Origin of the sequence: Mesorhizobium sp. M0244, from assembly GCF_040321795.1 — a bacterium.
GTDB lineage: Bacteria > Pseudomonadota > Alphaproteobacteria > Rhizobiales > Rhizobiaceae > Mesorhizobium.
Window position 1 is genome coordinate 225,577 of sequence record NZ_JAMYSE010000001.1, and the last position, 211,659, is coordinate 437,235.

Here is a 211,659-nt window from a genome sequence, read left to right on the forward strand (position 1 = left end):
CCAGGGTCGGACATGGGTTTATTGGCGCCCCGCGCAGGACAAACATAACGAATATGTGTCGCCGTTTGTGCTACCCTAGAACCACCTGGGACCGCCGCCCTCCGTTCCTCATCGCCGCATTTCCGCGTGGACGCTATTGCTTAAGGGAAGATCTGGCCGGCGGCCGTCTGTCCGCTCTTGGTTACCGCTACTCCAAGAGCGGACGAGAGATGCTGATGCTGGCTTCGGCGTCTCTGGTTTTGGACACGCGCGTCTCCTCAGGCGCCGGGTGCACTGCGGGGTCAGCCGGCCAGTCGGTTTTCCGTGACACCGGCCCGCAACCTTCAGAATGTGATAGCTCGCGGCAAGGAAGCCGGTGCTGGTTTATCAGAACGCCCCGCAGGCGGCAGCGGCGGAATAGTCAGAGCCAGCGGCGAACCTCGGCCTTGTAGCGGCGGTAGTCGTCGCCGAACTTCGCTTCGAGATAGCGCTCCTCGCGGGCGATCACCTGCGTCTGGATCGCGATCAGCACCAACGGGAGCAAGGCGAACGCGATCGGCCCGTCGAAGCCGATCGCAAGGCCGGAATAGATAAGCGCCATGCCGAGATACATGGGATTGCGGGTCCACCGATAAGGACCGGTCGTTGCGATGAGGGTCGTTGGCTGCGACGGCGGAACGTTGGTGCCCAGCCGCCGGAACAGCCCCGCCGCCGCAAGCATCATCGCCGCGCCGGCAACGAACAGCAGCGCGCCCGTCGCGACCAGCAACCGCCAGTCGATGCCGAAAGAGCGGAGGGTGACGAACCGCTCCGCCGCCAGCCCCAACAGCAGCGCTCCCAGATAGAGGAAGGGCGGAGGGAAGCGCACACCCGCGCTGTCCGGTTCGACGGCCATGCTCATCCTCCAATCTGTGCTCTCAAACCAGCATCGACTGCTGGGCCGAGATACCCGCCAGCGCGCCGTGCGATATTGCCGTGGTGACCGAGGCCATGAGGGGGTTTGCGAGGTCGCCGGCGGCGTAGATGCCGGGCATGCTGGTTTCGCGGCGCTCGTCGACCTTGAGGGCGATGCCGAGGGGTGTATTGACCGTGGCGAGGCCCAGTGATTCATGCAGGCTTGCGGACGGCTTGTTGCGCGGATGCGCGAACAAGATGTCAACCGAGACATTGGGGCCGGTATCGAGCTTGACGGTGGCGCTATGGCCCCCGCGATGGGCGATCTCGATGATCCGGCCATCGACGACAGGTAAGTTGCGGCGCGCCAAATCGGCCCGGATATCAGGCGGAATGTCGTGACCATCGGTGAAGACCGTCAACCTGTCGGTCCAATCGTGGAACAGCCTGACCTGATTGTGCGACTGCGGGCCGGACCAGACGAGGCCCCAATGCTGGTCGGCGACTTCAAAGCCGTCGCAATAGGGGCAGGGCACGATGGACGTGCCCCATCCTTCGGCAAAGCCCGGAACATCAGGCATCTGGTCGACGACGCCATAGCTCAGGATCAGGCGGCGCGCCCCAAGGCTTTCGCCATCGCCAGTGACGACGGAGAAATCGTCGATGGCGCCGGAGATGCTGTCGGCTCGGGCATTGATCAGCCTAATCGTGGGATAGCGCGCCAGCTGCTGCCGCGCCTCGGCCAGGATGTCCAGCGGTGGCTTGTGATCGTGGCCGAGCAGGCCATGCGAGTGGCCGGCGAAGCGGTTGCGCGGCAGGCCGGTATCGAGAACGGTGACCTTCCGGCGGGCGCGGCCGAGCTGCAGCGCGGCGGCGAGACCTGCAAAGCTGCCGCCGATGATGATGACGTCATCCATGGTGATGGGCTCCGTGTTGTGGTTGGGCTGGGCCTGGCTTGCACATTTTAGACACTGCGTGGTATCGTAATTCAAGAATTAGGATACTGTCAAGGACTAGAATTACCGTGACCGAAATTAGCCAGGGCCGGCGCGGCCGGCCCGCCAACGAGGCGCTTGGCCAAACGATCGTCGACGCCGCGTTCGAACTCTTTGTGGAATTGGGTTTTCAAGCGACGACCTTGGACAAGGTCGCCCAGCGGGCGAAGATATCCAAGCTCAGCATCTATCGGCACTTCGAGAACAAGGAGGCCCTATTCGGCGCGGCCATCAAGGCCCACTGCCATCAGTTTGCACCACTGGCCCTTTCTGAACGCGTCGACGGTTCGGCCGAAGATCAGCTCATGGCGGTGGGAACATCCCTGCTTCGCACGCTGTTGAGCCCGGACGTCCGCAGTGTCGAAGCCATGATCATGGCCGACAAGACGAATCAAAAGTCGTTAAGCAAGCTCCATTACGAAGCCGGCCCCGCCTATGTCATCGCCCAAATCGAGGCCCTGTTGCGTCAGTTGCACGCGAAGGCGGTTCTGAACGCGCCCAATCCTCTCCGGTCCGCCCGCTTGTTTGCCGCGCTTATCAAAGGATCCGATCTCCTGATTATCGCACGCTTCGATCAGGCGAGAGCAGAGGACGACAACGAAATCGAATCCTATTGCCGGTCCGCCGTCGCCATGTTCGTCGCCGCGCACGGTGGCAACGACCACGCGGGCGGATAGCCTAGACGAGGATGCGTTCGACTATATCGAGCGCTTCTGCAACCCGAGGTGCCGACACTCGACACTGGGCTATCTGAGCCCCGTGGAATACAAAGAGGCAAGCTAACCTAGCCTAACCTCTTGTCCACCGAACCGGCAGCAGCTCAGTCCAAACCTCTACGCCTTGGGCGGTGTTCCAGGACCTGTGACCGGCGGCGTAACCGCTACAACCCCATTCGAGGCCTTAGTGCCGGCTTAGCAGACCGTCAGCTTTCGGGAAGTTGCAACGGTGGTCTGAATGGCGGAAATGGAGGCGCGAAGCGGCCAGATTCGAACTCGCATTCGGCCATTGGCCGCACAGCCTGTCGCGCCAGAGTACCGGGGGCGGCGCGAGCCGAGGAAACGGCGGCTGACGGCGGTATTTGGCGCGCCCGAAGAGATTCGAACTCCTGACCCCCAGATTCGTAGTCTGGTGCTCTATCCAGCTGAGCTACGGGCGCGCAACAGGCCATGCTTTGCATAGCCTCGCGAACCGATCCTGGCGACCGGCCGCGATGTGACGTGTTCCCTAGCGACTGAATTTGCGAAAAGCAAGCCGATCCTGGCCAAAAGTTTTGCCGTCACGTTTTGTCGTCATGCGCCGGGCAGCCAAGGCGAGATCACGTCACACGGCGGCCGAGCCGATATGTCGTAGTCTCGGATCGGTCATTTGCCAATCGAAACGGTCCGTACCGAAACGAGTCGTTACACGGCGGCCGAGCCGATAGCTGGTCGTGTCGGATCGACCATTTGCGAATGGGAAGGCTCCGTAACGAAACGGTCCGTTACGCCGGGCGGCGCAGGCCGTTGCGAGCCTGGTCGAGGCGGACCGGCTGGTCGGGAATGGTGACGGCGAATGTGGTGCGGCCGCCTATGCTTTCGACCAGCTCCACCATGCCGCCGTGGGCGCGGATCAACTCGTGGGCGATCGCCAGGCCAAGGCCGGTGCCGCCGCTGCGGGCCGAGCCGCGAAATGCCGCGCTCAGGTTTTCGCGCGCTTTTGGCGGCAGGCCCGGGCCGGTGTCGGTGACAGTGATGCGGCTGACGCTGCCCATGCGCTCGGCCGACACGGTCAGGCGGCGCACCACGGCGCTCTCGGTGTCCGCCGCCATCGCCTGCACGGCGTTGCGGCTAAGGTTGGTGAGCACACGGAACAGCTGGTCGGAATCAGCGTCGACCTCGAGCACCGGATCGACGGCATTGACGAATTCGATGCCGCAGTCGATGTCGAGCAGGCCCTGGACGTCTTCGACCAGCTGGCGCAGCCTCAGCCTGCGGCGCGACGGCGGCGGCTCCTGCGTTCGGCCATAGGCAAGCACGCCCTCCGAGTAGGACACGGCGCGGTCGAGCGCGCGCAGGAGCTTCGGCGCGAAGGCCTGCACGGTCGGGTCCTTGACCTGGCGCAGGCGGTCCGACATCAGCTGCGCCGAGGCGAGGATGTTGCGCATGTCGTGGTTGATCTTCGACACGGCGAGGCCGAGATCGGCCAGGTGCTTCTGCTCGGACAGCATCTTCTGCAGCCGCTCCTGCATCTGCGACAGCTCGCGTTCGGCGACGCCGATCTCGTCGGCCCGGGCGGCAGGATGAATGATGCGGCCGGGGTCGTCCGGCGCCTCGGAGAAGGCCAGCATCGAGCGTGTCATCGTCCTGATCGGCCCGATCATGATCAGGTCTATCGCGGCATAGACCAGCATGGCGGTGAACAGCGAGATCAGCAGCGAGACGAAGGCGACGTTGCGCGAATAGATCAGCATGGCATTGCGCAGGCGGTGGTCGGGCATGATCAGCTCGAACTCCTTGTCGCTGTCGCCGACCGGCCCGAAAACGCGCAGCATCCGCTTGCCGCCGAAAAACAGCGTGTCCAGCGCGCCGGTCATGCCCTTGATCATGCCGACATTGGCGATATCGATATGGTCGTCAACCTGCGGCGGCATTTCGGCCACGACCAGAAGGCGTGAGACGCCGCCGTCGCGCACGGCGATCGCCTTGGCGCCTATCGCCATCAGCACGTCGTTCTGGGCGGCACGCGACAGCGAGGCAGGCTCGCCCTGCACCAGGACGATCGAGACCGCAGCGGCAGTGCTCAGCCTCTCCTTCAGCCAACTCAGCCGGTAGCTGGCGATCCAGGGGACGAAGATGAGAATTTCGGCCAACAGCACGAAGACGATGGTGAGCAGCAGAAGTTTGGTCGACAGGCCACGCGCCAGCGGCACCCTGCGGGTGGCGGCCTGCGCCTGGGCGACGCTATCGTCCATGGGAGGGACTTCACTCATGCTTGTCGTCACGGCTGCCTGTCTTTACGGCTGCTTGTCTTTGCGGCTGCTTGTCTTCACGGCCGCTTGTCTTAGCGGCTGCCCGTCTTAGCCGCTGCTTGTGTTCACGATCGCTTGATCGGGCGAGATTAGGCGATTGCGGCTTTTTTGCCAAATCCATCCTTGGTCGGAATCGTACAAAGGGCCGCAAGACTTCCCTGCCAGTCGGACAACGCCGGCCCGACACGCTGGATTGACTTCCAAAACCCTTCTTTCTATAAGCCCGCTCACGCTCGGGCCATTCGTCCCGGCGCGGTTTCGATCGCGCCAAAACCGGCCCGGCAAAGCTCCTGTTACAAAGTGACAGAATCAAGAAGGGCCGCACCCCGCGGTATTTAAACAAATGAAGCGTACTTACCAGCCGTCCAAACTCGTCCGCAAACGCAGGCACGGTTTCCGTGCTCGCATGGCCACCAAGGGTGGCCGCGGCGTCGTCGCAGCCCGCCGCAACCGCGGCCGCAAGCGTCTCAGCGCCTGAGCACCAAACGAGAGACAAGATCGTTGCCCGCAACCGGCAAGCCAACGGGCCCCCATCCCAAGCGGCTTCTGAAGCGCGCGGAATTCCTGGCCGTCCGCCGTGGCGAAAAGCGCCGTGGGCGGCTTTTCCTCGTCGAGGTTCTGGATCGCAGCGACGGCGAGGCGCCGCGCGTCGGCTATACGGTCACCAAGAAGGTCGGCAATGCCGTCGTTCGCAACCGCGTCCGGCGGCGGCTGAGAGAGGCCGTGCGCACGCATGCCGCGGATGACATGGCGCCCGGCAATGATTATGTCATCGTCGGGCGCGAAGACGTGCTTACGACTCCGTTCGGCCAGTTGAAGGCCGAACTCTCCCGCAGATTGCGTGGAACACGATAGGCCAAGGGCTTCGATGGAAAACAACCGCAACTTCTTCATCACCATCGCACTGTCGGTGCTGATCCTGGCGCTTTGGCAATATTTCTATGTGATGCCACGCAGCGAGATGCAGCGCGAAGCCGCCCGCATCGAAGAACAGCGCGTGGCCGAGCAGAAGAAGGCAGCCGAGGGCGCCACTCCCGGTGCCAGCGAAACGCCGGTGCAGCCGGGCGCCATTCCGAGCGCGCCCGGCGGCGACGCGGTGACGCCGGCCGGCCGCGACCAGGCGCTTGCCTCGACCAAGCGCGTCAAGATCGACACGCCGAGCCTCGAAGGCTCGATCAACCTCACCGGTGCGCGCCTCGACGACCTCCGGCTCAAGCACTACAGGGAGACGGTCGACAAGACCTCGCCCGAGATCGCGTTGCTCAACCCGGCGTCCCTGCCGAACGGCTATTTCGCCGAGATCGGCTTTTCCGGCACGCCGGATGTGGGCAGGCTGCCCGGCCCCGACACGGTCTGGCAGACCGACGGCAATGCGACGCTGACACCAGCGACGTCGGTCAAGCTGACCTTCACCAACGACAAGGGCCTGATTTTCAAGCGCACCTTCTCGGTCGACAGCCAATATATGTTCACCGTGTCCGACACGGTCCAGAATGGGGGCTCGGCGCCGGCGACGCTGTCGAACTACGGCCGCGTCACCCGTTTCGACAAGCCGGCTATCGCCAGTACCTATGTGCTGCATGAAGGCCTGATCGGCGTTACCGGAAGCGAAGGCCTGCAGGAGTACAAATACTCCAAGATCGAATCGGAAAGGGAATACAAGCCGGGCAAGTCGACCGACGGCTGGCTGGGCATCACCGATAAATACTGGGCGGTGACCCTGGTGCCGCCCGGCGGCCGCGAATTTCAACCCAAATTCTCTTATTTCGAATTCAAAAGCGGACCCCACCCGCATAGCTACCAGTCCGATTTCCTGTCCGATCCGGTCACAATCGCTCCCGGGCAGTCGACGAGCGTCGAGTCGGAGATATTCGCCGGCGCCAAGGAAGTTTCGACGATCAACGCCTATGAGAAGGACCGTCATATTCGCCAGTTTAACCTGGTGATCGACTGGGGCTATTTCTATTTCATCACCAAGCCGATGTTCTGGCTGATCGACACGCTGTACAAATTCTTCGGCAATTTCGGCCTGGCGATCCTCGCCACCACGGTCATCGTCAAAGCGCTGTTCTTCCCGCTCGCCAACAAATCCTATGCGTCGATGGCGAACATGAAGAAGGTGCAGCCCAAGATGCTCGAGATCCGCGAGAAATACGCGGACGACAAGATGAAGCAGCAGCAGGCGATGATGGAGCTCTACAAGACCGAGAAGATCAATCCGCTTGCCGGCTGCTGGCCGGTGGCGTTGCAGATCCCGGTGTTCTTCTCGCTTTACAAGGTGCTCTACATCACCATCGAGATGCGGCACGCGCCGTTCTTCGGCTGGATCCAGGATCTGGCGGCGCCGGATCCGACATCGATCTTCAACCTGTTCGGGCTGGTCCCGATCACCTTGCCGCATATGCTGATGATCGGCGTCTGGCCGCTGATCATGGGCGTGACGATGTTCCTGCAGATGCGCATGAACCCGACGCCGCCGGACCCGACGCAAGCTGCGATCTTCACCTGGATGCCTGTGATCTTCACCTTCATGATGGCGGGTTTTCCGGCCGGCCTCGTCATCTACTGGGCCTGGAACAACTCGCTGTCGATCCTCCAGCAGGGCGTGATCATGAAGCGCCAGGGCGCCAAGATCGAATTGTGGGACAATCTGGTCGCGCTGTTCCGCAAGAAACCGTCGCCGGCGGAATAGCCGGCGCTCCGATAATGCGAAACCAAAAAGCCCCGGTTCGTCCGGGGCTTTTTGCACAGACTGCCCGCCCAGACTAAGCGAGCCTGGACTAAGCGATTGGTACCGCGGACGGATCGCGCTATTTTGACCTGCCTGGCAGTTGCTCGACGGACCTCGATATGACCGGACCCAATCCATCGATCAAGCATCCGATCCCGTTGCACACACGCGTCGGCTTTCTGAAACCGCTGGTGACGGCGCCGAACATCGAGATCGGCGACTTTACCTATTATGACGATCCGGACGGGCCCGACAAATTCGCCGAAAAATGCGTGCTGCATCATTATCCGTTCATCGGCGACAGGCTGGTCATCGGCAAGTTCTGCGCCATTGCCGAGGGCGCGCGCTTCATCATGAGCGGCGCCAATCACGCCATGTCCGGCTTTTCGACCTATCCGTTCAACATCTTCGGTCACGGCTGGGAAGAGGGTTTCGACCCGGCGACATGGTCGAAGGAATTGCGCGGCGACACAATCGTCGGCAACGACGTCTGGATCGGCATGGAAGCGGTGATGCTGCCCGGCGTGAAGATCGGCGACGGCGCCATCGTCGCGGCAAAGTCGGTGGTGACGCACGATGTGCCAGCCTATGCGATCGTCGCCGGCAATCCGGCCAAGGTGGTAAAGATGCGCTTCGACGACAGGACCATCCGGCGGCTCCTGGCGCTGGCGTGGTGGCACTGGCCGGTGGAAAAGATCAGCCGCAATCTCGATGCCATTCGTGGCAGCAACATTTTTCTTCTGGAGGCGGCGGTTTGAACGCGTTGAACAAGACCACGATCGGCATCGAATTGTTCACGCGAGCCTGGATTTTCATCCGCGGCGTGCCGGCGATGAAATTCCTTCCGCCGGAAGGACCGCTCGAGATCGCCTTTGCCGGCCGCTCCAATGTCGGCAAATCGTCGCTGATCAATGCGCTGGTCAACCAGAGGGGACTGGCGCGCACCTCCAACACGCCGGGGCGGACGCAAGAGCTCAACTATTTCGTGCCGGGCGGATTTTCGGGAGAAGGCGCCGACCTGCCGCCGATGGCGCTGGTCGACATGCCGGGCTATGGCTACGCCACGGCGCCCAAGGAAAAGGTCGACGAGTGGACAAAGCTCGTCTTCGACTATCTCAAGGGCCGGGTGACGCTGAAGCGCGTCTACGTGCTGATCGATGCCCGTCATGGCATCAAGGCCAAGGACGACGAGGTGCTGTCGTTGCTCGACAAGGCGGCGGTGTCGTATCAGATCGTGCTGACCAAGACCGACAAGATCAAGGCTGCCGGGGTGCCGCGGCTGATCGAAGAAACGCTGGCGAAAATCAAGAAACGCCCGGCGGCCTTTCCCTTCGTGCTCGCCACGTCGTCAGAAAAGAGCGAGGGCCTCGAGGAACTGCGTGCGGCGATCGTGCTCGCCGCCAACGGCGGATAAGGTCTTGATGCGTCCAGGCAGGACGCAGGCACTGTCGCGTCAGGCGGACTTTGAAGCGCTTTCTTCGGCGGCAAGCTGTTCGGTGCCGTAGGCCTTCAGGAACACGTCGACGCCCGACCTGACGATATGCTCGATCTCGGCCGCACTTGGCGCCTTGGTGCGATAGGCAAATATGCATTGGCGGAAAAGGCCGGCCAAGCATAGCTCGGTGAACTGATAGGCGGCAAGCTCGACGTCATCGATCTTCAGCAGGCCGCGTTCGATAGCCATGTTGAGGAAAACCACAACCTTGTCATGGCCACGCTTCGGGCCGCGTTCGTAAAACCGCGCGCCAAGCTCCGGGATTCGTTCCGACGCGCCGATGACCGTACGCTGCGCCAGGATGACCCTGGCCGAGGTGATCTTCACGGACAGCACAATGCCGAACTTCACCAGCGTCGCGCGAAGATCGCCGATCTGGTCGAGCACTTCGTACATGTTCTTGAAGATCGTGCCGCGCTCTTCCTCGATCAGCGCTTCAAACAGTTCTTCCTTATTGGCGAAATAGACATAGATGGTGCCCTTGGACACGCCTGCCTCGCGGGTGATGTCGTTCATCGACGCCGCTTCGAAGCCTTTGTCGATGAAGACACGGCGCGCGCCGTCGATGATCTGGCTGCGCTTGACCGGGTCCTGGCCCGCAGCCGGGCGGCCGCGGGGCAGACTGTCCAGCAGGTCGCACTGATCCTTGCCAGTGCTGGGCAATAGGCCTGAATCAGGCAAAGGAGCGGCCTTGGGGGCTTCGGCCATAATGTCACACCTCGTAAAATAATTCGAACCATCCGGTTCGATTGCTCTTGATATGGGCCTCTTTAAGCGCTAAGTCAACGTCGAGATCGAACCGAACGGTTCAGTCTGACAATATTCAGCGCCAGTTAATTTAGAGAGATATCATGTCCTCGAACGCGCCCACCAGTGCCGAAGTCCGCCCTTTCCCCAGTGCCAAGGTCCAGCCTGCGATCGAAGCGCCGGAAGCCCCTCTCAAGCCCGCCGACATCACCCCGCTGGCTCCCGCCAAGAAGAAGCGCTCGATGCGCTCGATGTTGCTGCCCATCATCGGCCTGGCCCTGCTGGGCGCCGGCGCCTGGTATGGCTATGATTATTGGACCGACGGGCGCTTCATGATCACGACCGACGACGCCTATGTTCAGGCCGACACGGCGTTCATCTCGCCAAAAATCTCGGGCTATGTCGATCAGGTCAAGGTGACCGAGAACCAGCAGGTGAAGGCCGGCGACCCGCTGCTGGTGGTCGATGACGGCGACTACAAGATTGCCGTTGCCCAGGCCGCGGCGCAGATCGCCACGTTGACCAAGACGCTCGACCGCATCGATGCCCAGACCGAGGCGGCGCGCGCTTCGCTCAAGCAGGCGCAGGCACAGAAGACCGCCGACCAGGCCGCGGCCGACAATGCCAAGCGCGTCCAAGCGCGGGCCGCTCAGTTGCTCAAGACCCGCGTCGGCACCCAGGCACAGCTGGACGACGCTCAAACCGCGGTCGAGCAAGCCAATGCCGGGCTAGCCGGCGCCGACGCGCAGATCGCGGCGGCTCAGGCCAATATCGGCGTGCTGCAGGCGCAGCGCGCGGAATCGGCAAGCACGCTGGCTTCGCTGCAGCTCGCCCATGACAAGGCGGCGCGGGATCTGTCCTTCACCGTGCTGCGCGCGCCCTATGATGGCGTGGTCGGCAACCGCTCCGTCGAGCAGGGCGATCTTATCAGCCCCGGCCAGAAGCTCGCCGTCATCGTGCCGATGGACAAGCTCTATATCGTCGCCAATTTCAAGGAGACCCAGCTTGCCCGGCTGGTGCCTGGCGAAAAGGTCAGGATCTCGGTCGATGCAATCGACGGTCCGGATTTCGAAGGCACCGTCTCGTCACTGGCGCCGGCGTCGGGAGCGGTGTTCTCGCTGCTGCCGCCGGAAAATGCCACCGGCAACTTTACCAAGGTCGTGCAGCGCGTCCCGGTTCGCATCGACGTCCCAGCGGACGTGCTGAAGACGGGCAGGCTGCGCGCCGGCTTGAGTGTCGTCGTCGCCGTCGACAGCCGCACCGCGCCTTCGGCGTCGAAGTAACCGGGACCATCGGAGCAACGTCATGGCGACCGCAACCGTGACTGCAGGATCGGCGCCGGCGCCAGCCATTCGGGCGCCGGTCGACCACATCTCGACGCGCCGCGTCATCGCCTTCCTGGCGATGGTGTTCGGCATGTTCATGGCGATTTTGGACATCCAGATCGTCTCGGCGTCGCTGGCCGAGATCCAGGCGGGCTTGAGCGCCAGTTCCGACGAGATCCCGTGGGTGCAGACGGCCTATCTGATTGCCGAGGTGGTGATGATCCCGCTGTCCGGCTTTCTCAGCCGTATGCTGTCGACGCGCGTGCTGTTCACGATTTCGGCGGCGGGGTTCACCGCGGCCAGCGCACTGGCGGCGACCGCAACCAACATCGACCAGATGATCGTCTACCGCGCCGTGCAGGGCTTCATCGGCGGCGGCATGATCCCGAGCGTCTTTGCAGCCGCCTTCACCATCTTCCCGCCGTCGCGTCGCGCCATCGTCTCGCCGATGATCGGCCTGGTGGCGACGCTGGCGCCGACCATCGGCCCGACCGTCGGCGGCTATATCAGCCATGCCATGTCCTGGCACTGGCTGTTCCTGGTCAACGTCGTGCCCGGCATTCTGGTGACGACGGCCGCCTGGTCGCTGATCGACTTCGACAAACCCAATCTCAAGCTGTTCAGCAAGTTCGACTGGTGGGGGCTTGCCGGCATGGCCGCCTTCCTGGGCTGCATGGAATATGTGCTGGAGGAAGGTCCGAACAACGACTGGCTGCAGGATCAGGCGGTGTTCATCTGCGCCATCATCATGACCTTCGGCGCAGTGCTGTTCTTCTGGCGCGTGTTCACCGCCGAGGAGCCGATTGTCGATCTGAGGGCCTTCAGCAATGTCAATTTCGCCTTCGGCTCGCTGTTCTCCTTCGTCGTCGGCATCGGCCTCTACGGTCTGACCTATCTTTATCCCGTGTTCCTCGGGCGCATCCGCGGCTACGATTCGATGATGATCGGCGAGGCGCTGTTCGTCAGCGGCCTGGCCATGTTCTTCACCGCGCCGATCTCCGGCATCCTGTCGAACAAGATGGACCCGCGCATCATGATGATGATCGGCTTCTTCGGCTTCGCCACGGGCACCTGGTGGATGACGCATCTCACCGCCGACTGGGATTTCTATGAGCTGCTGATCCCGCAGATCCTGCGCGGCTGTTCGATGATGCTGTGCATGGTGCCGATCAACAACATTGCGCTCGGAACCCTGCCGCCGGAGCGGTTGAAGAACGCGTCGGGCTTGTTCAACCTGACCCGCAATCTCGGCGGCGCCGTCGGCCTGGCCGTCATCAACACGGTGCTGATCGACCGCAATGCCTTCCACTACGCCAGGCTCTCCGAGCACGTGCAATGGGGCAGTGCCGCGGCGCAGCAGAAGCTGCAGAACATGACGCTCAACTTCGAGCAGACTGCCGGGCTCGACGCCTCCAAGGCGGCCATCTCCAAACTGTCAGGCATGGTCCAGCAGCAGGCATCGCTGCTGTCGTTCATGGACGTATTCTTCATGCTGACGGTTTTGTTCGCGACGCTTGGGCTCTTCACCCTGGTGATCCGCAAGCCAGTCGCTCAGGGCGGCGGTGGCGGACACTGATTCGCAAACGTGGCAGCGGTTTCGGGGACGTTCCTCCAGTCCAAGCCCGGAAAGCTCTGACCACGCAAAAACTCCGGGCCGCAAGCCCGGAGTTTTTTCGTATGCTAGTTGGTTCGTATGCTGGTTGGATTTGTCAGGCCGTCGCCGGCTTGAAGGTCAAGGCGACGCCGTTGATGCAGTGCCGCAAGCCGGTCGGCGGCGGACCGTCGTCGAAGACGTGGCCGAGATGGCCGCCGCAGCGGCGACAGTGGACCTCGGTGCGGGCCATGCCCAGAGACCTGTCCACGGTCTTGCCGATGGCGTTGGGGATTTCCTGCCAGAAGCTCGGCCAGCCGGTACCGGAATCGAACTTCGTTTCGGAGGAATAGACCGGCAGGTCGCAGCCGGCGCAAGCGAAGATGCCCTTGCGGTGCTCGTTGAGCAGCGGACTGGTGCCTGGATATTCGGTGCCCTCCTTGCGCAGCACATTGAAGGCCGCGTCGGACAGGATGGCGCGCCACTCGGCCTCGGTCTTGGTGACCTCGAAGGTCTCGGCCGCGCTCGCATCCTGGGCTCCGCCCATGCGCAGCGCGGTGGCGCCTGCGACAACGCCAATGGCTGCCGCTCCACTCAAAAGAAGCTCGCGACGGTTCATGGCCATTCCTCCTGTCATTGCTTGTGCCAAATTCGACCGCCACATGGAAATCAAAAGCCGGTGACGATCGCTGTCCTCAAAGCGGGAACTCCGCGCCTTTCCACGTCTGGCGTGAACAGCGCGGAGTGTGCGCAGGGAGGCCTTAGCGATATCTTCGCTGGTCGCGCCCGTTTTGTTACATCTTCGGCAGGAGAACCTTGTCGACGACGTGGATGACGCCGTTCGACTGCTCGACATCGGCAATGGTCACATTGGCGATATTGCCGTTCTCGTCGGTCACGGTGACCTTGCCGCCGTCGGTCTTGAGCGACAGTTCGCAACCGCCGACCGTCTTGACCTTGTGCGCGCCGCCGTCGGCCTTGACCATCTTAGCGACGTCGGTCGCCATCGCCTTGGCGCCGATGACGTGACAGGTCAGGATCTTGACCAGCTTGTCCTTGTTTTCAGGCTTGAGCAGCGTCTCGACCGTGCCGGCTGGAAGTGCCGCAAAGGCCTCGTTGGTCGGCGCGAACACGGTGAAGGGGCCGGCGCTCTGCAGCGTGTCGACCAGGCCGCCAGCCTTGACGGCGGCGACCAGCGTCGTGTGGTCCTTCGAGTTGACGGCATTCTCGACGATGTTCTTCGTCGCATACATGGCGGCGCCGCCGACCATCGGATTTTCGGCATAGGCAGCAGTGGCGAGCGCGGAAATGACGATCGTACCGGCAAGCAAAAGGGTGGCGAATTTACGCATGGTGTCAGACTCCTCTGGTTGTCTTTCCCATCTTTGGGGAACGCAAGGAGATACGGGGCAGAAATGCGGGAGTTTCGCTCCCTTCGGAAAAAACATTGTCTTGCTGAAATTTGTTCAGCGCAAATCGCTCGCCGCCAACAAGCTTTGCAAGCCTTTCATCACAAGATGATGGACTTCATTTCTTCTTTTCCAAGGAGACCCAATGCGAAAAGTGATCAGATGCTCTTCAGATCGCCCGCTGCGACCACCGGTCCAGTCGGCTGGCCGGTCGGTGAACCGCCGGCAGGCTCGACGCTGACCGCAAGCACGGCGCCTTGCGCCAATTTCTCCTGGACGGCCGGCGGGATGGCCAGATGCGCGGTCGCACCGGCCGGGATGACGCCCATCGATACCGGCGCATTCTTGCCTTCGATCATCCACAGCTCGAAGTCCTTGCCGGCGGCCCGCTCGCCGGAGACGTGGGAAAGGCCGACATCGTGACGGGCGGCGTCGTAGACGACGAGGTATTTTACGTCGCTGCCTTCGGCTGCAAGCGAGGCGACAAGCCGGGTTTGCGGCTCAACGACCGGCGGATTGACGTAAGGCAGGGCAATATAGATTGCCAGCGCCGCAACGGCGGCGGCGGCAAGACCGCGCCAGAAGCCAAGGCTCGACCAGAGGCCGGCGCGCGGCCCTGCCGCGAACAGCCGGCGGTCCAATGCTTCCTTGACCCTGATCGGAGGCTCTGTCGACGGATAGGCCGCGGCCATCGGCGAAAGATGCGCCTCCCAGCTGTCGACAAGGCGCGCAAAGGCGGCGTCCGCATCGATGCGGCGTGACGCGATCTCGCGTTCGTCCTCGGCCAGCACGCCAAGGACGTATTCGGCGGCGAACAGGTCGTCGCCCCCACGTTCCGGTCCGTTGTCGTCAGCCAGCGTCATCTTTCCAGGCATTCTCTCAGTTTCAACAAGCTGCGCCGCAGCCAGGTCCGCATCGTGTTCAGCGGCACGCCATGGCGCTCCGCCAGTTCGGCATAGCTTTTGCCATCCAGATAGGCGCCCCGGACGGCCGCCGCCCGGTCCTTTTCCAATTCACCGAGACAATGGTAGATGCGTTCGGACTCACCGCCCGTCACGGCCATGGCCTCCGGTCCCGGCGCTGGATCGGCCACGTCGAGCGCGGCATCGATATAGGCGGCAGGCTCTCGCCGCGCCCTGATGCGATCGATCGCATGATTGCGCGCAATGGCCACCAGCCAGGAAATCGGGCTCAGATCCGAGACGGCGAAACGGTCCGCCTTGGTCCATATCTTGACGAAGACCTCCTGCAGCGCCTCTTCTGCATCTCCCCGGTCCTTCAATACACGAAGGCAGACACCGAAAAGTTTCGCGCTGGTCTGCCGGTAGAGCAGATCGAACGCAGCCCGGTCCTTCATCGAAGTCCGGACAATCAGGTTGCTGATGTCCTGCGGCGTCATCGGGTGCCAAATTAGGCAATTGCAATGTATTTGCAACGACTGAAATGGTCTTGCGCACCGGCAACACCAGCGTCGATTGCCAAGGAAATCGCCGCCCGCTAGCTTGCCATGAGCGGGGGAGCGACCATGTCGATTGAACGGGTTCTGTGGGAGCATGACGCAATCGGCCTGGCCGCACTCGTGCACAAGGGAGAGATCACACCGCAAGATCTTGTCGATGCGGCGATCGCCCGGGCCGAGGCCACCCGCCCGGAGATCAACGCCATCGCCGAACCACTTTATGAGGCGGCGCGGGCGCGGGCGAAAACCGTTGATCGCAAGCTGCCGTTTGCCGGAGTGCCCTTTGCGCTGAAGGATCTTGGCATCGCCATGAAGGGCGTGCCGACGCATGGCGGCAGCCGTATCCCAGCCTTCACCCCCGATTTCAACTCGGTGATGACGGAACGCTATCTGGCCGCGGGGCTCATTCCGATCGCCACCAGCACCGCACCCGAACACGGGCTGAGGCTGGTGACCGAATCGGCGGCATTCGGCGTCACCCGCAACCCATGGGACACCGCACATACGACTGGCGGTTCCTCGGGCGGTGCGGCTGCGCTGGTCGCAGCCGGCGTCGTGCCGATGGCGCATGCGTCGGATGGCGGCGGCTCGATCAGGGTGCCTGCGGCTTGTACCGGGCTGGTCGGGCTGAAAACCTCGCGCGGCCGTGTTCCCTTGACGCCGCTGGTCACCGAAAGCTGGTACGGCTTCGTCGTCGACCATGCGTTGGCCCGCTCGGTGCGCGATACGGCCCTGCTGCTCGACCTGACCCACGGGCCCGACCCGCTGTCGCCCTACGCGGCACCGCCGCCGAAAGGCGGTTTCGCCACCGCAGCCGGGCGCGATCCTGGCAAGCTCAAGCTCGCCGCCTACCGAAAATCGCCGCTCGGCCTGCCGATATCGGAAGAGACGCTGAAAGCTCTGGATACAGCGATTGCGCTGGCGCGCGAAGGCGGGCACAGCGTCGAGGAGATCGACCTGCCCTATATCGATCGCGATTTCATCGCCGATTTTGCCAGAACCGTCGCTGCGGCGGTGGCCGGCACGATGCGCGGCGAAGCGTTGCGCGTCGGCCGCTCCATCTCAGGCGACATCGAGCGTGCCACGCGTGTGATGAGCCGCTTCGGCGAAATCGTCTCGGCCGGCGAGATCTATGCCGGCCTGCAGCGGCTGCACGCCGCCTCGCGCCGGCTTATCACCGAGACTGCGCGCTATGATGCGGTGCTGATGCCAATTATTGCGCACCCGCCGCTCGCCTGCCGCGCCATGGACCCGAAAGGCGCCGACGAATTCATCGAGAACGTACTGGACAGACTGCGCCTCGCCGGCCTGCTGAAGTTCAAGCCGCTATTCGGCCAGCTGATGGACAAGAGCCTATGGTTCACCCATTGGCCGGCGATCCAGAACGTCAGCGGACAACCGTCGATCGCGCTGCCGGTCTACGTCACCGATACCGGCCTGCCGCTCGGCATCCAGGCCGCCGGGCGCCCCGGCGACGAGGAAACGCTTTTGTCGTTCGCCGCGCAGATGGAAAAGATCTCGGGATGGCTGACACGGCGGGCGCCGCTGCAGGTGCCGGCATAGAAGATGATTTGATCAATGATGAGGGCAAAGCCGTTTGCGGCCTGCTGCAATTCCCGCTAAGACGCCGCCGTTCATGCCAAGCTGGGAACCACGCCGATGACGGACGTCGCCGCCACCGCCGAAATGCAGGCCGCGCTGCTTTCAAGGGCGCTGCCCTATATGCAGCGCTACGAGAACAAGACGGTCGTGGTGAAATATGGCGGCCACGCGATGGGCGACATTGCGCTCGGCAAGGCCTTCGCCCGCGACATCGCGCTGCTCAAGCAGTCCGGCGTCAACCCGATCGTCGTGCATGGCGGTGGGCCGCAGATCGGTGCCATGCTCAGCAAGATGGGAATCGAATCCAAATTCGAGGGCGGCTTGCGCGTCACCGACCAGAAGACCGTCGAGATCGTCGAGATGGTGCTGGCCGGGTCGATCAACAAGGAGATCGTCGCGCTGATCAATGCCGAGGGCGAATGGGCGATCGGCCTGTGTGGCAAGGACGGCAACATGGTTTTCGCCGAAAAGGCGCGCAAGACCATGATCGATCCGGATTCCAACATCGAGCGCGTGCTCGATCTGGGCTTCGTCGGTGAGCCGGTAGAGGTCGACCGCACATTGCTCGACCTCCTGGCGCGCTCCGAAATGATCCCGGTGCTGGCGCCGGTCGCGCCCGGCCGCGACGGCCATACTTACAACATAAACGCCGACACTTTTGCCGGCGCCATCGCCGGCGCCTGTCAGGCGACGCGCCTGCTGTTCCTCACCGACGTGCCTGGCGTGCTCGACAAGAACAAGAAGCTGATCGACGAACTGACCGTGGCCGAGGCCAAGGCCCTGATCAAGGACGGCACGGTCTCGGGCGGCATGATCCCCAAAGTCGAGACCTGCATCGAGGCAATCGAGCGCGGCGTCGAAGGCGTCGTCATCCTCAACGGCAAAACGCCGCATGCGGTGCTGCTGGAGCTGTTCACCGAACACGGCGCCGGCACGCTGATCGTGCCGTGAGTGGCCCCAGTCTGTCCAGCGCTGCGATAGCCCGGATGACCGTCAGATCACTATCGCAGCACTTGTTGAGACAGGCGGGCGGGTGAACGATCGATTAGGCAATCTCCGCCTTCCTCGCTCGCCGCCAGTCGATCATCCGGGCTGAGGAAGCCGCGCGATGACCTTTATTTCAAAATCGAAGCCCGCCAGCCAATTCACCCCCACCGCGGTCCAGTTCGGGTAGGGCGGTTTACCGATCGCCTTAAGTCGAACGGCGTCAATCGCCTCCCACTGCGTGGCCGGGTCGGTGTGGAAAGTGGTCACGTCAACGATGTCGTCGAACGTGCAACCGGCGGCCTTCAACACTGCCGCGAGATTGTCGAAGGCAAGCTGGACCTGCTTTTCGAAGGCTGGCTCGGGCGATCCGTCCTCGCGGCTGCCGACTTGGCCCGAAACGAACAGAAAGTCGCCTGAGCGGATCGCCGCCGAATAGCGGTTGATCTCGTAGAGGGCCTGCCGACCGGCAGGGAAGATCGCATCGCGTTTGGTCATTGTTTCACTCCATTCAGACAAGGCAGGCCGGCCAGACCTCGCGACCATCGCGATGTGGCTTCACCGGGAAGGGCGAGAGCCGCTCGCAAGACTTCAGGGTTTTGGATCGCTGCGCTCCACTTTACGGGGCGGTCATTGATATACGTCCCGTATCCCTGAAGTGGGTACATACATTCCGTATGTCAATACACATACGTTGCGTATGTTTGTTAAGAGATTGCCCGGAGCCGGTCAGGCCGCGGCGAAATCGTGATCCCAGGCGGTGTCAGCCTGCGCGCCGGGTGCGCGACCACCATCGATTCCTCTTCCTCGTCCTGCGGCGCGCCCCAGAATTCGGCCAGCGTCGGGCCATTTTTCAGGCGGCGGTCGCGGACCAGAAAGCCCCAGACTTCGCGGAACCAGACGCGGCGGCCCACTTTTGTGTACCAGCGCATCGAATGCCGTTGCTCCGGATCCTTGTGGAACAGGATACGCGCCAGAGCCTTTGGCCGCGACTGTACTGCCAGTTCGATCAGCTTGACGGCGAAGAACAATATCCACGGCTTGAGCCGGGTCATCTGCAGCACCTGATGCTTGTAGTCCCACAGGCGGGCATCTAGCTGGATCACCTTGCGATCCCTGGCAATCCTGAAGAACGGCGTCCAGCGGTGCGGCGTGACGTAGAGCGCCTGGATCTGGTCGGGGTCATAGGCGATCAGCTGGCGGAAGCCGCGCCAGAGGTCACGGAGGCTTTCGTCCTCGAAACCGGCCACCCAGGTCGCCATCGACAAGATGCCGTTGAGGCGCAGCAGCCGTATCGCCTCGCGGTCGGATGAGGTGCTGCCGCCCTTGCGGATCAACTGGAGCGTCTGCTCGTCGGTGTTTTCCATGCCAAGCAGCCAGCGGATGACGCCGGCCTTGCGATAGAGATGCAGGCTGTCGGCATCGCGGACGATGTCGTCGGCGCGGGTCGAGCCGACGATCAGCACCGGCACATTCTCGGCGATCATCGCATCGAGAAAGGCGCGCCAGGCTTTTTTGGAGGATGTCGGGTTCTCGTCGGCGAGGTTGATCAGCTCGACGCCATGCTGCCGGTACAGCCAGGCGATCTCTTGCGCGAATTTCACGGGGTCGCGATGCCGCCAGCGCGTCCAGAAGCCCCGCTGGCCGCAATAGTTGCACAGATGCGGGCAGCCTCGCGAGAACTGCATGACCACCGCACGCTTGCCTCCCCAATAGCTATAGCGGCGATGATCGATCAGTTCCCAGCCGACGCGGTAGTCGTCGAGGTTGGCGATCGTCCTTGCCGGCTTGGTGGCGAAGGGCCGCCGCAAATCGTCAGGAAAGGCGATGCCCGCCACGTCCGACAGCGGCTTGCGTTTCTCCAGCGCCTCGACCAGCGCCACGATTGTCGCCTCGCCCTCGCCGCGCACGATGAAGTCGAAGGCATCCGTTTCGGCCAGTATGTCGCGCCAGTGATAGGTGGGGAACACGCCGCCATAGATCAGGATTGTCGCCGGATCGATGTGCTTGACCATGCCGGCGATCAGCAGGGCTGTCGGATGCGCAGAGGTCGAGCCGGAATGGCCGATCAGAATGCAGTCGGGATGGTCGCTCAAGGCGTCCCGGACCAGCGTGGCAAGCGGCATCGGCCCGAATTCGGCGTCGACAAGCCGCACTTCATGTCCCGCGTCGATCAGCGGACCGCCCAGTGCCAGCAGACCGAGCGGCGGCAGGTGGTCGTCCGGCACACGGCTGCCGATAGCTGTATGCGGCGGGTTGATCAGGACGATTTTCATGGCGGACCTTATGCAATGGCGGTCCGCATGTCGTAGTCGGCGATCTAGCTCCGGAGATTGGCTCGCTTCAGCAGTTTGTGTGCAGCTTTTCCGCAGAAATGCCTATCGTCTGAGATGTGCAAGCGGGACATGGCCAGGCCCCTTGATGTTCTGCAGCACAAGCTGGGTGTGGACGTCGCGCACGCCTTCGAGCCGCATCAGCCGGTGCATGACGAAGGCATTGAGCTCGTCGACCGACGGCACCATCACATGCAGCAGGAAATCATGATCGCCGGTCATGGTCCAGCATGAGGACACCTCGTCCATGCGCTGAACGGCGGCGATGAAGCTTTCGGGCGAGCCGTCGCTGTGGCTGGTCAAGCGCACCTGGATGAACACCTCGACCATCAGCCCGACGGCGCGACGGCTGAGCACCGCAGCGAAGCCCTTAATGATGCCCGCCTGCTGAAGAGCCTCGAAGCGCCGCGCGCAAGGTGTCGTCGACAGGCCGATCTCCTGCGCCAGCTCCGATACCGGCTTGCGCCCGTCGCGCTGCAGGATGTCGAGCATCTTGATCTCGAATTCGTCAAACTGAGGCATTTTCACTCTCCCGAAGCTCGATCGTGGAGTCTTTTACCTCCAAGCCCGCATTTGGGCCACCATCAAAGCTGATTTGCCTCGCGCCCTCCGGCTAGAATTTCCGGCAATCCGCTGATCATGATTTGTAGGGAGAGCAAACCAATGACGATGAACGTTGCCGACTATGCCCGCGAATGCGCGGCGCGAGGCCTTCGCGGCGATTATTCGGTCTGCCGTGCCGATTTCACCGTGGCGCAGGGCTATAACTATACCGACGAAGAACAGGCGGTGTGGCGCACGCTGTGCGACCGCCAGACGAAGCTGACCAGGAAGCTGGCCCACCACTCCTACCTCGATGGCGTCGCGGCGCTCGGCCTTCTCGACAAGATCCCGGACTTCGGTGCGGTCAGCGAGAAGCTGCGCAAGCTCACCGGCTGGGAGATCGTCGCTGTGCCGGGGCTCATTCCCGCCACGCCGTTCTTCGACCACCTCGCCAACCGCCGGTTCCCGGTCACCAACTGGCTGCGAACCCAAAAGGAGCTCGACTACATTGTCGAGCCCGACATGTTCCACGACTTCTTCGGTCACGTGCCGATCCTGACGCAGCCGGTCTTTGCCGACTTCATGCAGATGTATGGCAAGAAGGCCGACAGCGTGATTGCGCTCGGCGGCGACGAGATGATCACCCGGCTTTACTGGTACACCGTCGAATACGGGCTGATGCGCGAGGCGGGCCAGCCGCTGAAGGCTTTCGGCGCCGGGCTGATGTCATCCTTCACGGAGCTTCAGTTCGCCGTTGAAGGCGGCGAGGCGCACCATGTCCCCTTCGACCTGGAAACCGTAATGCGCACCGGCTACGAGATCGACAAGTTCCAGCGCGCCTATTTCGTACTGCCATCCTTCGACGTCCTGCGTGATGCTTTCGAGACTGCCGATCTTGCGGCGATCGTCGCGCGCCGCAAAGGCGAGCCGGCGCTCGACCCGGCAAAGATCTAAAAGGTTAGTTCTTCTTAACGACCGCCAAGGCTCACGCCGCTTCGGAAATGTCCCTGTCGAGGACCGACAGATTGCGGCCGCGATGCTTGGCCTCGTAGAGCCGCCGATCGGCGGCTCGCATCAGATCCGACACGTCGATTTCCTCGCCGCAGGTGATGCCGCCAATACTGACGGTCAGCGGAACCGTTCGTTCGTCGACGGGGCGGAAACGGATACACTCGACTTCACGGCGGATGCGCTCGGCGACGCGCCTGGCTTCGTGTTCGGTGGCGCCGATCAGGAAGGCGCAGAATTCCTCGCCGCCGATGCGGCCAAGCATGTCGCCGCTACGCACGCCGCGCTCTATTGCATTTGCGATCAGAAGCAGCGCGTCGTCGCCGATCAGATGGCCGTAACTGTCGTTGATGGTCTTGAAATGGTCGGCATCGATGATCAGCAATGCGCCGCGATCGGATTTGCGCCGGGAGCCGTCGAGGGCGCCAAAGAAACTTTCGCGGTTGAGCATGCCGGTCATGTCGTCGCGGCTCGCCTTTTCCGCCAGGCGCCGATGCGCGGCGGCAAGCTGGGCATGATTGCGAGCAAGGTCGCGGTGCGCGTTTTTCAACCTTTCGCTCTGCCAGAACGAATAGGCGCCGGCGCCCCAGGCCAGAGCGAGCGGGCATAGGGTCGACGTCAGCCAGATGGTGCGATTGATCGAAAACCCCATTGCCGGAACAACGATCAGCGTCAACAGAAGTGAGGCGGCGACGGAGGCGAAAGCGATGGCGGCAGACTTTAGAAATATGCGATTCATCGCTTGCTCCCACTGGTCCGTCTTCGTGTCAGCAAGCGCTGAATGTCACCTTTCGGCGATGCGTAAGATTTTAATCGTGTCGCGTTTTTTACCACTCTTAGCGCGCATAGGTTGTGGATAAACCCCCTGCTAGAAAGATCGTTTCGTGCCATAAGGACGGTATGACCGCGCTTCCCGATCCCGCCCGCTTTGCCCATGTCACCGACTGGGTGTTCGATCTCGACAACACGCTCTATCCGCACCATTCGAATCTGTTCTCGCAGATCGATGTGAAGATGACCGCCTATGTCGGAGAGTTGCTGACGCTGCCGCGCGAGGAAGCACGCAAGCTGCAAAAGGAGCTCTACCGGGAATACGGCACGACACTGAACGGATTGATGACGCGCCACGGCATCGACCCCGACGATTTTCTCGAGAAAGTGCACGACATCGATTATTCCTGGCTGGTGCCCGATCCTGTCCTTGGCACGGCCATACGCCAGCTTCCCGGCCGTAAATTCATCTTCACCAGTGGCGATCGCCGGCATGCCGAACGCACCGCGCGGCAGCTCGGTATCCTCGAGCATTTCGACGACATTTTCGACATTGTCGCAGCCGGGCTCAATCCCAAGCCGGCACGGCAGTCCTACGAGAAATTTGCCGAACTCCACGCTGTTACCGGGCAAAATGCGGTGATGTTCGAAGATCTCGCCCGCAACCTGTCGGTGCCGAAATCGCTGGGCATGACCACGGTGCTGGTGGTGCCGCGCAATTTCGAGCCGACCTTCTCGGAAATCTGGGAGCGCGACCCGGCCAATGAGGACGACGTGGACTTCGTCACCGACGACCTCGCCAGCTTTCTCACGGCGATCGTCGAAGTCACCGCTTGATCGCGGCGGCGCGGTTCAAACCTTTGTTTCCTATGCATCAGAGCTTGTAGAAGCGGCTGACGATCCCCCAGGCCTCGTCGGCGGTGTCGACGAAATCGATGATGTCCTGGTCGCCGGGCGTGATCGTGCCTTGCTCGGCGAGGAAATCGAGGTCGATCGCCCTTGCCCAGAAAGCCTTGCCGAACAGGATGACCGGCACGCGTTCCATGCGGCCGGTCTGGATCAGGGTCAGCGTCTCGAAGAATTCGTCCATCGTGCCGAAGCCGCCGGGAAACACCGCAACGGCCTTGGCACGCATGACGAAATGCATCTTGCGGACCGCGAAATAGTGGAAATTGAAGCAGAGCTCCGGCGTCACGTAAGCGTTTGGCGCCTGTTCGTGCGGCAGCACGATGTTGAGCCCGATCGATGGCGCGCCGACATCATCGGCGCCGCGATTGCCGGCCTCCATGACACCAGGCCCGCCGCCAGTCACCACGACGAATTCGCGATAGTACGAGGTGGCCGACTGCTGCGAGCAGAGGCGGGCGAATTTGCGCGCCTCCTCATAATATTTGCTGTTTTGCTCGAGGTTCTTCTTCTGCGTCTCGTTCTTGGCCGCCCAGGCCTCACCGCCGGGTTCGGGGATGCGGGCGCCGCCGAACAGGATGACGGTCGATTGAATGCCGCGCTCGGCCAGGATCATCTCCGGCTTCAGCAGTTCGAGCTGCAGCCTGACCGCGCGCAACTCGCGCCGCGTCATGAAATCGGGGTCGTTCCAGGCCAGCCGATACGTCTCCGCGCGCGTTTGCGGCGTGTCCGGCACGCTTTTCGACCGCTCCAGGTCCTCGTCCGAATGCGGCAGCGGCGTCCACCCCGCCTTTTCCATAGGAGTCATTTCAGCTTTACCCGTCCAATCATTCACTTGCGCCGTCCCGTGACGCTGCCGCGATTGACCCTCCCCAAGCCTTCACATAGGGTCCGCGCGACTTTCAAACAGGTTAAGGCGCCGGCCCTTAACAGCTTGGTAATGGAGCGAATTCATGTCGAAGCCCGATCTCGCGAGTCTCGAGAAGATCATCGAGAACGCCTTCGAGGAACGCGACACGATTTCGACCGCAACCCGCGGCGAGACGCGTGAGGCCATCCAGTCGGCGCTCGACCTGCTCGACCGGGGTGTCGCCCGCGTCGCCGAGCACCAGGCCGACGGCAAATGGCACGTCAACCAGTGGCTGAAGAAAGCGGTGCTGCTGTCCTTCCGGCTCAATCCGATGGAGATCATCAAGGGTGGTCCCGGTCAGGCGGTATGGTGGGACAAGGTGCCCTCGAAGTTCGACGGCTGGAGCGCCGTCGATTTCGAGAAGGCCGGCTTCCGCGCCGTGCCGTCGTCGATCGTGCGCCGCTCCGCCTATGTCGCGCCGGGCGTCGTGCTGATGCCGTCCTTCGTCAATGTCGGCGCCTATGTCGACAGCGGCACCATGGTCGACACCTGGGCGTCGGTCGGCTCCTGCGCCCAGATCGGCAAGAACGTCCATCTGTCGGGCGGCGTCGGCATCGGCGGCGTGCTGGAGCCGATGCAGGCCGGCCCCACCATCATCGAGGACAATTGCTTCATCGGCGCGCGCTCGGAAGTGGTCGAGGGCTGCATCGTGCGCGAAGGCTCCGTGCTCGGCATGGGCGTCTTCATCGGCCAGTCGACCAAAATCGTCGACCGTGCCACCGGCGAGATCTTCTACGGCGAAGTGCCGGCCAATTCCGTCGTCGTCGCCGGCTCCCTGCCGGGCAAGCCCTTGCCGAACGGCGAGCCCGGCCCCAGCCTCTACTGCGCCGTCATCGTCAAGCGGGTCGACGCCAGGACCCGGTCCAAGACCTCGATCAACGAATTGCTTCGCGATTGATCTTTCCCCACGAATACGAACGGGATTCGCTTGCCTGACAGATCAGACCTCATCTGGCTTTTCTTTAGAACTTCGGGCCGCGTCAGCCGCGCGGTCTATTTTCTGGGAGGACTGCTGGTGGCCATCATACAGGCCTTCCCGCTCTATCGTTTCACGCTGGTGCCGGAAGGCACTACCGAGAGCAACATGTGGTCGTTCATTTTCTTCATCGCCTTCATTGCCTCGCTTTGGTCGAACGTGGTGCTGGCGGTGAAGCGGTTGCATGACCTCGACAAGCCGGGTGTTGCGGCACTGGTGTTGTTCGTGCCGGTTGTCTCGATCATCGCTTTTCTCGTGCTTTGCCTATTTCCCGGGCAGCCGGGCCCCAACCGCTACGGCAAGCGCACCAATGCACCGGCCGAACCCTGAGCGCCGATCGGACATTTCGTCATGCGCTACCGCTCGCTTGATTCGAAACTGATCCTCGAAACCGCCGAACGGCTGGAAGAGCGCATCGCCGAGCGCTTTCCCGATGCAGGCTTGCGCGGCGTCGCCGCCGAGCTCGTGTCGCTGTCGCGCGATCTGGCAAAAGCCGCCAAGGCGCTAGAGGCGCCGATCTGGTGGCTGCGCGGCCTCATCATCGCCGCCTTCGCCGTCGGAGCGCTGATGTTCCTGTTCGTCGGCACGATCCTGCCGCTCGGCCGCATTTCGGGAAACCACGACGCCTTCCAGTCGGTGCAAGGCATCGAAGCCTCACTCAACATGATCATCCTCGCCGTGCTGGGCTTCCTGGCCCTGATCCGCTCCGAGGAGCGGATCAAGCGCAAGCGGGTGTTTCGCCAGCTCCACGGGTTGCGTTCGCTGATCCATGTCATCGACATGCACCAGCTGACCAAGGATCCGGCAGCGCTTTCAGCCAGTTTCAAGCCGACGCCGCATTCGCCAGCCCGCATCACCAATGCCGCCGACCTTGCCCGCTATCTCGACTACTGCTCCGAAATGCTGTCGATCACCGGCAAGATCGCCGCGCTGTTTGCGCAGTCGGTCAATGACACCGTGGTCATCGACGGCGTCAACGACATCGAGAACCTGGCTTCGAACCTGTCGCGAAAGATCTGGCAGAAGATCACGCTGATCGAAACCCCTCATGGGCAGCCGGCACGTGCGGGGAAGACCGATCCCGAGCCAGGTCCGCCGCGTCGGCCTGCGGTCCGCAAACGACCGGGGCCGGCAAGTTAAAACCCGCGACCCGGCGGCAGGTCCTCTAGAGCGGCGGAGCCGCGGATTTTCCGAAAGCCCGGTTTGGGCCGGATGCTCTAAGCGAATGTTAATCACCCTGGCCCAGCATGCCGGCGAAGACTGTGTCGACCGGCACGGAGCGCTCGACTGGCAAGCGACCTATCCCTGACGACCACGGAGCCACGCAAAACGTGGAGCGTCGGCGCTCGCCTGTTTGCCTGGTTCTCTTCGCCGATGAAATTGGAACCGGAAGCTGTCCGTGCACGGCTTCTCGACACCACCTTCGATCGCAAATTCGCAGTCCTGTTCGGTACCGTCAGCGTTCTGTTGGTTGCGGTCAGCACCGCACTTGCCACCGGGGATTGGTGGCCCTACGCCTGGATCGCAGCCGACCTGATGCTTTTCGCCGTCCGCGTTTTGCTGATGCGGGAATGCGAGCAGGCCCGCAGGCGCGGCTCGAAGGGGCCGCTGGCGGGCCTGATGGCAGCCAGTGGCGTATGGTCGGTTGTTTTCGGCCTTGGCTGCTATGGCTGTGTTGCCAGTGGGAATATGGCGCTTTCCGTACTGGCCGCCTTGAATGTCGCCGGTGTCGTTGGCGTGGTGTCGTCACGCAACGCGGCGACCCCGCGCTTCGCCATATTCGTCATGTTGGCCGTAAGCCTGCCTTACGTGGTTGGCGCACTGTTTTCTGCGGCGCCCGGAATGTCGATCGTCGGAATTCAAACGCCGTTCTATGTGGCCGGCGTCATCATCGTGCTGCTTCAGAACCACGCGATCAATGCCCGCATGATCCGCGCCGAGCTGGACAATCGCGACCTGGCCATCAAGGACGCGCTGACCGGCCTGCCAAACCGCATCTTCCTGCAGGAGAAATTGCGCGACATGTGCCGCGACCTTGCGGCGCCGGCCGCCAATGGTGGCAAGCCGTTTGCAGTGCTCAGCATGGATCTCGACGGCTTCAAACAGGTCAACGACCGTTTTGGCCACGCGGTCGGCGACGTGCTGCTGCGCAAGGTCGCCGAACGATTGAAGCGCGGCTTCCGGCCGGGCGACGTGGTCTTCCGTATCGGCGGCGACGAATTTGTCATCCTTTTGCCCGCAACCTCGGAGATCGAGGCCACCTATCTGGCAAAGCGGGCCATCGAAAAGGTTTCGGTGCCTTTCGACCTCGGGGTCGGTTCTGCCATCCATGTCGGCTTGAGCGTCGGCAGTGCCTTCGCACCCGCCGACGGGGGCGATCCGGAAATCCTGCTCACCTGTTCCGACCATGCGCTCTACGAAGCCAAGCGCACCGGCAAGGGCCGTTACTGGGCGCCTCTGCGGGCTACGATCTGACAGTCGCCGCGACGGCTTCCGGCGTCAAGCACGGCGATCCGCGCCTCTCCTGCTCGGCCGCGCGGACCAGTGCCGTGACACGCTTCAGCAAAGCCGCCGGCGTGCCGGCCTTTTCGGCCAGGCGCAGGACCGCGCCTTGCAGTTCGCCGATCTCCGTCGGCCGGCGGCGCTGCAGGTCATCCCACATCGACGAACGCGCGTCCGGATCGATCGCAAGCATCCGCCGCGCCAAGAGCTTGAACAGCCAGTCGGGCAGGCGAAGCATTTTCGGCAACAGTGCGGGACGCAGGCCGCAGATGCGAGCGGGTTCGGTGCCTGTCGCCGTCATTGCCGCCAATGCTTCGTCGATCTGGCCGGCCAGGACCAGCCGCCAGCGGCGATCGGCAAGCTCTGCCGCCAGCGGCAGGCCGGAAAGCGCCACCAGCGCGTTGTTGAGGTTGAGCAGCAGCTTGCCCCACAACACCGCTTTGATGTCGCCATGCGTGGTGACGGCAAACCCCTCGACGTCAAGCAGTTCATCGAGGCCTGTCGGACTCTCGTCGATCATCACTTTGCCGCCGCTGGCGCGATGCAGGCGAAGCGGCAATTCGCCCTCCGGCGATTGGACCACATTGAACGGCACCCTGCCCGCGAGCACCGGCCGGGGGGCGAGATGGGCTCGCAATTTATCGGCATTGTCGACGCCGTTCTGCAGGCTGAGTATCACCGCGTCCGGTCGGGCATGGGCGGCAATCAGCCCGGCCATGTCTTGCGTCGCGCCGCTCTTGACCGTCACCACGATGATATCGGCAACGGAGAATGCGGCTGCCGGGTCCGCCGTGACCGACAATGCGTCGGGCTTGATCGAGCGGTCGCGGCCGTCAGGGTCGGTGATGCGCAATCCACCTTTTTGCAGGGCCTTCTCGATGCGCGGTCGCGCCAGCAGAACCACCTTTCGCCCGGCAAGTATCAGGCAGCCGCCGGCATAGCAGCCGATACTGCCGGCACCGGCGATTACGATCGTCTTGCCACGCGTGACCATGCGATAGCCCTGTCCTGATCGAGAGGCCTTGCCGCAATTATACGACATGAAAACCATAATGTCGGCGGCATGGCTGGCCCTCACGTCTGGCCGTGACAGGCCTTGCGCTTTCGACTATCGCTTTTGCCATGACGCTGCCTACCGATCCGGCCAGAAACGTCGCTGCTCTCATCCGCTGCGCTTCGGTGACGCCCGCCGAAGGCGGTGCGCTGAGCGCGCTGGAGGCGATGCTGAAGCCGCTCGGCTTTGCGGTCGAGCGCCCGGTGTTTTCCGAAGCCGGCACTCCGGACATCGAGAACCTTTATGCGCGGCGTTCCGGCAATGGCCCGCACCTGATGTTTGCCGGCCATACCGATGTGGTACCGGCGGGCGACGAAGCAGCCTGGACGCACCCGCCCTTTGCCGCAGAGATCGCCAATGGCGAGATGTTCGGCCGCGGCGCCGTCGACATGAAGGGCGGCATCGCCTGTTTCGTGGCGGCGGTGGCGCGACATGTTGAGCAGAAGGGCGGCCCGAGGGGATCGGTCTCGCTGCTGATAACCGGTGATGAGGAAGGGCCGGCGATCAACGGCACGACGAAGCTGCTCGAATGGGCGGCTGCCAAGGGCGAGAAATGGGATGCCTCGATCGTCGGCGAGCCAACCAATCCCGACGCGCTTGGCGATATGATCAAGATCGGTCGGCGCGGCTCGCTGTCGGGCACGGTCGTCGTCAACGGCCGTCAGGGCCACGCCGCCTATCCGCAGCTAGCCGACAACCCGGTGCGCGGCCTGATGACGCTGGTCGACGCCTTGCTGCACCCCGTCTTCGACAACGGAACAAGGGATTTCCAGCCGACCAATCTTGAAGTGACCTCCATCGATGTCGGCAATCCTGCCACCAACGTCATCCCGGCGAAGGCGGCGGCTACCTTCAATATCCGCTTCAACGACACATGGACTGCCGAGACGATCCAGGCTGAGATCCACAACCGCCTCGACCGGGCGGCGAAACGCAAGAAATACCGCGCCGGCAAGAAGACACCGGTCGACTACGAGATCGTCTGGCGCGACGGGCCGAGCCATGTTTTCCTGACACGCGACGACAGGTTGATCGAGACGCTTGGCGGTTCGGTCAAGGCGGTGACCGGCAGGAAGCCTGCGCTCTCCACCTCCGGCGGCACCTCCGATGCCCGCTTCATCAAGGATTATTGTCCGGTGGTCGAATTCGGCCTGGTCGGCAAGACCATGCACATGGTCGACGAACGCGTGGCGATTGCCGACCTTGAGACGCTGACGCAGATTTACCTGCGCTTCGTTGAAGATTGGTTTGCGCAGGACATATCCTAGTGATGCTTTCAGCGGACGAAACCTATGCTTCGCTTGCCGGCGCCTGGCGGCTGATGCTCGGCAAGGCCGACGGATTTCGCCAGCTCGACCTTTCGGCAGACGGTTTCTGGAATTCCTTTTTTGCCATCGTCGTCGCGGCGCCGGCAATGATCGTCGGCTGGGTGGGCCTTGCCAACGAGATCGGCGATCCCGATGCGTTCGCCGGACGTTTCAGCATATTAATCCGCCTGGCCGCCGTTGACATCGGTGCCTGGGTGCTGCCGCTCATCGCCCTCGCTCTGGTCGCGCCTCGGGTCGGTGTGGGCGGCCGTTATGTGCATTATGTAGTGGCCAGCAACTGGGCCTCGGCGATTATCGCCTGGATGATGCTGCCGTCAGCGTTGATCCGGCTTTTTCTGTCGTCCGCCGACGAAGTCTCCGGGCTGGTGTCGCTGCTGTTGTTCGCGCTGTCGATGGTGCTGACCTGGCGGATGACCAACGTTGCCATCGGCAAGGGTGCGGCTGCCGGCACCGCTGTTTTTGCCGGCATGTTCGTGGCGTCGCTGATCGTGCTGTTCGGCCTGCAGGCGCTGCTCGGGATCAGCATGCCTGACGGTGTCTAGATATTTCCGGCAGCCGGATAATCCACGCGCACGAGAAAAAGCCCGTCGGGCGGCGCCACCTGGCCGCAGGCGGCACGGTCGCGCGCCTCGAGCGCCGCCTTCAGGTCGGCAATAGTCCAGCCGCCTTCGCCGACGCGCTTGAGCGAACCGACCATCGAGCGCACCTGATTGTGCAGGAAGGACCGCGCCGAAGCGTGAACTTCGATCAAATCGCCGGTGCGGCTGACGTCCAGCCGGTCGAGCGTGCGGACCGGGCTGGCGGCCTGGCATTGGGTCGAGCGGAAGGTGGTGAAATCATGCCGGCCAAGTAGCACCTTTGCCGCTTCGTGCATGGCCCCGGCATCCAGCTGCTTCGGTACCCACCAGATCTTGCCCTTGTCGAGCGCCGCCGGCGCGCGCCGGTTGACGATGCGGTAGCGGTAGTGGCGGCCGATCGCCGAGAAACGCGCATCGAACCCCTCCGGCACAACGGCCGCCTCGAGAATGGCGATGCGCGCCTTGGCCGCCTGCAGATGGGCGTTGACCGCATCGCGCACCTTGTCGCCGGGCCATGCCTTGATCAGATCGACATGCGCGACCTGAGCGGTCGCGTGGACGCCGGCATCGGTGCGGCCGGCGGCGCGAAGCGAAACCTGCTCGCCGCAGAATTTCTCGATCGCCTGCTCGATTGCCTGCTGCACCGAAGGCTGGTTGGCCTGTCGTTGCCAGCCGGCATAAAGACTGCCGTCATATTCGATGTCGAGGCGAAAACGCGGCATTCCCGGATCAAGACGAAATCAGGCGGCGAGGGCTGAGCCGAAGGCCGAGGCGTAGACCAGCCTGCCGGTCTCCGGCGCCTCGCCCCAGGCAAGCGCCTGCAGGGCTTCGCCCTGATAGTCGCTGTCGAATTTGGCGGCACGGGCACGGCCGTAGCCGAAACGGCCATAATAGGCCGGATCGCCGAGCACCACGGCGAGCGTCTCGCCGGCAGCCCTCAGGCGGATATGCGCCTCGCGGACCAGCGCACCGCCGATGCCCGTGCCGTGGAACGACGGCTCGACCGCCAGAGGCGCCAGCGCCACCGCCGGGAAGCTCTTGCCGCCATTCTGCACGAAGAGCCGTGAAAAGAGGATATGGCCGACCACTTGCCCGTCTTCGTCCGCCACCAGTTCGACGACGGCATCACCACCGGTGACCAGCGCGTCGACCAGTCCGGCCTCCGCCTGCTGGCCGAATGCGTGTTCTTCGACAAGGCGGATCGCCTCGCGGTCCCGCGGCGTCGCCGCGCGTATGGACATCATGCTCATGACAATTTCATTCCTTTTTCGAGCTTGGCCCCGCGCAGAAACTCCTGCGCGGCAATGGGCTTTCCGCCCGCACGTTGAACTTCGACCAGCCTGATCGCGCCTGACCCGCAGGCAACCGTCAGCCGATCGTCGAGAATTCCTCCCGGTTCGCCGGCGCCTTGCGAGAGCGTCGAGCGAAGCAGTTTCAGCCGTTCCATGCGGCTGCCGATTTCGGCCTCGCACCATGTACCGGGAAAGGGCGACAGGCCGCGAATCTGGTTGTGCACGTCGCCGGCAGGCCGCAGCCAATCTATGCGAGTCTCCGATTTATCGATTTTCTTGGCGTAGGTCACCCCCACCTCTGCCTGTGTGGTAAATGTCAACGTATTCCGTTCCAGCCGTTCGAGTGCTTCCACGATCAGCGCAGCACCCGCGACCATCAGCCGGTGTTGCAGATCGCCGGACGTCATGTCGGGTCCAATGGCACATTTTTCAACCATTGCCACAGGGCCGGTGTCGAGGCCTTCGTCCATGCGCATCACCATCATGCCCGTCTCGGCGTCGCCGGCCATGATGGCGCGCTGGATGGGGGCAGCGCCGCGCCAACGCGGCAACAGCGATGCGTGGCCGTTGAGGCAACCGAGCCGCGGCGCCTCGAGAATGGGTTTGGGTAGAAGCAGCCCGTAGGCGACCACCACGGCGACGTCGGCGCGCAAAGCGCGGAACGCGTCCTGCTCCGCCTCGCCTTTCAGCGACACCGGCGACCGCACGTCGACGCCCAGCCGCTCGGCCTCGCGCTGCACCGGCGACGGCGTCAGCTCAAGCCCGCGCCTGCCCGCGGCGCGCGGCGGCTGCGTGTAGACGGCTGCCAATTCATGCCCGGCCTCGGCAATCGCCCGCAGCGTCGGCACCGAGAATTCAGGCGTACCCATGAAGATGACGCGCAGGGGCATTTTGTTCCGGGATCCGTCTTGATCGGGCCGCTAAATCGGCTCAGGCACCCGCTTCAAACGGGTTTACGAGCTTCAGGTCAAGCCCGTCGAAGTCGCGGACGTTGCGGGTCGCAAGCGTGGCGTCATGCGCCAGGCAGATTGCGGCGATCATCGCGTCAGGGAGGCTGATCGGGCGGCCATGTTGCTCCCGTGCGGCGCGAAGCTTTCCGGCCAGGCGAGGGACCGAGCCGGAAAAATCCACGACGCGGCCGGCAAACTGCTGCGAAATCAGGTGGTCGAGCACGCGAACATAACGGTCCGATCCTGTCCTGTTCAAAAATTTTTCCGCGCCCAAAGACTGCTCCATGATGACGGGGCCACACATGTAGAGCTCAAGAAAATTCTGTTTGCGAAACCATGCGGAGACATTCGAATCGGGCGCGGGTTTGCTGGCTTCCGAGACAATGTTGGTATCGAGGACAATCACTCGAAATCCTCGACCGGGCGACCGAAGTCGCGTTTCCGTTCCGCTTCGATTTCGTCCATTATTTCTGCGAATTCGTCGCCAATTGCGTTTTCGGCAGCGAATGCTCCGCGGATGGCGTCCCACGCGGAAACGCCCGGCTCCGGCCTGCTCTCTTTTTCGGCGATCATACCTTTCCGCAAAAGGTCGATCGCCTTGCGTGACAAGCTCTGGCCGCCCCTCTGCGCCGCCTGTTCGATTTCATGCTTCAACGGTTCGGGAATATTTCTGATCAGCATATCGCCCATCGCCGCCTCCATTTGATATCAATGATATCATCGCGAAGAGAGTTGCTCAAGGAGAATTAAAGTCTGGCTGTAACGTTTGGCGGATTATCGAGTGAGCTACCCCACCATCTTGCCCGGCATCTTATCCTTGGCGAGCTTCTTGAACTTCTTGACCACCATGTCGCGCTTCAGCTTGGAGATATAATCGATGAACAGCACGCCATTGAGATGGTCGATCTCATGCTGCAGGCAAGTCGCCATCAGCCCCTCGGCCTCGATCTCCTGCAGCTTGCCGTCGCGATCGAGATATTTCACCCGCACCGCCGCGGGGCGCTCGACCTCGGCATAGTAGTCCGGGATCGACAGGCAGCCTTCCTCGTAGACCGAACGCTGGTCGGAGCTTTCGAGGATTTCTGGATTGATGAAGACGTGCGGCGCCGGCGTCTCGTCCTCCTTGGCCAGGTCGATCACCAGCACGCGCAAAGGTTCGCCGACCTGGATCGCCGCCAGTCCGATACCGGGCGCGTCATACATGGTGTCCAGCATGTCGCCGGCCAGTTTGCGCAGATCGCCGTCGACACGCTCGACCGGTTTCGAAACCTGACGCAGGACGGGATCGGGAAGGATGATAAGCGGCTTGATCGACATGGCGTCTCACCTAAGACGTCGCACGAAAAGCGTCAACCGGGGCGCCTCCGGGCCGTTCACGTTTTGATCTGTGCCGGCGTCCCGAATCATCTATGCTGTCGGCATGAACGAACTGGCCGCCATCCTGTCCGAACCTGTCGCCCGGCTCGGCGCCACCACGATCACGCTCGGCCATGCCCTGGCGTTCGGCGCAATGCTGTTCCTCGGGCTGTTCGTGGCGCTTGTCGTCGCGCTGTGGCGATCGGCCAAGGCGCGTGCGGTGGCGGCCGCGGAATCCGCCGACCACGCCCGCGACGCCGAGGCGCGGATGGCCGGCATCTTGGCAAGCCAGGCGGAAATGCAGGGCCGCATGGGTGCCATCGCCGAAGTGTTCGGGGCGCGGCAGGCGGAACTCACGCAGTCGATCGGCCAGCGCCTCGACGCCATGACCGGCCGTCTTGGCCAGACCATGACCGAGCAGACGAGATCGACGCATGAGAGCCTTGCCAAGCTGCAGGAGCGGCTCGCGGTCATCGATACCGCGCAAGGCAACATCCAGTCGCTCGCTAGCCAGGTCGTGCAACTTCAGGCGATCCTCTCCAACAAGCAAACGCGCGGCGCCTTCGGCCAGTCGCGCATGGAGGCGATCGTCGCCGACGGCCTGCCGCACGGTGCCTATGAATTCCAAGCGACCTTGTCGAATGGCAGCCGGCCCGACTGCCTGGTGAAAATGCCGAATGGCGCGCCCGCACTTGCCATCGACGCAAAGTTTCCGCTCGAAGCCTGGAATGCCATCCGTGCCGCCGAAGGCGCCGACCTGCAGAAGTCCGCCGCACAGGCTTTCCGCCGCGACATCGAGGTACATGTCCGTGATATTTCCGAAAAATACCTGATCCAAGGTGAGACGCAGGACACCGCCTTCATGTTTGTACCCTCGGAATCGGTATTCGCCGAGATCCATGAGAACTTCGAAGCGGTTGTCCACAAGGCGCACCGCGCCCGCATCGTCATCGTCTCGCCGTCGCTTTTGATGCTGTCGATCCAGGTCATCCAGGCAATCCTCAAGGATGCTCGCATGCGCGAGCAGGCGCACCTGATCCAGGGCGAAGTCATCCGGCTGATGGAAGACGTCTCACGGCTCGATGAGCGGGTGCGCAAATTGCAGACGCATTTCGGCCAATCGGCCAAGGACATCGATGACATCCTCGTCTCGACATCCAAGGTGACCAGGCGCGGGCAAAAGATCGAGGCACTGGAGTTTGGCGCGCAACCGGCGGAGGACACCGCTGGTTCGAATGGCGGCGGAGCAAAAGCGGAAAGCAGCCCGCGTGTCGCCGATTCGAAAACCGGGCAATTGAGACTGAGGGTCGTCGAAGGCGACGATTGAGAGCTATGCTGGAACCCGGAGACGAGAGCCTGGCCCGGCTCCGGCGCTACTGCTCCTCGATGACGGTCGTGCCTTCGAATTCCGGCAGCCAATGCAGTGCCGAGCGGTGCCAGATCTGCTTTCTCGGCACCAGTTGATCACGTTGCCGCGCTGTGCCGACCCTGATGCCGTAAACCTTCGGTCCGTCACCCACCGAGGTGGCGTAGAGGTGCGAACCGCACTCGCCGCAAAAAGCCTGGGCACGCTTGGCGCCGCTCGAAGCGGTCTTGATGTAGATCTTCGGCGTGCCCTTGATGATCCTGTAATTGTCCTCGGACGCCGGCACGGTCACGCGAAAGGCCGTTCCGGTTAATTGCTGACAATCGATGCAGTGGCAAATGCTGGTCTTTTCCGGATCGACCTCGGCCTCGTAAGTGATGGCGCCGCAATGGCACCCGCCGTCGATTTTCATCTTCGTTCCTCCCGAGCTGTTCCTGCTGATTATAGCTGGGAGCGTCCGGTGGCGCATCCGTTTCGTCAGCCCGGTTCTTCTCCGGACGCCGCCGCCATGGCCTTGCTCCGCTGTTCCCAGGTGCCGCTGGTCTGCGGCTTGACGAACAGCCGCGTGACCTCCGGCATTTCCGTTTGCAGCCGCGCCTCCATGCGCTCGACGCAGTTTTCGATTTCGGGCGCCGATAGATGGTCCTCGAATTCGACGCTCAGGGCGGCGACGATCTCCTGCGGACCCATATGCAGCGTCAGCACGCCGTTGGCCCGCTGCACCGCCGGATCCAGCTGGACGATGGCCAGCACCTTTGTCTGCACCTCGGGCGAGGCCGGCTCGCCCAGCAGCAGGCTCTTGCTTTCGCGCGCCAGGAAGATCGCGGTCGCGCCCAGGATCAGCGCGATGCCGATCGACGCGGCGCCGTCGAGCTCCGGCATCTCCAGCAGCTCCGCCGCCGATATGCCGGCGAAGGCAACAACAAGCCCGAGAAGTGCCGCACTGTCCTCGAAAAGCACGGTGTAGACACTCGGATCCTTGCTGAGCTGCACCGCCTCGAGCCAGCCGTGGCTGCCCTTTTGCCGGCGGAATTCCTTCAGCGCCACCAGCCAGGTGCTTCCTTCGAACAGAAAGGAAAGGCCAAGTACAAAATAGTTCACCTTGGCGCTGGCGATCGGCTCTGGCGCCATGATGTGCATCACGCCTTCGTAGAACGATATACCGGCGCCCAGCGCAAAGACGAGGAGCGCGACGATGAAGCTCCAGAAATACAGCTCGCGGCCATGGCCGAGCGGATGCGTGCGATCGGCCGGGCGGGCGGCACGGTGCATGCCGTAAAGCAGCAGGCTGCCATTGCCGGTATCGACGAGCGAGTGGACGCCTTCCGAGAGCATCGCCGAGCTGCCGGTGAACAAGGCAGCGGCGAATTTGGTCAGTGCGATCGCGAGATTGCCGGCGAGCGCCGCGTAGATCACTTTTTTCGACCCGCCATGCGCCGCCATGGTGTGCTGCCTTGGTTGATGCACCGAGATTAGCGGAGCATCCGCCCAAGCTCCACAGCTGTCACAACGCCCGAAGCGTCGAGTTGTTCAAAAGGGCAGCGCGAGGGGCTATTCCACGACCTCCTCCGTCCAGACCTTGAAGTCAGCCAGCGCGCCCGGTCCAAAAATGTGGGTGAGCGGCACATCGGCGGCATCGCGTCCGGAGGCAATCAGGATGCGGCCGATGCGCGGCGCGTTATTGCGCGGGTCGAACGCGTGCCAGCGGCCGCCGAGATAAACCTCCATCCAGGCGGCGAAATCCATCTCCGACCACGGCTTTGGCAGGCCGATATCGCTGATATACCCGGTGCAGTAGCGGGTCGGAATGTTCAGGGCGCGGCAGAAGGCGACGGCGAGGTGGGCAAAGTCGCGGCACACACCACTCTGCTCGCGATAGGCTTCGGCGGCGGTGCGTGTCGGCCGTGCATTGAAATAGTTGAAGACGATATGGTTATGGACGAAGTCGCAGACCGCCTGGACGCGCGGAATACCGAGCGGGGTGTTGCCGAACAGCCGCCACGCTTCGCTCGCCAGCACATCGCTTTCGCAGTAGCGGCTGGGCAGCAAGAACAGCAGCGTCTCCGACGGCAGATCGCGCACCTCGTGCTGCCAGGCCGTCAGGTCGCGCGTCTCGAAGGAACCGGGGTCGCGGATCACCGCGTCCGTGCCGAACGCAAAGCGCCCGGCCGGCGCAACAAGACGGTTGCACCAATTGCCGAAACTGTCGCGGTAGCTTTCGATCGGCACCGGCGGGTTCGACGTCAGGAAGTCCGGCCGCTCGAGATCGGATGCGCGCGAATAATGGACGTTTAGCATCGCGATCAGCGGTGTTTCCTGCGGGAAGTCGAAGCTCATCTGGCAACCGATGTGGATCCGCATTGTCGTCCTGACCGGCCTGCCCGATCATCAGCCGGCGAAACGCAGGGCTGATGCTGCAGTGCGAAGAAGACCATCGCACGGACCGCCGCGGTTTGCGAGGGAATTAGAAACCGGTTGACAGCCATCGGCCAAGGCGCTCGCATGGCAACGGCCTCTTGCAGTCGAACGTTTCTCTTGTTTCACTTCGCCAGACGTCAACCGGAGGAACGAATCATGGCTAAAGGTGCGATGAAGGCAGGCAAGGAAGCCCGCAAACCGAAGAAGGACGCGAAGAAACCCGCTCCGGCGCCGGCCCTGAAGGCACCGCCGGTGAAGGCGATGAAGCTCAAGGACAAGTAGGGCCGCGCTATCGTTTTGGCTTATTTCCACCGGCCGAAAATGCGGCCGGTGTTATTGTTCATTAAGCGCACGAGCATCCCATATGGATGCAGCGAAGATAGTTTTTGCGCTTCTCAAGAAATCGGCCGGGAGCCATCGAAACGGAGCGATCCGATGTCGTGGATTTTCCTGTTCTTCGCCGGCCTGTTCGAAATCGGCTGGGCGATCGGCCTCAAATACACCGACGGATTCTCGAAGCCGCTGCCGACCGTCCTGACGGTAGCCTCGATGATCGTCAGCCTGACCTTGCTCGGCCTGGCGCTGAAGGCACTGCCGGTCGGCACCGCCTATGCGGTGTGGACCGGCATCGGCACCGTCGGCACGGCACTGCTCGGGATATGGCTGCTCGGCGAGCCGGCGACCGCGATCAGGCTGGCCTGCATCGCGCTTATCGTCTGCGGCATTATGGGACTGAAGCTCGCGGCTTAGTCGATTCCGACAGACCAACGCGTTCGGGGCCGCTGCAAGGCGGCCCTGATTCTTGCTTTCAGCTGATCAGCGCCGGAAGGCGCTATCGCGCGGAGAAGCCAGGCGGCGTCCTGCCGGTGCGCTGCTTGCGCGCCGCATAGCGTGCGTCACGCTTGGCCTTGCGTTCGGCCTCGTCGGCAAGAAAACGGGCGATGCGCTCGTTCTCTTCAGCTTCCCGGATCTTCGCTTCGGCCTGTGCGGCTTCTTCCGCGGCGATGCGTGCTGCTTCGGCAGCTGCCTCGCGCTCGGCCTTTTCGGCCGCTTCGCGCGCCAGTTTTTCCTGCTTCAGCCTCGCCTTTTCGGCCTCGCGTATAGCGCGGGCCTCGAGGATCGCCTTGCGCTCGGCCTGTCGTGCCAGCACCGCAGGATCATCTGCCGCCGGCTTTGACTTGAAGCGCTCCAGAAGCGCCTTCTTTGCCTCATTTGCGGCATTGCGCCGCTCGAAAACGTCTTTTTCCCTGTAGATAGCCAAGTCCACTTCCCTGGAGTCAATTTGCGAGGCTTACATACGCGTGAAAACCGAGAGTTCAAGCGCCAAAACGGTATGCCAGCCATGAAATTCTGATCTGTTGCAGCCGGGAGACGCCTTTTCGATTGAATTCGGCTGAAAGCCACCTGCACTGTTCACCATCCAGGCCTCTGGCGGTGCGACGGACTGACCGCTACCTGTAGCGCGAAGACAAAACGCTGGGATGACATACTATGGAACTCGGTCTCTACACCTTCGCCGACGTCAGCCCGGAGCCGGGTCCCGGTGCGATTGGTGCGCATGAGCGGCTGCGCAACCTGATTGAGGAGATCGAGCTCGCCGATCAGGTCGGGCTGGACGTCTTTGGTCTCGGCGAGCACCACCGTCCCGACTACGCTGCCTCCGCTCCGGTGGTGGCGTTGGCGGCGGCTGCCGAACGAACCGAGCGCATAAGGCTGACCAGCGCGGTCACCGTGCTGTCCTCCGACGATCCGGTCCGTGTCTTCCAGCAGTTTGCGACCCTCGACCTTCTGTCCGGCGGCCGGGCCGAGATCATGGCCGGGCGTGGCTCATTCATCGAATCCTTTCCGCTGTTCGGCTACAATCTCGAAGATTATGACGAGCTCTTTGCCGAGAAGCTCGACCTGCTGCTCGCCATCCGCGACAGCGTCAAGGTGACCTGGTCGGGCAGTCTGCGCGCGCCGATCAACGATCGCGGCGTATATCCCCGGCCCTTACAGGACCAATTGCCGATCTGGATCGCGATCGGCGGCACGCCGCAATCGGCGGCGCGGGCGGGCGTGCTCGGGCTGCCGCTGGCGCTGGCGATCATCGGCGGCGAGCCGGCGCGGTTCGCACCGCTGTTCGACACCTATAGGGATGCAGCCAGGCGGGCCGGCAGCGATCCGGCGAGCCTTGCCACCAGCCTCAACGTGCACGGCTTCATCGCCGAGACCACCGATCAGGCAGCCAACGATTTCTACGGTCCACAGGCCGAGGTAATGAACCGCATCGGCCGCGAGCGTGGCTGGGGGCCGACATCGCGGGCGCATTTCGACCAATCGCGCGGCCCGAACGGCGCGCTGTTCGTCGGCAATCCCGAACAGGTGGCCGAAAAGATCATCGCCCAGCACAGGCTTTTCGGTAACGACCGCTTCCTGCTGCAGATGGCGATCGGCATCATGCCGCACGCCAAGATCATGAAGGCTATCGAGCTCTACGGCACCAAGGTGGCGCCGATCGTGCGCAAGGAAACGGCGAAGGCCGTTCCTGCCGTGGCGGCGCCGGTCGCCTGATTCCCAGTCACCTGATTCATTGGCAAGGCCGCACGGCCTTGCCGGTGACGCCGGCTAACGGAACTTTGAAGCCACGAAGGCGTTTTCGCCAACGGTCAACACCAATACCAATCGCGGTGTGCCGCCGAGGGTCAGAATGAAAGCCGAACCCGCCGCTTCGGGCGCAAGCGCTACCGAAAGCCCGGATCCGCGCGTCGAGGCGCGGACGGATACGCGTCTGATGCGTTCGCTGCTCGTCGGCATCTTCATCCTTATGGCGATCTTCGCACTCTACTTCGCCCGTGCCTTCTTCATGCCGGTCATTCTGGCTTTCCTGCTGGCGCTGACGCTGACGCCGATCGTTCGCTTCCTGCGCAAGCATGGCATGCCCGATGTCATGTCGGCGACATTGCTGGTGCTGCTTTCGTTCTGCCTCGTAGCCGTCGCGGGATATCTGCTCAGTGGCCCGGTTATCGACGTCATCAACAACACCTCGTCGATCGGCCAGCAGCTTACCGAACGTCTGGCACAACTGCGCCGTCCGTTCGAATGGATCGTGGAGATTTCACGTCAGATAGAGGGACTGACGCAGACATCCCAAGAGCCGGGCGTTCAGAGGGTGGCGATGGCGCCATCCGGTATTCTCTCGCAGGCCGCCGGCAATGTACTGTCGGCCGGCACCAGCGTCACCATCGTCTTCGTGCTGTCGCTGTTCCTGCTCGCCTCCGGCACGATGTTCTATGAAAAGATCGTACAGTCCTTCCCCAGTCTCAGCGAAAAGAAGCGGGCACTGCGTGTCGTCTATGACGTCGAACGTGAAATCTCGCACTATCTGCTTACTGTCACGGTCATCAATACATGTCTGGGCGTGGTCATCGGGCTCGGCCTGTGGGCACTCGGCGTGCCCAACGCGCAGGTCTGGGGCGCGGCAGCGGCTCTGCTCAATTTCCTGCCCTATATCGGAGCGTTGATCACCATCACGCTGGTCACCGTCATCGCGCTGATCAGCTTCGAGACGATCTCCTACGCGCTGCTGGCGCCGGCCTTCGTCATTCTATGCGACATCATCGAAGGCCAGTTCGTGACGCCGACGGTGGTCGGCCGCCGCCTCGAGATCAATGCCGTGGCGATCCTCATCGCCATCGCCTTCTGGTCCTGGCTGTGGGGTTTCGTCGGCGCGCTGCTGGCGGTGCCGCTGCTGGTCGTCATCAAGGTGTTCTGCGATCATTTCGACGGCCTCAGCCATGTCGGCAATTTCCTGGCGGCGCAGCATACGGCGGTGATCGAGGATGAGGAGATTTCCGAGGCAAAAAAGTAGCGGCTTAAGAGGCCAAAAGCGTCCACTGATTGGTGTGCAGATCAACGACCTTGCATCGGTTGCGCGTCCGTTGGGCGCCATCAACATTTTGAATTTGCCGCTTCGGCAATGGCTTCCTACATCCGTCCGGTCCACAGGAATCCCGCGCCGATGACCGCTCTTTCCGTTCTCGACCTGTCGCCGATCGTCGAAGGCAGCAGCGCTTCGCAGTCGCTCGCCAACTCACTCGACCTTGCCCGCCATGCCGAGCGGCTGGGTTACCAGCGGTATTGGCTGGCAGAGCACCACAATATGCCCGGCATCGCCAGCGCCGCCACCTCGGTCGTCATCGCTCACGTTGCCGGCGGCACCAAGACGATACGCGTCGGCGCCGGCGGCATCATGCTGCCCAATCATTCGCCGCTTGTCATCGCCGAGCAGTTCGGCACGCTTAACGCTCTGCATCCCGGTCGCATCGACCTCGGCCTCGGCCGGGCGCCGGGCACCGACATGGCGACGGCGCGGGCGCTGCGCCGCAACCTCGAGGCCGGCGCCGACAATTTCCCGCAAGATGTCGTGGAACTGATGGGTTATTTCCAGCCGGCCGAGGAGAGCCAACGCATCCGCGCGGTGCCCGGCGAAGGCGAAAAGGTGCCGATCTGGATCCTGGGCTCCAGCCTCTACGGCGCGCAGCTTGCTGCCATGCTCGGCCTCCCCTACGCCTTCGCTTCGCATTTTGCGCCGGCCGAGCTCGATCATGCGCTGGAGATCTACCGCTCGCGCTTCCAGCCGTCGGAGCAGCTCGACCAGCCTTATGTAATGCTCGGCCTCAATGTCTTTGCCGCCCCTTCCGATGCCGAAGCGCGGCTGTTGTTCACCTCGCTGCAGCAGGCTTTCGTCAATTTGCGCACCGGCCGGCCCGGCCGATTGCCGCCGCCGGTCGAAGGATATGAGCGCGACCTCGACGCAATGGCCAAGACCATGCTCGGCCAGGCGCTTTCCTGCGCCGTCGTCGGCTCCCCCGAAACGGTCAGGCAAGGCATCGAGGCGTTCGTGCGCCGTACAGGCGCCGACGAACTGATGGTCACAGCGCAGATTTTCGACCATGCGGCGCGGGTGCGCTCGTTCGAGATCCTGGCCGAGGCTCACAAATCGCTATCGCAAGCAGCCTGAAATTTTGCTCCTTGCCGCTCGGCATTTTTGCCGACGCTCGCGGAGCGGCCCAAGAGCCGTTCTGCGGCGATCCTTCGCGCTCCCCTCCGCCTGCGACGTGGTGATTGACCAAGCCGCGACGAGGGCCAATCTCCCCTTTCTTGGACTCGGGGACATCGCGAACGCGGCGTCTAAATAACAATCACCTTGGTGCCGATTGTGGAGCGGTCATAGAGATCGATGATGTCCTGGTTCATGAGGCGAATGCAGCCCGCAGACACGGCTTTGCCGATGGACCACCATTCGGGGCTACCGTGCAGGCGATATCCAGTGTCACCCTTCTCGTTGAAAAGATAAAGCGCCCGTGCACCGAGCGGGTTCACGAGTCCGCCCTCCATATGGGCCGGTATGATGCGGCCTCGCTTCTGCTCGCGCACAATCATGGCGGACGGCGCGCTCCAATCCGGCCATTCGCGCTTCCTCGCAACGTGAGCAGTGCCATGCCACTCGAAGCCCGCCTTGCCGACGCCGATGCCGTAGCGCAGTGCCTGACCGTCTCCCAGCACGTAGTAGAGGAACTTCGCTCCTGTATCGACAATGATGGTGCCAGGCTCCTCGTCAGTTGCATAAGGCACTGTCTGCCGATGGAACTTTTGGTCGACCTTGTAGATCGGAACCGGCGGAATGCGGAAACCGGCGTCGGTGAGGCCGCCATAGGCCGAGGGAAAGGTCTGTAATGCTCCGCCGGTGGTGCAGCCGGAGAATGCGACCATCCCAGCAAGTCCCAGCCCGATTAGGATCGATTTCACGCGCATGACTCAAGCCTGCGCCTATATCGGTGATCAGCCGCATCTCATTATATTCCTAATCCGGTATGCCTCGATTGCCAAGCTTTCCGTCTTGTCGGTCGACTGATTGTTGGCCGCTTCGCTCGGTCGGCGCCGCGCCTTAACTAAAAGTAGCAAATAGCCCGCACACAACGCCTCATTCCTCACCGGCCATATGCGACCCGCTTTGCCGCAATGCGATGACGGCCACCCTCGTGCGGGCGGCAGCGAAGGGCCGGGTCCGGTGGGACAGAGGGCGCGCTGTGCCGCCGGCATCTGAAAGTTTCTGAACAGAGGAGCCCAAGCGCTACACGCTGACGCTTTGTGCGATCGCGCCAAGTGGCCGGCATGAATTGCGGATCATCAGGCGTCCCTTGAGTGTCAGCTTGCGCGGCGGCGCATCTCTGTTTCCGGCGAGCCGGTCGAGCAGCAGATTGGCCGTCTGTTCGCCGATCGCCTGCACGGGCTGTGCGACCGTGGTCAATTGTGGCCGGAACACATCCGACCATGGAAAATCGTCGAAGCAGGCGACGGAAATATCCTCCGGACAGGATAGGCCGATATCGCGAATGGCCTTCATCGTGCCGATCACCATCGGGTTGTTGGCCGAAAAGATGGCGCTCGGCCGGTCGTGCAGCGAAAGCAGCTGCATGGTGGCGTTGTAGCCATCGACTTCGTGGAAATTGCCGAAGCGGACGAGCTCGGGCTCGGCCGGCAGGCCGGCGGCCTGGAGGGCTTCCCGATATCCCGCCATGCGGTCATGCATCGGCGAGATATCGAACGAGCCGGAGATGTAGCCGATGCGCCGATGGCCGAGATCGATCAGATAGGTGATGGCGTCGAACACCGCGCGCTGATTGTCGAGAACGACGGTATCGGTGTCGACTCCCTGGCAAACACGGTCGAGCAGCACGACCGGCACGTTGGCGTCGTCGACAATCTCTTTGAGGATCGCGCCGTCGCCGACACGCGCGACGATCAGCCCGTCGACCATCCGGTCGAGCAACAGCCTGATCTGGTCGTCCTGCGTGTTCAGATGCTCGTCGGTGCAGCACAGCATGACGGCGTAGCCGGCCCTGTCGAAAGCCTGCTGGATCACCGAAACCACGTCGGTAAAGAACGGATTGGTGATATGGGGGACGGTAAGCCCAATGGTGCGGGTGGTGCCCATCTTCAGGCTGCGGGCGATGGCGTTGCGCTTATAGCCGATGTCGCGGATCGCCTGCTCGATGCGGCGGCTGAGCTCGGGGCTGACGGTCGCGGTGCGGTTGATCAGCGCCGATACGGTGGCCACGGAAACACGGGCCGCTTCGGCCACATGAAGCATGGTCGGTGCAGTGGATTTGCGCTGCTTTTTTCGTCCTGACGCTGTCATTTTCGAAACGTTTCACCACTCCGCGGCAGCAATACGTACGGAATCTTATGATTTTGCGCAAGAATTGAAATGGAACAATCTTAGGTTCCAGATATTGGCTTGACATGATCGAAACGTTTAGATTAGCGTTTGGGGCGTTCGGTGACGACGGAGGGAGGCCGTCCTTGTCATGCAGCACGGCAATTCCATCCCTGCGGAAGGCGCTATGGCGGACGGCTCGGCTGTCGTGCTGAGCGCCGAGCGCATCTCCAAGTCCTTCGGCGGTATCGCCGCGCTTGTCGATGTCGGCTTCGAGCTGCGGCGCGGCGAGGTCCATGCCCTGATGGGGGAGAACGGCGCCGGCAAGTCGACGCTGATGAAAATCCTGTCCGGCGTCTACACGGATTATAACGGCACGGTCAGTATCGATGGCCACCCGGTGCGCTTTACCGGCGTCCGCGAAGCCGAGCGTGCCGGCATCGCCATCATCCACCAGGAGCTGAACCTCGTCCCCGAACTGAGCGTCGCCGATAACATTTTTCTCGGCCGCGAGAAGCTGATTGCCGGACTGATCGTCGACCGCAAGGCGAGCAGCCGCGCCGCCGGCACGCTCTTGCAGAGGCTCGGCATCGAGCTCGACCCGGATGCGCGCGTCGGGGCCTTGCGCGTCGGCGAACAGCAACTGGTCGAGATCGCCAAGGCGCTGTCGATGTCGGCACGCATTCTGATCATGGACGAGCCGACCTCCGCCCTTTCGCCAGCCGAATGCCAGCGGCTGTTCCGCATCATCCGCCAGCTCGCCAATAGCGGCGTGGCGATCATCTACATTTCGCACCGCATCGACGAGGTCATGCATCTGGCCAGCCGCGTCACCGTGTTTCGCGATGGACGCCACGTCCTGACGCAGGCGATGGACAAGCTCGACGAAGACGCCATAATTTCGGCGATGGTCGGGCGAAACCTGCTTGCTTCCTCCCAGGAGCACCGCATCCCGGATGGCAACACCGTCCTTTCCGTAAGCGAGCTGTCGCTGTCAAAGCCCAATCGCCATGGCTGGCGCACCGTGCTCGACGGCGTCAGCTTCGACCTTGCCGCCGGAGAAATCCTCGGTATCGGCGGGTTGCTGGGCTCGGGCCGTACCGAAATCCTGGAAACGATCTTCGGGTCCAGTGGCGGACGTGCCGGCGGTGAGATCAGGCTCGATGGCGAGGCAGTAGAAATCCGTTCGCCGCGCGATGCACGCCGGCTCGGCATCGCCCTGGTCACAGAAGACCGCAAGACGCAAGGCCTGCACCTCGAGGCCTCGATCACCGACAATGTCGCGCTGCCGCTGGTCGGCGCGCTGGCGCGGTTCGGCCTCCGCTCGCTGGCCGGCGAGCAAGGGCTGGCACGGGACGCCGTCAAGGCGCTCGGCATTCGCTGCGAGACCATCGAGCAGCCGGCCGGCACGCTGTCCGGCGGCAACCAGCAGAAGGTCGTCATCGGCAAGTGGCTGGCGACGAGGCCGCGGGTGCTGCTGCTCGACGAGCCGACCCGCGGCATCGATGTCGGCGCCAAGCGGGAAATCTACGATCTCATCTTCAAGCTGGCGCGAGACGGGCTGGCGATCGCCGTCATCAGCTCGGAATTGCCGGAGCTGCTGCATCTTTCTGACCGTATCCTGGTCATGGCCGACGGCCGCCAGACGGGAATCCTGTCCCGCGCGCAAGCCAGCGAGGAGGCCATCATGCGGCTTGCAGCGCCGCGACGGACCATGACGAGGCCTGCCGCATGACCATTTTGCATATCCTGTCCCGGACGAAGCTCTATTGGGGCCTGATCGCCATCTTCCTGATCGGCGTGCTCGGCTCGCCGATCAGTTCCAAGGGCAACAACATCTTCCTGTCCTACGGCAATCTGCTCGATGTGCTCCGCCAAGTGTCGACCACCGGCCTGATTGCCACCGGCATGACGGCGGTGATCATCACCGGCGGTATCGACCTTTCCGTCGGCTCGCTGATGGCGATCTGCACGGTGGTCTGTGCCATGCTGCTGACGGTCCCCGGCGTGACGCCGGCGGTGGTGGTGGGGGTGCCGACAGTTGCCGTGGCAGCCCTTTGCCTCGGCATTCTCGTCACTCGTTTCATCCTGCTGAACATCGAAAAATCCCGCGCCGGCCCGCAGGCCACGCACGACATCAGGTTGGATAGCGTTCGTGGGCTGGTCACGCCCGGCATTGTCGGGGTGATCCTGTGCAGTCTGGTGCTGTGGTTCCTGCTGCCGCAGGTAGGCTCAAAATTCGGCGTGCTCGGCGTGTTGCTGGTGGCGCCTTGCGTTGGCCTGCTGTTCGGCGCGCTCAACGGCTTCATCATCGTCGCCGGGCGGCTGCAGCCCTTCATCGTCACGCTGGCAATGATGGTCACGGCGCTCGGTATCGCCCGGCTGACCGCCGGCCAGAACAACGCGGTGCTGCCGGTCTATACCGGGTCGAACGCCACCGCCGATTTCGAAATGCTGCGCTCGCTGGTGTTCGGCGTGATCCCGATGCCGGGCCTGTTCTTCCTCGGCGCCATCCTGATCTACGGCGCCGTGCTGCGCTTCACGCCGTTCGGCCGCTATGTCTATGCAATCGGCGGCAATGAAGAGGCGGCACGGCTGTCCGGCATCGCCGCCGGCCGCGTGAAGATCGCCACCTACGCGGTTTCGGGGCTGCTGGCCGGCATCGCGGCTGTGCTCTATGTCGCGCAGTACCGGCAAGGCAAGCCGGACGCCGGCGCCGGGCTGGAGCTCGACGCGATTGCCGCCGTGGTCATCGGCGGCACCAGCCTGATGGGCGGGCGCGGCAGCTTGATCGGGACATTCTGCGGCGTGCTGATCTTCGGCCTGCTCTCGAACATCCTGCAGCTGCACAATATCAATTCGAACCTTCAGCTGGTGCTGAAGGGGATGATCATCATCGGCACGGTGCTCGTGCAGGAGCGCAACGCCGGCGATCTTCTCTTCTATCTGCGCTTGCCCGGTGGGCAAGCGCACAAGGAAACGGCCGCGACAAAGCGGCCGTCGCAAGAGACCGCGTCTCTAAATGTTGGAGGAAACAAGAAATGAAACGACGTGAATTGTTGAAGCTTGCCGCGCTGACAGCGGCACTCCTGACCACGACCGCCATGCTTGCCGGCGGTAGCGCCCACGCACAGGACAAGAAGTGGAAGATCGGCTTCTCGCAGGTGACGACGATCGAACCCTGGCGCGCCCAGTTCAACAAGGACATCCTGGCCGAAGCGGCCAAGCATCCGGAAGTCGAGCTGATCGTCACCGACGGCGAGGACAAGACTGAGAAGCAGGTCGCCGATGTCGAGAACCTGATCCGTCAGGAGGTCGATGCGCTGCTGGTATCACCGAAGGAATCCGCCGGCCTGACCGGCGTCGTGCAGCAGGCGATCGATGCCAAAATCCCGGTCTTCGTGCTCGACCGCAACGTCGAAACCAACGACTACACGCAGTTCGTCGGCGGTGACAACAAGCTGATCGGCCGGGCTGCGGGCGAATATGCCGTGGAGCTGCTCGGCGGCAAGGGCAAGGCCGCCGGCAACGTCGTCGAAATCTGGGGCGGCATGGGCACCCAGCCGGCGCACGACCGCCACGATGGCTTCCATGAGTTCACCGACAAGGAGCCGGGCATCAAAAACCTGCTCGACCAGCAGTCGGGCGACTGGAAACAGGACCAGGCCTACAACATCATGGCCACGGCACTGCGCAACAACGAGAAGATCGACCTCGTCTATGGTCATAATGATCCGATGGCGTATGGCGCCTATCTTGCCGCCAAGGATGCCGGACGCGAGAAGGACATCAAGTTCATCGGGATCGATGGTCTGCCCAATGAAGGCGTAACGCTGGTCAACAATGGCGAACTGACGGCGACCTTCACCTATGTGACGCCCGGCGCCGAAGGACTGCGGCAGGCGATCAAGTTCCTGAACGGCGAGAAGGTGGAAAAGACCATCACCTTGCCGACGGAGAAGATCACCAAGGAAAACTCCGCCCAGGTCCTGAAGGACAACGGCCTCTGAGACAAGGCTTCCTGCCGGGCGTTCTGCGCCCGGCAGGAATAACAACTAAACGGTCGGCAGGTGGCAGCTCAAGCCAGCTTGGCAAGCAGCTTCATGAATATGGCCGCCTCCTTGGCGGAAAGCGGTGCCAGCGTTTCCTGCGTAATCTCGCGGGCAAGCGGAATCAGCCGCTCGATTGCGTCACGGCCTTCGGCCGTCAGATTGACCAGCAGGCGTCGTTTGTCGACTTCGTGTTTGCTAAGTTCGACAAAGCCACGCGCTTTCAGCCGGTCGATGACACCCTTCACCGTCGCCGCATCCATGGCGATCAGGCTGCCAAGCTGGTTCTGCGAGGTCTCGCCGACGTCGCGCAATTTGGCCAAAGCGGCAAATTGCGGCGGTGTCAGATCGGCGATGTGTGCGGCGAAGATCGAGACATGGCGCTGGTGCGCCTTGCGCAGGATGAAGCCGACCTGCTCCTGTAAGCGATAGTCATTTTCGTCAGGCTCCTCGGCCTCGACCAGCTTGAGCAGATTGTCTTCGGCGCTCACCGCAGCCCGTCCCATGCCTTGATGTCCTTGGCCGCTAGGCCGCCCATCCGATCGTGTACGCGCGGACCGCAGGTCATGGCGAGGCAGAACAGGATCTCGTCGGGACGCGGGCCGTCGCTGATGCCAATTTCCATGGCATCGAAATGGCTGCGGACATAGGCGGCGTTGATGTGGCCGAGCGGCACATCGAGCCGCGCACCGAAGGCGCCGACCTTTTTTGCCGAGGGCACGATCGCCTTGGCGTCGCCGAGCCGTTCGCGCATGGCATAGCCGCCCGGCACATGCCAAAGCGCGCCATGTTCCAGCTCGCCCGCCATGCCGACGATGGCGCCCTTGCCGTAGCCGTCGATCTGTTTCACGTCGCCGCCCAACGCGGCAATGAGCCTGTCGGAGAGCAGCAGCCCGAGCGGCTTCAAATCTTCCATGGCGCTCTGCAGCTCTTCCACGTATCGGCCGGCGAACGGATTCTTGACCAGTGCCATGGCCGCGGCGCGGCGCCGCGGCACCTTCGCCACCGGTCCGCATTCGTGAAATATCTCTTCGGTCAGCACCGCGATCTTGCGGATCGGAAACTCAGGCATGGGCGATTTCCCTCTCTAAAGCTTTATTGGCGAGCGCCATCGGACCTGCGATGCGCGCCTGACCGCCAAGGAAAAGCGCCGAGGCGACAATCAGGCCGCGCTGCCGGAAGTCCTCGGCGACGGCAAACCCGCAGTCCAGCGCAACAGCGATTTCGGCGGCGGAGAGCGGCCCTACGCCTTGCGTTACCAGGCGATCGCCGAGATCATTGTCCGGTGCGAGATCGCGCGCCGGCACGCGTGTGACGGCCGGATGGCCGGGTAGCTCGACGGCATTGGCGATCAGCGTCGCGGCGGCGTCGGCTTCAGCACCCGTCCGCGCCCGCACGGTGACGGCATCGGCAATGCCGAGCGAAAACGACCGGCCGCGCCAGCCGCTGGTCGCAACACCGCGAACCTCGTCCCCCGCGTGAACCATGATGCGGTCGGAAAGACCGTGACCGCTGCCGGCAATAGCCAGCGTCATCGACTGATCGCTGCCGAGATGGATCGCGCTGTCGCCGCCATTGTTGACATAGGCGCGCTCGAGCCGGCGCCCGGCCAGCAGCGCGCCAAGTATCTCGTCGGCTACCGAACCGGCGACGGCAGCCATTGGCGTGATGAATTGTTTCGCCAGCGGAACGACCGCCACTTCCATTCGACGCGCCGTCGGGCCGACAAACATGCGGGGGCGCAGCGACGCCGGGCGACGCAGCTCGGACAACTCTTCGACCAGTTCGGGCAGGATTGTCTGGAAGCGCGCCACTGCCTGGCGATAGGCGGCGCTGCATTCACTCGCCTCGCCGAATGCCTCGACGATCAGATCGATCGGCCCATGATTGAGGTGAAGCCTTCGGCCGTCCTCGAGCCAATGCGCCTGTGGGCCCTTCATCACCCCGCCCCATTTGTCGTCGCGCGCCGCAACTGCGCCAGCGGCGGCCACGGATTGTCGCTGGCTGCGGCCGTGTCGCGGCGCGGATTGAGATATTCGCCGCCCTTGGCCAGTATATCGTCGACGCTGCGGATTTCGGCCTCATAGCCGCCGAGCCTGACATAATCGTCGCGACGCATGGTGAATTCGATCGGCGCCACCAGCGCCGGGGTCGGCACATAGCCGAAGGCACCTTCCGGCACGCGGGTGACGTCGACCATCAGCGTGATGCCGCCGCCCGGCCAGACATAGACCGGCGCACCACCGACGGTCACATAAGTCTTCAGGCCTTGCACCGAGCGGGTCAAATTGACCGGGTTCTCGGTGACGCCGGCGCGCAGCGAGCCGCCGGCGCCGCCGACGAACAGCACGGTGCAGAGCGCCGGCTCGCAATTGTCCTCGATCAATTCGACCGATTTCTGCAGCCGCTCCGGGAACGGTTTCCGCACCGGCTTCAAGTCGTCGTCGAGTTCGTAATAGGCAAACTGCTCGCCGGTGGTCGAGACCATCAGCAGCGACAGGCCGGGGCGCGCACCCTTTTTAGCATTCCACTCACCAAGGATCGACAGCGGGTCGGAGATGCTGGTGCCGCCCCAACCGAGACCGGGCTCCGACACCTTGAAATAGCGGCCCGGCGTCGAACGGCGGCCGATGATCTTGATGCCGGTATCCTGCCAGCCAAGCACCTTGCCGGCCTGATGCTCCGAGACGACGCCGGTGATGTGGTCGTCGACCACCACCACCTCGTCGACAAGGCCGCGCCACTGGGTGGCGAACATGCCGATCGTCGCCGAACCGCAGCCAACGCGCATGCGCTGCTCGAGCTTCCCGTCAATGACCGGCGGCTTGCCAGCTTCGACGATGACGGTGGCGCCGCCGTCGATGACGAGCTCGACCGGCTTGCGGTTGCACAGGCTGAGCATCGCGTCACAGGTGGCGCGCCCTTCAGCTTTCGAGCCGCCGGTCAAATGATGCACGCCGCCCAGCGACAGCATCTGCGAGCCGTATTCGCCGGTGGTGACATGGCCGATCGCCTCGCCTTCGGCACGAACCGTTGCCGTTTCGGGGCCGATATGACGGTCGGTGTCGATCTTCACCTTGACGCCGCAATAGGAGAAGATGCCCTCGGTGACGACAGTGACCAGATCGACGCCTTCGACCTCCTGGCTGACGATGAAAGGCGCCGGCTTATAGTCGGGATAGGTGGTACCGGCGCCGATCGCGGTGACGAAGCGGCGGCCGGTGTTGACCAGTTCGCCGCCCCAGGCCTCGCCTTCTCCGGCAAAGGGCACGATTGCGGCGCCGGTCTCCGCCGCATGGTCGAGGATGGTCAGCGGATCCATCCGCACGATCCTGCCGCCGACATTGCCGTAGCGGTCGCAGGCGCCGGTGCGGCCATCGGCGATGTAGCACATGACCGGACAGGCATCGCAGCGGATCTTCTCCGCCACCAGCTTCTCGCCGGGATCATGCGTCTCGAAGCGTTCGGCAAGCTCGCTCATCGGCGCGCCTCCTTGTCGCGGATCGCGGCGCGAATGCGGCTCGGCGTCGCCGGAATTTTGGTGACAAGCACGCCGGTGGCGTGGCGGATGGCGTTGAGGATCGCCGGCGCCGTCGGGATCAGCACATGCTCGCCCAAACCCTTGGCGCCAAAGGGTCCTTCCGGATCCGGAACTTCTACCAGGATAGTCTCGATCGGCGGCACGTCGCCAATGGTCGGGATCAGGTAATCGTGCAGGTTTTCGGTGCGGCCGGGGATGTATTCCTCCATCAGCGCCATGCCGATGCCCTGGGCGATGCCACCCTCGATCTGGCCTTCGGCAAGCAAGGGGTTGATGGCCTTGCCGACATCGTGCGCGGCGGTGATCTTTACAAGCTTCACCGTGCCAAGCTTGAGATCGACCTCGAGCTCGGCAATCTGGGCGCCATAACCGTAGACGGCGTAAGGCTTGCCCTGGCCCTTGGCATCGAGCGGCAGCGTCGGCGGATCATAGCTTTCCTCGGCACGGAAGACGAAGCCGTCGGCGTCCGCCTTCAGTGCCGAAAGATCGATGCGGCGCATCGCTTCGCCTTCCCTGATGCTCAGGCTTGTGCCGTCCAGCGCAATCGCCGCCTTTTCCGAGACATTAGCGAAGCGCAGTATGGTCTCGCGCAAGGCGCGGCCGGCCTTTTCGGCGGCCTTGCCGGTGACGAAGGTCTGGCGCGAGGCCGAGGTCTTGCCGGCGTCGGGGGTGATCGCCGTGTCGGCGCCTTTCAGCCGCAACTTTTCGAGCGGAAGACCCAACGCGTCGGCGCAGATCTGCGCGATGACGGTGTTCGAGCCCTGCCCGATATCGACGGCACCCTGATGCAGAACGATTTCGCCCGAAGCCGAGATGCCGACCTTGATGGTCGACGGATTGGGCAGCGAGGTGTTGCCGCAGCCGTACCAGCAGGAGGCGATGCCGACGCCGCGTTTTCTTGCGTTGTTGCCGGCGTTGAACGCCTCGGCGTCAGTTAGCGCGCGCTGCCAATGCGAGCGAAGGGCCTCCAGGCAGTCGGCGATGCCGACACCGGATTCGAGTCGCTGACCCGTAACCGTTTCGGATCCGTTCCGAAGGCAGTTATTCACGCGGAAGTCGAGCCGATCCATGCCGAGCTTTTCCGCCAGCTCATCGTAGAGGGTCTCCTGCATGATCGTCGCCTGCGGCACGCCGAAGCCGCGAAAGGCGCCGGCGATCGGGCCATTGGTGTGGATGGCGCGGCCTTCGGCGCGATAGTTCGGTGTTGCATAGGGACCGGAGGCATGCACCGGCACGCGGTTGGCGACCGTCGGCCCCCAGCTGGCATAGGCGCCTGTGTTGAAATCGCCCGTGAAGACCATGCCGGTGACCCGGCCGTCGGCATCGGCGCCGATGCTCGCTCTCATCCGAGCGGGATGACGCTTGGTGGTCGAGATCATCGATTCGTTGCGGCTGTAGGCGAGGGCCGCCGGCCGGCCGGTTTTCATGGCGACGAGGCCGATGAGCGGTTGCAGCGAGACGTCGAGCTTGGAGCCGAAGCCGCCGCCGGTGGCAGTTGGAACGATGCGCACCTTGTCGACGGCAAGGCCGAGCACTTTTGCCGTGTCGTCGCGGTCCATATAGGGCGCCTGCGTGCAGGCGACGACGACCAGCGTATCGCCGTCCATGAAGGCATAGCCGGCTTCCGGTTCAATATAGGCGTGCTCGACATAGGACGTGTCGATAGCGCCGGAAACGACGAAAGCCGCATCCGCAAGTGCGGTTTCGGGATCGCCACGCTCGACGAAGCCGGAGGTGAGCAGGTTCGACGGCCGGTTTTCATGGATCAGCTGCGCGCCGCCGGCCTGCGCTTCGTAAGTTTCCAGAAAATGCGGCAATTCAGTCCAGCGGATAGGGAAATCGGCAAGGTCGAGATCGAGGATAGCCTCGCGTTCGCCGGCAACCAGCGCCACCGCCTCGCCGCGAAAGCGCGAAAACCCTTCGGCCAGGGCCGGCTGGTCGGCAAAGGGCGTAATGACGCCGAAACAATTTCTTCCCGGGATGTCGGCGGCGGTAAAGACTCCGGCAATGCCGGGGCAGGATTTCACCCAGGCGTCGAGATCGCCGAAGCTGAAGGCGGCATGATAGTGCGGCGAGCGGACCACCAGCACCGATAGCGCATCGGCCGGGAAGGAATCGCCGCCGAATTTTTCGCCGCCGGTGACTTTCGGCACGCCGTCGAGGCGGATCGGGGAGGAGCCGACGGCATGGCCGGATCGTGGCATGCGCCGATCGAGGCCGTCGGCATGGCGCGAAGCATCCATCACCGCGGCGACGATCTTGCGGTAGCCGGTGCAGCGGCACAGCACACCGCCGAGCGCGTCCTGCGTCTCAACCTCGGTGGGGCAAGGCGTCCTGTTAAGAAGAGCCGTTGCCGCGACGAGCAGGCCGGGCGTGCAGGCGCCGCATTGTGCTGCGCCGTGGCTGAGGAACGAGGCCTGCAGCGCCGACAGCCTGCCGTTGCCAAGACCTTCGACGGTCGTCACCACGGTGCCGGAAGCGGAAGCCGCCGGCATCAGGCAGGCGCAGACCGGCTCGCCATCAACCAGCACCGTGCAGGCACCGCAATCGCCGGCATCGCAGCCGATCTTGGTGCCGGTCAGCCGCAGCTCGTCGCGCAGCACCGCCGACAGGCGTCGCACCGGCGGCACCGACAGCCTGACGGCGGCGCCGTTGACTTCGAAGGCAATCTCGGCGCGCTCCATGCCCATCAGGCTGCCGCCCTTTCGCCGGGAATAGCGCCCACAGCACCAAGCACAGCACGGGCGACGATCTCGCGCGCGGCATCCAGCCGGTATTCGGCGCTGCCGCGCACGTCGCCGATCGGCGAAAGCTCGTCCATCGGCGCGGACCGGATTGCAGCGGCCAGCGCGTGGCCGACCGGCAGGCCGCACAGCGCCGCCTCGACGCTCGCCAGGCGCCTGGCGACAACCGAGCAGGAACCGACGGCGACGGCCGCGTTCCTGACGATGCCATCTTCGACGACCAGGCGGGCGGCCGCCATGGCGATGGAGATGACGAGATAACGGCGTGCGCCGAGCTTCACGAAGGCAGAGCTGCCGGCGGTCGCGGGTTTGGGAATGCGGATTGCCGTGACCATTTCGCCGGGCTGCAGAGCGGTGCGGCGGTTGCCGAGGATGAATTCTGCAAGGGGCAAATGCCGGATCGCTGCCGCTGACCGCAGTTCGATTTCGGCATCGAGCACCAGCAGCGCCGGCACACCGTCGGCGGCCGGCGAGGCATTGCAGAGATTGCCTGCAATCGAGGCGACATTCTGGATCTGCACCGAGCCGATTTCCCGCGCCGCCTGCTTCAGCGCGTCGAAAGCCGCAGGCAGCGGATGGCGGACGAGATCGGTCCAGGTGGTGCGGGCGCCGATGAGCCAATGGTTCTCGGCTTCGGCTATGCCGCGCAATGCCGCCAAGCCATTGATGTCGAGGACATTGTCGCGGAAAGGCTTGCTGCCCTGTGCCGGATAGAAATCGGTGCCACCGGCAAGGATGCGCCATTGGCCTTCGCCCAGCAGAGCGAGGGCATCGTCGACCGTGGTGGGTTTTGCGTAACGGATCACGCTTTGCCTTCCCAGAATGGGCCCTCCCGAGAGGGGATCTTGCCGAAAGATTTTCCCGAGCATGCAAGGCAGGAAATTCATTCGTATGCAAATGATATCAAGCCAGCGGGAATTGTCAAAGCCAGACTTGCTCTGCCATTCGCACCAGCACGTCCCGGAACGCATTTGTATGCCATGAGAGGTTGACGCAGCCGGCCATCTGGTCGAGTTTCTGCGTCCGGTCGCATTTTCAATGGAGCCTAAGCTCAAGACCAAGAAGACAGGAGGCTCCATGGCCGACGAAGCGCTTGTTGTCATCGACCTGCAGAACGATTTCTGCCCGGGCGGCGCGCTGGCGGTGGCCGGCGGCGACGAGATCGTGCCGTTGATCAACGACCTGATCCGGCGGACCGAGCACGTCCTGCTGACGCAGGACTGGCACCCTGCCGGCCATTCGAGCTTTGCCTCCAGCCATCCCGGCAAGCAACCGTTCGAAACGATCGATATGCCATATGGCGAGCAAACGCTGTGGCCTGACCACTGCATCCAGGGCAGCCTGGGTTCGGATTTCCACTCGGGCCTCGCCTGGAGCAAGGCCGAGATGGTGATCCGCAAGGGATTCCGGCCTGCAATCGACAGCTATTCGGCATTCTTCGAGAACGACCGGACGACGCCGACCGGCCTTGCCGGCTATCTCCGGGAGCGCGGCATCGATACGCTGACACTGGTCGGCCTGGCGACCGATTTCTGCGTCGCGTTTTCGGCGCTCGACGCGGTCAAGCTCGGCTTTGCGACGTCCGTCCGGCTCGACGCCTGCCGCGGCATCGATCTCAACGGCTCCATGGAGACGATGCTGGGGCGGATGCGCGATGCCGGCGTGACACTGATTTGAACGTCACCGAGCCGAACCTGACAGATTTTTGAGGGGCTTCATGCGGTTTGCGGCGGCGTTGACGGCAGGTGCTGCACTTATTGCCGCAATCCTTTCTCCGGAAACGGCTCTTGCGGCCGAAGCGCACGAACTGCCGGGTGCCGCCATGTCGCTGTGGTGGGTGCTGCCGTTTGCCGGGCTCTTGCTTTGCATCGCGACCGGGCCGTTGCTCTTCCATCATGCCTGGGAGCACCATTACGGCAAGATTGCCGCGTTCTGGGCAGCATTGGTGATCGGGCCGCTGGCAATCGCCTTCGGCATCCCGTCGGCGACGCAGGCGGTGCTGCACGCGCTGCTCACCGAGTACATGTCGTTCATCATCCTGCTGTTTGCGCTGTTCACCATTTCGGGCGGCATCTTCGTTGCCGGCAATATCCACGGCACCCCGCTGGTCAATGCCGGGCTGTTGCTGGGCGGCGCTGTGCTTGCGTCGGTCATCGGCACAACCGGCGCCTCGATGATCCTGATCCGGCCGCTCATCCGCGCCAACGACAACCGGCGCTTCAACGCCCATGTCGTCATTTTCTTCATTTTCCTGGTGTCCAACATCGGCGGGTCGCTGACGCCGCTCGGCGATCCGCCGCTGTTCGTCGGCTTCCTGCGCGGCGTCGATTTCTTCTGGACGACCGTTCACCTGCTGCCGGAGACGCTGTTCGTCGCCGGCGTGGTGCTGGCCGTTTTCCTGGCGATCGACATCATCCTGCATCACCGCGAGGAAGGCGCGCCGAAGATCAAGGATCCGACGCCTGACACCAAGGTGCGCATTCGCGGCCTGGCCAACATACCGCTGCTGGCAGGGGTGATCGCCGCGATCCTGATTTCTGCTGCCTGGAAGCCGGGGGTGAGCTTTGCTTTCCAGGGCGTCAGCCTCGAGCTGCAGAACCTGGTGCGCGACGCTGCCATCATGATACTGGCCTTCACTTCGCTTGTCGTCTCGCCGAAGGAGTTTCGCGGTGCAAACGCCTTCAGCTGGGGGCCGATCGCCGAGGTGGCGAAGCTGTTCGCCAGCATCTTCATCTGCATCGTGCCGGTGGTCGCCATATTGCGGGCCGGCCTCGACGGCGCGCTGGCGCCGTTGGTGCTGCTGGTCAGCTCGCCGACCGGCGCGCCTGACAACCTCGCCTATTTCTGGCTGACCGGAGCGCTGTCGTCCTTCCTCGACAATGCGCCGACCTATCTGGTGTTCTTCGAACTCGCCGGCGGCGACCCGCAGCATCTGATGACCGAACTCGCCTCGACGCTGGCGGCGATCTCGGCCGGCGCGGTGTTCATGGGTGCCAACACCTATGTCGGCAATGCGCCGAATTTCATGGTCTACGCCATTGCCAGGCATCGCGGCATCAAGATGCCGAGCTTCTTTGGCTACATGGCATGGTCGGGTGCCGTGCTGATCCCGACTTTCCTGCTGGCCGGCTTCCTGTTCTTTCGCTGATCAGCCGACGCCGACATAGCGGCGGACGGCCGAGGGATCGGCACGCAGTTCCTCGACGTCGACCGTCTCGCGGTTGCGGCCGTTTTCAATGAAGCAAACACGGTCGGCGACCGACAGCACGGCATCGACGCGCTGCTCGACGAGGATTGTCGACACGCCAAGCGCGCGCAGCTTCGACACGGTTTCGCGGATTTTTGCGATCATCGACGGCATCAGCCCCTCGGTCGGCTCGTCGAGCAGAAGCACCTGCGGCTCCAGACACAACGCCCGCGCCATGGCCAGCATCTGCTGCTCGCCGCCGGACAGCGTGCCGGAACGCTGCCTGAGGCGCTGGCGCAGCAGCGGGAAGAGATCAAGCACGTTTTCGCGCGTCGCCTTGCCCCTGTTGCGGGCCATCAGGCCGATTTCGATGTTCTCCGCCACCGTCATCTCGGCGAATAGCCGCCGGCCCTGCGGCACATAGCCGACGCCGGCCTTGGGCACCTCATGTGCCGGCAGGCCGGTCAATTCCCGCCCTTCGAGCCTGATCGAGCCGGCGGCCGCCGGCACCAGGCCCATGATCGCTTTCAGCGTCGTCGTCTTGCCGGCGCCGTTGCGGCCGAACAGGCAAAGCACCTCGCCCTCGTTCAGAACCAGATCCAGGCCATAGAGCACCTGGACCTCGCCATAGAAGCAATCGAGCCCGGAAACGGTCAGTGCCTTGGACTGGACCTCAGTCATGCGTGGTCCCCAGATAAGCGTCCTGCACCGCGGCATTGGCGCGGATCTGCTCGGGCGTACCTTCGGCCAGAATCCTGCCGGCGTTGAAGACGGTGATGCGGTCGGCGAGTTGCATGACAACCGGCATGTTGTGCTCGATCAAAAGCACTGTGGCGCTATCGGCGATCTCGCGCACCAGCTCGATGAAATTGTCGATCTCGCTGTCGGCCAGCCCTTGCGTCGGTTCGTCGAGGATCAGCAGGCGTGGCTTCAGCGCCAGCCCCATCGCCACTTCCAGCAGGCGCTGGTGACCGTAGGACAATTGCCCGGCCGGCATTTGAGCGCGATCGGCAAGGCCGGTGCGCTCGAGAGCCGCCATGACGCCGCTGTGAACCGCGCCCTTCGAACGGCCATCGGTCAGCGTGCGCTGCACCGGCAGGGCGACATTGTCGTAGGCGCTGAGATTGGCAAAGACGCTGGTGATCTGGAAAGTGTAGGCGACGCCAAGGCGAACCCTGGCGTAGGCCGGCAGATTGGTGATGTCCGCGCCGTCGAAGACGATCATGCCCGACGAGGGCTGGATACGGCCGCTGACCAGGCTGACGAAGGTGGTCTTGCCGGCACCGTTGGGGCCGATGACAGCGCGGACCTCGCCCGGCATCAGCGCGAAGTCGACGCCGTCGACGGCACGCAGGCCGCCGAAACTGCGGGACAGGCCTTTGGTGGTCAGCAGCGGCATCATGGCAGCCACCCCAGCCAGCGCTGGCGGATGCTGCCGAGGATGCCCTTGGGGAAGAATAGCACCAGCAGGATGAGCGCGATGCCGACGATCAGCAGATAGGCGGAGGTGTAGCCGCTGGCGACGTCGATGACATAATACATGAACAGCGTGCCGATCAGCGGCCCGAGCGTGGTAGCGGCGCCGCCCAGCAGCACCCAGAGCAGCGGCAGGATGGAATACTGCACGGAAGCGAAGCTCGAGCCGACATAGCCGAACAGCAGCGCATAGGCGGCACCCGAAGCCGCGCAGATGGTGCCGGAGACGACGACGGCGGCGAGCTTGTTGGAGAACGTGTTGTAGCCGAGCATTTTTGTCCGCTCCTCGTTCTCGCGGATGGCGACCAGCACACGACCGTAGCTGGAGCGGACTATAGCCAGGCTTATGAGCAGCACGATCGAGAACAGCGCCAGCGCGCTCATGTAGCGCACGGTCGGGTTGGTGAGGTCGAACGACGCGCCGCCGAGGACAAGGACACGCATCGGCTGCGGCACGACCATGCCCTGGTCGCCGCCGGTCCAGGCGGCGAAATAGAGGATGACGAGGTAGAATACCTGCGCGAACATCATGGTGACGATCATGAAGGCGACGCCGGAGGTGCGCAGTGCCAGGAGCCCGATCACCAGCGCAAGCAGCGCGCCGCAGGCAAGCCCGGTTGCGAAGGCCGCCGGCACGCTCCAGCCGAGATGGATGATGGCAAGGCCGGCGCCATAGAGCCCGGCTGAAAAGAACATGGCGTGGCCGAGGCTGAGCAGCCCGACATAGCCGAACAGCAAGTTATAGCCCATGGCGAAGACCGCCAGCACCATGATACGGGCGAGCAGCCCGTGATGGTATTCCGGCAGGACAAAGCTAAGTGCGAAAAGCAGGGCGATGACGCCGAGATGCAGTGCATAGGGCTTTGCCGGCGAAGCATCCTTCATCGCGATGCCGTCCCGAACAGGCCCTGCGGCCGGAACACCAGCACCATGGCGACCAGCAAGGTGGCGATGATCTTGGCCAGCGTCGGCGAGAAGAACACCGAGATGATGCCGTCGGAAAGGCCGATCAGCACCGCCGCGACCACCGTGCCGCGCAACGAGCCGAGGCCGCCGATGATGACGACGATGAACGAGAGCAGCAGCGGGTCTTGTCCCATCAGATAATGCGCCTGGCTGATCGGCACGATCAACACCGCGGCGATAGAAGCCAGCATGGCGCCGAGCGCGAAGACGCAGGCATAGACGCGATCGACCGGAATGCCGAAGGCCTGCGCCGTCTCGCTGTCATACTGGGTGGCGCGCATAACAAGGCCGATTTTCGTGCGCGTCAGCACCAGCCAGGTTGCGATCAGCAGCAGCGCAGACGCTGCGATGATCGACAGCTTGTAGCCGGAATAGCCGAACCACGGCAGAAGAATGCGGTAGCTGAAGGGCGGCTCCACCGGCCGCGCCTCCGGACCATAGAAGGTCAGCGCCAATTGCTGGATGATGTAGAGCATGCCGATGGTGGCGACGATGGTGGCTTCCGGATTGTAGTTCAGCCGGCGCAGCACCAGCCGTTCGGCGACCAGTGCGATCAGGCCGACGATCAGCGGCGCCAGCACCAGGGCGACCAGGAAGCCGAGCGCCGGATGGCCCGATATCGCCGTAGAGATCGCCCAGGCAAGCACGGCGCCCAGCATGAAGAATTCGCCATGCGCGACATTGACGACGCGCATGACACCGAACACCAGCGACAAGCCGAGCGCCGTCAGCGCCAGCACGGCGGAGGTGACGAGGCCTTCGAGGGCGGCGAGGAGAAGGTGGGGTCCGAAGTGCATCGGTTACGCCCCCAAGGGAGGTGCCCAGAGCACCCCCCTCTGGCCTGCCGGCCATCTTCCCCTCAACGGGGGAGATTGGCAGTTCCTGCGAAGGCGGCCGTCTACCGACCTCGGCGATTGGCGAAAGCGGTGGGGTGGCTCGAAGCGCACTACGGCCAAAACAGCTAAGCTCACAGCGCCTGGGTCGTGTAATCCCCTTCCGGCTCGTAGAGGCCGTCCTCGATCTTGGTCTTGTGGACGACATTCAGCCGGCCGCCTTCGACCTTGGAGATGTTCTGGATACCAAAACACTGGTGGATCTTGCCGTTGAAGGTTTTCGGGCCCTGCGGGTGCTCCGGTCCCTCGGCGAACTCGGTCAACGCCTCGGTCGCCTCGACCAGCTTGGCGCGGTCTTCCGGGCCCTTGTAGCCGGCATCTTCCATCGCCTTCTTGACGACATAGAGCGTTTCCCAGCAGCCGAACATATGCGCGGCGGTGGAGACGTCCTTGGGATCGCCGACGGCGGCACCATTGTCGTCGATGCCGACGGCGGCACGATAGGCCTTCTGCGCGGCGGAATCATCAGGCTGCGCATAGCGCGGCGAGCCTTCCCAGAAATGGCTGCCATCGAGGAATTCGAGGCCGGGGCTGTTGATGTCGGTGGCTTCGAGCGAATCTATGAAGCCAAACAATTGCGGCCGGTTGGAGCCGTAGAACTCGCCAAGTTCCTTGACGAAGGTGAGCACGGCCGGGCCGACCATGACGTGGTAGATCACCTCGGTCTCGGCCGGGATCTGCGGGAAATATTTGGTGAAGGAGGATTCCGTCGGCGGGATGGCGATCTGGGCGATGACCTCGGCGCCTTGCGCCTTCAGCGCCGGCGGCAGGTAATCGCGATGGTCGTAGCCGAACGCGAAATCGGGGAAGATCTGCGTTACCTTCTTGCCGGCGTTGGCGGCAATCCACGGCGCCATCGACTGGATCTGGCTCTTCACGTCGGTGATGCCGGGCTGGAAGACGTAGCGGTTCAATTTGGTCGAGGCGACGTGGTGGCCTTCGCTGACGACAAAATAGGGCATCTTGGCCTCACCGGCAGCCGGCGCCGAGCCGATGACGACATGCGAAAACAAGGTGCCGTAGACGATGTCGGTCTTGTGCTGCGAGGCAAACTTGCCGACCACTTCGGCACCACGGCCGGGGTCGGTGCCGTCATCCTCGATGATCACCTCGACCGGCCGCCCGTTGATGCCGCCGGCATCGTTGATCGCCTTGATCGCCGCGGCCGTGGTCTTCTCGTACCAGCGGCCATAGGCGGCGCCAATGCCGGTGCGGTGCGACTGGAAGCCGATCTTTATCGGCGCCGAACTCTGCGCCTGGCTGTAGCGAACGAAGCCCGGCGCGCACGCAAGACCGGCGCCGGCGGCCAACCCCTTCAGCGCCGTGCGGCGGGTAAGAGTGGATTTGGAGAGATCGAAAAACCCATTCTTGTCAGTCACGGCAGTTCCCCTTGTTTTTGAGCTTTGACCAATGGCTGTAACGAGGCGGGCCACTCTTGGGAGAGGGCCGAAATTGCATGTGTACAAACTAAATCACCAAAGCCCTGACGTGGCAAGCGAGCTTTCCCCGAGGTTCAATCAGGGGCATCAAGCTAGCCTCATTCATCCGGCGGTCGGCGTGGCAAGCAGCCACAGGCCGAAGACGGTGTAGGCGATCATCAGCAGGGTGAGCGGAAACTGGCTGAGCGCGGCGCGGGCGGGAATGGGGTGCAGCTGCCAGGCCAAGCCATGGGCGACAAGCACTGCAAGCATGTGGCCGGCTATGATGACGGCGGCCTGGAGATTCCACAGCCACCATGCCGAGCCGGCGCCCGCGACGACGCCGGCTTCGATCGGCATGTCGGCGGTGCCAAACAGGTTCCAGCCCAGCGCAAACGGGTCGGAGAGGGCTGCAACGGCATATTGGCCGTCGACCAGCAGCGCCGTCAGATAATGCGCCAAGTGATAGGCGAGCGCGATCGGCACGATCGACCAGACCAAAAGCCCGGCAGCGTGGCCGAGGGAATGCTTGCTGCCGGCCAGATGCTGGCCAAGAAAGACGGCAAGCGCGAACGCGGCCGCAAGCACGACAAAGGTCAGCACGAGGCCGAAACTGCCGCTGCCGATCAAGGCCGTCCGTCCAGGAAACTCCAGCGGATTGATGCCGAACCAGCCTAGCCAGAAGAAGGTTTTCGACAGGCCGTCGAACGACACCGACGACAGAGCCAGCAGCAGGAAAGCGATACCGCTGAGCGGCAGCGGCGCGGCACCGAGCAGCTTGGCGCCCGGCCAGCAGAGTTTCGTCCTGCCGCCTTCGCCGCGTTCGACGACGGCGAAGCGCGCAACCATCGAAAAGAACACGGTCAGGAATTCGCCGCGCCGGCTCCAGTCGCGGTAGCCGAAGACCAGCATGGCGACGAAGCTTAGCAGCCAATAGAGGCCCGCCGCCCAGGCCAGCCGTGCCGGGTCGTCGGGCGCCGGATCGATCAGCTCGAACCAGGCGAAGGCGAAGAACAGCACGAAAGCCGGCCAATAGCCGAGCCAAGGGGACAGCCGCTGTGGCTCCTTCCTGCCGAACAGGTGCGAAACGACGCGGCACGGCCCGTACCAGGGATTGAGCCATGACCAGAGGTCGCCAAACAACCCCTGCAGCAGAGCCAGCCCAACCCAGAGCAGCGTCCAGACAGTCAGCGGCAGCGGATTGGAGAGCGGGTCGCGGCTGCCGAACATGCCGGCGGCAATAAGAATTGCAAAGCCGGCAAAGGATATCAGGCTGACGATTGTCCGCGCGCCGTCCCCGAAGGTGAAAAGCGGCAGGCGTTTGCGCCAAAAGCGGTCGAGGGAGTCCGGCGGGAGTAGAGCCAGGACAATGAAGCTGGCGGCAACGGCGAGCGCGCCGCCGGCGACGTAGTAGCCGGTGGGAAGGAGCAGGACGTGGCCGCGGTCGGAGGCATGGGCGAAGGCGGGAGTGGGCAAGAATGCAAAGGCAACAATGACGAGAGCTAAACTGTAACGACGGCGCTCTACGGCGCCCCCCTCTGTCCTGCCGATCTCCCCCCAAGTGGGGGAGATGTCCGGCAGGACAGAGGGGGGCGCGAAGGAACTCGTATTATGCAAAGAGTTCCCCACCCCTCACACCTTCACCAGCTGCTCCACGCGATCCTTTTGGCCAAATATGCGCAGGTAACGCTCGATCTCTTTCTCGTCGCCTGTCGACTTGGCCGGATTGTCGGAGAGCTTGACCGCCGGCCTGCCGTTGGCTTCGGTGACCTTGCAGACCAGCGAGATGGCGTCGAGCCGGTTGGTTTCGGTCGGCGCGCAGCCCTCGAAATCATTGGTCAGGTTGGTGCCCCAGCCGAAGGACATGCGCACCTTGCCGCGGAAGTGACGGTAGGTCTCTTCGATGGTCTCGACCTCCAGCCCATCCGAGAAGATGAGCAGCTTCTGCTTGGGGTCCTTGCCCTTTTCGCGCCACCAGGAAATGATCTTTTCGCCGCCCTCAATCGGCGGCGCGCTGTCGGGGCGGAAGCCGGTCCAGTCGGCGACCCAGTCCGGCGCATCGCGCAGGAACGCCGCGGTGCCGAAGGTGTCCGGCAGCACGATCAGAAGGTTGCCGCCGTAGTAGCGCTGCCAGTCCTGCAGCACCTTATAGGGCGACTGTTTCAATTCCTTTTCCGAATTGGTGAGCGCGGCGAACACCATCGGCAGTTCATGCGCGTTGGTGCCGAGCGCTTCGAGGTCGTTGTCCATGGCGAGCAACACATTGGAGGTGCCGGTGAAGGCCTCACCGATGCCTTCCTTCAACGCTTCGACGCACCAGCGCTGCCACAGGAAAGAATGACGGCGGCGGGTGCCGAAATCCGAGATGCGGATGCCGGGCAGCGCCTTCAGCCGCTCGGTCTTGGCCCACATCTTGGCCTTGGCGCGGGCATAGAGCACGTCGAGCGCGAAGGGCCCGAACGCGCGCATGGCGGCGCGCGAGCGCAGTTCGTTGATGATGGCGAGCGCCGGGATCTCCCACAGCGTCGTATACATCCACGGACCGCTGAAGGTGAGCTCGTATTGGCCGTCGCGCTTGGAAAGCTCGTATTCGGGCAGCCGGAAATTTTCCAGCCAGGCGAGGAATTCCGGCTCGAAGATCTGCTTGCGGCCATAGAAGGTGTTGCCGCCGAGCCAGATCATCTCTTTCTTGCTGAAGCGCAGCGTACGGGCATGGTCGAGTTGCTCGCGCAGCTCTGCCTCGTCGATCTCCTCGGCAAGGCGGACCGAAGTGGTCCGGTTGATCAGCGAGAAGGTGGTGTCGACCTTGGGATACATGCCCCAGATCATCTGCAGCATCAAAAGCTTGTAAAAATCGGTGTCGAGCAAGCTGCGGACGATCGGGTCGAGCTTCCAGGTGTGGTTGTAGACGCGCCGCGCTATATCGGTCCTAGCCATGTCTGAATGCCGCCTTCGCTGCTCTGCGGAATGCCTCTTAGCATTGAATTTTTGAAAGCGCCTCCCGCTTTGCGGGCTGGCCCGACAAAAAGAAGCCCCTGCGGCAAGCGATGCCTATGGCAGTGTCGACCTCAGGATACGGTCTTGGCGCCGACCACCTTGAGCGCCGGACGCTTGCGGCGAGTGCCGATGCGGCCCGCCACCGGCGCATCGGCACGGCGGTCGGCCTGCTCTTTTTCGGCAAACAGCCAGTCGATGAACAATTGCACGATCGGCGCCGATCTCATCTCGTTGCGGCAGACGACGTAGAAATCGTCCACTGCCGGCACGGAAAGGCTGAATGGCGCGACAAGCAGACCCCTGGCGAGCAGTCCGCTTGCAGTCACCGTGTCGCCGAGCGCCACGCCATGGCCGTGAACCGCCGCCTCGGTCGCCATACGCGCATCGCCAAGATGATGGCGGCGGCCGCGCTCGAGGTCCAGCGCGTCGGCGGCGGCCAGCCAGGTGTGCCATTCGCGGCCGTCGTCGCCATGCAGGAAGACGTGATCGGCGAGGTCGCGGACGGTGCGGATCGGGCGGTTGTTGATCAGTGTCGGGCTGACCACCGGGAACAGTTCGAGGCCCGACCATTTGCGCATCCAGCAGTCGGTCCAGCTGCCGTCACCATAATGCACGCAGATATCGATATGCGGGGCGCGGATGTCCTTGGCGTCATTGGAGGGGATCAGCGTCAGCCTGATATCCGGATATTGCGAGGTGAAGCTGCCCAGCCGCGGGATCATCCACAGCAACAGCAGCGCCGGCACGCAGGATACCGACAGCGCGCCGGTGCTGGCGGGCCTAGTCATGCGCTGGGTGGCGGCGGCGATGCCGTCGAAGGCGGTCGACACCGCCGGCAGCAATTCGGCGCCGTGCGGCGTGAGCTTCACCCGCTGGCCGGCGCGCTCGAACAGCTTGACGCCCAACGATTGCTCGAGCGCCTTGATCTGATGGCTGATGGCGCCGTGGGTGACGTTCAACTCGGCCGCGGCCTTGGTCAGTGAGGCGTGGCGTGCCGTCGCCTCGAAGGCACGCAGCGGATTTAAGGGGGGCAGACGCTTGGCCATGCGCACTCAGGGCTTATGTGAGATTTTCTCACAGAAAACACCCTAACAATATCAATTGATTTTTCAATGCAGCTACAAGACACTTTACCCAAGCATTGCATCGAGACAGCCAACGGCCGGACCGGATGACGGCTACGAAGGTCGTTGTCGGCGCGCTGCACCAGCCATGGAGGACCGACATGGGTTATGATCGCAGCAAGCTCGAAGCGTTGCGCCGCAAATATGGCGAGAGCCATGGCGGCGAAATGTTCGACCCGAAATTCCAGCGTGTCGCCGATAAGATCTTCTCCAAGACCGGCACGCGGCTGGCGCCCTATTCCGGCATCCCGACCTTCCTCGCAGCGCCCTACCGTGAGATCGCCGCCGACAATCCGGATTTCGGCGATCTGCAGGTGGCGATGATCGGCGTGCCGATGGATCTCGGTGTCACCAACCGGCCGGGCGCCCGCTTCGGGCCAAGGGCATTGCGCGCCATCGAGCGCATCGGCCCCTATAACCATGTGCTGGAATGCGCGCCGACGCATGAGCTTAAGGTGGCCGACATCGGTGACGTGCCGTTCCAGAGCCGCTACCGGCTGGAGACCAGCCATAACGACATCGAACGCCGCACCAACCAGATCGTCGACGCCGGCGTCCTGCCCTTGTCTGTCGGCGGCGACCATTCGATCAGCCACCCGATCCTGAAGGCGGTCGGCAAAAAGGCGCCTGTCGGCATGATCCATATCGACGCCCATTGCGACACCAGCGGCCTGTTCGACATGACCAAGTTCCACCATGGCGGCCCGTTCCGCAACGCGGTGCTGGACGGCTTGCTCGACCCGAGCCGCACCATCCAGATCGGCATTCGCGGCTCGGCCGAGTATCTGTGGGAGTTCACCTATGAGTCCGGCATGACCGTGGTGCATGCCGAAGAGGTGACCGGCCTCGGCATCCCCGCCATCATCGAGAAGGCGCGCAGAATAGTCGGCGACGGCCCGACCTATGTCTCCTTCGACATCGACAGCGTCGATCCGGCCTTCGCGCCGGGTACCGGCACACCGGAAGTCGGCGGGCTGACGACGCGCGAAGTGCTCGAGCTGCTGCGCGGCCTGAAGGGCCTCAACATCGTCGGTGGCGACGTCGTCGAGGTGGCACCGCAATATGATGCGACCACCAACACGGCACATGCCGGCGCGCAGGTGCTGTTCGAGATCCTCAGCCTGATGGTCTTCAGCCCGGCAATCACCGGCAAGGCTGCCTGATGCGCTCGACCATGATCCCGAAAAGTGGGAACCGGTTTTCGGAAAAGATCATGGTCCAGTAGAGAATCCCAAAGGCGACCGCCGCGCTGGAGCCGGCGGTTGCGCTCAACAAACAAGCTTCCAGCAGGGGAACGACAATGACATTTCATATGACGCTCAAATCAACCATCGCCGCCGTGCTGATGCTCGGCGCGGCCGGCGTTTTCACCCAGGCCGCCAATGCCGACGCCGTCGACGACATCACCAAGGCAGGCGCGATCAATGTCGGCATCTTTTCCGACTTCCCGCCCTTCTCCTCGGCCAGCGCCGACATGAGCATCAAGGGCTACGACATCGACGTGGCGCAATTCATCGCCGACCAGCTCAAGGTCAAGCTCAACCTGGTCAGCGTGACCGGCCAGAACCGTATCCCGTATCTTACCGACAAGCGCGTCGACCTGCTGATGAGCGTCGGCTACTCCAAGGAACGTGAGCAGGTGATCGATTTCGCCGCCGCCTACGCACCCTACTACATCGCCGTCATCGGCCCGGCAGCACTTGCGGTCAAAGGCAAGAAAGACCTCGCCGACAAGTCGATCGCCGTCAATCGCGGCACGCTGGAGGACACGTCGCTGACCGAGGCAGCACCCGCCTCGGCCGACATCCGCCGCTTCGACAACTACAATTCCGTCATCCAGGCGTTCATCTCGGGCCAGACCCAGCTGATGGTGGTCGGCAACGATGTCGGCGCCCAGGTGCTCGCCCGTCAGGAGGCGCTGAAGCCGGAGCAGAAATTCCAGCTTCTCACCTCGCCCTCGCATATCGGCCTCAACAAGAAGGAAGACCGCCTCAAGCAAGCGGTCAACGATGCGGTTGCCAAGATGCTGGCCGACGGCAAGCTGGACGAAAGCTCGAAGGCCTGGCTGAAGACGCCGCTCGATCCCGCCAATCTCAAGGATTGACGGCCGGTGAACTATAGCCTCGACTTCGGCTGGCTTGCCGGGGCGACAGGGGCGATCGCGCGCGGCGCGGCCACGACGATCCTGTTGATCACTGTCACCACGCTGGCGGGAACATTGCTCAGCATCCTCGGCGCAGCAGGGCGGCGGAACGGTCCGCTGCTGCTCAAGCGGGCGATCGGTGTCTATGTCGAGGTGATCCGCAACACGCCGTTTCTGGTGCAGCTGTTCTTCATCTTCTTCGGGCTGCCCAGCATCGGCGTGAGGCTCGATCCGGTGCTGGCCGCCATGCTGGCGATGACGCTCAACATGGCGGCCTACACGATCGAGATCGTCGGCGCCGGGCTCGACGCGGTACCGCCCGGGCAGACGGAAGCGGCTCTCGCCCTCGGGCTCAGGCCGCGCCAGGTCTTCATCAAGATCGTGCTGCCGCAGGCGCTCAAGGTGATCTATCCGGCGCTGACCAGCCAGATCGTCATCATGATGCTGGAATCCGCCGTGGTGTCGCAGATCGCGGTGCGCGAGCTAACCTACGAGGCCGACATGCTGCAGGCGCGCACGTTTCGGGCTTTCGAGACCTATTTCGTGGTGACGGTGGTCTATCTCATCTTGTCGATGGGGTTGCGCCGGCTGCTGGTCAGCGGCGGGCGCCGGGTTCTCGGAGCCGGCGTGTCATGATCGAATTCACCTTCTGGGATATTCTGCGCAACCTGCTGCTCGCGGCGCGCTGGACGGTGCTCTTGTCGTTGGCTGCCTTTGTCGGCGGCGCCGTAGTCGGCATGATCGTGCTGTTCTTCCGTATCGCCAAGAACAAATGGGCCCGGCGGTTTGCCTCGGGCTATATCGCGCTTTTCCAGGGCACGCCGTTGCTGATGCAGCTCTTCCTGATGTTCTTCGGCCTGCCGATGCTGGGCTTGCGCATCGAGCCGTGGACCGCGGCGGTGCTTGGCCTGACCTTCTTCGCCAGCGCCTATCTGGCCGAGATCTGGCGCAGCGGCGTCGATGCGCTGCCACGCGGCCAATGGGACGCCGGCGCCAGCCTCGGCCTGCATTATCTGCAGGAGCTCAGGCTAATCATCCTGCCGCAGGCGTTTTCGATCACCCGTGCGCCGACGGTCGGCTTCCTGGTGCAGCTGATCAAGTCGACCGCGCTGACCTCGATTATCGGTTTCGAGGAGCTGGTGAGGACATCCAACGCGATCAACAATGCGACCTTCGAACCGTTCAAAGTCTATGGGCTGGTGGCGCTGATCTTCTTCGTCATGTGCTTTCCGCTGACGCAATATGCACGTTCGCTCGAACAGCGGGCGGCGGCCCGCTGAGCGGGACGCCATCGATTTCAACGCCCGAATACCAATGGCGGCGCGATATGGTCGCGCCGCAGCCAGCGCCCCAGCAACAGCGCCGCCACCACCGCCAGTCCCGACGACAGGCCGATCCAGATGCCGACGCCATTGAAGCCGAAACGGAACGCGAGCAGCACGCCGAGCGGCAGGCCGATGCCCCAATAGCCGATCGCGGCATAGATCATCGGCACCTTGGTGTCGTGCAGGCCGCGCAGCATGCCGGTGGCGACCGCCTGCGCGCCGTCGAAAACCTGGAACAGCGCGGCAAAGGCGAGGAATGACACGGCAAGCGCGATCACCCTGGCATTGGCCGGATTGCCGAGATCGATGAAGGCGCCGATCAGGAGATGCGGCCACAGGATCATCACCAGCCCCATCAACGCCATGAAGGAGACGCCGATGACAAAGGCGGTCCAGCCGGCACGGGAAACACCTTCCGGATTGCCGGCGCCATGGGCAAGGCCGACGCGCACCGTCACCGCCTGGTTGAGGCCGAGCGGCACCATGAAGGTGACCGAGGCGATCTGGATGGCGATCGCGTGGGCGGCAAGCGAGGCCGCGTCGATCAGGCCCATGAGAAAGGCCGCAGCGTTGAAGATCGTCACCTCGAAGGCGAGAATGCCGGCGATCGGCAGGCCGAGCCGCAACAGGCCCTTGAAGCGCGGCCAGTCGGCGCGCCAGAAGCGCCCGAACAGGCGATAGCGGCGAAACTTCGGCTCAAGCATCACCACCGCCGCCATGCCGGCGAACATCAGCGTGCTGGACAGCGTGGTGGCGAGGCCGGAGCCGGCGATGCCCATCGACGGGATGCCGAGATTGCCGAACATGAACAACCAGTTGAACAAGGCATTGCAGGCGACGGCAACGAAGACGATGATCAGCGCCCAGCCCGGCCGCTCCAGCGCCGAAATGAACGAGCGCAGGACGATATAGCCGTAGAAGGGCAGCACCGCCCATTCAAGCCAACGCAGATAGATGCCGGCCTGATGCGCCAGCGCCGGCTCCTGACCCATGGCCAGCAACACGGCCTCGCCGTGCCAGAGAAAGACCCAGATCGGAAGGCAGATGAGGATCGCCAGCCACAGGCCTTGGCGCACGGTACGGCGCAGGTCGCGCATCGAGTGGCGGCGGCGGCCAAGCTCGGTCGCCATCATCGGCGAGGTCGCCAGCATCAGGCCGAGCCCGAAGATCAGCGGCATGAAATAGAGGTTGGCGCCAAGCGCGCCGCTGGCCAGCGTGTCCGGTCCGAGCCGCCCCATCATCATGACATCGGTGGCGGTCATCGCGGTCTGGCCGAGATTGGTCAGCACCATCGGCCAGGCGAGCGCCAGCATCGCCCTGATTTCCCGACGCCAGAGGTTTTCCGGCGCGTGAGCGCCGGCTTCGATCGCAGACATTTTTTCCGCCTATCCGATTGCGGCACGTCGGCAAGAGCCGGAAGCCGCGTCTCAGCGCGGAAACGGCCATGATCGGCCAGATCCCGCATTTACGGTGGGTTTGTCTATGAAATGGGCACCGGTGGCAAGAGGCTGACTTGCGGAAGGGTTAAGCCAGGCAGCTCAATGCAGGCTATTGGAGAGGCCACGGAAGCCGCTATGGTCACGGCGGATCCATTTTAAAGGCACCCCTGATGAGCGCGTTTCCCGAAATCTACCTGGTTCGGCATGGCGAGACGGAATGGAGTGCGGCCGGAAAACATACCGGCCGGACCGACATACCGCTGACGCCGTCCGGCGAGGACGCGGCAAGGCGGGTCGCCGATCGGCTCAAGGACCCGTCTTTCTCGGCCGTGTGGTCGAGCCCTTCGCAGCGCGCCTTCAACACCTGTGCGCTTGCAGGCTTCGGCTCGCCAGGCGTGAAAAAGGACGATCTGGCGGAATGGGATTACGGTGCTTATGAGGGACTGACCACGAAGCAAATCCTCGTCGAGCGTCCCGGCTGGCGGCTTTTTCGCGACGGCTGCCCGGGCGGCGAGTCAGCCGCCGATGTCGGCTCGAGGGCGGACCGGATCGTCAGCCAGTTGCGCGAGGCCGACGGCAATGTCCTGCTGTTTTCAAGCTCGCATTTCCTGAGGGTGCTGGCCGCACGCTGGCTCGGCCTGCCGCCGCAAGACGGCGCGCTTTTCGTGCTGGATACCGCCAGCATAAGCGTGCTCGGCTATGAGCGCGATCTTGACGAGCCGGTTGTCCGGCGCTGGAACCAGAGATAGCGGCCGATCCCGATCTATCTGATCGCGTCCAGCGCCTGCCTTTGCCTGTGCATTTCGAGAAACACGCGGTAGTCGCGGTCGAACCGGCCGGCGGCAGCCGGATTGGGCTCTCGTGTCTTGCCGCCTTGCTGCATGGCCACGCAGGCGGCGTTCAAATCGGGGAAAAGCCTGGCGGCGGTGGCGGCAATCATGCCGGTGCCGAGCAGCACCGCCTCGTCCGCCAGCGGCTCGACCACCGTGCAGCCGGTGGCGTCGGCATAAAGCTCCATCAACAGGGGGTTCTTGGTATGGCCGCCGGTGACATGCAGCGTGTCGATCAGATAGCCGTTCTCGTTCAGCGCTTCCAGCACGTGGCGAACGCCAAGCGCGATGCTGACGGCGGTGCGCCAGTAGAGCTTGCACAGGCTGTCGAAGGAGGAATCCAGCGTCAGCCCGCTGACGACGCCGACGGCATGCGGGTCCGCGAGCGGCGAGCGGTTGCCGTGGAAATCGGGCAGTACATGCAGCCTTGCGGCGAGATTGTCGCCTTCGGCGGCGCGCAGCTCGGCGACGCGGCAGGCGATCCTGGCATGCATGGCGGCATCCGGCTCGCCGCCGGCGCCATGCCAGCGGATGATGTGATCGAGCAGCGCGCCGGTGGCCGACTGGCCGCCTTCCGACAGCCACAGGCCGGGAAGGGCGGCGCCGTAATAAGGACCCCAGACACCGGCGAAAGGCTGCGGATCGGGCGACATCGCCATGACGCAACTCGACGTACCGGCAATCAGCGCGAGATGGCGGCCGATGTTCGTCGCGTCACCGGCGAAACCGCCGAGCACGCCGAGCGCGCCGGCATAGGCATCGATGACGCCGGCGCCGACCCGGCATTTTTCGGTGAGGCCAAGCTCCGCCGCGGCTTGCGCGCCGAGCGGACCGATATCGGCACCGACCGGGCTTGCCTTTTCCGGCAGATTGCCGTGCTCAAAGATATCGCCGAGCCCCACGGCTTCGAAGAAGTCGCGCCGCCAGCCGGTCTCTTCGTGCGCCAGATAGGTCCATTTGGCGGTCAGCGTGCATTGCGAGCGGGCGAGCGAACCTGTCGCCTTCCATGTCAGAAAGTCCGTGAGGTCGAATAGATAGCCGGCTTCATTCCATGTTCCGGGCAGGTTGCGCTTCAGCCACATCAGCTTCGGCGTCTCCATTTCCGGCGACATGACGCCGCCGATATAGCCGAGCACGGCATGACCGCTTTCGGTGCATTCATCGGCCTCGGCAATGGCGCGATGGTCGAGCCAGACGATGGTGTCCCAGCGCCTTTCGCCTGACACCGACACGCTGAGCTGGCCGCCATGCCGGTCTCGCACCACCAGCGAGCAGGTCGCGTCAAAGGAGATGCCGACGATGTCCTGCGCCTTCACGCCCGCCTTTTCACGGGCAGCCCGCACGGCAATGCACACCGCCGACCAGATATCCTGTGAATCGTGCTCGGCGTGGTCGGCCTTCGCCTGTTTCATGGCGATCGGATGCTCGGCGCGGCCGAGCAAGGCACCACCGGTGTCGAGAATACCCGCACGGGCGCTCCCGGTGCCGACATCGACCGCGCAAACGAAACTGTTGATCAAGGTGTTCTTGCTCTCGCTCCCAGGCCTGCAATCAGATCGGGCAATTGCAGCATGTCAGCGAATATAAAGTCCGGCTCACTCGACGCAAGCCGCGCTTTCAGTGCCGGGTTGCCGGCGTGCGAGCCGCCGGTGAAGGCAAGGACGCGCATGCCTGCCGCCCGCGCGGCGGCGATGCCGGCCGGGCTGTCCTCGACGACGAGGCAGTTTTGCGGGGCCGCTCCCATTTTTGCGGCTGCATGGAGAAACAGGTCGGGCGCCGGTTTGCCCCGCGCCACCATGGCGGCGCTGAACAGATGCGGCTCCAGCAGTCCAAGCAAGCCGGTAACCTCGAGCGCATAGCGGATGCGCTCCAGCGTGCCGGAGGACGCGACGCAGCACGGCACGCCGAGCCTGGGCAGGACCAGTGCGATGCCGGGCATCGGTTTCAGCTCTTCGCCGAATCTGCGCATCAGTTCGGCGCGCATCTCGGTCAGATGCTGGTCGGTGATCTCAAGCCCGAAGTCGCTTCCGAGGATTTCACGGACGCTCTTCATGCTCTTGCCGAGGAAATGCTCATAGGCAGCGTCCTCACTGACGGTGCCGCCGGCGAGCGCGATCATGTCGAGCAATGCCGAGACGGAGAGCATCTCGCTGTCGACCAGCACGCCGTCACAGTCGAAAATGACCAGTTCAGGCGTCATCACGCTGGATCGGCTTCAGAGGTCGCCGGCGAGATAGCGCGTCAGTGTCGCGCGCGCACCGTCCGCCCACAGCGATTTGAGCGCATGGGCAAACGCTTCGGCGAACGGGGCCGAGCGGCCGATTTCGCCATAGATGTCCTCCATGGCAAGCCAGGCGGCAGGCATGTCCCTGGCCGCCTTGGCCGTCGCCTGCAACCGGTCCCAGTTCGGGTCGTTGGGCTCGGTGACGGCACCGGAATCCGTTGTGCCGAAGCAGTAGCGGCACCAGAGCGCCGATTCCAGCGCCAGGCCGGTGACGCTCTTGCCGGCCTTCAGCCGGTCGGCGATGGTCGGAATGATGAATTTCGGCTGGCGGTTGGAGCCGTCGAGGCAAAGCCGGCGTATGGTGTCGCCGATCTTCGGGTTGGAGAATCGGTGCTCGATGAGCTGATAATAGTCCTCCAGCACGGTGTCCGGCACCGGCGGCACCGTCGGGATGATCTCGTCATGCTCGAGCTTGTCGAGAAAGCCGCGCACCAGCGGCTCCTGCATCGCCTCATGGACGAAATGGATGTCCATCAGCCCGGCCGGATAGGCGATGGTCGCATGGCCGCCATTGAGGATGCGGATCTTCATCAGCTCATAGGGCGCGACATCGCTGACGAACTGCACGCCGACTTGTTCCAGCGGCGGCCTTCCGTCGGTGAAACGGTCCTCCAGCACCCATTGCTTGAACGGCTCGCAAAACACCGGCCAATTGTCATCGAGGCCGAACTCGCCGGAGAGAATGCCGCGCTCGCGGTCGGTGGTGGCCGGCGTGATGCGGTCGACCATGCCATTGGGAAAGGCGACGTTTTCGCTCACCCAGTTTGCCAGATCCTCGTCGATCAGCCGCGCAAGACCGATGACGCCATCGGAGGCGACGTGGCCGTTATGGGGGATGTTGTCGCAGGACATGACGGTGAAAGGCACGATACCGTCGTCGCGGCGGCGCATCAGCCCGGCGAGGATAAGGCCGAACACGGTCTTCGGCATCGCCCCCGGTTGGGCATCGTCAACGATGTCGGGATGCGTCGGGTTGAACAGGCCGGAAGCCGGATCGATGAAATAGCCACCCTCGGTAATGGTCAGGGAAACGATCTTGATCGCCGGATCGGCTAGCCGCTCGATGATCGCCTTTGCATCGCCCGGCATCAGGAAGTCGATCATGGCGCCGGTGACGCGCGCGCTCATATGGCCGCTGTCCTGCTCGACCACCGTGGTCAGCCAGTCCTGCTCCTGCAACTTGTCGCGGCCGACCTTCTCGCCCTCGAACACCCCGGCGCCAACAATTGCCCAGTCATGGCCGACACCCGAATTGAACAGGTCGTCGAGATAGACGGCCTGGTGCGACCGATGGAAATTGCCGACGCCGAAATGCACGATGCCGGCCTTGAGCGAGGCGCGATCGTAGTTCGGGCCGGCGACTTTGGGAGGCAGGTTTGCGAGGATTGAGGACGAGAGTTTCACGGTCATCTGTTTTTATCCTTTGGCGGGACGGCTCTTCTCCCCGCGGAGGAGACGGGGAGAAGAGCGCCTTCGCCCCCCTCAACTCATCCACTGGCCGCCATCGACATTGTAGGTTTGGGCGACGATGTATTCGGCATCCTCGCTGGCCAGGAACACCGCCATGCCGGTGAGGTCTTGCGCCGTGCCCATGCGGCCGTAAGGCACCGCTTCCCCGACCAGCCTCTTTTTTTCGCCCTTCGGCCGGTTCTCGTATTTGGCGAACAGGGCATCGACATGATCCCAATGCTCGCCGTCGACGACCCCCGGTGCGATCGCGTTGACATTGATGCGGTGCTTGATCAGGTCGAGCCCTGCCGACTGGGTGAGCGAGATGACCGCCGCCTTGGTGGCGCAATAGACGGCAACCAGCGCCTCGCCGCGGCGCCCGGCCTGGCTCGCCATATTGATGATCTTGCCGCCCTTGCCGCGGGCGATCATCGAACGGGCGGCTGCCTGCAGCATAAACAGCGTGCCGGCGACGTTGACCGAAAACAATTTGTCGTAGCTTGCCTTGGTGATCTCGACGATCGGCGCCAGGTCGAACAGGGCAGCGTTGTTGATCAATATATCGAGGCCGCCGGTCCTAGCTTCGACCGCCTTGACCGCCGCATCGATCGACGCGAGGTCGGTGACATCCAGCTTCACCGCGTAAGCGTTGCGGCCGATTTCCGAAGCCGTCTTCTCGGCAGCCTCGAGATTGATGTCGCCGATCGCGACCGTCGCCCCCTCGCGCACATAGGCTTCGGCGAACGCCCTGCCGATGCCGCGCGCCGATCCGGTGATCAGCGCCGATTTACTCTTCAGCCTCATTGCACCATCGCCTTTCCGTCGGCGCCGAAGCGATGCAGCTTGGCCTGATCCGGCGTCAGATAGATCGTGTCGCCGTGATGGACGGCCAGTTCGCCGTCGGCGCGCACCGTCAGCGGACCGACGCCGTCGGCTTGCACATGCAAAAATGTGTCGGAGCCAAGATGCTCGGCGACGCCGACCGTCGCCTTCCAGTCGCCTGATGTCTTTGAGATATTCATGTGCTCGGGACGGATGCCGACGGTTTTGGCGCCATATTTGGCTGCCGGCGCGCCTTCGAGCAGATTCATCTTCGGCGAGCCGATGAAACCGGCGACGAACAGGTTCTTCGGCGTCTTGTAGAGCTCCATCGGCGAGCCGACCTGCTCGATATTGCCGGCGTTGAGCACGACGATCTTGTCGGCCATGGTCATCGCCTCGATCTGGTCGTGGGTGACGTAGACCATGGTCGTCTTGAGCTGGTGATGCAGCTCGCTGATCTCCAGCCGCATGGTGCCGCGCAGCGCCGCGTCGAGATTGGACAACGGTTCGTCGAACAGGAAGGCCGATGGCTGGCGCACGATGGCGCGGCCGATGGCGACGCGCTGTCGCTGGCCGCCGGAAAGCTGGCCGGGGCGGCGATCGAGATAGTTGGTGAGGTTCAAGATGCGCGCGGCGTCCTTCACCTTCTTGTCGATGGTCGCCTTGTCCTCGCCCGCCATCTTCAGCGGGAAAGCGATGTTCTTGGCCACCGTCATGTGCGGGTAGAGCGCATAGGACTGGAACACCATGGCCAGCTTGCGCTTGGCCGGCGCCTCACCGGTGACGTCGCGGCCATCGATGTTGATGGTGCCGCCGCTAGTGTCCTCCAGGCCGGCAATCAGACGCAGCAGGGTGGACTTGCCGCAGCCCGACGGTCCGACGAAGACGACGAACTCACCGTCCTCGATGACCAGGTCGAGACCGGGAATGATGGATGTCGCCCCGAAGGATTTAGAGACGTTCTTGAGCGTGATGTTTCCCATAGTTTCCTCCCCCGAAGGGCTATTTCGTCGTTTGCGTCATGTCCGTTATTTCGCGGCACCGCCCATTATTTTACGGCACCAAATGTCAAGCCGCGCACCAGCTGCTTCTGGCTGAACCAGCCCATGATCAGGATCGGCGCGATCGCCAGGGTCGAGGCGGCCGAAAGCTTGGCCCAGAACAGCCCCTGCGGGCTGGAGAAGGAACTGATGAAAGCGGTGAGCGGGGCGGCCTCGGTGGTGGTCAGCCGGATCGTCCAGAACGCCTCGTTCCAGGCGAGAATGATGTTGAGCAGCATGGTCGAGGCGATGCCCGGCACAGCCATCGGCGTCAGCACATAGATGATCTCGTTCCAGAGCGATGCGCCATCCATGCGGGCGGCTTCCAGGATCTCGCCCGGGATCTCGCGGAAGTAGGTGTAGAGCATCCACACCACGATCGGCAGGTTGATCAGCATCAGCATGACCATCAGGCCGATGCGGCTGTCGAGCAGTCCGGTATCGCGGAAGATCAGATAGATCGGAAACAGCACGGCAACCGCCGGCATCATCTTGGTGGAGAGCATCCACATCAGGATGTCCTTGGTCCACTTGCCCGGCGAGAAAGCCATCGACCATGCCGCCGGAACCGCGACGATCAGGGCCAGAATGGTCGAGCCGACCGAAAGGAAGACCGAGTTGAGGAAGAACTTGAAGTAGCCGCTCTGCGCCTCGACCTCGGTATAGCTCTCGAACGTCCCCGACGGGAACAGGTTGAAGCCCTGGATGGCCTCCTGCTCCGACTTGAACGAGGTGATGATCGTATAGAGGATCGGGAAGAAGATCAGCAGCGCAACGATCCAGGCGGCCGCGGTCGCAATCGTTTTGTGCTGGGTGGTGACTGCACGTGCCATCGTTTCCTCCCTTATTTGTCCAGGTTCTTGCCGACGGCGCGCATGGCGAAGAAGGCGACGATGTTGGCGAGAATGACCGCGATGATACCGCCGGCGGACGCCTGGCCGATTTTGAACTCCAGCAATGCCTTCTGGTAGACGAGGAAGGGCAGGTTGGTGGAGGCATAACCGGGGCCGCCATTGGTGGTGACGAGGATCTCGGCATAGACCGACAGAAGGAAAATCGTCTGGATCAGGATGACCACTGTTATGGCGCGCGACATATGCGGCAGCGTCAAATAGATGAAGCGGCTGATGAAGCCGGCGCCATCCATTTCGGCGGCTTCCTTCTGCTCGCTGTCGAGCGACTGAAGCGCGGTCAACAGGATCAGCGTCGCAAACGGCAGCCACTGCCAGGCGACGATGATGACGATCGCCAGGAGCGGGTGCTGCCCGAACCAGTCGATCGGCTGCCCGCCGAAGAAACGCGCAATGTCGGCGAAGACGCCGTATTGGGGATGCATGATCATGTTCTTCCAGACGAGTGCCGCCACCGGCGGCATGACGAAGAACGGCGAGATGACGAGGATGCGAACGATGCCCTGTCCCCACATCGGCTGATCGAGCAGAAGGGCCAGCAGGGTGCCGCCGATCACCGTGATCAAAAGCACGCTGACGACGATGGTGAGCGTGTTGAGGATCGACTGCAGGAATGCCGGGTTGGAATAGAAAAGCGCGTAATTCGAAAAGCCGACGAAGCCGTCGCGGATCGGATTGAGCGGGTTGTACTGCTGGAAAGAGAACCACAGCGTGAATGCCAGCGGCACAATCATCCAAACCAGCAGCAGCACCACGGATGGCGCCATCATGAAGCGGGCAAGCGAACGGGTCTGCTGAGTAGCCATGACGGTCACCCTTCGAGGTCAGCCAAGTTTTTCAGCGGTGTGAAGCTGGCCGCCCGAACTGGGATTCGGGCGGCCCTTGCCGGCCATGATGGGCTGCCGGCACCGGGAGGAGCCTTATTTGATGTAACCGCCCTCGGTCATCGTCGCTGTGGCGGCGTCCTGCGCCTGTTTCAGGGCATCGTCGACGCTTGACTGGCCGGCAAGTGCCGCCGAGAAGAGCTGGCCGACAGTGGTGCCGAGACCCTGGAACTCAGGAATGGCGACGAACTGGACGCCGACATAAGGCACCGGCTTGACGGTCGGATGTGTCGGATCGGCGGAGTTGATCGAGTCCAGCGTCATCTTGGCGAACGGTGCCGCCTTCTGGTACTCGGGATTGGCGTAGAGCGAGGAGCGCGTTCCCGGCGGAACGTTGGCCCAGCCTTCCTTCGAAGCGACAAGTTCCGCATAGTGCTTGCTGGTTGCCCAGGATACGAACTTTTGAGCGGCGTCGGCTTTCTGGGTGCCGGCGGGGATGGCCAGAGACCAGGCCCAGAGCCAGTTGCCGCGCTTGCCCAAGCCATTGTCCGGCGCCAGCGCATAGCCAACCTTGTCGGCCACGGTGGAGTTCTTCGGATCGGAGACGAAGGAGGCAGCGACGGTGGCGTCGATCCACATGCCGCATTTGCCCTGCTGGAATAGCGCCAGGTTCTCGTTGAAGCCGTTGGACGACGCACCCTCTGGGCCGTCGGCCTTCATCAGATCGACATAGAACTGCAGCGTGTTCTTCCATTCGGGCTGGTCGAATTGCGGCTTCCAGTTCTCGTCGAACCAGCGGGCACCGAAGGAGTTCGACATGGCGGTCAGGAAGGCCATGTTCTCGCCCCAGCCGGCCTTGCCGCGCAGGCAGACGCCGTTCACGCCGTTGGCGCGGTCGGTCATTTTGTCGGCGGCCTGCTTGATGAAGTCCCAGGTCGGCGCATCGGGCATCTTGAGCCCGGCCTTCTCCATCAGGTCCTTGCGGTACATGACGAAGGAGCTTTCGCCGTAGAAGGGCGCTGCGTAGAGCTTGCCGTCGACCGACAGGCCGCCGGCTATGGCCGGGATGATGTCCTTGACGTCGTAATCGTCGCCGAGCTTGTCGAGCGGCAAAAGCCAGCTCTGCTTGGCCCAAATCGGCACCTCGTAGGTGCCGATGGTCATCACGTCGTACTGGCCGCCCTTGGTGGCGATGTCAGTGGTGACGCGCTCGCGCAGGACGTTTTCCTCGAGCGTGACCCACTGCAGCTGGACGTCGGGATTCTTGGCGGTGAAGTCGTCGGTCAGCTTCTGCATGCGGACCATGTCGCCATTGTTGACCGTGGCGATGGTGATAGATTCGGCATGCGCGGCAAAAGCGAGGGCGCTGGCCGACAACAGACCTAGGGTGAGCGTGCGAAGTTTCATCAAAATTCCTCCCGTGAACCAAGCTGAGCATTTGCCTTGGCTATGAGCAATTACTCACTTGCTGTGAATTATGTCAAGCCGGATTCGTTGCTGCAGCGCAGCATGCCTATCGCGTGCAGCGGCAAGCCTGGGATGTCTGGCCTGGGATATCTGGGAAGGGCTCGGTCGGGCTCATCGCGCGCCAAAAGCCAGGGCTTCGCTGTCCGGCTGGCTTTGCCTCAGCCTATTGGCAAGCGATCTCGGCCAGGATCCATTCGCGGAAGGCTCGTATCTTTGGCACGTTGCGTCGCGCCGTAGGATAGACCAGCCAATAGGCATGGCCGTCGTCACCGACCAGGTCGAAAGGCTGGATCAGGCGGCCGTCGGCAAGTTCGGTCTTGAACAGCGCCTTGGTGACGATCGCCACGCCCTGGCCGGCAATCGCGGCATTGGCCTCATAGGCCTGCGCGCCCATACTGGTGCCGGGGCGCTTGGCCAATTCCGCGACCGGCAGGCCGGCGGCGGCAAACCAGTCCCGCCACCAGATGTCGCCCGGATCGAGGATCGGCAGCCGCAGCAGGTCGGCCGGCTCGTTGACGCCGCCGATGCTGGCCGCGAGCTTTGGGCTGAGAACCGGCGTGAAATCGGCCCTGAAAAGCATATGGGTCTCGACGCCCGGCCAGTTGCCACCGCCGGAGCGGATGGCGATGTCGATATCCTCTCTGGCAAAGTCGACAACCCTGTTCGAAGTATCGACCCGCACCGCCAGCGACGGATGTGCGACCTGGAACGAGCCGAGATGCTGCGCCAGCCAGTTGGAGGCAAAGGTCAGCAGCGTCGAAACGCAAAGCACGCCGTCGGCGCCGGTGCGCGCGGCGGCATAGGCCCCGCTTAACAGCGCGAACGCTTCGCTGACCGCCGGCGCCAGGCGTTGACCGGGTTCGGTCAGCACGATCTGCCTTGGCTGGCGCAGGAACAAGGGCGCGCCGATGCGCTCCTCCAGAAGCTTGATCTGGTAGCTTGCCGCCGCCTGCGTCATGCCAAGCTCCCGGGCGGCCTTGGTGAACGAGAGGTGCCGCGCCACCGCCTCGAACACCCGGATCGCCTGAAGCGGAGGAAGCTGTGAAACCAGCTGTCGTGAATTGAGCTCCGGCATAAGCCCTCCTTATGGGCAGTGATCGACGTTTGATTGGCGGCAGCGGCCGGTCCGACCGATATTCCGTGTTGAAGATCAATTTCGCCTAGAGATAGCGAAGGCTGAGGATCATGACCACGATACAGGAAAAGCTGCTTCTTGCTCCAGCCCATGGCTGGTTTTCACGGTTGGCGCGGGGATTGGCAAGGCACGCGGCGCGCAAACGCGCTTATCTCGACGTCCGGGAACTGCCGCCGCATTTGCAGCGCGACATGGGCTTTCTCGACGGCAACGATCCTTGCGGCCGGCACCAGTAGTGTCGCTCATTTTATCGAAAAATCATGCACCGGCCAGCAAGGCGGCGGCGGTCCGCTCATCGGTGATCAGCCCGTTGACCAGCCGCCGGTTGACGGCGGCGAAGATACCCGGCAGCTTGCGGTCGCCCATGGCAAGCGCGATCACCAGCGACTTTTCGCGCGACGGCAGCGGCGCCGACGACACCCGGTCGTTGGTGATGCCTTCGATCATGCGGCCATCGCGATCGAACACCCAGCCAACGATCTCGGCGACGCCGCCGGCCTTCTGCAGCGCCTTCAATTCAGCCTCCGAAATGAAGCCGTCCTCGTAAAGCGGCGCCTTCGGGCCGAGATCACCGATGCCGACAAAGGTGACGTCGGCCTCGGCCGCAAGCGCCAGCGTCGGCTGGATCATCGGCTGGCTGAGCAGCATCTCGCGCTCCTCGGGCGAGGAAGCGATGACCGGCAAAGGCATCGGAAACGAACGCGCCTTGACCCTGTCGGCCATGGTGAAGATGACGTTGTAGAAGGCGGCGGAGCCGTCCGGCGAGATGTTGCCGGTCAGTGATACCACCTTGTGCTGCGGGCATTCCATCGGCGGCAGCTGCTCGATCGCCGCCTTCAGCGTGCGGCCGGTGCCGATTGCCATGACAATCGGCGTCGGCGACCGCAGCCGCCGTTCGATCTCGGCCGCCGCCGCTTCGGCGACGCCGATGATGGTGGAGGACGAAGAAGGGTCGCTCGGCACCACCTCCACCAGATCAAGCGCAAAGCGCGATTTCAGCCGTGCCGCAAGGTCGAGGCAGTTGGCGATCGGATGGTCGACGCGCACCTTGATCAGCCCTTCGGAGACTGCGAGCGACACCAGCCGCTGCGCCGTCTGCCGGGAGATGCCAAGCGTGGCGGCGATTTGGTCCTGGGTGTTGCCGGCAACGTAATAGAGCCAGCCGGCGCGCGCCGCGTCGTCCAGCCTGTTGCCACCGCTGTCCTGCCGGGAATTCAAGTTCGTGCCTCCCAACTCCGCCAAGCATAAGAGGCGGAGTACCACAGTTTCGCAGGGAATGAAGTTGCGCGCAATTGTCTATTGCAAGAGCAATTGCTTAGGGTCGGGGAGTTGGTGCTTCGAGCGACGCGGCCGTCGCCGGCGCAGCCTCTTCGAAGTAATCCGGGCAGTCGCGGTCGCACTAGATCGGTTCTCGCAGGCGCAGCGGTTTATCTCCCGAGCTAAACGCTTTAAGGGGGTTTTGGAGAATGGAGCCTTGCATGACGCCGAAAGCGGTTTTCTGGGATATGGACGGCACGCTGGTCGACAGTGAGCCGCTGCACGAGGCGGCGCTGATTGCAGCGCTGCACAGTGTCGGCATCGCACCGCCGGCCGACCTGCATGAGCGCGTGCTCGGCATCGCCGCATGGCCGGTCTACGAGATGCTGCGCGACGAGTTCGGCCTCGACCTGCCTTTCGACGACTGGATCGTGCGCAAATACGATCACTATCTGCCGATGGCCGAAACGCTGACGCCACGTACCGGCGCGATCGAGATCTTCAACGAGCTGCGAGAGCTTGGCCTGCCGCAAGCGGTGGTCTCCAACTCGGACAGGCTGATCGTCGATGCCAATCTGCGCGCCGTCGGCCTCGTCTATCCCGGCATGAAGACGGTCAGCCGCAACGACGTGCGCGAAGGCAAGCCACATGCCGAACCATTCCTGCGCGCCGCCTGGCTGGCCGACGTCGACCCCGCCGAGGCCGTGGCGGTCGACGACAGCCGGACCGGCGCCATGGCCGGGCTGGCAGCGGGGATGAAGACGATCTTCTGGCCGGAGGTGCCGATGGAAGGCCCGCCGGGGGCGATCGTCATCAACAGCGCCGATGAATTGCGCGCCGAGTTGGGGCTTTAAGCCACGCCGGTTGAATGAGATTCAATTCCGGTAGGCAGGCTCCTGCTCGTCGAGGATCGCCTTCAGTTCGGACAGGTGGCGTTCGGCCTGGTCGGGATAGTCTTCCTGTTCCCTTGCCGCCTTTTCGGCGATCTCGTCCGACAGTACCCGCAGCGGCCGGCCGGTCCACAGCGCCTTGATATAGGTTTCGGCGGCGCGCTCGAAATAGAACATGCGGTTGAAGGTGTCGGCGACGCTGTCGCCAATGACCAGCACACCATGGTTGCCCATCACCATCACCTTGACCTTCGGGTCGACAAGGAGTTGCGAGCAGCGCTCACCCTCTTCCTCGAAGGCCAGCCCGCCATAATGACCGTCGACGACATGGCGGTTGAAGAAGATCGCCGAGTTCTGGTCGACCGGCGGCAGCGTCGAGTCCGCCAACGAGGCAAGCACGGTGGCATGGATCGAGTGGACATGTATGACGCAGCGCGCATGACGCACATTGCGGTGGATGGCGCCATGCAGGCCCCAGGCCGTCGGGTCGGGCGCATTCGGGCCGGCCAGCGTGTCGGGATCGTTGGCGTCGATCAAAAGCAGGTCGCTCGCCTTGATGCGCGAGAAATGCACCTGGTTGGGGTTCATCAGGAATTGCGAGCCATCGTCGTTGACGGCCAGCGAGAAATGATTGGCCACCGCCTCGTGCATGTTGAGCCTCGCCGTCCAGCGGAAGGCGCAAGCGAGATCGACGCGCTCATCGTAGAATGGCAGGTTGGTCAACGGCTCCTTCTGCAGGCGGGCGATGCTCATCGTAAACCTCCGTGAAAGAGGCAAGGATGCCGCGCGGCTGCAACGCGCGCAACCGGTTTCGTTTGGTGCAGACAAGCACCGTTACTATGCCGCCGTGCTGGTGGCCGTGCCGATCCGAAGCCCGCCATGCTCGACGATGAAATCGATCACCTCCTGCAGCCCCTTGCCGCGCGACAGGTCGGTGAAGCCGAACGGCCGCTTGCCGCGCATGCGGGCAGCGTCGCTTTCCATGATTTCGAGATTAACGTTCACGTAAGGCGCAAGATCGCTCTTGTTGATGACCAGGAAATCCGACCGCGTGATTGCCGGCCCGCCCTTGCGCGGGATCTCCTCGCCTTGGCAAACCGAGATGACATAAAGCGTCAGGTCGGCCAGGTCCGGCGAGAAGGTGGCGGCGAGGTTGTCGCCGCCCGATTCGATGAAGACGATATCGAGATCCGGGAATTTTCTGGTCATCTCGGCGATTGCCTGCAGATTGATCGAGGCGTCCTCGCGGATGGCGGTGTGCGGGCAGCCGCCGGTCTCGACGCCGATGATGCGGTCCTCGGGCAGCGCCTGCAGGCGGGCCAGCATCATGGCGTCTTCCTTGGTGTAGATGTCGTTGGTGACGACGGCGATCGAGAACTCGTCGCGCAACGCCTTGCAGAGTTTCTCGGTAAGCGTCGTCTTGCCCGAGCCGACCGGGCCGCCGATGCCGATGCGAAGAGGACCGTTTGGGGACGTCATGTGGAGAACTCCGTCAAGGCAAGAATGGCGAAGCCAAGCCCGATCAGCAGGCACAGTGGCGAATAATAACGCCGATCGAGCCGCTCGAAAGGCTGCTCGGGCGTCAGCCGGCGCCACCACGGCGTGAAGCCGGCAATGCCACGCGCCAGAAAAACCAGCGCGATGAGCAGCGACGTGGCGGCAAGCCCGGCCTTAGGAAAGGGCGTGGCAAAGATGCCCTCGAGCGCCATCGGCCACAGTGTCGCAAGGCCAAGGCAGGCGGCAACGGCGAAGCAGGCGAAGGGCGCCGGCATCTCGTCGACGCCGCGAAAGCCGATGACCGCACGGGCGCAGGAGGCGGCGTCCCTGCCCGGCCAGATGCCGCCAATGCCCCAATAGACATGCAGTGCAGTGATCAGCAGCAGGACGAGCGAGAGGGCGAAAGCGAGGACGATCATGAGCGGAACAGTCGCGAATACTGGGTCTCGTGCGTCATTGCCATTATGTCGGAGATAAAAGCGCAGCCGCCGAGATCGTCGAGCGTCGATCCGGCAGCGCGGGCGGAAGTGGCCAAGGCCAGCGGCTCGAAGCCGGCGAGCAGCGTCATCGCAGCGCCCTGGCCGAGGACGCCAAGCCGGATCGCGGCCTGGACGAGGTTGGAGAAGAAGGCCTGCAGGAAGGCAGCCAGCGCGTCCTGCAGCGCAATGCCGTGGCCGCCGGCAACAGCACCGACGACAACGCAATAGGCGCATTCGGGCGGCAGGCGGCGGTCCAACACCTGGCACGGCCAGGCCGAGGCCGCTTTCAGGAAGGCGGCGCCCTGCAGCATCGTCTCGGTATGGCGCTCGCGCGAGCCCGCCAAGGCCTCGGCGAGTGCGGCAATTTCGGTGAGATCGCCGGCTTCACGCGCCCGCCGCCAGCTTTCGGCAAACAGCACGGCATCGTTCCAGCCCGAACCCATCTCGACCAGCGTCTCCAGCCATACGGCGAGGTCTTTGCTGTCGGCAACCAGCCCGGCATGAACGGCTTGTTCCAGACCATGGCTGTAGGAAAAGCCGCCGACCGGGAAGGAAGGCGACAGCCACGCCATCAGCCGCAACAATGCGATGTTGGAAGGCTGGGCGACGTTGGAAGGCTGGTCAGTCATGGTCATGGTCGTGCGAATGGCTGTGGGAATGCGATTCGCTATGGGTATGGGAATGCGCTTCGGCATGGCTGTGCGCATGCGCCTCGGCATGAGCATGGCCATGGCCGCCATGGCCGGAATAAGCGCCGCGCACCGGCTTGAACGGTTCGGAGACATCACTCACGGTCGCACCCAGCCCTTCCAGCATCGCCTTGATGACATGGTCGCGCAGGATGAGGATGCGGTTAGCCTCGATGGCGGCGGCGAGATGGCGGTTGCCGATATGCCAGGCGAGCTCGGCCAGATGGACAGGTCCGCTGGCCCGGATATCGCAGAGCGGCTCCTCGGCCGCGATGATCTCGATTTGGCGGCCATCCTCCAGCACCAGCCGGTCGCCATCGTTCAAGGCCACCGGTTCGGGCAGGTCGACCAATACCCTGTCGCTACGGGCCGTTTCGATGGCGCGGCGGCGCAGATGCCGCTCGTCATGGGCAAGCACCGCACTGTCATATGGCGTCGTCGCTCCGGCTTCGCCTGCGGCCAGGACGGAGACGGCGCGCGGGAATTTGGTGAAGTCGGTGCGGATATCGAGCTTCATGTAAGACTGCCTTTCGCAAAAAGCCTAGACTATCCGGTTCCCCGCCCTAATGGCGCTCAAACGATCGTGTCGAAGAGCCGCAGGATAAACGATATCTGGTAGACAAGCGCGGCGGCGACAAAGGCGATGTGAAAGCGGCGGTCGCGCAGCAGGATCGCAACGACGCAAAGCGCGACGAAAACCGGCGTGCGGATCAAATATTCAACGCCGAAATGGGCGAAATGCGCCGGCCCTTTCAGCAGCGTATCGACCACGTCCAGCAGATAGGTCGCCGCCAGCAGGCCGAAGAACCAGGCACGGCGCGAATAGAAGAAATCCTCATAGCTGGTGTAGTCCAGCATCGAGTCCGGGAACAGCAACGCGCAGAGCAGGAACAGGGTGACGGCGTAGAAAATGATGAACGGGTACTTGCCGAAGGTCCAATTCTCGATCTGGAACAGACCGAACTCCCACCACCAGAAATGCACCAGCATCAAAAGCACCGACGCGACCCAGGCCAGATGCACGGGATAGAGCCGGTACTGGCCGGGATGCTGGACGATGCGGGCGAGCCCCGACAAAAGGCGGGTGACGCCAAGGCCGATCACCATGCCCAGGACGATGCGGATATGCGGGAAGATGTCGTGGGCGTAAGGAAGTTGCTGGTCCATAGGCCTCGCGCGGCACGTTCTACATCGGGCGTTCTAGCGCCTATGGTTCAGAACAGGAAGTAGCGCTGCGCCATCGGCAACACGGTGGCCGGCTCGCAGGTGAGCAATTCGCCGTCGGCGCGGACCTCGTAGGTCTCGGGGTCGACCTCGACATGCGGCGTGGCGTCGTTGAGGACCATCGAATGCTTGCCGATGCCGCCGCGGGTGTTCTCGACCGCCATCATCTGCTTGTCGACGCCCAGCCTGCCGCGCAGGCCGGCCTCCCGGGCGGCCTTCGAAACGAAGGTCACCGACGAATTGGTCATCGCCTTGCCGTAGGCGCCGAACATCGGCCGGTAGTGCATCGGCTGTGGCGTCGGGATCGAGGCGTTGGGGTCACCCATGGGAGCGGCGGCGATCATGCCGCCGATCAGCACCATGTCCGGCTTGACGCCGAAGAAGGCCGGGTTCCACAGCACAAGGTCGGCGCGTTTGCCGACCGCCACCGAGCCGATGTCCTTCGACAGGCCATGCGCGATGGCTGGATTGATGGTGTATTTGGCGATGTAGCGGCGGACGCGGAAATTGTCGTTGTTGCCGGTCTCCTGCGGCAGCGAACCGCGCTGGCGCTTCATCTTGTCGGCGGTCTGCCAGCAGCGGATCGCCACTTCGCCGACACGACCCATCGCCTGGCTGTCCGACGAGATGATCGAGAAGGCGCCGATGTCGTGCAGAATGTCTTCGGCGGCGATGGTTTCCTTGCGAATGCGGCTTTCGGCAAAGGCGATATCTTCGGGGATCGACGGCGACAGATGGTGGCAGACCATCAGCATGTCGAGGTGTTCGGCCAGTGTGTTGATCGTGTAGGGGCGGGTTGGATTGGTCGAAGACGGAATGACGTTGGGCAAGCCGCACACCTTGATGATATCAGGCGCGTGGCCGCCGCCGGCGCCTTCGGTGTGGAAGGCATGGATGGTGCGGCCTTTGATCGCCGCGACCGTGTTTTCGACGAAGCCGGACTCGTTCAGCGTGTCGGTGTGGATCATCACCTGCACGTCGTAATCGTCGGCGACCGACAGGCAGCAGTCGATTGCAGCCGGCGTCGTGCCCCAGTCCTCATGCAGTTTCAGCGAGCAGGCACCCGCGAGCACCATCTCCTCGAGCGCGGCAGGCAGCGACGCGTTGCCCTTGCCTGACAGGCCGATATTCATCGGGAAAGCATCAAAGGACTGGATCATGCGTGCCAAATGCCACGGCCCAGGCGTGCAGGTGGTGGCCAGCGTGCCATGCGCCGGACCGGTGCCCCCGCCGAGCATGGTGGTGATGCCCGACATCAGCGCTTCCTCGATCTGCTGCGGGCAGATGAAGTGGATATGCGCGTCGAAGCCGCCGGCGGTCAGGATCTTGCCTTCGCCGGCGATGATCTCGGTGCCCGGGCCGATGATGATGCCGACGCCGTCCTGCGTATCCGGGTTGCCGGCCTTGCCGATCGCGGCGATGCGGCCGTCCTTGATGCCGATGTCGGCCTTGACGATACCGGCGACGGCATCGACGACCAGCGCATTGGTGATGACGGTGTCGACAGCGCCTTGCGCCCGCGAAACCTGGCTCTGGCCCATGCCGTCGCGGATGACCTTGCCGCCGCCGAATTTCACCTCCTCGCCGTGAAGGGTGAAATCCTTTTCGACCTCGATGAACAGCTCGGTGTCGGCGAGCCGGACCTTGTCGCCGACGGTCGGGCCGTACATCTGGGCATAGGCGGCGCGGGTGATTCTAGCCATCAGCAATTGCTCCCGAAATACAGTCTGGTCGAAGCCGGGTCCCACATTGCCGCCATCCTATGGTCACGCAATGACCCGCTGAGCGACACTTTCCGATCCCATTTAGCGTTTGAGGTGGCCGGGCCACCCCAAAACGACCACTTGCCAATCGATGGAAAGGAACATCCATGCGCAAAACAATCCTTCTGGCAGCCGCCGCCACGCTGGTGCTCGCAACCGCCGCCAGCGCCCAGCAACAGCCTGCGCAGCAGCCCAGTCCGGCGCCGGCCGCGCCTGCTCCAGCCGCGCCCGGGGCGCCGCCGCAGGCGCCCACCATCCAGGCGATCAATGTCGTCGATATCAAGGATCTGCCGGCGGACACTCAGGCCAAGGTCAACCAGGTGATCGCCAAGCGCAGCGACGCCGACCTGCAGAAACTGCGCGGCTCGATCGACGCGACGCCGGAGGTCAAGTCCGCGCTCGAAGCCAAAGGGCTCACCTCGGCGCAGGTGATCGCCGCCAGCATGAGCACCAATGGCGCGCTGACGCTGATCACCAAGAAAGCGAGCTGACGAGACGAGGCGGCGGGCCGGCACAAGATCAGCCCGCCGCCTCGCAAAGGGAACCTTCACAGGGGAAGTTACGTTTCGGTCCTGTCGCCCTGACACCAGCCTCGAAAAGGACCCTGAGAACGAGCGATGGCGATCACCACCTTCTCCGACACCAGATGGCTGCATGGGATTGCTGCGACCGCGTTTTTGGCAGCCAGCATTCCGCACGCCGCGCTGAACGCGCAGAGCCTCGACAGCGCCGAGACCGTCAACCGGATCGTCGGCTCGGAGGTCGGGCAGGAAGAGACCAAGACAAATGCGGAAGCTGGCAAGGTCAGCTCGGCGATCGATCGCACGCGTGAAAACATCGCTGCCGTGCGCAAGACATCCAAGCTCGACAAGGTCGATATCGTGTTTCTTACCGACGCCGCGCGCACCGAAGGCGGCCCGCCGCCGGCGATCGAGAACAAGGTCAGGCAACATCGGGACGACATTGCGGAGTTGCGCAAGGAGATCGAGGCGAACGCATTGCTGTTCAACGCGATCGACTCGCGGCGTGTGCAGACCGAGGACGTTCTGGCGGTTGAATTCGATGATCCGGGAAAGGTCGTCATCTATGCGGCGGCCAAGCCGCCCGGTTAAGCTTCCCCTGGCTAAGCTCTGGTGAGCATCTGCAGCCGATGCGGTCGATCTCACAGCTTGCCCATGATCTTCTGCTGAAATCCGTAGACCTCGCGCTTGCCGCCGAACGGCACTAGCGTAACGTCGCGCTCCTGGCCGGGCTCGAAGCGCATCGCGGTGCCGGCGGCGATGTCGAGGCGCATGCCCCGCGCCTTGTCGCGATCGAATCTCAGCCCTTCATTGGTCTCGAAGAAATGATAGTGGCTGCCGACCTGGATCGGCCGGTCGCCGCTGTTGGCCACCTTCATGGTGACCGTCGGCAGTCCCTTGTTCAGTTCGATCTCGCCGCTTGCCGTGATGATTTCGCCGGGGATCATCGCGGCCTCACAGGACGAAGGCGAGGCCGGCGCCAATCGCGGCACAGGCGACCCCAGCGGCGCGGGCAAGCCCGCGGAAACGCCAGCCGAGGTTGAGACCGGCAGTGATGCCGACGGCGTGGAGCAGCGCGGTGGCAAAGGCAAAGCCCGCCATATAGCCGAGCCCGCCGGTATTTTCAGGCACCTCGGTGCCGTGGGCGTAGCCGTGGAACAGCGCGAACAGGCCGATGACGGCGACGCCGGCCGAGACGGGAAGATCGACCGCGAGCGCAACCAGCAGCCCCAGCGCCACGGCGGACGCCAGTATGGCCGGCTCGACGAAGGGCATCGGCACATGCAGCATGCCGAGCGCGCCGCCGGCCAGCATGACGGCTACGAAGGCCAGCGGCCATGCCCAGATCGCTTTGCCACCCTTGAGCGCCGCCCACAGGCCGACGGCGATCATCACCGTCATATGATCGAGGCCGGAGAGCGGGTGGATGAAGCCGGTGGCGAAAGAGGAAGCCGTGCCGACGCCGACATGGGCATAGGCAGGCATTGCTGCTGCCAGCAGCAGGGCCGCCGAGAGGGCTGCGCGTTTCATCGTAGCGGGGATCATCGGCGTACCTTCCATCTTCGAGATCATCATGCCTCTCACGCCGCCTTGCGGGCCGGGCCGCAGCCCTCTGCCTTGAGAATACGCTTGGTCGAGGCCGGATATTTCTTCAGCATCGCTGCCGGACGGATCGGGCGCGGCGAGAAGTTGCCGCCGCAATTCGGACAGACGCCGCCGAGCACGTTTTGTGCGCAGTCGGCGCAGAAAGTGCATTCGAAGGTGCAGATCACCGCATCCGTCGCATCGGGCGGCAGATCCTTGTCGCAGCATTCGCAGTTGGGACGCAGCTCAAGCATTTTCCTCTCCTTGGCGGTGTTATCTGATCGGCTCGTGCACGGTCACCAGCTTGGTGCCGTCGGGAAACGTCGCCTCGACCTGCACATCGTGGATCATTTCGGCAATGCCTTCCATCACCTGGGCCCTGGTGACGACATGGGCGCCGGCCTCCATCAACTCGGCGACCGCGCGGCCGTCGCGGGCACCCTCGACGACGAAATCGGTGATCAGCGCGATCGCTTCCGGATGGTTGAGCTTGACGCCGCGTTCGAGCCGCTTGCGGGCCACGATCGCCGCCATGGCGATCAGCAGCTTGTCCTTCTCCCTCGGCGTCAGATTCATGCTTTTTCCTGCGGTGGCGTAATCGAAATCAGAGTGACCATAATTTGGGCAGGCCCGCCCGCCCGTTGAGCAATTCGACAAGCGGCACCAGCCGCTTGCGGAGCTGGTAGCCGTCCTCGGCGAACAGCCTCGCAAGAAGCTTGCCAGATTTCCGCACGCTCCAGAAACTGACGCCGCCCTGGCCGCCGACTATGCCCCGCGCCGGCTCGAGCAAAGCCTCTGCCCGCGACGAGACCATCAGCAGCGTCGCCACAGCGATGCCGCCGCCGGCAACCGCAGTACGGTTCAAGGTGGCCGCAATGTCCGGCCCGACGCGGAACTCCTCGGCGTGAATCAGCGCTCCGTCCTGGCCGACGCGCCAGCGGTCGTGGAAATGGCCTTGCGCTGCCCGTTCACCCATGGCCAGGCGGCCGAAGACGGTGGCCTCCAGGATTAGCGCCTCGGCTCCGGTGGCAAGCTCCACGTCGAGCGTGCGGGCAAAGGCCGAGCGGTCGAAGACGATGGTTTCCTGCGGCAGCCAGGCAATGTGGCCGTCTTCGCCGACGGTCAGCTTCACCCGCACTTCGGCGCGGTCGGATGCGGCTCGGTAGATTTTCTCGCAGGCCTGCGTTGTTATGGTTGCGGAGGCGCCGGCACTGACATCGACCACCCAGGCGAGACGGTCGCCGCCGGTCAGCCCACCGGCAGTGTTGATCAGGACGGCTTCGAGCGGATCGGCTGAGACCGCCGGCATGCGGATCTTGGCAGAGCCGTCCTGGTACAGGCGCCGAAGACGCGTGCGGCCACCGTTCCAGTCGCAGGCAAGCCGCGCGACGCCGGCAACGCGCTGGGCCGGCGGCACTGAGGTCAAGCTATATGCGATCGTATCCACGACACCAACGTTAAGCACTGCGGCGGCTTTGTCGATATATAGCTTGTTGCTTGACAGCGTTTCGGTTTCTATAGAGGGAGCCACCTTGATACGATTATCGGCGCCTGGCGGGGTAAAAGGCGACGGTGACGACGTAATCGAGGACAAAAAGGGCGCTGATCAGTTGGCGTCGGGAAACGATAGGTTGGGGAAGAAACCGAATGGCTGACCAGCTGGCAACCGATATCATCGCCAAGATCAAGGCTCATGCCGAGCCGGGCGGCGAGGAAATCACCACCAATACTGAACTGACCGCCCTTGGCATCCATTCGCTGGAACTAACGGAAATCATCTTCGATCTCGAGGAAGAGTACGGCATCGAAATCGAGATGAACACGGTCGATGCCTGGAGCAATCTGAAGAATGTCGGCGACATGGTCGAGGCGGTTCGCGCGCTGATCGCGAAAAAAGCCTGACTGAATGCACAAGCGCATCGTCATCACGGGCATCGGTGGGTTATGCGGGCTCGGCACCAATGCACCAGCAATCTGGAACGAGATGCGCGCCGGCCGTTCGGCAATCGGCGCGATCGTCAATTCCGAGCTGCATGACCTGAAGGTCAGGGTCGGCTGCGAAATCAAGGCGCTTCCCGATCACGGCATCGACCGCAAGCAGGTCGTGTCGATGGATCGCTTCAGCCTTTTGGCGACGATCGCCGCGCGGGAGGCGGCACAGCAGGCGGGATTGAACGCGCACGCGGCCAACACCTACAGGATGGGCACCATCGTCGGCGTCGGCGTCTGCGGCTGGGAGGCGATAGAAGAGAGCTATCGCGCCATCCTGCTCGAAGGCAAGAACCGCGCCGGCATCTTCACCGTGCCGAAAGTAATGCCGGGCGCTGCGGCCGGCCACGTCAGCATGAACCTTGGTCTTCGTGGGCCGGTCTTCGGCATCACCTCTGCCTGCTCGTCATCCAATCACGCCATTGCCTCGGCCGTCGACCAGATCAGGCTCGGCCGTGCCGACGTCATGGTTGCCGGCGGAACCGATGCGCCGCTGGTCTGGGGCATCCTGAAGGGCTGGGAGGCCCTGCGGGTATTGTCGCCGGACACCTGCCGGCCGTTTTCGGCCGATCGCCAAGGGCTTGTGCTCGGCGAAGGCGCCGGCATGGTGGTCCTGGAAACCTATGAGCATGCCATGGCGCGCGGCGCCGCCATCCTTGCCGAAATCGCCGGCGTCGGCCTTTCCGCCGACGCCTCCGACATCGTTGCGCCGACCATCGAAGGGCCGGAGGCGGCGATGCGCTTCTGCCTCGTCGATGCCGGCCTCAATCCGGAGGACGTCGACTATCTCAACGCGCATGGCACCGGCACCAAGGCCAACGACCAGATCGAAACGGCAGCGATCAAGCGCGTCTTCGGCGACCATGCCTACAAGCTTTCTATCTCCTCGACCAAATCGATGCACGCCCACTGTCTCGGTGCGTCCGGCGCGCTGGAAATGATCGCCTGCGTGATGGCGATCCGCGAAGGCATCGTGCCGCCGACCGCCAACTATCGGGAAGCCGACGCCGACTGCGATCTCGACATCACGCCGAACGTGGCGCGCGAGCGCGCGGTGCGCACCGCGATCAGCAACAGCTTCGCCTTCGGCGGCACCAATGCGGTGCTGGCGGTCAAGGCGGTCTGACGGCCAATCCCGTGCCCGAGCAGTAAAACTTTTCGCCGGTGACATTGATCGTACCGGGTGCTGCTCCTAACTCTCTGCAACCCGCCATGACCGTGCCGTTCGGCGCGCTCCCCGACCAGGAGTTTCAATGACCGATCTGTCCGCGTTTCCGATTGCCACGCGGTGGCCGGCAAACCATCCCGACCGCATCCAGCTTTATTCGTTTCCGACGCCGAACGGGGTGAAAGTGTCGATCGCGCTGGAGGAACTTGGCCTGCCCTACGAGCCGCATGCCGTCGACATCGGCAAGAACGAAAGCTGGACGCCGGAATTCCTGTCCTTGAACCCGAACGGCAAGATACCGGCGATGATCGATCCGAACGGCCCGGGCGGCAAGCCGATCGGCCTGTTCGAGTCCGGCGCCATCCTGCTTTATCTCAGCGACAAGACCGGCAAGCTGGTCCCGGCAGACACAACGCTGCGTTATGAGACGATCCAGTGGGTGTTCTTCCAGATGGCTTCGATCGGGCCGATGTTCGGCCAAGTCGGTTTCTTCCACAAATTCGCCGGACGCGAAATCGCCGACAAGCGCCCGCTGGAGCGCTACCGCGACGAGTCGCGGCGGCTGATCGGCGTCCTCGAAACGAGGCTCAAAGGCCGCAGCTGGATCATGGGCGACGATTACACCATCGCCGACATCTCGCTGCTGGGCTGGGTGCGCAATCTGATCGGCTTCTATGAGGCGCGGGAACTCGTCGGTTTCGATGATTTCCCCCGCGTGGCCGCATGGCTGGAGCGCGGCCTCGCCCGCCCGGCGGTGCAGAAGGGCCTCACCATTCCGGCCAGAGCCTGATCGTGACTGGCCCGGCTACTTTGCCTTGGTCCGCGGTTTTGAGCCGCTCTTGCCGACTACGGAAGCGGCAAGCGACGCCGCACCTTTGGCGGTCGCAAGCACCGCACCAGCAGCAACGTTGGCCGTCGCTTTGACAGTGCGCATTGCGCTGCCAGCGATCGATCCTCTGCTGCTTGCCGGCTTTTTGGGTCCGGCGGCTTTGGGGGCCGCTGCCTTGGGTGCAGCGGCTTTGGCCGCGGCAGGCATCACCTTCTTCGGCGCTGCCTTGCCAAAGCTAGGCTTTGCCGCATCCTTGGCGCGGGCTGCCACTGCCGGGCCGGCGCTGGTTTTCGCTCGAGTTGCTTTTGATCGTGTTGCCCTGCCCTTGGCGGGCGCAGGCTTTCTTGCCATGGTTTCCATCGAACGGTTCCCTCATGGGCACAATTGCCGTGTCCGGGATAACGGCCTGAAACTGCTAAGGTTCCGGCCGGGCGGTTCCTTGCAAGTCAGGCCAGGTCGCCGACCACCAGGTCGGCGGGCCGCCGACGGGCAAGCACGCGGTCGATGTTCGGCATGTCGTTAGAGGCGATCCAGGCGCGCGCGTCCTCGTCGGAGCGGCCGTGCTCGTGCCATCGCGCCATCAGTCGGCGCTCGAGCTCGGCGCGCGGCACATCGACGAAGATCGAGAAGTCGAACAGCGGCGCCAGCCGCGTCCAGGGTTCCTCGTCGAGCAGGAGATAATTGCCTTCGACCAGGATGAATTTGGTCTCGGCGGCGACAATCGCAGCAGCGGCGCGCGACAGCTCCATGCTGCGGTCGAAGACCGGGATGGCGATATCCGGCTCGCCGGCGCGGATGCGCTTCAGCAGCGCTTCGAGGCCGGCAAAATCAAAGGTTTCCGGGGCACCTTTTCGCTGGCGAAGGCCGCGTCGATCGAGCACGACGTCATCGTAATGGAAGCCATCCATCGGCACGACTTCCGCCGTGCCTTCCGGCAGCAGGTCGTGCAAGCCTGCCGACAATGTCGACTTGCCGGCGCCGGGCGGACCGGCAATGGCAACGATGAAGCGCGGCGCCTTGCCGGCGCGCTTGAAAATGGCAGCAGCGATATGGGCGATTTCTGACATTGGCCCCCTTACGGTAGGTTCTGGCGCATTTTGGCGGCAGTTTTCGAAAATTTCAAACGCCGGATTGTGCCAAGCCTTCAATCGGGCCTGGATTGGCCGATCCGCAGGAAATCGCTGTCGAAGGCGATGTCGCGCACGGCACCGTCGGCGGCCAGGATGCGCATGCGGCCCGGCGAGGTCGTGACGTCGCGCGGCGGCTCGCCGGATGGCCACGGCAGCGCGCCGATGACATGGCGGAACGAAAAACTGCGCCCTTCAGAAAGGGCAAAGGCGGTCGCCACGCTTTCATGCTTCAGCCAGTTGTCGCCGAGCGATGCGGCATGGCCGACGGCCGTGCGGCCGTCCTCGATGCCGAGCACGCCGCGGTGGCGGCCGCTCCACGGCGCATAATCGCGCCCGCCATTGCTGACCCACAGCATGGTGACCGGCAGTTCAGCCGGGTTCTTCAGCACCAGCACGAGATCGGCTTCCGCCTGGCGCGCCAGTGCGGTCCAGCCCGGCCCGCCATGATCGGCCTCGACCAGCGTGACGAAGGCCTCCCGCAGCTGGGCCATGCGATACCCGGGCCGGGCGATCGGGCGGCGGGGGGGGGCGGTAACGCGCGGCCGGGCGGGGCAACGCGCCGGGTAGGCGAGCAAAGAGCGGCCGCGGGCCGGATCGGGCTCCGGCGGCTCGTTCGGCGTCGCGGCAAGGCGCTTCGGCGAGAACGCCAGCCTGCCGCCGGTCTTCATCACCGTCATCGGATGGTGGGCGACGGGAATGGCGCCGGAGCCGCCGGAAAAGACGTGCTCCTGATAGAGAAAGGAATGATCGTCGCGCAAGGTCAGGATCTTGTCGACGGTCGCGCCCATGACCGGGCGCTGCAGCCGGAAGACGGCGCGCCAGCCATCGGCCGTTGCCGCGCTGTCAACGACCTCCCAGCGACTATTGGCCGGCCAGCCATGCAAAGGTGCCTCTTCGACGTCGCTGATCGAGAACGGCGCGCAGAGGAAATCGCCGGACAGGTGGACCGTACCTTCAGGCAGGTCTTTCGGCAGCGTCTCGCGCGGCTCGCCGACCCAGGGTGCGCGATGCAGCGGCTTCAGCCGATGGCCATCGATATCGACCGCCATGTCGGCGAGATGGCCGACGGCAAGATCGACCGATACCGAAATGCCCTTTGCCGTGATCGTGACCGCATCCATGTGCACCTACCGATTCTGCCAGCCCGATTCTGGCGGCCCAATTCTGCCGGCGCCAGCAAAGCCCACTCGCCGCCGGTTGCGCAAGCGGTGCGGCCGGCAATTCACATCAAACGGCGGCTGTATCGACGCAGCCGCCACGTGGGCCTGTGGACAGACACCCATCCAGGGCCCGAGCGATATTAACCAAATGGACTGCGCCCTTGCGTTAAGATAGCTTCGCGTCGTCTCAGAAACAGCCTGCCTTCGGAACTGACTTGTCCGCCTTGCGCTTACTTCCGCTCATCCACAAATGTGTCGCGGTGCTTGCGCTGCTGCTGTTTGCCGCCGGCTGCACGACGGTGACGCCCCCCGACAGCGTGCTGGCCGTGCCGGCGCCGCCGCAGAAATATGCCGCGATGGTTATCGATGCCGGCACCGGCAAGACGCTGTTCGAGGTCAATTCGACGGCGCCGCGTTATCCGGCGTCGTTGACCAAGATGATGACGCTCTACCTTCTGTTCGAGGCGCTGGATTCTGGCCGCATCAGCAAGGAGACACAAATTCCGGTGTCGGACAACGCCGCCCGGCAGCCGCCGACCAAGCTGCGGTTCAGGCGCGGCGAGACGATCGACGTCGATTCGGCGATTCGCGCCATCGTCGTCAAATCGGCCAATGACGTGGCGGTCGCCGTCGCCGAATATCTCGGCGGCAGCGAAGCGGCGTTCGCCGGCATGATGACCGCCAAGGCGCGCCAGATCGGCATGAGCAGCACCGTCTTCCGCAACGCCTCGGGCCTGCCGGACGGGGACCAGCACACGACGGCACGCGACATGGCGGTGCTCGGCATCGCGCTGCACGCCCGCTTCCCGCAGCACTTCCACTATTTCTCCGAAAGCGACTTCATGTTCCGCGGCAGGCTGGTGCGCGGCCACAACGACATGCTCGGCCGGGTGCGCGGCGTCGACGGCATCAAGACCGGCTACATCAGAGCTTCGGGTTTCAACATCGTTACCTCCTATAATGCGGACGGGCACAGGCTGATCATCGTGGTGATGGGCGCCGACAGCGCGCGCCAGCGCAACGACCACGTCGAGGCGCTGATCCAGCGCAGCCTGTCGACGACGACGGCGAACGCGACGACGCGGCTGCTGTATGCCGATGAGCAGTGAGGGGCGACGGCCGAGCAGGCGGCGGATCAAGGCGCTCATCAGGCGACAAACGTGGAACCGCCGTTTTGCGCGACACTGTTGAGATATTTTGCCGGTGGCTTGCCAAGCGCTTTCTTGAACATGGTGATGAAGGCCGTGACCGAACCGTAACCGAGATCGGCCGAAACCTGCTGCACGCTCGCGCCTGAGGCCAGCTCCCGCATTGCGACGATCAGGTGCAATTGCTGGCGCCAGCGCCCGAAGGTCAGCCCTGTCTCCTTTACCACGAGACGTGCGAGACTGCTCTCGCTGAGCGCAACGCGATTGGACCATTCCGCCAGGGTGCTACGGTCGGCAGCATCTTCCGCCAGCGCCGCGGCGATCCGCCTCAAGCGCGGCTCGGACGACATCGGCAGGTGTAGCTGCTGAACAGGCATACGCGGCAGTTCGGTTAGCAGAACCCTGGTCAGGAGCTCGCCCCTTGCGTCATCGTCCTCACTGCGATCCGCCAGCTCGATAATGAGCTCGCGCAGCAGCGGCGAGATCGAAAGCGTGCAGCACCGGTCCGGCAGATCGGTAGCTCCTGGCTCGACGTATACGAAAAAAATCCGGGCATTGGCGGTCGCGACATTGCTGTGCTCCATGCCACCCGGAATCCACACCCCGCAATGAGGCGGCACCATCCACAGGCCGCTGGGGACGCGACATGTGACGCCACCTCCCAGCGCGAAGACAAGTTGCCCTTTGCGGTGGCGATGGTCCGGTACCTCCGCCTTGGTCTCGGTAACCTCAACGCGCACGGCAATTGCCGGTACGAGGATGTCATCCGGATCGAAATTCGGCCAAGGGTAGCGGAGCGGCTGTCTCATATTGACTTATTTTAGCGATCAAGTGCCATGATATCTAAATTATTCCATCGGGAAAGTCGATAGGCTCCGACTTGCGAATGAGTCAGGAGCCTGCAAAGACGATGAGAAAGATTGTTCAGACGCCTAGCGGCCGTGCTGAAAGACCGGGCCGTGGATCCCATCGTCAGCGGCCATCTGAGGCAGCGACGGGAAGAGCTTGGCCTATTTGGCACGCTACCCAACATCCGGCGTGCGGCCGGGCTCTGAGATCATCAGCGCCCCGCCTGTGCCGCCAAGCCGAACAAGTCCGAGGCATAGCAGGCCACGCGTCCACCCCGCAGCAAGGAGGCATGACCCCATGCTCGCCTTAGTCACCTCTCTCGACAGCGCCACCGGGTTGCGGCTCGCCGAGCTTGGCGAGCCCGAGCCCGCCCCGCACGAGGCGCTGGTCTCGGTCCGCGCCGTCTCCGTGAACCGCGGCGAACTGCGCCTGCTCAACATCCGCCCGAACGGCTGGATACCTGGCCAGGACGTCGCCGGAATTGTCGAGCGCGCCGCGGCCGATGGCTCTGGGCCAGCCGTCGGCGCCCGGGTTGCGGCTTTGGTCGACCAGGCCGGGTGGGCCGAACGTGTCGCCGTTCCAACCGACCACCTCGCCATCCTGCCGGACGACGTCAGCTTCGTCTCCGCCGCCACTGTTCCGGTCGCAGGCACGACCGCGCTGCGGACCCTGCGCCTCGGCGGAGACTTGGCCGGCCAGCGAGTCCTGATTACGGGCGCAAGCGGCGCGGTCGGTCGTTTCCAGATCCAGATCGCCCGCCAGCAGGGCGCGTCGGTGGTGGCGGTCGCCGCCGCCCGGCATGCCGCGGATCTCCGCAGCCTCGGAGCCGAGCGGGTCGTCGAAACGATCGAGCTGGCCGAAGGACTGTTCTCGCTGATTACCGAGTCGGTCGGCGGCAACAGCCTCGCCCATGCGATCGAACGGGTGGCGCCTGGCGGGACCGTCGTCATGTTCGGCTCGAGCAGCGGCGAACTCACGCCCATCGGCTTCCGCCAGTTCGTTCCGGGTCACGAAGGCGCGCGGCTGCAGACCTTCGCCTACTACACTTCCGGTCCGGAGGTAGGCGCCGACATCGCCTCGCTGCTCGCGCTAATCGCAACCGGCCGGCTCGAAACGCGCGTGGCGCTGACCGTGCCGTGGCGGGACGTCGCTCAGGCCCTGGACGCGCTGCGGCAGCGCAGCATCAGCGGCAAGGCAGTCCTCACCATGACCGAATGAGCAGGCGGTGGCCGCAGGGGACAGTGTTCTGTTCCCAAGGCTGCTACGGCAACTTAGGCCCGCCCGCGATTGCCCGTTGAAGCCGGCGCCTGCTTCCGCTAAGAAGCCGTGGCTGGCCGGTTACCCGGCTGGTTCGTTTTTGGGATCGCCGATCCTGAAGGCACCCGTAGCTCAGCTGGATAGAGCGCTGCCCTCCGAAGGCAGAGGTCACAGGTTCGAATCCTGTCGGGTGCGCCAACATACTAGGGGGTCCATTCCGGACACATAGGTTACGATTTATACCGGAGACATGGTGGACTGCACCCATCTCTCGGGAAGGGCACGATCTGCTGATCCTCCTGGTTCAGCCATATCTCGTAGACCGAACCTCGAATCCAGCCCTGCCCGCCCATGACGATCAGCTTCGATCCCGGCGATCGCCTGGAACTCAATCGGCCTCGAATGATTTGTTCGTGAGATAAATTCGAAGGAGCGCCCCCGTGCCCGCACCGCCCGAAATGGATATCGTTCTCGAAAAGCTTCCTTTGAGGATCGGCGCCTACATACCCGACGACTTGCTGGAGGATTGGTTCGCGCCGGGAACGGGCATGAACCCGGTCAGCAAGGAGGCGCTTGCCGCCGCGAAGAACTACGGATGGCGCTTCGAATGTGAGTTCAAGCACTACCCCGAACGCAAGGAAGGCGTGTTCTGGAAGTGGGTGCCGGCGATCTGATCCGCGCTCGACAGCCGAAGCTTGACTGAAACGGGTCGCCAAGCCTGTCGAATCCCCTCAGCCGCCACCAATGGGCGTCATCACCTTGCCGGTTCCGCCGCATTCGGGGCAGGTCCGGCCGTCGACCATGCCGGTGCCTGAGCAGCGGCGACAAATATTCTCGCCAGCGCCGGGAATACCTGCCGGAACCTCGTCCGTGTTGGTTTGGCCGGCCTGCCGGCCCTGCAGCTTGTTTCTCAACCGGGCGACCAAGCCTTCGTCGACCTCAAGCGGCTTGCTGCTGTCGTCCGGCAGGCCTTCGCCGGATTGGCCGATGGTTTCATTGCGCGGCCGGTCATTCATGCCTGTCGTGATCTTTGATGTCTGAGCCATTGCAGTTGCCCTTACGCCTTGCACTTTTCGAACGCCTCAGCTCCGCAGAGGTTCCGGTTGCGACCAGCAGCCTTCAGCCGGGCTTTCGCCGGGCCGCGCTTCTGCCTCGGCTGCCAAGAATGGCGGCAAGTGTGACCGGACGAAAATCCCAGCTGTCGACGCCGACGTCATACTGGCGCGTGACGGGGGTGAGCCTGCCGTGGGAATGGCCATGCAGATCGATCGACCTCCTGCCGATCTGGTTCCAGGTGCGAAAAGGATAATGGCAAAGGATCAGCAGGCTACCGTCGAGCGTCAGTTCCTTGTAATGTTGCGTGCTCGCCCAACCCGTCGCGTCGATGGTGGCTGCGCCATCGTTGTTGCCGATGATCAGATGCTTGCTGCCATGGAGGGACGACAGCAGCGACGACACGAATGCGGCCGACCGCTTGGCAAAATCGCCGAGATGCCAGACTTCGTCGTCCGGCCCGACAGTCTCGTTCCAGAACGCAATGAGGGCCCGATCATGTTCCGCCAACGAGCCGAACGGACGGCGATCGATGCGCAAAATGCGCGGGTCGCTGAAATGCGTGTCGGCGGTGAAGTAGATCATGTGCGTTCGTTGGAGCCTGCTGTCGAACAGCCGCGCATGTGGGCGCGTGACTCGCCAAGTCCATCCTGCTCTCCGTGATGCCTGCCCCAACCCGCCCGATCGCCGGTTGTTCCTGGAAGGATGCTCTGGCGGTTTTCCGCTCGCCGGAACTTTGAAATGAGACGCAGGTTAGGACGCGTGACGCCGATGTTCTGAAGGAACCCTCGATGATGGCCGACGCAGCACCTGTTGGGCGGACCCCGCCACGGGCAAGGGGAGATATCGATGCCGGGCGCGAAGGGGATAAGACGCCAGGTATCGACCCGGCTGCCGCTCCCGTGGAAACTGACGCGGAATCCGCCGGCAACCCTTCGGCGAAAGACCCGTCTCCGCCCCGCAAAACGCCGAAGTTCACCAACCAGGCGAGCTATGCCGATGCGATGCGCCCGCTCAGGGATGAGCCCGACGTCCAGCCGCGCAGATACGGGCCGGTCCTGGTGATTGCCGCCTTCGTCGTGCTGGCCGCTGCGGTTTTCATCGGCGCGGCCATGCTGCGCTGAATACAGCCGATCCAGACCGGAGGCGCAGTGGCTGGACATTTTGCTTCCGGTCCGAGAATTTGTTGTCGCGCCAGGCCCAGGCGCGATCAGTCCGGTGCACGTTGACCACGAACCACCAATTCTTTGCCCGAGACGCCGCCATCGTCGCGCGCGACATGATTGGCGCGACGCTGCTCTTGCACGGCGTTGGCGGCATCATCGTCGAAACCGAAGCCTATCGCCCCGATGATCCGGCTTCGCACGCTTTCGGTGGCAGGACGGTGCGCAACGGCGCAATGTTCGGCGCCCCGGGCAGCGCGTATGTCTATCGCTCCTATGGCCTGCACTGGTGCCTCAATGCCGTGTGCCTTCCCGGCAGTGCCGTGCTTATCCGCGCAATCGAGCCGCGATCAGGGCTGGACGTGATGCGGGCCAATCGCGGCCTTGACGATGCCCGACTGCTTTGTTCGGGGCCGGGTCGTCTTTGCCAGGCACTGGCGATCGGTAAATCCCATGACGGGCTGCCGCTGGACGAGCCGCCATTCGAATTCAGGCCGCCGAGCGAAGCCAGCGCCATTTTGACAGGCCGCAGGATCGGCATTTCCAAGGCTGTCGATGCCGAGTGGCGGTTCGGACTGCGCGACTCGGATTATTTGAGCCGCAAGTTCTGATGCCCGCCGCAGCGGCGGAGCAGTTGCCTGGCATCACTCGTCGGGTTTACCGAGATGCATGGGTGTCGCCTGCTGGCGGGCTTCTCTGGTCACCTCGTCGGCTCCGGCAGGTGAAATCCCTCGCAACGCCTTCGCGGCTACGGTCAGCCGGCCGCGATCATTGCCGAAGCTTTTGATCAGCTGACGGACCTGATCGGCGGTAATGCCGTTCTGTTGGGCAAAATACTCGACTTCACGGTCGTCTTCCGTAGAAACGCGGTCGCGCTCGCGGAAATCTCGCTTGCTCTTATCGTCGGCCATTTTTTCCTCCTGGTGGAGCTTTGCATCAACGGCAACGTGGGTAAGCCGCTTTTGTTGCCGCGATCGGGCGGACTTTTCCGCCGCCGTGCCGACTGCCCAGGAACCATGAGGCGAGCAGCCGGTTTGGCGTGGATGCAGACACGTTCAGCCACCAATTCATACCGATGGAGACTACGATGACGTTCGCAAGCAAAACCACTGTAATTGCCGCGGCGCTGGCTATGTTGGCCGCGCCGGCATTCGGCCAGACGAGCCCACCTGCGCCCGCGGCGCCGGCACCGAATCGTGGCGCCGAACAGTCGCCCGGAATGAACGGGCAGAGCCAGGATGCCATGCGCGAAATGATGCGCCAGATGATGACTGAGATGCTGGAGGAGAGAATGCAAGAAGATCGCGGGCCCCGGGCAGAATGGCGAGGTCGCGACCACTGGCATCGCGACTACAGGATGGGCCCGCCTGACCGAGGTTGGGAGACGGGAGGCGGCGGTGGCATTGGACGCGGGATGCATGGCGCGAGGATGCGAATGATGTTCGCCATAGTGGATGCCGACGGCGACGGCGCACTTTCTCAGGCCGAAGTCCAGGATTTCGTCGGGCGGATATTCAACGCAGTCGATGAGAACGGTGACGGCAGCGTCGACATGCAGGAAATCCGATCCTTCTTCCATGGAGGAGGCGCCGAGGATCAGGAGTAAGTCTCCTAGCGGTCGGCAAGGAAGCCCTATCTGGGGCAGCGCCACCTACGTCGACCGGGGAGGATGAAAACCGCCGCTGGCAACCGGATAGCGGGTTGCCAGCAGGGAAGATGCGTTGCCTGGCTGGCCCTGCCAAGCTGAATGCCGGGTTGGAACCAATCGAGACAGCAGGAATTTGGCCATGACGGAGAAAGCTACACAGAAAACCCCGACCATAGTTCGTGTCTGGCGCGGCAGAACCCTGCCTGAGAAGGCAGATGCCTATGAGAGCTACAATTACGAGGCCGGCATCAAGCCGTTGATCGAGAAGGCGCTGGGCGTGCAAACCTTTCGTGAGGACACGCCGACCCATTCGGAATTCGTGACGATCTCCTATTGGGAGACTATCGAGGCGATGGCGGCATTCACTGGCGGCGACCCGACAAAAATCCACCATCTCGAGCGGGACGAAGAGTTCCTGATCGAGCTGCCGTCGAGAGTGCAGGTGCTGCGCATCCGCTCCAGTCACGGCCGGCTGGGATAGCTTTGATCCTGATCTATAAAATCGCCGTCAGGTCGATCTCGGTAATGTGCCAGCGGCCGAGATTTGCGGTGTAGAGCTTGTCGCCCTTGAAGGCGATGTTGGTGGGATGGGCGAGCGTCGTTGCCGCCGGATCCTCGATCAGCACCTCGAGCCCGCTATCCTTTCGCCAACGATAGATCCGGCTCGGCTCGTAGCATGAGATGAACAGCGAAGCGTCCGGCGCGAAGGCCACACCATCGGGAACGTTGTTCACGCCCTCCACGACGAGCTGGCGAGGCCCTGCCGTGCCGTCGGCAAGGATTGGCACATAGCTGACGCAGGCTGCATGGCTTTCCACGACGTAAAGTCCGTTCCCACCCGGCGCCATCGCCATGCCGTTGGCGAAGGCCATGGCCTCGCGGCACCACAGGCCGCCTTTGCCACTCTTCAAATCATAGCGGAAGATGCCGGAGCGGTTGTCTTCGCCTACGCTGTCCGACACGTAGAGCCAGCCGCGCGCCTCGTCGATAACGGGATAGTTCGGCACGCGGATGCCGGCCGAAGCGAAGCGCTGCATACCAGCCGTCGCGGCATCCCAGCGAAAGATCGCCGCATGTCTGAGATCGCAAGCGAAGCAGTTGCCTGCGCTGTCGAAGGCGATGCCGAGCAGAAAGCCCTCCGTGCCGCCCATGCGTTCGACCGAGCCGCCATCGGCGGCCAGGCGCAGCAGGTCGCCGGTTTCGGTGCCGCACCAGATGGAGCCGTCGCGATGGATGGCCACGCCTTCCGGATGCGCAACGCGCGGGCTGGTGAAGATGCCGTCGAAGAAGACCCTCGCGGCCGATAGTTCGAGCAACGGCTTTGCCATGCGCCCCCTCTTCAGCCTGCCGCGGCATGCGACCGCTGCGCGGCGATGCAGAGCTCGACCATCAGCCGGTCGCCGGCAAGGATTTCGGCGATAAGCGCGCCGCGCTCCTTGGCGCTGACGAATTCGAGGCGGCGCAGACCAAGCGGGTCGATCCGGTTTCGCAGGACATCGAGCGTCTCGTTCGCGGGCAGCGGAACTTCGCGGCAATCGGCATCGAATGTCAGGGCAAAACCGGTGGCATCCTGGATCTGCTGGCGCGTCACGCCCGGCATGGTCTCGACGACGACCAATTCCCGGTTCTCCCGGTCGAGCCGGAAGACGCAAAGGTCGGTGAACACCAGTGCAGCACCGGTCCGGTAACCCATCGGCTTGCGTTCGGCCTCTGTCAGCAGTCCGCGCGCCGAACTGGCGATCTCGACCCTGTCGACCAGCGACTGCACGGAATGGCGCGGGACGTAGAGCAGATAATCGCGATGCATGTTGGCGACATCGGCCATGCCGCCTTGCCCGGGCAGCCGGATGAGGCTGCCGTCGCGCTTGCGCAGCGCAATGGTGTTGACGCGGCCGCGTCGGTCGACCTGCGCGGCACCGACGATCTCATGCGTCACCGCGCCGGCCTGGTAATAGGTCGAATAGGTGTCGTCGCCGCCGACATGCGCCACCGCCGTCTCGCAGTCGAGGCTTTCGATCAGCGACAGGATCATCGGGCTCGGCGCTATGTCGAGATGGCCGCAACTCATCGTCGCGATGATCATGTCCGGCGCGTGCGTCGCCTTTGCCAGCCGGTAGGCGACGTTGGCCAGCGGCGACACCGCGCCGGCACTGGCAAAGCTCTCATTGTCGAGTTCGGCGGCGATGCGGGCAGCGATGATCTCGTCGACAGACGCCTTGCCTTCGCCCTGCACCAGGCCGGGCATTGCCACGACCGTCTCGGCACGGACCTTCGCGGCGCCTCGGACTAGTTCCGGCACGCCTTCGGAAGGCAGATGCAGGCTATCCGCCAAGGACGTTTCTCTGACGGCAAAGGCGTTCGCCAAAGCCCGATAATCGGTGACGTAGAAAGGCAGGCAGGAAGCGGGATAGGCGCCGCCCGGCGCCAGCGCTATGGCTGACACCTGGTTGCGGGTCAAAATGCTCTGCCGGCCGTCATGCCGCAGCGCTCCAACCCGAACGATTTCCTCGACCGTGACCAACACCTGGCGCGCCGCGCCGGCCATGGCGAAGTCCAGCGCCCGCGGCCCGATGATCTCGACATTGCCGCTTTCGTCGGCGCGCTGGGCATGGACGACGAACGTATCGAGCCGCAAGGCCGGGATTATGCCGGTCGTGGTTTTCGCGACCGGATCGGGCGCGGCGATCGCGCCCGGCACGCGCGCCAGCATGTCCGAACCCTGCGGAAGCTGAAACGGCATCGACGGCAGGTTCTGCTGCGCCGCCCGCAACGCCTGGATCATGGCGAGCGCCGTCCAGTCGCGGACCGGCACGGCATTCATCTCGGCAGCCGCACGGAAGCGGGGCGGCAAGCCAAAAATATCGAGGCTGGAAAAGCAGATATCGATCTCCGCCACGGCATCCGCTTCGAGAAGCAGTTCGAGCGGCAGGCCGCCGGCCCAGCAGACATAGCGCAGGCCCTTGACGCGCGAGCGGGCGATGGCGCGCAACAGGGCGATCGGCAGCCGGGCAAAATGATGCCCGCCGACACCGAAGGCGTCGTCGCCGCCGACCATCGCGGCCAGGCCTTCGACATCGGTGAAGCGCGGCCGGTTCGGCTTGTCCAGGGATATCATTGCGCGGCCTTGGCCCGCGCCGCGCTCTTCTCAGCGAACTCCTTGACGCGGCGCTGGCCGATCTCGCTGCGGTAAAGGCTACCCAGGACGTCGCGCTCCATGGCAAGGCCGTCGACCAGCTCGCCCGACACAGCATGCGCAGTCAGCGCCTTCAGTGCCTCGATCGCGGCGGCCGGTTCGGCGGCGATCATGCCGGCGAGTTCCAGCGCCCGCGGCATCAGCCTTTCGGCATCGACGATCTCGTTGATCAGTCCGGCGCCGACGAACTCGGAAGCCGGCACTATGGCGCCGGTCATCAATAGGAGGTTGGCGCGGTTGCGGCCGAGTTTTTGGACGCTGCGCTGCGTGCCGCCGCCGCCGGGGACCAGCCCGAGCTTGATCTCGGGCAGGCCGAGCTTGGCGAACTGGTTGGCGATGACGATGTCGCAGCACAGCACCAGCTCCATGCCGCCGCCGAGCGCAAAACCATTGACCGCGGCGATGACCGGCTTGCAGTTCTGCTCGATCGCCGCATACATGCGCGTGCCCGCCGTCTGGAAGGCATCGAACTCGATAGCTGTCTGGGCGGCGTATTCCTTGATATCGGCGCCGGCCATGAAGCCGCGCCCCTCGCCGGTCACCACGATCGCGCCGACACCGTCATCCCTTGACAGCGCCTCGAAAACATCGGTGATCTCGCTTTGCATCAGCCGGTTCATGGCGTTGAGCTGATCGGCGCGCCGGAAGGTGACGACCGCGACGCGGCCGGACATTTCCAAGGTGAGTGTCTGGTAAACGCTCATTGTCAGGCGGCATCCACGGTCATGTCGCCGGAGGCTTCCAGCGCGGCGATCTCGTTCCTGGAGAGGCCGAATTCGGCCAGTATCTCGCGGCCATGCTGGCCGATCAGCGGCGCCGGCCGCTCGATGGTTGCCGGCGTCTCGCTCATCTTGACCGCCGGCGCGACCACCCTGACCTTGCCGCCGCGCGGATGGTCGTAGCTGGTGATCATGCCCATGTGCTTGACCTGTGGATCCTCGGCCGCGCGTCTTATGTCCTTCACCTCGGCGCACCAGATGTCGGCTGCCAGCAGCCGTGCCAGCAGATCTTGCGTCGCAAACTTCCTGGTCTCGGCGTTGACCTTGTCGAACACCTCGTCGCGTTTGTCGAACAGGGTCTTCAGATCGTCGTAGACGGCGAGCTGCGGCGCTTCCAGCACCTCGTACAGCGTCTTGAACGGGCTCATGGCGATCGACATGTAGCCGCCGTCGCTCGCTTCGTAGATGCCGAACGGCGCCTGCATGCCGGGATGGCCGATGCCGGAATTCGGGCGCACGAAATCCTCGCCGAGATTGAGCACGGCGACATATTCCTGGTTGAGATGCGCCAGCATGCCAGCGAGCAGATTGACCTCGATCTTCTGGCCCTTGCCGGTCTTCTCGCGATAATAGAGCGCCGACAATATGCCGTAGACCATGTTCATCGCGCCGATCTGGTCGGCGAGGCCGGCGCCGGCCGGAACAGGCGCCTGGTCGCCGCGGCCGGTGTTGGAGATCAGCCCGGACAGCCCCTGGATCAGCATGTCCTGGCCGGGACGCTCGACATAGGGGCCTTCCTCGCCATAGCCGGAACCCGAGCAATAGATGATGCCGGGATTGACCGCCTTGAAGTCTTCGTAGCCATAGCCAAGCCTGGCGAGCACGCCAGGGCGGAAATTCTGCACCACCACATCGGCCTTCTTCGCCATGTCCATGATGATCGCATGCACCTTGCGGCTCTTCAGATTGAGCGCGATGGAACGCTTGTTGCGGTTCCAGGCGAGGAAATTCGGGCTTTCGGAGCCGCCGACCCATTTGGCGAAGAAGGTCATGCCGCGGAACATGTCGCCGGCACCGGCACGCTCGATCTTGATCACGTCGGCGCCCATGTCGCCAAGCAGCTGCGTTGCGAACGGCCCTTGCAGCAGGTGGCTGAAATCGAGAATGCGGACGTCTTCAAGGGCCTTGTTCATTTTTGTCTCGTTTGTTGTCAACGCAGGTCGGGGGTCAAAGCAGGTCGGGTACGTAGCGGGGTGCTGCGGTGAGGCCGCCGTCGACGCGCAGGTCGGTGCCGGTGGTGAAGCCGGCGGCGTCGGAGGCCAGATAGACGGCGGCTTCGGCCACTTCGGACGGTTTGCCGATGCGGCCAAGCGGATGCATCTTCACCCAGGCCTTGGCGAGATTGCCGCCGATCTCCTTGACCAGTTTATCGTTCATCGGCGTGTTGATGGTGCCGGGCGAGATCGAGTTGACGCGGATGTTGAGCGGGCCGAACTCGACCGCCATCTGGCGCGTCATCGCCATTACCGCGCCCTTGGCGCCGGCATAGGCGGTCCAGCCGTCCAGCCCGATATGCCCTTGCGCCGAGGCCATGTTGATGATCGACCCGGATTTCTGCGCGATCATGTGCGGCAGCGCATATTTGCAGCCGCGGAACACGCTGGTCAGGTTGACCGCGATCAGCCGGTGCCATTGCTCGTCGGTCATCTCATGGACCGGCATGCCGCCGATGGCGATGGCGGCATTGTTGACGAGAACGTCGAGATGGCCGGTCTTGCCGACGGCGGTATCCACCAGGGCGGCGATATCGGCCTCGTCCGCCACGTCGCAATGGACGTAGTCGGCGCGGTGGCCGGCGGCTCGCAACTCGGCCGCGAATCTTTCACCCTTCTCGTCGGCGATGTCGCTGAGAAAGACGTGCGCGCCCTCCCTTGCCATCGCCTCGCTGATCGCATGGCCGATGCCGTCGGCCGCGCCGGTGACGATTGCGGTTTTCCCTTCGAGACGATCCATGTCAGCCTCCAATGATGCGCCGGCGCTTCGCTTCGTCGAAAGCGACGGCGGCTATGATGATCATGCCGGTGATGACCAATTGCCACTCGGTCGGCAGGCCGAGCCCGCGCAGCCCGTTGGACAGGAACTGCAGGATCAGCACGCCGAGCGCCATGCCGGTCAGGCTGCCGATGCCGCCGGCAAGGCTCACCCCGCCGAGCACGGTGGCGGCAACGACCTGGAATTCGAAATTCAGTCCGGCCGTGTGTTGGGCCGAACCGACGCGGGCGGCCAGGATGATGCCGGCAACCGTCGCCAGCAGCGCGCTGATGATGAAGCAGATGAACTTGACGCGGCGCACGTCGTAGCCCGCCAGCCTTGCCACTTCGGGATTGCCGCCGACGGCATAGATCTGCCGTCCGAACGGCCGATGCTGCATCATGTAGGCGAAGACGGCGAGCAGGACGATGGCGATGACAGCCGAATAGGGAACGACATTGAACAGGCGGCCGTCCGACAGCGCGATGAAGCTGTCAAGCGCGGCATCGTCTGGGATGGCGCGCTGGCCGGTGTAGAGATAGACGCCGCCGCGCATAATGAACATCGTGCCCAGGGTCACGATCAGCGAGTTGATGCCGGCATAGGCCGTCAGATAGCCATTCACCACACCGATGATCAGCCCGAACAGCAGCGCGCCACCGACGCCGAGCGCAAGCGAGTTCGTGTCGTTCATGATGATGATCAGCGGCAGGGCGATGGTCGCCAGCAGCGACCCGATCGAAATATCGACCTCGCCGGACATGAAAACGATGGCGCAGCCGATGCCAGCGGTGAGCGCAAGCGACGCCTGACCGAGCACATTGGTGATGTTGCGCACCGAGAAGAAGTTCTCCGCCGTCAGGGAAAAGAAGGCGATCACCAGGATGAGGCAAACGAGCAGCGCCAGTTCCTGCCGCGCGAAGAGCCGCGCCAGCATGGACGGCCCGGCTTTCATGAACTCGGTGCTTGCAAGGCTCATCGCTTGCTCCCTTCGAAGGCCTGGGCCGAATGACAGGGAATGCTGCCGCAAAGTGTCATCGCCTTATCCGATCGCTGCATTGAGGATTTTCTCCTGCGTGGCGTCGTCGCGGGACATGATCGCGGTGAGGCGACCTTCGCACATCACTGCGATGCGGTCGGCAAGCCCCAGCAGTTCAGGCATTTCAGACGTCATCATGACGACCGCCAGGCCTTCGCCGGCGAGCCGGTCAATGAGCGCGAAAATCTCCGATTTGGCGCCGACGTCGATGCCGCGGGTCGGCTCGTCGACGACGATCACCTTCAGGCCTCGCATCAGCCAGCGCGAGATCAGCACCTTCTGCTGATTGCCGCCGGACAGGTTCTTGACCTGCTGGAACAGGCTGGGCGTCCGGATGCGGAAACGATCGACATAGTCCTGCACCGCCTTGCGTTCCCTGGCCTTGTCGACAATGCCCATTTTGGCGAAACCGCCGAGCGAGGCGAGGCTGGCATTCTGATAGACCGGCAACTCACCCATCAGCCCTTCGCTCTTGCGGTCCTCGGTCAGCAGGCCGATGCCGAGACGGACGCCGGTGTGCGTGTCGTGCGGCATCAGCCGGCTGCCATCGACGGCAATCGTGCCGGAAGTGATCGGGTCGTAGCCGACAACCGCCTTGGCGAGTTCGGTCCGGCCGGCCCCCATCAGGCCGAAGAAGCCGAGGACCTCGCCGGCATGCGCCTCGAACGACACATCCTTCAGCTTCTTCGCGGTGCTGAGCCCTTCAACGGAAAGCGCGACCTTGCTGCCCGGTGCGCCGCGCTTGCGGGGAAACAGGTTTTCGATGCGTCGGCCAATCATGTCCTGGATCAGCGTGTCGTTGGTGTGTTGGCCGATCGGCCTGGTCGAGACGTGGCGGCCGTCGCGCAGCACGGTCACGGTGTCGACGATCTCGAAGACCTCGTCGAGCTTGTGGCTGACATAGAGCACGGCGATGCCGAGCGCGGCCAGCCGGCGAATGACGGTGAACAGCAGCGAGACCTCGTTCGGCGTCAGCGAGGAGGTCGGCTCGTCCATCACCACGACGCGGGCTTCATGGGCGAGCGCGCGGGCGATCTCGACCATCTGCTGCTGGCTGACCGGCAGCGATCCTGTGCGCGCCGCCGGATCGACGTTGAAGCCAATGCGCTTGAACAAGGCGGCAGCGTCGGCACGAATCTTCCTCCAGTCGATCGAGCCGCTTTTGCCGGTCGGATAGCCCTCGAGGAAGATGTTCTCGGCGACGCTGAATTCGGAGATCAGCGCGATCTCCTGGAATACCACCTTGATGCCCTCTTTCAGGCTGTCGCGCGGCGCCTTGATGTCGGCCTCGCGGCCGCGCAGGCGGATGCTGCCGGTATCCTTGCCGTAGACCCCGGCCATGATCTTGATCAGCGTCGACTTGCCGGCGCCGTTTTCGCCCATCAGAGCGTGGATCTTGCCGGGTTCCAGGGTCAGGTCGACATTGTCCAGCGCCACGACGCCGGGAAAGCGCTTGCCGATGCCATGCATTTCCAGCGCCGGCACGCTTTTATCGACGGCCGCGGTTTCGCCGGAGTGAAGGAAATCAACAGACATTGGCTCTGTTCCGGACGATGTCGAGATAGGTCGCGAGGATGATGACGATGCCCGGCACCACCATCTGCAGGTCCTGGTTCCAGCCGAGGATAATGATGCCGTTGTCGATGACCTTCAGCACCAGCACGCCAAGCAACGTGCCGAGCAGCGAGCCGCGGCCGCCAAGCAGGCTGGTGCCGCCGAGGATGACGGCGGCAATCACCGTCAGCTCGAAGCCGCGGCCGGCGGTCGGCTGGCCGGCATTCATCAGCGACGACAGGATCATGCCGGCGATGCCGACGCAAAGGCCGGTGGCGACGAAGGCGAACAGTTTCAGGCGTTCGGAGCGCACGCCGGAGAGGCGAACCGCGCGTTCATTGGCGCCGACCGCGTAGAGATAGCGGCCGAGCGAGGTGAAGCGCAGCGTTGCCGCGGCCAGCGCGAAAATCACCGCGGCAATGACCACGGGCAGCGGGATCGCGCCGATATAACCGGCGCCGAGATCGGTGAAGCTTGCAAGCCGGTGGTGATTCTGCACCGCCTCGCGGGTGAACAGATAGACGCCGCCCTGCAGCATCATCATCGTGCCGATGGTGGCGATCAGCGAGTTCACCTTGAGCCTGGTGACAACCAGCCCGTTGAACAGGCCGACCGCGCCGGAAAAGGCGAGCGCCGCCAGCAGGCCGAGCGTCAGGCTGTGCGTCGAATTGAGGACGGCCATGCCGATGCAGCCGACAAAGGCGAGCGATGCACCGACCGACAGATCGACTTCAGCAGTGATGATCAGCATCGTCATGCCCGAGGCGACGATCAGTACCAGCGCGCATTGGCGCAGGATGGCGATGATGTTGGCCTCGGAATAGAATTGCGGCGCCGCTATCGAGATGGCGATGCAGAGCACGGCCAGGATCACGCCGAGCACCAGCTGGCTGCTGCCCAGCAACTGGCCGCCGATGAAACGCCTTGGCGCGGAGGATTGCGTAAGCTCGCTCATTTCCATTCCATTTCCGGGCCGTATCGGTGCCGTCGCCATTTGGAACCTGCCGGCCTAAAACCGGACGGTTGACCTGTTTTGTCGTCGGCATCCGATCCGGTGCCCTTCCCGCCGCGCGGGAAGGGCTATCCGGAATCCTTACTTCTTCAGGTCAGCGGAGGTTTTCATGCATTTTTCCGGCGGCTGAAGCGCATTGACGGCGTCCCATTTGATCGTGCGTGTGGTGCCATTGTAGTCGTAGAATTTCTTCCACTCGTCGCCGTTCATCGGCGCGGTCGGGCTGACGATGTGCTCCGGCACCTCTTCGCCGTTGAAGAGCTTAACTGCTGCATCGATGGCGGTGTAGCCTTCCTTTTCCGGGAACATCGCGGCCTCGATGCGATAGGACGGCTCGTTCTGCATCGCATTGATGAAGGCAAGGCCTTCGCCGCCAGTGCCGACCGTCAACAGGCCGTCCTGCGACTTGCCGGCCGCTTTCCAGGCCTGAAGGCCGCCGAGCGACGAGGAATCGTTGATGCCATAGATGATGTTGATGTCGGCGTTCTTGGCAAGTGCTGCCGAAGAGACTTCGAGCGCGCGGTCCGGATTGCCGCCGCCGTCGAGGTCGTGGACCATGACCGCGTCAGGCACGATGGTCTTCAGGCCGTCCATAAAACCCTGCGAACGCAGGACCGTGGCGGACAGGAGCGGAAGGCCGACATTCATCACCTTGGCTTTGCCGTCGAGCTTTTCCTTGGCGAATTTACCGGCTTCGATGCCAGCGGTGTAGCCGGTATCATAGTCGCAGATCGCGACCATTGTCGTCATTCCCTTGACCGGATTGCCTTCGAGCACGACCGGAACGTCGTTGGATTTCGCCTGGCGCAGCAGCGGCACGACGCCTTCCTCGTTGACAGGTGTAATGATCAGAACGTCGACGCCCTTGGCCATGAAGTCTTCGGCGGCGGAAACCTCCTTGGCAACGTCGAGGTTGGCGTCCTGTACCTCGAGCTCGATACCGAGTTCCTTGGCGCGGGCCTGCATGCCCTTGATGACGTTCTGATACCACTCATGGGTGGCGTAATTGGTGACGTAGCCGATGCGCTTCGGCATGTTTTCAGCCTGTGCGGCAGCGGCGCTCAGAGCCAGCGCGGCCGCCGAGGCAAACAGCATTGATTTGGACCAGTTCATGTTTCTTCTCCCTGTATTTCTTGTCAGTTGCTGAACGGATAGTCCCGCCGTTCCGGGTCGGCACGTGAAGAATTGGCAGCTTCGCCCGCGCCCAGCGCCGCCGATATCTTTTCGGCCGCCGCCTGGGTCCGCTCGAAAACGGTTTTGCGATCGAAGCGCGCGGCCTTTTGCGGCAGAAACGGGACGGTAAGCGCCGCAATGACCGCGCCGGTATGGTCGCGCACCGGCATCGAAATGTTGGTGCAGGCCTCGACTGCCAGCGAGGCACGCATTTCATGGCCGAGCCTTGCGACTTCGTTCAGCCGCGCTTCGATTTCCGTCCGGCTGCCTTGCCCTTCGCCGGCAGCGACGATCCGCTCGACGATGCGGTCGCGCTCGGCGCGGCTCGAATGGGCGAGCAGCACCGCGCCGGAGCTCGTTTCGAGGATCGGGAAATGCGAGCCGAGGGCAACCGAATAGCGCATCGGCAAAGGCGAATCGATCTGCAGCACGACCAGTGCGCTCTCGCCTTCGCGAACGACCAGATGGCAGCTCTGATCGGCATTGGCGGCGAGGCCGCGCATCACCGGCAGCGCGCATTCGACCAGGCGGTTTACCGGCGGATGCATATGCGCCAGCTCGAACAGCTTCAGCGACAGGCGGAAGCGGTCCGATTGGGTCCGGAAAATGTAACCGCGCTTCTCCAGCAGCAGCAGGATGCGATAGATCTCGTGAATGGAGCGCCCCATTCCGGTGGCGATCTCGGTCTGGGTCAGCGGCTCGCCGCTCGCAGCCATGAATTCCAGGACGTCGAGCGCCTTCTCCACCGCGGGCACGCGATAGCCGTTGCGGCCGCTTTCGTCGGCGATCTGGGCAATACCGGCGGCCATTACGCGACGCTCCGTTGCGGCTGGCCCTGCCTGGTCTCGCGATAGAGCCGGTTCAGCCGGTCTGCGAGCTCCGCCGCCGGCAATTCGCCGGCGATCGCCGCAGCGGCATGAGGGGCGCATTGGCGGAAGAAGCTGATAAAGCCCGGATGGGTCGGGCGCAGATAGGACGCCTCGATGGTCGCCAGCGTCGAAGCGAAGAAGTCGCCCGAAAGAGCGTTGACCTCGGCATCCTGCCACGCCGCCAGCGATCCCGGCTGCCCGCCGGATTTCACATAGTCGCTGCGCTGGTAACCGGGCGAGCACAGAAAAAGCGCGTAGTCGACAGCGGCTTGCTTGTGTTTCGATTGGGCGCTGACGCCGATGCCGGCGCCGCCCAGCAAGGCGCCGGCGGATCGCGGCGTGGGCACGTCGGCGAAGCGCAGATACGGCCTGTCGGCCTTGGAAGCATAGTTCACATAGCCGAAGGCGAACGGCACATAGACCACATCGTCATGCGCGATCATGTGATCGTAGCAGCGGATCGGGTTCCATTTCGGCGAATTCGGATGCGACAGCTCGGCAAGCTGGCGCAACTGCCCGATGGCCTGCTCGACCTTCTCTCTTGCGATGAACTCCTCGCCGTTCTCCTGCGGACGGCCGAGCGTCAAGAGCAGGCACATGGCGTCCGTCGGCACGGACGGCAGGCCAAGCCATTTGCCGTCCTTGCGCGCGCGCCGGCCAAGTTCCAGCACCTCATCATGAGTGCGGGGCGGCGGCCCGTAGCGCTCCAGAAGATCTGGACGATACGAGGCAACCTGACAGGCGGTGTCGATCGGCAACGCCCATTGGCGCCCGTCCCTTGTGTAGGATCGCCAGGATGCGCCGACCGAATCCTGTTCGAAGCCGCGGCGCTGCTCACCCGGCAAATCGAACGGCACCATCAGCTCACCTTCAGCAATATCGCCAATGAACGGGTGGTCGAACACGACAAGGTCATAGGCGCCGAGCACCGGACCAAGTGCGCCCTCGCCGAACTCGTAGAGGCTGCGGCGGTCCCATTCGATCTCAAGACCGGGATTGGCGGCGCAATACGGCCCGATGCTGGCGTCGAGCGGACCCCAGCAGCGTCGGTGATCCCACGCGAGACCGCGCAGTCTTGTCATGCCCGAAATTCCTCCCTGAACCGGCCATGCGCCGGGTTAGCCGATTAGTAGCAATTATTTTCACCTAGACAAGTAATTTTTACATACGCAAAGCCAGCCTCGGCTTCCGTTTTGGCAGGAAAGCCGCCCAACGGCCCGTGGTGCGCATCGCGTTGCCGCCGACCTGCAACCAAAGGCTGCAATGGATCTGCCTTTTTTGGAACTTTCGCGACGAACATTCGTTCGGTTGGCGCAGCCATTCAGAGCAGCGTCACCGGAATCAGCGCCGCGTCGCAGGGAGCGGACTAAATGGACCAACTGTGGGCGCGGCCATGAACCGGTTTACCGCCTTGGCATTCGCCACGTTTCTGGCGATAACTTCAATCTGGGTCCTGTCGCTGGTTTCTTAGGATTTGGCTCTGGTTTCTTAGGATTTGGAGGGGTTCTCGACAGGTTGACCGCTTAACAACGACGTCCAAGGCATGTCGTTCTGCCAGCCGGAGCCGCGTGCGTGAAGAAACTGTCGCCAGGAGCACGTCGGCGCGCACATTCGGGGTTGGCACCCATGCTGCCTGCAACGCATTCCAATCGGTTTTCAGGAAACGGCGAGATCTCATGTTACCGAGGGCGATCGTTCGAAATTGTGCCGCCATCCGTCTTTGTTGCATCGGCGCGACGATATTTCTTGCCGGGCTGCTTGCCGGCTGCCAGGGCGGCGTGCTGGACCCGCAAGGGCCAGTCGGCGCGGCGCAGCGGACGATCCTGCTCAATTCGGTTGCCATCATGCTGGCCATCGTCATCCCGACCATCGTGGCGACGCTCGGTTTTGCCTGGTGGTTCCGGGAAACCAATACAAGAGCGCGGTTTCTGCCGGACTGGGCCTATTCCGGACGGATCGAACTGGTGGTCTGGTCGATCCCCATCCTCGTCATCCTGTTTCTGAGCGGCATCATCTGGATCGGGTCGCATGACCTCGATCCAATGAAGCCGCTGGATTCCCAGCAAAAGCCGCTTGAGGTGCAGGTCGTCTCGCTCGACTGGAAATGGCTGTTCATCTACCCGGAGCAGAATGTCGCGAGCATCAACCAGCTCGTGGTGCCGGCGGGCAGGCCGGTGCATTTCTCGCTTACCTCGGCAAGCGTCATGAACGCGTTCTTCGTGCCTCAGCTTGGCGGCATGATCTACACGATGAACGGGATGACGACGCAGCTTCACCTGCAGGCGGATCAACAGGGCGAATTTTATGGGCGGTCGGCCCATTTCAGCGGCGACGGGTTTCCAGGCATGCAATTCGTGCTGCATGCAGTCGCAGCGGATGCCTTCGACGCGTTCGTCAATTCGGCGCGAAGCCAGGGACAGGCACTCGACAAGACCAGCTACCAGGAACTGGCCAGACAGAGCATGGACGTGCCGTCTTCGACCTATGGCTCGGTGGAGCCAGACCTTTTCCATGAAATCGCGACGCAGGGCGTTCCGCCCGCGCCCGGCCCCCAGGCCGGACGCCCCGAGCCGAGCGCATCGCCCAAGGCAGGAGGCTGACAATGCTCGGAAAATTGAGCTGGGACGTCATTCCGTTCGATCAGCCTCTGCCAATGATCGCCTCGGCGGTCGTCGCCCTGGCAATCCTCGGCGTGCTGGCTTGGGTCTTTCTGGCCGGCCATTTCCCCTATCTGTGGCGCGAATGGATCACTAGCGTCGATCACAAGCGGATCGGCGTGATGTACACGCTGCTGGCGCTGCTGATGCTGCTGCGCGGCTTCAGCGACGCCGTCATGATGCGGTCCCAGCAGGCTCTCGCCTTCCAGGCGCCCGGCTATCTGCCGCCCGATCACTTCAACCAGGTCTTTTCCGCCCACGGCACCATCATGATCTTTTTCGGGGCGATGCCGTTTGTCATCGGCCTGATGAACCTGGTCGTACCGCTGCAGCTCGGCGTCCGCGACGTTGCCTTTCCGACGCTCAACTCGGTGAGTTTCTGGCTCACCGCCACCGGCGCGCTGCTGGTCAACATCTCGCTTGTCATAGGCGAGTTCGCGCGTACCGGATGGCTGCCCTATCCGCCGCTCAGCGAGACCGCCTACTCGCCGGGCGTCGGCGTCGATTATTATCTGTGGGCGGTGCAGATATCCGGCGTCGGAACGCTGCTCACCGGCATCAATTTCGTCACTACGATCCTGAAGATGCGGACGCCCGGCATGAACTACCTGCGCATGTCGATGTTCTGCTGGACTTCACTCGCCGCCAGCCTCCTCATCGTCGCCGCCTTCCCGATCCTCACCGCCACGCTCGCGATGCTGACGCTCGACCGCTATTTCGGCTTTCATTTCTTCACCAACGAAGCCGGCGGCAACATGCTGATGTTCGTGAACCTGATCTGGGCCTGGGGCCATCCCGAGGTCTACATCCTCGTCTTGCCGGCGTTCGGCATCTTCTCGGAAGTTATCTCCACCTTCTCCAGCAAGCCGCTGTTCGGCTACCGGTCGATGGTGGCCGCGACGCTCTTCATCTGCATCGTTTCCTTCATGGTGTGGCTGCACCACTTCTTCACCATGGGCGCCGGCGCCGACGTCAACGCCGCGTTCGGCATCGCCACCAGCATCATCGCTGTCGGTACCGGCGTGAAGATCTACAACTGGATGTTCACCATGTATGGCGGCCGCATCCGCTTTGCGACGCCAATGCTGTGGTCGCTGGGCTTTATGGTGACGTTCGTCATCGGCGGCATGACGGGCGTTTTGCTGGCCGTGCCGCCGGCCGATTTCCTGCTTCACAACAGCCTGTTCCTGGTGGCGCATTTCCACAACGTCATCATCGGCGGTGTGCTGTTCGGCGCCTTCGCGGGATATACCTATTGGTTTCCCAAGGCATTCGGGTTCCGGCTGCACGAGGGTTGGGGCAAACTGGCCTTCTGGCTGACGCTGATCGGGTTCTACGCCACCTTCGTGCCGCTCTACACTGTTGGCCTGCTCGGCATGACCCGCCGCATGCAGCATTTCGACGTGCCGGCCTGGTATCCCTGGGTGCTGGTTGCCGGCGCCGGCATGATCATCACCACCGCCGGCGTGATCGCGCAAATCATACAGCTCGTCGTCAGCGTCCGGCAGCGTGAGGCGCTTCGCGATGTCACCGGAGACCCCTGGGACGGCCGCTCGCTGGAATGGGCCACGCCCTCGCCGCCGCCGGTCTTCAACTTCGCCGCGCTTCCGCATGTCGAGGGTGAAGAGCCCTACTGGAACATCAAGCAGCGGGCGCGCGAGCAGAACCGCCTGCGCGACGAGCCGGACTACGAGCCGATCGAGATGCCGCGCAACAGCCCCACCGGATTCGTCTGCGCCTTCTTTGCCACCGTGATGGGCTTCGCCCTCATCTGGCACATCTGGTGGATGGTGGCGCTCGGCGCGCTCGGTGCTTTCGCCACCTTCGTCGTATTCGCGTGGCGCGACATACCCGAATACGTCATTCCGGCCGCCGAAGTCGCTCAAATCGACCGCGCCAACCGAGGCGCCCGCCGCGAGGCGCTGGCCACGTATACGGGGCCAAGGCCATGACCGCGATCGACGTTCGAGACCGCGATCCCTACCGACTCGGCCATCGCGTGCACGGTCCTGCATCCGGCCATGGCGAGGGCGGCCCGGCGCCGATCAGGATCGTCGTGGGCTACGGCTTCTGGATCTTCCTTTTGAGCGACATCGTGATGTTCTCGGCCTTCTTCGCGGCCTATGCCGTGCTGGCGGGCAAGACCGCGGGCGGGCCGAGCGGAGCCGAGCTGTTCAACCTGCGCAACGTCGCGATCGAGACGGCGGCCCTGCTGTTGTCGAGCTTTACCTGCGGTCTCGCCAGCCTCGCCGTGGCAGCGCGGCGAAGCTCCTGGTTCTACGTCGCGATGGCCGTCACCTTCGCGCTCGGCGCCGCCTTCATCCTGCTCGAGCTGCGCGAATTCGCGAATATGGTTGCCCGCGATGCCGGACCGACGCGCAGCGCCTTCCTGTCGGCGTTCTTCACGCTGGTGGGATGCCACGGCCTTCACGTCACGGCGGGGCTGCTGTGGCTGCTCACGATGATGGCGCAGATCTTCGCCAAGGGATTTCGCGACGACATCCTTCGGCGTTTCATGTGCTTCAGCCTGTTCTGGCACGCCCTCGACATCATCTGGGTCGCCCTGTTCACCGTGGTCTATCTCCTGGGAGCAAGCCGATGAGCAATGCTGGGGATCGCCATGCGCAACAGCGCGACACCGATAGTCTGGAACGCTACGACATCGATACGGCGCCGGGCGACGAATATCTCGGCGATGCCGATGTCGCATCCGGCTTGCGCAGCTATGTGATCGGTCTCGGGCTGGCAACGCTGCTGACCATCGCCTCGTTCTGGTTTCTGGGAACGAACCTGATTTGGGCACCCGGCATTCCGGTGGCACTGATCGTGCTGGCGATCGCCCAGATGGGCGTGCATCTCGTCTTCTTCCTGCATATCACGACGGGACCGGACAACACGAACAATGCCCTGGCGCTTGCCTTCGGCGTGCTGATCGTGATCCTGGTGATCGGCGGCTCGATCTGGATCATGGCCAATCTCGACCACAATTTGATGCCGGTGCATGAGACGATGACCATGGGTCGTTAGCGATCATATCGCGACAGCGCAACCCCGGGCCTCGCCCGACGTTGCCCGCGCCCGTGCTTTGGGCGCATCGTAGGATGGCGAGCCGCTATCAGCCGGCATCCTCAAACCCGTTCGAATGTGCCGACGAGCTCGGCCTCTCCCACGACGTGCGGCTCGGCCTCTTTCAGCACGTCGTCGACGGCAGCCTTCTCGCCGAGACGCAGCGTCTCGACGTCGACCGCAAGAAGCCGGAAATGGTAGTGGTGGAGCCCATGCCCAGGCGGCGGCTGGGGACCGTCATAGTGAGGATTGCCGAAATCGTTGACACCGAGCCTCTCGGTCTTGGCGCCGGCGGTCGTTCCTTCGGGAAGAAAATTGCGCTGTGCGTCGATGTCGTAGACCGCCCAATGACGGAACGTGCCCGAAGGGGCATCGGGGTCCTCGACGGCCAAGACGAAGCTTTTGGTTCCTTGCGGCGCGTCCGTCCACTCCAATGGCGGCGAGACGTTGCCGCCGTCGCGGGAATAGCGCGGCGGTATTTTTTTGCCTTCTGCAAAGGCAGCGCTTTTGAGCGTGAAAGCCATGGTTTCCATCTCCCTGTCTGAGGTTTCCGCATAACAACCACGAGCCGCCGATGTTCCGGTCGCCGCGCCTCGGTCAAGCTGGATAGCTCGCCGTTGCCCGGAACATTCGCCGAGGAAGCGGGTTTTTCGGTTCGGACGCATCGCCGCGGAATAACGGCAATGGGGCTCGGCAATGGACGAAGAGCGCGACATGACCGGGCTAAGCGGTATGCAATCAAGCGGGGCAAAAGGTGTTGTGGTCGCATTCTCCGTACCGGGCGGCGAGACCATCTATGCCCACGAGCGGGAAACCGTCGCTGCCGTCGCGCGCACGATTGCGGCGTCGAAGGGCTTTGCCTTCCGCGAGGGCCTGAGTGACGGCGGCGGTGACAGCGGCGGGCTGTATTTCGTGCCGGACGACAGCCTGCTTGCTGCCGATGCGGTCCGGCTCGGCATCAACGGGCCCGACGACCTCTTCGGCGGTGTGGTGCCTTGGCGCCTCGCAACCACCAAGGCCATAACCCACGAGTTGGTGGACGGGTCGGTGGCACGGCCAAAAGAATGGCCAGTCGGCTTCGGCAGAGCCGTCGGCGCGGCCGTGCTGCCCGGCTACACCGCATTTTCACGCTATGATGCGCTGCGCGCAGCGGAACGTCTGCTGGGGTTCGGGCTGGTCCGGTACAAGCCACCGCGCGCTTCGCGGGGCCGGGACCAGCATATCGCCGCGACGGTCGCCGACATCGAAAGGCTGCTGGAGCGATATCCATCCTCCGACCTAAGGGAATACGGCCTTGTTCTCGAAACGGAGCTTCGCGACATCGTCACGCTGAGCATTGGCAGAACGGCGATCGACGGAACATTGGTCAGCTATTACGGCGTGCAGCGGACGACGACCGACAATGCCGGACAGCCCGTTTACGGCGGATCCGATCTGGTCGTCGTGCGCGGCGGATGGGAGGCGCTCGACGGGCTGCAGCTTTCTCCGGCGCTAAGTTTGGCTGTGGCGCAGGCGAGGACTTACGACGCGGCGATGGATGGCTATCCCGGATTCTTCGCCTCGCGGCGCAATTACGACATCGGCCAAGGTGTCGATTCCTCGGGCGTCTGGCGATCGGGCGTTCTGGAAGCCAGCTGGCGGATCGGCGGCAGCAGCACCGCCGAGCTTGCGGCAATGGACGCTATGAAGCGTGACCCCGACGTGCAGATTGTGCATGTCTCCGCTGTCAAGCAGTTCGGCAACACTGCGCGGCAGCCGCTGAACGCAGAAGTCCATTTCCACGGAGAGGATCCCGAGGAGGGCCAGGTCACGCGCTATACTATCGTCACCCAGGCTATCCGAGGGCCCGTCGGGGACGCCGGCCGATCGTCTTTTAGCTATGTCAGGTCGAAGTGAAACACGTCCCCGGCAGGGAACATCCGTGAGTGGCCCGAGTTTGTTTCGGGCAGCCAGCGAAGTCAGAAAACGGAGGAAAAAATGATCGAGATCATTTCCGCTCCCCGAAACGTAGCCGCCTTTCGTGTCGCGGGTACCGTGACGGCGGACGACTACGACAAAGTCATCCCGGCAATCGAAGCGAAACTGAGCGATCACAAGGACATCGGCGTCCTGACTGATCTCACTGATTTCGAGGACATGACGGCTGGCGCTTTGCGTCGCGACCTGCAGTATGGGCTGACCAAACTTGGCGAGCTCCACCGCTTCAAACGTGCTGCAGTGATCTCCGACAAGCAGTGGATCAAGGCAGCCACGGAAATGACGGACGCGCTGTTTCCGCAAGTCGAGGCGCGGGTGTTCCCGGAGAACGAAAAAGCCCAGGCCCTGGTATGGGTGGCGGGCGTACAATAGCGGCATTGGGGAGTGGCCATGCCCTACGACAAGCGACAGGATTCGGAAGGCCTCTGGGACGTCTATGACAGCGAGAGCGACGAAGCCGTCGTGGTCGACGGATTGCCGCTTTCCGGGCTCGACGAAAGCGAAGCCGATGAAGCGATTGAAAAGCTCAATGAGGGCGAGCTGACGTCGGACAACATCCCCGAGACGGTTCGGTCAGGGTGGCCTCCTACCAAAGACGGTTTGTGATGACAGCCCTGACGGACGTGCCCGAGGACCCGTCGCGGATCTACGACGAGGCCTTGACCCCGAGCTTGCGGGCTTTGTCCTCAAAGTCGTCGCGAATATCCTCGATTGTCGGCAGGTGCAGGCGCCGCAGCTGGGAGTGCAACTTTTTGGCGGCATCGGAGCTCAGGTCGCGCTTGAAATTGGTCGCGACCTCCTCGGCTGAGCCGTAATGGCGATAGCGCTCGATCTCGGTCTTCGTGGCCTGCTGGACGTGCTCGAGAGTCTTGCGTTCGGCATCGGATTTTCCGTCTGGTTTGGCCCGCATGACCGGATTGAACGCTTTGCTGATAACGAAGTCGACCAGTTCCTGGTGGGCGTGAGCCATGATTGTTCTCCCTCGAAGAAGGCCTGTCCGAGCCTAACCGCGGCGGCAATTGAAGGTTCCGTGGCTTCGGATTTCGTTACCGCTACAGGTCAAGGCGGTTCCTCGAAGATCACAGCCGCGCCTTGGTGGTGCGCGGCGTTGCCAAGAGCAGGCTTGTTTCGCTGCCGGTAATTCCGGGAATCAGTCGGATACGTCTCAGCACCGCATCAAACTCGCTCAGGGTCTGGGTTCCGAGTTCTATCACCAGATCCCAGCGACCATTGGTGGTGTGGATCGTCGAGACCTCGGAGAAGCCGCCCAGCGCCCGGATGACGCGATCGGCGGCGTGGCCTTCGATCTCGATCATCATGATGCCACGCACGCGCTGATCGACCGCGTCGGCGCGCAAAATAACGGTGTAGCCGACGATGACGCCGTCTCTTTCAAGTCGCTCCATTCGAGACCTCACCGTCGCCCGGGAGACACCCAGGCTGATGGCAAGGTCCGAAATGCTGCGTCTGGCGTCGTGCCGCAAAGATGTGATGATCTGCTCGTCGAGCTGGTCCATGATTACTCATAACGGAAGTAGATGATGCCACTATGGTAAGGCACTTCGACAAATTTGCCAATTTGACATGTTCATTCTGCCAGCGATGCGGGCTTCAATAAAGGCATCGTAATTTGGTAGGGTATGAGAATGCATTGCACGATCGTGGGCGCACCGATCCAGGCCGGCTCGGGCAGGATGGGCTGCGAGATGGGGCCAAGCGCGCTGCGCACGGCCGGCCTGGCCGGCGCACTGACCGACCTCGGCCATACGCTGACCGACCTCGGGACGATCGTTCCTGCTGACATGCGCCCTGTCGTACATGGCAATGCGGCGGTGAAGGCGCTGCCGGAAATCGCCGCCTGGACGGCAGCGATCAGCGAAACCGCCTATGCCGCGAGCGCCGACGCAATGCCGATCTTTCTTGGCGGCGACCACAGCATTTCGGCCGGCACGCTCGCCGGCATTGCCCGCCGGGCGGCGAATGCCGGCCGGCCGCTCTTCGTGCTGTGGCTCGACGCCCACCCCGATTTTCATACGCTCGACACGACGACCAGCGGCAATCTGCATGGTGTGCCCCTGGCCTATGCCAGCGGGCAGCCCGGCTTCGAGGGCTATTTCCCCCGCCTCGCAGCGCAGGTCGACCCGGCTCGCATCTGCACGCTGGGGATCCGCAGCGTGGACCTGGCGGAACGGGAAGCGTTGCGCAGAGCCGGCGTGACGGTCCACGACATGCGTTCCATCGACGAGCACGGCATCGCGCAACTGCTTCGCGCCTTTCTCGAACGGGTGAGCGCCGCCAACGGCATGCTCCACGTCAGCCTCGACGTCGATTTTCTCGACCCGTCGATCGCCCCGGCGGTGGGCACCACCGTTCCCGGCGGCGCCACCTTCCGCGAGGCGCATCTGGCGATGGAAATGCTGCATGACAGCGGCCTCGTCACCAGTCTCGACCTGGTCGAGCTCAATCCTTTTCTCGACGAGCGCGGCCGCACCGCCACGCTTTTGGTCGACCTGACCGCAAGCCTGATGGGCCGGCGGATCATGGATCGCCCGACAAGGGGGTTCTGAGGCATGACCGTGAATTTGAACATCGTTCCTTTCGTCAGCGTCGACCGCATGATGAAACTGGTGCTTGCCATCGGCGTCGAGCGCTTTCTGGTCGAGCTTGCCGCCTATATCGAAGAGGATTTCAGGCGCTGGGAGCTGTTCGACAAGACGCCGCGTGTCGCTTCGCACAGCATTGACGGCGTCATCGAGCTGATGCCGACCAGCGACGGACAGCTTTACGGCTTCAAATACGTCAACGGGCATCCGAAGAACACGCGTGACGGCCGACAGACCGTGACCGCTTTCGGCGTGCTTGCCGATGTCGGCAACGGCTATCCGATGCTGCTTTCGGAAATGACCATCCTGACCGCGCTCAGGACGGCGGCGAGCTCGGCCGTCGCGGCGAAATATCTCGCTCCCGAGGCCGCCAGGTGCATGGCGATCATCGGCAATGGCGCGCAATCGGAGTTTCAGGCGATCGCGTTCAAGGCGCTGCTTGGCGTCGACAGGCTGCGCCTCTACGATATCGACCCGGCGGCCTCGACGAAATGCATGAAGAACCTTGCCGGCCTGGGTTTCGACATCAAGCTCTGCGCGTCGGCGCAGGAGGCCGTTGAAGGTGCAGAGATCATCACCACGGTTACCGCCGACAAACGATCGGCAACAATCCTGACCGACAACATGGTGGGATCCGGCGTGCACATCAATGCGGTAGGCGGCGATTGCCCGGGCAAGACCGAGCTGCATCGCGACATTCTGCTCCGCTCGGATATTTTCGTCGAATATGCGCCGCAGACGCGCATCGAAGGCGAGAGCCAGCAGCTCGATGCCGATCATCCGCTCACCGAATTGTGGCAGGTGATGACAGGAAAGGCAGCAGGGCGCACAAGCACCAGCCAGATTACGCTGTTCGATTCCGTCGGCTTTGCAATCGAGGATTTTTCCGCATTGCGCTACGTCCGCGATCAGCTTCAGCGAACCGGCCTTTATGATGAACTAGACCTTCTGGCCGATCCTGATGAACCGCGTGACCTGTTCGGCATGCTGCTGCGCGCCAAAAAAGCCGCCGAACTTGCGGTCGCCGGCAGCTGAGCAGCGCTCCGTCCGTCAGTGCTTCTTGTCCTGATACAGGCGCTCGGTCGCGCGGTCGGCTTCCCTGCGCTCCGCCGGGCCGCGACGGCGCTGCGTGAGGAGGGCGTAGGCGAACACGATGGCCAGCAGCAGCGGGCCGCCTGCAACAACGAGCAACCACATACTATTCTCAAACATCGAACCGTCTCCTTTCCCTCACAACCGGGAAGGAGCAGAACCGTTCCTCCGGCTTGATGGAGGTTGCCCGCACGGCGTGGTGCGAAATCAGGATTTTATGTCCCGAGCAGGACGTTTTACGTCTTTTGCGGGCCATCAGGGCGCCCTATCTAGACTCCTAGCATTGGGTCGCATCCACTCTCTTTGAAGTGAAGGGAACCACAACGGCTTTCCGACATTTGATTGTTCAAGAGACAAACATGCAGCCAAACCGGCTCAGGGGCTAGGATATCATGCGTGAGAACCAATCCGACGTCTTCGATCTGTTTTCCGAGGTTTACAAGAATGCGGCGCAGGAGGAGAGAAGCCTCCAGCAATATCTGCTTGCCTGCCGCGAGGACAAGTCGATGTATGCGTCGGCGCCCGAACGGATGGTCGAGGCGATCGGCGAGCCGACCTATGTCGACACCAGCAAGGACGAGCGACTCGGCCGCATTTTCGCGAACAGGACGATCAAGATCTATCCTACCTTCGCCGACTTTTACGGCATGGAGGATACGATCGAGCGGATCGCCGGCTATTTCCGCTATGCCTCGCAAGGGCTGGAGGAACGCAAGCAGATCCTTTATCTGCTTGGCCCCGTCGGCGGCGGCAAGTCCTCATTGGCCGAACGGCTGAAGAGGCTGATGGAGCAGCGTCCGATCTATACGCTGAAGGTCGGCGGCCAGATCAGCCCGGTGTTCGAATCGCCGCTCGGGCTGTTCGACCCCGATCGCATGGGCGACCTGCTGGAGGACAAATACGGCATCGCGCGGCGCCGGCTGAACGGCCTGATCTCGCCATGGGCGGCCAAGCGCCTCGACGAGCTGTCCGGCGACATCTCCAAATTCAGCGTCGTCAAGCTGATGCCGTCCAGGCTTCGCCAGATCGGCATCGCCAAGACCGAGCCGGGCGATGAGAACAATCAGGACGTTTCGGCGCTGGTCGGCAAGGTCGACATCAGGCAACTCGAGCACTTCAGCCAATCTGATCCGGACGCCTACTCCTACAGCGGCGGGCTGAACCGGACGACGCAAGGCCTGCTCGAATTCGTCGAGATGTTCAAGGCGCCGATCAAGGTGCTGCATCCGCTGCTGACCGCCACCCAGGAAGGCAGCTACAACGGCACCGAGAATTTCGGCGCCTTTCCCTATCAAGGCATCATCGTTGCCCATTCCAATGAATCGGAATGGCTGCAGTTCAAGAACAACAAGAACAACGAGGCGTTCCTCGACCGCATCCTGGTGGTCAAGGTGCCGTATTGCCTGCGGGTCACCGAAGAGCGGCAGATCTACGACAAGCTGCTGCGCGAAAGCGAGCTGGCCTCCAGTCCCTGCGCGCCGGAAGTGCTCGACATTCTCAGCCGGTTCACCGTTTCGACCCGCCTGGCCGAACACGACAATTCGCCGCTCTACACCAAGATGCGCGTTTATGACGGCGAGAATCTCAAGGAAACCGACCCCAAGGCGAAATCGGTCCAGGAGTACCGAAACGCCGCCGGCGTCGATGAAGGCATGACCGGCGTCAGCACCCGCTTCGCCTTCAAGATCCTGTCGCAGACCTTCAACTACGACACCGAAGAGGTGGCCGCCGATCCGGTGCACCTGATGTACATCCTGGAAGAGGCGATCAAGCGCGAGCAGTTCCCGAAGGAAACCGAGGCGGCTTATCTCGATTTCATAAAATCGGAGCTGGCCACCCGTTATGCCGAGTTCATCGGCCACGAGATCCAGAAGGCCTATTTGGAATCCTACAGCGAATACGGCCAGAACCTGTTCGACCGCTACATCGCCTATGCCGATGCCTGGATCGAGGATCAGGACTACAAGGATACCGATACCGGCCAGATCCTCAATCGGGAGGTTTTGGACAACGAACTGTCGCAGGTCGAAAAGCCGGCCGGCATCGCCAACCCCAAGGACTTCCGCAACGAGGTGGTGAAGTTCACGCTGCGCGCACGGGCCAGAAACCATGGCCGCAACCCGTCATGGACAAGCTACGAAAAGCTGCGCGAAGTCATCGAGAAGCGGATGTTCGGGCAGGTCGAGGACCTGCTGCCGGTGATCAGTTTCGGCTCCAAGCAGGACAGCGTGACGGAGAAGAGGCATACCGAATTCGTGCAACGGATGGTCCAGCGCGGCTACACCGAACGCCAGGTCCGCCGGCTGGTGGACTGGTATATGCGGGTGAACAAGGCGGGTTGAAGCCAGCCCGGGGTAACATATGCCGATCTTCATCGATCGCCGACTGAACCCGAAGGACAAAAGCCTCGGCAATCGGCAGCGTTTCCTGCGGCGGGCGCGCGAAGAGTTGAAGCGCACCATCCGCGATCAGATCCGCACCGGCAAGATCGCCGACGTGGACGCCGAGCATGCCGTTTCGATGCCGGCGCGGGGCACCGGCGAGCCCACGTTCAATGATGCCAGGAACAGCGGCAGCCGTCAGCATGTCCTGCCTGGAAACAAGCGTTTTACCCCGGGCGACCGGCTCCCCAAGCCCGGCCAGGGCGGCGGCATGGGGTCAGCCCCAGGCAGAACCGAATCGGAGGACGATTTCCGTTTCGTGCTGTCGCGCGAAGAGGTGCTCGACCTCTTTTTCGAAGACCTCGAACTGCCCGACATGGTCAAGCTCAACCTCAAGGAGATCCTCGCCTTCAAGCCGCGCCGGGCCGGTTTCGCCGCGACCGGCTCGCCGACCAACATCAATGTCGGGCGCACGATGCGTAACAGCCATGGCCGCCGCATAGCGCTCAGGCGCCCCAAACAGGTGGAGCTCGACGCAATCGCGCAGGAGATCGCGTCGCTGGAGGCGAAGCCGCAAAACGCCGAGATGCGCCAGCGCATCGTGGCGCTGCAGGAAGAGTTTGAGCGGCTGGAGCACCGCCGCAAGCGGATCGCCTATGTCGACCCGGTCGATATCCGCTTCAACCGCTTCGACGCCCAGCCGGTGCCGAACGCCAATGCGGTTATGTTCTGCCTGATGGACGTGTCCGGTTCGATGGGCGAACGCGAGAAGGATCTGGCCAAGCGCTTTTTCGTGCTGCTGCACCTGTTCCTGAAACGGCGCTATGACCGGACCGAGGTGGTCTTCATCCGCCACACGCACGAGGCGCAGGAGGTGGACGAGGAAACCTTCTTCTACAACACCCAAAGCGGCGGCACGGTGGTTTCCACGGCACTCGAGGAGATGCACCGCATCGTCGAGCAGCGCTATCCCAGCCGCGAATGGAACATCTATGTCGCCCAGGCTTCGGACGGCGACAATTTCGTCACCGATTCCGAGCGCTGCATCGCCCTTCTCGACGAACAGATCATGCGGCTTTGCCAGTATTTCGCTTATGTCGAAATCCTCGACGAACGCGAGAGCCACATCTTCGGCGCCACCGACAACGGCACGTCGCTGTGGCGTGCCTACAGTGCAGTCAAGCTGAGATGGTCGAATTTCCAGATGAGCCGCATCGCCACGGCGGCCGACATCTACCCGGTTTTCCGCCAGCTCTTCGCCAGACAGCCGGGTTATCAAAAGAGCGGTGAAAGAGGGGGCTGATGGCGAGCAAATCCGGGTTGCTGTTTTCCGGTTCCGACTGGGATTTCAGGACGCTGTCGCGCGCCTACGAGACCATCGAGGCGGTCGCCACCGAAGAGCTTCACCTCGACGTCTATCCGGTGCAGATGGAGATCATCTCGTCCGAGCAGATGCTCGACGCCTATTCCTCGGTCGGCATGCCGCTAATGTACCGGCACTGGTCCTTCGGCAAGCACTACCTCTACCAGGAATTGCTCTATCGCAAAGGCGGAAGGGGGCTCGCTTATGAACTCGTCATCAATTCCAATCCCTGCATCGTCTATCTGATGGAAGAAAACACCATGGCCCTCCAGGCCCTGGTGACAGCGCACGCGGCACTCGGCCACAATCATTTCTTCAAGAACAACTATCTGTTCCAGCAGTGGACGGACGCCAGCGCCATCCTGAGCTATCTGGACTTCGCCAAGGGCTACATTGCCCGCTGCGAGGAGCGGCATGGCGTCAATGCGGTGGAAGAGATCCTCGACGCCGCGCATGCGCTGATGGAACAGGGCGTGTTCAGATACCACCGGCCGCCGAGGCTGTCGTCGGAAAGGCAGCGCGAGGGCGTTCGCGAGCGCCTGGAATATGAAGCGCGTTCCTACAATGACCTGTGGCGCACGCTGCCGCCGTCGAAGGACGGCAACAAGGCCCGCGAGACGGATACCATGACGGAGCGCAAGAAATCGCTCAAGCTGCCCGAGGAAAACCTGCTTTACTTCCTGGAGAAGAACAGCCTGATTCTGGAACCCTGGCAGCGTGAGGTCATCCGAATCGTCCGCGTCATCGCGCAATATTTCTATCCGCAGCGGCAAACGCAGGTGATGAACGAGGGCTGTGCGACCTTCGTGCACTACACGCTGATGAACCTGCTGTTCGACCGCGGCCTGATCGGCGAAGGTGCGATGCTGGAAGTGCTGCGCAACCATTCGAACGTGATCTTCCAGCCGGGCTTCGACGATCCGCGCTTTTCCGGCATCAATCCTTATGCGCTGGGCCTCGACATGATGCAGGACATCCAGCGCATCTCGACCGCGCCGACCGCCGAGGACCGCGACTGGTTTCCCGATATCGCCGGCAATGGCGACTGGCGCCAAACCTTGCTGGACGCTTGGGCCAACCATCGCGACGAATCCTTTATCCGCCAATATCTGAGCCCGGCCCTGATACGGAAATGGCGGTTTTTTGTCCTCGCCGATGCTGCCAACGATCCACATTACGAAGTTGCGTCGATACACAATGAGCGCGGCTACGAGAGCATCCGCGCCGCGCTCGCCCATAGCTACGACATCGGCGCCAGCCGGCCGGACATCCAGGTGGTGGACGTGGACCTGCTCGGCGACCGGCATCTGCGCCTGCAGCACAAGGTGAAAGACGGTATCGTGCTGGAAGGCGGCAGCCGCGACGCCACGCTGCGCCATATCCGCAAGCTCTGGGGCTACGAGGTCAGCATGGCCGCGGTCGACGCACAGACTGGCGCCGCACTCCACGAGCGGTCGACCAGCCAGATCGGGGAATGACCTTTACCGCATCACTGATCGTCGTGCGCACGACGAGGGGTGCTGGGAGTAAGAACATGCGCGTATTCATGATCGCCACCCTTCTTCTGGTCGCTATCACGATGGCGCTCTCACTTGCGCACGCATTGGAATTGCCCGGCAAGTTGCGCCTCGAGGAGGCCACCTACAAATCTGTGCAGGCGATCTACTATCCCGGCTTCACGGTCGGCGGGTTCGCCGAGATCGGCGGCATCATCGCACTCGCCATCCTGCTCTACCTGACGCCTTATCCAAGCGCCCGATTCTGGTGGACCTTGGCAGCCCTTGTCTTCTTGCTGGCGGAACATGCGACTTATTGGTTGATCACGCATCCCGTCAACAATTTCTGGGCGCAAGACGTTGCTACGCCGAAATCAGCCGCGACGTTTTTTTCAATGTTCTCTCGAAAGCAGGTCGGCGACTGGAGAGAGTTGCGCAACGTCTGGGAGACCTCGCATGTCGCCAGGGCAGGTTTGGCGATGCTGAGCCTCATCTCAATTGCTGTCGCCGCGACATTTTTTGCTGAATAGGGCCGAGGGATCCTGAATAGGGCCGAGGGATCGCGACGGCGCCCTCGTCCGCCAATTTTCCGGCCGCGAACGTTCCATCCTCAGATCAGGGAACGAGACGCGGCGCCGTACTGTCTTAACGTTGAGCAATCCGGTCGTTCAGCGGCCGGCGCGATGCTTGTTATGGGCGCTTTCCTGGTGCTCGCCGCGGATGATGTTGCGATCGTCGGGATCGGCAATGTCCTTTGGGTCCGACCTGAGCTCGGCACCGCGCCGGAACGCCTCGCGCTCTTGCCTGGTCTTTTTCAAATCCGCTTCCGCGTCGAAATCCTTGCCGGCGTTTTTCGTGTTCTCGCGCTCTTCGATAATGCGCAATTGCTGCTCATGAGTCTTTTTTCCGACCATCGGTGACCTCCTTCTTTCTATGTTCCGCTTCCCCAGGTCCAATCCGCTAGAGCCCGAAAGGATAGGTCTCGGGAACGCCTGTCCCAACATGCTCCGGCCCAAGCGGCGTCACGGCACTGGTTTCATCGAACCAGACGAAGGCATCGAACTGCCGGGCAAGCGAGGCATCCGCATAGTGGCTGTGCAGCTCGGTCTCGGGCCGGTAGATGACGCCGATAAAGCGCTCCAGCCGGCGCTCCAGAAGCCGTTGGCGCAGCGTGTCGTCGCGCTCGAAATCGAGCAGGAAAGGCGAGACGCCGCTGTCATGGCAAAGCCGCTCATAGCTGTCGTTGTGGGAAGGCCGAACCGGTTTCACCTCCATGTCACCGTCCCAGTCCGTGGCCGCGGCCACCGTCCCGGAATGCGTGCCGAACCCGATCAAGGCAACCTCGTCGCCAAAACGCTGGCGGCAGAGCTGGCCGATGTTCACTTCGTCCCTGACAACCCCCATCTCGGTGTAGCGGGCATCACCGATATGGGAATTATGTGCCCACACCACCGCCTTGGCGTTCGGGCTGCGGGCCTGCAGTAGGTGCTCCAGCGTTTCGAACATATGGGTGTCGCGCAGGTTCCAGGATTGCGCGCCGCCATAATACATGGTGCGATAATAGCGCTCGGCGGAGGCGACCAGACGGGCATTCTGGGTGGCGTCGAGGAAGTCGATGCCGTCCTGCTGCGCATAGTCGAGCTCTCTGGAAAGCAGTTCCCGGCATTGCTCGAGCACGGCCTTCTCGCATTTCTGGTAGCCGGAGGTGAGTGCGACACGGCCATAGGTGGCCGGGTCGTTCTGCCACGGCGTCAAGCAGCCGTAGCGTTCGCGTGCGATCCTTGCGGCCTGTGGGTCGACGCGATCGAGATATTGCAGGACCGCCGCGATCGATCCACCCATATTGTAGATGTCGAGGCCATAGAACCCGGCCCGCCGGGAGGATATCCTGATCCGCTCATTATGCTCTCGCATCCAGTCGACGAACACCGCGACGTCGGTGTTTCGCCACATCCAGGTGGGAAACCGCTGGAACGGCGGATCGGCGCCGGGCCGCGGCGGCCTGTGGCGGACATAGCGGTCGATCGCCGCGGCATCGGGCCAGTCGGCCTCGACCGCGATGATGGTGAAGCCATGCTTTTCGATCAGCCTGCGAGTGATCGCCGCGCGCGCCCGGTAGAACTCCGACGTGCCGTGGCTGGCTTCGCCGAGCAAGACGACGCGCCGGTCGGCAAACCGGTCGAACAGCGCACCGAAGGCCGGATCGTCGAAATCCGGAAGCGGTTCAGCGGCGGTCGCTATCATCTGCGGCAGGCTGCTTCTGCGCTGATGCCGGTGCGGAAGATCGGCCGCTATTTGGCTGTCGCTGCCTGGCTCGCCCCAGCCTTGCTCGCCGATCAGCGGAACAAACCGCACGCCGCCGAAATCCTCCTCGGTGTAGGTTGCGGCGCCGGTACGGGTGACCTTGAGCAGGCGCTGCGAGTCGAATTCATCGCCGACCGGGATGACAAGCCGGCCAGCGACGTCGAGCTGTTCTTGCAGAGCGAGCGGTGCGCCGGGTCCGGCGGCCGCAACCAGGATCGCATCGAAGGGTGCCGCCTCGGGCCAGCCCTTGGTGCCGTCGCCGGTGCGGACTTCGATATTGTCGTAGCCAAGCTTTTTGAACCGTTGCCATGCCGTTTCAGCCAACGCGGCGTGGCGCTCGATCGTGTAGACGCGTTCGACGATCCGGCTCATCACGGCAGCCGCATAGCCCGAGCCGGTGCCGACCTCGAGGACATGGTCACCGGCTCCGATCTCCGCCATTTCGATCATGAGCGCAACGATATAGGGCTGCGATATCGTCTGACCTTCGGCGATCGGCAGCGGCCCATCCTCATAGGCGAATTCCTCAAAACCAGGATCGACGAAAGCCTCGCGCGGGACCTCGCGCATCGCCTGAAGGACATTGCGGTCGCGAATGCCACGGCGGCTTAAGTGGATGTCGACCATTTGGTTGCGGGCATCGGAGAGATCGAGCATTTTTTTGCTCCTCTTACGGGCCTCCGCCACAATCGCCCAAGCTGCTCAACGGCACTTTGGCCGGTCCATATCCCGGGGCCTCGGCAGTCCACTTGGATTCATGCAATGCGGTGCATCTTCCTAACCGTTGGCAAGCCCCGAGGTTCCCCAAAAGCCCGACCCGCTTTTTGTCTGCGAGGCGGGTTGTAGGATCGGCAAGCGGGCGCTGGCCGCGCCGCCCAAACTTATTTCGAGGCAAATCCTTTCTCCGACGCGACGCCACTCCAGATAACGACGGACGAGGGTATTCCGGAGGCATTGCCATGAACGACGAGGCCCGCACTCCCGCGCAAACAACCGGCCTTGGCCAGGGAGATCTGATGAACCGCTATTGGCGCGCCGCGAACTACGTTTCGGTTGGCCAGATCTATCTGCTCGACAATCCGCTCTTGCGCGAGCCCTTGCGGCCCGAGCACATCAAGCCGCGGCTGCTCGGCCATTGGGGCACGACACCCGGCCTCAATTTCATCTATGTGCATCTGAACCGGATCATCCGTGAACGTGGTCTCGATGTCCTGTTCATCTGCGGTCCGGGTCACGGCGGCCCGGCAATGGTCGCCAACACCTGGCTCGAGGGCACCTACAGCGAAATCTATCCCGAGATTGGCAGGGGTGAAGACGGTTTGCGAAAGCTGTTCCGACAGTTCTCGTTTCCCGGCGGAGTGCCGAGCCACGCGGCTCCGGAGACGCCCGGCTCCATCCACGAGGGCGGAGAGCTCGGCTATGCGCTGGTCCATGCCTTCGGCGCCGCCTTCGACAACCCCGATCTTGTGGTTGCCTGCGTCGTCGGCGACGGCGAAGCAGAGACCGGCCCGCTCGCCGCGGCCTGGCATTCCAACAAGTTCCTGAACCCGGCATCCGACGGTGCCGTCCTGCCGATCCTGCATCTCAACGGCTACAAGATCGCCAACCCGACGATCCTCGGCCGCATGGAAGACGAGGCGTTGCGGAGCCTGTTCCTCGGCTATGGCTACGAGACCTTTTTTGTCGAAGGCCATGAGCCTGCCACGATGCACCGCGAGATGGCCCGCACGCTCGATGCCGTGCTCGACCGGATCCGCTCGATCCAGGAGCCTGCCCGAGCCGCGGGCTGGAAGGGAGAGCGCCCGTTGTGGCCGATGATCGTGCTGCGCAGCCCAAAGGGCTGGACCGGACCGAAAGAGGTCGACGGCAAGAAGGTGGAGGATTTCTGGCGCTCGCACCAGGTGCCGGTGTCGAACGCACGTGGCGACGGGGCGCACCGCCAGATCCTCGAAGACTGGATGCGCAGCTACGAACCGGAGACGCTGTTCGACGAAGGCGGCCATCTCCTGCCGGAGCTCGCGGCGCTTGCGCCAACAGGGTCACGACGCATGGGCGCTATCCCTTACGCCAATGGCGGCCTGCTGAAACAAGACCTGGTGCTTCCCGATTGGAAAGGCCTGGCGCTGGACGTACCGCGTCCGGGTGGCACCGTCGGAGAGGCGACGCGGACAGCCGGAAGCTATCTTCGCGACGTGATCCGCTTGGCCGCCGATGCCAGGAATTTCCGGCTGATGGGACCGGACGAGACGTCCTCCAACCGCCTCGACGACGTGTTCGAGGTTACGGACCGTGTCTGGATGGAGCGGATCGAGCCTTACGACGTCCATCTTTCCCGTGACGGCCGCGTCATGGAAGTGCTCAGCGAGCATCTTTGCCAAGGTTGGCTGGAGGGCTATCTGCTGACCGGCCGCCATGGCCTGTTCTCGTGCTACGAGGCGTTCGTCCACATCGTCGATTCCATGGTCAACCAGCACGCCAAATGGCTGAAGACCTCCGGCGAGCTCGCCTGGCGCAAGCCGATCGCCTCGCTCAACTACCTGCTGACCTCGCATGTCTGGCGGCAGGATCACAACGGCTTCAGCCACCAGGACCCGGGCTTTGCCGATTTCGTGGCCAACAAGAAGGCGGATACGGTCAGGCTCTATTTCCCGCCGGACGCCAACACGTTGCTCTGGATCACCGACCATTGCCTGAAAACCTACAACCGCATCAACGTCATCGTCGCCGGCAAGCAGCCGGCGCCGCAATGGCTATCCGCCGACGCCGCGGAAGCACACTGCAAGGCCGGCGCGGGCATCTGGGAATGGGCCGGGACAGTTGCCAGGGACGAGGATCCGGATGTGGTCCTGGCCTGCGCCGGCGACGTTCCGACGCTGGAGACGCTCGCTGCCGCCGACATCCTGCGATCGCGGATTCCCGACCTGAAGATCCGCGTCGTCAATGTCGTCGACCTGATGATTTTGCAGTCGAATTCCGAGCATCCGCATGGCTTTGCCGACGACAAGTTCGACGCGCTGTTCACCAGGGCCAAGCCGGTCATCTTCGCCTATCACGGCTACCCCTATCTCATTCACCGCCTGACCTACCGGCGCGTCAACCACGACAACATGCATGTGCACGGCTTTCGCGAGGAAGGCACGACGACGACGCCGTTCGACATGGTGGTGCTCAACCAGCTCGACCGCTATCATCTGGCGCTTGCCGCGATCGCGCGCGTGCCCGGGCTGGCCGAACGGGCGAAGGATCTTGCCACCGAGCTGCATGGGAAATTGGCTGAGCACACGGCCTATGTCCGCCAGCATGGCGAGGATATGCCCGAGATCCAGAAATGGAGCTGGCCGCAAGACACGGCAACGAGGGCTGGCGATTGATGCGCTCGATCCTCGCGCTGAATGCCGGCTCGTCCAGCATCAAGTTCGGGCTTTACGATCTTGAAGCGTCCGCCGAACTGGATCTTGCCTCGCGCGGTTCGCTGGATTTGGGCGATGCGCCAAGGCTGACTGCGAAAGCCGGCGATGGGGCGGTGCAGTGCGATCGGCCACTTGCCGCACACTCATCGCGCGACATGGGCATCGGCCAGATGCTGCAATGGATCGAGAACGAACTTGGCGGAAGGAAACTGATCGCCGCCGGCCACCGCATCGTCCATGGCGGACGCGACTTCGTCGAACCTGTCCGCCTGACGTCGACAGTTATCCAGGCTCTCGATAGGCTGACGCCGCTTGCGCCACTGCACCAGCCGCGCAGCCTAGCGCCGATCCGGGCGCTTGCCGCGTTGCGGCCGGACCTGCCGCAGGTCGGATGCTTCGACACGGCCTTCCATCGGACAATCGAGCCGATGGTCAGCCGTTTCGCGCTGCCGCGCCACTATGAGGCAGACGGCATCCACCGCTACGGGTTTCACGGACTCTCCTATGAATATGTCGCCGACCGGCTCAAGCAGATGTCACCCGATCTGGCGGCGAAAAGAACCATCGTCGCCCATCTCGGCAAGGGCGCGAGCCTATGTGCCATGCGCGACGGGCGAAGCGTCGATACGACGATGGGCATTTCGGCGCTTGACGGCCTGGTCATGGGCACGCGCTGCGGCGCCATCGATCCCGGCGTGCTTTTGTACCTCCTGCTGGAGAAAGGCGTCGGAGGCGACGCACTTCAGCACATGCTCTACGAGGAATCCGGGCTGCTGGGCGTGTCCGGCATTTCCGGCGACATGCGCACGCTGGAAGCCAGCGATGACCGCCAGGCCCGCGAAGCGGTGGAGCTTTTCGCCTTCCGCGCCGCCAGGGAGATGGCGGCCCTCGCCAACACGCTGGGCGGCCTCGAATGCCTGGTATTCACAGCCGGCATCGGTGAGCACTCTGCTCCGGCCCGCAAGGCAATCTGCGACAGGCTTGGCTGGCTTGGCGTGGCGGTCGACGAGGTCGCCAATAGTTCCCATGCCGCGCTCATAAGCCAGGCGGGCAGCAAGGTCGAAGTCCGCGTCGTGGCGACCGACGAAGAAGGGATGATCGCCGCTCACACGCGCAAGCTGATGGAGGAGCCCAGCTGATGCGCATTGTCTGGAACGATCCCGTTTGCGGCGGCGCTGTCCGACCGGCTACGTCGCGAGCGCGGCCGATCTGTTGAAGACGATGGTGACCCGCGTTCCTTTGCCCGGGGTCGAGTCCACCTCGAACCGGGCTTTGGCATTCTCGGTCAGCGACTGCGCGATCAACGCTCCAAGTTTGCCGGGTTTCGGCCAGGTCTCGCCTTCGGGCAGGCCGATGCCGTCATCGGCCACAACGATGCGAAATCCGTCGCCGTCTACCACGCTGCGCAGGGTGATGGTCCCGCCTTCACGGCCCTGAAAAGCGTGTTTCAGCGCGTTCGTTAAAAGCTCGTTGACGACCAGTCCCGTGGGCATCGCAACGTTGATGGACACGGGATGGGTATCGACCTTCATATCCAGCCGGATGCCCTGCATGGCATGCGACGTCATCACGGCAGAAGCGATCTGGCTGAGATAGACGCCGAGGTCGACCTCGGCCTTCTGTTCGTCGGCCGACAGCGTCTGGTAGAGGATCGCAAGCGCATCGACGCGGCCGGCGAGGCGCTCGAAACGTTTCTGGTTGGGTGATGCCGCGCTGCGGGCCTCCAGCCTGATGAGCGCCGTGATCATCTGGAGATTGTTCTTCATCCGATGCTGCAACTCGCGCAACAGCGTGTCCTTTTCGCGGATGCGTTCTTCGATGGCCTCGCTGTCGCTTGCCTTGTGCGCGGTGACGTCGACAAAGGCGACCAGTCGAAAGGACCGCTGCCCGCGCTCGTCCACGATCAGGTTCGAATAGACGTCGACGATGGCCGGCTCCGCGCCGGCACGTCGCATCCCGAACGTTCCCGCCCGATCGGTATCCTCGACGATGGCCTCGGCCAGCGGCCGATGCTCGTGTTCGCCCAAGCCTTCTCCGCTGAGCGCAGCCCAATTCCCGCGTTGCAGCTCTGCCCCGGAAACACCAGACAATTTCTGGAACTCGGAGTTGACATAGACGACACGCTCCTCGCCGCTCAAATCGGAAATTGCGATCGCTATTGGGAGCTGGTCGAGGAACCTCTTGAAGCGGTCGCTATCCAAGGCGCTCGCCAGATCGGGGGTGTCCAGCAATTGCTGGATCTGCTCTGTTTCGGCTTCGGCGGACATTCCAGGCTTTCGATGTCTTCGGATGAGGCCATGATCAATATCAGGTCACTCGCCAACCGCGAAGTATGCTCATTGCCGCCGTGCGGCCAGGAATGGCGGACAGTCAGGGTCAGGAATGGGAAGCATCCGAAGGCTCAGCTCGAACGCTCTGCTCGACCAGACGGTATCTATACTGGTCGCGAATATGCTCGTTGAAGAACCGGCCTTTTGATGAGGATTTGCGAAACGCGGCGTGGACCTGCGGCGGCACGTCCTCGTAATCATAGCGGTTTCCGCTCGGGACGAACCATACGGAGAGTATCCTCGTCGCCGGTTGGTAATCGATGCTTCTGATCGCAGTTGAAGGCATTCTCAACAGGTCCAATCCACGCCGTCGTGTGAATAACCCTGCACGGAGAGCGAAGTTCCTTCCTGCCGAAGCAGCCTTGCCGCTACGAGGCGGCTTCACCAAATACGGTTGATGCCATCGCTCAAGACATCGGCTGCAGGCCGCCAGGGTGATCTCTTTGCCGCCGCGGGCGACCTGCCGGAAGGATTTCACTACCGGCCCGAACTGATCACGCCGGACGAAGACGCAGAGTTGACGAGCCAGCTCGCAAGCCTGCCTTTTCGGGCCTTCGATTTTCACGGCCATCTGGCAAACCGGCGGGTGGTCGGTTTTGGGCTGCGTTATGATTACGACCGGCGCGAAGTCGTCGAGGCACCGCCGATACCCGGCTTTCTGCTGCCGTTGAGGGAAAAGGTTGCGGATTTTGCCCGCTTGCCCGCCGAGACCTTCGTGCAGGTTCTGATCAACGAGTACCGGCCAGGCGCCGGTATCGGCTGGCACCGCGACAGCCTCATTTCGAGGCGGTCGCCGGCGTTTCGCTGCTGGCCGCCTGCAGCTTTCGCCTGCGCCGGAAAAACGGCACGCGATGGGACCGCAAGACGGTCATGGTCGAGCCAAGATCGGCCTATCTGATGACGGGCGCAGCGCGCAGCGAATGGGAGCACAGCATTCCGCCGGTTGCCGAGCACCGCTACTCGATCACGTTGCGGACGTTGCGGCCGCAAACGCACTTAAACCAGAGCGGTGACGAAGCCTGGGCACTGCCCTGAAGGACCACTGCCCTGAAAACTGGGCCGATACGGTTCATTCGGCGCCGTGCTGCTCGGCAAAATCCGCCAGCATGGCGCGCTGGCCTTTCAGGATCTTGATCTCGGCCTCAGGCAAGGAGAACCAGCCCGCTCTGTCCACTTCGGGAAATTCCTTCATCGAGCCGGACCTTGGCGGCCATTCCATGACGAAGGTATTGCTGCTGATGGCTTCGATGTCGAAGTCCGCTTCGACGCACCATGCGATGACGAGCTTGCCGCCCGGCTGCCTGTAGCTGCCAAGGTGTTCGAAAACTCCATCGATGGCCACGCCGAGCTCCTCTTCTGCCTCGCGTTTTGCCGCTGCCAGCTCGTCCTCGTTCTCGTCGACCAAGCCCTTCGGGATCGACCATGCGCCGTGGTCCTTCTTCGCCCAGAACGGTCCGCCCGGATGCACCAGCAAGACCTGGAGAAGGCCTTCGCTTCGGCGATAAATCAGCAACCCTGCGCTGCGTTTGGCCATTCCGCTATTCCCCTGACGAAAATGAAACGAACGTTCTCGTCCGGGCCGGCATATGGAACAGCCTGCCAAGGCGGAACGATTTCCGCTCGCAGCCGTTCCGTCCGTTCGGCAAATGAGTGATTGACATGGCGACGCCGCGAGCTGCCTGGAAGGGCTTTATGAAAGTCGGATCGGTTTCCTGTGGCGTCAAGATCATCGGCGCCGTCAGCGAGGCCGAGAAAGTGCATTTCAGGATCCTGAACCGCAGGGACGGTCTCCCGGTCAAGAGCGCCTATCTAGACGAGGAGACCGGCGACACGGTCGAGGCGGCCGAGCAGGTAAAGGGCTATGAGGTCGAGAAGGGCGAGTTCATCCGGATAGAACCGGACGAAATCAAAAAGCTGAAGATGGTGTCGCAGCATACGCTTGAGATCGGCGAGTTCGTGCCGGCCGTAGAAATCGACGCACGCTACCTCGAAAAACCCTATTATCTCGTCCCAGCCGACGCGCCCTCCACCGAGGCTTTCGCGGTGATCCGCGACGCCATGGCCAGGAAGAAGGTGGCCGCCCGCTCCTGCGTCGTGCTGTACCAGCGAGGCCGAGAGGTGCTGATCCAGCCGCTGGGCAAGGGCATGCTGATGACGGAACTGCGAAACCACAATGAAATGATCGCGGCGGACGCGGTCTTCGAAGGCCTGAAGCGCCGCAAGGTCGATCCCGAGATGCTGGAGATCGCCCAATTGCTGATCGACAAGAAGCCCGCCAAATTCGACCCGTCGAAGTTCGAAGACACTTATGAAAAGGCGCTGGTTGCGATGATCGATGCCAAGCGCAAGGGCAAGAAACCACCCAAGCCGGCACCTGAGCCGAGAACGAATGTCATCAATCTCGCCGATGTTCTACGCAAAAGCCTGGCGCAAGAGGGCGGCAAGGTTTCGAACAAACCTTCGAAGACGACCGCGAAACGCAAATCGGCCTGAATGCCCGAAAGCCGATCGAACGGAACCGAAACCATTCCCGCGCATTTAGGAGGACGTAGCAATCCGTCGGCAAGCAAGCGGAAACGGGGAACTGGTGAACGTTGTTGAACTAGGGGCCGCCGGAATCCCGCACGTTTCCTCCGCCGACCTGATGCAGGCGTTGCCCGTCGCTGTCTACACCACCGACAAACAAGGCTACATCACCTACTTCAACGAAGCCGCCGCCGATCTCTGGGGACATCGTCCGATGCTCGGACAGGGCCGCTGGTGCGGTTCATGGAAGCTTCGCCATCTCGACGGGCGGCCCATGGCGCATGACGAATGTCCGATGGCCGTTGCCTTGGTCGAGGAGCGGGACGTTCGTGGGGGCCGGGCAATCGCCGAGCGGCCGGACGGCCAGCTCATCCCGTTCAGCGCGCATCCGATCCTGCTTCGCAATGAAACCGGCGAGGTTGTCGGCGCCATCAACACGCTGCTCGATCTGCGCACGCAGACGTTGGCCGACGAGGCCGGCATAAGGCTTGCTGCCATCGTCGAATCCTCGATGGACGCCATCGTGTCGAAAGACCTGAACGGTATCATCACCAGCTGGAACGACGCGGCGCAAAAACTGTTCGGCTATACGCCTGCCGAGGCGATCGGACGGCCGGTGACGATCCTCATCCCGCCCGACCACCTGGATGAGGAAACCCTGATCATCAGCCGCATTCGCGCCGGCGAACGGGTTCCTTCATACGAGACTATCCGGCAGCGCAAGGACCGCACCCTGGTCCCGGTTTCGCTCACCATCTCGCCGATACGCGACGGCATCGGACGAATCGTCGGCGCCTCGAAGATCGCGCGCGACATCAGTTCCCACAAGGAGAGCGAACGGCGCATCCGCACACTCATGCGCGAAGTCAACCACCGGGTCAAAAACCAGTATTCGGTGATCGTCTCGATGATCCGCGAGACCAGCAAACTGGCAAGCACGCCAGCGGCTTTCCTTTCACAGGTCCGGGAACGCATCATGGCCCTTTCGGAATCGCACGATCTCCTGGTCGATGCCGAGTGGCGGGGCGCGACGGTCGGCGAATTGATCCATGCCCAGACCAAGGCCTTCGCAACACAGGCCCGTCTGTCGATGACCGGGCCGACTGTCATGCTGCAGCCGAACGCCGTGCAATATCTCGGCATTGCCTTTCACGAGCTGGCCACCAATTCGGTAAAGCACGGAGCGCTGTCGCGCCATGGCGGACGGGTCGAGATCGAATGGACCGTGACGCCAGCCGCCGATGGCAGCGATGGCTTCCGCCTTGTCTGGCGGGAACTGGACGGACCGTTGGTGGATGAGAAAACGCGACGCGGCTTCGGAACGGTTGTGCTTAAACGCGTTACGCCCCAGGCGCTCAGCGGCACAGGACGCCTCGAGTTCCACAGGCACGGCGTCACCTGGACGCTGGAAGCGCCGCTGCGCTTCGTACAGATGTCGATGGCTGAGATCGCGATTGATTGAAGGCCGCTCGGGCTCGGCAGCCACGACGTGAGCAACCGCAATTCCTTGTGGAAATGATAAGGAGGAGCAGCGATGAGTTGGCTGGGCACCTGGCGGAACCAGTACGGGTCGGTGGTCGAAATAACCGGCGAAGAGGACGGACGGATCAGCGGAACCTTCAGGACGGCGCTGGAGGACAGCGCCTTCTTCGGCATGACGGTGCCCCTGTTCGGAGCCTGCCACGGAGACGTCATCGGATTCACCTGTGCGGCCGAAGGGCGGGTCGGAGCCGCAGCGGTGAGCTATACCGGCATCCTCAGGAATGGGAAGCTGGAGACGCTGTGGTACACTGTTGCGGATGCCGCTTTGTCGGCGGAAAAGGAAGGTGCCCCGGCCCGAGCCAAGAAACTTCCTGCATGGCGCGCCTTTGGAACCAGCCTCGACCGTTTTGAACGCGTCTCCTGACTTGTCGCGCCCGCCGCGCGGCATTCAGCTCGCAAGTGAGGCAGCAGGAGCCGTGGTGCGCCGGAACTCGCGCTGACGATGGCGCATTGGTGAGCCAGGAACGTGCTGTCCGTTACAGGATCGTCCAATGAGCGTGCTTTATCGCGCGGCGAAAATCGCCGAACAGGCCCATGCCGGACAGGCGGACAAGACCGGGCGGCCTTATATCGAACATTGCCGCCGAGTTGTCGATGCCGTCGAAACGCTCGACCAGAAAGCCATCGCCTATCTTCATGACGTTCTCGAGAAAGGCGATGGCTGGAACCGCGACCGGCTGGAGGCGGCCGGGTTTGGACCATCCATCGTGTCGGCCGTCGACGCCCTGACACGCCGGCCGAACGAGGACGATGCCGCTTTCGTTCGCAGGGCTGCGGCCAACCCGCTGGCGTTGCCGGTCAAGCGCGCCGATCTCGCCGACAATCTATGGCAGGCACGGCAGATCGGTGCCTCGACAGCGAAATACGAAGGCGGCTTGCGCATCCTCGACGAGGAATTTGCCCACTGACGAATGACTGTCCGCGCAACCGGTCGATGCGGAATTCAAGCTACTCGGTGACGTGCGGCGTGTGCCGCTTGTCTTCGGCGGGATCGGCTTCGATTCGCGCCTTGTCCGGGTCGAACGCGCCATGGCGGGCGATGGCCAATGCAGGGGTGTCGGGCGTCTCATAGGCCCACATGAAATCTTCCGCCGACGAACCGACCGCGTGAACACGCCAATAGCTCGCCGGGCCCTTCAACTGGTCGTGGCTCGTTGTGTTCGTCTTTTCCAAAAGGTCGAAATAGATATCCTCGAACGGAATATAAAAGACAGGGTCATGGCCGTCTTCATAGAGCACCTTTGCCCGCTCGCTCGACGCAATGATTGCATCGGAGAACCTGACGGTCACGGTTCCATCGAATGGGGCAATCGTAAGCGGGCCGGAGCGGCGGCCGGAATTTGCGGCTAAGGGCTGCATTCGACTTCTCCGTTGACTGCGCTGCCTTCTCCAAAACGTGTTATTGCCCGTCAGAGTTCCAGACGGCGGGTGCGACGAGGCCGGCGACGGAACGGTTTTTCAAGGTCGTCGTTGTTTCAGACCTCCGCACGCGCCATAATCGCCGTGGCCGCCACTCACCGACTCAACAGCAAACGGACCCCATGCTGGATCGATCGCCTACTCTTCCAAGGTCGCTCGGCGCAGCCCTGCGGAGGGAAGTGCCGCGGTTCACCGCGCCCGGCAACGACACCTCTTGCACCACCATTGCATCCTATAATGTGCATAAATGCGTCGGTACCGACGGCCGGTTCGATCCGGAGCGCGTGGCGGCCGTGGTCAAGGAAATCGACGCCGATATCATCGCTTTGCAGGAGGCGGACGAAAGGACCGGAAGCAGGCAGGGATTGCTGGATCTGGCGGCGCTCGAGCGGGACAGCGACCTCGTCCCCACACATGTCCCGGAAAATCGCCGAAGCCATGGCTGGCATGGAAATCTGATCCTGGCACGCCGCGGCGTGGTCGAAAGCGTGAACCAGATCCGATTGCCCGGCCTCGAGCCGCGCGGCGCGGTTATCGCGGATCTGGAGCTGAAAGGGGTCGCGCTCAGGATCGTTGCCGCCCATTTTGGCTTGCTTCGGCGGTCACGCTCGCTGCAAGCCAACGCACTTGTCGAAGCCACCCACCCGGTTCTGCGGCCAACCATCCTGCTCGGCGACCTCAACGAATGGCGCGTCCGCAACAGATCCTCGCTGCTTGCCCTGTTGCCGCATTTCGGTCCGATCGATGCGGTTCTGCCGAGCTTCCCGTCGCGCTTTCCGCTGTTTGCGCTCGACCGCATTCTGGCCAGGCCGCCGCACCTGATTTCCAGCATCGAGGTGCACAAGACGCCGTTGGCGCAGCGCGCCTCCGACCATCTGCCGATCAAGGCCCGCCTGAACCTGGACGCGATAAGGCAGCCGCGACTGCAACCAGAATGAAGCTGGAGGGTTGTTAGTCAAATTTTCAGGTTGTTTGCTTCGCTGATATTTGCCGGTGCACTTCATGGATACAGCCATTTCGCGGTTTGCCCAGGACAAGATCGCGGCCGGCAATAGCGGGCTGCTGCTGATCGCCGACAATTACGATGCGTTTGCCGCGCGAATCCTCACCGCGCGCAGTGCCACAAGCAGTCTCGATTTGATGTACTATCTCTGGCACGACGACCACAGTGGCCGGCTGCTGATGCAGGAGGTCGTCAAGGCGGCGGAGCGCGGCGTCCGCGTCCGCCTGCTTCTGGACGATATCAATCCGCGCAACAGCGATGCCGCTTACCTGGCGCTTAACAGTTACAAAAATATCGAGCTGAAGCTTTTCAACCCCAGCGGCATGAGGAACGGCAGCATCTTTCGGTCGCTGGAGATGGTCGCCCGGCTGTTTGCGATGACCCGCCGCATGCACAACAAGGCCTGGATCGCCGACGACAGCATGGCCATCGTCGGCGGGAGAAACATCGGCGATGCCTATTTCGACGCCGCGGAGACGAATTTCCGCGATCTCGACCTGTTGCTTCTCGGTCCTGCCGTAGGGCAGACGATGCAGATCTTCGAGGCCTTCTGGAATTGCGAGGCGGCAAAGCCGATCCAGCTGCTCAACCCGGCTGCTGCTGGCCCGCGCGCCGATTTCCTCGACAATCTCGATGCGACCGCGGACGGCCAGCTTTTGAACAGCCTCAGTGCCTGGCGCACGATCACGGAGTTCATTGCAGCGCACAGCGACGTCTGCTGGACGAAAGGCGTTCGCGTCATTTCCGATCCACCGGAAAAGGTGCGCGGCAAAAGGCGCAGGAACTGGCTGACCAAAGAGCTGCTTCCCGCTATCGCGGCGACCAGGCAGCGCCTCGAAATTGTCTCGCCCTATTTCATCCCCGGCCGCACCGGGTCGACGATCCTGTCGCAACTGGTGGACCGCGGCGCCGAGGTTGCAGTCCTGACCAACTCGCTCGCTGCGACAGACGTCGCCGCCGTGCACGGCGCCTATGCCAAATATCGCCGCAAGCTGCTCAAAAGCGGCATCCGGCTTTTCGAATTGCAGCCGTTCAACCGCCAGGCCAACATCTCCGTCTTCGGCTCAAAGGGAGCCAGTCTCCACACCAAGGCTTTTACGGTCGACGACACGCTGGGATTTGTCGGTTCCTTCAATTTCGATCCGCGTTCGGTGTCGTTGAATGCGGAAATGGGCGTGCTTTTCCACGACACCGACCTGGTGATGGAATTGCGCCGGCGGTTCGACCGCGAAAAGTCGCCGCAGACGAGCTACCAATTGGTCCTGGACAAAGGCACCTTGCGGTGGCTCGGCATGGCGGATGGCGAGATGCAGCAATATTCGCGTGAACCGGACGCCAGTCTCTATCGGCGCATCGTTGCAGCGCTGGTTGGATGCCTGCCGATCGAATCGCAATTATAGAAGCGACGGATTTGTCGGAACGCAACTCTTGTCGGAACGCAACTCGGGATCGCGAGTTGTAACCGTTGTCCGGAGCATGCCTATGAAGACCGCGATATACAGTTTTCTTGCCGAGCTTTTGCCGTTCTGGATGGCGCACAAACGCAAAATGCGCGCCGACGGCGCTGCTGAGCGGTCGACACGACCGGTTGCTGCGGGTGACGATGTTCAGCCGTCGGGCGAGCCGAATCGAGCAGCACCGGCCCGACGGCGCAACACGTCTTCGAGCGGGATGCGGCCAAATTAAATCCCGCTCCAACTGTCTGATTAGCCTCATTTCTGTGACGCTAAATGATTACATTTGGCTGAAAGAGCTCTAGCTCCTTGGCGATCACGCTATTGTCGAGTATCGCTATTCGAAATCCGACGTTGCCAAGCATCCATTTTGCAGCACGTACGTTAATGGCACTACAGTTTGCCGCTATAGGTGAGCGCCATGAGTGATAGTGCGATAGAATTCTTGCAGGACTGGATTCACGAAAACCTTCATGTGCCGCCGCCTCCGATCAGGCTTGAAAAGGAGGCGGAAATCCTCGCCAAGGAGTGCAAGGAAGAGGCGGCCGACGCCGGCGTACCCATCGAAGATATCGAGGAAGAGGTTGGCGACCTCAAGGATCTTCTCGTCGCCAAGCTCGAAGAGGCAGCCGAGGACGAGGCCAGGCAACTCAATGGCAAGCGCCGCGACATGAATAGCGCGGCTGAACCCAGCGGTCGGGCGACCCTGCAGAACATCTTTGATTCAGGGCGGTCCGAACAAATGCGCCGCTGAGGACGCCGCAATCTCCTAAGCGTTTTCAGCGGCTTGCCGTGGGTCAGACTTCGCACGGTCCGCTCCGGACTGAAGGAATGACGCCATCGCGTAAACCTTTTCGCGGGACGTGCGTTGTTGGGTTTCAAGCCAGGGAGATAACCATGCAGATGAAATCGGAAATCGCTGGCGAGGCCGCCAAGCAACGCCACATCCAGCGCCGGATCGACGAGAAGGACAAGTCCAAATCCAAGGGCAAGCAAAAAGGCGCCATGCAGGCCGGCGCCCGCAAATATCCCGAGCCGCCCTTTCCCGAGCAGCATCAGCCGAAGCCGGGGCATGAATGGGCGATCGAGCCGGCGCCGCTTTACGATGCGCCATTCTATATCGGATCGAAAAAGCTCGACGGTAAAGTGGCCGTCATTACCGGCGGCGATTCCGGCATCGGCCGCGCGGTGGCCGTGCTCTATGCGCGTGAAGGCGCAGACGTGGCGATCGTCTATTTGTCCGAGGACAAGGACGCCAAAGAGACCAAGAGGGCCGTCGAAGCCGAAGGCCGGCGCTGCATCCTGATCAAGGCCGACGTCAGCGAACGCGACCACTGCCACAACGCGGTGGCTGAGATCGTGCAGGAGTTTGGGCGGATCGACGTGCTGGTCAACAACGCCGCTTTCCAAATCCATTCCAGCGACTTCAGCGAGCTGACCGAAGAGCATTTCGATACGACGCTGAAGACCAACCTCTACGGCTATTTCCACATGGCACAGGAGGCCGTGCCGCATATGAAACCCGGCTCGGCGATCATCAATAGCGGCTCCGTGACCGGCATCGAGGGTTCGAAGCAACTGGTCGACTACTCGATGACCAAGGGCGGCATCCATGCCTTCACCCGGGCGCTCTCGGGCAACCTCATCGAGAAGGGCATAAGGGTCAACGCCGTGGCGCCGGGTCCGGTATGGACGCCGCTCAATCCGTCGGACAAGGAAGCCGGCGACGTTTCGCGGTTTGGCGCGGACACGCCGATGAAACGGCCGGCACAACCGGAAGAGATCGCGCCAGCCTATGTGTTCCTCGCCTCGCCGCACTGCTCGAGCTACATTACCGGCGAGATATTGCCGATCGTGGGCGGTTACTGACGACATGTATTTCATCGCCCTGGCGACGGACTATGACGGCACGCTGGCGCATGAGGGGATCGTCGCCGAAAAGACGCTTGCGGCGCTCGAGCGTTTCAAGAAGAGCGGACGCAAGCTCATTCTCGTCACCGGGCGCGAGCTGCCCGACCTCAAGCGCGTCTTTCCCGAAGTCGCGATCTTCGACAAGGTCGTCGCGGAAAACGGCGCACTGGTCTACACGCCGGCCAGCGAGGAGGAGCGGGCGATATCTCCGCCGCCCGCCCCCGAGTTCGTCGCCAAACTCAGGAAACGCGGTGTCAAACCGCTTTCGGTCGGACGCTCGATCGTCGCGACGTGGGAACCGCATCAGGTTACCGTGCTCGAGGTCATCAAGAAATTGGGGCTGGAGCTGGAAATCATCTTCAACAAGGGCGCGGTGATGATCCTGCCCAGCGGCATCAACAAGGCGACCGGGCTGACAGCCGCGCTTCAGGACCTTAGACTGTCGCCGCACAACGTCGTCGGTGTCGGCGACGCCGAAAACGACCACGCCTTCCTGCGGGCCTGCGGCTTCAGCGTCGCGGTCGACAATGCACTGGCGGCGGTCAAGGACACCGCCGATCTTGTGACACGCGGCGCGCGCGGAAAAGGCGTCGAGGAACTGATCGCCAAGGTGGTCGAGCGCGATCGTGAGCTTGTTCCGAGCCGCGACGGTATTCTGCTTGGCTCGGACACCGGCAAGGAGGTGTACCTGTCGCCAACCGATACGGTGCTGATCGCAGGCAGTTCGGGCATTGGCAAATCGACCTTGGCGACCGCACTGACGGAGCGCTTCGTCGAGAGAAAGTTTCAGTTCTGCATTTTCGATCCGGAAGGCGACTACGACGGCCTCGAAGGCGCCGTTCGGCTGGGCGACGGCTCGAATGCACCGACCAAGACGCAGCTGCTCGATCTTCTGGAGAAGCCGGACAACAACCTGGTCGTCAACGGCCTGGCGCTGCGCGTCAACGAGCGGCCGGACTTCTTTGCCGACCTGCTGCCGGGCCTTGGCAGTCTTCGTTTCCGCACGGCAAGACCGCACTGGCTGATCATCGACGAGGCGCATCACCTGTTGCCGAAGCGGCGCGACGACACGCCAATGGTGCTGGCGATGGAATTGCCCGGCACGATCCTGATCACGGTTCATCCGGACGCGATCTCAACCGACGCATTGCGGCTGGTCACCGCCGTCATCGCACTCGGCCCCAAGGCGAAGAAAGTCATCAAGACGTTCTGTCGCGAGACCGGCACCGAACCGCCAAAGAATCTACCTTCGCCAAAAGACGAGCGCGTGCTGTTCTGGCGGCCGCAGGCGCACAAGAAACCTGCCATGGTCGAGGCGATCGAGCCGCGGCAGTCGCTCAAGCGCCACAGCCGCAAATATGCCGAGGGCCAGCTCGACGAGAAGGGCAGCTTCTATTTCCGCGGCCCCGACAACGCGATGAACCTCCGCGCCCACAATCTGATGATTTTCGCCCAGATCGCCGAGGGCATCGACGACAAGACCTGGGAACACCATTTGCGCGCCGGCGACTATTCCGAATGGTTTCGCCACCAGATCAGGGACAAGGAACTGGCGCGCGAAACCGCCGAGGCGGAGAAAGACAAGGCGCTTTCGGCGCAGGAGAGCCGCAACCACGTCTTGGACGCGGTGCGCCGCCGCTATACCGCTCCCGCCACCGCGCCGAAGGAATAAATGCAAACTGCGCCCAACCGGTCCCAAGCCGGCTGAGTTGGAGAGATCAGACGATCAGATGATCGATCCTGACCGGCAGGTCGCGCATGCGCTTGCCGGTGGCGTGATAGACCGCGCTCGCGACCGCGGCTGCTGTCCCAACATTGCCGAGTTCGCCCAGTCCTTTGACGCCAGCCGGGTTCACCTCGTGATCGATCTCCGGCACGAGGATCACCTCGAGTTGCTTCACATCGGCGTTGACCGGCACCAGATAGTCCTGCAGGTCGCGATTGACGTAGCGCGCGTAACGCTTGTCGATTTCCGTCGCTTCGTGCAAGGCCTGGCCGATGCCCCAGATCATGCCGCCCATCAGCTGGCTGCGCGCGGTGCGCGTGTTCATGATGCGCCCGGCGGCAAAGGCGCCGACGATGCGTGGCACGCGGATCTCGCACGTATGGCTGTTGATGCGCACTTCGACGAATTCCGCGCCAAAGGCGTATTTCACCGAATCTTTGTCCTGGTCGCCGCCATGGAATTCCGACTGCCCGGCATAGAGCTTCTTCAGGGCCTCAGGTGACGACCCCTTTGGCGCGAACTCGGCATATTCCTCGATCGCGCCGATCTGCATCGTCTTGAAGACGTCCGACAGCTTGGCCGACTTGCCGTTGTCCGCGACGATTTTCTCTTTCTCCATTTCGAGCTTGGCGTTGCCTGACCCGGCCAGCGGCCCGTCCTCGGCGACGGCCGCGGCGAAGAGCTTTGCGCGGACGGCATCGCAGGCTTTCAGCACCGCCGAGCAGACGCTTGCCGTCGAAATCGACCCGCCGGACACCGGCGCCGGCGGCAGGGCGCTGTCGCCCATTTCGACGCTGACCTTGTCAATTTCTATCCCGAGCCGTTCGGCTGCCATCTGGCCCGCCACGGTGCGCACGCCGGTGCCGATCTCATGCGAGCCGCATTGGACGCGAACCTCGCCGTCGGTGGTCAGGCGGACACGGGCGGCGCATGGCGCCGCCGCCGTCGGATAGATGGCCGTGGCGCAGCCCATGCCGACCAGCCAGTCGCCGTCACGCATCGAGCCGACCGCGGCCTCGCGCTTCGTCCAGCCGAAGGCCTTGGCGGCCTGGTCGTAGCATTTCAGCAGCGAGCGGCTGGAGAACGGCCTGCCGCCGATCGGCTCCTTTTGCGGCTCGTTGATGCGGCGGAACTCGATCGGGTCCATGCCGAGCGCCACCGCCATCTCGTCCATGGCATTTTCCAGCGCATAGACATAGGGCGTCTCGGGCGGCGAACGCATGTAGCCGGGCGTGTTGCGGTCGGCATGGACCAGCGAGACGTGCGTCAGCACCGAGCCGTAATTGTACATGCGGCCGGTGGCGGAGGTGCCGCCGACGACATAGGGATCGGGCCGCGAGGTCACTTCCCAGCCTTCGTGCGCGAAGGCGGTGATGCGGCCGTCCTTGTTGGCGCCGATGCGAATGCGATGCCGAGTCTCCGCCCTGTAGGTCTGCGTGCCGTACGCCTGCATGCGGCTGACGACGCAGCGCACCGGCCGGCCGATCCGGCGGGCTGCCTCCGCCACTATCGCCGTGCGGGCCGTCATCGGCCCCTTGGAGCCGAAGGCGCCGCCGACATAGGGACTGACGATCCGCACATTGGCCGGGTCGATCTTCAACTGCCGGGCGAGCTCGGCCTTCCAGCCGGTGACGTTCTGGCTCGGCTCGTAGACCGTGAGTTGGTCGCCCTGCCAGACCGCCGTCGTCGAGAACAGCTCGATCGGATTGTGGTGCTGGGTCGGCGTCGAATATTTCTCGTCAATCCTCACGGCGGCTGCGGCATAGGCGGCGTCGAAGTCGCCGGCTTTGACGTCCTCCTTGAACAGCGGGCTCTTGCCGGCAGCCGGCTCCATTTCCGTTCCATTGGAATCGAAGCCGGCGCTGGGCGTCTCTTCGGCATAATCGGCGCCGATCAGGGCTGCTGCTTCCTCGGCTGCCTCGAATGTTTCGGCTACCACCAGCGCGATGATCTGGCCGTCGTGGAAAATGGTCTTGTCATGCAGCGGAGCGATCGAACTTGCGCCGGTGTTGCCGAATTTCGGCCTGTCGATGCCATCCATGTCGCCGACGCTGACGATATCGAAAACGCCGGGCACCTTACGCGCCCTTTCGAGCCGGACGGCGGTGATGCTGCCCTTGGCGATGTTGCTGGTGGCGAGCGCGCCATAGGCGATATTTGCGGTTGGGAGGTCGGCCGAATAGCCGGCCTGTCCGGTGACCTTCAGGCGGGCATCGATCCGGGGAACGGGATTTCCCATGTTCTCTTTCGGCGCGGGAGCAGCTTGGTTCATCGGTCAGACCTTCATATCGCGCGTTTCGAGCAGTGCCCGCACAAGCGTGCGCTTGCCGAGCGGTATCTTGAACGCATTGTGTTCGCGCGGTTTCGCCTCGGCGAACGCGGCTTCGGCGGCAGCTTCGGCCGCATCGTCGTCGAGTACCTTGCCGCTCAGCGCTGCTTCGGCCGCCCTGGCGCGCCATGGCACGGTCGCCACGCCGCCAAGCGCGATGCGCGCCTGGCTGACCGTGTCGCCGTCCATGTCCAGGGCCACGGCGGCCGAGGCCAGCGCGAACGCATAGGATTCGCGATCACGGATTTTCAGGTAGCGCGAGCGGCGGCTCCAGGCGCCGAGGGGCACCTCGATGGCCGTGATCACCTCGTCGGGGGCGAGATCGGTCTCGACATTGGGCGTATCTCCCGGCAGGCGATGCAACTTCGAAAATGCTATCTTGCGCATACCGCGCCTTGCCTCGACCTCGACCGTCGCGCCGAGCGCGATCAGCGCCTGAGCGAAGTCGCCGTGATAGGTGGCTATGCAGGCGTCGCTGGTGCCGAGGACCGCATGTTGCCGGTTGAAGCCTTCCATGGCCGCGCAGCCGGAGCCCGGCTCGCGCTTGTTGCACGGCCAGGAGGTCTCGCGAAAATACTCGCACCGCGTCCGTTGCAGCACATTGCCGGCCAGGCTCGCCATGTTGCGGATCTGACCGCTAGCGGCGAATTTCAGGCTTTCGGCAAGGACCGGGCAACGGCGCTTGATCTCGCCTGTGTCTGCTGCCTCGCCCATGCGGACCAGCGCGCCGAAACGGATACTGTCCTCGCCGACCTCGATCTGCCGCAGGGCTCGATCACCGAGACCGTTGAGATCGACCAGCCGCTCGGGCTGTGCCACGCCAAGCTTCATGTAGTCGGCCAGATTGGTGCCGCCGGCGATGAATTGCGCATCGGCCTCGGTCGGCGGAACACTCTCGGCGGCAAAACGGGAAGCAATGGCGGCCGCCGCGGACACGCTGGCCGGTCTCTCGTAAACGAAGGGGCGCATCTCAGGCTTTCCTTGTTTCGTCCCGGGCCTGCACGACGGCCGCGACAATGTTGGGGTAGGCAGCACAGCGGCACAGATTGCCGCTCATATATTCGCGGATGTCGTCTTCGGAGCCGGCATGGCCTTCGTTGATGCAACCAATGGCGGACATGATCTGGCCGGGCGTGCAGTACCCGCATTGGAAGGCATCATTGTCGATGAAGGCCTGTTGCATCGGATGCAAATTGCCATCGGCGGAAGCGAGCCCTTCGACCGTGGTGATCTCGTGGCCCTGGTTCATGACGGCGAAGCTCAGGCACGACAGCACCCGCTTGCCGTCGACAAGAACGGTGCAGGCCCCGCACTGGCCGTGATCGCAGCCTTTCTTGGTGCCGGTCAGGCCGACATGGTCGCGCAGTGTGTCGAGGAGGCTGGTGCGATTGTCGAGGGCGAGATTGTAAGGCTGCTTGTTGATGCGCAGTGAGATCGCCGACAGATCGCGCGGCTCGGCCGAAGCGGCAGCTTGCGGCGCGGCGGCTTTTGCCGACGTGGCCATAAGCGGCCCTGCCGCAGCCGCCGAAACGGATCCGGTCATGAAACTGCGTCGGCTCAGGCTGGCAAGGGTGGTTTCGGACATGGCTGGCTCCCGACTGGCTGGGTCTCAAGCCGGCCGAACCAGTCATGGATAGCAAGGTTCCCCTGCCTCACGCGTCTGTGATCCTATGTTCATCCGAACCGTGCCGGGGAACTCTCGAGCCGGCTTGCCGTTCAAGCTGGTCGGGCAGAAACCGACTTGGCGTCTGGAGCGAAATCATGAAATCACAGCTTGTTGCCGAAAGCGCCGGCCAAAGAACGTTCGTCGTTGTGCTTGACCCCGGCGAAGAGGCGTTCGCGCAGCTGACGTCCTTTGCGGTCGACAACGGTATTGGCAGCGCATCGCTGACCGCGCTTGGCGCTTTCGAAAGGGCAACCGTCGGCTGGTTCGACCCCGGGGAAAAGACCTACCGGAAAATCCCCGTCCGGGAACAGTGCGAAGTGCTGAGCGCGATCGGCGATGTTGCCATCGGCGATGACGGCAGGCCCAGCCTGCACGTCCACGCCGTGCTTGGACTGAGCGACGGCAGCACAAGGGGCGGCCATCTGCTGGACGCCATCGTTCGCCCGACGCTCGAGGTCACATTGGTAGAAACACCTGGCCATCTGCGCCGCAGGCACCGTCCCGAACTCGGGGTCGCCTTGATTGATTTGGAGGCGTGAGCCGATCACTTCCTCGATTTAACTGCGGCGGTCTCGGGTGCGCCTTCCCAGCCAAAGACGCTGCGGCCGCCGAGCAGATGCGATTGGTCGAACTCCCCGGCGACGATTTCCTTCAGGCTCGGCCCGGTGGCATAGCGCTCGACCTGCCGCGACTGGTCGTCCAGCCGCCGCAAGGCGCCGATCTCTTCGTCACGGCCGAGCCTGGCCTTGTGGACAGCCGACTTCAGCACGCCGATCGTCTCGTCATAGACCTTCAGCGGCACAGGGAACGGGTGCCTGTCCTTGCCGCCATGCGCAAGCGAGAAGCGTCCTGGATCGGAAAAGCGGCACGGCGCGCCATGCACGACTTCGGCGACCAACGCCAGCGCCCGCACCGTGCGCGCGCCGACATTGGGCACCAGGAGAAGCTCGGCGAAATCCGTCGGACCGCGCTCGGCCGCAGCCGCGATATTGCCGTGCAGGCGGCGCATGACGACATCGCTTTCGCGCACATCGTGATGCGCCGGCATGACCAGATGCGGCAACAGCGGTTGCGCCGGCTCCGGCGCCGGAGCCGAACCTCGTTCCAAAGCGGCGAGCTCCCTTACGATGCGATCCGGTCCAAGGTCGTGCAGAAGGTCCAGTTGTCCCTTGCGCGACGCACCGGCGCGGCGGTCGGTCAGGTTGACGATCTCGCCCTGGTTGGCACCTTCGATGGCGGCATGCGGCTGGTCGACAAAGCTCTTCAGGCCTTCGGACAGCCAGTGATAGCGGCGCGCCACCTTGCTGTCGCCGTTCATGCCTTGCTGCACCACCACCCAGTTGCCGTCATCGGTGACGATGAAGCCGTGCAGATAGAGATCGAAACCGTCCTGGACCGCGGCGCTGTCCACCTTGGCGACAAGCCGGCTGGCAGTCGCCAGGCCTTCTCCGTCGAGGCTGACACGCTCGCCGATCAAGGCAAGCTCGTGCGGGGTTTTGCGCGAATGCGCGCCGCGACCGCCGCAAACGTGAATGCCGAGCTCGCCGGAAAGCGGCGACAGGCCGCGCTTCAAGGCACCGACGACGCTGGTGGTGATGCCGGAGGAATGCCAGTCCATCCCCATCACGGCGCCAAAGGACTGAAACCAGAACGGATGCGCCAGCCGGCGCAGCAATTCATCGCGGCCGTAGTGGTGGATGATCGCCTCGCACATGACCGCGCCAAGACGCGTCATGCGGTCGCCGAGCCATTTCGGCACGCGCCCGCCGTGAAGTGGAAGATCAGCACTTCCCGATCGTTGTGCCACGTTCTTTTGCTTGCTCCTGAGTCATGCTCGACAGATAGGTAGCGGAAGCGGAGTAGAGAAGCGATGACCTGCTTCAGGCCACGATCGTTGCACACCGCTACCGGGCAGGTTCGCTGAGGAGATCAAACCTTTGGATCTCGCAATGCTCGCCCACCGATGCCAGCAGATCCATTGGCGGTGCCCCAGTGTCCGGCCGTCTCCAACTGATCTCGAACGAGAATACAGGGTCTTTGAGATCTGGGCGCCTCTCTATTGCGACGAGGCGTGCCCGGTAGCCAAGCGGCCCAATGATCGTATCGAGTTCCTGTCGAGCTGCGGCCTTCCAGGTCAACGCCAACTGAGCATGGTGTTCGCGCGACATTCGAAGGTCGACCCATTTCAGGACGAGCAAGGTGGCCAGCGTCAGCGCCGTGCCGGCCGCGCCCAAGCCGTATTGGCCACCACCGAAAGCCAATCCGATCGCCGTCATCACCCACAATGTTGCCGCCGTGGTGACACCGCTGACAAGACTGCCGCGGCGAAGAATGGCGCCGCCGCCGATAAAGCCGACACCGGTCAACACGCCCAGCGGAAAGCGCAAGACGTCCATCGATGCAAACGAATCGGGATGCTTGCCAACGGTCTCCAGCAGAATGCTGGCCTGGATCATTGCGATGGCGGCGGCCAGCCCGACCAGCACCGTTGTGCGTAACCCCGCCGCGTGCCCGCGTGCCTCCCGGTTGAGCCCTATCAACAGGCCGGCGAGCGCGGTCAGAAGCAACCGTGCCGCGATGTCTTGCCAAACCGGAACAACGAGCAGCATCGCCGTCACCCGCCAGGCGAAGCCGCTGTTGGCCCTGGTCTGTTCGACATTGTTGTCGCAGCCGGCCGGATCAGGGCCGAGGTCAAAGCGAGTAAGGGCAAGAGCGTCTTCATCGCAAATTCCTTTCGTCGCGATAGGCAACAAACGATGCGCTTAGATTTTGGTTGCGCAGCCGGCGATTCATCTCGGCGACGAGGCAGCGGCGGAACAAAACCTTCGACCCGCGGGTTGGTGGGTTCACGCCAACGAAGGATTTTCAATCATGGTCCGCTTGCTGGTTGCCGGAGCTGTCGCTTACCTTCGCCTATCGCATCACCAAGGAGATCGGCGGGTCCGACGAGGTCGATCCACTGTCGCCTTCGCCGGCACCGAACGGCCGCAAGATGCCGAGACGGCAAAGCGAGGCGCAGGGGGACGGGCCGCTGCGGTAGCGAATGCCTTAGCAGCGGCATGGACCAGCCATGACCATTTTTCCGTTGCCGCTCGACCTTCGTCCTATGGAAGCCAAAGCCGCCGACGCTATCCCCGACGATGACGGGCTTTGGCAGTACGAACCGAAATGGGACGGGTTTCGCTGCCTGGTGTTCAAGGATGACGATGCCGTCGATCTTCGCGCAAAATCCGGCAAGCCGCTTGGCCGCTATTTTCCCGAACTGATCTCAGTGCTGCGCGATGTGAAGTCGCGACAGTTTGTTGCCGACGGCGAGATCGTCATCGAGGTCGACGGCTCGTCTTCGTTCGAGGCCCTGCAAATGCGCCTTCATCCCGCCGAAAGCAGGATCCGCAAGTTGAGTTTGGAGACGCCTGCCATGCTGGTCCTGTTCGACATGCTGGCCGAGCCCGGTGGCAGGGTCATCATCGAAGAACCCCTCACCGCCAGGAGACGGGCGATCGAAGCCTTTGTCGCGTCGGCGGGACGGCCCGAACTGCGCCTGTCCAAATGCACACACGATGCCGCTGCCGCTGAGCGCTGGCTGCAGGACGCCGGCCATGGCTCGACCGACGGTATCGTTGCAAAACTGATGGCCGAGCCATACCGGCCTGGCGAGCGCGTCATGATCAAGGTCAAGCGGCTGCGCACCGCAGATTGCGTGGTCGGCGGCTTTCGCTATCTCGCCGGCAGCAACGAAGTCGGATCCCTGCTGCTTGGCCTCTACAACAACGAAGGCAGGCTGGACCATGTCGGGTTCACCTCGACTATCGGCAAGGACGACAGAGCCGCGCTGACCAGACGGCTGGAAAAGCTGCGGGCCAAACCGGGTTTCACCGGCAAGGCGCCGGGCGGACCAAGCCGCTGGAGCACGGAGCGCAGCGGACAATGGGAGCCCATAAAGCCTGAACTGGTGGTGGAGGTTCGTTTCGACCATGTGACAGGCGATCGGTTCCGGCACGGAACCAAGCTGTTGCGCTGGCGGCCGGACAAGGAGCCCCGGCAATGCACGTTCGAGCAGATCGAGTAACGCCACCCCGAGGCAACGCTTCAAGGCTCTTGCTGCCCCGTTCTGTCGTCCACGACGGAACCAATGCAGAATTCACTGGTTCGCCGCGCTAGCCGAGCCTCGGCTATCCATTGCCGAGGCTCGGAACGGTCTGGAGATTATGCGGCTTCTTGCATAGCCCGTTCGTTAACGCCGCTCTCGCCGAGCTTGGAAAGCGCCTCGTCGGTCGCGACCTCTTCCTTGAGCGTTGCCCTGAGAAGCTCGACAACGTCGCTCTTGCCGAATTCTTCCGCCCATGCAATCAGCGTACCGTAGCGAGCGATCTCGTAGTGCTCGACGGCCTGCGCCGCGCCGACAAGCCCGGCGTCGAGGGCGGGAGCACCGTTATACTCCTCGAGCACTTCCGAGCCTTCCTCGAGGATGCCGTCGATCGCCGGACAAGTCTTGCCGCGCGCCGGCTTGCCCATTATCTCGAAGACCTGTTCGAGTCGGTCGACTTGGGCTTCGGTTTCCATACGGTGCTTCTCGAACGCGGCTGTCACTTCTTCCGACTCCGCACCCTTGGCCATTTTCGGCAGCGCTTTCAGTATCTTCTTCTCAGCGTAGTAGAGGTCTTTGAGCCCGTCGAGGAACAGGTCCTCAAGGCCCTTGCTTGCCGTCTTCGCGGCTTTTTTCGTAGTCGCCATGATCCTCTCCCGAATGGTTGGTGGCCGCCTCGCAAATTGGAGGCGTCCGATAACCCTCCGATGGGAAACAAGTTCCCTGACGGATCAGGAGCTTTGAAAATTTTTCCGACGGCGCTTGCGTGGTATCGCGAGGGGCCTCGACCTGCGGCAGCAACAGGCGCGGAGAGCACAGTCAGCGCTCGCCGATATGTCCGACCAGGCGGATATATTCGGCCTCGGCCAGGCCATAGCCGCCATCCGCCAGCGCAATGAGCCCATCGCGGTCGCGGATGATGATTTCGCCGCGGCGGGACCGGATGAGCCCTCGCCCCTCAAGCAGCTGGAGCGCGACCGTGACACCCGGCCGCCTTACGCCAAGCATGATCGACAGGAATTCGTGAGTGATCGTCAGCCGGTCGCCAGCCACCCGATCGTCACACATGAGCAGCCAGCGCGCCAGCCGGTCTTCAAGCTTCGATCGCGCATTGACCAGCGCGGTGTAGCCGGTCTGGACATGCAGATATTGCACATAGCGTAACAAAAACAGCCGCAGTGTCGGGCTTTGCGTCAGCGCTGCCTTGAATGGCTCGGCGTCTATCCTGGCGGCTTCTCCCGCCAGTTGAACATAGCATTCATGGACCGTGTGGTCGTCGCCCATCACCAGGGCGGAACCGGTCATACCTTCCAACCCGATAAGGCCGACTTCCGCATCGCTGCCGTTCGGCATTTTCGCAACCACTGAACCAATACCATCCTCGAGGAAATAGATGGCCTTAATCGGCGATCCCGATACTTCGAGCGATTCCCGCAACTCCAGCGAACAGCGCTCAATGTGCGGCTCGAGCAACGCAAAATCGTCGGCGCTCATCCGGCGCAGCAGCTTGTTTTTATATGATTTTTGAGTCGGAATTGCAGGATCAGACATGGCTCGGCCCAAAACAGGGCAAGAGCATTTTGATCTCCCAGCCGTCCGCGCCCGGTATAACGTTCAGACGATGTTTCTTATATAAGGGTTGGAAGGTATGGAGCCTACTAATAAATAAATGAATCGATGCACGGCAGTTTTCTCCTGCCGCCTGCCTACGAAAACATCCGACTGAACGTTAGAGTTGGAAACGTACCAAAGGCTGTTTGGTACGAATAGACAATCGAGAATGTCTGGTACAAAAGAGCCCGTCGCTAGAGGCAACGGGCTCCTCTCGGGCGTCGTGGGCTACGCCCGCTGATCCAAATGAGGGTGGCTTGGATCACTGCAATAATGCAGGTGAAAGACAGTTGTTCCCGATCTGTCCGCTCGGTAATTTCCGTACATTGAGTTTGGCAGAAAGCGGCGCTAATTGAATCGAAATCGTCCACGCAGAGATGGCGAGTGGACGCTTGAAAGACGCTTCGCGCTTTCGCCCTTTTTCAGGGAGGATGGCATGTCGATGCAAGGTGCAGCAACTCCAGCCGAACTGAGCGTGCTGAGAAAAGCGCTCGACGACTGCTGCCGCGAGTTGGGTGTTGCGGACGACAGTCCGGTCCGTGAGCGGTTGGCCGCTCGTATCATGTTGCTGTTCAACGAGGGCGTGCTTCGTGCCGATTTAAAAGCGGCACTGGCTCCCGATCGCCAACACTAAGCTGCTGCTATGGTGGGGTCCTTGGTGCCGAAGGGGTCGGCACCGGGTCCCCGTTTTAGCCAGAAATCCTGGAAAATCTTATCTTTTCACGACAAAACGCCCACCGCTTAGTTGCCGAGCGGCAGGCGTTTTTCTCGTGAGCGTGACGCTAAATGCGTCCAAGCACGACCAGGATGATGACGATGAGCAGCACCAGGCCGAGGCCGCCGCCGCCGTAATAGCCGGTGCCGTAGAACGGTCCGCCGCCCAAGCCGCTGAAGCCGCCAAGCAAGGCAAGGACCAAGATGATGATGAGAATGGTTCCAAGGCCCATGATGTCTGCTCTCCTTGTTTGCGCTGCCGCCATTCGCATCAGCGCGTTCACATTGTACAAAGGTATGAACTCGCAAAGAGCATTCCTGTTCCGGCGCGACAGCAAGGCGCACGCACATACAGCGAGGAAAATGCCGAGCTGTGCAATGGCGCGCCGGCCGCCTTGAACACCCGAGAACATGCTGAATTCATAGGAAATTTGTCGGAACCTTCGCGCGCCCGAACGGTTGTTTTCGTAGTCGCAACGCGCGACGACCCTCGTAAAAGGAGAAGCATCATGCTCACGAAAATTCTCGCAGCTTCGGCGCTTACGATCGGTCTGGCCACGTCAGCGATGGCGCAGAACGCCGGCGACCCCTCCGGAGCCGCTGCCGACGGCAGCGGGCGGACAGTCGTAGTCCCGGATAACGGCGTCCCTGACACCGGCACGGATTCGACTATCACCAACAGCATTCGCGATTTCTCAACGACGAATTCGAATGCCGACCGGAATTGCCCGCCGAGCCCGCAGGGGGCTCAACCCGATGCGACCGGCAAGGCTCCGGGGATGGCGCCGACGGTGAACGATAACCACTGCGGCAAATAAGCGCCCGTTGATCATAGCCTGACGAGGCTGCGGAGCGTACGCTCCGCGGCCCGTTGGTTTGCGATGAAATCGGCCGTCTAACGGCAGCGGTGGTCGAAGCTGACTGCGATCTCCCGACCGTCCAGCGCCCGAACGATGAAGCCAACCAGTTCTTCGTCGGTTTGCCGGAAGGAGGGAAAGCGTTGGCGCAAATCGGCTATGACGACAGTGGTCGAGAGAATGTCGCCGGAATGATAGTCGGCCATGACGGTATGGACGGCAGTGTCGGTATCAATACCGATTCCAAGCGGCGACTTGATCTGCCCCACGGAAGCCTCCACCCATCTCTCCCAGCCGACGATAGCAAGACTGCGGCAAAACGAAAGAGCTTGTACGATTCCGTACGATCTCGCGGGTTCCGTTGCACTTTGCAGGACCCACCCGGCGTCCTTTGCTTGCGCGTTCCAAATCATTTGTTTGGCGTGGGGGGGGGGGGGGGGGGCCCGCCCCCCCGCCCGGAGAGGGGGCCCTGCGCAACCAAAAGACGTTCGAGGAGGGGTGCCGATTTCTCCTCTCCGTCTCGGCTTCGCCGAGCCACCTCTCCCCGCGAGCGGGGCGAGGAACCCAAGTCCTGCCACGTTGCGTGCCTCGCAACGGGTCATTCAGCCTTTTCGGTCTTCGCAAAACTCGCGCGCGCCGCGATGCGCGCATACCAATCTTGGATGTCCGGAAACTCCGCCAGCAGGCTTCGTCCCTCGGCGACCTTGATGAAATAGCCGATGATTGGAGCCGCATGCAGGTCTGCCAGCGTCAGGTCCGTCCCCAATAGCCATGGCCCTTCGGCTTTCAGCGAAGAGAGCGCCTGCAGCGCGGTTCTCGCCTGCCGCAACCCGTTGGCGATCACGACCTCATTGGGGGATGTTTTCTCCAGCCGCTCGACGGCGACATCCCAGACGATCGCCCTGTAGGCGTAGGCGTCGAGCATACCGGCGATCTGGTTCATGCGGGCTCGAGGCCGGGCTTCGCCCGGTTGCAGCGGCGGGCCGTCAAAGGCTTCATCGACATAACGAGCAATGGCGCCGGTCTCGTAGAGGCGAAAGCCGTCATGCTCGAAGGCTGGGATGCGGCCGAACGGCTGGTGCTCGAAATACCAGCCGGGAATGCCGTCCGCGGCAAAGACATCGACGGGCACCAGCTCGTAGCCGACGCCCTTTTCCTCCAGCACCAGCCGGACGATGCGCACATAGACGCTGTAATCCGCGCCGTAGACGACGGGCTTGCCCATGTCGGAGGAGCTCAGGCCATCGCCTTCTGCAAATTCTCGTCGATCTTGTCGAGGAAGCCGGTGGTCGAAAGCCATGGCTGGTCGGGGCCGATCAGCAGCGACAGATCCTTGGTCATGAAGCCGGACTCGACCGTCTGGATGCAGACCTTTTCCAGCGTCTCGGCAAAGCGCTTCAGTTCGGCGTTGTCGTCGAGCTTGGCGCGGTGCGCGAGGCCGCGCGTCCAGGCAAAGATCGAGGCGATCGAATTGGTCGAGGTCTCCTCGCCCTTCTGGTGCTGGCGATAGTGGCGGGTGACGGTGCCGTGCGCGGCCTCCGCCTCGACGGTCTTGCCGTCCGGCGTCATCAGCACCGAAGTCATCAGGCCGAGCGAGCCGAAGCCTTGCGCCACCGTATCGGACTGAACGTCGCCGTCATAGTTCTTGCAGGCCCAGACATAGCCGCCCGACCATTTCAGGCTGGAGGCCACCATGTCGTCGATCAGCCGGTGCTCGTACCAGAGCTTCTTCGCCTTGAATTCGGCTTCGAACTCCGCCTCGTAGACCTCCTGGAAGATGTCCTTGAAGCGGCCGTCATAGGCCTTGAGGATGGTGTTCTTGGTCGACAGATAGACCGGATAGTTGCGCAGCAGGCCGTAATTCAGCGAGGCGCGGGCGAATTCACGGATCGACTCGTCGAGATTGTACATGGCCATGGCGACGCCGGCGCCGGGTGCGTCGAAGACGTCGTGCTCGATCACCTGACCGTCCTCGCCGACGAACTTGATCGTCAGCTTGCCCTTGCCGGGAAAGCGGAAGTCGGTGGCGCGGTACTGGTCGCCGAAGGCGTGGCGGCCGACGATGATCGGTTTGGTCCAGCCGGGCACCAGCCGCGGCACGTTCTTCATGATGATCGGCTCGCGAAAGATGGTGCCACCGAGGATGTTGCGGATGGTGCCGTTCGGCGACTTCCACATCTTCTTCAGCTTGAATTCCTCGACGCGCTGCTCGTCGGGCGTAATCGTCGCGCATTTCACGCCGACGCCGTATTTCTTGATGGCATTGGCCGAATCGATGGTCACCTGGTCGTTGGTGGCGTCGCGGTGCTCGATGCCGAGGTCGTAGTAATCGAGCTTGAGGTCGAGATAAGGATGGATCAGCTTGTCCTTGATGAACTGCCAGATGATGCGGGTCATCTCGTCGCCGTCGAGTTCGACGACCGGGTTCGCCACCTTGATCTTCGCCATGGAAAGAATGCCTCGCTTTTGGGGAACGGAACGGCCTTGCCCGCACGGCTGCCGGCCCTGGGATGCGGCCCGTATATCAAAGGCTTTTTGGCCGCGCAAACGGTGAACCGCGCCGTAGTGCCGGCATTCTTTGCGAAAGCTTCATTTTCGCCGCCAAATGTGGCAGGGGACTGCGAAATGCCGCAAACAGCAGTTCATTGACAGCCATGACCGCCACCCAGGATCCCGACAACCCTCGTGCCTCCGGAACTGCTGCGTCCGGACCGGCGATCATCCTGGTCGAGCCGCAGCTCGGCGAGAATATCGGCATGGTTGCGCGCGCCATGGCCAATTTCGGCCTTGCCGAGCTGCGCCTCGTCAACCCGCGCGACGGCTGGCCGAGCGAGAAGGCGCGTGCCGCCGCAAGCCGCGCCGACCACGTCATCGACGCCGTCAAGGTGTTCGACGACCTGGCCTCGGCGGTTGCCGATTTGAACTTCGTCTTCGCCCCCCCGGCGCGCGCGCGCGACAATTTCAAGCCGGTGCGCGGGCCGGTCGCGGCGGGCCGGGCGCTGCGCGCGCGGCAGCGGGCCGGCCAGCGCACCGGCATCCTGTTCGGCCGCGAGCGCTTCGGCCTCTATAATGACGAGGTCGGCCTTGCCGACGAGCTCGTCACCTTCCCCGTCGATCCAGCCTTCTCCTCGCTCAACATCGCCCAGGCGGCCCTGCTGATGTCCTATGAATGGATGAAGTCCGGCCTGGAAGACGAGACCAGGACCAACTTCTCCGGCCCCGAAATGCCGCCGGCTACCAAGGAAGAATTGCACGGCCTGTTTGCGTATCTGGAAGGTGCACTCGAGGCGCGCGGCTATTTCCGCCCGGCACCGAAGAAGCCGAAGATGGTCGACAATTTGCGCGCAGTGCTGACCCGCGCAGGCTTTGCCGAGCCGGAGCTCAAAGTGCTGCGTGGTATAATATCATCGCTGGACAGGTTCTCGCCGGCCATGCCGCGCGGCGACGGATCGCCCGGCGACGATCCAAGGCGGCTCCCGGCAGCCGCGGCACGCGCCGGCAAGGCGAAGGACAAAGACTAGCCTTCGAGTTATCCATATCTCACCAGTAACCGAATGTTATTTGATGTGATCCATTGTCGGGAAAACGATGGATCCTCGGATGTTTAGCTCGGATATCGGTCGTCCTCGCTTTTTCTTCTATTCCGCTGCCTTGCTGGTTGCGGAAATCGTGACCTTTGTGCTATGCGTCGTGCTGACCATCGGCATCGAGGGTTTGGCGAATTCGAAGCCCGGACCTTCCAGGGAAGGGCTGGCCGCGGCCGTTCTCGTCGCCTCGCTGGTGATCGTTCTGTTCCGCGCGAATTTCGCTTGGCGTCGAAGCCGCGACGCGCAAGGGTCGGGTTGGATCCTTTGGTCGTATATCGTGTTCTCGACCCTGTTTGCCATTCTGCAGGCCGGCACTGTTCTTGTCGTAAAATTCGACGGCGACGAGTCGCATTCCGGCCTTAACATGCTGGGACTCGCTCTTGTCGGACTGTGGGCGGTCATCTTGGCGGCCAAGCCGGCGGGTGGCGGCTCTGCGGATATGGCGTCATCCCTGAGCTTCGACGATTTCGACCCGCCCGGGCCGCTGCGCGGCCGCGGGGCGCCCCATTCAGAGTCAGCCGCCGGCATGACGGCCCAGGCTCCGGCCTACGCCATGCGGGCCGCACAGGTGCCGTCGAACCACCCTGCATCTCAACCTGCATCTCTGGCAAACGGCCGGCCGCGGCCCGGCGGCTTCGGCAAGCGGGGCCTTGTGTGACCGTCTCGCCGCATCAAGGCCATGATGGTTCCAGATAGAAGCGGCCGGGATAAAGCATCATTGGCCGAAGCAAAAAGCATGGGCCGAGCCTTCTCTCGTGATCTCGTTTGTGATTCCCAGCCCTTAGTGACTCAATGACAATGACCAGTCCATCGAGCGCCCGTCCGATCCTGATGTTCGATTCCGGCATTGGCGGCCTCACCGTGCTGCGTGAGGCGCGCGTCCTGATGCCTGACCGCCGCTTCATCTATGTCGCCGACGACGCGGCGTTCCCCTTCGGCGCCTGGGAGGAACCGGCGCTGAGAACACATATCCTGGAGTTGTTCGCCAGGCTGCTCGACCGGTTCACGCCGGCCATTTCGGTCATCGCCTGCAACACTGCCTCGACGCTGGTCATCGAAGCGTTGCGCGAGAGATTTCCCGGCCACCCTTTCGTCGGCACCGTGCCGGCCATCAAGCCGGCGGCGGAACGCACGCGCTCCGGCCTGGTTTCGGTGCTGGCTACGCCCGGCACCGTCAAGCGCCAGTACACGCGCGACCTGATCAGCAAATGGGCGCAGAAATGCCATGTCCGCCTGGTCGGCAGCGACAGGCTGGCCGGATTGGCCGAAGCCTATATGCGCGACGGTTTTGTCGACGAGGATGCCGTGCGCGCCGAGATCGCGCCGTGCTTCGTCGAGCATGACGGGTTGCGCACCGACATCGTCGTGCTTGCCTGCACCCATTATCCTTTTTTGGCCAACCGCATGCGCAAGACAGCACCTTGGCCGGTCGACTGGCTCGACCCGGCCGAGGCGATCGCACGCCGCGCGCTGTCGCTGCTCGCGGATAGCGAGGCCCGTTATCGCAGAGAGGCACTGCCGGAAGGCGCCGATTTTGCCGTCTTCACCTCGAACGGGGCCGATTTTCCGACGCGCCGGCTGATGCAGGGATTTGGCCTGGGGTATCCTGACCCCAGGCACTTTGGTGCTCCGGGAACATCAGCCCAGGGCGATGCGTTCTTTTCTCATTGAGGAACAGGAGAAACGATCATGCCAGCCACCTCGAAAGCCCAGCAGAAAGCCGCCGGCGCAGCACTGTCCGCTAAGCGCGGCGAGACCAAGAAGGGCGAGCTCAAAGGCGCGTCGAAGGGAATGTATAAATCCATGAGCGAAAAACAGCTCGAGGAATTCGCCAAGACCAAGCGCAAGGGCCTGCCGGAAAAGAAGTCGAAACACTGACCAACAGATCAATTCTGGCGGCGGATGCCGTTCAATAAAAGGGCCCGCGGCTGAACCGCGGGCCCTGAACCCTCAACTGGCGAGGGCGAGAATTACCAGCCCCAACCGCAGCGCCGCACCTTGTAGCGGATGACCTTGCGATGACCGTGCCGCCACACCACCTTCTTCTTGACCACGATGCGGCAGACCTGGTGATGCCTGTGCCCGTGCCAATGCCGGGCCTGCGCCGGCTCGGGCGCGACGGCCATCGTGCCGGCCATCACCGCAGCTCCTACCAACGTAAGGAAGAACTTCTTCATGCGAATTCCAGCTCCTCTGACTTCAGTCCCTTCCTGATGCCGCTAGCGCAACCTCCCGCCACATCCGGCACGTTCTACAACCGCAACACTATCCGGTTCGGCGATTCGCGCCAGCCGGAAGCTTGACAGCGGTTAAATCTCCGTTTAACCAGCCCCCCAACACCGGGCGCAACGCCCGGTGGTTTTCTTTATGTGTGCGAGACGTTTGGGAAGCCGGTTTTACTTTCCTTATGTCTTGTTTGAAATGACGTGTCCCGTGGGTTTTCCGTCGCGTTGCGTGGAAAACCCTGTCAGGTCTCGAAAACGGAGGCCAGAGGAGGGCGCGTTTCCTTCACCCGGACCATAAGGTTCCGGGTGCGTTGTTTTGAAAGGGAATGCGATGAGCAAGCGCGAATCCGCGAAGTACAAGATCGACCGCCGTCTCGGCGAAAACATCTGGGGCCGCCCGAAATCCCCGGTCAACAAGCGTGAATACGGTCCCGGCCAGCATGGTCAGCGCCGCAAAGGCAAGCTTTCCGATTTCGGCCTGCAGCTGCGCGCCAAGCAGAAGCTGAAGGGCCACTATGGCGACGTTTCGGAAAAGCAGTTCCGCAAGGTCTACGAAGAGGCGGACCGCCGCAAGGGCGACACCTCGGAGAACCTGATCGGCCTGCTCGAATCGCGCCTCGACGCAGTCGTCTACCGCGCCAAGTTCGTGCCGACCATCTTTGCGGCGCGCCAGTTCGTCAATCACGGCCACGTCAACGTCAACGGCAAGCGCGTCAATATCGGCTCGTACCGCTGCAAGCCGGGTGACGTTGTCGAAGTACGCGAGAAGTCGAAGCAGCTGGTCATCGTGCTGGAATCGGTGGGCCTGGCCGAGCGCGACGTGCCCGATTACATCGAGGCCGACCACAACAAGATGACCGCGGCCTTCACGCGCATCCCTGGCCTGGCGGACGTTCCGTTCGCCGTGCAGATGGAACCGAATCTGGTCGTCGAATTCTATTCGCGCTGATCGGCGCGTTCGTCGCGATACAACCGAAGGCCGCCCGTCGAGGCGGCCTTTTCTTTTTCCCTTCTTTCCGCGGCGTGATTCCGAAATCGATTTCGATTTTCGGTCCGATGCGCTACTGCGAGCGGCAACAGGACTTTAGGGCCGACCCGCCGTGAACATGCAACCAGACGCCGAAACACTCGAACCGGTCGCCGATGCCGAAGGCGGCTTTCATCCTCTGTTTGCCGATGTGCCGTCCTCCGTCGAGTTCAACAAGCTGCGCAAGCGGCTGTTGCGGCTTGCCCGCCAGGCGATCGACGATTTCTCCATGGTGAGGCCCGGTGACCGTTGGCTGGTCGCTCTGTCGGGCGGCAAGGATTCCTACGGCCTGCTTGCCGTGCTGCTCGATCTCAAATGGCGCGGGCTGCTGCCGGTCGAGCTGTTGGCCTGCAATCTCGACCAGGGCCAGCCGAACTTTCCCAAGCACATATTGCCCGACTATCTCGACAGCCATGCCATTCCGCATCGCATCGAATATCAGGACACCTATTCGGTGGTCACCGACAAGCTGGCCGAAGGCAGCACCTATTGTTCGCTGTGCTCGCGGCTGCGGCGCGGCCATCTCTATCGCATCGCCCGCGAGGAGGGCTGCTCGGCGCTGGTGCTCGGCCATCATCGCGAGGACATACTGGAAACCTTCTTCATGAACCTGTTCCATGGCGGACGTCTCGCCGCCATGCCGCCGAAACTGCTCAATGACGAAGGCGACGTCATGGTGCTGCGGCCGCTCGCCTATTGCGCGGAAGCCGATCTCGAAAAATTCGCCGGTGCCATGGAATTCCCGATTATTCCGTGCGATCTGTGCGGCAGCCAGGAAGGCCTCCAGCGCAACGCCATGAAAGCGATGCTCCACGACATCGAGAAGCGCATGCCCGGCCGCAAGGACACCATGATCCGTGCCATGGCCAATGTGCGGCGCTCGCATCTGCTCGACAGGACGCTGTTCGATTTCGCCGCCCTCAACGAAACCCTCACCACCAGGCGTCCCGATGACATTTGACGACAGCGCGATCGACTGGCTTGCCGAGCTTCTGTCGGACGCCGCCGTCGCCGAGATCATGCCGCGCTTTCGCCGGTTGAGCGAGGGCGACGTCCGTCGCAAGACCTCGGCCGCCGACCTTGTGACCGAGGCCGACGTCAATGCCGAGCGGCTGATCACCGCCAGGCTGCTTCAGCGTTATCCCCAGGCGATGATCGTCGGCGAGGAGGCCTGCTCCGATGACCCGACGCTGCTCGACGGTCTCGGCGATGCCGACCTGGCCTTCGTCGTCGACCCCGTCGACGGCACCTTCAACTTCGCCTCCGGCGTGCCGCTGTTCGGCGTTATGCTGGGCGTCGTGGTCAAGGGCGAGACCGTCGCCGGCATTATCCACGATCCCGTCGGCAAGGACTGGTTGGTCGGCGTTCGCGGCGCCGGCAGCCATATCCGCCATGCGCATGGCGATCTGGAAAAGGTCCATGTCGCCAAACCGGCGCCGATATCGGAAATGACTGGCGCGGTCTCGTGGCACTATCTACCCGAGCCGGACCGCTCACGCCTGGCGCGCAATCAGACGAAGTCGCTGTCGCAGTTCAACTATCGCTGCGCAGCCCACGAATACCGCCTGCTGGCCAGCGGCCACGGCCATTTCGTCGTCTATAACAAGCTGATGCCCTGGGATCATCTAGCCGGTGTGCTGATCCATGCCGAAGCCGGCGGCTATGCCGCGCGCTTTGACGGCAGCACCTATCTGCCATCGCATGTCGGAGGTGGCCTGCTGGTCGCGCCGGACGCGGAAAGCTGGCGGGAACTGCGCCGCGAACTCTGGGCGGAATAGGCTCAAGGCCGGAGACCTCCGAATGAAATCTCGGTTCGCGATTGTCGCAGCGGCCCTTGTTATTGCCGCGGTTGCCGGTTCCGACGGAGCAGGAGCGCAAGAACGCACCTGTCGCAGTCCCGATCCCGTCGACACCATAAAGGAAATGTCCGAGGCAATCTTTGCCTGTTGGGAGCCGCCGCCAGGGACTGCAGGCATGTCCTTGACGTTGCGGTTCTCGCTTCGCCGAGACGGCACGCTCATCGGCAAACCTCGCGCGACTTACTCCGATCTGGCTGCAGATGAAAGGCTCAATCGGGCGTTCGTGGCTTCCATCCTCAAGGCTCTCGACAAGGCGTTGCCATTGCCCTTTTCCGAAAGCATGGGTGGAGCAATCGCAGGGCGTATGCTTGCCCCTCGCTTCACGGCAACCTCTGAAGGCAAATCCTAAAGCGCGGCGCGTGCATCAAACGGGCGGGTTGTGCGGCTGGAACAGCCTGCCGCGCTCGGCTAGGAGGATCATCAGCAGCGCCGCCACCGACACGCTGCAGAACCCGGCGGCCAGCGGCGTCACCGTGCCGTTGAAGGCCTGGCCGATCAGCGTTCCGAGCAGGCCGCCGAGAAATGTCTGCATGAATCCCAGGATCGATGAGGCCGTGCCCGCCAGTCGACCGAGCGGCTCCATGGCGAGGGCGTTGAAGTTCGCGCCGAGCGCGCCGAACGGGACCATGGCGCAGGCGAAGAAAGTAATGAAGAGCCAGAGCGGCATCTTCATTTCGATGGAAACGACCAGCCAGGCAAGGCTGATGGCCAGAAACAGCAGCAGCGCGCTTTGCGACAGCCGGCGCATGCCGATGCGGCCGACGAGGCGCGAGTTGAGGTAGTTCGAAAAAGCGAGCACGCCCGCAACCCCCGCGAAGATGACCGGGAACATCTCGCCGACATTGAACACGCTGACATAGATCTGCTGGGCCGAGGCGATGAAGCCGAACATGGCCCCGAAGATGAAGGTGCTGGCGAACGCATAGCAAAGCGCGATGCGGTTGGTCAGCACGATACGGAAACCGCCGATGATGGAGGACACTGTCAGCGGCCGGCGATATTCGGGGTGCAGCGTTTCGGGCAGGCGCAGCAGCGACCAGGCGGACACGACCAGCGCGCCGGCCGCCATAGTGAGGAAGATCACATGCCAGGTCGCAAACAGCATGATGAACTGGCCGATGCCAGGCGCCACCACCGGAATGGCCATGAACACCATGAAGATCAAGGACATGACTTCGGCCATGCGCCTTCCGTCGAACGTATCGCGCACGATCGAGACGGCAATCACGCGCGTCGCCGCCGCGCCGATGCCTTGCACCGCCCGGCATAGTAGCAGCGTGGCGAATGACGGGGCGATTGCCGCAGCACCCGCCGCCGCGACATAGATCACCAGCCCGGCGACAAGCGGAGCGCGGCGCCCGAAGCGGTCCGAGACAGGTCCGAAGAACAACTGTCCGCCGCCAAAGCCAAGGATGTAGGCGGTGATCACATATTGCCGGTGGTTTTCATTTTCGACGCCCAGCGAGGCGCCGATCTGCTGCAGCGCCGGCAACATGATGTCGATGGCCAGCGAATTGAGTGCCATTAGCGCCGCGCACAGCGCAATAAATTCCCAGCGCGGAATAGGCAAGGTGCTTGCCTTTTGCTGGGCTTCCGCTTGCTGATCCACGGCCAGTCCGATCTTCAAACGAAAATGCGCCGGCGCGCCGACGCATCCATTCGTTCATTGCCCCGATATCGGGCAGAACTTTTTGCCGAGGTGGGGCTGCCCCGGCGCTTAGCGTATGGTCCCGAAAATCGCAGTCGATCTTCGGAGGATCATACGCAGAAGTCAGGCGGCGCCTTTGACGCCGACGCCCTTTTCGACGAGGAAGGTCTGCAATTCGCCCGCCTGGAACATCTCGCGGATGATGTCGCAGCCGCCGACGAATTCGCCCTTGACGTAGAGCTGCGGGATGGTCGGCCAGTTGGAATAGTCCTTGATGCCTTGCCGTAGCTCGGCCGACGTCAGCACGTCGACACCCTTATAGTCGGCGCCGATATAGTCGAGGATCTGCACGACCTGACCGGAAAATCCGCATTGCGGAAAACCGGGCGTGCCCTTCATGAAGAGAACGACGTCGTTGCCCTTCACTTCATTGTCGATGTAGTCGTTGATGCCGCTCATGGAATACCCTTTCATGCCTGTGGGAGTCAGGCTCGAACACTACCCTTCAAATAAACCCATGGGTTGCGCGAAACAAGATGTTTGCCGCCGTGCCATGCAAATGGCGCAAAGGAACGTCTGATCTTGGGCCAAGCCGTAGGCCACCATCTTTCCCGAGGCGTGATGAAAGGACGATATCTCGCCGGGTTCCTCCTCGCCGTTCTGCTCGCCGCGTTGGCCTTGATTTGGTGGGCCAAGTCGTCGAGACAGCCACCCCTCATCGTCGGCGGTGAATTGCCGGCGCCGTGCCGCGACGCGAGCTTCGAGGCGGTCGCCTACGTCGTCTGCGAGATCGATCTGCGCAGCTATGACATCGGTGTGTTCCAATCCGGCGCGGACGGCAAGGCTTTCGGCTCGCTGGAAAAATTCGACAAGGCGATGGCCGATCAGGGCCGGCCGGTGTTGCTCGCCATGAACGCCGGCATGTATCACCAAGACCTGACCCCAGTCGGCCTTCTCGTCGAATACGGCCAGGAGAAGGCGCCGCTCAACCTCGCCGACAGCGAAGGCAATTTCTTCCTGAAACCGAACGGCGTGTTCCTGGTTCGGAAGGACGGCAAGACGGCGATCATGGAGACAAGCGCCTATGCCGCTGCCAGGCCGGACGTGATGTTCGCCACGCAATCCGGCCCGATGCTGGTGATCGACGGCCGGCTTCATCCTCGCTTCGAGCAGAACGGCACGTCGCGTTATATCCGCAATGGCGTCGGCGTGCGTGACGATAACACTGTCGTGCTGGCGATCTCACGCTCTGAAGTCAGCCTCGGCAGCTTCGCACGGCTGTTTCGAGATGCGCTCGACTGCCGCAACGCGCTTTTCTTCGACGGGGTGGTTTCGGCGCTGTCGAACGGCGAGAGAATGATCGTCGGTGGAAGCTATCTGGCGGGGCCGATCATTGCCGTCACCGGCAAGAAGCTCGCGACCAAGTAACTTGGAAACTGTTCACTCAGGCACGCTGGTCTGCAGGGCCAGCGCGTGCAGTACGCCGCCCATATTGCCCTTCAGCGCGTCATAGACCATCTGGTGCTGCTGGACGCGGCTTTTGCCGCGAAAGCTTTCCGCCACCACCTCGGCTGCATAATGGTCGCCGTCGCCGGCCAGGTCGCGAATCGTCACCTTGGCGTCCGGAATGCCTTCCTTGATCAGCCGTTCGATGTCATGCGCGTCCATTGCCATGCAGTGTTTCCTTGTCTAGCCCGTGATCTCATAAATAGGCTCGAAATGGCAGAGAGACCACATCCGAATGCAAGCTAGATCCGGCGCCATTTCGATCATCTTTATGGGTCCACGACCTCGTTTGCCATGAAGCGAGGGAACCAGGATTCGTGGGCGGCGGTCAATTCGCTGACCGGTATTGCACGCGCCTCGCCGAGTTTCAATTCGCTGCCGCCGGTCGAGCCGATCCATGGTGCGAAGATGCCGAGCTTGCTTTGCTGTTGGCGAATGGCGTCCCACGCCTCGCTCTGCGGGTCGATCGACAGCGTCAGCAGATAGCGGCCCTGATCCTCGCCGAACAAGACCGGGATCGGATCTGCACCGATCAGGCCGGGAATGGTCGCGCCGATGCCGGAGGCCATCGCCATCTCGGCAAGCGCCACCGCGATGCCACCATCGGAAACGTCATGCGCCGCGGTAACGACACCGGAGGCGATCAGCGCCCGCACATGGTCGCCGACGCACTTCTCGTGATCGAGATCGACCGGCGGCGGCGGGCCCTCGGCGCGGCCATGGATGTCGCGCATATAGACCGATTGGCCAAGATGCGTTCCCCACATGGTCGGCGCGCCGACCAGCACGATCATCTGGCCTTCGGCGGCAAAGCCGATCCGGACCATTTTCGACCAGTCGGCAATCAGCCCGACGCCGCCGATGGTCGGTGTCGGCAGGATGCCTTGTCCGTTGGTCTCATTGTAGAGCGAGACGTTGCCCGAGACGATCGGGAAGCCGAGCGCCCTGCAAGCGTCGCCGATGCCTTTCACAGCGCCGACCAATTGGCCCATGATCTCGGGCCGTTCCGGATTGCCGAAATTGAGATTGTCGGTGGCGGCGAGCGGTAGTGCGCCGGTGGCGGTAAGATTGCGCCAGCATTCGGCGACCGCCTGCTTACCGCCCTCGTAAGGGTCGGCCTCGCAATAACGCGGCGTCACGTCGGAGGAGAAGGCGAGCGCCTTGGTGGGATGACCGTCGACGCGCACGACGCCGGCATCGCCGCCGGGAAGCTGCAACGAATTGCCCTGGATCAACGTGTCGTACTGCTCCCATACCCAGCGGCGCGAGGAGAGGTCCGGTCCGCCCAGCAGCTTGAGCAGTGCCTCGGCCACGTCGGCTTGCGGTGCATTGCCAGCCAGTGGCGCCGGCTTCTTCGGCTCGACCCAGGGACGGTCATATTCCGGCGCCTGGTCGCCGAGATCCTTGATCGGCAGATTGGCGACTTCGTCGCCCTGGTGCAGGACGCGAAAGCGCAGATCGTCGGTGGTCTTGCCGACGATGGCAAAGTCGAGGCCCCATTTGTGGAAGATGGCCTCGGCCTGTTTTTCCTTCTCGGGGCGCAGCACCATCAGCATGCGCTCCTGGCTCTCCGACAGCATCATCTCATAGGCGCTCATGCGCTCTTCGCGCACCGGCACCTTGTCGAGATCGAGCTCGATGCCGAGGTCGCCTTTGGCGCCCATTTCGACCGCCGAGCAAGTGAGGCCAGCGGCACCCATGTCCTGGATGGCGATGACGGCGCCGGACGCCATCAGTTCGAGGCAGGCTTCGAGCAGGCATTTTTCGGTGAAGGGATCGCCAACCTGGACCGTCGGCCGCTTCTCGTCGATCTTGTCGTCGAATTCGGCCGAGGCCATGGTGGCGCCGCCGACGCCGTCGCGGCCGGTCTTGGCGCCGAGATAGACGACCGGCAGGCCGACGCCCTTGGCTTCCGACAGGAAGATCGCATCGGTCTTGGCGAGCCCAGCGGCAAAGGCGTTGACTAGAATGTTGCCATTGTAGCGGGCCTCGAAGTTGACCTCGCCGCCGACCGTCGGCACGCCGAAGGAATTGCCATAGCCGCCAACGCCGGAAACCACTCCGGCAACGAGGTGCCTGGTTTTGGGATGGTCCGGCGCCCCGAAGCGCAGCGCGTTCATCGCCGCGATCGGCCGCGCGCCCATGGTGAAGACATCGCGCAGGATGCCGCCGACGCCGGTCGCCGCTCCCTGATATGGCTCGATATAGGAGGGGTGGTTATGGCTCTCCATCTTGAAGACGACGCAGTCGCCGTCGCCGATGTCGACCACGCCGGCATTCTCGCCCGGGCCCTGGATGACTTGCGGCCCGGTGGTCGGCAGCGTGCGCAGCCACTTCTTTGAGGATTTATAGGAACAATGCTCGTTCCACATCGCGGAAAAAATACCGAGTTCGGTAAAGCTCGGTTCGCGCCCGACCAGGTCGAGGATGCGCTGGTACTCGTCGGGCTTCAGCCCGTGCGCGGCAATGAGTTCCGGAGTGATCGGCACGGAATTGGAAATGGTCATGGTCGGCAATTTATGTCCCTGGGATCGAGTCCCGTCTTATCGCAAGCTTTGCGGCCGATACACCCCGTCGGATAACTAAAACGACGGAAAGCAACAGCTGACCGCCAGTAGCGAAAGATCGCCACTCGACTCGCCGGTTTCAAGCCGGTTCAGGAAAAGCTGTCGTAGCCGGCGCGGCCTTCGTCCAGAAGCCGCCGGATCACCGCGACGCCCTGCGCAATATCTTCCCGCTGCCGCGGTTGCGAGATGCCAAAGCGCACGCCGTGAAAGGCCTGGTCGGAACGCCCCGCCTTGAACTCGTCCTCGTCATCGATAAGCACGCCATGTTCGAGGCAGGCCTGTTTGAAAGTGCCGGAAAGCCATGGGTCGGGCAAAGTGAGCCAGACGAAGGGCACATTATCCAGCGCCTTGAAGTCGAAGCCGTCGAGTGTCTCGCGCACGATCGCGATGCGCGCGTGGATCTCGGCAATGCTGCGCTTGCGCATCTCGGCGGCCTGACCGGACAGCACCAGCCGGCTGCCCACCTCTGCCAGCAGAAAGGGCAAGCCGCCCGTCATCATCTTGTGGGCAACCCGGATGCGGTGACGATAGGCCGGCGGGCAAGCGAGCCAACCGCCGCGAACACCCGCCGCGACCGATTTCGACAGGCCGCCGGCAACGATGGTCCGTTCGGGAGCATATTCGGCCAATAAGGGCGTCGGGTCGTCAGTCAGTCCGCCATAGAGATCGTCCTCGATCAGGACGACATTATAGTGACGGGCGACACGCGCGATTGCCTCGCGGCGCGGTGCCGACAGCGTTGTCAGCGTCGGGTTCTTGGCCGTTGGCATCAAAAACATCATCTTCGGGTGCTTTTGCGCACAGACGCGCTCGAAATCCTGGGGATCGATGCCCTCGTCGTCCGCCACCACCAGTGCGGTCCGGCGACCGATCAGGCCGGCGCTGCGGGAAATCTGCGAATAGGTGAGGTGCTCGAAGACGACATAGTCGCCGGGGGAGGTGAGCCCCGCAATGGTTGCCATCACCGCGGCGTGGGTGCCGAGCGTCGGAACGATGGCGTCCGCGGCCGGGCGAAACGAATTGCGCGCCAGCCAGCGCCTGCCGGCTTCGAACCAGCGGTCCGGGAAATCACGCGTGTAGCTTGAAATCTCATGCGGATGGTCTTGCGCCGTGCGTGTCAATACATCGGCGACGATGGCACCCTGGCCGACATCCGGTGCGGCGGTGCTATCGAAGCGCAGCTTGTCGCCGGGCGCATCCATATAGCGCGTGCCTTGTTCGACCGGCCCCAGGAAATCCGGCTTTGCGCTCTCCGACTGCTGAGCGAGAACATAGGTTCCGCGGCCGACCTCGCCGCTGACCAATCCCCGCTCGCGCAGCAATTGATAGGCCCTGCCAACCGTGCCGACGGTCGTGCCGATGTCGTATGCCAGATCGCGCTGCGGCGGCAGCTTTGCTCCTGCACCGATCAGGCCGCGGTCGATGTCCGTCTCGATGGAATCGGCAAGCCGCTGATAGAGCGGGCCAGTGCCGGCGGTAAGGTCTGGAAGCCAAGTTGTCATGGTGACAATTTTTTATATTGCACCGAAATGAGAGTCAATACATATGAAGCGGGCTGTACAAAAGGGCACAATTGCAATCTTGGCAGAAAGAAAATGGCTACAATAGAGACAATCCGCTCCGCTGGGGCTGAATTGCAGGTGCAGGTGGCGCGCCCGTCAGGCAGGCCAACCTATGTCAGCCGGCTGGTGCGTACGCTCAGATCCTTCGCGAGGTGGATCGACGGGCTAATGGATCGCCGGCGCAGCCGGCTGGTCCTGCTCGAGATGAGTGACGACCAGCTCAAGGACATCGGTATCTCGCGTTGCGATGCCCATCGTGAGGGGCTGAGGCCGTTCTGGGACTGAGAGAGCCGCCGGATGCTCCGTCTCGAACGTCGCGTGTCATATCGGCGGGGTAGACGAGAGCGTCAATATCGACATCGGACACCAAAGCGATCTTCTTCATCACTGAGATACCATCCTCCTTCGTGCCCTCACAGCATTCGCTCGCGACGTCTCCAGTGAATAGGGGTATTGCTGAAAACAGCTAATTCCCTTATTTTCGGGACGACGAAGGAGATGACCGTGGCAAGTTTCACCCTCACAGATCTCGGCAACAAATCCGGCGAGGTTGTTGAGGCCGCGTTCCGCGGTCCTGTTGACATCACCAAGCGCGGCAAGCGCAAGTTTGTTCTCCTGACGGCAGAGCAGTTCGACCGCATCACCAGTCGCAGCGCGCAACGGGCACACCGGGTCGAGGATCTGTCGGCCGAGGAACGCGACAAGCTTCTAACCGGCCTCGACGCAGTCGCGCGAGACGATGTCCGGGATGACTGAACCCGGCCACGGACAGATCATTCTCTATTCCTATTTGTGGGCAAGGGAATATGACCGGGGCGAGGAAAGCGGACGCAAGGCGCGGCCGACTTGCGTTATGCTGATCGTTGCCGGCAAGAATGGCCGCAAGCAGGCCCTGCTCTTTCCAATCACGAGCCAGCCGCCACGACCTGGCGCGCACTATGTGTCGAGATTCCTGAGACCGAGGCCCGCCGCGCCACCCTCTTTACCCCAGCCTGGGTTATCGTCGAAAATTCAACACCGATGATCTCGCGACGAGCTGGGCGCTCGAAGATGCCAAGCCGCTCGGCCAATTCACGCGCAAGTTCATGTCACGGATCGCTGGCGAAGCTGCTGCGGCGATCCGTGCAGGCGCCGCGCGAACCGTGCCAAGACGCTAAAGGCTGCCGCGGCGGGAGAGCATCATCGCGGATGGACGCGCGCCGCCCTGATCCGCGCGACGCCGTGGTCAACAAGCACCGCCACAATACACAGCACGAGAAAAAGCCCCGTGATGGCCACAGCCGAGACGGCGACGCTGACCGCTCCATTCTTGACATCGAGGAACGGGTAAGGCACTTCGCCGGCAATCGGCGCCCGCAGCAATGCGTAGGCCAGATAGGCGACCGGATAGATCATCCACCAGGAGATGTCGCGCCACCGCGTCGAGCCGTCGGCGCCCGCCACAAGCCACCACAGCACGAACAGCACCGGCGTCACATAGTGGAGGAGAACGTCGCAGAGCAGGAACAACCCTTGCGGCTGCCAAAGTTGCGCCAAGACCGTCGCATAAACGATGAAGACCAGCGTTATGGCGGCCGCTACGGCCGCCCGCATCCGAGGCCCGGCAAACGCTGGAAACCAGGCATAGCCCGTCGATGACAGCAACGAGGCATGGACGAGCACGGCGCCGATATTGGTCAGGATGGTGAAAAAGCTGAAATAAAAGACGAGCGAACCGACAAAACTGCGGCCGGCTTCCATCGAGGCCGGGACCGTGATGAAAAGCTGCAGGACGAGTCCGGCAAGGCCAATGACCAGACCGGCGATCTGCAGCAAGCGGGCCATGGCGCTACGCCGCCGCACCGCAGGCCGGATTGCCCGCCTGCCAGCGGGCGATGTCCGAGCTTATGCGCGCACCGAGCGGTTCCGCCATCAGCGGGCCGAACACGTCGACGCGGCTCGAATTGCCTTGCGCCTGCACGACCAGCAACGGCTTTCCGCCATAATGTTTGGCCGGTACCAAGAGGAAGCGCGGCGTACCGCTGAACGAATTCAGCTCGTTGGCCATCTGATAAGATTTGAAGGCAGGGTCCTTGCTGGCGATCCAGCATTTGTGGGCGGCGATTGCCACCTGTTCCATGGCAAGCAGCGACGCGCTCTTGCCCGCCGGCGCCGGCGTGCTCTTCGGGCTCGACTGACAGGAGGCGAGTACAAGCCCGGCGGCAGTGGCGAGAGCGAGGCGGGCGATCCTCGGGCTCATGCTCAAGCGGCGCCCATCTCGAGTTCCGACAAAAAGATCTTCAGACCGTCTGTCATCTCACCCCAGACGCGCGACAGCGCCGGATGCTGCAAGGCGATTTGCTCATAGGCATCGAATTTCGGATAGGTGTCGAGCAGGTCGGGGCGGCCGATCGTGGCCCGGAAATTGTTGAAGATGAAGCGGGTCGGCGTCAGCCAGGCATCGGCGAATGAGATGTCGTCTCCGAGCGCGAAGGGGCCGTGCGCCATGCGCGCCTCGATTGCCGCAAGCCCGTGATGCAGCCGGTCGAACTGCGCCTTGATCTCCGCCTCGTTGCGCTGCGGCACGAAATAGAGCTCGAACAGCTTCATCGTCGGGGCGAGCACGTCGAGGTCGGTGATGCGGGCGAACATGCGCACCAGCGCCCGGTCCTTCGAATCCTCGGGCAGCAGCGCCGGCTCCGGAAATCGCTCCTCCAGATATTCGGCAATGACCACCGATTCGACGATCGTTTCGCCCGAGCCGGTGATCAGCACCGGAATCCGGTTGAGCGGCGAGATGGCACGAAATGCCTCGGGGACTGGAAATCCGGGTGGCGGCGCAATGATCTTGAGCGGCACGTTCTTGATGTAGGCCAGCGCCCGCACGATCGACGAATAGGGCGACAACGGCCGCGAATAGAGTTTCATGACCGTCGCTCCAGGAGGAAAATGGAAGGCATCAAGCGGCGATGCCCAGCGCGCTTTCGAACAGCGCCCGGCCGTCGCTGCCGCCATGTGCCGCTTCGATCAGGTTTTCGGGATGCGGCATCAGGCCGAGCACGTTGCCCCGCCCGTTGACGATGCCGGCAATGTCGTTGATCGAGCCGTTGGGATTGGTGCCTTCGGCATAACGGAACACCACCTGGCCTTCGCCTTCGAGGCGGGCCAGCGTTTCGGCATCGGCAAAATAATTGCCGTCATGATGCGCCACCGGCGCGCGGATGATCTGGCCCGGCTGGTAGCGGCGGGTGAACATCGTGTTGGCGTTGGCGATCTGCAGCTTCACCTGGCGACAGACGAATTTCAGCGAGGTGTTTCGCATCAATGCGCCCGGCAGCAGGCCGGCCTCGACCAGTATCTGGAAGCCGTTGCAGACGCCAATGACCGTGACGCCCTTGGCAGCCTTTTCGGCTACAGCCCGCATCACCGGCATGCGCGCGGCAATGGCGCCGCAGCGGAGATAATCGCCGAACGAAAAGCCGCCGGGAATGGTGATCAGGTCGACATCGGGGATTTCGGTGTCGGTCTGCCAGACGGTGACCGGCGGCGTGCCGGAAATGTTGGTCAGCGCCGCGATCATGTCGCGGTCGCGATTGAGGCCGGGGAGAAGGACGACGGCTGATTTCACCTCAGGCGATCTCCACCGCGTAATTCTCAATCACCGTATTCGCCAGAAGCTTGTCGCACATGGCTTTCAGATCCGCCTCGGCCTTGGCCTTGTCGCCCTCGGCAAGCTCGATATCAAAAACCTTGCCTTGCCGTACCTGGCCGACGCCGCCGAAACCCATTCCGGACAGCGCATGCTCGATTGCCTTGCCTTGTGGGTCGAGCACGCCGTTCTTGAGGGTTACGGTAATGCGGGCCTTGATCACGCTGGACATGCTCCTGTTCACCTGTTGAGCTGGCAAGCCATCAATGTGGCTTGCCTTTGACGCCGTCGGTCGATGCGACGAGCACCGGTCCGGCCGGGCGCGGCGGCTCGTTCTCGTTCATGATGCCGAGGCGGCGGGCAACTTCCTGATAGGCTTCGACCAGCCCACCCATGTCACGGCGGAAACGATCCTTGTCGAGCTTATCCTGTGTCGCCACGTCCCACAGCCGGCAGGAATCCGGCGAGATCTCGTCGGCAACGACGATGCGCATCATGTCGCCTTCGAACAGGCGGCCGCATTCGATCTTGAAATCGACGAGCTGGATGCCGACACCCATGAACAGGCCGGAAAGGAAGTCGTTGACGCGGATGGCCAGCGCCATGACGTCATCGATCTCCTGCGGGCTCGCCCAGCCGAAGGCGGTGATGTGCTCTTCCGAGACCATCGGATCGTCGAGCGCATCGGCCTTGTAATAGAATTCGATGATCGAGCGCGGCAGCACGGTGCCTTCCTCGATGCCGAGGCGCTTGGCCAGCGAGCCGGCGGCGACGTTGCGCACCACCACTTCGAGGGGGATGATCTCGACTTCCTTGATCAGCTGCTCGCGCATGTTGAGCCGGCGGATGAAGTGGGTCGGAATGCCCATCCGGTTGAGATGGTTGAAGATGTGCTCGGAAATGCGGTTGTTGAGCACGCCTTTGCCATCGACGATTTCGTGTTTCTTCTTGTTGAAGGCGGTGGCGTCGTCCTTGAAGAACTGGATCAGCGTGCCAGGCTCCGGTCCCTCATAGAGGATCTTGGCCTTGCCTTCATAAATGCGGCGGCGATTTTTCATCTGATTTTTCTCTGGATTTGCGGGCAGGCGGCAAGCGACCAGTTCCTGTCCGTCTGCCTAAAATAAGATGGCGACGGTGGGGTTCAATGCCGGTGTCTATCCCAATCGCACTGATTGCTCAATCGGCAATCCTTTCAATCAACCGCTTTCGGGACCGAAATGCCGCAGCGCAGCAAGCAATGTAGTATATTGACCGGCCGACGGCCTTTTGGTTTGTGCTCCGGCAACACATATTGACCCAACGAATCGGATTTCACCGGAGGATGCCATGAGCAGCATGAAAGACCGCGAAGAGGGCTTTGAGCGCAAATTCGCATTCGACGAGGAACTTCGGTTCAAGGCTGCGGCACGCCGCAATAGAGCGCTCGGCCTGTGGGCTGCCGAAAAGCTCGGCAAGTCCGGCGCCGATGCCGACGCCTATGCCAGGGAAGTGGTCGTCAGCGACATCGAGGAAGCCGGCGATCACGACGTTTTCCGTAAGATACGCAAGGATTTCGATGCAGCCGGCATCGACCAGTCTGACCATCAGATCCGCCGCACCATGGATGAATTGATGGCGCAGGCGATCGAGCAGATCAAGAACACCTGATCCTTCCACCGATACCGATCGAATGCTGGACCAATCGACCGCCCGGCCTAACCGGGCGGTTTTTCTTTGCCTTTGCAGCCGTTTCCGGCTGAATTGCTGTAACCAAAGAGGAAGCCGCCGATGTCCCTGAAGTCACGCCTTGCGGCCGACGAAACGCTGTTCAGCGCATGGTCCGGCGTGCCGGATGCCCTGACGGTCGAGATACTGGCCAGGCAAGGGTTCGACGCGGTTACGCTCGACATGCAGCACGGAGGCCACCACGAGGACAGCGTGCTGCGCGGGCTTATGCCGGTGCTGGCCGCCAACAAGCCGGCTTTGGTGCGCATTCCGGTCGGCCGCTTCGACATGGCCAGCCGCGCGCTCGACTTCGGCGCCGAGGCGGTGATTGCGCCGATGGTGAATTCAGCGGCGGACGCAAAGTTGTTTGCCGCCGCCATGAAATACCCGCCGCTCGGCGAGCGCTCCTGGGGCCCGACCTATGCCTTTCCGCGCCACGGCAAGGGCGACTATGCCGACTGGCTGCGCGACAGCAACCAGCGCACCATGGCGTTCGCCATGGTCGAAACGCGCGCCGCGCTTGATGCACTCGACGGCATCCTCGATACGCCGGGCATTGACGGCATCTTCCTCGGCCCGTCGGATTTCTCGATCGCCTGGTCGAAGGGCACCACCGTCAGTTCGACGCTGGAGAGCATGATGGAGACCGTTGCGTCAGTGGCCGAGCGGACACGCAAAGCCGGCAAGCATGCAGCGATCTATGTGATGGAACCCGCAATCGCCGGCCGCGTGGTGTCGATGGGCTACCGGCTGCTGGCGATGGGCTCCGAGCATTCGCTGATTTCGCTCGGGGCAAAGACCCTGCTGACGAGCGTCAGAGATTCGATCGGTTCCTAGAGATCCGTCAGGAATTTCGCGAACGTCATGGTGCCTTCGGGCCAGGGGCCAAAACCGGAATCCGCGTTGAGATGGCCGGCATCGCCGGCGTCGATGAACCGCGAGCCCCAGGCTGCGGCAATGTCCTCGGCGATGCCAAAGGCGCAGAACGGGTCGTTGCGGCTGGCGATCACCACCGAGGGAAACGGCAGTGGGTCGCGCGGATAGGGGCCGAAGGTCATCAGGTGCCTCGGCTTTATCTTGGGATTGGCGACATCGGGCGGCGCCACGAAAAAAGCGCCGGCGACCGGCCGCTCGAACCGAGGCAACGCCTGGATGACCGCGGCGACGCCGAGCGAGTGAGCGACGATGACGACCGGCCGCTCAGCCTCGTTGACCGCCTTGGCGACACCTGCCGTCCAGTCCTCCCGCACCGGTTTCGACCATTCCGCCTGTTCGACGCGGCGCGCCGTCGACAGTTTCGACTGCCAGCGGCTCTGCCAATGATCGGGGCCGGAATTGGTGTAGCCCGGCACGATGAGAATATCTGCTTCCTTGACTTTCATGGCGCGCATGTAGCGAGCGGCGCTGTCGGGTGCAACCGGGTATGAGCCCAACCGGCGATATGCAAACGGCTTCTGACGGGCTCGGCTTTGCTCATAATAGTGAACACCATGTTCGCTTCTTGCGCTCTTGTGTGAACGATCGCGATCTACGATCTGTCGGCAGGAAAGAAACCGCCGCGCATGACCGGGATTTTGGCACGGACACGGCGTAGAATGATTGGTGGCGCCGGATTCCTCTGTTGGAAGCTTGTCGAACGCCGCCTGAACGGAGCACTTTGATGAGCGAACTGCCTTTTGCCGCGACGACTCCGGTCAGCGTTGCCCGCGTCGGCTTGCGGGCGCGCGATGCAGAAAATCTCGCTGCTTACTATCGCAAAGTCGTCGGTTTGCAGGAACTGAGCCGCGCCGGCGGCACGATCACGCTCGGCGCAGCCAGCCGCCCTTTGCTCGACATCGAATCGGATCCCGCGGCCAAACCCGATGACCCGCGCAGCGCCGGTCTTTTCCACACTGCCTTCCTGCTGCCCAGCCGGGCCGATCTCGGCCGCTGGATCAATCACGCCATCGCCAGCAAGATCGGCATCGAGGGCGCTTCCGATCATCTTGTCAGCGAGGCGCTGTATCTGACCGACCCGGAAGGCAACGGCATCGAGATCTATGCCGACCGCCGTCCTCAAGACTGGAAATGGAACGGCGACAAGATCGCGATGGCGACGGAGCGGCTGAATATCCCGTCAGTCGTTGCCGACGTGCCGGCGGGCGATGCCGGCTGGCAGGGCGCGCCGGAAAACAGCATCATCGGCCACGTCCATTTGCGGGTCGGAAGGCCGGAAGAAGCCGAGGCCTGGTGGCACCAGGAGTTTGGTTTCGACACGGTGGCAAAATACGGTGGCGCAGCGGTATTCCTGTCGTCCGGCGGCTATCATCATCATATCGGCGCCAACGCCTGGCAGAGCCCGGGCGCCGGCCGCCGCGATCCTGCCCGCTCCGGCCTGGCCTGGGTCGAGATGCGTTCGGACAATGTAACTGATGCGACGACCCGCGAGGATCCGTGGGGCACGGTGATCAGGACGGTTCCCGGCAAGGCGTAACCTCTGGCTAGAGGTTCGCGTTCTCGAGCAAGCGTCCGAGCATGAGCAGGCCCGCCGGCCACACGCCGAGGCGGGTCTCGTTTCCCATATGGCCGAGATCGCCGGCATCGGCGAGTTCCGCGCCCCAGGCTGCGGCGAAGGCGGTCGCCTTGTCGAAAGTGACGCGTGGGTCGCTGCGGCTCGCCACCACCAAAGTCGGGAAGGGCAGGCGCTTCAGCGGCATCGGCGCGAACGGGCGCACCAGGTCGAATGACGGATCGCTATCCTCGACATTGGTCGCGGCAACCAGGAATGCCGCCGCAACCTTATTGAGTTGGCTTTGGCTGGCGTCGGCAGCCCACTTCACTGCCGTCGCCACGGCCAGCGAGTGCGCAAGCAGCACGACGCGGCGTGGTGCTGCAGCCACCGCGGCATCCACCTGGCCGATCCAGTCTTCAGGCTTCGGCCGGTCCCACTCGGCCTGCAGCACGCGGCTTGAATTGGGGAACACCCGGCACCAATGCGACATCCAGTGATCCGGCCCGGAATTGCCGCGCCCGGGCAGGGCAAGGAAATCGAAATCTCCGGCCGCCGAAATCATCAGGCTTCTCCGAACACTCGGCTGAAGATCGTGTCGACATGCTTGGTATGATAGCCGAGGTCGAATTTCTCGCGGATCTCGGCCTCGGGCAGGGCTGCGGCAACGTCCTTGTCGGCCAGCAGTTCCTCAAGGAAATCAGCGCCTTGCTCCCACACCTTCATGGCGTTTCGCTGTACCAGCCGGTAGGCGTCCTCGCGTGAAACACCGGCTTGCGTTAGCGCCAGCAGCACGCGTTGCGAATGCACCAGGCCGCGGAACTTGTTCATGTTCTTCAGCATGTTGTCGGGGTAGACCAGCAATTTGTCGACGACGCTGGTCAGTCGCGACAGCGCGAAATCGAGCGTCACCGTCGCGTCTGGCCCGATCATGCGCTCGACCGACGAATGTGAGATGTCGCGCTCGTGCCACAGCGCCACATTCTCCATTGCCGGCAATGCGAAGGAGCGCACCATGCGGGCGAGGCCGGTGAGGTTCTCGGTCAGCACCGGGTTGCGCTTGTGCGGCATCGCCGACGAGCCCTTCTGGCCGGGCGAAAAATACTCTTCCGCCTCCAGCACCTCGGTGCGCTGCAGATGGCGCACCTCGATCGCCAGCCGCTCGATCGACGAAGCGATGACGCCGAGCGTGGCGAAGAACATCGCATGGCGGTCGCGCGGGATCACCTGCGTCGACACCGGCTCCGGCCTCAGCGCGAGTTTCCTGGCCACGTATTCTTCGACATAGGGATCGATATTGGCGAAGGTGCCGACCGCACCCGAGATGGCGCAAGTCGCTATATCCTCACGCGCGTGCACCAGCCGCTCGCGGCAGCGCGAGAATTCGGCATAGGCCTGCGCCAGCTTGACCCCGAAGGTGGTCGGCTCGGCATGAATACCGTGGCTGCGGCCGATGGTGATAGTATCCTTGTGCTCGAAGGCGCGGCGCTTGAGCGCCGCAAGCAGCCCGTCAATGTCGGCCAGGAGGATGTCGCTGGCCCGGGTGAGCTGCACGGCAAAGCAGGTGTCGAGAACGTCGGAGGATGTCATGCCCTGATGGATGAAACGGGCATCCGGTCCGACGAATTCGGCAAGATGGGTGAGGAAGGCGATGACGTCGTGCTTGGTGACGCGCTCGATCTCGTCGATCGCTTCGACGTCGAACTTCGCCGCCCCGCCTTTTTCCCAGATGGTCTTGGCGGCCTCCTTCGGAATGACGCCGAGTTCGGCCAGTGCGTCGCAAGCATAGGCCTCGATTTCGAACCAGATGCGGAACCGGGTTTCGGGCGACCAGATGGCCACCATTTCCGGCCGGGAGTAGCGAGGGATCATCAGTCGGTCCTGACTTGCGAGAGCGTTTACCCGCGTCCTAACAGAGGCAGGCAAAATGCTCAACGCTGCTGCCGCGCAAACCAGACGCTGGCGACTGCGAGCGCAATGAAACCGAGCGGAAAATACAACCGGATGCCGAGGACGACGAACTGGTAGAGCGCCGTCAACATCGTGAACACGAACTGCAAAGCCCAGGTGATGGTGAGCGCGGGCGCATGCCATTGGACATAGTAGGAGCGGTATTGCAGCCCAAAAAGGCCGCCGGTGAAGGCGCTAGTCGCGGCGAGAAGGCAGACGAAGGCGGCGGCGAGGGCGATCTCCCAGTGGCGTCCGAGCGAGACCAGCCGCGCCAGGAAAAGCCCAACCGGGAAGGCCAGCGCACCGCCGGCAGCATAAATCAATGAGACGTAGCGGATCTTTACCGGGGTCTCCCAATCGTACTGCATTAGATTGAGCAGTGCGCTGACGCCCATCGCCATGGCCCACAGCAAGGCACCGACAAATGCGGTGCACAGCGGCGGCAGAGCGCGGCGGAGACGATGCAGGGCGCGGTAGCGCATGGCGGGAGGCGTCACAGGCGGCCGGTCACAGCGATCCAGCGATAGTCCGGCCCTTCGAAGTCGTATTGGCGCACCGCGATCAGCACGGCATAGGTGCTGAGGCTATCCAGCGAAAATGTCTGAACCGCGCCGATCCGGTAGCCATTCGGACAACCGCGGCTTTGCGGTACGGATTTGTCCTCGTGGATAATCTTTGTCTGGCCGCCGTCCTTTGCCTCGATGCGCAGCAGGCGAAAGCCGTTGATCTCGCCCTGGCTCTGGCAACGTTCGGTGTCGTTCATGCCGATCTGGTCGAGCCGGAACTCGAGCGGATCGTCGACGGGCGAAAAGATCGGGCGCGGGTTGACTACCATGCGGAAGGGATCGGCAGAAAGCTCGGTCACCGGGTTGAAGCCGGCGGTGATGCCGCGATTTGCCGTGAGTTCCGCCTGGCTGACGATCGCTTCGCCCCTTTGCCGGGCCTGCAGCCGCGCTGCCTCCGGCGTGGCATTCTCGTCTTCGTGCCGAATCCGGATCGGCGAGCCCTTCAGAAAACTGTCGTCGGCGGTGTCGATGTAGTAGCGGTTGGCATACGGGAATCCCGATCCGTCCTGGACGCCATATTCTTCGAAGGCGAAGACCCCGCCGTCACGGCTGAAGCCGAGGATCTCAAGCTCGGCGACATCGCCTGCGTGGGCGGCGACCAAAGTTGCAAGCTGGGCAAGCAGGCAGACGGCAAACAGGGCAAGATTTCGCATGGGGCTTTCCGTTCAGGCAGTCGACGTCGTTAAATTCCCTATCACGATGCCGTCAAAAGATCGTGCTGCCTGAAACACAAAGTCGATGCATCCAATCCGGCCGCCGTTTGTTATTGTCGGCAGCTTCACCGCATCGGCCCGAAAATCGGAATCGATTTTCCGAAAGTACGATGCGCTGATTTAAAGTGTTTAGAGCGTCCTTTGCGCGTCCAAAGGGACGCGCGGCGCTCTAATGGAGACCCCCATGACAATGGAGACCCCCATGACCGATGCAGCCAAGATTCGCGAACATATGGAAGTGATCGGCGCCGACGGCGTCCATGTCGGCACCGTCGACAAGGTGGATGGACAAAGAATCAAGCTGACCAAGCGCGACAGCGGCGAGGGCGTTCACAAAGGCCATCACCACTTCATTCCTCTCAGCCTCGTTGCCGAGGTCGAGGGTCAGAAGGTGCGGCTGTCGGCAAACTCGGATGTTGCGGTCACGTTCGAGGAAGAAAAATCCGACCTCACCTGATCGCGGTCGCCCGACCATAGCGTCGGCGCGTTCAGCGCGACGACCAGACCGGGAACAGATCGCCCTCGGCAGGCGTCGCGGCAAAGACGCCGCGGCTGATGGCGCGCGCCATGGTGGCGCCGGCCGCGGCGTAGAGATCGATGGCATCGTTGGGCGCGAGCTCAATGCCGCTCTTGCCCGTTGCCAGCGCGAAGACCAGATCGCCGTCGGCGGGCGTGTGCGTCGGCCAAATGGCGCGCACGAAGCCGTCATGCGCTGATATCGCCAGGCGTTTGGCGGCGGCCTTGGTAAGGACGGCATCGGTGGCGATCACGGCGATAGTGGTGTTGCCGCCGACTTCCGTCCGCTCTCCGATATGTTTGTCGCGGAATTTCAGCAGGATATTTCTGGCATCGTCAGGCATCGGGTGGGGATAGCCTAACCCGCCGAACTCGTCGCCGATCTCGAACGGTGCCGCCCAGAAATGGCGGGTCCGGGCGACCGTCACCGAGCCGGTCGGGTTGACCGCGGCAAGCGCGCCGATGGTGACGCCGCTGTCCAGTACCGTCGATGCCGAGCCGAGCCCGCCCTTCAGGCCGGAGCTCAACGCGCCGGTACCCGCGCCGGCGCTGCCGAGGGCAAAGTCGATCGCGGCGGCTTGGGCGGCTTGGTAGCCGAGGTCACGGTAGGGTGGATACCGGCCCCAATCCTTATCGCCGCCATTGCGCAGGTCGAACAGGATTGCCGCCGGCACGATCGGCACGCGAAAGCCGCCCACCTCCACGCCAATGCCTCTTTCGCGCAATGCCGCCTGCACGCCAGAGGCGGCGTCGAGGCCAAAGGCCGAACCGCCCGAAAGCACCACGGCATGGATGGCCTGGATCGAATTGTGCGGCTCGAGCAGGTCGGTTTCGCGGGTGCCTGGCGCACCGCCCAGGATCTGCACGCCGGCCACGGTCGGCTCATCGCAGATGACGGTAGTCACACCGGATTTCAGCTTGGCATTGGCGGCATTGCCGACCAGCAGGCCGGCGACGTCGGTGATGAGATTGCGCGGACCGGTACGGAACATCATTGGCTCTCCGCCGGCACGAAACGGGCGCCATCGAAGCGGAAGGCGCGATAAGGATTTTGCGTCAGGTCGCCTTTTTCGTCAAAACGGATCGGTCCGATCGCGGTGGTGAAATCATGCCCGGTGAGCGCGTTGGTGAGCTTCTCGCCGGAGCTTTGCGCCAGTGCCGAAGCCGCCTTGGCGATCTCGACCGCGGCATAGGCGGGCAGCGTGTAGCCTTCCGGCACGATGTTTTGTGCCGCAAAGCTTTGCAGCACCTTGGGGTCGGCGACGTCGGCCCATTCGGGCGGCGCGATCATCAGCGTGCCAACAGCATAGGGCACGTCGCCGAGCGGCGCGCGCAACGCTTCGCCGCCGGCAAACACCATGCCGGCGTCGAGCTGGCCGGCGTCCCGGCCCATGATCGCGACGTCGTCGCCGTCGCCGCCGGCAAAGACGCGCGTCGCGCCGGCTTTCTTCAGCCGGCCGATCAGACCGATCTGGTTGTCGAGCTGCGGCCGGAAGGTGTCGACGAACACCGGTTTCAGCGCCGCCTGCTCGGCCGCTGCCCGAAACGTCTCGGCCATTTCGCGGCCATAGATCGTGCCATCGTCGACGATGGCGAACAGCTCGTTCTGCCATAGGCGGGTGAGGATGGCGGCGACGGCATTGCGCTCGTCGTCGCCGCGCAGCCCGAGACGATAGATCGGCCATCCCGTCTTGGCGCGCCGGTCGGTCAGGCTTTCCGTGCGCACGCCGACGGTGATCACCGGGATGTCGGCATCCTTGAGGATCGGCAGTGCAGCCTCGATTGCGTCCGTGCATAGAAAACCGACGACGACATTGACCTTGGCCGCGGCGAATTCCCTCGCGGCGGCAGCGCCGCCGGCGGCGGTGCAGGCGTCATCGATCGTCCTGATCTCGGTACCGCGGACTTCAGCCGCCATTCTCGCGCCTGCTTCGATCTGTTTGCCGAGGATCGCCGACGGCCCCGACAAAGGTCCCGCGACGCCGACCCGCAGCGTCCCAGCACTCGCATTGCCGGCGAGGAGGAACCAGGCCAGCACCACTATTGTCGTTGTCCAAGGTCGCATGCGAGCGAAGAATTCCTCCGCGCCGGTCGCGTGTTTGCCGGCGCCAATGCCGTCAAGACCTAAAGGCTGGCCAGCTTCGGCGCAACACGCGAATTCGGGATATAGGTCAAGCACTTCGCTTGTGGCATGCAATATGCCGTCATATATAACGGCTGGTTCTGGCTTATGGAAAATCATCGGTGCTGAAGAAGAACGACATAGGGCCGCAGGCCTATCGCGATGCGATGGCCCATTTTGCCGGCCACGTGCATGTGGTCACCACCGATGGCCCCGCCGGCAGGCGCGGTGCGACCGTGATTGCGGCCTGCTCTGTGTCGGACGCGCCGCCGACCATCCTGGTCTGCCTCAATCGAGAAAATCCCAAGAACGAGCCGTTTGTGAAGAACGGCAAATTTGCCCTCAACACGCTGGCTTCGGATCAGGAGCCGCTGTCGATTGGCTTTTCCGGCATTACCGGCCTGCCAGTCAAGGAGCGTTTCGCGTTGGCCGAATGGGACGTCATCTCGACCGGCGCGCCGACGCTGAAGGGCGCGCTGGCGGTCTTCGACTGCGAACTGATCGACACCAAGGATCTGGCCACCCACCGTGTGCTTTTTGGCAAGGTGACAGGCCTGCGCATCGGCGATAATTTGCGGCCGTTGATCTATCACGACCGCAGCTACCACGCTCTGTAGAGGCTTTGATGGCCGCGCCCACGGAGATCGAATGACCGAGCTGAAACCGCGCCCCGCGCCGCGGACCATCGACGAGACGCTCGAGCTCCTGACCGGCGCGGATTATGTGGCGGACCGGTCACTGGCGACCGTACTTTTTCTATCGCTGCGCATGAGGCGGCCGCTTTTCCTCGAGGGCGAGGCCGGCGTCGGCAAGACCGAGATCGCCAAGGTGCTGGCCAAGGCGCTCGGCCGTCGGCTGATCCGCCTGCAATGCTATGAAGGCCTCGATGTCTCGTCTGCCGTCTACGAGTGGAACTACGCCGCGCAGATGATCGAGATCCGCATGGAGGAGGCGGCCGGCAAGGTCGACCGCTCCGACATGGAGCGCAACGTCTTTTCCGAAAAGTACCTGATCCGCCGCCCGGTGCTCGACGCGCTGACCGGCAAGGCGGGTGCCGCCCCGGTGTTCCTGATCGACGAACTCGACCGCACCGACGAGGCCTTCGAGGCGTTCCTGCTCGAAATCCTCTCCGACTTCCAGGTGACGGTGCCGGAGCTCGGCACGATCAAGGCGGAGGAGCCGCCGATCGTCATCATCACCACCAACCGCACGCGCGAGATACACGACGCGCTGAAGCGGCGCTGCCTTTATCACTGGGTCGATTATCCCAATGCCGAGCGCGAGCTTGAGATCGTGCGCCGAAAGGTGCCGCAGGCCAACAGCCGGCTTTCGGCCGAGATCGTTTCATTCATCCAGAAGCTGCGCCAGATCGAGCTGTTCAAGGTACCAGGTGTCGCCGAGACCATCGATTGGGCCGGCGCGCTGACCGAACTCGACAAGGTGGCGTTGGACCCTGAGACGGTTTCCGACACGATTGGCGTGCTGCTGAAATACCAGGACGATATTGCCCGCATCGGTGAGGGCGAAGGCCGGCGCATCCTCAACGAGGTCAAGGCCGAGCTATCGGCGGCGGAGTAGGGCGATGCCGCGTGCGGAACCCAAAGAGGCAACGGCGGACGGGCGCATCGCCGACAACATCGTCTATTTCTCCCGCACCTTGCGCAAGGCCGGGATGCGGGTCGGACCGGCCTCGGTCAAGGATGCCATCGAGGCGGTGCTCGCTGCCGGGATCGGCTCGCGCGACGATTTCTACTGGACGCTGCACGCCGTGCTGGTCTCGAGGCACGAAGATCACGCCACCTTCGACGAGACCTTCCGGCTGTTCTGGAAGTCGCACGAGTTAATCGAAAAGATGCTGGCGATGTTTTCGCCGATCGCTCCCGACAAGCGTGAGAAACAGAAGCCGCGCGCCGCCGAGAACCGCGTCAGCCAGGCGATGTTCGAGGGCCACCAGAAGAACCAGCCGGTGCAGGAAGTCCCCGAGATCGAGATCGACGCGCGCTTCACCTTCTCCGGCAACGAGGTGCTGAGAGGCAAGGATTTTGCCCAGATGAACGCCGCCGAAATGGCCGACGCCAAGAAAGCGATCGCCCAGTTGCGGCTTCCCTTCGACATGGTTCGGACGCGGCGTTTCAAAGCCGATGCGCATGGCCGCCGTATCGATCCGCGCGCCATGATGCGCTCGGCCGCGCGCACCGGCGGCGAGCTGATCCTGCCGAAATTCCGCTCGCCCCGCGAAGTCCATCCGCCGCTGGTGGTGCTTGCCGACATTTCCGGTTCGATGAGCCAGTATACGCGCATCTTCCTGCATTTCCTGCATGCGCTGACGGAAAAGCGCCGGCGCGTGCACGCCTTCGTCTTCGGCACCAGACTCACCAATCTGACGCGGCAGATGCGCCATCGCGATCCCGATGCCGCACTCGCCGACTGTTCTGCCGCGGTGAGGGACTGGTCGGGCGGCACGCGCATCGGCGACGCGCTGGCCGAATTCAACCGGCTGTGGTCGCGCCGCGTGCTGGGGCAGGGCGCGGTGGTGCTGTTGATCACCGATGGGCTGGAGCGCGACGATGTCGCCGGCCTGTCGGAAGAGATGGAGCGGCTGCATAAATCCTGCCGGCGGCTGATCTGGCTTAACCCGCTGCTGCGCTTCGACGGCTTCGAGGCCCGCGCCCGCGGCGTCAAGGCGATGCTGCCGCATGTCGACGAGTTCCGCTCGGTGCACAATCTAGATGCGCTCGCCGATCTCTGTGCGTCGCTGGATAAGAATTCGGTGCGTTCGGTCGACCCGCGCAGGTGGATCGAGGCTGGTGCGAAGCGCGTCGCATAACCACATGTCTCCCACGGAGAAAAATCATGGAACACAGTATCTATCTCGATGAGGCCCGCGACCCGCTGATCATCGCGGAGGGCTGGATGAAGGACGGCAAGGATGTCGCCATCGCTACGGTCGTCGAAACCTGGGGTTCTGCGCCACGGCCGGTCGGCAGCCATCTGGTCATCGACGCCGAAGGCAGTTTCCACGGCTCTGTCTCTGGCGGCTGCGTCGAAGGCGCGGTCGTCACCGAAGCGATCGATGTCATCGACAAGGGCAAGGCGAAAATGCTGGAATTCGGTGTCGCCGACGAGACCGCCTGGCAGGTCGGCTTGTCATGCGGTGGCCGCATCAAGGTCTATGTCGAGCGGCTGGGTTAGAGCATGATCCCGAAAAGTGGCGGCCGGTTTTGGGACAAGATCATGCTCAAAAAAGAGATATCTTGATGGATCCGTACACCTTAAAAACACTGAACGCCGAACGCCGCGCCCGCCGCGCGGCAATCCTGGTTACCGATCTCGGCGACGGCCGCGACCGTGTCGTGCGCGAGGGCGACCAGGTCGCCGGCGAACTCGGGGCAGCCATCGCCAAGACATTCCGCGCCGGCAATTCCGGTACGGTCGAAGCTGAGGGACGGACCTTCTTCCTCAACGCACATCTACCGCAGCCTCGCCTGGTGGTGATCGGCGCCGTCCATATCAGCCAGGCGCTGGCGCCGATGGCCAGGATCGCCGGTTATCCCGTAGAGATCATCGACCCGCGCACGGCGTTTGCCACGTCCGACCGCTTTCCCGACATCGCGCTGCATGCCGAATGGCCGGAGGATGTCCTGAAGCGCCAGCCGCTCGATAGCTATACTGCGCTGGCTGCTCTCACCCACGATCCGAAGATCGACGATTTTGCGCTGAAGGCGGCGCTCGACGCCGGCTGCTTCTACGTCGGCGCGCTCGGCAGCCGCAAGACCCATGCGAAACGCGTCGAACGCCTGCTGGCCTTGGGCGCCACAGCCGACCAGATCGCCCGCATCCACGCCCCGATCGGCCTCGACATTGGGGCTGCCAGCCCCGCCGAGATCGCCGTCGCGGTGCTGGCGCAAGCAATTCACGCTTTTCGCTCTCGCGGCCTGGAAGCCTCCGCATCGGCCCAAAGATCGGAACCGATTTTGGAAAAGCACGATGCGTAGATTCAAAAGAGCAGAGCGTCCTTTGCGCGTCCAAAGGGACGCGCGGCGCTCTGCGGGCGCGGTCGCGTGAAATTTGGCCCCATTCCGATCGATGCGGCCGAAGGGGCAGTGCTGGCGCACGCGACTGCGGCCGGAGATCGCCGCTTCCGCAAGGCGCACAGGCTTAGCGCCGACGACGTGTCGTCGTTGAAGGCGGTCGGTGTTTCGGAAGTCGTCGCGGCCGTGTTGGCGCCCGATGATCTCAGCGAGGACTCCGCCGCCGAAGAAATCGCAAAAAGCATGATCCATCGCAACGTGGAGGCGAAGCCCGCCGCGACCGGGCGAGTCAACCTCCACGCCAAGGCGTCCGGCATATTCACCGTCGACGCGGCGATGATCGACGCCATCAATGCCGTCGATCCGACCATTACCATCGCCACGCTGGCGCAGCATGCGCCGGTCGAAAAAGGTCAGATGGTTGCGACGGTGAAGATCATTCCGTTTGCGGTCGCCTCGGCTTTGGTCGAAGCCGTGGCAAGGATCTGCGCCGGCGGCGAGATCTTTGCCGTCAACGCCTATCAGCCGGTGCGGGTCGGCGTCATCCAGACGGTGCTGCCCGGTATCAAGCCGAGCGTGCTCGACAAGACGCTGCGCGTCACCGAAGCGCGCCTGGCGCGTTCGGGCGGCAGGCTGACGACCGAGCGCCGCACGCCGCATGAAGTCGCACCCGTGGCAGAAGCTGCCGCCTCGCTGATCCGCGATACCGACATGGTGGTGATCTTCGGCGCCTCGGCGATGGCCGATTTCGGCGACGTCGTGCCCGCCGCCATCGAAAGGGCAGGCGGCACCGTCATCCGCGCCGGCATGCCGGTCGATCCCGGCAATCTGCTGGTGCTCGGCACGCTAGACGGCAAGCGCATCATCGGTGCACCGGGCTGCGCCCGCAGCCCCAAGGAGAACGGCTTCGACTGGGTGCTCGACCGGCTGATCGCAGGCCTCGACGTGACCGCGAGAGATATTGCCGGCATGGGCGTCGGCGGGCTGCTGATGGAAATACCGACGCGGCCGCAGCCGCGCGAGCCGCTGCCGGCCAAAGCCGAACCCAAGGTCGAGATCGTGCTTTTGGCCGCCGGCCGCTCCAGCCGAATGGGCGGGCCGAACAAGCTCTTGGCCCTATTCGACGGCAAGCCCTTGGTCCGCCGCACCGCCGAACGCGCGGTCGGTTCGAAAGCAGCGGGCACCATAGTCGTCACCGGCCACCAGCGCGAGCGCGTGCGCAGTGCATTGGCGGGCCTCGATGTGACCTTCTCCGACAATCCGGATTTCGCCGAGGGGCTGTCTTCGTCGCTGAAGGCAGGCATTGCCAAGGTTGCCGGCGACGCCGCTGGCGTCATGATCGTCCTCGGCGACATGCCCGGCGTCGCCTCGGCCGACCTCGACAGGCTGATCGAGGCGTTCCGCAAATCCGAAGGGCGATCGGTGGTGCGCGCCTCCCATGATGGACGGCGCGGCAACCCGGTGCTGCTGCCGCGCTCGCTGTTCGCCGCGATCGCTCACCTCGAAGGCGATACCGGTGCCCGCCATCTGGTCGAGGCCGAAGGGCTCGACGTCATCGATGTCGAGATCGGCGAAGGGGCAGCCGTCGATGTCGACACGCGCGAGGCGCTGGAAAGTGCTGGCGGCGTGCTGCAGGATTGACAAACCGAAGCCGAAAAACGCATGCCTTTGGGCATGGCTTTTCGTTTCCGCTTCGCTGTCCGGTTACCCTCCTCTGGCCTGCCAGCCCTTCTGATCTCGATATTCTTCTCGTTCTCCTTTGCCGCTTACGCCAGCGCTCTCGAACTCAAACCTTTCAAGGACGATCTGTTCGCCTATCCGGCCACACTTTCGTCCGAGAGCAACGGCGCCTATACGGTCATCGATTATCGTGAGCTGCGCGATATCAACGCCCGCGACGAAGTGCCTGAGCGCCGGGTGCATGCGCAATACACCGATACCGGTGTGCGCAAGGTGCAGCAGGATTTGTTGCTGAAGACCGATGCCGGTGACGTCCGCCACATCGCCGTCGGCAAGGCCGAGGGCGCCAGCATCATCGTGCTCTATCTGCACGGGCAGGGCGGTAGCCGTAAGCAGGGTGCTGACGATTTCACTTTCGGCGGCAATTTCAACCGCATCAAGAACCTGATGGCCGGTAATGGCGGCCTCTATCTGTCGCCGGACTTTTCCGATTTCGGCGACACCGGTGCCGCCCAGATCGCCGCATTGATCGGCCACTATGCCGAACAGTCGCCGCGCGCAAAAATCTTCGTCACCTGCGGCTCTATGGGCGGCGCGTTGTGCTGGAAGCTGGCCGCCCGCGAGGACACCGGCGTGCGCATCGACGGTCTGCTGCTGCTCGGCTCATTATGGGACGAGAGTTTCTTCGCAAGCTCCGCATTCAAGCGCCGTGTGCCGGTCTTCTTCGGCCAGGGCAGCAAGGATCCGGTGTTTCCAATCGAGAAACAGGAAGCCTTCTTCCGATCGATTCTGGCCAAATCGAAAACCTACCCGACCCGCTTCGTCCGCTTCGAGACTGGTACGCATGGCACGCCGATCCGAATGACCGACTGGCGCGGCACGCTCAATTGGATGCTGTCGAAGACTCCCTAAGGTGCGGTATTGTAGTCGAGCACGGTCTGCGGGTTGATCTCGCCGTCATAAGACGCGTCGACCTCGTACTGCACCAGCGAGAAATTGCCGTGGCGAAACAGGTAGGTGCCGGCCGACGAGGCGTCGCCAACGCCGCGCCATTTGTTCGAAGATGAAATCGTTTTGGTGGCCTCGTCATATTCGGAGTTGACCAACTGATCGTCGGTCTGGAAGCCGATGATGTTGATGCCCTCGACCTTGCCTTCGCTGTTGTTGTTCTCATAACGAATATCGAGTTCCGGTGACGCGAATTGAAGTTGCCGGACGCCCGATACGTCGTCGTAAATGTAGTAGACGGCGCTCTCATTGTACGCAGCCATCGAACAGAAAAAGCGGAACAGCCGCGTCTCGCGTTCGGGCTCGTCATCGGCGGCACCCGCATCCTTGTAGCGGAGCGAGTAGGCGTCCGGCTCTCCAGGCGGATCGCCGCCGGGCATGTCTTTGTCGCATTGCTCGCCATAGGTCGCTGCGAAGGCCTTCTTGGCCTGCTCAAGGGCTGCGTCCTTCTTCGGCGGCGGCGGTCCGTCGCCACAGCTTGCCGGCACGGCCTCGTCGAAATCGGCCTTTGACGGTTTCAGTGCACCCTTGTCGATGAAGATCGGGCGAAATGGCGGTTCCTGGATCGAGGCGTTGATCTGGCGCAGCGTATAGCAGCCGGCAAAGACATTTTCGCTGCCGTCCTTGGCCGTCGCCCGGATGGCGACGGGAACGCTGTAGTAAATGCTGCCGGCGGCACCGTCTTCAGACACACCACCGGTTTTGACTTCGACCGTGTCGGTGCCGTCATAGCCTTTGACGAAGCTATTGAAATCCTTAGCCGGCTTGGTGTCGCCGAAATAGTCCCAGGCGCGCGCGAATTCGTGCCGGCTGATGGCGCTGTAGAGCGAGCGGATGACTGCTTCGGCATCCGACCTGTCGTCGATATAGGGCGCCTCGGCGGCGAGCACCGATTGGCAGGTAACGGCAATGGAAAGAAAAGCGGTCGCTGCGAAACGGGCGCGTCTCATCGGGAACCTCCACTCGATGAAAAATCCTACCATATCGATTGCGGCGACGTGGTGACGCTTGAACAATCGCCTGCGAAAGCGCTACCTCTCGCCGTCGGCAGTCGGGCCGCGTGGAGGACCCAGTGAGCATATCAATGTATGAGGTTTCTGTGCCGGTGTTTTCGGCCAGGCTGAAGGCGCTGTCCAACGTGCTGGACATTGCCGAGCAGAATGCGGTTGAGCGCAAGATCGACCCGCAGGTGTTTTTGACGTCGAGGCTGGCGCCCGACATGTTCGCGCTGACCAGGCAGGTGCAGATCGCCACCGATCACGCCAAGGGGGCACCGTCGCGGCTTGCCGGGCGCGAGGTGCCCAAATATGAGGACAATGAGGGAAGCTTCGCCGATCTGCAGGCGCGCATCGCCAAGACGATGGCTCATCTCGCGACATTTTCGGCGGCCGAGTTCGACGGCTCGGATGACAGGATGGTCGAACTAAGGCTTGCGGGACGCGAGGTTTCGATGCCGGGGATGCAATATCTGTTGCACGCTGCCATGCCCAATTTCTATTTCCACCTGACCACTGCCTACGACATCCTGCGCCACAACGGCGTGCCGCTGGGCAAGTCGATTTTCCTCGGATTGCGTTGAGATTCGCTCAGGAGATATCCCGGCCGCACCGGGACCATGATCCCGAAAAGTGGAAACCGGTTTTCGGAAAAGATCATGGTCAAACAGGAAGATAGAGCCCATCCCGACTCTAACGGGATGGAACAGCCTCTAGCGCAGGGACATTTCCCGGGCGATGCGCGGGAAATCGGCCGGCTTGACGCCGATATTGGCGCGATCGGCATTGCTCATCGAATGGAGCAGTGCCAGCGCCGCGCGATAGCGCAACTGTTCCCGAGGACGCGGACGGGCGAACATTTCAGTGAAGAACCCCATGATTCAAGCCCTTATTGAACCTCCACGACGTCCAATATAGGCAGATCACGACAATTTGTGCAGTGCAGCATATGCATGGCAGCCATGCTGCCCCAATCTTTTTGACATAAATCGGCTGTTCCGGCGAAACTTCTGCGGCGCTTCGACCGTATGCGTCAGTGCCGGCACTTGGCCGGTTTTTCCTCGCCATTCCTGGCGAAATTCCGGACTGCATGAAAATGCAGTCCGGCTTTTTTGTTAGCCGTAGGGATAAACCCCGTTCGCCGGCGTCCCGGAAACTCGCCTGGCCTGCCGCCGGCGGGCTTGGAAGCGGCCGACGCTTTCCTGTATGCTATTGCTTCCTCCTCGCGCAGCCGCGCAAAAATTCCCGCCGGAGAAACTTCATGCACAAACGCCGTCTCGGCCAGACCGGTCTTTTCGTGTCGCAGATCTGCCTCGGCTCGATGACCTGGGGCCAGCAGAACACCGAGGCGGACGGTCATGCCCAGATGGACCTGGCGTTTGCGCGCGGTGTCAATTTCATCGACACCGCCGAGCTCTATCCGATCCCACCCAAGGCGGAGACCCAAGGCCGCACCGAGACAATCATCGGCAGCTGGATGAAGGCGAATCGCAACCGCGGTCAGGTGATCCTCGCGTCGAAAGTGGTCGGCCGCACCGCCAATACGTGGTTTCGCGGCGACCGCCCCTCGAAGCTGGTGCGCGCCGACATCTTCGACGCAGTCGAAAAGTCGCTGGCCAGGCTCAACACCGATTACATCGATCTCTATCAGATCCATTGGCCGGAACGCGACGTGCCATGGGGTGCCAATCCAAATCGTATCGGCGCCGTGCCGCGACGCGCCGATGCCGCCGGCGCGCCGGCCGGCGAGACGCCAATCGCCGAGACGCTTCGCGTGTTCGACGAGTTGGTGAAGGCCGGCAAGATCCGCCACTTCGGCCTGTCGAATGAGAATTCCTGGGGCGTCATGCGTTTCATCGCCGAAACCGACAAGGGCGTCGGCCCGCGCGTCGCCTCGCTGCAGAACGCCTATAATTTCGTCAACCGCACCTTCGAGGTGAACCTCGCTGAAGTCTGCGAGCGCGAGCAGGTGTCGCTGCTTGCCTATTCGCCGCTGGCGCAAGGCTACCTGACCGGCAAATATGACCATAGCGCGCGGCCGCAGGGCTCGCGCTCGCAGCTCTTCAACCGCGGTCAGCGTTATGAAACGCCCAACGCCGCGGAAGTGCAGCTCGAATACAACCGGCTGGCGCGCGCTTTCGGCATGGAGCCGGCGCTGTTTGCCAACGCCTATGTCTCGAGCCGGCCCTTCGTCACCTCGAACATCATCGGAGCAACTACCATTCCGCAACTCGAAATGGCGCTCTCTTCCGCCGCCGTGGTCTGGACCGAGGACATGCAGAAGGCGGTCGATGCCATCCACCAGCGCGTCGGCAATCCGTGTCCTTGAGGGGCGTGGTTGTCCGATCATTATAAGGGGAGGGGAACGGCCATGGATTTTTGGATCGACGCGGTGCGCGAAAAGTTTCCGGCATTGTCGCTGACCGACAAGGGCCGCCGGCGCATCTATCTCGACAATCCTGCCGGCACGCAGGTGCCGCAGGCGGTGGCGGACGCGGTGTCGGGTTGTTTGCTGGCCACCAATGCCAATCTCGGCGGCTTCTTCGAGACCACCGTTGCGGCACAAGAAATCGTCGACGAGGCTCATCTGGCGATGGCCGATTTCCTGGGTGCTGCAAGTCCGCAGGAAATCGTCATCGGTGCCAACATGACGACGCTGACCTACCACATGTCGCGAACGCTCGGCCGCACGATGAAGCCCGGCGACGAGATCGTCCTCACCCGCATGGATCATGAGGGCAACGTCTCGCCCTGGCTGCAACTGGCAGAAGACCTTGGCCTCGTCGTGCGCTGGCTGCCCTTCGGCCAGCAGAGCTGGCAGGTCGAGGAGGCAGCGCTTGCTGCGCTGCTTTCCGAGAGGACGAGGCTCGTCGCGCTCAACTATGCCAGCAATCTCACCGGCTCGATCAACCGGGTTAAGTCGTTGACCCGCATCGCCAGACAGGCCGGTGCGCTGGTCTATGTCGATGCCGTGCAGTTTGCCCCGCATGGGCTGATCGACGTCCAAAGCCTCGGCTGCGATTTCCTGATCTGCTCGGCGTATAAATTCTTCGGCCCGCACATGGGGATATTATGGGGCAGGCTGGACGTCATCGATGCACTGAAGCCGTACAAATGCCGCTGCTCGTCCAGTGCCCTGCCGGAGCGCTTGGAGCTCGGCACGCCGCAGATCGAACTGATGGCCGGCCTGTCGGCCGCGGTCGATTATTTTGCCGAGCTGGGCGCGGCAGCCGGCGCGCAAGCGTCGCGCCGCCAGAAAATCACCAAGGCATTCGAAGTGTCGATTGCTTACGAAAACCCGCTGGCGCTACAGCTGATCGATGGCTTGTCGGATATTGCGGGCCTGACCATCCACGGCATCATCGATCCGAAGCGGATCAATGAGCGCGTGCCGACGGTGTCGTTCACTGTCGAGGGCATCGTGCCTGAGACGATCGTGCGGCAGATGAATGCCGAAAACATCTTCCTCTGGTCCGGCCACAACTACGCCTGGGAGATCGTGCGCCAGCTCGGCATTCCGGCCGAGCAGGGTGTGGTGCGCATCGGCATCGCTCATTACAACACTTCAGCCGAGATCGACGAGACGCTGGCGAGCGTGCATCGCGTCATCGCCATGCTGAGGCAGGAACGATCCTGACGCAGCCTCGCGGGGCGGATCATCGCTTGTGGGCGCTGCCAAAACCGGTGAGGAAGGCGGTTAGATTGTCGCCGAGCTCGTCGCAGAGATAGCCGCCTTCCTGGACGATGACCGTCGGCAGGCTGAGCCCGGTGATGGCCTCGCCGATGCGCGAGAAACCGGGCGTGGTCACCGACAACCCACCGAACGGATCGCCCTCGAAGGCGTCGAGCCCCAGTGCCACCACAAGCGCATCTGGCGAGAAGGCGTTGATGCGCTGGAACGCCGCCGTCAGTGCTTCGAGGAACGCGGCATCGCCGGATTTGCGCGCCAGCGGCAGGTTGAGATTGTAGCCGAGGCCGGCGCCTTCGCCGCGCTCGTCGGCATGGCCCCAGAAGAACGGATAGAAGCGCACCGGGTCGGCATGCAGCGACACGGTGAGCACGTCCGGGCGGGCATAGAAGATGCCTTGCGTGCCGTTGCCGTGGTGCAGGTCGACATCGAGGATCGCCACCCGCGCCGCCTGCTTGCGCAGAGCCTGTGCGGCGACCGCCGAATTATTGATGAAGCAGAAGCCGCCGGCGACATCGGCAAAGGCATGATGGCCGGGCGGACGGCACAGCGCATAGGCGGCCGGCGCGCCCGACATCACCGCCTCGGCCGCTTCAATCGCGCTCCAGGCGCTCCACAGCGCGCTCTCCCACGTCTCGCCTGAGATCGGGCAGGCGGTGTCGGCCATGTGGTAGCCGGCTTGGCCGACGGCCGAGGCCGGATAGGAGCCGTTCCGCGCGATCGGATGGATGTTGGGGATGACCTCGGCCGAGGCGCCCTCGATGCGCTGCCAGCGGGCGAAGACATGCTGGAGGAAATCGAGATATTCCGGCGTATGCACCGCGGCAATCGGCCCGAGCCCATGATCCCGCGGCCGTTCGATCGTGCAGCCGGCAGCCTTTGCGCCGGCTAACAATCGCTCGACCCGTTCCGGCTTTTCCGGGTTGGGCTGCGGCGCGCCGCTGGAGAGGAACGCCTTCGGGTCGTGGCGCTTCTGTTCTTCGGCATAGAAGGCTTTCATGTTGGCTCCTCCGGTGCATCAGCGAAGGCGAAAAAGGCATCGCCGACGATCTTCTGCACCTGCTCGTAGCTCGACCAGGCAATGCCCAACCGTTCGTAAAAAGCCTTGGCGGTCTCGTTGTCGGTGTCGACGGAGAGCCTGAGATAGACGCCGCCGGCCTTCCGGCATTGCGCCGCGACCCGGCGCAGCAGGCGCTCGCCGATCCTGCGGCCGCGAAACCGGTCCTCGACATAGAGATCCTGCACATAGACGCCGGGCCGTCCCATCCACGTCGAGAAGATCGGAAAATAGAGGCAGAGCCCGGCAAACTCGCCACCGACTTCGGCGATCAGGGTCGAGAAGGCAGGCTTCTCGCCAAAGCCATAGGTGCGGAGGTCTTCTACCGTCGTGGTGATCTCCTGATGCGCGCCGATGTGGGTGCCGAGCCGCAGGAGTGCGGCGTGGATGGTCTCGACGTCCTCGACGGTGCCGGGCCGGATGACAATGTCTTTTGACGGTGGATTGGTCATTGTCACGGCCGCATCTCAGAACGCCACCCGGTCACCACCCTTGAGCGCCAGCATCTGCCGCGCCTCGGCGGGCGTGGCGACCTCCAGCGACAGCCCGTCGAGCACGCTGCGGATACGGCGGACCTGGTCGGCATTGGACTTGGCCAGTTGGCGCCCGTCGTAGAGGCTGTCCTCCAGCCCGACGCGGACATTGCCGCCCATCGCCGCCGCAATCGAGATCATCGGCATCTGGTGGCGTCCGGCGGCCAGCACCGAAAATTGGTAGCTGTCGCCGAACAGTTTGTCGGCGATGCGCTTCATATGGATCAGGTTTTCGGGATCGGCGCCGATGCCACCGAGGATGCCGAACACGAACTGGATGAACAATGGTCCCGATACCAGCCCGCGGTCCCGGAAATGCGCCAGCGAGTAGAGATGGCCGACATCGTAGCATTCGAATTCGAAGCGCGTACCGCAACCCTTGCCCAGTCTGTCGAGCACCGTCTCCATGTCGGCAAAGGTGTTCTTGAAGATCGTGTCGCGGGTGGCCTCGAGCAGTTTCGGCTCCCATTCGTGCTGCCACTCCCGCGGACGGTCGAGCATCGGGAACAGCGCGAAATTCATCGAGCCCATGTTGAGCGAGCACATTTCCGGCTCGGCCCTGAGCGGGGCGGCCAACCGCTGGTCGAGCGTCATCAGCGACGAGCCGCCGGTGGTGATGTTGATCACCGCGTCGGTCGCCTGCTTGATGCGCGGCAGGAACTGCATGAACACATCAGGGTCGGCGGTCGGCCGCCCATCCTTGGGATCGCGAGCGTGAAGATGCAGGATCGAAGCGCCGGCTTCGGCGGCGGCGATCGCCTCTGAGGCGATCTGGTCCGGTGTCACCGGCAGATGCGGCGACATCGATGGCGTGTGCACCGACCCGGTGACGGCGCAGGTGATGATGACTTTTCGCGGCGCCATGGCTCGCCTCTCAGCCTTCGACCGGCAGGTCGAGCTCGCCGGCCAGCACCTCGAGCGAGTCGCCGATGATGGATACGATCTCGCCGATCTGCTCGGCGGTGACGATCATCGGCGGCGCCACCATGAAATTGTCGCCGTCGACGCCGCCCTTGACCTTGCGTCCATAGATGATCAGGCCGCGCTCATAGGCGAGGTCGAGCAGGCGCTGGGTGGCTTTCTTTGCCGGTTCGATCGGCCGCAGTGTGTCGGGATCGGCAACCATCTCGGCACCGGTGAGCAGGCCCTTGCCGCGCACGTCGGCGATGAATGGAAACCGCTTCGCCAATCCCTTCAGCTCGTCCATCAAAAGGTCGCCCATGTCAGCCGCATTGGCGATCAGGCCGAGACGGTCCATCTCGCCGAGCACCGCAAGGCCGGCGGCGCAGGCCAGCGGGTTTCCGGCATAGGTGTGGCCGTGCTGGAAGCCGCCGGATGTGAGCAGCGGCTGCACCAGCCGCATCGGCGCCGCCAGCGCGCCAAGCGGCGCGTAGCCCGAGCCCAGCCCCTTCGACAGCGCGACGATGTCTGGTTTGCAGTTCCAATGGTCGCCGCCGAGGAATTTTCCGGTGCGGCCGACACCGCTCATCACTTCGTCATGGATGAGCAGGATGCCGTAGCGGTCGCAGATTTCGCGGATGCGCGGATAATAGCTGTCCGGCGCCACCAGTGCTGCCGTCGCAGCGCCGCCGACCGGTTCCATGATGAAGGCGAGCACGCTTTGCGGCCCCTCGGCGAGGATCTGTTCCTCCAGCATGTCGGCGTAGCGGATGCCGCGCTGTTCCATCGAAAGATTGTCGCGGTCGCGCCAGGCGGCAGGCGCCGGCACGGTCGGCATGACCTGCATCATCGGCGCAAAGGTTTCAGCCAGGGCATCGTCGCCGGTGACGGCGAGCGCACCAAGCGTGCCGCCATGATAGGAAGGAAAGCGCGTGATCACCTTCCAGCGGCTGGCCTGGCCGGTGGCAACTGCCCATTGCCGCGCCAGTTTGATGCAGGATTCCGTCGCTTCCGAGCCGCCCGAGACGAAGAAGATGCGGTCCATGCCTTCTGGGAGCTTGGCGGCCAATTGCCGCGCGAGCTCCTCGGCCGGTTCGTTTTCGAAATGCAGGCGGTAGGCGAAGGTGGCGCGGTCCATCTGCCGCTTCATGGCATCGAGCACGTTGCGGTTGGAATGGCCGATATTGGCGACCATCGGCCCGCTCGATCCGTCGATGAAACGGCGGCCGTCCTGCGTCCACATGTAGATGCCTTCGGCGCGATCGATCAGCGGCCGGCGCAGGCTGGACAGATAAAACAGATGCGAGGCTTCGCGGGCTTCCGGGACAGGGGACTTCAACATGTCATGGCTTTCCAAGATAGCGGTCGAGGACATTTCTGGTGACGCGCTCGACCATCGCGTCCTGCCTTAGCAGGCCGGCAACCCATTCGCAGCTTCCGGCGTGAAACACCTCGCCTCTGCCGCGCTGGAAATTGACGATCATGCCGTTGCCGCGTTTGATCTTGTCGAGATTGGCGTCGCTCGCCTCGCCGAACAGCGTTTCGGCGGTGAAGCGTCCGTCCTCGTCGCCGAGGAACTGGTCTGCGAATGGAATGTCGGCGCTTTCCTCGACCTGGCTCGCCATGCCGACCGCGAGCACCTGCAGGCCTTCCGGTGCGCCGCTGTCGGGCGTGGGATAGGGCAGGCCGCCGCGGATCTCGAAATCGAGCCCGTCGACCTCATAGCCATAGACGTGGCTGTCGGCGCCAAGCAGGTCGCCATAGTAGATGCCGGTCCCGGCGAAGGCCCAGTGCTCCGGCCGGTAGACCGGAAAGCCGCGCGCGGCGCGCCGCGCGCCGCCCCCCCCCCCCGCGCAGGACGCCCGTGTGGCCGGTAGGCCAGTCTCTAATAAAAAGAAACGCGCCCCCGCGCC

230 protein-coding genes, 2 tRNA genes and 2 pseudogenes are annotated in these 211,659 nt (G+C 63.0%); 105 read left to right on the forward strand and 129 right to left on the reverse strand.

All coding sequences use genetic code 11. The features are described from left to right. Positions 1 to 400: 400 nt before the first annotated feature. Together NKJ08_RS01075 and NKJ08_RS01080 are read right to left on the reverse strand one after the other, a co-directional pair. Positions 401 to 874 (reverse strand): methyltransferase family protein, encoded by a 474-nt coding sequence (locus NKJ08_RS01075; RefSeq protein WP_352525950.1) that lies wholly within the window; start codon positions 872 to 874, stop codon positions 401 to 403. 22 nt (positions 875 to 896) lie between these two features. Next, entirely contained in the window at positions 897 to 1,790 is an 894-nt protein-coding gene (locus NKJ08_RS01080) for an NAD(P)/FAD-dependent oxidoreductase (RefSeq protein WP_352780924.1), read from the reverse strand. A gap of 107 nt (positions 1,791 to 1,897) precedes the next feature. Here NKJ08_RS01080 and NKJ08_RS01085 point away from each other — a divergent pair, with 107 nt between their 5' ends. After that, complete coding sequence (locus NKJ08_RS01085) at positions 1,898 to 2,545, forward strand: TetR/AcrR family transcriptional regulator (protein WP_352525946.1); 648 nt, start codon at positions 1,898 to 1,900, stop codon at positions 2,543 to 2,545. A gap of 10 nt (positions 2,546 to 2,555) precedes the next feature. Then, positions 2,556 to 2,651, forward strand: a pseudogene (locus NKJ08_RS01090) (IS3 family transposase); the annotation flags it as partial. A gap of 296 nt (positions 2,652 to 2,947) precedes the next feature. Here the strand turns inward: NKJ08_RS01090 and NKJ08_RS01095 are convergent. Further along, positions 2,948 to 3,024, reverse strand: a tRNA-Arg gene (locus tag NKJ08_RS01095). Positions 3,025 to 3,348: 324 nt separating this feature from the next. Continuing rightward, the gene (locus NKJ08_RS01100) at positions 3,349 to 4,836 is read right to left on the reverse strand and encodes an ATP-binding protein (protein ID WP_352780927.1); all 1,488 of its coding nucleotides are present in this window, start codon (positions 4,834 to 4,836) and stop codon (positions 3,349 to 3,351) included. A gap of 382 nt (positions 4,837 to 5,218) precedes the next feature. Between NKJ08_RS01100 and rpmH the strand changes: the two genes are divergently transcribed. From rpmH to yihA, 5 genes are all read left to right on the forward strand, one after another. Beyond that, entirely contained in the window at positions 5,219 to 5,353 is a 135-nt protein-coding gene (rpmH, locus tag NKJ08_RS01105) for a 50S ribosomal protein L34 (protein ID WP_008833937.1), read from the forward strand. 23 nt (positions 5,354 to 5,376) lie between these two features. Further along, positions 5,377 to 5,730 carry a ribonuclease P protein component gene (rnpA, locus tag NKJ08_RS01110; protein ID WP_352780930.1) on the forward strand — a complete coding sequence of 118 codons (354 nt, stop codon included), beginning with the start codon at positions 5,377 to 5,379 and terminating at the stop codon, positions 5,728 to 5,730. A gap of 13 nt (positions 5,731 to 5,743) precedes the next feature. Next, positions 5,744 to 7,567, forward strand: a complete 1,824-nt coding sequence (gene yidC / locus NKJ08_RS01115) for a membrane protein insertase YidC (RefSeq protein ID WP_352780933.1) — start codon at positions 5,744 to 5,746, stop codon at positions 7,565 to 7,567. 158 nt (positions 7,568 to 7,725) lie between these two features. Beyond that, a complete protein-coding gene (locus tag NKJ08_RS01120; RefSeq protein WP_352780935.1) occupies positions 7,726 to 8,364 on the forward strand; it encodes a CatB-related O-acetyltransferase in 639 nt (212 codons plus the stop codon). Continuing rightward, positions 8,361 to 9,020: a ribosome biogenesis GTP-binding protein YihA/YsxC gene (gene yihA, locus NKJ08_RS01125; protein ID WP_352780938.1), complete on the forward strand. Its 660-nt coding sequence runs from the start codon at positions 8,361 to 8,363 to the stop codon at positions 9,018 to 9,020. Before NKJ08_RS01120 ends, yihA begins: the two co-directional genes overlap by 4 nt. A 39-nt stretch (positions 9,021 to 9,059) precedes the next feature. On the opposite strand, the gene NKJ08_RS01130 is transcribed toward yihA, so the two are convergent. Then, positions 9,060 to 9,809, reverse strand: a complete 750-nt coding sequence (locus NKJ08_RS01130; protein WP_352525936.1) for a TetR/AcrR family transcriptional regulator — start codon at positions 9,807 to 9,809, stop codon at positions 9,060 to 9,062. 143 nt (positions 9,810 to 9,952) lie between these two features. On the opposite strand from NKJ08_RS01130, the gene NKJ08_RS01135 reads away from it, so the two are divergent. Beyond that, positions 9,953 to 11,131, forward strand: a complete 1,179-nt coding sequence (locus tag NKJ08_RS01135; RefSeq protein ID WP_352780940.1) for an HlyD family secretion protein — start codon at positions 9,953 to 9,955, stop codon at positions 11,129 to 11,131. 22 nt (positions 11,132 to 11,153) lie between these two features. After that, a complete protein-coding gene (locus NKJ08_RS01140; protein WP_352780943.1) occupies positions 11,154 to 12,749 on the forward strand; it encodes a DHA2 family efflux MFS transporter permease subunit in 1,596 nt (531 codons plus the stop codon). Between the two features lie 133 nt (positions 12,750 to 12,882). On the opposite strand, the gene msrB is transcribed toward NKJ08_RS01140, so the two are convergent. The 4 genes from msrB to NKJ08_RS01160 form a co-directional block, all read right to left on the reverse strand. After that, the gene (gene msrB / locus NKJ08_RS01145) at positions 12,883 to 13,383 is read right to left on the reverse strand and encodes a peptide-methionine (R)-S-oxide reductase MsrB (protein ID WP_352525930.1); all 501 of its coding nucleotides are present in this window, start codon (positions 13,381 to 13,383) and stop codon (positions 12,883 to 12,885) included. Between the two features lie 175 nt (positions 13,384 to 13,558). Further along, positions 13,559 to 14,116: a fasciclin domain-containing protein gene (locus NKJ08_RS01150; protein WP_352780945.1), complete on the reverse strand. Its 558-nt coding sequence runs from the start codon at positions 14,114 to 14,116 to the stop codon at positions 13,559 to 13,561. Between the two features lie 215 nt (positions 14,117 to 14,331). After that, positions 14,332 to 15,036: an anti-sigma factor gene (locus NKJ08_RS01155; protein ID WP_352781145.1), complete on the reverse strand. Its 705-nt coding sequence runs from the start codon at positions 15,034 to 15,036 to the stop codon at positions 14,332 to 14,334. Continuing rightward, the gene (locus tag NKJ08_RS01160) at positions 15,033 to 15,572 is read right to left on the reverse strand and encodes a sigma-70 family RNA polymerase sigma factor (RefSeq protein WP_352780948.1); all 540 of its coding nucleotides are present in this window, start codon (positions 15,570 to 15,572) and stop codon (positions 15,033 to 15,035) included. The genes NKJ08_RS01155 and NKJ08_RS01160 overlap by 4 nt, the downstream gene beginning before the upstream one ends. 126 nt (positions 15,573 to 15,698) lie before the next feature. Here NKJ08_RS01160 and NKJ08_RS01165 point away from each other — a divergent pair, with 126 nt between their 5' ends. Continuing rightward, on the forward strand, positions 15,699 to 17,195 hold the full coding sequence (locus NKJ08_RS01165) for an amidase (protein WP_352780950.1): 1,497 nt from the start codon (positions 15,699 to 15,701) through the stop codon (positions 17,193 to 17,195). A 96-nt stretch (positions 17,196 to 17,291) separates the two neighbouring features. After that, positions 17,292 to 18,185: an acetylglutamate kinase gene (gene argB, locus NKJ08_RS01170; RefSeq protein WP_352525921.1), complete on the forward strand. Its 894-nt coding sequence runs from the start codon at positions 17,292 to 17,294 to the stop codon at positions 18,183 to 18,185. A gap of 132 nt (positions 18,186 to 18,317) precedes the next feature. On the opposite strand, the gene NKJ08_RS01175 is transcribed toward argB, so the two are convergent. From NKJ08_RS01175 to NKJ08_RS01185, 3 genes are all read right to left on the reverse strand, one after another. Beyond that, complete coding sequence (locus NKJ08_RS01175; RefSeq protein WP_352780952.1) at positions 18,318 to 18,716, reverse strand: RidA family protein; 399 nt, start codon at positions 18,714 to 18,716, stop codon at positions 18,318 to 18,320. 209 nt (positions 18,717 to 18,925) lie between these two features. After that, a complete protein-coding gene (gene bchE, locus NKJ08_RS01180; protein WP_352780954.1) occupies positions 18,926 to 20,494 on the reverse strand; it encodes a magnesium-protoporphyrin IX monomethyl ester anaerobic oxidative cyclase in 1,569 nt (522 codons plus the stop codon). A 102-nt stretch (positions 20,495 to 20,596) separates the two neighbouring features. Beyond that, positions 20,597 to 21,073, reverse strand: coding sequence for an Lrp/AsnC family transcriptional regulator (locus tag NKJ08_RS01185; RefSeq protein WP_352525913.1), 477 nt, complete (start codon positions 21,071 to 21,073; stop codon positions 20,597 to 20,599). A gap of 141 nt (positions 21,074 to 21,214) precedes the next feature. Here NKJ08_RS01185 and phhA point away from each other — a divergent pair, with 141 nt between their 5' ends. Then, entirely contained in the window at positions 21,215 to 22,048 is an 834-nt protein-coding gene (gene phhA / locus NKJ08_RS01190; protein WP_352525911.1) for a phenylalanine 4-monooxygenase, read from the forward strand. A 31-nt stretch (positions 22,049 to 22,079) separates the two neighbouring features. On the opposite strand, the gene NKJ08_RS01195 is transcribed toward phhA, so the two are convergent. Then, a complete protein-coding gene (locus tag NKJ08_RS01195; protein WP_352525909.1) occupies positions 22,080 to 22,841 on the reverse strand; it encodes a GGDEF domain-containing protein in 762 nt (253 codons plus the stop codon). 161 nt (positions 22,842 to 23,002) lie between these two features. On the opposite strand from NKJ08_RS01195, the gene NKJ08_RS01200 reads away from it, so the two are divergent. Further along, positions 23,003 to 23,710 carry a pyrimidine 5'-nucleotidase gene (locus NKJ08_RS01200; protein ID WP_352780957.1) on the forward strand — a complete coding sequence of 236 codons (708 nt, stop codon included), beginning with the start codon at positions 23,003 to 23,005 and terminating at the stop codon, positions 23,708 to 23,710. Between the two features lie 37 nt (positions 23,711 to 23,747). Here the strand turns inward: NKJ08_RS01200 and NKJ08_RS01205 are convergent, their stop codons facing one another. Continuing rightward, on the reverse strand, positions 23,748 to 24,587 hold the full coding sequence (locus tag NKJ08_RS01205) for an LOG family protein (protein ID WP_023718198.1): 840 nt from the start codon (positions 24,585 to 24,587) through the stop codon (positions 23,748 to 23,750). A gap of 145 nt (positions 24,588 to 24,732) precedes the next feature. Here NKJ08_RS01205 and dapD point away from each other — a divergent pair, with 145 nt between their 5' ends. The 4 genes from dapD (at position 24,733) to NKJ08_RS01225 (ending at position 28,140) form a co-directional block, all read left to right on the forward strand. After that, on the forward strand, positions 24,733 to 25,587 hold the full coding sequence (gene dapD, locus NKJ08_RS01210; protein WP_352525906.1) for a 2,3,4,5-tetrahydropyridine-2,6-dicarboxylate N-succinyltransferase: 855 nt from the start codon (positions 24,733 to 24,735) through the stop codon (positions 25,585 to 25,587). Between the two features lie 30 nt (positions 25,588 to 25,617). Continuing rightward, the gene (locus NKJ08_RS01215; protein WP_352525904.1) at positions 25,618 to 25,995 is read left to right on the forward strand and encodes a DUF805 domain-containing protein; all 378 of its coding nucleotides are present in this window, start codon (positions 25,618 to 25,620) and stop codon (positions 25,993 to 25,995) included. Between the two features lie 21 nt (positions 25,996 to 26,016). Then, complete coding sequence (locus tag NKJ08_RS01220) at positions 26,017 to 26,805, forward strand: hypothetical protein (protein WP_352780959.1); 789 nt, start codon at positions 26,017 to 26,019, stop codon at positions 26,803 to 26,805. 234 nt (positions 26,806 to 27,039) lie between these two features. Next, entirely contained in the window at positions 27,040 to 28,140 is a 1,101-nt protein-coding gene (locus tag NKJ08_RS01225; protein WP_352525900.1) for a GGDEF domain-containing protein, read from the forward strand. Here the strand turns inward: NKJ08_RS01225 and NKJ08_RS01230 are convergent. Next, positions 28,130 to 29,161: a 2-dehydropantoate 2-reductase gene (locus NKJ08_RS01230; RefSeq protein WP_352780962.1), complete on the reverse strand. Its 1,032-nt coding sequence runs from the start codon at positions 29,159 to 29,161 to the stop codon at positions 28,130 to 28,132. The genes NKJ08_RS01225 and NKJ08_RS01230 overlap by 11 nt on opposite strands. A 128-nt stretch (positions 29,162 to 29,289) precedes the next feature. Between NKJ08_RS01230 and dapE the strand changes: the two genes are divergently transcribed. Continuing rightward, complete coding sequence (gene dapE, locus NKJ08_RS01235) at positions 29,290 to 30,489, forward strand: succinyl-diaminopimelate desuccinylase (RefSeq protein ID WP_352525898.1); 1,200 nt, start codon at positions 29,290 to 29,292, stop codon at positions 30,487 to 30,489. Between the two features lie 2 nt (positions 30,490 to 30,491). Continuing rightward, a complete protein-coding gene (locus NKJ08_RS01240) occupies positions 30,492 to 31,091 on the forward strand; it encodes a transporter (protein ID WP_352525974.1) in 600 nt (199 codons plus the stop codon). Here NKJ08_RS01240 and truA read toward each other — a convergent pair. The 6 genes from truA to def form a co-directional block, all read right to left on the reverse strand. Further along, complete coding sequence (truA, locus tag NKJ08_RS01245; protein WP_352780965.1) at positions 31,088 to 31,849, reverse strand: tRNA pseudouridine(38-40) synthase TruA; 762 nt, start codon at positions 31,847 to 31,849, stop codon at positions 31,088 to 31,090. The genes NKJ08_RS01240 and truA overlap by 4 nt on opposite strands. Before the next feature lie 18 nt (positions 31,850 to 31,867). Then, complete coding sequence (locus tag NKJ08_RS01250) at positions 31,868 to 32,377, reverse strand: GNAT family N-acetyltransferase (protein WP_352525894.1); 510 nt, start codon at positions 32,375 to 32,377, stop codon at positions 31,868 to 31,870. Continuing rightward, complete coding sequence (gene fmt, locus NKJ08_RS01255; RefSeq protein WP_352525972.1) at positions 32,374 to 33,303, reverse strand: methionyl-tRNA formyltransferase; 930 nt, start codon at positions 33,301 to 33,303, stop codon at positions 32,374 to 32,376. Before fmt ends, NKJ08_RS01250 begins: the two co-directional genes overlap by 4 nt. Before the next feature lie 46 nt (positions 33,304 to 33,349). Next, positions 33,350 to 33,775 carry a type II toxin-antitoxin system VapC family toxin gene (locus NKJ08_RS01260; protein ID WP_352525893.1) on the reverse strand — a complete coding sequence of 142 codons (426 nt, stop codon included), beginning with the start codon at positions 33,773 to 33,775 and terminating at the stop codon, positions 33,350 to 33,352. Continuing rightward, the gene (locus NKJ08_RS01265) at positions 33,772 to 34,059 is read right to left on the reverse strand and encodes a plasmid stabilization protein (RefSeq protein WP_352780968.1); all 288 of its coding nucleotides are present in this window, start codon (positions 34,057 to 34,059) and stop codon (positions 33,772 to 33,774) included. The genes NKJ08_RS01260 and NKJ08_RS01265 overlap by 4 nt, the downstream gene beginning before the upstream one ends. Positions 34,060 to 34,155: 96 nt before the next feature. Then, positions 34,156 to 34,686, reverse strand: coding sequence for a peptide deformylase (gene def / locus NKJ08_RS01270; RefSeq protein ID WP_352525891.1), 531 nt, complete (start codon positions 34,684 to 34,686; stop codon positions 34,156 to 34,158). Positions 34,687 to 34,789: 103 nt separating this feature from the next. Here def and NKJ08_RS01275 point away from each other — a divergent pair, with 103 nt between their 5' ends. Beyond that, positions 34,790 to 36,052, forward strand: a complete 1,263-nt coding sequence (locus NKJ08_RS01275) for a DNA recombination protein RmuC (protein WP_352525889.1) — start codon at positions 34,790 to 34,792, stop codon at positions 36,050 to 36,052. A gap of 46 nt (positions 36,053 to 36,098) precedes the next feature. Here the strand turns inward: NKJ08_RS01275 and NKJ08_RS01280 are convergent, their stop codons facing one another. From NKJ08_RS01280 to NKJ08_RS01290, 3 genes are all read right to left on the reverse strand, one after another. Beyond that, positions 36,099 to 36,503 carry a GFA family protein gene (locus tag NKJ08_RS01280; RefSeq protein ID WP_352525888.1) on the reverse strand — a complete coding sequence of 135 codons (405 nt, stop codon included), beginning with the start codon at positions 36,501 to 36,503 and terminating at the stop codon, positions 36,099 to 36,101. Between the two features lie 65 nt (positions 36,504 to 36,568). Then, positions 36,569 to 37,534, reverse strand: coding sequence for a cation diffusion facilitator family transporter (locus NKJ08_RS01285; protein WP_352780972.1), 966 nt, complete (start codon positions 37,532 to 37,534; stop codon positions 36,569 to 36,571). A gap of 108 nt (positions 37,535 to 37,642) precedes the next feature. Further along, positions 37,643 to 38,452 carry a transglutaminase-like domain-containing protein gene (locus NKJ08_RS01290; RefSeq protein WP_352525885.1) on the reverse strand — a complete coding sequence of 270 codons (810 nt, stop codon included), beginning with the start codon at positions 38,450 to 38,452 and terminating at the stop codon, positions 37,643 to 37,645. Positions 38,453 to 38,665: 213 nt separating this feature from the next. On the opposite strand from NKJ08_RS01290, the gene NKJ08_RS01295 reads away from it, so the two are divergent. Together NKJ08_RS01295 and sugE are read left to right on the forward strand one after the other, a co-directional pair. After that, positions 38,666 to 38,791 carry a hypothetical protein gene (locus NKJ08_RS01295; RefSeq protein ID WP_013528464.1) on the forward strand — a complete coding sequence of 42 codons (126 nt, stop codon included), beginning with the start codon at positions 38,666 to 38,668 and terminating at the stop codon, positions 38,789 to 38,791. Positions 38,792 to 38,944: 153 nt separating this feature from the next. Next, on the forward strand, positions 38,945 to 39,259 hold the full coding sequence (gene sugE, locus NKJ08_RS01300) for a quaternary ammonium compound efflux SMR transporter SugE (RefSeq protein ID WP_352484330.1): 315 nt from the start codon (positions 38,945 to 38,947) through the stop codon (positions 39,257 to 39,259). Positions 39,260 to 39,341: 82 nt separating this feature from the next. Here the strand turns inward: sugE and NKJ08_RS01305 are convergent, their stop codons facing one another. Further along, positions 39,342 to 39,770 (reverse strand): DUF6481 family protein, encoded by a 429-nt coding sequence (locus NKJ08_RS01305; RefSeq protein ID WP_352525883.1) that lies wholly within the window; start codon positions 39,768 to 39,770, stop codon positions 39,342 to 39,344. A 230-nt stretch (positions 39,771 to 40,000) separates the two neighbouring features. Here NKJ08_RS01305 and NKJ08_RS01310 point away from each other — a divergent pair, with 230 nt between their 5' ends. From NKJ08_RS01310 to NKJ08_RS01320, 3 genes are all read left to right on the forward strand, one after another. Beyond that, positions 40,001 to 41,062 (forward strand): LLM class flavin-dependent oxidoreductase, encoded by a 1,062-nt coding sequence (locus tag NKJ08_RS01310; RefSeq protein WP_352525881.1) that lies wholly within the window; start codon positions 40,001 to 40,003, stop codon positions 41,060 to 41,062. A 136-nt stretch (positions 41,063 to 41,198) separates the two neighbouring features. Then, positions 41,199 to 42,359: an AI-2E family transporter gene (locus NKJ08_RS01315; protein WP_352780976.1), complete on the forward strand. Its 1,161-nt coding sequence runs from the start codon at positions 41,199 to 41,201 to the stop codon at positions 42,357 to 42,359. Positions 42,360 to 42,509: 150 nt separating this feature from the next. Continuing rightward, positions 42,510 to 43,511 carry an LLM class flavin-dependent oxidoreductase gene (locus NKJ08_RS01320; protein WP_352525878.1) on the forward strand — a complete coding sequence of 334 codons (1,002 nt, stop codon included), beginning with the start codon at positions 42,510 to 42,512 and terminating at the stop codon, positions 43,509 to 43,511. A 170-nt stretch (positions 43,512 to 43,681) separates the two neighbouring features. Here the strand turns inward: NKJ08_RS01320 and NKJ08_RS01325 are convergent, their stop codons facing one another. Then, positions 43,682 to 44,305 carry a L,D-transpeptidase gene (locus tag NKJ08_RS01325; protein ID WP_352525877.1) on the reverse strand — a complete coding sequence of 208 codons (624 nt, stop codon included), beginning with the start codon at positions 44,303 to 44,305 and terminating at the stop codon, positions 43,682 to 43,684. Positions 44,306 to 44,624: 319 nt separating this feature from the next. Further along, positions 44,625 to 45,644: a LacI family DNA-binding transcriptional regulator gene (locus NKJ08_RS01330; protein WP_352525876.1), complete on the reverse strand. Its 1,020-nt coding sequence runs from the start codon at positions 45,642 to 45,644 to the stop codon at positions 44,625 to 44,627. 253 nt (positions 45,645 to 45,897) lie between these two features. Between NKJ08_RS01330 and NKJ08_RS01335 the strand changes: the two genes are divergently transcribed. The 3 genes from NKJ08_RS01335 to NKJ08_RS01345 are packed head-to-tail and all read left to right on the forward strand — an operon-like array spanning position 45,898 to position 49,720. Beyond that, positions 45,898 to 47,445: a sugar ABC transporter ATP-binding protein gene (locus NKJ08_RS01335; RefSeq protein ID WP_352525874.1), complete on the forward strand. Its 1,548-nt coding sequence runs from the start codon at positions 45,898 to 45,900 to the stop codon at positions 47,443 to 47,445. Further along, positions 47,442 to 48,755 carry an ABC transporter permease gene (locus NKJ08_RS01340; protein WP_352780980.1) on the forward strand — a complete coding sequence of 438 codons (1,314 nt, stop codon included), beginning with the start codon at positions 47,442 to 47,444 and terminating at the stop codon, positions 48,753 to 48,755. The genes NKJ08_RS01335 and NKJ08_RS01340 overlap by 4 nt, the downstream gene beginning before the upstream one ends. Continuing rightward, a complete protein-coding gene (locus NKJ08_RS01345; RefSeq protein WP_352525870.1) occupies positions 48,752 to 49,720 on the forward strand; it encodes a substrate-binding domain-containing protein in 969 nt (322 codons plus the stop codon). Before NKJ08_RS01340 ends, NKJ08_RS01345 begins: the two co-directional genes overlap by 4 nt. 68 nt (positions 49,721 to 49,788) lie before the next feature. Here the strand turns inward: NKJ08_RS01345 and NKJ08_RS01350 are convergent, their stop codons facing one another. Genes NKJ08_RS01350 through NKJ08_RS01375 form a run of 6 tightly spaced genes read right to left on the reverse strand, consistent with a single transcriptional unit; the run spans position 49,789 to position 56,850 of the window. Further along, a complete protein-coding gene (locus tag NKJ08_RS01350; RefSeq protein WP_023718174.1) occupies positions 49,789 to 50,250 on the reverse strand; it encodes a MarR family winged helix-turn-helix transcriptional regulator in 462 nt (153 codons plus the stop codon). Beyond that, positions 50,247 to 50,831: an amino acid synthesis family protein gene (locus NKJ08_RS01355; protein WP_352780982.1), complete on the reverse strand. Its 585-nt coding sequence runs from the start codon at positions 50,829 to 50,831 to the stop codon at positions 50,247 to 50,249. Before NKJ08_RS01355 ends, NKJ08_RS01350 begins: the two co-directional genes overlap by 4 nt. Next, complete coding sequence (locus NKJ08_RS01360; RefSeq protein WP_352781147.1) at positions 50,824 to 51,699, reverse strand: UPF0280 family protein; 876 nt, start codon at positions 51,697 to 51,699, stop codon at positions 50,824 to 50,826. Before NKJ08_RS01360 ends, NKJ08_RS01355 begins: the two co-directional genes overlap by 8 nt. Then, positions 51,699 to 53,240 carry a 6-hydroxynicotinate reductase gene (locus tag NKJ08_RS01365; RefSeq protein WP_352780984.1) on the reverse strand — a complete coding sequence of 514 codons (1,542 nt, stop codon included), beginning with the start codon at positions 53,238 to 53,240 and terminating at the stop codon, positions 51,699 to 51,701. Before NKJ08_RS01365 ends, NKJ08_RS01360 begins: the two co-directional genes overlap by 1 nt. Beyond that, on the reverse strand, positions 53,237 to 55,990 hold the full coding sequence (locus tag NKJ08_RS01370) for a molybdopterin-dependent oxidoreductase (protein ID WP_352525866.1): 2,754 nt from the start codon (positions 55,988 to 55,990) through the stop codon (positions 53,237 to 53,239). Before NKJ08_RS01370 ends, NKJ08_RS01365 begins: the two co-directional genes overlap by 4 nt. After that, positions 55,990 to 56,850, reverse strand: coding sequence for an FAD binding domain-containing protein (locus tag NKJ08_RS01375; RefSeq protein WP_352780986.1), 861 nt, complete (start codon positions 56,848 to 56,850; stop codon positions 55,990 to 55,992). The genes NKJ08_RS01370 and NKJ08_RS01375 overlap by 1 nt, the downstream gene beginning before the upstream one ends. A 271-nt stretch (positions 56,851 to 57,121) precedes the next feature. On the opposite strand from NKJ08_RS01375, the gene pncA reads away from it, so the two are divergent. After that, complete coding sequence (gene pncA, locus NKJ08_RS01380) at positions 57,122 to 57,721, forward strand: bifunctional nicotinamidase/pyrazinamidase (protein WP_352780988.1); 600 nt, start codon at positions 57,122 to 57,124, stop codon at positions 57,719 to 57,721. A 40-nt stretch (positions 57,722 to 57,761) separates the two neighbouring features. Next, complete coding sequence (locus tag NKJ08_RS01385; protein ID WP_352780990.1) at positions 57,762 to 59,192, forward strand: sodium:proton antiporter; 1,431 nt, start codon at positions 57,762 to 57,764, stop codon at positions 59,190 to 59,192. Here the strand turns inward: NKJ08_RS01385 and NKJ08_RS01390 are convergent, their stop codons facing one another. The 8 genes from NKJ08_RS01390 to gcvA (NKJ08_RS01425) form a co-directional block, all read right to left on the reverse strand. Next, positions 59,193 to 59,912 carry an ABC transporter ATP-binding protein gene (locus NKJ08_RS01390; protein ID WP_352780992.1) on the reverse strand — a complete coding sequence of 240 codons (720 nt, stop codon included), beginning with the start codon at positions 59,910 to 59,912 and terminating at the stop codon, positions 59,193 to 59,195. Next, entirely contained in the window at positions 59,905 to 60,633 is a 729-nt protein-coding gene (locus NKJ08_RS01395; RefSeq protein WP_352780994.1) for an ABC transporter ATP-binding protein, read from the reverse strand. The genes NKJ08_RS01390 and NKJ08_RS01395 overlap by 8 nt, the downstream gene beginning before the upstream one ends. Further along, complete coding sequence (locus NKJ08_RS01400; RefSeq protein ID WP_352525857.1) at positions 60,630 to 61,592, reverse strand: branched-chain amino acid ABC transporter permease; 963 nt, start codon at positions 61,590 to 61,592, stop codon at positions 60,630 to 60,632. The genes NKJ08_RS01395 and NKJ08_RS01400 overlap by 4 nt, the downstream gene beginning before the upstream one ends. Next, complete coding sequence (locus tag NKJ08_RS01405) at positions 61,589 to 62,470, reverse strand: branched-chain amino acid ABC transporter permease (RefSeq protein ID WP_352780996.1); 882 nt, start codon at positions 62,468 to 62,470, stop codon at positions 61,589 to 61,591. The genes NKJ08_RS01400 and NKJ08_RS01405 overlap by 4 nt, the downstream gene beginning before the upstream one ends. Positions 62,471 to 62,640: 170 nt before the next feature. Beyond that, a complete protein-coding gene (locus NKJ08_RS01410) occupies positions 62,641 to 63,945 on the reverse strand; it encodes an ABC transporter substrate-binding protein (RefSeq protein WP_352780999.1) in 1,305 nt (434 codons plus the stop codon). A 162-nt stretch (positions 63,946 to 64,107) separates the two neighbouring features. Then, the gene (locus NKJ08_RS01415; RefSeq protein WP_502906290.1) at positions 64,108 to 65,535 is read right to left on the reverse strand and encodes a hypothetical protein; all 1,428 of its coding nucleotides are present in this window, start codon (positions 65,533 to 65,535) and stop codon (positions 64,108 to 64,110) included. A gap of 81 nt (positions 65,536 to 65,616) precedes the next feature. Continuing rightward, positions 65,617 to 66,921, reverse strand: coding sequence for a nicotinate phosphoribosyltransferase (gene pncB, locus NKJ08_RS01420; protein ID WP_352525851.1), 1,305 nt, complete (start codon positions 66,919 to 66,921; stop codon positions 65,617 to 65,619). A 131-nt stretch (positions 66,922 to 67,052) separates the two neighbouring features. Then, positions 67,053 to 68,027 carry a transcriptional regulator GcvA gene (gcvA, locus tag NKJ08_RS01425; protein ID WP_352781002.1) on the reverse strand — a complete coding sequence of 325 codons (975 nt, stop codon included), beginning with the start codon at positions 68,025 to 68,027 and terminating at the stop codon, positions 67,053 to 67,055. 179 nt (positions 68,028 to 68,206) lie between these two features. Between gcvA (NKJ08_RS01425) and speB the strand changes: the two genes are divergently transcribed. The 4 genes from speB (at position 68,207) to NKJ08_RS01445 (ending at position 71,528) form a co-directional block, all read left to right on the forward strand. After that, positions 68,207 to 69,268, forward strand: coding sequence for an agmatinase (gene speB / locus NKJ08_RS01430; RefSeq protein ID WP_352781149.1), 1,062 nt, complete (start codon positions 68,207 to 68,209; stop codon positions 69,266 to 69,268). Between the two features lie 137 nt (positions 69,269 to 69,405). Continuing rightward, positions 69,406 to 70,209 carry a transporter substrate-binding domain-containing protein gene (locus tag NKJ08_RS01435; protein WP_352781004.1) on the forward strand — a complete coding sequence of 268 codons (804 nt, stop codon included), beginning with the start codon at positions 69,406 to 69,408 and terminating at the stop codon, positions 70,207 to 70,209. A 6-nt stretch (positions 70,210 to 70,215) separates the two neighbouring features. Further along, positions 70,216 to 70,884, forward strand: a complete 669-nt coding sequence (locus NKJ08_RS01440; protein WP_352781006.1) for an amino acid ABC transporter permease — start codon at positions 70,216 to 70,218, stop codon at positions 70,882 to 70,884. Further along, on the forward strand, positions 70,881 to 71,528 hold the full coding sequence (locus tag NKJ08_RS01445) for an amino acid ABC transporter permease (protein WP_352525843.1): 648 nt from the start codon (positions 70,881 to 70,883) through the stop codon (positions 71,526 to 71,528). Before NKJ08_RS01440 ends, NKJ08_RS01445 begins: the two co-directional genes overlap by 4 nt. A gap of 17 nt (positions 71,529 to 71,545) precedes the next feature. Here NKJ08_RS01445 and NKJ08_RS01450 read toward each other — a convergent pair whose 3' ends face one another. After that, a complete protein-coding gene (locus NKJ08_RS01450; protein ID WP_352781009.1) occupies positions 71,546 to 72,949 on the reverse strand; it encodes an MATE family efflux transporter in 1,404 nt (467 codons plus the stop codon). A gap of 230 nt (positions 72,950 to 73,179) precedes the next feature. On the opposite strand from NKJ08_RS01450, the gene NKJ08_RS01455 reads away from it, so the two are divergent. Then, positions 73,180 to 73,761, forward strand: a complete 582-nt coding sequence (locus NKJ08_RS01455) for a histidine phosphatase family protein (protein WP_352525963.1) — start codon at positions 73,180 to 73,182, stop codon at positions 73,759 to 73,761. A 14-nt stretch (positions 73,762 to 73,775) separates the two neighbouring features. Here NKJ08_RS01455 and NKJ08_RS01460 read toward each other — a convergent pair whose 3' ends face one another. From NKJ08_RS01460 to gcvA (NKJ08_RS01500), 9 genes are all read right to left on the reverse strand, one after another. Continuing rightward, complete coding sequence (locus NKJ08_RS01460) at positions 73,776 to 75,362, reverse strand: FGGY-family carbohydrate kinase (protein ID WP_352781012.1); 1,587 nt, start codon at positions 75,360 to 75,362, stop codon at positions 73,776 to 73,778. After that, positions 75,359 to 76,042 carry an HAD family hydrolase gene (locus NKJ08_RS01465; protein WP_352781015.1) on the reverse strand — a complete coding sequence of 228 codons (684 nt, stop codon included), beginning with the start codon at positions 76,040 to 76,042 and terminating at the stop codon, positions 75,359 to 75,361. Before NKJ08_RS01465 ends, NKJ08_RS01460 begins: the two co-directional genes overlap by 4 nt. Before the next feature lie 15 nt (positions 76,043 to 76,057). After that, positions 76,058 to 77,536, reverse strand: coding sequence for a mannitol dehydrogenase family protein (locus NKJ08_RS01470; protein WP_352781018.1), 1,479 nt, complete (start codon positions 77,534 to 77,536; stop codon positions 76,058 to 76,060). Positions 77,537 to 77,608: 72 nt separating this feature from the next. Further along, positions 77,609 to 78,379, reverse strand: a complete 771-nt coding sequence (locus NKJ08_RS01475; RefSeq protein ID WP_352525834.1) for an L-iditol 2-dehydrogenase — start codon at positions 78,377 to 78,379, stop codon at positions 77,609 to 77,611. Next, positions 78,376 to 79,380, reverse strand: a complete 1,005-nt coding sequence (locus NKJ08_RS01480; RefSeq protein WP_352683027.1) for an ABC transporter ATP-binding protein — start codon at positions 79,378 to 79,380, stop codon at positions 78,376 to 78,378. The genes NKJ08_RS01475 and NKJ08_RS01480 overlap by 4 nt, the downstream gene beginning before the upstream one ends. A gap of 65 nt (positions 79,381 to 79,445) precedes the next feature. Next, complete coding sequence (locus NKJ08_RS01485) at positions 79,446 to 80,270, reverse strand: carbohydrate ABC transporter permease (protein ID WP_352683025.1); 825 nt, start codon at positions 80,268 to 80,270, stop codon at positions 79,446 to 79,448. A gap of 11 nt (positions 80,271 to 80,281) precedes the next feature. After that, positions 80,282 to 81,154: a carbohydrate ABC transporter permease gene (locus tag NKJ08_RS01490; protein ID WP_352683023.1), complete on the reverse strand. Its 873-nt coding sequence runs from the start codon at positions 81,152 to 81,154 to the stop codon at positions 80,282 to 80,284. Positions 81,155 to 81,268: 114 nt separating this feature from the next. Next, a complete protein-coding gene (locus tag NKJ08_RS01495) occupies positions 81,269 to 82,579 on the reverse strand; it encodes an ABC transporter substrate-binding protein (RefSeq protein WP_352683022.1) in 1,311 nt (436 codons plus the stop codon). Between the two features lie 223 nt (positions 82,580 to 82,802). Beyond that, positions 82,803 to 83,714: a transcriptional regulator GcvA gene (gcvA, locus tag NKJ08_RS01500; RefSeq protein WP_352683020.1), complete on the reverse strand. Its 912-nt coding sequence runs from the start codon at positions 83,712 to 83,714 to the stop codon at positions 82,803 to 82,805. A 110-nt stretch (positions 83,715 to 83,824) separates the two neighbouring features. On the opposite strand from gcvA (NKJ08_RS01500), the gene NKJ08_RS01505 reads away from it, so the two are divergent. Then, positions 83,825 to 84,010: a hypothetical protein gene (locus NKJ08_RS01505; protein WP_254815832.1), complete on the forward strand. Its 186-nt coding sequence runs from the start codon at positions 83,825 to 83,827 to the stop codon at positions 84,008 to 84,010. Positions 84,011 to 84,032: 22 nt separating this feature from the next. Here the strand turns inward: NKJ08_RS01505 and NKJ08_RS01510 are convergent, their stop codons facing one another. Next, positions 84,033 to 84,992 (reverse strand): sugar-binding transcriptional regulator, encoded by a 960-nt coding sequence (locus NKJ08_RS01510; protein WP_352683017.1) that lies wholly within the window; start codon positions 84,990 to 84,992, stop codon positions 84,033 to 84,035. A 260-nt stretch (positions 84,993 to 85,252) separates the two neighbouring features. Here NKJ08_RS01510 and NKJ08_RS01515 point away from each other — a divergent pair, with 260 nt between their 5' ends. Beyond that, entirely contained in the window at positions 85,253 to 85,885 is a 633-nt protein-coding gene (locus NKJ08_RS01515; RefSeq protein WP_352683015.1) for an HAD family hydrolase, read from the forward strand. Positions 85,886 to 85,906: 21 nt separating this feature from the next. Here the strand turns inward: NKJ08_RS01515 and NKJ08_RS01520 are convergent, their stop codons facing one another. The 7 genes from NKJ08_RS01520 to ureC form a co-directional block, all read right to left on the reverse strand. Next, a complete protein-coding gene (locus NKJ08_RS01520; protein WP_352683012.1) occupies positions 85,907 to 86,674 on the reverse strand; it encodes a class II aldolase and adducin N-terminal domain-containing protein in 768 nt (255 codons plus the stop codon). 84 nt (positions 86,675 to 86,758) lie between these two features. After that, on the reverse strand, positions 86,759 to 87,400 hold the full coding sequence (gene ureG / locus NKJ08_RS01525) for an urease accessory protein UreG (protein WP_352525818.1): 642 nt from the start codon (positions 87,398 to 87,400) through the stop codon (positions 86,759 to 86,761). After that, complete coding sequence (locus NKJ08_RS01530; RefSeq protein ID WP_352525817.1) at positions 87,397 to 87,837, reverse strand: DUF3995 domain-containing protein; 441 nt, start codon at positions 87,835 to 87,837, stop codon at positions 87,397 to 87,399. The genes ureG and NKJ08_RS01530 overlap by 4 nt, the downstream gene beginning before the upstream one ends. Beyond that, complete coding sequence (locus NKJ08_RS01535; RefSeq protein ID WP_502906285.1) at positions 87,834 to 88,532, reverse strand: urease accessory protein UreF; 699 nt, start codon at positions 88,530 to 88,532, stop codon at positions 87,834 to 87,836. Before NKJ08_RS01535 ends, NKJ08_RS01530 begins: the two co-directional genes overlap by 4 nt. Next, positions 88,519 to 89,103 (reverse strand): urease accessory protein UreE, encoded by a 585-nt coding sequence (locus NKJ08_RS01540; RefSeq protein WP_352525814.1) that lies wholly within the window; start codon positions 89,101 to 89,103, stop codon positions 88,519 to 88,521. The genes NKJ08_RS01535 and NKJ08_RS01540 overlap by 14 nt, the downstream gene beginning before the upstream one ends. Positions 89,104 to 89,159: 56 nt before the next feature. After that, complete coding sequence (locus NKJ08_RS01545) at positions 89,160 to 89,753, reverse strand: hypothetical protein (protein ID WP_352781024.1); 594 nt, start codon at positions 89,751 to 89,753, stop codon at positions 89,160 to 89,162. A gap of 47 nt (positions 89,754 to 89,800) precedes the next feature. Further along, complete coding sequence (gene ureC, locus NKJ08_RS01550; protein WP_502906286.1) at positions 89,801 to 91,513, reverse strand: urease subunit alpha; 1,713 nt, start codon at positions 91,511 to 91,513, stop codon at positions 89,801 to 89,803. 167 nt (positions 91,514 to 91,680) lie between these two features. Between ureC and NKJ08_RS01555 the strand changes: the two genes are divergently transcribed. Together NKJ08_RS01555 and NKJ08_RS01560 are read left to right on the forward strand one after the other, a co-directional pair. Further along, positions 91,681 to 92,064 (forward strand): hypothetical protein, encoded by a 384-nt coding sequence (locus NKJ08_RS01555; protein ID WP_352781027.1) that lies wholly within the window; start codon positions 91,681 to 91,683, stop codon positions 92,062 to 92,064. A 126-nt stretch (positions 92,065 to 92,190) separates the two neighbouring features. After that, positions 92,191 to 92,685 (forward strand): hypothetical protein, encoded by a 495-nt coding sequence (locus NKJ08_RS01560; protein WP_352474746.1) that lies wholly within the window; start codon positions 92,191 to 92,193, stop codon positions 92,683 to 92,685. Between the two features lie 50 nt (positions 92,686 to 92,735). Here NKJ08_RS01560 and NKJ08_RS01565 read toward each other — a convergent pair whose 3' ends face one another. From NKJ08_RS01565 to NKJ08_RS01585, 5 genes are read right to left on the reverse strand one after another with little or no spacing between them, the layout of a single operon-like run. After that, positions 92,736 to 93,041 carry an urease subunit beta gene (locus tag NKJ08_RS01565; RefSeq protein ID WP_352476983.1) on the reverse strand — a complete coding sequence of 102 codons (306 nt, stop codon included), beginning with the start codon at positions 93,039 to 93,041 and terminating at the stop codon, positions 92,736 to 92,738. 7 nt (positions 93,042 to 93,048) lie between these two features. Continuing rightward, positions 93,049 to 93,639 carry a HupE/UreJ family protein gene (locus NKJ08_RS01570; protein ID WP_352525961.1) on the reverse strand — a complete coding sequence of 197 codons (591 nt, stop codon included), beginning with the start codon at positions 93,637 to 93,639 and terminating at the stop codon, positions 93,049 to 93,051. Positions 93,640 to 93,674: 35 nt separating this feature from the next. Then, on the reverse strand, positions 93,675 to 93,932 hold the full coding sequence (locus NKJ08_RS01575; RefSeq protein WP_352525809.1) for a DUF1272 domain-containing protein: 258 nt from the start codon (positions 93,930 to 93,932) through the stop codon (positions 93,675 to 93,677). A 19-nt stretch (positions 93,933 to 93,951) separates the two neighbouring features. Next, entirely contained in the window at positions 93,952 to 94,254 is a 303-nt protein-coding gene (locus NKJ08_RS01580; protein ID WP_023677011.1) for an urease subunit gamma, read from the reverse strand. A gap of 28 nt (positions 94,255 to 94,282) precedes the next feature. After that, positions 94,283 to 95,125, reverse strand: coding sequence for an urease accessory protein UreD (locus NKJ08_RS01585; RefSeq protein ID WP_352781030.1), 843 nt, complete (start codon positions 95,123 to 95,125; stop codon positions 94,283 to 94,285). Positions 95,126 to 95,325: 200 nt separating this feature from the next. Here NKJ08_RS01585 and NKJ08_RS01590 point away from each other — a divergent pair, with 200 nt between their 5' ends. From NKJ08_RS01590 to NKJ08_RS01600, 3 genes are all read left to right on the forward strand, one after another. Continuing rightward, positions 95,326 to 95,580: an acyl carrier protein gene (locus NKJ08_RS01590; RefSeq protein WP_006325998.1), complete on the forward strand. Its 255-nt coding sequence runs from the start codon at positions 95,326 to 95,328 to the stop codon at positions 95,578 to 95,580. A gap of 4 nt (positions 95,581 to 95,584) precedes the next feature. After that, entirely contained in the window at positions 95,585 to 96,793 is a 1,209-nt protein-coding gene (locus NKJ08_RS01595) for a beta-ketoacyl-[acyl-carrier-protein] synthase family protein (protein WP_352781033.1), read from the forward strand. 127 nt (positions 96,794 to 96,920) lie between these two features. Continuing rightward, complete coding sequence (locus tag NKJ08_RS01600; RefSeq protein ID WP_352525802.1) at positions 96,921 to 97,625, forward strand: glutathione S-transferase family protein; 705 nt, start codon at positions 96,921 to 96,923, stop codon at positions 97,623 to 97,625. A 15-nt stretch (positions 97,626 to 97,640) separates the two neighbouring features. Here NKJ08_RS01600 and NKJ08_RS01605 read toward each other — a convergent pair whose 3' ends face one another. The 3 genes from NKJ08_RS01605 to NKJ08_RS01615 form a co-directional block, all read right to left on the reverse strand. After that, positions 97,641 to 98,024: a hypothetical protein gene (locus NKJ08_RS01605; RefSeq protein ID WP_352781036.1), complete on the reverse strand. Its 384-nt coding sequence runs from the start codon at positions 98,022 to 98,024 to the stop codon at positions 97,641 to 97,643. 86 nt (positions 98,025 to 98,110) lie between these two features. Then, complete coding sequence (locus NKJ08_RS01610; RefSeq protein ID WP_352781039.1) at positions 98,111 to 98,731, reverse strand: nucleoside triphosphate hydrolase; 621 nt, start codon at positions 98,729 to 98,731, stop codon at positions 98,111 to 98,113. Between the two features lie 77 nt (positions 98,732 to 98,808). Continuing rightward, on the reverse strand, positions 98,809 to 99,915 hold the full coding sequence (locus tag NKJ08_RS01615; RefSeq protein WP_352781040.1) for a hypothetical protein: 1,107 nt from the start codon (positions 99,913 to 99,915) through the stop codon (positions 98,809 to 98,811). Positions 99,916 to 100,169: 254 nt separating this feature from the next. On the opposite strand from NKJ08_RS01615, the gene NKJ08_RS01620 reads away from it, so the two are divergent. Further along, a complete protein-coding gene (locus NKJ08_RS01620) occupies positions 100,170 to 101,063 on the forward strand; it encodes a D-alanyl-D-alanine carboxypeptidase family protein (protein ID WP_352781042.1) in 894 nt (297 codons plus the stop codon). Between the two features lie 38 nt (positions 101,064 to 101,101). On the opposite strand, the gene NKJ08_RS01625 is transcribed toward NKJ08_RS01620, so the two are convergent. Further along, entirely contained in the window at positions 101,102 to 101,911 is an 810-nt protein-coding gene (locus tag NKJ08_RS01625; protein WP_352781044.1) for an AraC family transcriptional regulator, read from the reverse strand. A gap of 337 nt (positions 101,912 to 102,248) precedes the next feature. Between NKJ08_RS01625 and NKJ08_RS01630 the strand changes: the two genes are divergently transcribed. From NKJ08_RS01630 to NKJ08_RS01640, 3 genes are all read left to right on the forward strand, one after another. Continuing rightward, positions 102,249 to 103,169, forward strand: coding sequence for a zinc-binding dehydrogenase (locus NKJ08_RS01630; RefSeq protein WP_352781046.1), 921 nt, complete (start codon positions 102,249 to 102,251; stop codon positions 103,167 to 103,169). A gap of 160 nt (positions 103,170 to 103,329) precedes the next feature. Continuing rightward, positions 103,330 to 103,406, forward strand: a tRNA-Arg gene (locus tag NKJ08_RS01635). 242 nt (positions 103,407 to 103,648) lie between these two features. Next, on the forward strand, positions 103,649 to 103,882 hold the full coding sequence (locus NKJ08_RS01640) for a hypothetical protein (RefSeq protein ID WP_352525791.1): 234 nt from the start codon (positions 103,649 to 103,651) through the stop codon (positions 103,880 to 103,882). A 57-nt stretch (positions 103,883 to 103,939) separates the two neighbouring features. Here the strand turns inward: NKJ08_RS01640 and NKJ08_RS01645 are convergent, their stop codons facing one another. Both NKJ08_RS01645 and NKJ08_RS01650 read right to left on the reverse strand, forming a co-directional pair. Continuing rightward, on the reverse strand, positions 103,940 to 104,254 hold the full coding sequence (locus NKJ08_RS01645; protein WP_352781156.1) for a hypothetical protein: 315 nt from the start codon (positions 104,252 to 104,254) through the stop codon (positions 103,940 to 103,942). A 73-nt stretch (positions 104,255 to 104,327) separates the two neighbouring features. After that, positions 104,328 to 104,846, reverse strand: coding sequence for a metallophosphoesterase (locus NKJ08_RS01650; protein ID WP_352781048.1), 519 nt, complete (start codon positions 104,844 to 104,846; stop codon positions 104,328 to 104,330). A 206-nt stretch (positions 104,847 to 105,052) separates the two neighbouring features. On the opposite strand from NKJ08_RS01650, the gene NKJ08_RS01655 reads away from it, so the two are divergent. Together NKJ08_RS01655 and NKJ08_RS01660 are read left to right on the forward strand one after the other, a co-directional pair. Then, positions 105,053 to 105,385: a hypothetical protein gene (locus NKJ08_RS01655; protein ID WP_502906287.1), complete on the forward strand. Its 333-nt coding sequence runs from the start codon at positions 105,053 to 105,055 to the stop codon at positions 105,383 to 105,385. Positions 105,386 to 105,486: 101 nt separating this feature from the next. Then, entirely contained in the window at positions 105,487 to 106,035 is a 549-nt protein-coding gene (locus NKJ08_RS01660) for a DNA-3-methyladenine glycosylase (RefSeq protein ID WP_352525787.1), read from the forward strand. A gap of 33 nt (positions 106,036 to 106,068) precedes the next feature. Here NKJ08_RS01660 and NKJ08_RS01665 read toward each other — a convergent pair whose 3' ends face one another. Further along, positions 106,069 to 106,335: a DUF3606 domain-containing protein gene (locus tag NKJ08_RS01665; protein ID WP_023677031.1), complete on the reverse strand. Its 267-nt coding sequence runs from the start codon at positions 106,333 to 106,335 to the stop codon at positions 106,069 to 106,071. Positions 106,336 to 106,556: 221 nt separating this feature from the next. On the opposite strand from NKJ08_RS01665, the gene NKJ08_RS01670 reads away from it, so the two are divergent. Beyond that, entirely contained in the window at positions 106,557 to 107,030 is a 474-nt protein-coding gene (locus NKJ08_RS01670) for an EF-hand domain-containing protein (RefSeq protein ID WP_352781050.1), read from the forward strand. Positions 107,031 to 107,211: 181 nt separating this feature from the next. Beyond that, positions 107,212 to 107,553, forward strand: a complete 342-nt coding sequence (locus NKJ08_RS01675) for an antibiotic biosynthesis monooxygenase family protein (RefSeq protein ID WP_352781052.1) — start codon at positions 107,212 to 107,214, stop codon at positions 107,551 to 107,553. Between the two features lie 13 nt (positions 107,554 to 107,566). Here the strand turns inward: NKJ08_RS01675 and NKJ08_RS01680 are convergent, their stop codons facing one another. From NKJ08_RS01680 to NKJ08_RS01730, 11 genes are all read right to left on the reverse strand, one after another. Then, entirely contained in the window at positions 107,567 to 108,400 is an 834-nt protein-coding gene (locus NKJ08_RS01680) for an SMP-30/gluconolactonase/LRE family protein (RefSeq protein ID WP_352781053.1), read from the reverse strand. 11 nt (positions 108,401 to 108,411) lie between these two features. Next, a complete protein-coding gene (locus NKJ08_RS01685; RefSeq protein WP_352781054.1) occupies positions 108,412 to 110,187 on the reverse strand; it encodes a CoA-transferase in 1,776 nt (591 codons plus the stop codon). Beyond that, entirely contained in the window at positions 110,184 to 110,969 is a 786-nt protein-coding gene (locus NKJ08_RS01690) for an enoyl-CoA hydratase/isomerase family protein (RefSeq protein ID WP_352781056.1), read from the reverse strand. The genes NKJ08_RS01685 and NKJ08_RS01690 overlap by 4 nt, the downstream gene beginning before the upstream one ends. Positions 110,970 to 110,971: 2 nt before the next feature. After that, entirely contained in the window at positions 110,972 to 112,177 is a 1,206-nt protein-coding gene (locus NKJ08_RS01695; protein ID WP_352781058.1) for a CaiB/BaiF CoA transferase family protein, read from the reverse strand. Positions 112,178 to 112,211: 34 nt separating this feature from the next. Continuing rightward, a complete protein-coding gene (locus NKJ08_RS01700; protein ID WP_352781060.1) occupies positions 112,212 to 112,997 on the reverse strand; it encodes an SDR family NAD(P)-dependent oxidoreductase in 786 nt (261 codons plus the stop codon). Between the two features lies 1 nt (position 112,998). After that, a complete protein-coding gene (locus NKJ08_RS01705) occupies positions 112,999 to 113,994 on the reverse strand; it encodes an ABC transporter permease (RefSeq protein ID WP_352781061.1) in 996 nt (331 codons plus the stop codon). A 63-nt stretch (positions 113,995 to 114,057) separates the two neighbouring features. Continuing rightward, positions 114,058 to 115,590 (reverse strand): sugar ABC transporter ATP-binding protein, encoded by a 1,533-nt coding sequence (locus NKJ08_RS01710; RefSeq protein ID WP_352781063.1) that lies wholly within the window; start codon positions 115,588 to 115,590, stop codon positions 114,058 to 114,060. Then, positions 115,580 to 116,563 (reverse strand): ABC transporter permease, encoded by a 984-nt coding sequence (locus tag NKJ08_RS01715; RefSeq protein ID WP_352781065.1) that lies wholly within the window; start codon positions 116,561 to 116,563, stop codon positions 115,580 to 115,582. Before NKJ08_RS01715 ends, NKJ08_RS01710 begins: the two co-directional genes overlap by 11 nt. A 138-nt stretch (positions 116,564 to 116,701) precedes the next feature. Beyond that, entirely contained in the window at positions 116,702 to 117,733 is a 1,032-nt protein-coding gene (locus tag NKJ08_RS01720; protein WP_352781067.1) for a sugar ABC transporter substrate-binding protein, read from the reverse strand. Between the two features lie 23 nt (positions 117,734 to 117,756). Continuing rightward, positions 117,757 to 118,602, reverse strand: coding sequence for an IclR family transcriptional regulator (locus tag NKJ08_RS01725; RefSeq protein ID WP_352781069.1), 846 nt, complete (start codon positions 118,600 to 118,602; stop codon positions 117,757 to 117,759). Beyond that, on the reverse strand, positions 118,602 to 119,744 hold the full coding sequence (locus NKJ08_RS01730; protein ID WP_352781071.1) for an ABC transporter substrate-binding protein: 1,143 nt from the start codon (positions 119,742 to 119,744) through the stop codon (positions 118,602 to 118,604). The genes NKJ08_RS01725 and NKJ08_RS01730 overlap by 1 nt, the downstream gene beginning before the upstream one ends. A gap of 594 nt (positions 119,745 to 120,338) precedes the next feature. On the opposite strand from NKJ08_RS01730, the gene cyoA reads away from it, so the two are divergent. From cyoA to cyoD, 4 genes are read left to right on the forward strand one after another with little or no spacing between them, the layout of a single operon-like run. Next, entirely contained in the window at positions 120,339 to 121,262 is a 924-nt protein-coding gene (cyoA, locus tag NKJ08_RS01735; RefSeq protein ID WP_352781072.1) for a ubiquinol oxidase subunit II, read from the forward strand. A 2-nt stretch (positions 121,263 to 121,264) separates the two neighbouring features. After that, a complete protein-coding gene (cyoB, locus tag NKJ08_RS01740; RefSeq protein WP_352781074.1) occupies positions 121,265 to 123,271 on the forward strand; it encodes a cytochrome o ubiquinol oxidase subunit I in 2,007 nt (668 codons plus the stop codon). Beyond that, positions 123,268 to 123,921 carry a cytochrome o ubiquinol oxidase subunit III gene (gene cyoC, locus NKJ08_RS01745; protein WP_352525760.1) on the forward strand — a complete coding sequence of 218 codons (654 nt, stop codon included), beginning with the start codon at positions 123,268 to 123,270 and terminating at the stop codon, positions 123,919 to 123,921. The genes cyoB and cyoC overlap by 4 nt, the downstream gene beginning before the upstream one ends. Then, positions 123,918 to 124,346 carry a cytochrome o ubiquinol oxidase subunit IV gene (gene cyoD, locus NKJ08_RS01750; protein WP_352525758.1) on the forward strand — a complete coding sequence of 143 codons (429 nt, stop codon included), beginning with the start codon at positions 123,918 to 123,920 and terminating at the stop codon, positions 124,344 to 124,346. Before cyoC ends, cyoD begins: the two co-directional genes overlap by 4 nt. Positions 124,347 to 124,447: 101 nt before the next feature. Here the strand turns inward: cyoD and NKJ08_RS01755 are convergent, their stop codons facing one another. Next, the gene (locus tag NKJ08_RS01755; protein WP_352525756.1) at positions 124,448 to 124,909 is read right to left on the reverse strand and encodes a YbhB/YbcL family Raf kinase inhibitor-like protein; all 462 of its coding nucleotides are present in this window, start codon (positions 124,907 to 124,909) and stop codon (positions 124,448 to 124,450) included. Between the two features lie 172 nt (positions 124,910 to 125,081). Here NKJ08_RS01755 and NKJ08_RS01760 point away from each other — a divergent pair, with 172 nt between their 5' ends. From NKJ08_RS01760 to NKJ08_RS01770, 3 genes are all read left to right on the forward strand, one after another. After that, positions 125,082 to 126,281 carry a DUF3182 family protein gene (locus NKJ08_RS01760; protein ID WP_352781077.1) on the forward strand — a complete coding sequence of 400 codons (1,200 nt, stop codon included), beginning with the start codon at positions 125,082 to 125,084 and terminating at the stop codon, positions 126,279 to 126,281. 81 nt (positions 126,282 to 126,362) lie between these two features. Next, positions 126,363 to 126,734, forward strand: a complete 372-nt coding sequence (locus NKJ08_RS01765; RefSeq protein WP_352525754.1) for a SpoIIAA family protein — start codon at positions 126,363 to 126,365, stop codon at positions 126,732 to 126,734. A gap of 18 nt (positions 126,735 to 126,752) precedes the next feature. Next, the gene (locus NKJ08_RS01770; protein ID WP_352781079.1) at positions 126,753 to 126,968 is read left to right on the forward strand and encodes a hypothetical protein; all 216 of its coding nucleotides are present in this window, start codon (positions 126,753 to 126,755) and stop codon (positions 126,966 to 126,968) included. 40 nt (positions 126,969 to 127,008) lie between these two features. Here the strand turns inward: NKJ08_RS01770 and NKJ08_RS01775 are convergent, their stop codons facing one another. After that, complete coding sequence (locus NKJ08_RS01775; protein WP_352525751.1) at positions 127,009 to 127,332, reverse strand: hypothetical protein; 324 nt, start codon at positions 127,330 to 127,332, stop codon at positions 127,009 to 127,011. 109 nt (positions 127,333 to 127,441) lie between these two features. Beyond that, the gene (locus NKJ08_RS01780) at positions 127,442 to 127,879 is read right to left on the reverse strand and encodes an Lrp/AsnC family transcriptional regulator (protein ID WP_352525750.1); all 438 of its coding nucleotides are present in this window, start codon (positions 127,877 to 127,879) and stop codon (positions 127,442 to 127,444) included. A 129-nt stretch (positions 127,880 to 128,008) separates the two neighbouring features. On the opposite strand from NKJ08_RS01780, the gene rocF reads away from it, so the two are divergent. Beyond that, complete coding sequence (gene rocF / locus NKJ08_RS01785; protein ID WP_352525749.1) at positions 128,009 to 128,929, forward strand: arginase; 921 nt, start codon at positions 128,009 to 128,011, stop codon at positions 128,927 to 128,929. Positions 128,930 to 128,932: 3 nt separating this feature from the next. Then, entirely contained in the window at positions 128,933 to 130,000 is a 1,068-nt protein-coding gene (gene ocd / locus NKJ08_RS01790; protein WP_352525748.1) for an ornithine cyclodeaminase, read from the forward strand. A gap of 15 nt (positions 130,001 to 130,015) precedes the next feature. Here ocd and NKJ08_RS01795 read toward each other — a convergent pair whose 3' ends face one another. Next, positions 130,016 to 130,162: a hypothetical protein gene (locus tag NKJ08_RS01795; protein ID WP_352781081.1), complete on the reverse strand. Its 147-nt coding sequence runs from the start codon at positions 130,160 to 130,162 to the stop codon at positions 130,016 to 130,018. A 287-nt stretch (positions 130,163 to 130,449) separates the two neighbouring features. Between NKJ08_RS01795 and NKJ08_RS01800 the strand changes: the two genes are divergently transcribed. The 4 genes from NKJ08_RS01800 to NKJ08_RS01815 are packed head-to-tail and all read left to right on the forward strand — an operon-like array spanning position 130,450 to position 135,827. Continuing rightward, positions 130,450 to 132,399, forward strand: a complete 1,950-nt coding sequence (locus NKJ08_RS01800; protein WP_352525746.1) for a PrkA family serine protein kinase — start codon at positions 130,450 to 130,452, stop codon at positions 132,397 to 132,399. Between the two features lie 19 nt (positions 132,400 to 132,418). Next, positions 132,419 to 133,741, forward strand: coding sequence for a YeaH/YhbH family protein (locus NKJ08_RS01805; protein ID WP_352781083.1), 1,323 nt, complete (start codon positions 132,419 to 132,421; stop codon positions 133,739 to 133,741). Continuing rightward, complete coding sequence (locus tag NKJ08_RS01810; RefSeq protein WP_352525743.1) at positions 133,741 to 135,279, forward strand: SpoVR family protein; 1,539 nt, start codon at positions 133,741 to 133,743, stop codon at positions 135,277 to 135,279. Before NKJ08_RS01805 ends, NKJ08_RS01810 begins: the two co-directional genes overlap by 1 nt. Further along, positions 135,276 to 135,827 (forward strand): DUF1772 domain-containing protein, encoded by a 552-nt coding sequence (locus NKJ08_RS01815; protein ID WP_352781085.1) that lies wholly within the window; start codon positions 135,276 to 135,278, stop codon positions 135,825 to 135,827. Before NKJ08_RS01810 ends, NKJ08_RS01815 begins: the two co-directional genes overlap by 4 nt. Positions 135,828 to 135,965: 138 nt before the next feature. On the opposite strand, the gene NKJ08_RS01820 is transcribed toward NKJ08_RS01815, so the two are convergent. After that, positions 135,966 to 136,211, reverse strand: a complete 246-nt coding sequence (locus tag NKJ08_RS01820; RefSeq protein WP_352525741.1) for a hypothetical protein — start codon at positions 136,209 to 136,211, stop codon at positions 135,966 to 135,968. Between the two features lie 46 nt (positions 136,212 to 136,257). After that, positions 136,258 to 138,258 carry a protein-L-isoaspartate(D-aspartate) O-methyltransferase gene (locus tag NKJ08_RS01825; RefSeq protein ID WP_352781087.1) on the reverse strand — a complete coding sequence of 667 codons (2,001 nt, stop codon included), beginning with the start codon at positions 138,256 to 138,258 and terminating at the stop codon, positions 136,258 to 136,260. 302 nt (positions 138,259 to 138,560) lie between these two features. Between NKJ08_RS01825 and NKJ08_RS01830 the strand changes: the two genes are divergently transcribed. Continuing rightward, positions 138,561 to 140,972: a phosphoketolase family protein gene (locus tag NKJ08_RS01830; protein ID WP_352781089.1), complete on the forward strand. Its 2,412-nt coding sequence runs from the start codon at positions 138,561 to 138,563 to the stop codon at positions 140,970 to 140,972. Then, a complete protein-coding gene (locus NKJ08_RS01835; protein ID WP_352781091.1) occupies positions 140,930 to 142,150 on the forward strand; it encodes an acetate/propionate family kinase in 1,221 nt (406 codons plus the stop codon). Before NKJ08_RS01830 ends, NKJ08_RS01835 begins: the two co-directional genes overlap by 43 nt. A 48-nt stretch (positions 142,151 to 142,198) precedes the next feature. On the opposite strand, the gene NKJ08_RS01840 is transcribed toward NKJ08_RS01835, so the two are convergent. Beyond that, a complete protein-coding gene (locus tag NKJ08_RS01840; RefSeq protein ID WP_352781093.1) occupies positions 142,199 to 143,278 on the reverse strand; it encodes a sensor histidine kinase in 1,080 nt (359 codons plus the stop codon). A 109-nt stretch (positions 143,279 to 143,387) separates the two neighbouring features. Further along, positions 143,388 to 143,627 (reverse strand): KTSC domain-containing protein, encoded by a 240-nt coding sequence (locus NKJ08_RS01845; RefSeq protein ID WP_352781153.1) that lies wholly within the window; start codon positions 143,625 to 143,627, stop codon positions 143,388 to 143,390. Positions 143,628 to 143,738: 111 nt separating this feature from the next. Between NKJ08_RS01845 and NKJ08_RS01850 the strand changes: the two are divergent. Next, positions 143,739 to 144,376, forward strand: a pseudogene (locus NKJ08_RS01850) (alpha-ketoglutarate-dependent dioxygenase AlkB). A 34-nt stretch (positions 144,377 to 144,410) separates the two neighbouring features. Here the strand turns inward: NKJ08_RS01850 and NKJ08_RS01855 are convergent. Beyond that, positions 144,411 to 144,875: an NUDIX hydrolase gene (locus NKJ08_RS01855; RefSeq protein WP_352781095.1), complete on the reverse strand. Its 465-nt coding sequence runs from the start codon at positions 144,873 to 144,875 to the stop codon at positions 144,411 to 144,413. Positions 144,876 to 145,000: 125 nt separating this feature from the next. Between NKJ08_RS01855 and ku the strand changes: the two genes are divergently transcribed. From ku to NKJ08_RS01875, 4 genes are all read left to right on the forward strand, one after another. Continuing rightward, complete coding sequence (gene ku, locus NKJ08_RS01860; RefSeq protein ID WP_352781097.1) at positions 145,001 to 145,834, forward strand: non-homologous end joining protein Ku; 834 nt, start codon at positions 145,001 to 145,003, stop codon at positions 145,832 to 145,834. A 94-nt stretch (positions 145,835 to 145,928) separates the two neighbouring features. Next, positions 145,929 to 147,329 carry a sensor histidine kinase gene (locus NKJ08_RS01865; RefSeq protein ID WP_352781099.1) on the forward strand — a complete coding sequence of 467 codons (1,401 nt, stop codon included), beginning with the start codon at positions 145,929 to 145,931 and terminating at the stop codon, positions 147,327 to 147,329. Positions 147,330 to 147,401: 72 nt separating this feature from the next. Further along, entirely contained in the window at positions 147,402 to 147,773 is a 372-nt protein-coding gene (locus NKJ08_RS01870; protein WP_352781100.1) for an avidin/streptavidin family protein, read from the forward strand. A 127-nt stretch (positions 147,774 to 147,900) separates the two neighbouring features. Then, positions 147,901 to 148,317 carry an HD domain-containing protein gene (locus NKJ08_RS01875; RefSeq protein WP_352525723.1) on the forward strand — a complete coding sequence of 139 codons (417 nt, stop codon included), beginning with the start codon at positions 147,901 to 147,903 and terminating at the stop codon, positions 148,315 to 148,317. Between the two features lie 40 nt (positions 148,318 to 148,357). Here the strand turns inward: NKJ08_RS01875 and NKJ08_RS01880 are convergent, their stop codons facing one another. Then, positions 148,358 to 148,768, reverse strand: coding sequence for a DUF427 domain-containing protein (locus tag NKJ08_RS01880; protein WP_352781102.1), 411 nt, complete (start codon positions 148,766 to 148,768; stop codon positions 148,358 to 148,360). A 182-nt stretch (positions 148,769 to 148,950) separates the two neighbouring features. On the opposite strand from NKJ08_RS01880, the gene NKJ08_RS01885 reads away from it, so the two are divergent. The 5 genes from NKJ08_RS01885 (at position 148,951) to NKJ08_RS01905 (ending at position 154,868) form a co-directional block, all read left to right on the forward strand. Further along, entirely contained in the window at positions 148,951 to 149,766 is an 816-nt protein-coding gene (locus NKJ08_RS01885; protein WP_502896033.1) for an endonuclease/exonuclease/phosphatase family protein, read from the forward strand. Positions 149,767 to 149,830: 64 nt separating this feature from the next. Next, positions 149,831 to 151,231 carry a phospholipase D family protein gene (locus tag NKJ08_RS01890; protein ID WP_352781104.1) on the forward strand — a complete coding sequence of 467 codons (1,401 nt, stop codon included), beginning with the start codon at positions 149,831 to 149,833 and terminating at the stop codon, positions 151,229 to 151,231. 475 nt (positions 151,232 to 151,706) lie between these two features. After that, positions 151,707 to 152,039, forward strand: a complete 333-nt coding sequence (locus NKJ08_RS01895; RefSeq protein ID WP_352525716.1) for a hypothetical protein — start codon at positions 151,707 to 151,709, stop codon at positions 152,037 to 152,039. A 143-nt stretch (positions 152,040 to 152,182) separates the two neighbouring features. Next, positions 152,183 to 153,154: an SDR family oxidoreductase gene (locus tag NKJ08_RS01900; protein ID WP_352525715.1), complete on the forward strand. Its 972-nt coding sequence runs from the start codon at positions 152,183 to 152,185 to the stop codon at positions 153,152 to 153,154. Between the two features lie 4 nt (positions 153,155 to 153,158). Continuing rightward, on the forward strand, positions 153,159 to 154,868 hold the full coding sequence (locus NKJ08_RS01905; protein WP_352781106.1) for an HAD family hydrolase: 1,710 nt from the start codon (positions 153,159 to 153,161) through the stop codon (positions 154,866 to 154,868). 46 nt (positions 154,869 to 154,914) lie between these two features. Here NKJ08_RS01905 and NKJ08_RS01910 read toward each other — a convergent pair whose 3' ends face one another. From NKJ08_RS01910 to NKJ08_RS01920, 3 genes are read right to left on the reverse strand one after another with little or no spacing between them, the layout of a single operon-like run. Then, positions 154,915 to 157,194 carry a xanthine dehydrogenase family protein molybdopterin-binding subunit gene (locus tag NKJ08_RS01910; protein ID WP_352781108.1) on the reverse strand — a complete coding sequence of 760 codons (2,280 nt, stop codon included), beginning with the start codon at positions 157,192 to 157,194 and terminating at the stop codon, positions 154,915 to 154,917. A 3-nt stretch (positions 157,195 to 157,197) separates the two neighbouring features. Continuing rightward, positions 157,198 to 158,220, reverse strand: a complete 1,023-nt coding sequence (locus NKJ08_RS01915; protein WP_352781110.1) for an FAD binding domain-containing protein — start codon at positions 158,218 to 158,220, stop codon at positions 157,198 to 157,200. A 1-nt stretch (position 158,221) separates the two neighbouring features. Then, entirely contained in the window at positions 158,222 to 158,836 is a 615-nt protein-coding gene (locus NKJ08_RS01920) for a (2Fe-2S)-binding protein (RefSeq protein WP_352781112.1), read from the reverse strand. A gap of 176 nt (positions 158,837 to 159,012) precedes the next feature. On the opposite strand from NKJ08_RS01920, the gene NKJ08_RS01925 reads away from it, so the two are divergent. Further along, on the forward strand, positions 159,013 to 159,456 hold the full coding sequence (locus NKJ08_RS01925; RefSeq protein ID WP_352781113.1) for a PPC domain-containing DNA-binding protein: 444 nt from the start codon (positions 159,013 to 159,015) through the stop codon (positions 159,454 to 159,456). A 5-nt stretch (positions 159,457 to 159,461) separates the two neighbouring features. Here NKJ08_RS01925 and NKJ08_RS01930 read toward each other — a convergent pair whose 3' ends face one another. Further along, on the reverse strand, positions 159,462 to 160,724 hold the full coding sequence (locus NKJ08_RS01930; protein ID WP_352781114.1) for a DUF763 domain-containing protein: 1,263 nt from the start codon (positions 160,722 to 160,724) through the stop codon (positions 159,462 to 159,464). Between the two features lie 97 nt (positions 160,725 to 160,821). Next, positions 160,822 to 161,526, reverse strand: coding sequence for an MgtC/SapB family protein (locus NKJ08_RS01935; RefSeq protein WP_352781155.1), 705 nt, complete (start codon positions 161,524 to 161,526; stop codon positions 160,822 to 160,824). 278 nt (positions 161,527 to 161,804) lie between these two features. On the opposite strand from NKJ08_RS01935, the gene NKJ08_RS01940 reads away from it, so the two are divergent. Continuing rightward, entirely contained in the window at positions 161,805 to 161,957 is a 153-nt protein-coding gene (locus tag NKJ08_RS01940; RefSeq protein ID WP_352781115.1) for a hypothetical protein, read from the forward strand. A 30-nt stretch (positions 161,958 to 161,987) separates the two neighbouring features. Then, positions 161,988 to 162,986 (forward strand): ATP-dependent DNA ligase, encoded by a 999-nt coding sequence (locus NKJ08_RS01945; RefSeq protein ID WP_352525702.1) that lies wholly within the window; start codon positions 161,988 to 161,990, stop codon positions 162,984 to 162,986. Between the two features lie 137 nt (positions 162,987 to 163,123). Here NKJ08_RS01945 and NKJ08_RS01950 read toward each other — a convergent pair whose 3' ends face one another. Then, complete coding sequence (locus tag NKJ08_RS01950) at positions 163,124 to 163,651, reverse strand: YciE/YciF ferroxidase family protein (RefSeq protein WP_352525700.1); 528 nt, start codon at positions 163,649 to 163,651, stop codon at positions 163,124 to 163,126. Between the two features lie 172 nt (positions 163,652 to 163,823). Beyond that, positions 163,824 to 164,498, reverse strand: a complete 675-nt coding sequence (locus NKJ08_RS01955; protein WP_352525698.1) for a Crp/Fnr family transcriptional regulator — start codon at positions 164,496 to 164,498, stop codon at positions 163,824 to 163,826. Between the two features lie 553 nt (positions 164,499 to 165,051). Here NKJ08_RS01955 and NKJ08_RS01960 point away from each other — a divergent pair. After that, positions 165,052 to 165,249, forward strand: a complete 198-nt coding sequence (locus tag NKJ08_RS01960) for a hypothetical protein (protein WP_352525696.1) — start codon at positions 165,052 to 165,054, stop codon at positions 165,247 to 165,249. 148 nt (positions 165,250 to 165,397) lie between these two features. On the opposite strand, the gene NKJ08_RS01965 is transcribed toward NKJ08_RS01960, so the two are convergent. Beyond that, complete coding sequence (locus NKJ08_RS01965) at positions 165,398 to 165,562, reverse strand: DUF3309 family protein (RefSeq protein WP_023720548.1); 165 nt, start codon at positions 165,560 to 165,562, stop codon at positions 165,398 to 165,400. A gap of 276 nt (positions 165,563 to 165,838) precedes the next feature. Between NKJ08_RS01965 and NKJ08_RS01970 the strand changes: the two genes are divergently transcribed. Further along, complete coding sequence (locus tag NKJ08_RS01970; RefSeq protein ID WP_352781116.1) at positions 165,839 to 166,147, forward strand: hypothetical protein; 309 nt, start codon at positions 165,839 to 165,841, stop codon at positions 166,145 to 166,147. A gap of 77 nt (positions 166,148 to 166,224) precedes the next feature. Here the strand turns inward: NKJ08_RS01970 and NKJ08_RS01975 are convergent, their stop codons facing one another. The 3 genes from NKJ08_RS01975 to NKJ08_RS01985 all read right to left on the reverse strand — a co-directional run bounded on the left by NKJ08_RS01975 (position 166,225) and on the right by NKJ08_RS01985 (position 168,634). Beyond that, positions 166,225 to 166,455: a hypothetical protein gene (locus tag NKJ08_RS01975; protein ID WP_352525693.1), complete on the reverse strand. Its 231-nt coding sequence runs from the start codon at positions 166,453 to 166,455 to the stop codon at positions 166,225 to 166,227. Between the two features lie 329 nt (positions 166,456 to 166,784). Further along, on the reverse strand, positions 166,785 to 167,411 hold the full coding sequence (locus NKJ08_RS01980) for a glutathione S-transferase family protein (RefSeq protein WP_352777545.1): 627 nt from the start codon (positions 167,409 to 167,411) through the stop codon (positions 166,785 to 166,787). A gap of 11 nt (positions 167,412 to 167,422) precedes the next feature. Beyond that, positions 167,423 to 168,634, reverse strand: coding sequence for an NADP-dependent isocitrate dehydrogenase (locus NKJ08_RS01985; protein ID WP_352526658.1), 1,212 nt, complete (start codon positions 168,632 to 168,634; stop codon positions 167,423 to 167,425). Positions 168,635 to 168,840: 206 nt separating this feature from the next. Here NKJ08_RS01985 and NKJ08_RS01990 point away from each other — a divergent pair, with 206 nt between their 5' ends. From NKJ08_RS01990 to NKJ08_RS02005, 4 genes are all read left to right on the forward strand, one after another. After that, positions 168,841 to 169,707, forward strand: a complete 867-nt coding sequence (locus NKJ08_RS01990; RefSeq protein WP_352781118.1) for an RNA methyltransferase — start codon at positions 168,841 to 168,843, stop codon at positions 169,705 to 169,707. Between the two features lie 79 nt (positions 169,708 to 169,786). After that, a complete protein-coding gene (locus NKJ08_RS01995) occupies positions 169,787 to 170,431 on the forward strand; it encodes a DUF805 domain-containing protein (protein WP_352777549.1) in 645 nt (214 codons plus the stop codon). 140 nt (positions 170,432 to 170,571) lie between these two features. Next, complete coding sequence (gene murI, locus NKJ08_RS02000) at positions 170,572 to 171,444, forward strand: glutamate racemase (protein ID WP_352526653.1); 873 nt, start codon at positions 170,572 to 170,574, stop codon at positions 171,442 to 171,444. A gap of 18 nt (positions 171,445 to 171,462) precedes the next feature. Next, positions 171,463 to 171,651 (forward strand): DUF3008 family protein, encoded by a 189-nt coding sequence (locus NKJ08_RS02005; protein ID WP_352781120.1) that lies wholly within the window; start codon positions 171,463 to 171,465, stop codon positions 171,649 to 171,651. Between the two features lie 92 nt (positions 171,652 to 171,743). Here the strand turns inward: NKJ08_RS02005 and NKJ08_RS02010 are convergent, their stop codons facing one another. Continuing rightward, positions 171,744 to 171,950 carry a hypothetical protein gene (locus tag NKJ08_RS02010; protein ID WP_352526649.1) on the reverse strand — a complete coding sequence of 69 codons (207 nt, stop codon included), beginning with the start codon at positions 171,948 to 171,950 and terminating at the stop codon, positions 171,744 to 171,746. Positions 171,951 to 172,329: 379 nt separating this feature from the next. On the opposite strand from NKJ08_RS02010, the gene rpsD reads away from it, so the two are divergent. The 4 genes from rpsD to NKJ08_RS38925 all read left to right on the forward strand — a co-directional run bounded on the left by rpsD (position 172,330) and on the right by NKJ08_RS38925 (position 175,233). Beyond that, a complete protein-coding gene (gene rpsD / locus NKJ08_RS02015) occupies positions 172,330 to 172,947 on the forward strand; it encodes a 30S ribosomal protein S4 (RefSeq protein ID WP_352457789.1) in 618 nt (205 codons plus the stop codon). 151 nt (positions 172,948 to 173,098) lie between these two features. Next, positions 173,099 to 173,986 carry a tRNA 2-thiocytidine(32) synthetase TtcA gene (gene ttcA / locus NKJ08_RS02020; protein WP_352526647.1) on the forward strand — a complete coding sequence of 296 codons (888 nt, stop codon included), beginning with the start codon at positions 173,099 to 173,101 and terminating at the stop codon, positions 173,984 to 173,986. Beyond that, positions 173,976 to 174,803: an inositol monophosphatase family protein gene (locus NKJ08_RS02025; RefSeq protein WP_352526645.1), complete on the forward strand. Its 828-nt coding sequence runs from the start codon at positions 173,976 to 173,978 to the stop codon at positions 174,801 to 174,803. Before ttcA ends, NKJ08_RS02025 begins: the two co-directional genes overlap by 11 nt. A 22-nt stretch (positions 174,804 to 174,825) precedes the next feature. Then, positions 174,826 to 175,233 (forward strand): UCP034077 family protein, encoded by a 408-nt coding sequence (locus NKJ08_RS38925; protein ID WP_352526643.1) that lies wholly within the window; start codon positions 174,826 to 174,828, stop codon positions 175,231 to 175,233. A gap of 15 nt (positions 175,234 to 175,248) precedes the next feature. On the opposite strand, the gene NKJ08_RS02035 is transcribed toward NKJ08_RS38925, so the two are convergent. Continuing rightward, complete coding sequence (locus NKJ08_RS02035) at positions 175,249 to 176,493, reverse strand: multidrug effflux MFS transporter (RefSeq protein ID WP_502896012.1); 1,245 nt, start codon at positions 176,491 to 176,493, stop codon at positions 175,249 to 175,251. Positions 176,494 to 176,655: 162 nt separating this feature from the next. Then, positions 176,656 to 176,991 carry a Grx4 family monothiol glutaredoxin gene (grxD, locus tag NKJ08_RS02040; RefSeq protein ID WP_352526641.1) on the reverse strand — a complete coding sequence of 112 codons (336 nt, stop codon included), beginning with the start codon at positions 176,989 to 176,991 and terminating at the stop codon, positions 176,656 to 176,658. A 162-nt stretch (positions 176,992 to 177,153) separates the two neighbouring features. Here grxD and NKJ08_RS02045 point away from each other — a divergent pair, with 162 nt between their 5' ends. After that, positions 177,154 to 177,960 carry a phosphodiester glycosidase family protein gene (locus tag NKJ08_RS02045; RefSeq protein WP_352781123.1) on the forward strand — a complete coding sequence of 269 codons (807 nt, stop codon included), beginning with the start codon at positions 177,154 to 177,156 and terminating at the stop codon, positions 177,958 to 177,960. A gap of 12 nt (positions 177,961 to 177,972) precedes the next feature. Here the strand turns inward: NKJ08_RS02045 and NKJ08_RS02050 are convergent, their stop codons facing one another. From NKJ08_RS02050 to NKJ08_RS02060, 3 genes are all read right to left on the reverse strand, one after another. After that, positions 177,973 to 178,206 (reverse strand): BolA/IbaG family iron-sulfur metabolism protein, encoded by a 234-nt coding sequence (locus tag NKJ08_RS02050; RefSeq protein ID WP_023798252.1) that lies wholly within the window; start codon positions 178,204 to 178,206, stop codon positions 177,973 to 177,975. Positions 178,207 to 178,307: 101 nt separating this feature from the next. Beyond that, positions 178,308 to 180,545 carry a phosphoribosylformylglycinamidine synthase subunit PurL gene (gene purL, locus NKJ08_RS02055; RefSeq protein WP_352526669.1) on the reverse strand — a complete coding sequence of 746 codons (2,238 nt, stop codon included), beginning with the start codon at positions 180,543 to 180,545 and terminating at the stop codon, positions 178,308 to 178,310. Positions 180,546 to 180,694: 149 nt separating this feature from the next. Next, on the reverse strand, positions 180,695 to 182,107 hold the full coding sequence (locus tag NKJ08_RS02060; protein ID WP_352526638.1) for an aminotransferase-like domain-containing protein: 1,413 nt from the start codon (positions 182,105 to 182,107) through the stop codon (positions 180,695 to 180,697). Between the two features lie 93 nt (positions 182,108 to 182,200). Here NKJ08_RS02060 and NKJ08_RS02065 point away from each other — a divergent pair, with 93 nt between their 5' ends. Beyond that, positions 182,201 to 182,452 (forward strand): DUF1127 domain-containing protein, encoded by a 252-nt coding sequence (locus NKJ08_RS02065; protein ID WP_352526637.1) that lies wholly within the window; start codon positions 182,201 to 182,203, stop codon positions 182,450 to 182,452. Positions 182,453 to 182,620: 168 nt separating this feature from the next. Continuing rightward, a complete protein-coding gene (locus NKJ08_RS02070; RefSeq protein WP_352526636.1) occupies positions 182,621 to 182,923 on the forward strand; it encodes a type II toxin-antitoxin system prevent-host-death family antitoxin in 303 nt (100 codons plus the stop codon). Positions 182,924 to 183,346: 423 nt separating this feature from the next. Here NKJ08_RS02070 and NKJ08_RS02075 read toward each other — a convergent pair whose 3' ends face one another. Genes NKJ08_RS02075 through purC form a run of 6 tightly spaced genes read right to left on the reverse strand, consistent with a single transcriptional unit; the run spans position 183,347 to position 186,853 of the window. After that, positions 183,347 to 183,991, reverse strand: a complete 645-nt coding sequence (locus NKJ08_RS02075; RefSeq protein WP_352526634.1) for a Pr6Pr family membrane protein — start codon at positions 183,989 to 183,991, stop codon at positions 183,347 to 183,349. Between the two features lie 4 nt (positions 183,992 to 183,995). Then, positions 183,996 to 184,406 carry a hypothetical protein gene (locus NKJ08_RS02080; protein WP_352526633.1) on the reverse strand — a complete coding sequence of 137 codons (411 nt, stop codon included), beginning with the start codon at positions 184,404 to 184,406 and terminating at the stop codon, positions 183,996 to 183,998. A gap of 2 nt (positions 184,407 to 184,408) precedes the next feature. Further along, on the reverse strand, positions 184,409 to 185,074 hold the full coding sequence (locus NKJ08_RS02085; protein ID WP_352755248.1) for a glutathione S-transferase family protein: 666 nt from the start codon (positions 185,072 to 185,074) through the stop codon (positions 184,409 to 184,411). 31 nt (positions 185,075 to 185,105) lie between these two features. Then, the gene (purQ, locus tag NKJ08_RS02090) at positions 185,106 to 185,774 is read right to left on the reverse strand and encodes a phosphoribosylformylglycinamidine synthase subunit PurQ (RefSeq protein ID WP_352526630.1); all 669 of its coding nucleotides are present in this window, start codon (positions 185,772 to 185,774) and stop codon (positions 185,106 to 185,108) included. A 1-nt stretch (position 185,775) separates the two neighbouring features. Continuing rightward, positions 185,776 to 186,018, reverse strand: coding sequence for a phosphoribosylformylglycinamidine synthase subunit PurS (gene purS, locus NKJ08_RS02095; RefSeq protein WP_352526668.1), 243 nt, complete (start codon positions 186,016 to 186,018; stop codon positions 185,776 to 185,778). Between the two features lie 40 nt (positions 186,019 to 186,058). Then, positions 186,059 to 186,853 carry a phosphoribosylaminoimidazolesuccinocarboxamide synthase gene (purC, locus tag NKJ08_RS02100; RefSeq protein ID WP_023674725.1) on the reverse strand — a complete coding sequence of 265 codons (795 nt, stop codon included), beginning with the start codon at positions 186,851 to 186,853 and terminating at the stop codon, positions 186,059 to 186,061. Positions 186,854 to 187,121: 268 nt separating this feature from the next. Between purC and NKJ08_RS02105 the strand changes: the two genes are divergently transcribed. Further along, positions 187,122 to 187,442: a DUF1476 domain-containing protein gene (locus NKJ08_RS02105; RefSeq protein WP_023674726.1), complete on the forward strand. Its 321-nt coding sequence runs from the start codon at positions 187,122 to 187,124 to the stop codon at positions 187,440 to 187,442. A gap of 120 nt (positions 187,443 to 187,562) precedes the next feature. Next, complete coding sequence (locus NKJ08_RS02110; protein ID WP_352526628.1) at positions 187,563 to 188,336, forward strand: HpcH/HpaI aldolase family protein; 774 nt, start codon at positions 187,563 to 187,565, stop codon at positions 188,334 to 188,336. Here NKJ08_RS02110 and NKJ08_RS02115 read toward each other — a convergent pair. Next, positions 188,333 to 188,881 (reverse strand): RBBP9/YdeN family alpha/beta hydrolase, encoded by a 549-nt coding sequence (locus NKJ08_RS02115; RefSeq protein WP_352526667.1) that lies wholly within the window; start codon positions 188,879 to 188,881, stop codon positions 188,333 to 188,335. The genes NKJ08_RS02110 and NKJ08_RS02115 overlap by 4 nt on opposite strands. A gap of 278 nt (positions 188,882 to 189,159) precedes the next feature. Between NKJ08_RS02115 and NKJ08_RS02120 the strand changes: the two genes are divergently transcribed. After that, positions 189,160 to 189,972 (forward strand): VOC family protein, encoded by an 813-nt coding sequence (locus NKJ08_RS02120; RefSeq protein WP_352526626.1) that lies wholly within the window; start codon positions 189,160 to 189,162, stop codon positions 189,970 to 189,972. 7 nt (positions 189,973 to 189,979) lie between these two features. On the opposite strand, the gene NKJ08_RS02125 is transcribed toward NKJ08_RS02120, so the two are convergent. The 4 genes from NKJ08_RS02125 to NKJ08_RS02140 are packed head-to-tail and all read right to left on the reverse strand — an operon-like array spanning position 189,980 to position 193,156. Next, the gene (locus tag NKJ08_RS02125) at positions 189,980 to 190,552 is read right to left on the reverse strand and encodes an RBBP9/YdeN family alpha/beta hydrolase (RefSeq protein WP_352526624.1); all 573 of its coding nucleotides are present in this window, start codon (positions 190,550 to 190,552) and stop codon (positions 189,980 to 189,982) included. Further along, entirely contained in the window at positions 190,552 to 191,859 is a 1,308-nt protein-coding gene (purB, locus tag NKJ08_RS02130; protein ID WP_352526622.1) for an adenylosuccinate lyase, read from the reverse strand. The genes NKJ08_RS02125 and purB overlap by 1 nt, the downstream gene beginning before the upstream one ends. A gap of 59 nt (positions 191,860 to 191,918) precedes the next feature. Then, on the reverse strand, positions 191,919 to 192,419 hold the full coding sequence (locus NKJ08_RS02135; RefSeq protein ID WP_352526621.1) for a hypothetical protein: 501 nt from the start codon (positions 192,417 to 192,419) through the stop codon (positions 191,919 to 191,921). Between the two features lie 11 nt (positions 192,420 to 192,430). After that, positions 192,431 to 193,156 carry a DUF2259 domain-containing protein gene (locus NKJ08_RS02140; RefSeq protein ID WP_352526619.1) on the reverse strand — a complete coding sequence of 242 codons (726 nt, stop codon included), beginning with the start codon at positions 193,154 to 193,156 and terminating at the stop codon, positions 192,431 to 192,433. Between the two features lie 262 nt (positions 193,157 to 193,418). Between NKJ08_RS02140 and NKJ08_RS02145 the strand changes: the two genes are divergently transcribed. Further along, complete coding sequence (locus tag NKJ08_RS02145) at positions 193,419 to 193,673, forward strand: DUF2171 domain-containing protein (RefSeq protein WP_352526617.1); 255 nt, start codon at positions 193,419 to 193,421, stop codon at positions 193,671 to 193,673. Between the two features lie 31 nt (positions 193,674 to 193,704). Here NKJ08_RS02145 and NKJ08_RS02150 read toward each other — a convergent pair whose 3' ends face one another. Together NKJ08_RS02150 and NKJ08_RS02155 are read right to left on the reverse strand one after the other, a co-directional pair. After that, complete coding sequence (locus NKJ08_RS02150) at positions 193,705 to 194,724, reverse strand: P1 family peptidase (RefSeq protein WP_352526666.1); 1,020 nt, start codon at positions 194,722 to 194,724, stop codon at positions 193,705 to 193,707. Continuing rightward, entirely contained in the window at positions 194,724 to 195,797 is a 1,074-nt protein-coding gene (locus NKJ08_RS02155; RefSeq protein WP_352777567.1) for a branched-chain amino acid ABC transporter substrate-binding protein, read from the reverse strand. The genes NKJ08_RS02150 and NKJ08_RS02155 overlap by 1 nt, the downstream gene beginning before the upstream one ends. Before the next feature lie 179 nt (positions 195,798 to 195,976). Between NKJ08_RS02155 and NKJ08_RS02160 the strand changes: the two genes are divergently transcribed. From NKJ08_RS02160 to NKJ08_RS02190, 7 genes are all read left to right on the forward strand, one after another. Beyond that, positions 195,977 to 196,471: a flavin reductase gene (locus NKJ08_RS02160; protein ID WP_352526614.1), complete on the forward strand. Its 495-nt coding sequence runs from the start codon at positions 195,977 to 195,979 to the stop codon at positions 196,469 to 196,471. A 31-nt stretch (positions 196,472 to 196,502) separates the two neighbouring features. Then, a complete protein-coding gene (locus NKJ08_RS02165) occupies positions 196,503 to 197,432 on the forward strand; it encodes an AAA family ATPase (protein ID WP_352526612.1) in 930 nt (309 codons plus the stop codon). 4 nt (positions 197,433 to 197,436) lie between these two features. After that, complete coding sequence (locus tag NKJ08_RS02170; RefSeq protein ID WP_352526610.1) at positions 197,437 to 198,681, forward strand: vWA domain-containing protein; 1,245 nt, start codon at positions 197,437 to 197,439, stop codon at positions 198,679 to 198,681. Between the two features lie 26 nt (positions 198,682 to 198,707). After that, positions 198,708 to 199,046, forward strand: coding sequence for an XdhC family protein (locus tag NKJ08_RS02175; protein ID WP_352526608.1), 339 nt, complete (start codon positions 198,708 to 198,710; stop codon positions 199,044 to 199,046). Positions 199,047 to 199,111: 65 nt separating this feature from the next. Beyond that, a complete protein-coding gene (locus tag NKJ08_RS02180; protein ID WP_352526607.1) occupies positions 199,112 to 199,849 on the forward strand; it encodes an XdhC family protein in 738 nt (245 codons plus the stop codon). Between the two features lie 66 nt (positions 199,850 to 199,915). Continuing rightward, a complete protein-coding gene (locus tag NKJ08_RS02185) occupies positions 199,916 to 201,526 on the forward strand; it encodes an NTP transferase domain-containing protein (protein ID WP_352526605.1) in 1,611 nt (536 codons plus the stop codon). Positions 201,527 to 201,559: 33 nt separating this feature from the next. Then, complete coding sequence (locus NKJ08_RS02190; RefSeq protein ID WP_352526604.1) at positions 201,560 to 202,477, forward strand: alpha/beta hydrolase family protein; 918 nt, start codon at positions 201,560 to 201,562, stop codon at positions 202,475 to 202,477. Here NKJ08_RS02190 and NKJ08_RS02195 read toward each other — a convergent pair. After that, positions 202,474 to 203,523, reverse strand: a complete 1,050-nt coding sequence (locus tag NKJ08_RS02195) for a DUF1176 domain-containing protein (protein ID WP_352526603.1) — start codon at positions 203,521 to 203,523, stop codon at positions 202,474 to 202,476. The genes NKJ08_RS02190 and NKJ08_RS02195 overlap by 4 nt on opposite strands. 122 nt (positions 203,524 to 203,645) lie before the next feature. On the opposite strand from NKJ08_RS02195, the gene NKJ08_RS02200 reads away from it, so the two are divergent. Then, the gene (locus NKJ08_RS02200) at positions 203,646 to 204,152 is read left to right on the forward strand and encodes a DUF1993 domain-containing protein (protein WP_352526602.1); all 507 of its coding nucleotides are present in this window, start codon (positions 203,646 to 203,648) and stop codon (positions 204,150 to 204,152) included. A 129-nt stretch (positions 204,153 to 204,281) separates the two neighbouring features. Here NKJ08_RS02200 and NKJ08_RS02205 read toward each other — a convergent pair whose 3' ends face one another. Beyond that, entirely contained in the window at positions 204,282 to 204,446 is a 165-nt protein-coding gene (locus NKJ08_RS02205) for a hypothetical protein (RefSeq protein ID WP_352526601.1), read from the reverse strand. Between the two features lie 383 nt (positions 204,447 to 204,829). Here NKJ08_RS02205 and NKJ08_RS02210 point away from each other — a divergent pair, with 383 nt between their 5' ends. Both NKJ08_RS02210 and NKJ08_RS02215 read left to right on the forward strand, forming a co-directional pair. Then, positions 204,830 to 205,897 carry an aldo/keto reductase gene (locus tag NKJ08_RS02210; protein WP_352526600.1) on the forward strand — a complete coding sequence of 356 codons (1,068 nt, stop codon included), beginning with the start codon at positions 204,830 to 204,832 and terminating at the stop codon, positions 205,895 to 205,897. Between the two features lie 42 nt (positions 205,898 to 205,939). After that, a complete protein-coding gene (locus tag NKJ08_RS02215; protein ID WP_352526599.1) occupies positions 205,940 to 207,205 on the forward strand; it encodes a cysteine desulfurase-like protein in 1,266 nt (421 codons plus the stop codon). A 19-nt stretch (positions 207,206 to 207,224) separates the two neighbouring features. Here NKJ08_RS02215 and NKJ08_RS02220 read toward each other — a convergent pair whose 3' ends face one another. The 5 genes from NKJ08_RS02220 to NKJ08_RS02240 all read right to left on the reverse strand — a co-directional run. Further along, a complete protein-coding gene (locus NKJ08_RS02220; RefSeq protein WP_352526598.1) occupies positions 207,225 to 208,256 on the reverse strand; it encodes a histone deacetylase family protein in 1,032 nt (343 codons plus the stop codon). Beyond that, on the reverse strand, positions 208,253 to 208,765 hold the full coding sequence (locus NKJ08_RS02225; RefSeq protein ID WP_352526596.1) for a GNAT family N-acetyltransferase: 513 nt from the start codon (positions 208,763 to 208,765) through the stop codon (positions 208,253 to 208,255). The genes NKJ08_RS02220 and NKJ08_RS02225 overlap by 4 nt, the downstream gene beginning before the upstream one ends. Before the next feature lie 15 nt (positions 208,766 to 208,780). Next, positions 208,781 to 209,710: a 3,5-dioxohexanoate:acetyl-CoA acetone transferase gene (kce, locus tag NKJ08_RS02230; RefSeq protein ID WP_352526594.1), complete on the reverse strand. Its 930-nt coding sequence runs from the start codon at positions 209,708 to 209,710 to the stop codon at positions 208,781 to 208,783. A gap of 10 nt (positions 209,711 to 209,720) precedes the next feature. Continuing rightward, positions 209,721 to 211,088 (reverse strand): aminotransferase family protein, encoded by a 1,368-nt coding sequence (locus NKJ08_RS02235; protein WP_352526592.1) that lies wholly within the window; start codon positions 211,086 to 211,088, stop codon positions 209,721 to 209,723. 1 nt (position 211,089) lies between these two features. Then, on the reverse strand, positions 211,090 to 211,659 hold a 570-nt coding region (locus NKJ08_RS02240; protein WP_352781129.1), incomplete at its 5' end, for a N,N-dimethylformamidase beta subunit family domain-containing protein.

Excerpts from the sequence above, each read along its gene's own strand:
- NKJ08_RS01240 (WP_352525974.1), top strand. The coding sequence starts at position 30,492 with ATGCTTTCAGCGGACGAAACCTATGCTTCGCTTGCCGGCGCCTGGCGG.
- NKJ08_RS02235 (WP_352526592.1), bottom strand. The coding sequence starts at position 211,088 with ATGTTGAAGTCCCCTGTCCCGGAAGCCCGCGAAGCCTCGCATCTGTTT.
- NKJ08_RS01670 (WP_352781050.1), top strand. The coding sequence starts at position 106,557 with ATGTTGGCCGCGCCGGCATTCGGCCAGACGAGCCCACCTGCGCCCGCG.
- NKJ08_RS01130 (WP_352525936.1), bottom strand. The coding sequence starts at position 9,809 with ATGGCCGAAGCCCCCAAGGCCGCTCCTTTGCCTGATTCAGGCCTATTG.
- ocd (WP_352525748.1), top strand. The coding sequence starts at position 128,933 with ATGACCGTGAATTTGAACATCGTTCCTTTCGTCAGCGTCGACCGCATG.
- cyoB (WP_352781074.1), top strand. The coding sequence starts at position 121,265 with ATGCTCGGAAAATTGAGCTGGGACGTCATTCCGTTCGATCAGCCTCTG.
- NKJ08_RS01485 (WP_352683025.1), bottom strand. The coding sequence starts at position 80,270 with ATGGCACGTGCAGTCACCACCCAGCACAAAACGATTGCGACCGCGGCC.
- NKJ08_RS01990 (WP_352781118.1), top strand. The coding sequence starts at position 168,841 with ATGACCGCCACCCAGGATCCCGACAACCCTCGTGCCTCCGGAACTGCT.
- NKJ08_RS02205 (WP_352526601.1), bottom strand. The coding sequence starts at position 204,446 with ATGGGGTTCTTCACTGAAATGTTCGCCCGTCCGCGTCCTCGGGAACAG.
- NKJ08_RS01905 (WP_352781106.1), top strand. The coding sequence starts at position 153,159 with ATGTATTTCATCGCCCTGGCGACGGACTATGACGGCACGCTGGCGCAT.
- NKJ08_RS02085 (WP_352755248.1), bottom strand. The coding sequence starts at position 185,074 with ATGAAACTCTATTCGCGGCCGTTGTCGCCCTATTCGTCGATCGTGCGG.
- NKJ08_RS01530 (WP_352525817.1), bottom strand. The coding sequence starts at position 87,837 with ATGATCGTCCTCGCTTTCGCCCTCTCGCTCGTCCTGCTGCTGATCACT.
- NKJ08_RS02210 (WP_352526600.1), top strand. The coding sequence starts at position 204,830 with ATGCACAAACGCCGTCTCGGCCAGACCGGTCTTTTCGTGTCGCAGATC.
- NKJ08_RS01870 (WP_352781100.1), top strand. The coding sequence starts at position 147,402 with ATGAGTTGGCTGGGCACCTGGCGGAACCAGTACGGGTCGGTGGTCGAA.
- NKJ08_RS02110 (WP_352526628.1), top strand. The coding sequence starts at position 187,563 with ATGTCCCTGAAGTCACGCCTTGCGGCCGACGAAACGCTGTTCAGCGCA.
- NKJ08_RS01650 (WP_352781048.1), bottom strand. The coding sequence starts at position 104,846 with ATGATCTACTTCACCGCCGACACGCATTTCAGCGACCCGCGCATTTTG.
- NKJ08_RS01595 (WP_352781033.1), top strand. The coding sequence starts at position 95,585 with ATGCACAAGCGCATCGTCATCACGGGCATCGGTGGGTTATGCGGGCTC.
- NKJ08_RS01810 (WP_352525743.1), top strand. The coding sequence starts at position 133,741 with ATGGCGAGCAAATCCGGGTTGCTGTTTTCCGGTTCCGACTGGGATTTC.
- phhA (WP_352525911.1), top strand. The coding sequence starts at position 21,215 with ATGACGATGAACGTTGCCGACTATGCCCGCGAATGCGCGGCGCGAGGC.
- NKJ08_RS01575 (WP_352525809.1), bottom strand. The coding sequence starts at position 93,932 with ATGCTTGAGCTGCGTCCCAACTGCGAATGCTGCGACAAGGATCTGCCG.
- NKJ08_RS01695 (WP_352781058.1), bottom strand. The coding sequence starts at position 112,177 with ATGAACAAGGCCCTTGAAGACGTCCGCATTCTCGATTTCAGCCACCTG.
- NKJ08_RS01945 (WP_352525702.1), top strand. The coding sequence starts at position 161,988 with ATGACCATTTTTCCGTTGCCGCTCGACCTTCGTCCTATGGAAGCCAAA.
- msrB (WP_352525930.1), bottom strand. The coding sequence starts at position 13,383 with ATGAACCGTCGCGAGCTTCTTTTGAGTGGAGCGGCAGCCATTGGCGTT.
- NKJ08_RS01895 (WP_352525716.1), top strand. The coding sequence starts at position 151,707 with ATGAGTGATAGTGCGATAGAATTCTTGCAGGACTGGATTCACGAAAAC.
- NKJ08_RS01120 (WP_352780935.1), top strand. The coding sequence starts at position 7,726 with ATGACCGGACCCAATCCATCGATCAAGCATCCGATCCCGTTGCACACA.
- truA (WP_352780965.1), bottom strand. The coding sequence starts at position 31,849 with ATGCCGCGTTTTCGCCTCGACATCGAATATGACGGCAGTCTTTATGCC.
- NKJ08_RS01340 (WP_352780980.1), top strand. The coding sequence starts at position 47,442 with ATGACCATTTTGCATATCCTGTCCCGGACGAAGCTCTATTGGGGCCTG.
- NKJ08_RS01490 (WP_352683023.1), bottom strand. The coding sequence starts at position 81,154 with ATGGCTACTCAGCAGACCCGTTCGCTTGCCCGCTTCATGATGGCGCCA.
- NKJ08_RS01730 (WP_352781071.1), bottom strand. The coding sequence starts at position 119,744 with ATGACAAGACTGCGCGGTCTCGCGTGGGATCACCGACGCTGCTGGGGT.
- NKJ08_RS01985 (WP_352526658.1), bottom strand. The coding sequence starts at position 168,634 with ATGGCGAAGATCAAGGTGGCGAACCCGGTCGTCGAACTCGACGGCGAC.
- NKJ08_RS01295 (WP_013528464.1), top strand. The coding sequence starts at position 38,666 with ATGGCTAAAGGTGCGATGAAGGCAGGCAAGGAAGCCCGCAAACCGAAG.
- NKJ08_RS01205 (WP_023718198.1), bottom strand. The coding sequence starts at position 24,587 with ATGACTCCTATGGAAAAGGCGGGGTGGACGCCGCTGCCGCATTCGGAC.
- NKJ08_RS01615 (WP_352781040.1), bottom strand. The coding sequence starts at position 99,915 with ATGGATGCGGTCACGATCACGGCAAAGGGCATTTCGGTATCGGTCGAT.
- pncA (WP_352780988.1), top strand. The coding sequence starts at position 57,122 with ATGGCCGACGAAGCGCTTGTTGTCATCGACCTGCAGAACGATTTCTGC.
- NKJ08_RS01360 (WP_352781147.1), bottom strand. The coding sequence starts at position 51,699 with ATGAAGGGCCCACAGGCGCATTGGCTCGAGGACGGCCGAAGGCTTCAC.
- NKJ08_RS01355 (WP_352780982.1), bottom strand. The coding sequence starts at position 50,831 with ATGCCTGAGTTTCCGATCCGCAAGATCGCGGTGCTGACCGAAGAGATA.
- purC (WP_023674725.1), bottom strand. The coding sequence starts at position 186,853 with ATGAAAAATCGCCGCCGCATTTATGAAGGCAAGGCCAAGATCCTCTAT.
- NKJ08_RS01725 (WP_352781069.1), bottom strand. The coding sequence starts at position 118,602 with ATGGCCGCCGGTATTGCCCAGATCGCCGACGAAAGCGGCCGCAACGGC.
- NKJ08_RS02010 (WP_352526649.1), bottom strand. The coding sequence starts at position 171,950 with ATGAAGAAGTTCTTCCTTACGTTGGTAGGAGCTGCGGTGATGGCCGGC.
- NKJ08_RS01135 (WP_352780940.1), top strand. The coding sequence starts at position 9,953 with ATGTCCTCGAACGCGCCCACCAGTGCCGAAGTCCGCCCTTTCCCCAGT.
- NKJ08_RS01800 (WP_352525746.1), top strand. The coding sequence starts at position 130,450 with ATGCGTGAGAACCAATCCGACGTCTTCGATCTGTTTTCCGAGGTTTAC.
- NKJ08_RS01470 (WP_352781018.1), bottom strand. The coding sequence starts at position 77,536 with ATGACCGTGAAACTCTCGTCCTCAATCCTCGCAAACCTGCCTCCCAAA.
- NKJ08_RS01970 (WP_352781116.1), top strand. The coding sequence starts at position 165,839 with ATGCTCACGAAAATTCTCGCAGCTTCGGCGCTTACGATCGGTCTGGCC.
- gcvA (WP_352781002.1), bottom strand. The coding sequence starts at position 68,027 with ATGGCCAAGCGTCTGCCCCCCTTAAATCCGCTGCGTGCCTTCGAGGCG.
- NKJ08_RS01195 (WP_352525909.1), bottom strand. The coding sequence starts at position 22,841 with ATGAATCGCATATTTCTAAAGTCTGCCGCCATCGCTTTCGCCTCCGTC.
- NKJ08_RS01365 (WP_352780984.1), bottom strand. The coding sequence starts at position 53,240 with ATGAGCGAGCTTGCCGAACGCTTCGAGACGCATGATCCCGGCGAGAAG.
- NKJ08_RS01450 (WP_352781009.1), bottom strand. The coding sequence starts at position 72,949 with ATGTCTGCGATCGAAGCCGGCGCTCACGCGCCGGAAAACCTCTGGCGT.
- NKJ08_RS01390 (WP_352780992.1), bottom strand. The coding sequence starts at position 59,912 with ATGACTGAGGTCCAGTCCAAGGCACTGACCGTTTCCGGGCTCGATTGC.
- NKJ08_RS01685 (WP_352781054.1), bottom strand. The coding sequence starts at position 110,187 with ATGATATCCCTGGACAAGCCGAACCGGCCGCGCTTCACCGATGTCGAA.
- cyoD (WP_352525758.1), top strand. The coding sequence starts at position 123,918 with ATGAGCAATGCTGGGGATCGCCATGCGCAACAGCGCGACACCGATAGT.
- NKJ08_RS01680 (WP_352781053.1), bottom strand. The coding sequence starts at position 108,400 with ATGGCAAAGCCGTTGCTCGAACTATCGGCCGCGAGGGTCTTCTTCGAC.
- NKJ08_RS02220 (WP_352526598.1), bottom strand. The coding sequence starts at position 208,256 with ATGAAAGCCTTCTATGCCGAAGAACAGAAGCGCCACGACCCGAAGGCG.
- NKJ08_RS01815 (WP_352781085.1), top strand. The coding sequence starts at position 135,276 with ATGACCTTTACCGCATCACTGATCGTCGTGCGCACGACGAGGGGTGCT.
- NKJ08_RS01965 (WP_023720548.1), bottom strand. The coding sequence starts at position 165,562 with ATGGGCCTTGGAACCATTCTCATCATCATCTTGGTCCTTGCCTTGCTT.
- NKJ08_RS01290 (WP_352525885.1), bottom strand. The coding sequence starts at position 38,452 with ATGCGGATCCACATCGGTTGCCAGATGAGCTTCGACTTCCCGCAGGAA.
- cyoC (WP_352525760.1), top strand. The coding sequence starts at position 123,268 with ATGACCGCGATCGACGTTCGAGACCGCGATCCCTACCGACTCGGCCAT.
- NKJ08_RS01155 (WP_352781145.1), bottom strand. The coding sequence starts at position 15,036 with ATGACGCTGGCTGACGACAACGGACCGGAACGTGGGGGCGACGACCTG.
- NKJ08_RS01880 (WP_352781102.1), bottom strand. The coding sequence starts at position 148,768 with ATGCAGCCCTTAGCCGCAAATTCCGGCCGCCGCTCCGGCCCGCTTACG.
- NKJ08_RS01345 (WP_352525870.1), top strand. The coding sequence starts at position 48,752 with ATGAAACGACGTGAATTGTTGAAGCTTGCCGCGCTGACAGCGGCACTC.
- NKJ08_RS01250 (WP_352525894.1), bottom strand. The coding sequence starts at position 32,377 with ATGAGCATGATGTCCATACGCGCGGCGACGCCGCGGGACCGCGAGGCG.
- NKJ08_RS01910 (WP_352781108.1), bottom strand. The coding sequence starts at position 157,194 with ATGAACCAAGCTGCTCCCGCGCCGAAAGAGAACATGGGAAATCCCGTT.
- NKJ08_RS01890 (WP_352781104.1), top strand. The coding sequence starts at position 149,831 with ATGGATACAGCCATTTCGCGGTTTGCCCAGGACAAGATCGCGGCCGGC.
- NKJ08_RS02170 (WP_352526610.1), top strand. The coding sequence starts at position 197,437 with ATGCCGCGTGCGGAACCCAAAGAGGCAACGGCGGACGGGCGCATCGCC.
- NKJ08_RS02190 (WP_352526604.1), top strand. The coding sequence starts at position 201,560 with ATGGCTTTTCGTTTCCGCTTCGCTGTCCGGTTACCCTCCTCTGGCCTG.
- NKJ08_RS01160 (WP_352780948.1), bottom strand. The coding sequence starts at position 15,572 with ATGACGCCGCAGGACATCAGCAACCTGATTGTCCGGACTTCGATGAAG.
- NKJ08_RS01230 (WP_352780962.1), bottom strand. The coding sequence starts at position 29,161 with ATGGTCACGCGTGGCAAGACGATCGTAATCGCCGGTGCCGGCAGTATC.
- NKJ08_RS01570 (WP_352525961.1), bottom strand. The coding sequence starts at position 93,639 with ATGATCCCCGCTACGATGAAACGCGCAGCCCTCTCGGCGGCCCTGCTG.
- NKJ08_RS01840 (WP_352781093.1), bottom strand. The coding sequence starts at position 143,278 with ATGTCCGCCGAAGCCGAAACAGAGCAGATCCAGCAATTGCTGGACACC.
- NKJ08_RS02065 (WP_352526637.1), top strand. The coding sequence starts at position 182,201 with ATGGCTACAATAGAGACAATCCGCTCCGCTGGGGCTGAATTGCAGGTG.
- NKJ08_RS01690 (WP_352781056.1), bottom strand. The coding sequence starts at position 110,969 with ATGAGCGTTTACCAGACACTCACCTTGGAAATGTCCGGCCGCGTCGCG.
- NKJ08_RS01625 (WP_352781044.1), bottom strand. The coding sequence starts at position 101,911 with ATGAGACAGCCGCTCCGCTACCCTTGGCCGAATTTCGATCCGGATGAC.
- NKJ08_RS01715 (WP_352781065.1), bottom strand. The coding sequence starts at position 116,563 with ATGAGCGAGCTTACGCAATCCTCCGCGCCAAGGCGTTTCATCGGCGGC.
- NKJ08_RS01275 (WP_352525889.1), top strand. The coding sequence starts at position 34,790 with ATGAACGAACTGGCCGCCATCCTGTCCGAACCTGTCGCCCGGCTCGGC.
- NKJ08_RS01830 (WP_352781089.1), top strand. The coding sequence starts at position 138,561 with ATGAACGACGAGGCCCGCACTCCCGCGCAAACAACCGGCCTTGGCCAG.
- NKJ08_RS01285 (WP_352780972.1), bottom strand. The coding sequence starts at position 37,534 with ATGGCGGCGCATGGCGGGTCGAAAAAAGTGATCTACGCGGCGCTCGCC.
- NKJ08_RS01465 (WP_352781015.1), bottom strand. The coding sequence starts at position 76,042 with ATGACGCCTGAACTGGTCATTTTCGACTGTGACGGCGTGCTGGTCGAC.
- NKJ08_RS02165 (WP_352526612.1), top strand. The coding sequence starts at position 196,503 with ATGACCGAGCTGAAACCGCGCCCCGCGCCGCGGACCATCGACGAGACG.
- NKJ08_RS01885 (WP_502896033.1), top strand. The coding sequence starts at position 148,951 with ATGCTGGATCGATCGCCTACTCTTCCAAGGTCGCTCGGCGCAGCCCTG.
- NKJ08_RS01915 (WP_352781110.1), bottom strand. The coding sequence starts at position 158,220 with ATGCGCCCCTTCGTTTACGAGAGACCGGCCAGCGTGTCCGCGGCGGCC.
- NKJ08_RS01100 (WP_352780927.1), bottom strand. The coding sequence starts at position 4,836 with ATGAGTGAAGTCCCTCCCATGGACGATAGCGTCGCCCAGGCGCAGGCC.
- NKJ08_RS01075 (WP_352525950.1), bottom strand. The coding sequence starts at position 874 with ATGGCCGTCGAACCGGACAGCGCGGGTGTGCGCTTCCCTCCGCCCTTC.
- NKJ08_RS01220 (WP_352780959.1), top strand. The coding sequence starts at position 26,017 with ATGCGCTACCGCTCGCTTGATTCGAAACTGATCCTCGAAACCGCCGAA.
- NKJ08_RS01225 (WP_352525900.1), top strand. The coding sequence starts at position 27,040 with ATGAAATTGGAACCGGAAGCTGTCCGTGCACGGCTTCTCGACACCACC.
- ku (WP_352781097.1), top strand. The coding sequence starts at position 145,001 with ATGGCGACGCCGCGAGCTGCCTGGAAGGGCTTTATGAAAGTCGGATCG.
- NKJ08_RS01665 (WP_023677031.1), bottom strand. The coding sequence starts at position 106,335 with ATGGCCGACGATAAGAGCAAGCGAGATTTCCGCGAGCGCGACCGCGTT.
- cyoA (WP_352781072.1), top strand. The coding sequence starts at position 120,339 with ATGTTACCGAGGGCGATCGTTCGAAATTGTGCCGCCATCCGTCTTTGT.
- NKJ08_RS02115 (WP_352526667.1), bottom strand. The coding sequence starts at position 188,881 with ATGAAAGTCAAGGAAGCAGATATTCTCATCGTGCCGGGCTACACCAAT.
- sugE (WP_352484330.1), top strand. The coding sequence starts at position 38,945 with ATGTCGTGGATTTTCCTGTTCTTCGCCGGCCTGTTCGAAATCGGCTGG.
- NKJ08_RS01630 (WP_352781046.1), top strand. The coding sequence starts at position 102,249 with ATGCTCGCCTTAGTCACCTCTCTCGACAGCGCCACCGGGTTGCGGCTC.
- NKJ08_RS01535 (WP_502906285.1), bottom strand. The coding sequence starts at position 88,532 with ATGACCATGACTGACCAGCCTTCCAACGTCGCCCAGCCTTCCAACATC.
- NKJ08_RS01400 (WP_352525857.1), bottom strand. The coding sequence starts at position 61,592 with ATGAAGGATGCTTCGCCGGCAAAGCCCTATGCACTGCATCTCGGCGTC.
- NKJ08_RS01315 (WP_352780976.1), top strand. The coding sequence starts at position 41,199 with ATGAAAGCCGAACCCGCCGCTTCGGGCGCAAGCGCTACCGAAAGCCCG.
- NKJ08_RS01925 (WP_352781113.1), top strand. The coding sequence starts at position 159,013 with ATGAAATCACAGCTTGTTGCCGAAAGCGCCGGCCAAAGAACGTTCGTC.
- NKJ08_RS01505 (WP_254815832.1), top strand. The coding sequence starts at position 83,825 with ATGACCACGATACAGGAAAAGCTGCTTCTTGCTCCAGCCCATGGCTGG.
- speB (WP_352781149.1), top strand. The coding sequence starts at position 68,207 with ATGGGTTATGATCGCAGCAAGCTCGAAGCGTTGCGCCGCAAATATGGC.
- NKJ08_RS01980 (WP_352777545.1), bottom strand. The coding sequence starts at position 167,411 with ATGGGCAAGCCCGTCGTCTACGGCGCGGATTACAGCGTCTATGTGCGC.
- NKJ08_RS02175 (WP_352526608.1), top strand. The coding sequence starts at position 198,708 with ATGGAACACAGTATCTATCTCGATGAGGCCCGCGACCCGCTGATCATC.
- rocF (WP_352525749.1), top strand. The coding sequence starts at position 128,009 with ATGCATTGCACGATCGTGGGCGCACCGATCCAGGCCGGCTCGGGCAGG.
- ureG (WP_352525818.1), bottom strand. The coding sequence starts at position 87,400 with ATGACGTCCCCAAACGGTCCTCTTCGCATCGGCATCGGCGGCCCGGTC.
- NKJ08_RS01995 (WP_352777549.1), top strand. The coding sequence starts at position 169,787 with ATGTTTAGCTCGGATATCGGTCGTCCTCGCTTTTTCTTCTATTCCGCT.
- NKJ08_RS02155 (WP_352777567.1), bottom strand. The coding sequence starts at position 195,797 with ATGCGACCTTGGACAACGACAATAGTGGTGCTGGCCTGGTTCCTCCTC.
- NKJ08_RS01580 (WP_023677011.1), bottom strand. The coding sequence starts at position 94,254 with ATGAATCTGACGCCGAGGGAGAAGGACAAGCTGCTGATCGCCATGGCG.
- NKJ08_RS01370 (WP_352525866.1), bottom strand. The coding sequence starts at position 55,990 with ATGGGCATGGAGCGCGCCGAGATTGCCTTCGAAGTCAACGGCGCCGCC.
- NKJ08_RS01960 (WP_352525696.1), top strand. The coding sequence starts at position 165,052 with ATGTCGATGCAAGGTGCAGCAACTCCAGCCGAACTGAGCGTGCTGAGA.
- NKJ08_RS01795 (WP_352781081.1), bottom strand. The coding sequence starts at position 130,162 with ATGTGGTTGCTCGTTGTTGCAGGCGGCCCGCTGCTGCTGGCCATCGTG.
- NKJ08_RS01755 (WP_352525756.1), bottom strand. The coding sequence starts at position 124,909 with ATGGCTTTCACGCTCAAAAGCGCTGCCTTTGCAGAAGGCAAAAAAATA.
- NKJ08_RS01920 (WP_352781112.1), bottom strand. The coding sequence starts at position 158,836 with ATGTCCGAAACCACCCTTGCCAGCCTGAGCCGACGCAGTTTCATGACC.
- NKJ08_RS01700 (WP_352781060.1), bottom strand. The coding sequence starts at position 112,997 with ATGGATCGTCTCGAAGGGAAAACCGCAATCGTCACCGGCGCGGCCGAC.
- NKJ08_RS02195 (WP_352526603.1), bottom strand. The coding sequence starts at position 203,523 with ATGAGACGCGCCCGTTTCGCAGCGACCGCTTTTCTTTCCATTGCCGTT.
- NKJ08_RS02180 (WP_352526607.1), top strand. The coding sequence starts at position 199,112 with ATGGATCCGTACACCTTAAAAACACTGAACGCCGAACGCCGCGCCCGC.
- NKJ08_RS01445 (WP_352525843.1), top strand. The coding sequence starts at position 70,881 with ATGATCGAATTCACCTTCTGGGATATTCTGCGCAACCTGCTGCTCGCG.
- NKJ08_RS01335 (WP_352525874.1), top strand. The coding sequence starts at position 45,898 with ATGGCGGACGGCTCGGCTGTCGTGCTGAGCGCCGAGCGCATCTCCAAG.
- NKJ08_RS01950 (WP_352525700.1), bottom strand. The coding sequence starts at position 163,651 with ATGGCGACTACGAAAAAAGCCGCGAAGACGGCAAGCAAGGGCCTTGAG.
- grxD (WP_352526641.1), bottom strand. The coding sequence starts at position 176,991 with ATGAGCGGCATCAACGACTACATCGACAATGAAGTGAAGGGCAACGAC.
- dapE (WP_352525898.1), top strand. The coding sequence starts at position 29,290 with ATGACGCTGCCTACCGATCCGGCCAGAAACGTCGCTGCTCTCATCCGC.
- NKJ08_RS01825 (WP_352781087.1), bottom strand. The coding sequence starts at position 138,258 with ATGCTCGATCTCTCCGATGCCCGCAACCAAATGGTCGACATCCACTTA.
- yidC (WP_352780933.1), top strand. The coding sequence starts at position 5,744 with ATGGAAAACAACCGCAACTTCTTCATCACCATCGCACTGTCGGTGCTG.
- NKJ08_RS01820 (WP_352525741.1), bottom strand. The coding sequence starts at position 136,211 with ATGGTCGGAAAAAAGACTCATGAGCAGCAATTGCGCATTATCGAAGAG.
- argB (WP_352525921.1), top strand. The coding sequence starts at position 17,292 with ATGACGGACGTCGCCGCCACCGCCGAAATGCAGGCCGCGCTGCTTTCA.
- NKJ08_RS01175 (WP_352780952.1), bottom strand. The coding sequence starts at position 18,716 with ATGACCAAACGCGATGCGATCTTCCCTGCCGGTCGGCAGGCCCTCTAC.
- purL (WP_352526669.1), bottom strand. The coding sequence starts at position 180,545 with ATGACCATTTCCAATTCCGTGCCGATCACTCCGGAACTCATTGCCGCG.
- pncB (WP_352525851.1), bottom strand. The coding sequence starts at position 66,921 with ATGGCTAGGACCGATATAGCGCGGCGCGTCTACAACCACACCTGGAAG.
- NKJ08_RS01805 (WP_352781083.1), top strand. The coding sequence starts at position 132,419 with ATGCCGATCTTCATCGATCGCCGACTGAACCCGAAGGACAAAAGCCTC.
- NKJ08_RS01645 (WP_352781156.1), bottom strand. The coding sequence starts at position 104,254 with ATGGCTCAGACATCAAAGATCACGACAGGCATGAATGACCGGCCGCGC.
- NKJ08_RS01405 (WP_352780996.1), bottom strand. The coding sequence starts at position 62,470 with ATGCACTTCGGACCCCACCTTCTCCTCGCCGCCCTCGAAGGCCTCGTC.
- NKJ08_RS01675 (WP_352781052.1), top strand. The coding sequence starts at position 107,212 with ATGACGGAGAAAGCTACACAGAAAACCCCGACCATAGTTCGTGTCTGG.
- NKJ08_RS01495 (WP_352683022.1), bottom strand. The coding sequence starts at position 82,579 with ATGAAACTTCGCACGCTCACCCTAGGTCTGTTGTCGGCCAGCGCCCTC.
- NKJ08_RS01185 (WP_352525913.1), bottom strand. The coding sequence starts at position 21,073 with ATGCCTCAGTTTGACGAATTCGAGATCAAGATGCTCGACATCCTGCAG.
- NKJ08_RS01325 (WP_352525877.1), bottom strand. The coding sequence starts at position 44,305 with ATGCGCGTGAAATCGATCCTAATCGGGCTGGGACTTGCTGGGATGGTC.
- NKJ08_RS01900 (WP_352525715.1), top strand. The coding sequence starts at position 152,183 with ATGCAGATGAAATCGGAAATCGCTGGCGAGGCCGCCAAGCAACGCCAC.
- NKJ08_RS01720 (WP_352781067.1), bottom strand. The coding sequence starts at position 117,733 with ATGAACTGGTCCAAATCAATGCTGTTTGCCTCGGCGGCCGCGCTGGCT.
- purB (WP_352526622.1), bottom strand. The coding sequence starts at position 191,859 with ATGATCCCTCGCTACTCCCGGCCGGAAATGGTGGCCATCTGGTCGCCC.
- dapD (WP_352525906.1), top strand. The coding sequence starts at position 24,733 with ATGTCGAAGCCCGATCTCGCGAGTCTCGAGAAGATCATCGAGAACGCC.
- rpmH (WP_008833937.1), top strand. The coding sequence starts at position 5,219 with ATGAAGCGTACTTACCAGCCGTCCAAACTCGTCCGCAAACGCAGGCAC.
- NKJ08_RS01935 (WP_352781155.1), bottom strand. The coding sequence starts at position 161,526 with ATGCTGCTCGTTGTTCCGGTTTGGCAAGACATCGCGGCACGGTTGCTT.
- NKJ08_RS01600 (WP_352525802.1), top strand. The coding sequence starts at position 96,921 with ATGACCGATCTGTCCGCGTTTCCGATTGCCACGCGGTGGCCGGCAAAC.
- NKJ08_RS02120 (WP_352526626.1), top strand. The coding sequence starts at position 189,160 with ATGAGCGAACTGCCTTTTGCCGCGACGACTCCGGTCAGCGTTGCCCGC.
- NKJ08_RS01780 (WP_352525750.1), bottom strand. The coding sequence starts at position 127,879 with ATGGACCAGCTCGACGAGCAGATCATCACATCTTTGCGGCACGACGCC.
- rpsD (WP_352457789.1), top strand. The coding sequence starts at position 172,330 with ATGAGCAAGCGCGAATCCGCGAAGTACAAGATCGACCGCCGTCTCGGC.
- NKJ08_RS01605 (WP_352781036.1), bottom strand. The coding sequence starts at position 98,024 with ATGGAAACCATGGCAAGAAAGCCTGCGCCCGCCAAGGGCAGGGCAACA.
- NKJ08_RS01565 (WP_352476983.1), bottom strand. The coding sequence starts at position 93,041 with ATGATCCCCGGCGAAATCATCACGGCAAGCGGCGAGATCGAACTGAAC.
- NKJ08_RS01835 (WP_352781091.1), top strand. The coding sequence starts at position 140,930 with ATGGAGCTGGCCGCAAGACACGGCAACGAGGGCTGGCGATTGATGCGC.
- NKJ08_RS02025 (WP_352526645.1), top strand. The coding sequence starts at position 173,976 with ATGACATTTGACGACAGCGCGATCGACTGGCTTGCCGAGCTTCTGTCG.
- NKJ08_RS02105 (WP_023674726.1), top strand. The coding sequence starts at position 187,122 with ATGAGCAGCATGAAAGACCGCGAAGAGGGCTTTGAGCGCAAATTCGCA.
- NKJ08_RS01555 (WP_352781027.1), top strand. The coding sequence starts at position 91,681 with ATGCGCAAAACAATCCTTCTGGCAGCCGCCGCCACGCTGGTGCTCGCA.
- NKJ08_RS02150 (WP_352526666.1), bottom strand. The coding sequence starts at position 194,724 with ATGTTCCGTACCGGTCCGCGCAATCTCATCACCGACGTCGCCGGCCTG.
- bchE (WP_352780954.1), bottom strand. The coding sequence starts at position 20,494 with ATGAAAATCGTCCTGATCAACCCGCCGCATACAGCTATCGGCAGCCGT.
- NKJ08_RS02140 (WP_352526619.1), bottom strand. The coding sequence starts at position 193,156 with ATGCGAAATCTTGCCCTGTTTGCCGTCTGCCTGCTTGCCCAGCTTGCA.
- NKJ08_RS01435 (WP_352781004.1), top strand. The coding sequence starts at position 69,406 with ATGACATTTCATATGACGCTCAAATCAACCATCGCCGCCGTGCTGATG.
- NKJ08_RS01200 (WP_352780957.1), top strand. The coding sequence starts at position 23,003 with ATGACCGCGCTTCCCGATCCCGCCCGCTTTGCCCATGTCACCGACTGG.
- NKJ08_RS01480 (WP_352683027.1), bottom strand. The coding sequence starts at position 79,380 with ATGGGAAACATCACGCTCAAGAACGTCTCTAAATCCTTCGGGGCGACA.
- NKJ08_RS01320 (WP_352525878.1), top strand. The coding sequence starts at position 42,510 with ATGACCGCTCTTTCCGTTCTCGACCTGTCGCCGATCGTCGAAGGCAGC.
- NKJ08_RS02125 (WP_352526624.1), bottom strand. The coding sequence starts at position 190,552 with ATGATTTCGGCGGCCGGAGATTTCGATTTCCTTGCCCTGCCCGGGCGC.
- NKJ08_RS02215 (WP_352526599.1), top strand. The coding sequence starts at position 205,940 with ATGGATTTTTGGATCGACGCGGTGCGCGAAAAGTTTCCGGCATTGTCG.
- NKJ08_RS01515 (WP_352683015.1), top strand. The coding sequence starts at position 85,253 with ATGACGCCGAAAGCGGTTTTCTGGGATATGGACGGCACGCTGGTCGAC.
- NKJ08_RS02050 (WP_023798252.1), bottom strand. The coding sequence starts at position 178,206 with ATGGCAATGGACGCGCATGACATCGAACGGCTGATCAAGGAAGGCATT.
- NKJ08_RS01590 (WP_006325998.1), top strand. The coding sequence starts at position 95,326 with ATGGCTGACCAGCTGGCAACCGATATCATCGCCAAGATCAAGGCTCAT.
- NKJ08_RS01765 (WP_352525754.1), top strand. The coding sequence starts at position 126,363 with ATGATCGAGATCATTTCCGCTCCCCGAAACGTAGCCGCCTTTCGTGTC.
- murI (WP_352526653.1), top strand. The coding sequence starts at position 170,572 with ATGACCAGTCCATCGAGCGCCCGTCCGATCCTGATGTTCGATTCCGGC.
- NKJ08_RS01655 (WP_502906287.1), top strand. The coding sequence starts at position 105,053 with ATGATGGCCGACGCAGCACCTGTTGGGCGGACCCCGCCACGGGCAAGG.
- NKJ08_RS02135 (WP_352526621.1), bottom strand. The coding sequence starts at position 192,419 with ATGCGCTACCGCGCCCTGCATCGTCTCCGCCGCGCTCTGCCGCCGCTG.
- NKJ08_RS02225 (WP_352526596.1), bottom strand. The coding sequence starts at position 208,765 with ATGACCAATCCACCGTCAAAAGACATTGTCATCCGGCCCGGCACCGTC.
- NKJ08_RS01855 (WP_352781095.1), bottom strand. The coding sequence starts at position 144,875 with ATGGCCAAACGCAGCGCAGGGTTGCTGATTTATCGCCGAAGCGAAGGC.
- NKJ08_RS01150 (WP_352780945.1), bottom strand. The coding sequence starts at position 14,116 with ATGCGTAAATTCGCCACCCTTTTGCTTGCCGGTACGATCGTCATTTCC.
- NKJ08_RS01775 (WP_352525751.1), bottom strand. The coding sequence starts at position 127,332 with ATGGCTCACGCCCACCAGGAACTGGTCGACTTCGTTATCAGCAAAGCG.
- NKJ08_RS01610 (WP_352781039.1), bottom strand. The coding sequence starts at position 98,731 with ATGTCAGAAATCGCCCATATCGCTGCTGCCATTTTCAAGCGCGCCGGC.
- NKJ08_RS02045 (WP_352781123.1), top strand. The coding sequence starts at position 177,154 with ATGAAAGGACGATATCTCGCCGGGTTCCTCCTCGCCGTTCTGCTCGCC.
- NKJ08_RS01140 (WP_352780943.1), top strand. The coding sequence starts at position 11,154 with ATGGCGACCGCAACCGTGACTGCAGGATCGGCGCCGGCGCCAGCCATT.
- NKJ08_RS01165 (WP_352780950.1), top strand. The coding sequence starts at position 15,699 with ATGTCGATTGAACGGGTTCTGTGGGAGCATGACGCAATCGGCCTGGCC.
- NKJ08_RS01705 (WP_352781061.1), bottom strand. The coding sequence starts at position 113,994 with ATGAGCCTTGCAAGCACCGAGTTCATGAAAGCCGGGCCGTCCATGCTG.
- NKJ08_RS01330 (WP_352525876.1), bottom strand. The coding sequence starts at position 45,644 with ATGCTTCATGTGGCCGAAGCGGCCCGTGTTTCCGTGGCCACCGTATCG.
- NKJ08_RS02080 (WP_352526633.1), bottom strand. The coding sequence starts at position 184,406 with ATGAGCCCGAGGATCGCCCGCCTCGCTCTCGCCACTGCCGCCGGGCTT.
- NKJ08_RS01955 (WP_352525698.1), bottom strand. The coding sequence starts at position 164,498 with ATGAGCGCCGACGATTTTGCGTTGCTCGAGCCGCACATTGAGCGCTGT.
- NKJ08_RS01770 (WP_352781079.1), top strand. The coding sequence starts at position 126,753 with ATGCCCTACGACAAGCGACAGGATTCGGAAGGCCTCTGGGACGTCTAT.
- NKJ08_RS01875 (WP_352525723.1), top strand. The coding sequence starts at position 147,901 with ATGAGCGTGCTTTATCGCGCGGCGAAAATCGCCGAACAGGCCCATGCC.
- NKJ08_RS01520 (WP_352683012.1), bottom strand. The coding sequence starts at position 86,674 with ATGAGCATCGCCCGCCTGCAGAAGGAGCCGTTGACCAACCTGCCATTC.
- NKJ08_RS01560 (WP_352474746.1), top strand. The coding sequence starts at position 92,191 with ATGGCGATCACCACCTTCTCCGACACCAGATGGCTGCATGGGATTGCT.
- NKJ08_RS01540 (WP_352525814.1), bottom strand. The coding sequence starts at position 89,103 with ATGAAGCTCGATATCCGCACCGACTTCACCAAATTCCCGCGCGCCGTC.
- NKJ08_RS01080 (WP_352780924.1), bottom strand. The coding sequence starts at position 1,790 with ATGGATGACGTCATCATCATCGGCGGCAGCTTTGCAGGTCTCGCCGCC.
- NKJ08_RS02145 (WP_352526617.1), top strand. The coding sequence starts at position 193,419 with ATGACCGATGCAGCCAAGATTCGCGAACATATGGAAGTGATCGGCGCC.
- ureC (WP_502906286.1), bottom strand. The coding sequence starts at position 91,513 with ATGGCTAGAATCACCCGCGCCGCCTATGCCCAGATGTACGGCCCGACC.
- NKJ08_RS01385 (WP_352780990.1), top strand. The coding sequence starts at position 57,762 with ATGCGGTTTGCGGCGGCGTTGACGGCAGGTGCTGCACTTATTGCCGCA.
- NKJ08_RS01760 (WP_352781077.1), top strand. The coding sequence starts at position 125,082 with ATGGACGAAGAGCGCGACATGACCGGGCTAAGCGGTATGCAATCAAGC.
- gcvA (WP_352683020.1), bottom strand. The coding sequence starts at position 83,714 with ATGCCGGAGCTCAATTCACGACAGCTGGTTTCACAGCTTCCTCCGCTT.
- NKJ08_RS01475 (WP_352525834.1), bottom strand. The coding sequence starts at position 78,379 with ATGAGGCTGAAGAGTAAATCGGCGCTGATCACCGGATCGGCGCGCGGC.
- NKJ08_RS02060 (WP_352526638.1), bottom strand. The coding sequence starts at position 182,107 with ATGACAACTTGGCTTCCAGACCTTACCGCCGGCACTGGCCCGCTCTAT.
- def (WP_352525891.1), bottom strand. The coding sequence starts at position 34,686 with ATGTCGATCAAGCCGCTTATCATCCTTCCCGATCCCGTCCTGCGTCAG.
- NKJ08_RS01710 (WP_352781063.1), bottom strand. The coding sequence starts at position 115,590 with ATGTCTGTTGATTTCCTTCACTCCGGCGAAACCGCGGCCGTCGATAAA.
- NKJ08_RS38925 (WP_352526643.1), top strand. The coding sequence starts at position 174,826 with ATGAAATCTCGGTTCGCGATTGTCGCAGCGGCCCTTGTTATTGCCGCG.
- NKJ08_RS01845 (WP_352781153.1), bottom strand. The coding sequence starts at position 143,627 with ATGCCTTCAACTGCGATCAGAAGCATCGATTACCAACCGGCGACGAGG.
- NKJ08_RS01545 (WP_352781024.1), bottom strand. The coding sequence starts at position 89,753 with ATGGACCAGCAACTTCCTTACGCCCACGACATCTTCCCGCATATCCGC.
- NKJ08_RS02005 (WP_352781120.1), top strand. The coding sequence starts at position 171,463 with ATGCCAGCCACCTCGAAAGCCCAGCAGAAAGCCGCCGGCGCAGCACTG.
- kce (WP_352526594.1), bottom strand. The coding sequence starts at position 209,710 with ATGGCGCCGCGAAAAGTCATCATCACCTGCGCCGTCACCGGGTCGGTG.
- NKJ08_RS01265 (WP_352780968.1), bottom strand. The coding sequence starts at position 34,059 with ATGGGCGATATGCTGATCAGAAATATTCCCGAACCGTTGAAGCATGAA.
- NKJ08_RS02075 (WP_352526634.1), bottom strand. The coding sequence starts at position 183,991 with ATGGCCCGCTTGCTGCAGATCGCCGGTCTGGTCATTGGCCTTGCCGGA.
- NKJ08_RS01280 (WP_352525888.1), bottom strand. The coding sequence starts at position 36,503 with ATGAAAATCGACGGCGGGTGCCATTGCGGCGCCATCACTTACGAGGCC.
- NKJ08_RS01395 (WP_352780994.1), bottom strand. The coding sequence starts at position 60,633 with ATGATGCCGCTGCTGACCACCAAAGGCCTGTCCCGCAGTTTCGGCGGC.
- NKJ08_RS01310 (WP_352525881.1), top strand. The coding sequence starts at position 40,001 with ATGGAACTCGGTCTCTACACCTTCGCCGACGTCAGCCCGGAGCCGGGT.